Source organism: Paenibacillus woosongensis, assembly GCF_030122845.1.
Classification (GTDB): Bacteria; Bacillota; Bacilli; order Paenibacillales; family Paenibacillaceae; genus Fontibacillus; species Fontibacillus woosongensis_A.
In genome coordinates this window covers 1,439,788-1,670,473 of sequence record NZ_CP126084.1, presented here as the reverse complement: position 1 = coordinate 1,670,473, position 230,686 = coordinate 1,439,788, and the positions used below count along the sequence as shown (strand labels likewise).

The following is a 230,686-nucleotide window of genomic DNA, read 5'->3' as shown; positions in this document are numbered from 1 at the left end:
GCACGGCGAGCCTCCTAGACAGCGCCTTGCGCCCATAGGCTGCGAGCGGCCTGCCGTCCAGCATTACCTCCCCGGCCTCAGGACTCTCTACACCTGACAGCACGTTCAGCAGCGTCGTCTTTCCGCTGCCGTTCGGCCCGATAATTCCCCAGAAATCGCCCCGCTGCACCTGCCAGTCAATCCCCTTGAGCACCGTCTGGCGTCCATAGGATTTCTCTACCCCTTGTACTTCGATCATTGCAGCTCCTCCATTCGCCGCTTCTTATTGCGGTACAGCAGATAAGCAAAGAACGGAGCGCCGACGAAGGCCGTGACCACGCCCAAAGGGATCTCCGTTGGGGCCAATACCGTCCGGGCGGCCAAATCGCTCCACATCATGAATATCCCCCCGCCAAGCGCGGAGAGTGGAATAATCAACCGATAATCCGGTCCCGTTATCAGCCGTATCATATGGGGAATAACCAAGCCGACAAAACCGATGACCCCAGACACGGATACAGCCGCCGCACTCATTAACGTTGCCACAAGCAAAACCAAGACCTTCGTGCGATCAACATTCAGCCCGGAATGGGATGCCTGACGCTCACCAAGCGCAAGCAGATTTAAGCTGCGGGCCTGGCTCCACAGGAACAGCAGCCCAATGACCAAATACGGGAAAAGGATGATCGTATACGACCATCCGCGCAAACTGAGACTTCCCATCGTCCAGTATAGTATTTCGTTCACCGTCTTTTTCGACATGGCCGTCAAAAAAGAAACGATCGCACCGAGAAAAGACTGCATGACCACGCCCGACAAGATAAGGCTTTCGATCGGAATTTTCCCGTTTTCCCTGGCCAGCCACATGACGACAAGCAGTGTGCTTGCCCCTGTTATAAACGCAATGACCGGCAGCGTAAACACGCCGATTAAAGAGAACTGCCAACCAAAGAAAATCAGCGTAGCCGCACCGACCGCCGCGCCCGAGGAAACGCCTAAGGTAAACGGGTCTGCCAGCGGATTGCGCAGCACGCCCTGAAATGCGGCCCCCGCCACCGCCAAAGAAGCGCCGACCAGCATGCCGAGCAGTACGCGCGGCAGCCGTACCTGCATAACGATCTGCTCTGCCGAGACGTCCCAGTCCGGCGTAATCATGCTGCCGATCCATGGCAGGCGGTGAAGCAAAATGCCGATAATCTCGCCGGTCGGCAGAAAAACGGAACCAACGCCGATGCAGACCAGCAGCGTAACAGCCAGAAGTACCAAACCCGCCGTTCCGTATCCCGCCAATTTATTCATCATTGCTGGATCAATTCCGGATAAATGGCCCGTGCCATTTCAATCAATCCCTGGGTCACGCGCGGGCCAGGACGGCTGAGCAGGTTATCATCCAGGCCGATGACACGGTCTTCTTTTACGGCCGTAATTTGATCCCAGCCACCACGTGCTTTAATCATATCTCCAATCGTCTTGTTGTTCTCGTCGACGACATTTTTGGCAAACAGAATAACGTCCGGGTTGGCTTTAATGATGTTCTCTTCATTGATTTCGTTCCAGCCTTCCAGATCGGAAGCTACGTTCTCTCCCCCGGCCAGCGTAATCAGTTCGTCCATGTACACGCCTTTCCCAACGGTCCAGCCTGGCGAAAACTCGATGTAGACTTTCATTTTCTGTTCCGGAGTCAAGGACTTAACGGCATCCAAGACCATATCGCGTTCTTTCTCCATTTGGGCGACAACTTCCTCGGCTTCCTTCTGCCGGTCGGTAATTTCCCCTACGGCTCTAATATTCGCCAGCGTTTCGTCCAGATTGGTCGGATTCGATTGATAAACCTTGATTCCGAGATCGGTAAGGCTTGTTACGGTTGCCGGGGCGATCAGATTGCCGGCCAGCACCAGATCCGGCTTGGCGGCGATGACCGCCTCAACGTTGACCTGGAACCCGCCCATCCGCGGCTTGTCCTTCACCGCTTCGGGATAATCGTCGACATCGGACACACCTACGATTTGCTCATCCAGCCCAAGCGCGAATAATCCTTCCGTCTCCGATGGAGCCAGCGAAACGATTCTTTGCGGCGCAGCTTCGAAAGTGAATTCCGCGCCAGTAACATCCTTCACGGTCAACGGATAGGCTGTGCGCTGCGCATCAGACGCAGAATCCCCCTGCACCCCCTGTCCGGTTTGAGCGTTCTGTTCCTGCTGAGCTGGAGCATTTCCAGTGTTCGTGCCTGCCGCATCCTTGCCGCAGCCAGCCATCACGACGAGCATGATTGCTAGAAGCCAAATCCCCCAGAACTTTCTAAATTTGTTCATGAATTCTCTCTCTCCTTAGAAGGCGTATAGTTTGTACATGAAAAGCCCGTTCTCAATGGAAATACAGCAAAAAGACAGGAAAAAGCCCCATCCGTGCAGGATCGGGCTACGTCTACAAACAAGTCCATGTACGGTACAAGCCACCCAGCTTGTCCGCAGCATAGCTCTTTTAGCAGAACGTATCCTTTCCTCGAAGGACCGTCTCTTGATTCCCATAGGCAGGTCTCCTGACTCCAGGTTGCCGATTCGGCTCGCCTTCCCATCTTCGCGTGTCCCTTTCCAGCAACTACCTTCAAAGTAAGGCAGAGTGCGGGTTTAACGAATGACAGTGGCATATCATGAGCTTCATCCCTGTTTACAGTGGCGGGACCGTGCCGGAATTGCACCGGCTTCCCTATTAACCCGTGGCGGAAGCTTGCGGACAAGCGCCGCCTTGGGACCTACGGTTTTTCCATTTGGCACTAGGCATTCATACATCTTCGTCTGTATTGGATTATAGGGGAAAACCGCACAGATGACAATCATTCATCCCTTACCGATTAGCTCCGCAAACCCAAATATGTCTGACAAAAGAACTTTTGCTGACCGTTCCGTAATCGTGAATGCGAAAACCGGCGTCAACGATCTCCTTCTCCAGCTGCTCCGTGGAAACGATGACTGTCCTTTGGCTAAACCGTCTTATGCTGCGCAGCATTTCGCCGCGCTCCCCGGGTGACAGTACGGAGCATAAATTGTACGGCATGTCCACGATAGCCGCATCGTAAAGCTCGCCTACTTCATTCAGATCGCCCAGGCTGACCCGATCATCGCTGTATCCGAAATGGCGCAAATTGATTCTCGCTCCCCGGACCGCCAACGGGTTAATATCCCGGCCCACGATATCGATCTCCATCGATAACGCCTCGATCAGCACATTTCCCATCCCGCAGCATGGGTCGATGGCCTTGACAGCGTACGGCTCGGGCACCGCGATGTTCACCAAAGCCCTGGCGACAGCCGTGCTCAGTCCTGTGGAATAATTGCGCGGCTTGCTCTTATGGCGCAGCCAAACGGACTCTGCCGCATGGCATATTCCAAGCAGCCAGCCCCCATCAACGAACATTAGGCCGAACGTCACCTCGGGATTGCGCATATCCGCTCTACCGCGAATCCGACCGCCGATCTGCCGCTCGAGCTCGCGCTGCTCCTCATAGCTAAATGCAAGCATGCCGCCCAGCTTTATGCATACGACTTTAAATGTTTTGCCCTGAAGATCAAGCTCGGCCGCTTGCATGGCCACGCTGTCCGGATCATCTCCAGTAAGCAGGATATCTATCCGGTATGAAATAAATGGACTGCGGCTCGGATCCATCCGTTTGTCCGTTGCGATGTACCCTTCCGTATTCGGCGAATGTCCAAACAAAGCCGCGAGCTCCATTTCGCATAGCCGCCGCTCATTCTCATGGCTGGCGTAAGTGTAAATGTAACCGCAGCTGTTTTCTTTATACATATAAATCTCGCTCCCAACCATGAACTCACTTCTGCCCGTCTGCACGGATCAAGTTTCCTTTACAGCGATATACGGGTCACTATTACGCACCATCAAACGCCGCCACCCCCCGTAAAGCCTCGGCCAGCAGTCTGTAGCATTCCAGCCTTGCCGCATAGTCAGGAATAGGGCAAACGATCAGAAATTCGTCATTGGCGTATTCGCACTGCATATCTTTAAGCTGCTTATGCACGCTATGCGGCGTACCGCTTATGCTTCGGAACGAACCCCACCCCGTTTGTCTTGCCGTCTCATCGAGCACCTGTACCCAATGCGCAGCTTCACTCTCCGTCCCTGCGCAAATTACGCTAACGGCCAGTAGCGTCTTTGGCGCGCTTTGCAGCGCAGAGGGCGTAAAATCTGCCCGATAGGCGGCCAATATGTCTACGCCGTCACGCTCGCTCATAAACTGTCCAAAAACATAACCCGTTCCAAATTTGGCCGCGTATTCCGCGCTTTTCTTGTTCGTTCCGAGCATCCAGACCGCTGGTCCGATTTGCGGCTGCGGCCGTGCGGTTACGGCATGCCCCTCATACTCGTAAGCGTCCTGGAGCAGCTCCAGCAGCGAAGCGATCGTCTTCGGCAGCTCAGCAACCCGTGCTAAAAAATTGCCGCTAAGAGCCATAACAGTGTGCGCTTCTCCACCTGGAGCCCGTCCCAGTCCCAAATCTATCCTGCCCGGATATAATGCAGCCAGCAGCCGGAACCACTCTGCTACTTTCAGCGGACTGTAGTGGGGCAGCAGAACGGCCCCCGAACCGAGGCGAATCCGCTCTGTCTTTGCTCCGACATGGGCCAGCAGCACCTCAGGCGAAGTACAGGCCAGCCCGGGCATATCGTGATGCTCAGCCGTCCAATACCGGGTGTAGCCCCATTTTTCGGCATGCTGTGCCAAAGACACAGCTTGTCTTAACGCCTCTTCATCCGAATACCCGGGCAACCGGGGAACCAGATCTAGCACACTAACCGCCAGTTGCACGGATGTTCCCGTTCTTGTTTCTGGCATGCCCATCACTTCCTTTGTCGGTATTGATGCATAATAATCAGCTTTGATTTATTTTCTCCTGCACAAGCAACGCCTTATGCTGTTGGGACGTATCGTAATACTCCTGATCCGCTAATCCGCTGCAGCTCTCTCTCCGATTCCAAGCCGAAGTACGCCTCCAGCTTCGACAGCCGTATCCCAAAATCCCGTTCCAGGACGCTGCAATGAGGCTGCGAGCGAGACGACGCCCCCATGTGTGACAGCAAGAATCCGCTGCCCCATGTTATGATCTGGGCATGGGTTACGTTGCGCCAGGTTGACCCACTCCTCATAGATACTTCTTACCCGCTGGTGAAAATCGTCCCACGTTTCCCCGCCGGGTGGAGTTACCGATACCGGATCATCAATCCAGGCGCGATAAACCAGGTTATCCTTGAGCATTTCATACGTCTGCCCTTCCCATTGCCCAAAGTTCATCTCCCGCAGGCGCGAGTCGTATACAGCCTTCCCGGCAAGATCTGGCCTGACCCTCTCCAGGGTCTGGCGGCAGCGCAGCAGATCGCTGCAATATACCGAAGAGAAAGAAACGCCCCCAAGCTCCTTCTTCAGACCCTCCAGTCCAGACGCTTCATCATCCAATAGAGCAACATTCGAATGCCCCTGATAGCGCCGCTCCCTATTCCAGCTAGTACGGCCATGGCGGACCAGCCAGAGCTCAGCTGCGTAACTCTTTTGCTTCTTCAATCATCCCGCCTCCCAATAACCGCTTTTACCATATTGATCGGGAACTAAAATCCGCCCGCTAACGCCAGCCACGCTACTGTTCCCAGCAGCACGAATATATCTGAAACTACAAACAGCATTTGGCCCGTTTTTGGAATGTCCTCCGCCTCCAGCTCACGGGTCTTGTCCCCCATATACGCGCGAAAAGACACCACGCCATGATAGGAATTCTCCCCGCCCAAGCGAACGCCAAGCGCTCCGGCGACGGCTGATTCGGGGTACCCGCTGTTCGGGCTTGGATGGGACGAAGCATCGCGCCGCACGATGGCTGCAGCCCCTTTGGCATTGAAGCGCAGCAGCCAGGCAGCGGCAATTAACAACAGGGCCGTAAGGCGCGCGGGAATATAATTCGCGATATCGTCAAGCCGGGCCGACGCCCAGCCGAGATCGATGTATTTCTCATTTTTGTAGCCGACCATCGAATCGAGGGTGTTGACGGCGCGGTAAGCCATCGCCAGCGGAGCCCCGCCCAGCAGCGCGAAGAAGAGCGGCGAGACGACAGCGTCGACGATATTCTCGGCGACCGTCTCCACCGCGCCGCGCGCCACTTCCGGCTCTGGGAGGTGTGCGGTGTCGCGCCCGACGATCATGCCGAGTGCGCGCCGCGCAGCCGGCATATCTCCGCGGCGCAAATGGCCGCACACCTCCATGCCGGCAGCCTGCAGCCCCTTGGCCGCGATGGTCGTGGCAATCAGCGCGGCTTCCGCCAGCGCGGCGAGCCACGGGCTGACCTGGGCCAGCAAGCGCAGCACAGCCCAGGTCACGGCAAAGCTGCCGCCCGCGACAAGCAGCGGCAGCAGCAGCCCCGCAGCACGGTAGGCGCGGGGCTGCACCAGGCGGCGAATGGCCGCCTCGATCGCGGCGATCGCCTTCCCCATCCCGACGACGGGATGGGGAAGCCAGCGCGGATCGCCAAGCAGCCGGTCAAGCGCATACGCGACCGGCAGCACCCACCACGCGGCCGTCATTTCGGCCCTCCGGCCGCGGCCAAAGATTCGCGAACCGCGTCGTACACCAGGCGGCCAATCGTGCCGCCCAGATCGGTCGCGGTTCCCGCGTAGGCGTGCAGCAGCGGCCACTCGGCCCGCTGGCTGACGCCCAGCATGACCGCATCCGTCGTCGTGCCGGTTGCGGTCAGGCCGTTCTCGGCGTCGCGCACGCCGAGATCACTCAGCGCGGCCGCCTTGGCCTCCGTCGCCGTGATGACGGCGTTCACCATGGCCGCGGGGGTCATTCTGCCGTCGACGACGAGCATAATATTAATCGTGCCCGGCGTCCAAGAGGCGGGGAACGTCGTCCGCGGCACGCCAGCCCGGGCCGCGTTGGACACGCCCGCCGTCGCGCAGCACAGCACGCCGAAGTCGGCGCCCTGCTCCTCGGCGACCGCCGCATGCTTCAGCTGCACCGCCGTAAGCAGCCCGGCCGTTCCCTGCTCGGGATATCCCCATTCGCCTAGCAAATTCCGGGTATCCCGCACCGGATCTTCACAGTGATAGAACCTGTCCACGTATATATTCACAAAGCGCTGGAGCGAATGCATTCCGCCGCCATATACCGCGCTGCCCAAACTGTCCATCGGCTCTGGCGCTTCCAGCAAAATATGCCGCTCCTTCCGATACAGCTTCAGTCCCGGCCATATTTTCGAGTGGTAGACTGTTTGGTCAACTTGATCCACTTCGCCCATTTGGCGGGTTTCATTCACTTTGGCGGGTTTCGCCTGACCAGCAAAATCAGTACGATTAGCCTGATTCACTTTAATGGTCTCGCTAACTTCAAGGGCCTCATTAATCCCATCGGCCTCACTAGCCTTACTAGCCTCTCTGGCTCCATCAGCCTTCACCGCTTGTTCCGCCTGCACATGCAAAAAAGGGGTTGTCATCCCTCTCCTCCTCCCATCACCTGCTCCATCTCCCGAATCAGCACGGCATTGGCCGCCCGATCCTTCACGGCGACGCGGATATGGCCGGCGTCAAGCCCCGGATACATCGCGCAGCTTCGCACGAGTACGCCGCGCCGGCCCAGCGCCTCCTGCATCGCTTCAGCCGTCCACGGCCCCGGAAGCCCTAGAAGTAAATAGTTGGCTTCTCCCGGCGTCACCTCACAGCCTAAGCGCTCAAGCTCACCACTAAGCTGCTTTCGCTCCGCTGCAATCGCATGGATCGTCGCCGTCTCGTATTCCGGCCCTGCCTGCAAGCTGATCTCTCCTGCCCGCAGCGCCAATATATTAACACTCCACGTCACCTGCTTGCCTCTCATCGCCGCGGCCATATGCGGGTGGGCGATGCCGTAACCGAGCCGCAGCCCCGGAATCGCATAGAACTTCGTCATCGACCGAACGATGATGATGTGCGGATAACGTTCCAGCTCAGGGAGCAGCGACTGGCGCCGCTCCGGAGGTATGAAGTCGATGAACGCCTCATCCAGCACGATATATGTCTCATGCCGTTCTCCCGCCTTGGCAAACTGCCGTAATTGCTCCACATCATATTGCACCCCGTTCGGGTTGTTCGGCTGGCCAAGGAACACGAGGTCGCTGGCCGCGATCAGTTTCACGATTTCCCCGGGCTCGGCGCGATAGTCCCGCTCTGCGGTGCCGTAAACTGCCTGCACCTCCGCCCCGAACTGCCGGGACAGCGTTTCGTATTCCGAGAAGCAGGGCTGTACGACGCCGACTTTGCCTGGCGCCAGCGCCAATAAAATGAGCGCCATGATTTCCGCCGCGCCGTTGCCTACGCAAACGGCCTCCTGCCGAACCCCGTGGCGTTCGGCCAATAAGGCGAGCAGCACCCGATGGCCCGGATCGGGGTACCGAATAATTTCAGGCAGCGCGGCCTGCAGCGCCTCCAGCATGCCCGGCGGCGGCCCGAGCGGGTTAATATTTGCGCTAAAGTCGGTGAATTGCTCCGGCTCAAAGCCGTATCGCAGTGCTGCCGACTCTACATCTCCTCCATGTCCGTACACTTCCAGCATATTGCCATTCCCCTTTTCCTCAAAATCGTTTATGTATTAATGCATTTCTTTCGTCTTAACTGCTTCTCGCCCCAAGTTCGATGCCCTCATTATGAGGCGAATCCCTATGCGCCGTCAATGACGACACCCCTTGCCACGGAATAAATGGAAAATGCCCGCACCCGCTTTTTTCCTTTGGTTTCCGCCTGAATTGGTTTACAATGTACGTTAGGATAATTCAAATTTGCAGGTTACAAATATAGATTTGGATGGAGGAAGAGTCATGCTGTTTATTGACAACCAGGGAATCACTGACGCCTCGGTCAATCTGGCCATCGAGGAGTACGCGCTGAAGCATCTTCCGCTTGAAGATGACAGCTATTTGCTGTTCTACATTAATGCGCCGTCGATCATCATCGGCAAGCATCAGAATACGATCGAGGAGATCAACCTCGATTACGTCAAAGAGAATAATATCCAGGTCGTTCGCCGTTTGTCCGGCGGCGGTGCGGTGTACCACGATCTGGGCAATTTGAATTTCAGCTTCATTACGAAAGATGACGGACAATCCTTCCACAACTTCCGCAAATTCACCCAGCCGGTCGTTGAAGCGCTGCAATCTCTCGGCGTTAATGCAGAGATGACGGGGCGCAATGATCTGCAGGTCGGCGAGCAAAAAATTTCCGGCAACGCCCAATTCTCCACACGCGGCCGCATGTTCAGCCACGGCACGCTCATGTTCAACCTGAATCTGAGCGATGTCGCTGCTTCACTACATGCGAACCCGGAGAAATTCAAATCCAAGAGCACCAAATCCGTGCGCAGCCGGGTAGCCAACATCATTGACTTCTTGGAGCAAAAAATGACGATCGAGGAATTCCGCGCCGAGCTGCTGCGGCATATTTTTGGCATGGATGTGGACAAGGTGCCGCAATATCGCCTGACCGACGACGATTGGAGCAAGATCCATGAAATTTCCAAGGAACGTTATAAAAATTGGGATTGGAATTTCGGATTGTCCCCGGAGTCCAATGTGAAGCATTCCAAAAAATTCCCCATCGGCATCATCGATCTTCGCATGGACATTAAAGACGGACATATTCAGGAGATTAAAATTTACGGCGATTTCTTCGGGGTAGGCGATGTCGCTGATATCGAGGACAAGCTGCGCGGTGTGCGTCATGAGGAAGAAGCCGTTCGCCAGGCGCTCGCGGGCATCGACATTAAGCACTATTTTGGCAACCTCGAATTTGATGATTTCGTCGGCCTGGTCTTTCTGAAAGAGTAGCCGATCGTGATAAAAATAAACATGCCGCGTTCCCGCATCGCCGACTTGAGCCTGCTCTTCGTCGCCTTGATGTGGGGCTGCACTTTTCTGATCGTGCAAAATGCGGTGCAGGCGCTCCCGCCGCTCGCCTTCAATGCGATTCGGTTCATCGGAGCCTCCCTGCTGCTGGCGATCATTACGACGCTGTTCTACCGGAACGATTGGCGCCGGTTCAATCTGCGCTTGCTGGGCCATGGCGTGCTGCTGGGACTGTTTTTATGCGCGGGCTACGGTTTTCAGACGGTCGGTCTGCTCTATACGACGACCTCGAATGCCGGGTTCATTACCGGCTTGTCGGTGGTGCTTGTACCGTTCCTGTCGGTAGTTCTTTTTCGGCACAAACTGTCCGTGTTCACCTGGATTAGCGCCATACTGGCTGCCGCCGGACTGTACCTGCTAACGTTCACGAACGGCAGCTTCTCACTGAATCGCGGAGACGTCCTGATTCTGTTCTGCGCCTTCGCCTTTGCGCTGCATATCGGCTTTACCGGGCTCTATGCTCCGCGTTATCCGGCGCTGCCGCTGGCAACGGTCCAGCTTGGCGTGACCGGGCTGTTCAGTCTGGCCGCTTCCCTCATGACCGAGCATGTCGGAACATTAGCGCAAACGACGGAACTGCTGCTGCGGCCTGAAGTACTGCTGGCGCTGCTTGTTTCGATCGGCCCGACCAGCGCCTTTGCCTTTTGGATTCAGACCGTCTGTCAAAATTACACGAGCCCGGCGCGGGTTGCTGTTATCTTCGCGATGGAGCCGGTATTCGCAGCGATTACAGGCGTGCTGTTCGCCGGCGAGCAGCTTGGCTGGTCTGCGCTGCTGGGCTGCGGCTTTATTTTTACCGGAATGATTCTGGCCGAATTAAAAGCAGGGCACAGCCCGGATCAGGGGGGCGAAAGCTCCTGCATTGTGAAGTCTGAGGACAATAAAGAGGGCGGCAAGAAGGAGAGCATCCCTTCCCCGTTGCCTACAGAGAGGGCTACTTAGCGTTCGTTGCTATTATAGCTTCAATCATGACTAGAAGAGGAGATATCCAGACGATGTATAAGCTTATTGCAATTGATATTGATGATACTTTGATTAACGATGACAAAGAGGTCACCCCTGCCACGCAAAAAGCATTGGAAGAAGCGGTTGCCGCCGGCGTCGTCGTTACGCTCGCGACCGGCAGAGCCTATTCCTCGGCTCAAGCCATCGCCCGCCAGACCGGCCTCAACGTGCCGATCATTACGTATCAAGGCGCCTATGTCAAAAATCTGCTCGACGAGAAGGTGCTCTATGAGCGCTATCTCCCTTTGGACGCGGCCAGCAAGCTTTTTGACTATTGCGTAGAGCACAATTTGCATCTGCAAACGTATATCGATGACAAGCTCTATGCGAGAGAGGAAAATCAGAAGCTGATCGACTATACGTCCCTCAACAACACAGAGTATTTTATCGAACCGGATTTTGCCAAGCTGGTTGCCCAGCCTACACCAAAAATGCTCATTATCGATGAGCCGGATTACTTGGATGAAATTGCCCCTGTGCTCCGGGAGCTGCTTGGTCCTTCGGTGCATATTACCAAGTCCAAGCCGAACTTCCTGGAGTTCATGCACAAAGAAGGGACAAAAGGCCATGCGCTGAAATTTATCGCAAACCATTTCGGCTGCGGACTGGACGAGACGATCGCGATCGGGGATTCCTGGAATGACCATGAAATGCTGGAGGCCGCTGGACTCGGCGTCGCCATGGGCAACGCCATCCCGGCGCTGAAACAAATCGCCGATTACGTTACCCTAAGCAACAACGAGGATGGGGTCAAGCACGCGATCGACAAGTTTATTTTCAACCGTGAAGCATAAAGCTTGCCGGGATACATTCATAGATAAGCGGCACAGTAAAGAACCTCGCATGGATAGGAATGCGAGGTTCTTATTTGTTGAATATAGAATCTGATTTTTGAATCTGAATTATTGAACCTGGATTTAGGCTAGGAACGAATCACTGTGGAAGCAATAATGCTGCAAAACTGCAGAGTTCTGTTGGATTTTAACTTACGTTTGGAAAATACTGCAATACTACATGAATACAGCATTTCTCCTTAGTTTTCGAAAGCAATCACCGATTATTTAAAAGCGGAATGTATTTTATACATCTAGTTAAGCCATTTTATCGAAAATTACATGCGCTAAATGTAAAACATGCAGTTAGTTCGCCTGAATAGAGCGAATTCGCCGAATGAGCTTAAAACCAAATGTAGGTTCTGCAGTTAGTTCCCTCAAACACAGCCGAAACCGATGAACTAACTGCATGAATTACATCTAGTTACCTGATCTTTCCACCTAGGGCAGTCATAAATTAGTAATTTGCTGTATGCTACGCTAATTCAACCATCTGGCCCGCATAAGCCAGCTCCACGCCCTCGGGCAGCGCATAGTCGCGTCGCAGGTCGATATCGTGGGACATATGGGTAAATAGCGCACGCTTCGGCTGAACTTCCTGAAGCAGCACCAGCGCCTCTTTGATGTCATATACAGAGCGGGTCGAGAACTCTGCCTTCTCCTCATAGAAGCTCGTTCCTAAAATGAGTAAATCCAATCCGCGAAGCGGCTCTTTCTGTTCCTCGGATAGCGCGATCGCATCGGAGCAATAGACCCAGACGTATCCCCGCTTGGACAGGCGATAGGCGTAGGAGTAGCCGTTTTTGCCGTGGAATACCTTCCAGCCCTCGATATGCCACCCAGCCAAATCACAGCCTTGATCAACCGCATGCATATTCAGCTGTGCCGGCAGCCAAGGATATTGGCGCACAATCATGTCTATCACTTCCTGCGGCGCATACAGCTGTCCCCGCCGGTTCAGCCAGCGGCAGGAATCTGCCCATTCCGGCAGCCCGCCGATATGATCGAAATGAGCATGCGTCACCACAATATGCTCTATAAAACGCAGGCCCTTCCGCTCCATCGCCTTACGCCAATCCGGGCCGCAATCAATAAGAAATGCCCCCTCCCTGCCTTCCAGCAGCACGGACGAGCGGTATCGCCGATTGATGCCCTGCTGTCTCGCTTCATCGCATATTTCGCAATCGCAATATACCCTGGGTACGCCCATCGCATCTCCCGTTCCCCAAAACGTTAATCGATCTCCTGCCGCCTCGGTCGAGCAACCGGCCTGTTGTTCATTCTGTTGTTCATTCTGTTGTTCATTCTGTTGTTCATTCTGTTGTTCATTCCGCTGCTCTCTCAATCGTCCATCCAGTCTTTCATTCAATCGTACATCTCGTCGTTCATTGAAATGGTCATCCGTTAGCTCATCCAGTAGACCCGCTGTCTGCCCGGCCTTCTCGCCGTCTGCTCCTTTTCTCACTTCTCTATTCACCCCGTTGTCAACAATGTTTTGGATAGATAGTCTATTTGATTTCGACTTTGTGCAATCTGTTTAATCCGTTTGAACACATGTCATCATTTTAACACAGTCTTGCGGCTATATCCTTAGCCCTCGGTCATCCTTCTATGTGCCGCAAGTGCGAACCCGCCGCCCGACAATACCAGGCAAAAGCCCCTTCATACATTCGCAGTACAGTTTCCCGTCTCCATCAAAAAAACAACCGTCCTTATCAATTCAAGAACGGTTGTTGAAGATACACCATTTAAATCATTACGCTCAGTGGATCGCCTTTCAGCGGATTCTCCACAATCCAGCTCTTCTCGTCATTAAACAGATAGGCCCGGTGCACCAGCACTCTAACCTCCTGTCCGGCGTGAAGCGTCTCTTTCTCCAGCGATCGGAACGTCGTTAATTTATGTCCGCCAACCTCAACCTCCACGAGCCATTCGCTCCCCCGGAAGTGCAAATGCTTGACAATTCCCGGTGCGGTTGCGGATTTCAGAATGAACTCCTGCTCTGTTCCCACCTCAATGTATTCCGGACGAACAAATGCCCGTACACCTTGGCCTTCCGCCGCCTCCTCAAAGCCCTTCAAGTCGGAAGCTCTCTCCACGAGCGTGGATTGCCCGATAAATGACGCAACAAATGGCGTAATCGGCTCTTTATAAATATCCCAAGGCGTTCCCTTCTGTTCCAGGCGGCCCTGGTTGATAATCATAATTTCATCCGCAACCTCAATGGCCTCATCCTGGTCATGCGTAACGAAAATGGAAGTAATCCCAACGCGCTCGATCAGCTCGCGGAGCCAGGAACGAAGCTCCTGTCGAATCTTGGCATCAATCGCGGCAAAAGGCTCATCCAGCAGCAGCAGCTGCGGCTCTGGAGCCAAAGCACGGGCAAAGGCGACCCGCTGACGCTGCCCGCCGGACAGCTGATGCGGATAACGCTGCTCAAACCCTTTCAGGCCGGTGAGCTCCACAAGTTCCATGACCCGCTCCCTAATCGCAGCCTTAGGAACCTTCTTTACCTGCAGGCCGAATGCGATATTGTCAAAGACCGTCATATGCTTGAACAAGGCATAGCTCTGAAAGACGAAGCCAATCCCGCGCTCTTGCGGAGCTAGGTTGTTAACCTGTTGTCCATGGAACAAAATTTCCCCGGAATCAGGTTGTTCCAAGCCTGCCAACATACGTAAAATGGAAGTTTTTCCTCCACCGCTCGGTCCGAGCAGACCGATCAGCTGTCCTTTCTCGATTCCAAAGCTGACGTCTTTGACGGCATGAAAATTGCCAAAATGTTTGTCCAAGTTTTTTACTTCCACATGCATTCGGAGGCCACACCCTTTCGATAAATCCTTTATTCGACTCACTTTATATATTATTCTTATGAACTTACTTGGCATTATGTCTAAAACAAAAGCACCCATGGATTGGTGCATACGAATTTTCTAGCTTGTGATCTTACAAAATACTTTACCAAACCCTGCCTTTACCGTCAATCCATTATGTTTCAATAATTTCGTAACATTTGCTGCCGGTAACCGTCGTTCTTACGCCGATGTTTATTTTATTTAAGAAGCTGGCTCTGCTCAATAGCTTGGCAGCGCCTATTCTCGCAACGGCAACGTTAAGGATTCCTTTCTCGGTGCTCATACTTAGAACCTACTTCCTGAATGCACCGAAGGAGCTGGAGGATGCGGCGATGATCGATGGCTGCAACCGGTTCACCGCATTCCTGAGAATCATGATTCCGATCTCTTATCCAGGAATTATTGTATCGGTAACGTTCTCGTTCCTTTTCGCCTGGGGAGATCTGATTTACAGCATGACCTTTATTAGTAATTCCGATATGTGGCCATTAACGGCAGGAGTCTACAATTCTATAGGCAAATACGGCATTCAGTGGAACAATCTGTTGTCCTTTGCTACCATAACTATCCTTCCCGTACTTGCCATGTTCATTCTGTTGCAGCGTTATATCATTAGCGGGCTTACTAGCGGAGCGGTTAAATAATATAGATATAGGTGGGGAAATCCATGAAGCATTATCAAACTAGCAGACTTAATGAAGCAATCGACGTTAGCATTCCCTTTCATCAATCGGATACATTGAATTTTATGGGTGATCCGCTATGCTGGCTTGCTTGAGAGCAGCGCTCTCGATCGGTTTGAGCGGCTTCACTTATTGGAGCCATGATATCGGCGGATTCGTAAAGGAGATCCCGGAGGCGCTTTACCGCCGCTGGATGCCTTTTGGCATGCTGACCTCCCACAGCCGCTGCCACGGTGCTCCACCGAAGGAGCCTTGGGCTTACAGCGCTTCGTTTATGGACGATTTTCGTGCCGCTGCTGAAATGAAGTACAAGCTCATGCCATATATTTATACGCAAGCCTATTTAAGCTCTCAGGCTGGTCATCCGCTGCTCAGAGCGATGTTCCTGGAATTTCCGGAGGACCCGACCTGCTGGATGATCGAGGATCAATATTTCTTTGGCTCCGATATTCTCGTCGCGCCATTATTCGAAGAGACGGATCGGCACATCGTCTACTTGCCGCAAGGGCAATGGGTCGATTACAGACCGGGGCCGTCAGGGCAGCAATGGTTAACGATCCAAGCGGGCCAAATGCCGATCGTTATGCTAGTTCGCGCAGGCGCTTCGATCCCGCATGTGGAGGCCGCGCTGACGACAGATCATATCGATTGGGACAAAGTAAGCATAAATGCATACACCAGTGAAGGAATGACAGAAGGCCAAGGCAAATTCTATCATCCGCTGCACCAGAAATGGGTGGAAGTGAACTATATGTTTATATAAAACAATAAAGAAGTAGGGTATCCTCATACCTTACTTCTTTATTTATTGTTTATGCATGTGTAAGATGATGACTCCTTCGGAAGCATGTCACGAACCAATCCATGATAGCGATTTAATAGTGAATTAACAAATTGGAAGTTTATTACGTTATTAAAGTAACGTAATAAAGGAGTACAGCTATGACAATGTAAATGATTAAAGCGTAACCTGAAAACAAAAACGTCCTATGACGTCAATCGGTAATTGCTCTGGCTGAGCATTTTGACATGAGCAATGGCAGCAGGCCTAATTTCTTCGAACGTCAACCGATCTTGAATATAGAACGATATGAACCCATGGATTCCCAAAAACATACTAAGCGGAAATGCTTGATTGTTTTCCATCGGATGTCTCTCTTCCTTCAGAAACTTTCTGACGATCGATTCGAATATATCGAAACACTTTGCCTGCTCGCTGCGACAATAGGCCAATATTTCTTCATCCCGAAGCATGAACATAATTTCATATTGATGCGGATGCTCCAGGCCGAACTTAATGAACTCCAGCATCAACTGTTCAATTTTGGTCAGCCCTTCGACCGGCGGTGATTTCGGGACATGGCTGCACAGCTGGATCAGATGGTTAAAATCCTGCACCACGATGGCGTAAAACAGCTCCGCCTTCTCTTTAAAATGATAATAAAGAGAGCCGTGACTATAGCCTAAATGCTGCCCGATGCTTCTCATCGATATCCCCCGGTATCCTTTGGTGATAAACAAATGCCTGGCCGCATCCATTATTCTTTCCCTCGACAATTCCTGCTCTACTGCTCTTCTTGCCATAGGCGTTATTCCCCTTCAATAAAGTAAACCTGGTTACCTTCCTTCAATACGACCTGTCCTTGTGTCAAATCGACCAGCCAAGCCTTAAAAGCTTCAGCTTCGCTCTCCAGCGGCAGACATAACAATGTCACGTTATCCGCAAAAGCAGTCTCTCCCGTCCGGATTTCCCGGTTTCTCAGCTCATTCTCGACCTTGCCCAGCCAGGTATAATCAAGCTCGGCAAATACTTCGCGATGAAGCACGCGGGTAATGACCTCTCCTGCCTCGGTTGCCGCAACCGCTCCGTCGGTGTAAGCCCGGATCAAACCGCCTGCCCCAAGCATGATGCCGCCGAAATATCTTGTCACGACGATCGCTACATTTTTGAGACCCTGCTGCTTAATCACTTCCAGAATCGGTTTGCCCGCCGTCCCGCTCGGCTCTCCGTCATCCGACTGCTTCTGGATTTCGTCCCGTTCCCCAATCATGTAGGCGGAACAGTTGTGGGTGGCATTCCAGTGCTTCTTCTTAATTTCTTCAATAAACGCAATCGCTTCGGCTTCGCTTTCTACCGGCTTGATCTGCCCGATAAAACGCGACTTCTTGATCACGATTTCCTTTTCTCCGGCTCTGCGAACCGTCTTATAACGCTCTAGCATAGTTGATCATCCTCATAGAATGTGCCAAGAAGCAGCTCAACCGGCATACTCCGGTGAACTGCTTCCCTGGCGCTAATATCTTCTGGTTGAAACGATGTTGTCCCTTGTCCATTTGAAAATTGCTTCAAAATACTATTCGGACAATCTTGCTTCCAGTTCTGCTTTTTCTTTCTCAAAGCCCGGTTTGCCGAGCAATGCAAACATATTTTTCTTGTAGGCTTCAACACCCGGCTGGTCAAACGGATTTACTCCAAGCAAGTAGCCGCTGATGCCACAAGCTTTTTCAAAGAAATATACGAGATAGCCGAAGGAATACGGCGTCAAATCAGGTACGTTAACGATCAGGTTAGGCACTTGTCCGTCCGTATGAGCGAGCAGCGTACCTTGAAACGCCTTCTTGTTCACGAAATCCAGCGTCTTGCCGGCAAGGAAGTTCAATCCGTCCAGATCGGCAGGATCGGATTCAATCGTGATATGGCTAGGTACTTCGGTCACTTGGATTACCGTCTCGAAAATGTTCCGGTTACCCTCTTGAATGAACTGTCCCATCGAGTGAAGGTCTGTACTGAAATCTACCGATGCCGGATAAATTCCTTTGTAGTCTTTGCCTTCGCTTTCGCCGAACAGCTGCTTCCACCATTCGGATACATAGTGCAGGGATGGCTCGTAATTCACAAGAATTTCTGTTACTTTGCCTTTGCGGTACAGGGCGTTGCGCACTGCCGCATATTGATAGCTGGCGTTCTCGGCCAGGTTAGGGTTGCTGAATTCCTTGGCAGCCTCGGCAGCGCCTTGCATCATTTCCTCGATGTTGATGCCTGCCGCAGCGATTGGCAGAAGACCAACTGCCGTAAGTACGGAATAACGTCCGCCTACATCGTCCGGAATGACGAAGCTCTCGTAGCCCTCTTCCGTTGCCAGCTTCTTCAGAGCGCCTTTCTCACGGTCAGTAGTAGCGTAAATGCGCTTGCGCGCTTCTTCTTTACCGTATTTCTTCTCAAGTGCGGCGCGGAAAATGCGGAACGCGATCGCCGGCTCTGTCGTCGTGCCGGATTTGGAGATAACGTTAACCGAGAAATCCTTGCCTTCGATCAGGTCAAGCAAATGATTTACATAAGTGGAGCTGATATTGTTGCCGGCAAAATAAATTTCCGGAGTTTTGCGTTTGTCTTTCGGAAGCAAATTGTAGAAGGAATGCGACAACGATTCAATCGCTGCACGCGCGCCAAGGTAGGAGCCGCCGATCCCGATGACGATCAGAACGTCTGAATCGCTTTGAATTTTGGCAGCAGCCTTCTGGATGCGGCTGAATTCTTCCTTATCATACTCTGTCGGCAGATTGATCCAGCCGAGATAGTCCGACCCGGCCCCCGTGCCGTTATGTAACTGTTCATGAGCCAGACGCACCGACTCCGTCAAGTAATCGATCTCATGCTGGCCTACGAACTGGAGAGCTTTGCTGTAATCAAAAGTGACTTTTTTAGACATGGTATTTCATTCCTCCGTCTACACAATATTGTTTCTATCTACTGCCCTATCCACAATTAAACTTACACCTAGGATACTGTAAATTCCGGGTGAAGACAAGGCACAATATGCAGTATTCCAATAGTCGTGATAAAATAATTAAATGCTGTTCAATTCCTTATGGAAGGTGATTGCAATGAAAAAAATCGGATTTATCGGCCTTGGCACGATGGGTGCTCCCATGGCCGCAAACTTACTTAAACAGGGCTATCAGGTTACCGTGTTCAACCGGACGGCAGAAAAGGCACAGCCGCTCGTCGAGCAAGGAGCTGCGCTGGCAGCCACTGCGAAGGAAGCGGCGCAGGCTGCCGATACCTTAATTACGATGGTCAGCGACGATGCCTCGATTAGCGCCGTATATGACGGGGATGAGGGCCTGCTGCAGGGATTGCGTCCTGGCAGCACCGTGATTGACTGCAGCACGATCTCCCCATCGCTTGTCCATAGATTGGCCGGCGATATTGCCCGGCTCGGCGGACAGTTCCTCGATGCCCCCGTTACCGGCAGTTCTCCGGCCGCTCATGCTGGGACGCTCGTATTCATGATCGGCGGATCAGCCGAAACGCTGGCCGAACAGCGGGACATCTTTGAAACGATGGGCCAGAAAATACTTCACATGGGACCAAACGGCAGCGGAGCCGTCGCCAAGCTGGCGCACAACACGATCGTCGGCATCAACAACCTCGCCCTGGCTGAAGGCTTCGCCATCGCCGCCAAATCCGGGCTGCCTGCCGACCTCTTCCTGGAGCTCGTCCAAAACGGCTCAGCCGGCAGCAAGCAAGCCGAGCTGAAGGGACGCAAAATTATCGAGCACGACTTCACCAACCAGTTCTCCCTCTCGCTGATGCTCAAGGATTTGAAGCTGGCCTCCTCACTGACGGACGGCGCTGGCATCCCCGCCCCCATGCTGAACATGGCCAAAAGCATGTTCCAGGCCGGCCAGACCGAAGGCTACGGCGACGAAGATCTCTCCTCCGTCGTTAAGCTATACGAGGCCTGGATCGGCCAGACGATCGGCGGCAGCAAGCTGTAGCCGGTCGTCTGGCCCTGGCTGAGCGGGCAACCAGCCCGAACGAGTGCTGGGCCCGGGCGGCTGGAGGGCTGGCGAGGGCCGGTACGCTTGGGGGCAATGCCTGTGTCGTGGCGTGCCTGGGTTGCTGCTCGGACCAATGAAGCAACTGCGAAGGCACGGGAGCCAGGGTTGTTGCCCTGGCCGAGGAAGTGACCCCGCTGCTGCGGCGCGAAATGGCCAGCCAGCGGCCCTCAACGCAGCCGGTAATGAGGGCACCAGGCCTACCAACACTACGGCAGGGCCGGGAGGTGCCCTGGGCCGGAGGTACCGGGGCCGGGAGGTGCGGCGTCCCGACCAGCGCCTCGCGGCCAACGAAGTACCGTGAGGTACGTAGTGCCGGGCAGCGCCTCGCGACCCACGAGTACCGTGAGGTACGTAGTGCCGGGCAGCGCCTCGCGGCCCACGAAGTACCGGCCAGTGCCAACTTCCCGCGAAGCACTGGCAGCGAACGGACTACGGTATACGCATAGTCGACGGTGCCACATGACCAAGCCGCGGCAGTCAACGGACATGAGATCCGCTATTTGTGACTTTTCGGCATGTTCCAGCACCTAACGGACACAGGATACGCTATCCTTGGTAAAACCGCCTCAACTCGTGCAAAATCCACCTAATAACGGAACCTAGGTCCGTTAGCTTCACGTTTTCAACGATTTCGGCCAAATAGCGGAACCTAGATCCGTTAAACTCCTATGTGCGCATTCACTGTACTGAAATTCTGCTCGTTTGGCGCCTTGATCTGGCACAGATTTGGTATCATCGCCGAATTTTTCGCGTACAACAGAAGTTCTCGTGCGACAGGACACAGAACACAGAACCACATGATGGCGGCAGCCGACGTCTTCACCCTACTAACGATGAACAAAAGGCAGGCCCCTTGCGTCCGCACGGTGCCTGCCTTTTTCATGCTCATCTAGTCTATTTCAACTGCTCTTTTACATGCTTCACAACGTTCTCGACCGTAAAGCCGTACTCTGCAATGACTTTGTCGCCAGGTGCAGATGCGCCGAACGTGCTAATGCCCATAATGGAGCCTTTCTCGCCAACGTAACGCTCCCATCCGAACGGATGTGCCATTTCAATAGCTACGCGTGCTTTCACGTCTGGGAGAATAACAGAATCTTTGTAAGCTTGATCCTGCTTGTCGAACAGATCCCAGCTGGACAGGCTGACAACGCGAACATGGATGCCTTCCTCAGCAAGCGCCGCTTGTGCTTTAACTGCCAATTGCACCTCAGAACCAGAAGCAATCAGCTGAGCAACCGGTTTGCCGTCCTTCGCTTCAGATACAACGTATCCGCCGCGTTTTACGCCTTCACGGGCTTTCTCGGCCGTACCTTCGAGTACAGGCAGGTTTTGACGAGTCAGCACCAGCGCTACCGGATTGCCTTTGTTCTCTACCGCATAAGCCCAAGCCGCAGATGTCTCGTTGGCATCAGCCGGACGAATGACTGTCAGGTTAGGAATGATGCGCAGGGAAGCAAGCTGTTCAATCGGCTCATGCGTAGGTCCGTCTTCGCCGACTGCGATACTGTCATGCGTAAGAACATAAGTAACCGGAAGGCCCATCAACGCAGACAACCGTACTGCCGGACGCAGGTAGTCTGTAAAGACGAAGAACGTACCGCCGAATACTTTAAGGCCGCTATGCAGCGCAATACCGTTCATCGCAGCAGCCATGGCAAACTCGCGAACACCAAAATACAGGTTGCGGCCTTCGCGCGATTCAGGTGTGTAGAGCGGCAATCCTTTCAGGTGAGTCATCGTCGAGCTTTCAAGGTCAGCGGATCCGCCAAGAAGCTGAGGAACGCCGCCAGTCAGGCCGTTAAGCGCATTACCGGACGCCACGCGCGTCGATACCGGTTTGTCCTCTGCACTGTATTTAGGAAGATCAGCATCCCAGCCCTCTGGAAGATCGCCCGCAATAGCAAGCTCGAATTGAGCTGCCAGCTCTGGGTATTCTGCTTTGTATTTCGCAAACAGCTCATCCCAGGCTTTGTTTGCAGCAATGCCTTGTTCTTTTACTTTTGCAAAATGCTCGCGCACTTCTTCAGGTACGTAGAAGTCCTCTTCATATACCCATTTGTAATATTCTTTCGTCAGCTTCGCTTCATCCGCGCCGAGCGGTGAACCGTGCGTTCCGCCGGATCCGCCTTTACCTTGCTTGTTCGGGCTGCCGTAGCCGATAATCGTCTTCACTTCGATCAGTGTAGGACGCTCGGTATCCGCTTTGGCCTCAGCAATAGCTTTTTCGATCGCATCCAAATCATTGCCGTCTTCTACAAGCAGCGTTTGCCAGCCATATGCGTCAAAACGCTGTCTTACATTCTCGGAGAAGCTCAGGTTCAATTTGCCGTCCAGCGTTATGTCGTTGGAGTCATACAGGAAGATCAGCTTGCCAAGCTTCAGATGGCCTGCGAGAGAAGCCGCTTCACTAGCTACACCTTCCATCAGGTCTCCGTCGCCGCAAATACCGTAAGTATAGTGGTCGATGATTTTGTAATCGCCCTTGTTGTAAGTAGCCGCCAATTGAGTTTCGGCCAGAGCCATACCCACGGCCATCGCAATACCTTGTCCAAGCGGACCCGTCGTCGCATCTACCCCTGCGGTATGTCCGAATTCAGGGTGACCCGGCGTTTTACTGCCCCATTGACGGAATTGCTTAAGGTCGTCAAGGGAAAGATCATAACCGCTCAGGTGCAGCAAGCTGTAGAGCAGCATGGAGCCGTGTCCGGCGGACAATACGAAGCGGTCGCGGTTGATCCAGGTTGGTTGGTCAGGGTTGTGCGTCATCGTTTTGGCGAACAGCTGGTAACCCATTGGCGCAGCCCCCATCGGCATGCCCGGGTGGCCCGACTTAGCTTTCTCGATCGCATCTATAGCAAGAGTACGAATCGTAGTGATCGACAAATTTTCGATGACCTTGTTGTCTGAAAGTGGCATTCTAGCTTCCTCCTTAGTAATGAAGAAATACGTTTTGGTTACAAAACAATCACTTTGAAAAAATCATTTTGACTTTATATATTGTAACACGTTGTTAAGCACCTTTCCATATCCCTTTTTGTCATACCCTGCCCTGGATGATGACTTTTTTATGCATTTCCCGGGAATATGAAGAAAATGCGGCTAGCGCCGCCCCCGCCGCTTGGCCTCCAGCAGCCGGCCAAGCGTGCCCTCGCCCGGCGCCTCGGCCGCGCCGGGCCCCGTGCCTCCGGCTTCCTCCTGCGGAGGGGAAGCCGGCCTGGCCCGCGGCGCTGGCCCCGCGGGCTCACCGCCCGTCCCGCCAGCAGGCGGACGGGCCGTACGCGGCGCAGGCTCCCCGGGGGCGATAGTATCGCCCCCGCCCTCTGCGCCGTAGAAGCTGGCCGTTCGCGCCTTGCGCGCGGCCAGCCGGGCCAGCCCGGCGTCCGCTCCCGCAGGGGCGGCGCCGGCTTCTGCCGCTGCAGGCGTACCGCCGCGGCGGCGCCAGGGCATGGCGGCGGCAGCAAGCCGCTCTGCCATGCGGCCCCAGGGCAGCGCCAGACGGCGCACGGCGATGTCGGCGAGCCAGAGCAGCAGCGCGGCGATGAGCAGCGCGCGCTCCCAGCTGCGCAGCGACTTGTGCGGCTGCACCGGGAAGTCGAACGCCGCGCCCAGCTCCTCCCAAGCCAGCACGCGTCCGCCCGTTAAATCGGCCAGCTTGGCCAGCTGCTCCCCGGCGTCCTCTGTCACGATCCGGTACTCCGGAGAATAGGGAATCACGAACCCTGTGCCCGTTCCCCCGCCTTCCACGACTTCATCCCCGCGCTTGCCCTGCAAATGAAGCAGAAAGGAGCCCGGCTCCCTCACTGCCGTCACTCCGCTGTAGATTCCGGGTGATGTCTGGATAAGCGGCACGGCAGCATCATTCAGATCCTCGCCGGAAATGACCGCTTCCAGCTCATCGGGCGGTGCTACGCCTTCCGATGCGGCCACTTCAAAATAAACCTCATTCCCCTTCACCGTCGTGCTTACTTCAAATGGAGCAGCCGAAAATTGGGGGAAAGTCCATTTCACCATATCCGCAAACGCATCCGGGAAGCCCGGCCAGCTCACCCAATCCCGCGACCATTTTCCCGTCAGATCGCTCGTCCAGGCCACGGTTCGTCCAGAACCGTATTGCCAACGGGCGAGCAGCGGGTCGGGCTCCGGGCTCGCCAGCACCGTCTGCGCCGTCGATTTGGCCGATGCGGCTACATAACCGTAGATGGTCGGCAGCCCGCCGGATAACGATTCGCGCCAGTCTCCAGGCTGCACAATCGCCGGAACAAAAGGTTTGTCTACAATATAGGTTCTGGCGATCACGGCCGCTTCCCGGCTGAATATCGTAGGCAGCGTCGTTGCGTCTTTAACGAAATAATAACGCCCCTTGGCCCCTCGGGCGAGCGATTCCAGCAGCTGTGTGTCCGCGCCGTCGCCGACTGCCACGGTGGACATCGTCATATGGTTGTCATTCATCGTGCTTAACAGCTCAGTATAACCCGAATTGACCGCCGACTGCCCATCCGTGAGCAGAATGATATGCTTGCGCTGGGCCTCGATGCCCAGCAATTTATCTGTCGCCTCCGCTACGGCAGGGTAAATATCTGTCCCGCCCGCGCTCGGAATGCTGTTGATCTTGGCAATGACATCGTCTTTCTGGTTGCCGAGCTTCGTCGGCTCTACAACCCACCACGGCCTGTCATCAAATGCGACAACCCCGACCGTATCCTTGGAACGCAGCAACTCCACCGTCCGCATCGCCGATTCCTTCGCCAGCCTGATCTTGTCTCCTTCCATGCTGCCCGAACGGTCAATGACGAGAACAAGCCCCAGGGATGGGATTTCGCGTTTGCCCTGCAGTTCCATCGATACCGGCAGCAGCTTCTCGATCGGCGTCTTGAAATATCCGCCCATGCCGAAGCTCTCTTCTCCGCCGACCATCATAAAACCGATGCCGTAGGAACGTACCGCCTGCTCGATAAGCTCCATCTGCTTGCCGCCAACCTGTTCGCCGGACACATTATTGAAAATAATGCTGTCATAGCCGGCATATTTCGCCAACTCCACCGGAAGCATGCCCGGGTCGGTGACTGCATATTGAATCAATCCTGATTTCAGCGCGTTCTCCAGATTGGAGGTCGTTCCCGGCTTGCCTTCCACGATCAGCACCTTCGGGCTGCCGGTGACGCGGGTAAAGGCATAACTTTCATTGTTCGCCGCCTGCTCGTCCCCGTCCATGAATATTTCCGCTTTGTAGCGATGAAGCCCCGGTTCCTTGGCCAGGCCTTGCAGGGCAAAGCGGTTCTCCCCCCGCTCCAGCGCAACCGTTTTGCGCCCGATCTCCCGGTTATCTTCATACAAGCGAAGCTCGCCGCTGCCGGAAAAAGTACTGCGTATCGCTACCTCGAACGTAAAAGACTCCGCTCTGTACAGCTTCTCCGGAAGATGCAGCGATTCGACGGCGACATCCTTCCGCTCTTTAGACGGGACCTGGAGCACGTCGACAGCAATGCCTCTCTCCTTCAGCATTCTTGCTGCGGAGAGGGCATCTCCTACATTTTCTTCGCCGTCCGAGATGACGACGATCCGCTGGTTCCCTTGGCCCCCGAACAGACTGCCGGCCAGTTGAAGCCCCTTCTCCAGATGGGTAAAAGCCGCATTCACCTCGGCCCGGGCTCCGCCATTAGACAGCGGCAGGGGATCGAGATTTTTCTCGATGGCGCCGTCCAATCCCGCCGATACGACGGCAATGCTGTCCTGCTCCCCTTTGGCCCCCGCTGCCTGCACGGCCCAGGCCAATGCGGCATCCGTATCCTCCATGCTGGCGGAACGGTCGATCAGAAACACGACTTCCTTATTTTTAACCCATGTAAAGGTCTGAAAACCGGCCAGGGCCAATATCAGCAAAATAACGATCGCCACCCGCAGGCCGACGGCCCATTTCTTCCTCCCGCCATGCAGGCGGAAATCCGAACGGTACGCGTAAAATGCACCAGCAGCGGCCAAAATGAGCAGCAGCAATACCCACGGATGATTAAATTGAACGCCCACGCTGGTACACCCCCCATTCTGCGATAATGACGATCAGCGCCAGCAATGCGGCCAAATACGTAAGGGAATGCTTGGCACTTCGCTCAGGATTAGGGCCTACACCGCCCGAAGCCTTACCGGAAGCATCCGGACTAGCAGGAGCATCCTCCGAAGTCTGGCCTGCGCCTGTGCTGTTCCCTGTGCCATTCCCTGTGCCATTCCCTGTGCCATTCCCTGTGCCATTCCCTGCGGCCCCGCCTGCGGACGCACCTCCACCGCCGCCGCCAAAACCAAGCGGCTTCGCCTGCCCGATTGCCGATTCGGACGGATGGGCAATCACCTCGAGGTTATATCCGGGTAATACGCTGCCATCCGCGCCTTTCATCTCAAAGCGCCATAAGCCAGGAAGCGGCGGTACGGTTTGTACCGCTGCCAAGCTGTGGTCTTTAGCGGACGCCGGAATTGGAGCAGCGCCTGCGTCCACAGCATAACCGTCCGCAGCCACCCACGAGGCCTGCGCTGCTTCAACGTTCAACGGCATCTCCAGCTCCGCGCCGGCAACCATGCGGCCGAGCCCTGTCGTTCTGCCCGCCTGCAGCCACTGGACGGCGTTATTGACCATGACCGGGAACTCCGGACGAAGCGGCAAATCGCCGTCGCTTAACGCGAATAGAAAGACCAGCCGGTTAACCCCGTTCTCCGTGCCGGCATAGGCCGCTGGCGTAGAACCGATTTCCATGAGCGGTTTGCCCCATGAAGGCATGTCTCCTGCCAAAAGGGCTGCGGCCGGCGGATCATTCAGCGATATATAGCGGGTTACCGGATGATTGGCAACGGTTGTTCTCCCGCTGTCCGGCTGTATCTTCCCGCCATCTCCGCCTAGTGTCCAGGATGGCGTCTCCTTAATCAGGCGGCTCCATTCGCCGGTCTTCAGGTAATCCGGGGTTAGGCCATCGATAATGATTATATCCGGCTTATCCTTGGGAAGGGCCGGCCCCTTATCTCCTTCTCTATCCGGTTCGTTTGAGGGCGCGCTTGTCCCCGGTTCCATGCGGGTCACCCTCGCGCCGGACAGCTGGAGCGCTTTTTCCAGGAACAGATTTCCCTCTGATATAAGCAGCACATGGGGAGCTCCGCCTCTCTCACGAAAAGCATAAGCCTCGTTATCCGCCGCATAGTCGTCGTCCCGCTCCAGTTTTATTTTATAAACGTCCGAGGCGGGGAGCTCATCGAAGGTAACGGTCACGGCTTTGCCACTCTCCACCTTCACGGATTTTGAAGCCAGAAGCTGGCCGTCCCCAAACAGATTCAAGCCGGTTTCAAACGGCCTTGCACCGTAATTCCGAATAACCGCCACTCCAGTGCTGTGATCACCGTCATTTTTTATCCCAAACTGCTCTACCGCAGCATTGCTTGTTCCTTCGCCTTTCAGGGATACAATCTCCACCGGAGCAGCAAACACAATATCGTCCGCCCGCTCGCTCCACTGTTCATCGGTAAATACGAGCACGCTCGCATCGGGATCGTCCTGAGTCATAGCCGCGGCAAGGGACATCGTTTCCCGGTAGGCGGCTTTGCCGAACTCGGCCTCCAGCTTGTCTATCTGATCGCGGATAGCCTTCTGATCTGTCTCGCGAGTGAGCAGCACTTCCGGCTCCGTCCCCAGTTTGAGCAAGGTAATCTCGCCATCCGCGCCCATCGAGTCGATATATTCATGAACCTTTATCTTGAGACCATCCAGCGCCGTAGAGGATAAAGGAGTATCCTTTCCCGGCTCTCCGTTCCGCTGCCCGCTCATGCTCGCCGAAGCATCGACGACAATAACCGTATGTCCCGACAGGCCGCCTCTGACCCAAATGAATGGCGTCATCAGGGCAAGCACAAGCAGCGCCGCGGCCAGAAGCTGCAGCCACAGCAGCAGCCGGTTTTGCAGCTTTTGCCATGGGCGGTTGGCCTCGATATTGCGCAGCACGCGATTCCACAGCATATGGCTGGGAACCAGCGTATCCACATATTTCCGCTTAAACAGATACATCAGTATGATCAACGGGATCGCTAAAGCGAACCACAGTCCGGACCAAGAGGCAATTCCCATCCCTTCACCTCCTTCTTGTTGCCTAAGTCTCGCATATTGCTAGCCGAGCACTCCCGCTCCGCGCAGCGTTTCGAAGATCCCTGTCTCTAGCGGAACACCCGTGTTCATCTGTATATAAAAAATAGCCCGCTCGCTGCAGAATCGCGCAATTTCCGCTTGATATGCCTGCAGCGTTCGTCTGTATTCCTCCAGCACTTTTCCGGTCAGGGCTATTTCCTTGCCCGTCCCAAGCTCGCTGTCCACCAGCCGCAAATCTCCGCTTAAGGCGGGCGAGATTTCCTCCGGCGATAATACGTGGACCAGGACGATTTCCTGCCCCGCAGCAAGGTAATAAGACAAAGCCTCAGCCAGCTCATCTATGCCTCCGTCCAGCCAGAAATCGGAAAAGATCCAGGTCATTCCCGGCTGCTTCGGAAGCGCTTTGGGCTGACGCAGCGCCTGGGACAATCGGCCCTCGCCGCCCGGCTCCGCCGATTGCAGAAACGAAAACAACCGGGGGGCCGAGGCTTTTCCGCGTACAGGCGACAGTTGCCTAACTACCTCCGAGTCGAAAACGGCTGCCTGTACGCGGTCATATGACGCTAGCGCCATACAGCCAACCGAAGCGGCAAGCCGCTTCGCATAAATCAGCTTGTTCCGGTCTGCTTTGTTCCGGCCGGTTGGATTGCTGCCGGGTTTGTTCCCGTCAGACTTGTTATCATCAGACGTTAGCCCGTCCGCCAGGCCGAACACTCCGCCGCCCCCAAAATCCATCGAGGCGGATGCGTCTACATACAGACTAACCTGCAGCTCCTGCTCGTCCCAATACTGGCGTACGAAAGGCCGGCCCGTCCGCGAATAGACGCCCCAGTCGAAGCGGCGGATGTCGTCCCCAGGCGCGTATTCGCGGTAATCGGCAAATTCCAGGGACGAGCCAAACCGGCTGGAGCGCCTCTTGCCCTGCATCGTTCCGCGCACCCGGCGCTTGGACGCAATCGACAGCCGCTCAAGGCGGGGGAGAAGAGACGGCGGAAGCAGAGGATCGCTCATCTTCTTCCCCCCTCAAGCGCGGACAGAATATCCTCAATCAGTGAATCCGTGGAAATTCCCAGCGCTTGCCCCTCGAAATTCAGAAACAGACGGTGGCGCAGCGCAGGAACGGCAACCGCTGCAATATCTCCCGTGGATACATGCATCCTTCCTTTGGAGATCGCTCTTACCTTCGCCACCGATACGATGGACTGGATTCCTCGCGGTCCGGATCCGAAGCGCAAATACTTGCGGACAGAATCCGGTGCCGAGACCTCCTCGGGATGAGTCATCATCAGCAGGCGCACCCCGTAATCCAGCACATCGTCGGCAAGCAGGACCTCCTTCGCGGCCTGCCTGATTTCCAGCAGCTCGCTGGCCGAAGCCAGCTTGTCGGCCGTCGGCTGGCTGCTGGAGGTCGTACGGCGGACGATCTCCTTCAACTCGTCAGGCGAGGGATAACTGACATGGATCTTCAGCAGGAAGCGATCCAGCTGCGCCTCCGGCAAAGGATAAGTCCCTTCGTTCTCCAGCGGATTCTGCGTCGCCAGCACAAAAAACGGCTGCGGCAGCCTGTGCGTCTCTCCGCCGACGGTAACCGTCTGCTCCTGCATCGCCTCAAGCATAGCGCTCTGCGTCTTCGGCGTAGCCCGGTTAATCTCGTCCGCAAGCACGATGCTGCTGAATACGGGCCCGGGCTGAAAGACGGTATCCGTGCTGCCTTGCGGGCCGAAGCGAATGACATTCGTTCCGGTAATATCGCTCGGCATCAGGTCGGGCGTGAACTGAATTCGCGAGAATGACAGGTCGAGCGTATCGGCAATCGTCCGGACGAGCATCGTCTTTCCGAGTCCCGGAATGCCTTCAAGCAGCGCATGTCCGCCGGCAAAGACGCACCAGAGCAGCTGCTCTACGATCTCCTCCTGGCCCACGATGACTTTTCCAATCTGCTCCCGCACGCCGGATATCGTATTTTTCCACGACTCCACCTGCGCATTTGCTTCCAACATCATAAGTCCCCCTTCTCCTCATCCTCAACTAATATCCCGGGTCTATTTCCGTAAAATAGCTCTCCACCAGGCTCTGCACGCTTATCGGAAGCTCGCTCCGCTCCAGAGAGCGCTTGGCCTCGGCAGCGTAGTCGCTGTACACCTCGTCATAGGGCCGGCTCACGCCGTCAAAAACGGGCGATTTGCCGCCCTTTTGCACGTCTCCGCCGCCGCCGTGGATTTCGCCGCTGTCCCGCTCCACGTTTCCGCTACCCTTCAGATCGCGCGGCGTCGTCACGAGCTCGCGTCCGCCGCTGCCGAGTCCAGCGCCCTGGCCGTTCCCGGCTCCCTGCCCGCCGCGCCCCATACCGCCGCTGCCAGCCCCGGACCCTGAGCCCTGGCCGCTACCCTGACCTTGACCTTGACCTTGACCCTGTCCCGAACTGCCGCCAGCTCCGCCTTCGCCGGATGCCCCGCTTCCGGGTTCCCCGCCGGCCAGCATAGCTTCGCCGGCCCACTGCTCGGCGATTCCACCCATGCTCCACGTGTCGGATACCGCGAGCCCAGAGGCGGCCATCTGCTCCGCCAGCCCCATCCCTTGCTTAGCCAGCGCGGCGGCCAAAGCGGCGGCAGCCTCAGCTTGGTTAAGGTCGGATTTTAGGCCGGCCATACTCTCTTGAATCGCTTGCTCCAGCAGCTCCAGAGCCTGCTCTATTTCTTGGAGAGTTCCCTTCTCAAGCGCCTCGGCTGCTTTTTTTAAAGCTTCGGCAAGACGCTGAGCCTTCTCATCATTCTGAGGAGCGGCCTCTGCGATTTGCTGTAAATCCTCAGCCAGACGCTTGCGTTCCTCGGTGGACATGGCAGCAGCCTTTTTACGGAAATCCTCCATTTTCTCGCTCAGGGATTGCTGATTTTGCTGCTTCAGCGACGCCGCCAGGCCCTGGGAAAACGGATTGGCTTTCCAGTCCTCCAGCCATTTCTCCATTTTCTGCTGCTTCAGCTCGATTTTAGCGGACATTTCCTTTAAGCTCTTCATCGCATGCTCTACACTATCCAGCGCTTCCTCTGGTTCTTTGTTGAGCTCCAGCGCCCGCCGCAGCTCGGCGATTTCCTTCGCTAGCGCCTCCTTCGCAATCGGCTCAAGCTTGCGCGCCTCCAGCTCCTTCAGCTGTTCCTCCGTCTTCTGCTGCTGAGCGTTTACCCATTCCCGTTGCTCCTTGCGCTTGGCGATCTCCTGCTGCATCGGATTCGGCAAGATGGCCAAGATGGCGAGCGCTATTAACAAGCTAGTGGCGGAGAGCCAAAATTTACGACGAACCGGGAATGGCAGACGCCGCTTGATCTCGCGAATGTAGGCTGAACCGTATTGAACGGCCTGCGCCCGCTGCCATTTTACCGCCAACGCATCGGATTCGCTGTACGCCAGAGCCGTCGCCATGTCGTCGCGCCGCTCCTCTCCGTCAACCGCCTGATCCATCATGCGAGCCGCCTCCGGCAGAGACACTCTTTTGGCCAAGAATCCCCATAGCAGCCCGGACAATGCAAAGAGCACGACTAGCCCCGCTCCTTGCCACAGCAACCCTTCCAGCGGCCACAAACGTCCTGCAGCGAGCCACAGCAATGCAGCTGCCAGTCCGGCAAGCAGTCCGTACCTTGTACCTTTCCAGGCATTGAGCCACTGCATGCGGCGGCGTACCACGTTAAGCTGCTCGTAAATTTCCTTCATGCTGCCCGCCTCCCTTCCTCCATCAATCCGCAACCCCTTGCTTGGAGCGGTTATTGATTATTTCATTTCTCCGCCTGCTCATGCTCCTGCGGTTCCCAATCCGTCTGAAGCCGCTTCTTGACCCTGGCTCGTCTGACCGGGCGAATATAACGGATGGCCAGCCACAGCGCCAATATAATGACAACACTGTATACAAGCAGGAACTCCTGCCACAGCTGGATCGGCGCACCGGCTTGCTGGCTGCCCCACCGCGTCAGAAAAATGGAATCCGAAAACGAAGGTTCAAAAATGCTGATCAATGCTCCCGCAGGATTAAGCCCGAGAATGAATCCGATCCACGAGTAATCCGGCGCCATCGTCGTCCCCGATGCATAATAATTAGCTTGAACTACGCCCATGGCAAGCAAGTAAACGATCCCGGTAATGAGGAAAATAACAAGCCCTACGCCATAAGTCATAATGACCGCGACGATCGTCCGCTTGAACAGCGTGGAGAACAGCACACCCAGCGAACCGAGCAGCAGCATGATAAACAAATAAAACAGAAAAACGAATACAAGCTGCTTCGGGGCGACTCCCCCGTAAAGAAACGCAATGCTGTACACAGGCAGCGTCGCCAAAATGACAAGCGTCATGAAACTCAAGGAAGATACCAGTTTGCTCAAAATAATCGTCGACGAGCTCTGTTGTGTCGTCAGCAGCATGTTCAGGGTCTGCTTCTCCCGCTCCCCGCTTATGACTCCGGCCGTTAACGCAGGCGTCATAAATGCGATAAGAACAAGCTGGGCGATGCTGAGCGCGTAGAACATGACGCGGCTGGTGCTTGGATCAATCCGCCCTGACAATCCGGCCCCGCTGCTCATCATGACATAGATGATGCCCATCGCCAGCAGTCCCATGACCAGTACGTATGCAAACACCGTCACCGCGGAACGAGAGGTGCGCATTCTCAGTCTGAACTCCTTATCCATCACGGGATTGATTAGAATTCTACGCCAATCCATCTGACGCGCCCCCCTTCGTGATCTCCAGGAATACATCCTCGAGATTCGTCTGTGCTTCATGGAAAGATACGACCCCATAACCTGCGCCGATGACTTTGTTCAACAGCTGGGCCTGCTCGGCGTCCCCGCCGCCGAAATGCACATGAACTCCTGTTGCGTCGCTCAGCACCTGGCTGACATGGCGCTCATCCCGCAGCATGGCGGCGAGCTCATCTCCGCGGTCCATGACGCGAATATGCAGCACCCGCTTGACACGCAGGCGATTTTGAATGTCAGCCACCTTTCCTTGAGCAACCATCTCGCCATGCTCAATGACGCCGATCTCATCCACCATCTCCGCAAGCTCGGGAAGAATATGCGATGAAATGATAATCGTCTTGCCCATCAGCTTCAGCTCTTTCAAAATCTCTCTCATTTCGATCCGCGCCCGCGGATCCAGACCGGATGCCGGCTCATCGAGGATGAGTACGTCCGGGTCATGCACAAGGCAGCGGGCCAGGCACAGCCGCTGCTTCATGCCGCGGGACAAGCTGTCCACGTAGGCATCCCGTTTATCGCTTAAATTAACCAAGTCCAGCAGCTGCGGAATGAGCTTCTCGCGTTCAGGCCGCGGAATCCCGTAACTGGCTCCGTAGAAATGAAGGTATTCCGTCGTTCTGAATTGGTCATATACCCCGAAGAAATCCGGCATATAGCCTATTCTCTTGCGTACCTCATGCGGCTGCTCAGTCACCTCGAAGCCGCCTACCGATGCCGTGCCGGAGGTCGGCAGCAGCAGCGTTGCCAGGATCGACATTGTCGTTGATTTGCCTGCTCCGTTCGGCCCGACAAAGCCGAATACGGTTCCTTTGGAAATGGAAATATTCACCGACTTCAGCGCTTCGAAACCGCCGTAAGTTTTAGTTAAATTACGTATCTCGATCATTGGCTGCTGCTCCCCTTTACAGAGATTTCCGGCAGGTCGAAACTGCTCCAATCCTGCGCCGTGACGATAAGGCGCAGCGTTGTTCCCCCAATCAGGTATTGCTCGATCGGCTGAGGAAGCTGCGCTGTCCCTTGATTCCACTGGATCGGCTCAGCCTCTCCCTTGGACGCGTTCCATACCGCCACGGTCATGTTGTGCCCCCGATTGTTCTGGCGCATGGCAAGCTCCGAATATTTCATATTCGGCAAAGTGTATTCGAGCTCCATCTCGCCTCCGGACATATGAATGCTGCGGCTTGTTTCGTATCCCCAGTCCGAGGAAGTCGCCTTGCTGACGGAAGGCGCGATATAACCATAAGGTATGTTCCACTGTCCGTCTCTATGGATTTCCGGCTCAATACGCTGAACCCACATGTTCAGCGGGTCGGCGGCTACTTTTTTGCCATTCACCTCATAATTCAGCAGCTCATCCTGGCTCCAGCCGATAAAGGCATAGTTATCCGTCATATTGTTTCGGCTAAAATAGGCGTTAATGAGACCGCGGGGCCGCTCCAGCTTCATATCCTCCAGGCGATTGCCCTGGGAAGGAAATACGAAGTAGCCGTAATCATAGTGGTTGATGGTCAACGGCAAGGAGGTAATCGCTGCCGTCTGATTTCTGGCGATATCGCCAAGCAGATACATTTTATCGTTCAAAATGATCGCCGTGTCCGTTAAATCCGCAATAGTCTTGTTAGTCACTGTCCCTTGAGGAACGCCCTGTTCGTTAATGGAGATATCGAACTCCACCTGGCCCAGCTGCCGGTCCTCCAACTGCCTCACGGTTAACTTGGCGAGGGAGCGATGGGTCATTCCCTTTAAATCGACAGTCGTACCACTGTCACCGAACCGAATCAGCTGCCGCTCCGAGTCAGCCGCCTGTCCGCCGGAAATAAGTCCGTCTTCACGCTGCACTGTGATGTGCGTGCCAGCCGGAAAGCTTAGTTTGTAATCGCCGCTTCGCGGGATGAATAATGCCGTGGACGTGCTTCGCTCGGCATACCCATGGCCATTCAATTCGACGATGCTGAGCGTGTTCGTGCGCAGCGTGCTTTTCCCCGTCGTGCCGGCCACATAGATGCCACCGCTGGCCAATACGGCAATAACCGGAATGAGCAGCCAGGCCCACTCGCGTTTATCGAGCTTTTTCAGTACGAAATAGAGCCCCGGCGCAACGATGACCGCATATCCCAGCAGCAGCCAGAGCAGCAGGGAATAAGGAGGCAATGTCAGGCTCGGGAAATAGTCCAGTAAATAGTTGATTCTTTGCGCCAATTCCCCCTTCCCAGGCATATTGCCTTGCGAAGCTGAAGCCAACGGGGAATGCTGCTGAAGCACCGCATTCCATATATCAGCATGACCGGACCACGATTGCAAAGGCTCCATGGAGACATCGTAGGCGGCATAAATGACGCTGCCCCTGCTCACGTTCCAGGAGGCGAACAGCGGCTGCTCGCCTTTTACGAGTGTTCGTGCCCCCTCCTTCAGCTTGGCAGCCGAAACAGGGAAGGCCCCATCCAGTGAGATCAACTTGCCTGTCGCTTTCTCCAGTTCCTGCAGCGAGGTGACATCGGCAAGGCCCGAATAGTCTACGGGCGACAAATCCTCGAGCCCCTGGACCGTTTTCGCATAACCTGCGCCTCCGCCCAGTACAAGCGTCCCCCCTGACTTCACCCATGCTTTAATCGCATCCGTTCGCTTATCCCCGAGATTGCCCGCCGGGTAGTTGTTGATGACGAGAATATCCAGCCCCTCCAGCAGCACGCCGTCCTCGGGCAGCTGCTCCGCTCCGAGCGGAATAACCTTCACGTCCTTCCCCTTGCCGTTCAGCACATTTAGAAAATTCATGCTGTCCGGATCCGAAGCGAGTACACCGATCAAGGTGCCATTGTCCCCGCTGGCATTCAAATACGGGGTCGAAGCTTTAAAGGGGATGTATTTCCCCTTTTCTGCCGAATCTTTATAGAACCGAATCGAGTTGTTATCTTTATGAAAGGATGTTCCTAAGATGCCGAAAGTGACTTCCTTTGGTGTACCCGCCGGCAAATCGACTTTTGCCGCGTATGAAGCTCGATTGGAATTGTAGGGGTATTCCGTTTGAACGACGAGTTCCCCGGAAATATCCGTGTCGCTGGTCAGCGTAATTTTTAGCGGCGCCCAGTCTCCAATTTTGTAATGGCCATCGTAGCCGACTTCCGTCTTCATGCTGATCGACGGCTCCGCCGCATGGACAGCTTGAGGACTTACAACCCCCGGCAGCAGCGTAATTATGGCGGTTAAGAGCCACAGCATAGCCAGGGTTCGCCTTTTCTTGTCATATAAGAACAAATGATTCTCTCCTCTCATCATGAAAATGACCCTATATATAAAGACGTATTCAAGCGCAAAATGTTTACAAGCCGGCTTCTATTTTTCTGCATAAAACGGCAGCAACTTACAAGTATCCGCGAAAAACATACAACTAAAGCCGTCCAGTATGACAGGCATGCCAACTGAGACGGCTTTCTAGTTGTTAAGGTAATTTAATATCCTTGTCTGCTATTAGCTGAATACGACAGTTTTATTCTGATGCACGAGAATGCGGTCCTCGATATGCCATTTGACGGCCCGGGCCAGAACGACTCTTTCAATCGTGCGGCCGATCCGCTTGAGCTCGCCAACGTCATCACGGTGGCTAACGCGCTGAACGTCCTGCTCGATGATCGGTCCGCCATCCAGTTCCTCGGTGACGTAATGAGCGGTTGCGCCGATGATTTTCACGCCGCGGTCATAGGCTTGGGCGTACGGTTTGCCGCCTACGAAGGCCGGCAGGAACGAGTGGTGAATATTAATGATCCGGTTCCGGTAAGGCTCGATCAGAGCCGGGGACAAAATTTGCATGTATCTGGCCAGCACGATTAGATCGACCTTCCCATTAACCAGTTCCAGCTGCTTCTGCTCGGCTTCCTTCTTCGTATCCGGCGTAACCGGAATGTGATAGAAAGGAATGCCAAACGATTCGACGTATTCTTTATTATCGGGATGATTGCTGATGACCATGGAAATTTCCGCATCCAGATCCCCGGCCTGCCATTGCCACAGCAATTCTACGAGGCAGTGATCCTCTTTCGAGACAAAAATAGCCAGCTTCTTCTTCTCATTCAGCGGATAGATTTCCCATTTCATCTCGAATTTGGCGGCAATCACCGCAAAATCCTGCTTTAGTTGTGCCAGATTGTCATGCAGCCGCTCAAGGTCGAATTCGATCCGCATGAAGAACATGCCGCCTTCGGGATCCATCGTATACTGGTCCGACTGCACGATGTTTGCGCCATGCTGATGCAGGAAATCCGACACCGCGGCCACGATGCCAGGCCCGTCCGGACAGGAAATCAACATCCGCGCCCGGTGGCTCTCATAAGGTTTGACAGGTCTTGCGCCTGATTTTACATGTATATCCATCTTTCTCTCAAATCCTCCCGCTAACTATTGTAAACAACTGATTTTGGTATTGATTCTATTTCATGCTGTGATTTACAGGCCTTTGGCTGCAAGCCAGCCGATCAGCCGGAAATTGATTTGCTCCTCACTGTAATCCGGGAACAAATTGGCTTCCAATACGAGATCATAGAGGCGCTCCAGCGGTTCGCGCGGATCCGCCTTTCTTGCTTTGGCGTCATCCTTGAGCAATTTCCAGGTATCCAGCACGAACGCACGCTGTTCAATATCGCGTTTTGCAAAAAAGCTGCTCAGCATCTCTATTTCCGACAGGAAGGACTCACCGAATCTCTCAGCCACACTCCCCCGAAGCAGGGCGATTTCGACTTCATACATCGGCCGCTGGGTTTTGGCTTCCTTGCCGATCCAAGGCGTCTCCAGAATAAACGGACGCCCCTGCAGCAATTCGTGATGCACCACACGGTTAAGCGCCTCGAATCCGATCCATCCGGTTCCGACTGGCGTATGGCGGTCTTTCCGCGCCCCCACCGGGTTTTTACTATCATTGACGTGCACGACGGCGATCCGGTCCAAACCGACCAGCTGATCGAACTGGTGCAGCACGCCGTCAAGATCATGGACGATATCGTAGCCGGCATCATGGATGTGGCAGGTGTCCAAGCAGATCGTCAGGCGCTCGTTATGCTGGACTTTATCGATGATTGCGGCGATTTCCTCGAAGCTGCGTCCCATTTCCGTCCCTTTGCCAGCCATCGTTTCCAACGCGATGTTAACTTCCGTTTCATCTGTTCCGTTCAACACCTCATTCAAGCCTTCGGCGATCCGGTTAATGCCGTATTCGGCATCTTTATCCGTGAATGCGCCCGGGTGAAGTACGATATTTCGCACGCCCAGCGCGTGGGTGCGGCGGATTTCCTCTTGCAGGAAGTCTACTGCCAGCTGGTACGTGTTAGACTTATAAGAGCCCAGATTGATGATATAAGGCGCATGGACGACAATTTCGTCAATGCCGGCAACGGCCATCGCGGCCTTGCCGTCCTCAATATTCATCGATTCGATCGGTTTGCGGCGCGTATTCTGCGGTGCGCCGGTATATATCATGAACGAGCTGGAGCCGTAAGATGCGGCCTCCTCCGTTGCGGTTAATAGCCCCTTGTCCGAGAACGAGACATGCGAACCTATTTTTAACATTTCTTTATCCCCCTTATGGACAACGTTCTTTAAACAAACCTATTTTATCTTGAATATCGATATAAATCCACAAATAAGGTATAATTCTTAAAGATTGAAGGGTTTTAAGGACTAATTATTCGAGGTGAATGAATCGATGCCGCACTTGAACATCACTTGGCTTGCACTGGCTTCGGCAGGGCCGAATCGCTGGTTTATGAACTCGATTGCATTCTGGGGATTCGTCATGCTCGGCGTCATGTGCATCGGCGGTTTTTTCATGTTCCGCAAATTTCTGAAGGTGCTCCCCAAAGCGGACGGCATGTCCAAGCTCGACTGGCAAAATCATTGGGTCGAGAACAGCCGGCATTTGTGGACGGATGAAGCGAAAGCGTTCCTTGATCAACTGGTACAGCCTGTACCAGCACCGTTCCGGGATATCGCTAAGCATTCCATTGCCGCTGAAATCGGCAAAATCGCCCTGCAGGAGAAAGCTTCCGAGGTTACGCAGGATCACTGCATCAAGGGCTATATCGTAGCGACGCCAAAGCGGGACTACAAGTTCCTGATGAACTTTCTGGAAAAGAGCAATATCGACTACCGCCCCTATCAGCATTTGATCAACAAATAGCACGGGTTATGCATCCGGTCGCGACGTTTGAAGAACGTCAGCTAGCCGGATGTTTTTCTTATAACTATCACGATTATATATTCTGGGAGGGATCGCGATGAAAATCTGTATTACCGGAGGAACAGGCTTTATCGGGAGCGCTTTGGCCTCCTATTGGCAGCAGCAGGGACATGATGTTACGGTCATCACGCGCCGCCAGCCCGAGCAGCACAGTCAAGGTGATCCCGAACCTCAGGCTAGGGAGGGAGCCGCTCCTCTTGCCTACCTGACCTGGGAGCAGCTTGCACAGCCTTCTTCGCGCGGGATCAAGGTGGATGCAGTTGTCAACCTCGCCGGCACTTCCCTGAATCAGCGCTGGACCGGCAGAGCCAAAGACAGCATTTTGCAATCCAGGCTGCAAACGACCGATTTGACGGCTAAATGGGTACAGTCTTTGAACAGCAAACCTGAAGTAGTCATTCAAGGCTCGGCCGTTGGAATATACGGAACATCTCTAACGGATACATTTGATGAGAACTCCCAGCCTGAAGCGGATGACTTTCTCGCAAACGTGACCCGCCAGTGGGAAACCGCCGCGGAGGATGGTTTTCGTGGTATTCGGCTCGTAAAGCTGCGTACAGGCGTAGTGCTCGGAAATAAGGGCGGAGCCTATCCACTCATGCGCCTTCCTATTCTGTTTGGAGCGGGCGGTAAAGTCGGGTCTGGCAGACAGTGGGTCCCCTGGATTCATATCCACGATATCGTAGCGTTGATCGACTTCTGCGTGAAGAACTTCGAGATGAATGGCGCCGTCAATGAGGTAAGCCCAAACCCCGTGACCAACGACGAATTCGGCAGGATCGTCAGCCGGGTTCATCGCAGGCCGTATTGGCTACCGCTGCCCTCCTTCGCATTAAGAACGATACTTGGCGAAATGTCCGCACTGCTGCTGGAAGGACAAAGGGTCCTGCCCCAGGCTGCTTTGCGGCACGGTTTCCATTTTCAGTATCCAGAACTGGAATCCGCCGCAGCGGATTTGAAAAAACGTGCCGTTTCTGGAGCCTAAATCCTTGATGCGGCAATCACTTCTTCGACAGTTCCTCTTCCTACAGATGCCCAAATAAAATTGTCTATATGCATAATATTACTAGGAGGTACTTGGCCAAGCGATCTATCATAACTCCTACTAACAGTAATGATTTCTTCCCTTGTCTTAGCATCATGTAATCCTTTAACAATGAGCCCATCTAGAACATCATCGAAATGGGAATCCGCATGAACGACCAAAGACTTCTCATAAAGGGAACCGTTGCTTCCGTTATTTACAACGTTGTTGATTTACTCTTAGATAATATTGATGTAACAAAAGTAGCAACAGCTAAAACTATGGTTGGTTATACCTATCCAACCAAGCAAGGACAGGTTTGGTATAATAATACTTGGAATACACTTTTTTGAGAGTACAAACAGAAATACTTACAAATATTATTATTCTGTCTATTGGAACACAGACAAAGTTCAAAAACAAGGCACAAAGGACTTTACGCCAGAATATGGGTATGGACCAGAAAGAATTCAAAAGGCTTCTCATTATGACAACAATACCTATATACAAAATCAAGCATATAATAATTACTTGCAAGGGAAAAAGTATACAACTGAGGAATGGTATTAATTGATTTTATGCCCTCCAAGGAATATGTTCTTTGGAGGGCATAAAACTTACATAATACAACTTTAATTGTGGTAAACATATATTAGTTGAATAGCATGGAGGATTTATATAATGAAATGCAAAATTCATTTTCTCATTATATTCTCAACTTTCTTGTTAATAGCTGTAGCTTGCGACAAAAATACTCCTTCCAACGCCCGGGAGAATATAACAAACACTACTAAAAGTGAGATTCGAACTGATGAATATACAAAAATTTCTGAAAAAGAAGATTTAGAAAAGAAAATATCCCAAGACAAAAATGTTTTTAAAAAAATTCAATCAAGTAAAAAATACAATATATCTGCTACTGTCACTTTTAATCATGAGGAAGACGCTGATCGTTTCATTTATGAAATTGTAATGGATAACTATACAGCAGAACTGAAAAATGTCATTCAATCATTTACTTTGGAGCCAAGTATGATTGATTATCTTTTAACCGGTGACCTAACAACTACAAACGCGCTAAATGATACCGAAACGAACCTCAAGCCTAATAAAGAGCCTTTCGGATTAAGTTTGTTTAGAGGTTACGTTATTAATAAGGAAACAATAAATAAACAGATCACTGATTTTTATCGGAATATCTATATAAAAATATCTTATGGTGAAGAAGAAAACAGGACTGAAGAGTATTGGTGCATAGAAGCAACTCCTTCTAAGGAAATAATCGATTACTTTAATTCATTAGAAAAATAAAGTTTGATCCCGATTTAAACAAAGACCGGTAAGCCCGCTGTCCGGATTGTAACAACGGGCCATGCAAACATGTTTTATTAACCCATTTTCTTTCCCTTCGTCATGCCGAATTTCGAATCTCTCTGCCGTAAAAAAATGTAACCTCGGCAATGGTAAACGAATCTCCCGGCTCTAGCGGATAGTCTTTATAGGGCGCGAGCAGTTCGCCGTTTAACTTGGTGCCGTTTCTGGAGCCTAAATCCTTGATACGGCAATCACCTTCCAGGATCATAAGCTCGACGTGAGCTCGGGATACCCCGGGCTGCCTCTCCACATATTGGGCTAATTCCTCGGAACGGCCGATAATAAAGCTGCCTTTGGATAAAAGGATTCGTTCAAATCCAGCACCTGAAGAGGTTACTTTATCCAAATAATTTATGTTGTCAGCCTGTCCTTGCTCTGACTTCGCTAAATCCTTCAACAATACGGTTGCCGGGGAAGCCGCGGCGGGCAGCTGCATTTCGATAAACTCTCGATACGGCTTAGATACCGGTGTCTGAACCGGTTCAGAGGATTCGGACAGCTTATTTAATAGAGGCTCTATTAACGGGGACGGGGCGTTCCATCTCCATTTCTCTTCATAGCGCTCCAGCTTGCGGCGTTTGGTGAACCTAGATTTTTCATGTTCCTCCTCCCCGGCTAAACGAACATTATCATCAATTTGAAAATCCCCTTCCTCATTGCCCTTGTCCCTAAAAAAACGAACCAAGTCAAATTTTCCGCGCTGGATTAGCAGCGCAATGAATATTACAGCCAGCGATGATCCCGCACTAATGTAAAGTCCATTGCCAGCAGGCCCATCCAAATACGCAAGCTTCCAGATGAGCGCAACCAGTAACGCAGCGCCTAGCCATATATAAGCAGGTTTAATTTCTGTCCGGCTCTCCGCCCCCTCCTCATGTATGCCTCCCCCTACCTCCATCAAAGCATCTTCGTGAATGTTGGCAGAGGACATTGCATTTATCCGGTTAGGAACTGAGCTTGAGCTTGGTTCAGGGGCGGCAAACGGTACTTGAGATGTATTTTTGGAATTCGGCGGCATCGGCACTTCAGGAGCATCTAACTCACGTGGTCTTCTCCCGGGATCACGGATATGTACGTTTGATCCCTGCCCTTCACTAGAATCTTCCTCGAGCAGCAGTGATATCAGCAAATCCTTTAACCCGGTTACCGAGAACAGCTCTCCCCCACATAAACCGATAATTTTCTGGATGCCGCTTCCCTCTATATTCTTAATCCTTGTCATCATATGGTTGACGAGATGCAGCATAGATTGGGCAATGGAATGATCTGAAGGTATATGGAGCAAGGGCAGATAGGCCAGATAGACGGTACCGCTCGGCAATAAATCTTCCACAAAGATATGATCTTCATCCAAGAGATAATTTCCGGAAGAGAGCATATATTCCTTGCTGCTATCGAGAACTTTAACGATTTGCAGCAAAATGCTGTAGAATTCCGTCATCGTCATCCAGTCGCTTTTCAGGCACTGCGACAGCATTCTTTTTCCGGTTATCTCATAATGCAGCGTAACATTAAAATCAATCTCCCTCACTTCCAGCCGCAGCAGATGGGGGATCGCTACCGAATTCACCATATTCCGCTGTACCTCGTTCAACAGCTCTGCATGCAGCCCATCTTCCGTATTAACCACCATATATGTCCCATCATTCCTGACAAAATCAGTTACTATCCCTTTCAACGAAAGCTCACTCCCTGCCCCTAAAAATAATAGACTGCCAAGATGGCACCGGGCAACACAGCCAGCATAAACGGAAAAGTTAGTGGCTTATCCTGTACTGCAAAGGACCGGATTGGACTTATACTGCGCAGCATAATGACCCCCAAGATACTGCGCAGTATACCGCCAAGCCGCCTCACCGCTTCTCTTCTGCAAATCAGAATCAAGATGCCAATGCAGCCGGCAGCCAGAATGGAATACATCAGCACGGATAATGTCAGCGGTACGCCAACCCAAGCTCCGATTCCGGCAAACAGCTTCACGTCACCTCCGCCTACGGCCCGCACCGCATACAATATTGCCATTACGCCAAAGCCGACAGCAGCGCCCTTTATAGCAAATATAAAACCTGCTGCCCCGCCGGAAATTCCATGATATGCGATACCAAGCACCGTACCGGTTACTGTAATCACATTGGGGATTTTCATCGTGCGAATATCGGTAACGAACGCAGCAGCAAGCAATAAAAAGCAGCCCCAAATCTCAACATGCATAGCAGCTCTCCTCGTCATTTTTTGTTCGGGCTTTCAACAACAAACTCTGCTGTTGTACGCAGCCCGTCCTCCGTCTCGACCACGAATGTCCAAGTACCGGGCGTCGTATTGCCGCCGACAAGCCACTGCCACTCCACAATGCCGTTTTCATCCGCAGAAGCCTCCCCCAGAAATTTGGCCTGGCTTACCCCGCTCTTGTAATAAACCGTCAACTTGGCGATCGCCCCCGGCTCAACCTGGGCGCTGACCAGCGCTTTGCGGCCGGCATAGGCCGGATCCGGCTTGCTCAAGATCACCGGGGCCCGTCCCTCGGCCTGCTCCCCGCTTGTATCTTTCTTCAGCTCCCCCGTATCCCCAACCCAGAGCCGCTCCTGCGCCCTCGCCTGAAGCACGATTTTCCGATTGCTGAGGGGCACTTTAATCGGCAGTTCATAGCTTAACTCGATTCCGAAGTACGGATTCTTCCCCGTCTTCAGATCAGGGACATTAATTCTGCTCACATGCAGCCGCCGCTCGCTAAGCACTGTATCCTGCACGAACGGCTGCAACAGTGGTTTCACTACAGGATCAAGAACTGCTTCAAGCACGCTGTTCTTCAAGTCGCTCAGCGGTTCATCCCCCCTGGCCGCCGCATCCATGATCCACCGGGATAGAGGCTCGGGAAGCTTATCGGCATACTGCCCGGCCCATTCCGACAGCGACAATTTGGGCATATTCCAATCGAACACACTCCCTTGCCCTACAGCGCCGCCATCGTTCTTCCCCCCTCTGTTGTTTTGCTCCGAATACTGGTCTACGGCCAAGGCAACGGGATATGTATGGGCGGACACCTGCCTTACCGCATTGGAAGCAACGCTGTGCAATTGGACCGAATAGACCGTCATTTGAACCATATAAATGAAGAAAAACATGACCATGATAAAGATAGGCAGTACAAGTGAAGCTTCCAGCACGATGCTCCCGCTAGAGGCTTTGTCAGCAGAATCAATATGAGTAATGCGCTTGCTTGACGGCATAATATCGGCTTCCTTCCACTCGTCCCTGTAAAGCGCCGGCGCTGCCAATGGCTTTGGACACTCCCGGCAAGAACCATAATGGCAAAGCTACGGTTACTTCGCCATGAATATAAGTAGCCCGTTCATCGGGATTGATGCCTGTATTTAAGCGAATTACCGATAACATCCGCGACAGGCGCTGTTCGCTGGTACCGTGGAGCAGCAGAAATAACCGAAGGTGATCCCTGTACGTTAATTCGACTCTCAAATAATCGCTAAGCTGTAAGCCTCCCTTTTGACATAGCCGCACCATATCCTTGACGGCCTCGACAACTCCATATAGCAAGGCGGAGGCCAAAATCAACAGCGGGTTGACCTTGTTCGCATGTTTGATGAGTCCCTCCATCGTACGAATCGCAAGACGCATAGTGAATATTTCACCGTAGGCAGCGGCAACATTTCCTGCTGGATTATGAAAACCGTACAATATATATTCCACCTCCTGCCGCTGCGGGGCAAATTGCTCTATCATCGCATCCAGCTTATCCGACCGGCCTTCCATAAGCTCCTTAAGCGTGCTGACGTCGAAGAAATCAAAGTAACTGACAACATACTCTGTCTGATAGCCATTATCCGTTATGCCGGACATCATTTCGGACAAGGAAGCGTACAAACCATCCATGCCCCCCATGGCTTGCTCCCCCGTCTCGTATGGATCTGGATTGCGCCCCCGGATACTTTGTCCCGCTTCCGCGGAATGATCTTGATTTAAGGCGCGATTGTTATCAAAATAAGACTTCAGCACATCGAATAGCTTCTGATGATCGCTCATTTTGTTCTTAAGTTCTTCGATCTGCCGAAGCAAACTGAACGCATGCTTCAGTTCTGCAGCAGCTTGCTTTTCTGTCTGCTTGCGCTGTGCGTCGCTTGAGCGATGAGCCTCTACTTTGGTTTGAATTTGCTGCAGCGCATTACCGCTCCCTGAATCGAAATAAGTCCGCAGATAACGATCGATTTCCCGGCTGGCATGCATCGTCTCCGATTTAAAACCGCTGGCACTGCCAAAAGATGCGGCACCAATAGCTGAGGATTTGGATAACAGGGAGACAACCGCTTGATGAGCGCTGTTGAAGCTCGCCTCTTGAGTTTCGATCCCTGCTTCCAAATCCTCTAAAAGCGTTGTCTGCAACAACAAGTCTTCGCTCCTGCCGCGGATTTCGGCGATTTCCGCCTCGCCGGAAGCTGCTTCGTCTCCTCCAATGCTTAGTCCCCGGGATACGGAATCATATCCATGCTGTGCCGTCCTGCTCTCGGACTCCTTGATGACCTGACGCATTTGCTCGTTGATTTCCCGTATCTCTTCAAGCAAAGCTCTAGCCGAGGATAGCTGTTGGGCATGCTGAGCTGCGGCCTCCTGATCGGCTTGCGAAAGTCCGCTAAAAGCCCTTCCAGTATCATTTCGGTAATCCTCCAGCAGTTCGGAGTATATACGTTCGGACGCCTCCCTATCCCGATCCTCCTCCGCTTTGGCCAAATAGTCGTTGTATTGGGAGGCCGCATCAGCTATCAGGCGAATGCGGCCTCCCAGCGAATGATCCGGAATGTACGTATAATTCCCTCGGGACAGGTGGTCTGTATATCCCTTGGCCGACGAAGCGGCTTGCTTCTGCGCGAACAGCAATCGATCCAATTTATCCTCCCGCTGATCATACAACCTTTGAAGCTTGCTGAGTAAATCCACCGTGTTGGAGGCCTCTTTCATGATCTGAGATATCGGCTTGAATTTGTTAACGACCTCAATTGCAAAATCAACCGGTGCTTTATATTTCATGTCCTCGCGAATTTGCCGTCTGAAGACAGAGTAGTGCCCCAGGGGTCGCAGCAATTCTACGGCGGAAGAATCCAATTGTGCTCCCAGGATAGGCAAATCATCGCTCCGCATGGCCAGCTGAAAGTTGTCCTGGAGCACCTTGGACATTAAATAATTTTCGTCCGTCTCACCGAACGCAAACAATCCGTATTCCTCCAGCAGCTGCTTATCGTACGCAGATAGAACGGAGCGTGCTGCCGCATGAGCGAGCACCTCCGTTCTCGCCTGCAGCGCCGACATTCTGGCGAAATCAATAAAAATCGCCACAAAAGCAAAGACAGCCGCAAAAATAACAATCAGAAATACCGTTACTGCCCCCTGTTCTGAACGGCGCTTGTCCAACATAGGAACCCCCTTCAACAAGATGAGGCCTTATTTCGCATATAGTTTCAGCGCTTTCCCCGCGTCGGCCTGACCGACATGCTCCTTGCCTGTTCCTTTAAACCTCGCTCCGTAATAGCGGACAAGCTCAACGGTGCGGATCCATTCCACCGGCTCTACAATATAAGAAGCAGAATGCCCTGCTTGCCTGACGTCCCCAATGACAGTCTCCAGCGGAGCAAGGGGGATGTTCCGGTGTAGAGTTACGGAAACTTTACGAAACAGCAGCCTGTTATCGTATTTCATTTGCCCTTCCATCCCAGCCGGAATTTTACGGCCGATATTTCCGAGCTTCTTCAAAGGCAGATTGCCGCTGGACTCTGTACTGCCTGGCAGCTCCAATACAGCCAGGGAATTTCCGCCAAACGATCCGAAGAGAAGCTGCAGCATCCCATCGTCATGTATTCGCCAGTACAGCGAATCATGCTGATCGTCCTCATAAGCCCCAGTCTTTGGTTCGCGGTAGCTGTTATCCCATACATAGGCGCTGCGCTCAGCAGCTGCGAAAGCCGTATGGCCCAACACCGCATTGTGGTATAAATACATGCAAAAAAAGAGCAGCAGCAGTAGCGTAAAAAATATGACCGGAAATACAAGCGAGGCTTCTATCGTAAAGTTCCCATCCTTGTTTCGCAGCAGCTTCACTATTCTCCGCCGTCCATAAAGGAGTCCGTCTTCTCGTCAGCCTTGGACAGCAGATTTTCAACAATCGCCTTCAACTCCTTACGAAAGATCACGGCAATAATAACGATGACCGCGATGATCAAAATCATCTCGAGCATACCGAGACCGTCTTCATCCCGCCAAAGCTCTCCCATTCTTCCCCGCAATACCTTCAACATCGGCAAATCCCTCCTCGAATTAATAAAAGCTACAGATCCATAATCATGAATGCGGGAGTCCCCACCAAAATAACAATTATTAAAAACAACAGCACCATCGGAAAAACCAGCTTGGATGAAGCCTGCTCTCCCAGGGTCTTGCCGACCGCTTTCCGTTTCTCCCATAGCGAATGGGACAGATCGCGAAGCGCCATCACGAAATCACTGCCGCCGCGGCGAAAATTCAGCAATACCGCCGTCGTAAATGCGGACACCTCCTGGATGCCGCAGCGTTTGCTAAAGCCTTCCATAGCCTGAGCAAAGGAATATCCTCCTTCGCATTCCCGCTGCATTTGAAACAGCTCGCGATACAAAGGATGGCTCTCTTGCCCGCGCTTCCGTTCCAGGCAATGCTTGATCGCCTGCTGAACTGTCGAGCCGGCGCCGACAAGCAGGACGATTTTATTCAACAGCTCTGGCAATTCAAGCAGAATCTGCTGTTCCCGCCGCTTCACCTTGCTGTGCAAGTCGCTAATTAGCGCGACAGGCAGCAGAATTGCGAGCAGAAACCCAATGAGGAACCCGCTGGCTTCCCCCTCCAGCGCTATTGAAATCAAGCAGCCGCCAATAAGCAGCAGGTAACTGTAGGTAAGCATCTCCGCCAAAAACAGCAGCGTGTACTCCCCGCCGCGCTGCTGGCCGTTAATCTGCCTGACCGAACGCTGGATTTTGAAGAAGAACAGCGGAAACCTTTGCGACACCTGGAGGCGCTCCAGTACATAAAGCATGGGAGGAGCCAATTTTTGCAGCCGGATGCCATCCATCTGCAGTTTCGCAGCGCCGGGATACCGCCGCGACGTTTGACTGTACAGCAGCAACCAGGTAAGAAGCAGGACGATCGCCAAAATTCCCCACAGCAAGTTCATGTCAATATGAGCACCCCTCCTAAACCCGGATATCCATGATCTTCATCATGATCCAGGCGCATACGGTAAACAGCATTAGGGCAGCCGACGAAATGACCAGTCCGGCGCCTTGATGAAGCGGCTGCATATAGTCTGGAGAAGTTAAATCCATAAATAATAGAAACAGGACCGGCGATGCCAGCATCGCCTTGGCCTCGAAGCGCTTCTGAGCAATCATGACGCTGATTTCCTGGCTGATTTCCAGCTTCTCGCTAATAATGGATGAGGTTCTTCTCACAACTTCTACCAAATCGCCTCCGGAGCGTTTACAGGTCGTAAACACATCCGCAAAGCTGCTGATGTCCTCCATGCCGGCCCGTCTGCTGAAATCCTGCAGCGCATCCTCGATCGGCTCCCCGTACTCCATCCGGTTGCATATGATCCCAAGCTCGATCATGAGATCATTCTTGCCGTCTGGATACAGCAGCCGAAGATCCTGAATCGCTTCGCGGAATCCGTTCTCGACGGAACGGCCTGCTGCCAGAGAGGAGGACAATGAATAGAGCGCCTGTTTAAAATTCAGGCTGAGCGCTTCCCTTCGCCTGCGAAGCAGGTACCTGCTCCACGGCTTCGGTACAAACACCGCCGCGCCGGCAAGCAGAAGCGCCAGCAGCCAGGAATGGAAAAAGATATATCCGACAGCCGTAAACAATACGCCCCCTGCAGCCAGGCAGAGCATAGTTTGCTTTCCCGACAGTACGTAGTTCTGATAATCCGGCAGCCCTTCCGCCTCACTCCCCGGGGGCGAAGGTCTGCGGATTCGTCCAAACCCGAATTTCATTATGCGTTCCCGCCTCCTGCCGTTTTCGCTTGTTCAAGCTCCTGTTCCAAATCAATCCCCGCCATACGCAGCTTGTCGAGATTCGCAAGGCTACTCCGCTTTATCAGCCTTCCGCGGATTTTCCCCTCGACCTCTGCTTCTTCCTGAAAAACAAATAACGGATTCAGCATCACCTCCCCCTCGACAAGACCGCATACTTCCGATATTTCCATGACCCTGCGTGAACGGTCCCTCAGCCTGGATAAATGAACAAAAATATCAATCGCCGAGCCGATTTGCTGGCGTACCACTTGAACAGGCAGTGCAGCCCCGCTCAGCACCATCGTCTCCAGCCGGCTAATCATGTCCTTTGTGCTGTTAGCGTGGCCGGTTGACAAGCTCCCGTCATGTCCAGTGTTCATCGCCTGCAGCATATCGATCGTTTCGCTGCCGCGCACCTCGCCGACAATGATCCGGTTAGGCCTCATTCGCAGTGAAGCTCGGATTAAGTCGCGAACCGAGATTTCTCCTTTTCCTTCCGTATTGGCATTGCGTGTCTCCAGCGAAACCAGGTTCGGCACCGTGACGATCCGCAGCTCCGCCGAATCTTCAATCGTAATCACCCGTTCATCCGGCGGAATATATTGCGAAAGTGCGTTCAGGAAGGTGGTCTTCCCGGACCCCGTTCCCCCGCTAATAAAAATGTTGTATTTCCCTTTGACGAGACCTTGCAGAAAAAGAGCCGCCTCTTCGGTCAGCGAACCCCATTCCACCAGCCGCTCCATCGTTACAGGCTGCTCCGGAAACTTTCGGATCGTCATGGTGGGCCCCTTGAGCGCTATCGGAGGAAGCACAATATTCACCCGCGACCCGCCCGGAAGCCTTGCATCCACGATCGGCGAGGAGTCATTCACGACACGGTTTACCGTAGAAACAATGTTCTGAATCATGTCCTCCAGTTTCTCCTGCGATTCAAAGCGCACATCAATCCGCCGCACCTGGCCATTTTGTTCAATAAAAATTTCCTCGTGGCTGTTGATCATGATTTCAGACACTGAGCGGTCGTCTACGAGAGGCTGAAGCACGTCAAGTCCCCGAAAAGAGTCATAAAGCCTGCGAACCCATTTACGCTTCTCAGAAGCCGTCAACTCATAAAGTCCGCTGTCTGCAAGCACACGGCGTTCAATGTAATCCATCAGCTGCGAGTCAGATAGCGTTGATGTCATATCCAGTCCCGAGCGAATGCTTGCGCGCAGCTCCGTAAAAAAATCCTCCGTCACCCCGAAGTCCCCCCAATTCCAAGCGCATGACACCAGCTGTATAGACTGCGGCTGAGCTTAAGCACTTCCTTCTGAAAAACCGGGGATTGCAGTATGGTCCCTTGTCCCGCCCCCTGATTCCAGGAAGGTATATTAGGTAACGTGATCTCTGCTGTCATGCCAGGTCTTGGCAGCAACGGTTCCGCTTCCCCCATGCACCGGTTCACCACGAACAATGCTTTTCCCATGATCAAGCGAAAACGTTCCGGATTTGACCGTTCCATGTGAGATATCCATAATCCGCTCTTGCGCACCGCACTCTCTTCGTCGGCCAGCAGCCAGACCAGCTTGTCGGCACGATCCAGCACCGTTTCCGTTCGCGCATTAGGATACGAATCGGCGTCGGCGACGATGACATCATAAAGTCCGCTGTCTGCAATAAAATCAATCAGCCGAGCTGTATCCCCGGACTCCATTTCCAGCATTTCATTTAAATTGTCCACTGGCCCAAACGTATCGCCTTCAAGGACTGGATGCCTGTACGCGTAAGACGAGACCGGTTGATTTATAGGCTCGCCCCGCTCCCCCGCCGCTTTCAAGTCGTATAGAAGCCGGGCAAGGCCATGAGTACGATGCTGCCCTTCCTGTATAGAGGGATTTTCGGATATTATGCCGCTGCTGATCGTTTCCAGATTCAGATAAAATACCTTGCGGCCTTCTCCGGCAAGCTGCTTTACAAGATGAGCGGCCACCGTTGTCTTGCCGCATCCGCCTACTGCGGAATATACTCCGACGACAAGCGCCTTGCCCTCCACCGGCTCCCTGGCTGCGGCTCCTCCCCTCGCATATTCCAGTACCGCCGTTAGAAGCAAAGGCAGCGGCTGATACTTGGAAATGCTCTTTCCGTAACCTTTCGCAGTCCCCTCCTCAAGATGAATATATGGAACTTGGGGCGTCTCCCCGCCACCCAGCCACGCTTCAAGAAACGGTTTCTCGGCCAATACGGCATCTGCGTAAAGCCGGCTCGATTCCATATGCCGCACGAAAGCATCCTCGCGGCTGAAAGCCGTTACGGAAAAGCGGCGATCAAACTCGCTGTGGCGGACATAATGCAAAAAAGGCTCGATATACTGCTCATCCCTAGCGGCCAGAACAAGCCGAACTGGAACCACCCTTATCACAACCTTTCAAGAACGCAAAAAAGCACCGTCCAATAACCGCAGATGCGGTTGTTGGACGGTGCTTCCGTCGTTCATCCCTGAAATTTACAGTTAGAATAACATACTTCGCTGACTCTCGCAAGGCTTTTTCTGAAGATGATTATCCATCCTGCAAAAATCGTTCCTTATTCTCTTTCGTGGGCACAAGGCATGTCTCGTCCTTGCCGAACCAGCGATAGCGATTAGCCGCAACGATGCGGTATACGGCGTCCCGTATAAATCGCGGTACAATAATGAATCCAAAGGCAAGCGGCCAAGGAAAACGTAATCCTTTTGCGATCCGCAGCGCAGCGGATGAACGCGTATAATAAACGCCATTCTGATATAGGACAATTGTGTTTATCCGACCAGGAGAAATGTCCGGGCGCTGGCTGCCCTGCAATATTCTCTCCCCAGCTTCCGATTGGAGGGAAGCGAACCGAAAGCGGCGTTCTGGGTCCCTTCTGATTATAAATTTAACGGCTCCCTGGCATAAATGGCATACGCCATCAAACAGGACGACGTTTTCGTGCTGTCCCGAAGTTTGCGCCATCGTTCCTTCACCTCGCTTTAGTGCAATTATAGCATGACTTCGGACAAACGAAAAAAGCAAGCGGGTTAGCCAAGGAAACTCCTTGGTCGACCCGCTTGCTTTTCAATCTTATGAACGTCCCATAGACCCCTCTACGAGCCCGTCTCCCAACGTTGATTGACTGCTATCTTACTGAGCCAGCGCCTTCTCAATCCACTGACCGTCATCAATTTGCTGCTTAATCTCTCCGCTGAATTTGTCCATGCATTTGCAAATGAAATCTTTGCGGCAAACTGGACAAGGTGTTCGCTGAAGCCGGCTGACGTTCGTAAGCCGCCACTCCGGATTCCGGTGGAAAAATACCCGGCACGCTGTGCCATCAGCCATTGTGACGATGAATTCATACAGTCCTTCTTTTTCGTTGCTGCTGGCCTTGGTCACGTTCTGTACACTCGGTCTGTAAGACATGGTCATCACCCGTATTATCAGATTTAAGTCCTATTTAGTACTTAGACATATTAAATAATTTTTTACGGTGTGTCAACTTGGAATTGAATGACAATTAAATCCATTTCAACGTGACAAAAAGACTTCTCCAGAACAGTATTCCCCATGAGAAGTCTTTTCATATCATTAACCTTCAATTAAGTTCAGCTTCACCTCGATATTGCCTCGCGTCGCCTTCGAATAAGGGCAAAAATCATGCGCCTTATGCAGTAATTCTTGGGCTGTGCCGCGATCTACTCCCGGAATTTGCGCATCGATGGCCACGGCTAATTGGAATCCGCCATCTGCAGGATCCTTGCCGATGCTCACATGATGCTTCACGATAGCCTGCTCCAGCTTTATGCCGTCTTGTTCTGCTACATGCTCCAGAGCGCTGGCGAAACAAGCGCCATATCCGGCCGCGAACAGCTCCTCCGGGTTAGTGCCGGAGCCACCTTGTCCTCCCATTGCTTTGGGCATGCTCAGTTCCAGCTTCAACGCCCCGTCCGAAGTCTCCACGGTGCCGGATCTTCCTCCCTGAATCGTAGCGGTTGCCGTATACATTGCTTCCATGAATCGTTCCCTCCTTGTTAAAAAATTCGGGTCATTGTCCATTTAAAGCAATAAGACCGCTTTGAAACGCCTGCCCTGGTTATTCTCCTGTATCCCCGTTAGGATTTGATTTCCTTGAAGGAGGCGTCATACAGGCGGAACATCGTTTTATATCCCGACTCGTCGATTTTAATACCGACGTCGAGACGTCCTGTGATCTCCAGCGGCTCCGACTTATATCTCAGCTTCACATCATCTGGCACGAACACGATCATGATCTTGTTCCAATAGGTTTCATCTCCATTGTCAAAAGGGCATTCCGCGCCGGGCTCGGGGATAAGCAGAAACCAGTTTTTCTCAAAGGACAGCACCTCGCCCATAAATCCCTTAATCGTTACGGTAGAACCGCTGAGATCCCAGAAGCGGTCCGAAGGCGTCGTTTGGTCATCCCCATCAAAAAATTCCGACCAGCCGATCTTCACTGGCCCCGTTTTCTTCGTCTCCTCTGCAGCCTGCGGCTTATTTTCCTTCGCAGTCACTGCTGCTGCCTCCGCTTTGGGGGCTGCATTTGCCGCAGTCGGCTTGGCGCCCTCCTTCACGTTCATCTCAGCCGAAGATGACGCCTGGCTTTCTGGCGCCTCGCTCTCCAATGGAGCTGCAGAAGGTTCGGCCGCCTTACTTCCGTCCCCCGCATTAACGATCGGTTTCGCTTCGGGGACAGGAAGTTCCTGCGCGGCGAGCTCCTCTGCAGGAAGCTCTGCCTTAGCAGTATCATCCCCATTAGCCGGCTGCTCCAACCCGCCTTTATCTTCCTCTTCATCAGCAGGTGGATCCTCCGGCGCCTTGACCGCCGCATTAGCTTCTTTACCTGTAGATAAAGGGTCATAAGAATTTGGCGTAACTGCTACCGGGCTGCGGTTTGTTGCCGCCGCAAACGAACCTGCTTGTTCACTGGCTAGTTCTTTCTGACCGCACGCTTGCAGCAAAACGACGGCAGCGAGAATCGGCAGTACGAGTATTATTTTTTTCAATCCAGGATACCTCCTTACGCTTTGAATAGCGACAATGAATCCATCCGGTACAACCGCAGGGCCGGTCCCAGGGATGCAAGGGCACCAATCGTCAGCGTTGCCGCCGCAATAATGATATGATCAGCACTCCATTGAAAAGGAGTGATCTGGATGCCGGCATAACTGAACAGCGCATCTTTCAGAACATAACTCGCTGCATGCCCGGCCAGGAGTCCCAAGACAAGCCCCGCCGCCGTTACCAATATCCCTTCCCCGACCAGCGTCATCAGCACGTAGCCTTTTGATTTTCCGAGCAGACGCAGGAGACCCACGTCCTTTGTTCTTTCATTGACAGCTGCGATAAGCGACAGCAGAATCGATATGGCAGCCAGGATGACACAAAGCATCGTCACCACCTCAATGATCCCGGCCCCTTGATCCACGAGATTCACCACATCCGCTACAGCTTTGCTTGTATACACGGCCTGGACTTGAGGTATGCCCTCGAGTTTAGTTTTCAATTCCTGCGCACCGAGCAGGCTAGCCGGCTTGATCAGAATAGCCGTAATCTCCCTCTCTCCCGACACCTGGCCATGGACCGCCCAAGCGTAGTCCAAGGTCGTGAAGACCGCACGATCATCCGGGGTATTCAACACGGGCAGAATGCCCTTTACCGTATAAATGAAGCTTTCGTGGTCATCATGATGTTCGCCTGATTCGCCATGCCCTTCCCCTTCATGACCTTCGTCGTCCATGTCTGCATGGTGTGCGCCTTCGACCAATCCGTGCGCCCCCGTAAAGGTATCTCCTGCCCGCAGCCCGAGCATTCGAGCCACATATGCCCCGACGACCACTTCGCCAGTCTCGCTGTATAAGCTTCCTTCCTGCAGCTTCTGGTCGCCATACCGGGTTAGAAAATAATCCGGGTTTACGCCCACAATCGGATAACCGTTATAGTTATCGCCAGTTGTAATGGCATACGCCTTCTCGACCCCGCTGTCCTCCAGAACCATATCCATTGTGCGGCCGGGAATATTCCCGACAGGTGCGCCAATGTGATAGAAGGTATTCAGCACCAGCTGAGTCTGGCTTCCCTGCGCGCCCACGACAACGTCAAAGGGGCCGTATCCCTTCTGTGCCCCTTGTTCGACGCTCGCCTTGGATAACGAGAGAAGCAGGACGAATGCGACCGTGGCCGTTACCGACAGAATCGTCAGGAGGGACAGAAATTTCCGGTGCAGCATATTTCTTAGGATTAGGTGAAAAAAGCTCATATCGCCCTCTCCTCCCGATTTTCGGCCAAACGCTTCACTCCGCTGATCTGATTGATTTCGCCAATATGGACCCGTTTCGGAAAACGGTTTGCCATATTCAGATCATGCGTTACGACGATTAATGTGTGCTGTTCTTCGCGGCAAAGCTCCAGCAGCAAATCCGTCACTTCGTCCGCCGTTTCCCAGTCCAGGCTGCCCGTAGGCTCATCCGCCAAGACGAGCGGCGGCTCATTGACCAGCGCCCGAATGATCGCGACGCGCTGCTGCTGTCCCCGGGACAGCTGTGACGGGAAGTGGCGGCTGTGTTCGCCGAGCCCAACCCGCTCGAACCAATGATCGATGCGTTTTCGCCGCTCTGCGGCACTCATTTGGGCAGGCATCACAATTTCGACATTCTGCCTTGCCGAAAGCGAGGGAATTAGGTGAAAATCCTGCAGGATATAGCCGATGCGGCTGGCGCGAAAGCTGTCCCTCGTCGGCTCCGTCATGCGATGGATCGCTTGCCCGTCGATTTGCACCTCCCCTTCGTCCGCCCGGAGAATTCCGCTAATAATATGAAGCAAGGTGCTTTTTCCCGAGCCGCTTGGTCCGATGATCGCTATTTTCTCCCCGCGCCCGACGGCCCACTGCGGAATGTCAAGGATCGGAATACGGCTTCCGCCTACATGGAACCCTTTCTTCACCCCTTGAATATGCAGCATATTCTTTCCTCCTATATGAAAATACAGGAAAACAGGAGAAGCACATTCCCCTGTTTCCCAGCTGGGCATCCCCATTTGTATGTTTTATCGTTATTTCAGTACGATCCGTTCGGACAGAGCGTCCCACTTCAAGGGTTGTCCCGATACTTGACTAAATGCCGTTAACGGAAGGTACAGCACATCATTATCAATATCTACGGAAATCGAGGAGTCTTTTCCGTTCAATTTAGCCTTCTTCGCGTTCAAATCCACAGTGACCGTCCCGCCCTTGCCGCTGACCGTAGCTATGCCGTTTGCAATCTGGTACTTGCCTCCAAGCGCTTCCGTTAACGCTTTGGCCGGATAGAGCACCTCATTGCTGCGGTTAATTTTGAATTTTGGATACAGATGCTTCGCTTGCAGGTTAGCCGTCGCTTCTTGCAAGTCAACGCCCAGCTCCTCAGCACTAGCTGTAGCGATCCGCGTATTGTCGATTTGACCCTTTACTTTCTCGGCGATCGGCCCGTAAGCCCACACACCTACATCCACAGCGGAATGCCCGTGACCGGACCAGCCGACAAGCAGACGCTTGGAGATGACGGCGTTATACCCGCCTTCACGTTTATAAGAGGAGCCGTCGCCATCGAGGATGTATTGCGCCTCTTCATCAGTCAGATCAGTAATCCAAGTATTGTTCGCAACGATTTTTTTCACGTCTGCGATCGTTTTTGCCTCATTCAAAACCGTTACCAAGCTCTCGGAGGAATTCTTCTGTTGATTCCATAGATCTACATTAAGTTCGTAAATGTTGTCCCGGGATAAGGACAGGCCGCCCGTTTCATGATCCGCGGTAACGACGACCGACGTATTTCCGTCCTTCTTGGCGAATTCAATCGCCACCTTAAAGGCCTCGTCAAAATCTATCACTTCTTGAACCATCGTTGGCAGATCGTTCGCATGGCCGGCATGGTCGATGCGTCCTCCCTCGATCATAATGGCGAACCCATTCTCGTTGGCGGACAAAATTTCGAGCGCCTTCGAGGTCATCTCAGCCAGGCTTGGAACTTCAGCCGTACGATCCGGCACGTAAGCAACGTGGGAGCTTCCGAACAATCCCAGCACTTTGGAATCCTTGGCAGACAGCTTGCTTAGGCCTTGTCCTGTTTTTACGACTTTATAGCCTTTGGCCTCGAATTCAGGAAGAAGATTTTTATCGCTGCGTTTGCCTCTTTCTTCTTTTGTCAGGAAAAATGATTCGCCCCCGCCAAACAGCACATCGATCCCGCTATCCAGATACTGCGATGCGATTGCGTTCTCGTTGTCACGGTTGCGCACATGCGAAGCGTATACGGCCGGAGTGGCATGGGTGATACGCGCAGTCGTAACGAGACCTGTCGATTTGCCATTCAGCTCAGCGGCTTCAAGTACAGAGGCAAACGGTCTGGAGACGTCTTCGTTGGAGACGCTGATACCTGCGTTATACGTTTTATGCCCCGTGGCAAATGCCGTGCCCGCAGAGGCCGAATCCGTCACAATTCCGGAGACGATTTGCCCGCCGTCTTCCCCGCGATCCGCATAAGTCGTCGCTTGTCCGACATAATACGGATCTAAATTCAGGCTTTTTACATTATTCTCGTATTGTTGAAAATAACGAGCCGCCGATACTTGCGCCGGCCCCATGCCGTCCCCGATCAGGACGATCAAATTTTTGGACTGCCCTTTCGAGACTGCCGCCCCCGAGGTATTCTCCTTCGCTGTTGCCAATGATCCGGCGGAAACAACGGATAATACCAACCCGCCGATTGCCAAGCCTTTCAGTAGTTTATTCACTAGATCTCCTCCCAACAATGATCAGAACTATTACGAGTGTAAATCCCAATCTTTAGGAGAATGTCAAATGATTGTTCTCCGAATGTTAAACCTGCCAGTCGGCTTCGAGTGACGGTCCAGATCCAATTCACAGCAAAAAAGCCGTTTCTTCAGTAGATATAATCTACTAAAAAAACGGCTTTCTTCATTTGCCATATGCGGTCGAGAGGACTCGAACCTCCACGGGTATACACCCACTACCCCCTCAAGATAGCGTGTCTGCCATTCCACCACGACCGCAGGTTATGTTTGAAGCGAACATTTCATATTATATCGCCGCGGGAACTAAAAGTAAAGTGTTATTATTTTCCGCCCATCCTCTTTAACTTTCTGCGGTATTCGGTAAACTCCAGATACTCCTGAATAAAAGCCTTCTCACGCTCTGTTAAACGGCTGCTAAGGCGGATCCAGTCCGGCTCGTCCGCAGCATAGGCTTCTCTTTCCTCATGCACCTGTACTGCTTCGCGTTCCCGGCCGGTCATCAGCCAATCCAGACTCACATCGAAATACGCGGCAATATCGATGAGCTTATTCGTGCCGGGCGAAGATTTGCCGCGCTTCCAGTCGCCCAAGTTTCCGGTGCTGATGCCAAGTTCCTTGCAGAATTCCTTCTTGGTCATAGCTTTGCTTTTGATGAGCGATTCGATCCTTTCATAAATAGACAACTCTTCGGCCCTCCTTCGCAAAAAAATATTACGCATTTACGTCATTTGGTTGTAAAATTACGTATTTGCGTATATAATCTGATTAAACCTCTTTATGTCTTGGGCAATCCTTCCAGGCCATTATATCATAGACCATCGAGGTCCTTCACTTCTTGATCCCGCACACGGTGACAATAGCCAGGACAGCATCTATCCTTTAGTAATTTCAGATAGGAGTGTTCGCGATGACCCATAGTCCGTCTTTATGGATTTCGGCTGCCCAGTCCCTGAACCAAAGCCTGGCCATAACCGATTCCCAAGGTACCATCCAGCAGGTGAACCCAACCTGGGCAAAGAAAGCCGCACAGTTGGGCCTATCTCCTTTATGGGATCGACCCGGATTAAATCTTATCGAGTTTCTAAAGAATCCGGACAATCGGGATGTGTGCCCTAATGCCCCGATGTTCCTTTCTCAGTTGAATAACATCCTCCAAGGGGACTGTTCTTTCTATAGCAAGGAATTCCACATTCATTTGTCGTTGTCGCAAGAAACGATATGGTTCCAATTGGAGGCTATTCCGCTTATGGAAGAGAACTGTATTGGCGGCGTTGTCCTGAGCTGCATAGATATGACGCGTTATAAGAAATATGAACTGCAGCTTGTAGAAATTATCTCGCAAATCCGCACGCTGCGCGGTCTGCTTCCGATCTGTGCGGTATGCAAGCGAATCAAGGATGAAGATAACCACTGGGACGAAATCGAGAACTTCCTGATCAGGAATACCCATGCGGAATTTACTCATGATATATGCCCGGATTGCATCCGAGTCTTGTATCCCAAATATTCTTCAATCCTTGATTTACCCGTAAATGAGGACTAGGGCTAACGCTAGTATCCGGATATTAGCTTTTGGCTTGTTTGCTGATTCTGCTCCTTTGCCTGTACAGCAGCTGTCCAGCCGTAGCCCCGATAAGCCCCCCAGAGATAAGGCCGATTCCGCCTAAATTCATGAGCCCTGCCAGCGTAGCTAATGCCGCTCCCGTGCAGGCTGCCAGCAGATGCGGAAGGGTGCGCTCGCCAGCAAACAATAGTGCCAGGAACAGCGCTGGAAGCGCAAAGCTAAGCACAGCGGCGGCCTCTGAGGGAACAATCTCGCCGATTCCCGCACCGACAACCGTACCTGCAATCCATGATCCGTATGCCGCCAGCGCAAAGGTCAAATAATAGGAAGGCGCCAGTTTTTCGCCGGCAGCAGCGCGGTTGTAAGTTACGACAAAACTCTCGTCCGTTAATCCTACCGCCGCCAGCCATTTCAATGGTTCCCGCCAGTGCGCCAAATTCGGCCCCATTGTGGCACCATACAGAATATGCCGCATATTCACAAGCAGGATGGTGGCAATGATTGTAGTAGGAGCCGTCGCCGTATCCAGCATGCTAATAAGCATAAACTGGGCTCCCCCGGAATAAATCCATATCGAGCTAAAGATCGACGTATGCCAGGGCACCCCGCTCGCAGCTGCCAAGACACCAAACGTGATCGATAAAGGAAAATATGCCAGCATGATTGGCAGCACATCCTTTAACGCCAAAGCTACTCTATCTCTTCGACTCATGCTTATATCTCCTGTCACATGAAATAATATAATACAGCAAAACAGGCGATGCCTGCCGTTACAGTCAAGAGCAACCGCCGCGTCCACCAGGCTACTGCTATCGTTGGTATGGCCGCTAACAGCATAATATTACCCTTAATGGGAACCCATTGCCCCTCGTCCAGCAATAATAAAGGCCCTAGCAAGGCACCCAGAACTGCGGGGGACACGTAAGAAAGCCATTCCTTAGTCCGTTCCGACCATTGTACCCTGCTTCCAAGCACAAGCGAACCTGCGCGAAACAAATAAGTACCTGCTCCAATGAGAAAAATAATCCAAAGTTGAGATTCCATTTACCCATCCTGCTCCTAAGTTGTTCTTTTATCTTTATATAAAATCAAGCGGTACTCCAATAGAATGCTGGGTTTTCCGCCCTGGTTACCTATGATTTATAGTAACATAGTTTCCTTGTATTGACCTGAAATCATTTTCATACTTTATACTCTTAGCAAGCAACCGCAGAACAAGCTATAGGGAGGCTATATGCATGAAATTAATTGCTATCGATTTGGACGGAACCTTGCTCACCGCCGAGAGCAAACCTAGCACAGAGGGCCTCGCGGCCATTCGCAATATTTTGTCCGGCGAGGATCATAAAGTAACGATATGCACAGGCAGAGCCCGCTTTGATGTGAAAGGAATAATTGGCGAGGATCTATCCATTCCGATCATTTCATCCAATGGAGCTGCTGTCCACGATGAGCGTGGACGTCTTCTGAACGAGACTCCGATTCCCCACGCCATTGCTGCTGAATCCATAAATTACTTACTGGAGCAGGACGTATATTTCGAAATATTTTGCCCGGATGACATTTATTCACCATGTGGCGGAGAAGGCAAGCTCCAGGCCGAAATCGATGTCCTTGTCAGCGCCAATCCCGACATCGACGCAGATACGCTGCAGGCTGGTGTGCAAACCCAGTTTCAACAATTCGGCTTCCGGCATATTGATGATCTTCGTGAGGTGGTACAAGCCGGAAGCCCCATTTATAAACTGTTAATTTTTACTTATGATGATGCGAAGCTGGATCGAATTCGCGATCATTTCCGCGATCAGCCTTTCGTCCATACAACGGCCGCTGCCAAGCATACGCTAGAAATCATATCGACCGAAACAGACAAAGGAAGCGCCCTTCAATTTCTGGCTTCCTATTACGATATCGACATGGCTGATACGATCGTTATCGGTGACAGTTATAATGATATTTCCATGTTTCAGATTGCTGGAACAAAGGTAGCGATGGGTAATGCCGTCGAGGAAGTCAAGCGGCTAAGCACTTTGACTACCCGCAGTAACAACGAACACGGAGTCGCCTATGCCTTAAATACGCTTCTAGATCTTTAAGCTTCCATTATAGAGCATCCTCGCCAATGGCGAGGATGCTTTTCTTTTTACCGTATGTAGATTCCTTAAGCAGCTTTTGCTATATATTGCGATGTAATAAAAAGTTCAAAAGAACCCTGCTTACGCAAGGTTCTTCCCTTTGTTATCAATGCGGTCGAGAGGACTCGAACCTCCACGGGTATACACCCACTACCCCCTCAAGATAGCGTGTCTGCCATTCCACCACGACCGCATATTAAGTTATAAATACTTCAATGCTCCGACGAACCCCCAAGGGCTTCTCACCCTACTGAAGTATATATATGAAAGTGGTGACCCGTAGGGGATTCGAACCCCTGTTACCTCCGTGAAAGGGAGGTGTCTTAACCCCTTGACCAACGGGCCATATTTATAATTAAGGTGAAGTCTTTTTTAGAGCGACAACAAAAATGAGTATAGCAAAGTTCACGAGCGTTGGCAACCCCTTTTTTACAAAAGAAATAAAAAAAAGTCCATCAGGACTTTGGCTTTTTGCTCCGATGAACCTGCGAGGGTTCTCATCTATAGTGGCGGAGAGAGAGGGATACTCTCATTTCATTCGAGACTGCGAAGTTTATGCTATCGTAGTCTATGCTCCGACGAACCATCGAGGGTTCTCAATCTATAGTGGCGGAGAGAGAGGGATTCGAACCCTCGCACCGCTTACGCAGTCTAACCCCTTAGCAGAGGGTCCCCTTATAGCCACTTGGGTATCTCTCCAAAGACATGGCTCCCCGAACAGGACTCGAACCTGTGACAACTCGATTAACAGTCGAGTGCTCTACCGACTGAGCTATCGGGGAACGCTAATTGTTTACTATAGATTTACGGTATAATTTATCATGATTTTGAAGCAAAGTCAAGAATATGGACATGCCATAAGATAGGGCTGGAAAGGCCTGGCACCGGCGGCCAGACCTTCACGGAACTTCAGGAATCCTTTCGGTGCCGCGCCAGTTCGATGAGCATGACGATAAGTACTAGCAGTTGAATCAGCATCTCTGCACTCATTTTGCTTCGCCTCCGTCCGCATATTGCTCTTCGAGGCCGGCTGCTCCTCTCCCATTTGGATCCTTACGCTCCCACTTCATATATATGACAAGCCGAGCTGCTTCTTGCCAACAAAAAAGAACCATCCTCTCCATAATAAGAGATCAGGTTCTTCTGTTTATGCTTACTCTGATTTAACAGCTCTTGCTTGGTTTTGGTTCTTCTCGTTCTTAAATCTGCTGCGGCAAAGGGACTTCTCCCCAGTTCCGGGTTGCGTCTGCCTTCACGCGTTAATTTGTCGCGCATTCGTTTGGCTTTGGACTTAGCCATAATGGATCACTTCCCTATCTTTTTTTGTAGTATATCACATTTCAGCTCGGCTGCTTATTTCAATTTACTTCAATTCTGCTGCCCATAACTCGACAGCTGAAGGCTTCCCGAGCATTTACCGCAGCGGTATCGCCGAGGATCAACGCGGCGTTTGCGCAAATATTCCATACCGCAGCTTGTGCACTTGAGCATATACCGGTAAGGCAATGTTCTTCTGCCCTGCTCTCCAGGCAGCGATTGACAGTATCTGCTTCCCCCTACCCGACTTAATAACGCTTTGAATTCCGGGTCCCGGTGTCTGTAGCCTCCGCCCATAATATGCAAATGATAATGGCATAGCTCATGCTTAATGATTTTCTCCACTTCCTCTACCCCGTAAGCATCCAGCTGGGCCGGATTAATCTCGATATGGTGGGACTTCATGAAATATCTGCCGCCTGTCGATCTGAGCCTCCGGTTAAACCTGGCTTCATGGCGAAAAGGCAACCCAAAGCTGCGAAGCGAAATCTCCTCGACCCAGGCCTGTAGTTGTTCATCCGTCATGAAAATAACCCCCTTACTTGCCGCCATTCACATTCCTGGCCTTGATCAAACACGGTTTGTACTTGAATTCTAACTTCCTGTTAAGCTACACTGTCAAGTAGCAATAATTGAAAAGGAGACTGTAAAAAATGTCCTTAATGAGATATGTCATTTTGCAGCAGGGTAGCGATTTGCGTTTTGTGGAAATGCCTGCGGATTACGCTTACCAGCTAAGCGCCCTCAATTTGCGCCTGAACAAAGAAATCGATAAGCTAACCGCGGCCCAGGTTCCATCTCTGCCGCAAGCGATTGCCGAATGCGACCAGCTTGATCTGCTGCAGGAATCGCTGCAAATTACAAGCGGCTTAGCCTACATCAATGAGCTTGAAGCTGCATTCTCCGCAATACAAGAAGAGAATTATCCCTTGATCTCTTTGCTTACGGAAATTCGCGCGCTGCAGGCCCAGCTAGAGCAATGGTACGAGGAAGAGGGCCAATAGAGTTCATGGACCTGCACACTTCACGGCTTCTCCCCATATGCTAACGTACATAGGGAAAAGTCGGGAGGAGATTGTATTGCCCAATTGGCTCAGCAACCAGATGATGCGCGCCTTTCATAAAAAAGACCGGCGTCAAATTCGCCTGCTTAACGACTGTTGGTTTTTTTATTATAGCCGCCGTAAAAATAACAATGAAAACAACCAGCTTCAGTAGCATACCGGCCACAACCGTGTCATGCTAAAAACCCCTTTAAGTTAGCATTCAGCCCGTCCTTAAGGAAATGAACAGGCTCGTATACGGTCACTTAAAGGGGGTATAGCAACTTCATGACGTAATCAATTTCTCAGAAGTCTCCGCACTGCCGGGGCTTCTTATTTATTTATGTCCTCCATTTGCTGGGCCAGCTGGCGCAATGCCGCACCGCGATGGCTGATCGCCTGCTTCTCCGAGACGGTTAGCTCGGCAAGGGTCTTCTCGTACTCCGGCAGATAAAACAGCGGGTCATATCCGAATCCGCCTTCTCCGGCCGGCTCTGATGTAATCCAGCCCTCCACCGTTCCAGAAGCCTCTGTAAACTCCCCCGTCGCCGGATTATACAGGGCAAGATGACACACGAACCGGGCTGTGCTAAGCAGCGGCTGCTCCGTATCTTCCCCTAGCCGCATGTGCTCCAATTCGCTCAGAAGCTTGGCATTGTTGTCCTCATCCGAAGCCCCTTCCCCAGCATAGCGAGCCGAATAAACGCCAGGCGCGCCTTCCAGCTTGTCCACGCATAACCCCGAATCATCGGCCAGCACAGTCTGGCCAAGGAAATCGCCCACTTCCTTTGCCTTCTTGCGTGCGTTCTCCGCAAACGTCTTGCCGTCCTCGACCACTTCCGGAACCTCGGAATAGTCGTACATGCTCTTCACGGGCTTGCCCAAAAAGGCAAGCGCATGGGCAAATTCCCTCACTTTTCCCTGATTCCGGGTGGCTACAATAATAACTGATTCCTGGCTATTGTTCATACATCCGCCCCCGATTGCTTGCTGCCAATCTTCATGGCGATAGGTCCGAGCGCTTCACGCTGAATTTGAATCATTTCGCGAATGCCTTTCTCTGCAAGCTCGAGCATTTTATTCAGTTCTTCCCGGGAAAATGGATTCTCTTCGCCGGTCCCCTGCACTTCGACGAACTGGCCTTGCCCCGTCATAACTACATTCATATCCACCTTGGCCTTGGAGTCCTCGTCGTAGTTAAGATCCAGCAGCGTCTCCTGGCCGACGATACCGACGCTGACGGAAGCCAGATAATCGGTGATGGGGAATACAGGCAAAGCGTGCTTCTGCACGATCTTGTTCACTGCCAGTGCCAGAGCAACGAATGCACCAGTAATCGACGTGGTACGTGTTCCTCCATCGGCTTGCAGCACATCGCAGTCAATGGTGATCGACCGCTCGCCAAGGGCTTGCAAATCAACGACGGAACGCAGAGCCCTGCCGATCAAACGCTGGATTTCCATCGTCCGACCGCTTTGCTTGCCGCGTGCCGATTCGCGCTGGTTACGGGAGTGGGTTGCCCGGGGAAGCATAGCGTATTCTGCAGTTACCCAACCTTTGCCCTGGCCTTTCATGAACATCGGCACCTTCTCTTCGACGGTAGCCGTGCATATTACCTTCGTGTCTCCAACCTCGATGTATACGGATCCTTCTGCATACTTGTTAATATTTACTGTTAAGTTCAATGGCCGCCGCTCGTTTGCTTCACGCCCGTTTATTCTCATCGTAACCCGCCTCCTACGTTTCATGCTGTCTTTACGCTTTCCCTATTCTACCAAAGTGTAAGCATAAAATCACCATTCCATTCCTTCCTCGCGATATATCTGTATTCCCCCTTCGCAGAACGGGTGCTCCATAAGCCTAAATGCCTGTATAACAGAATTGGACTTGCCGCAGCAAGCCCAATAAGCCATCGAAGCATCGTCATTACAGCATCACAGAGGGATTTCGTTAATGGTTTCCGGCCTGGAAACCGGCTCGCTGTATTTCTGGTTATCAATCCCAATGACATCTTTTTCGCCATTCAGCCAGATCCGCACCTGTTCTTCCTGTGTATTCTCCGTTACGGTAAGAACAAGCGACTGCAGCATTTGGGCGGGAACTCTCTCCCCGGGCTCAAACATATCGTCACTGATTGCTACGGTAATGATCCCATCCTGAGATACGTCAATACTGTCGACGCTAGTATTATCGGTTACGACCCGCTCCAGTCCTTCGCCCTGGGTCGGGCCTTTAATCAGCTCATGCAGCGCCGATTGAACCCGGTCGGTGGTGCTTGAGACAAAACGGGTAACCGGTACAAAATACTGCACTCCCTCCGGTGTCGCAGCCGAGAAATACACAGTGACCGGACTGCTCAGCGAAAGGCTTGTGCCGCTGCTGATTTCCAAGTTGATGCCTAAAGCACGCGTCAATGGACGATCCAGAGGCGTGCCATCCACAGGCATTTCATTCAGTTTGGCTCCGTCAACCCAGAGCTGAACCTGCTGAACGTCCGGATTCTCCGTTAACGTCCAGGCAAGAGCCTCCATAATCTTGCGCTCATCACGGGCATCGTAATTTGTGAATGGCTCCGTGAATTCAACGATTGCCAGCTGCTGATCCTTCTGCAGCGTAACGGCCTCGACTTCCGTACCTTCCGGCAGCACACCAGTAAATCCTACCGGAATATGCTTGGCGTAAGGACCGTCCTTCACCAAGCTCTCCAGTGCCCTTGTCAACTGCGTGCTGCTGTCTTCATCAGGCAGCCGCAGGGCTACCGGAGCAAGCAAACCGTGCTCGTTCTCCAGATAGACGGTGGACATTAAACCGTCCGTACTCAGGCTTGTCTGATCTTGCGCTTCAAGATTCCTCAGCATCTCGTATTCAACATCTGCAGGCGGAGGATCGATTTGACCCGACGATTTTGCGGCAAAAGGATTACAGGCTGTCAGCAATAACGGAAGCGCGAGCATTCCCGCTACGGCAGTATTGCGTAATGAGCGGTTCCAATTCATGACCAGGGTCCTCCCTAACATTTTTCTAAGGTTTGTATTACTATATATACGAGCCCCTTCTTGAAAAATAACTAATTTTTCCCGGAAGTGGACACACTGCATCTTAGCCGAGTCAGACGATTCAAGCACATGAACATCGTATAAGAGGGGTAGAGGTGAATGGGGATGAACCAACCAAAAGCGAAGGTGCCTTATACTTTGAACAGTAAAAAGGTAGCTGATGCCACCATGGAGTGGCTGCATAAACGCGGGGTGACACTCGACGAAATTGCCGAGCTGGTTATGCTGCTGCAGCAGAAGTATTACCCAAACCTGACTATGGAGGAGTGCATCCACAACGTGGAGCAGGTTCTCAGCAAGAGAGAGGTCCAAAATGCCGTGCTGACAGGCATTCAACTGGATATTTTGGCAGAGCAAGGGCTTCTGATTCCAGAGCTGCAGGATATGATCGCCAATGACGAAGGTTTGTACGGCGTCGATGAAATTTTAGCATTCTCCATCGTTAACGTTTACGGAAGCATCGGTTTTACGAACTATGGCTATGTGGACAAGCTTAAACCCGGCGTCTTGGAGCGGCTGAACGATAAAAGCCTAGGCCCCTGCAACACGTTTCTTGACGATATCGTTGGAGCCATTGCCGCTTCAGCGAGCAGCCGGATCGCCCACCGAAAACAGGCGGAGCGCGAGAAGGAACTGGGCGAGGAAACGATCGATTCGGACCGCTAAATCTTACTTGCCCAGAAAATAAAGAACAAGCTGCGTGAATGCGCGGCTTGTTCTTATTTTAGTAATCATATGCCTCTAACGAGCTCTATAAGATTCCTGCAATGCCCTGAATTGAAGCTCCCCGTTTCCGCCCGTCTCTTCCAAGGCCGTACGGCCTTGGCGGACAAGCTCAATCAAATGAGCCAGAGTCTCCGACATCGCAAACCGCATTTGATGGATGCCCAGCTTGGTTCCAAATACGGCGCTGCACACCTCGAAGCCTGTCATTGGCTTCTCCAGCAGCAGCTGTTCCATTCGCTCCAACCGCTGCTCATGATGCTGGATTAACAAACGAATCCGCTCATTGAAATAATCAAACGGACTGCGGTGTCCTGGAAAAGCCATACTGACTTCGTAAGCACCCAGCCGCTTCAAGCTATCCATAAAGGACTGCAGCGGATCCGGCTCGCTGCCGGGCACTAAGCTGATGTTGGGAGATATTTGCGGCAGTACGGCATCGCCGCAGATCATGATTTTGCTGCTCTGATTATAATACGACATATGACCGGGAGCATGACCGCCGGTAACGATAGGCTCCCAGTTTCTCCCTCCCATGGCGATTGGGCTGCCTTCCGTTACAAAAGTAACTTCGGGGAAAGGCGTCACTTGAGCCATAAAGCTGTGCAAATGCGACGGCAGCTGGCTCAACCACTCTTCAGGCATGCCATGCTGCCGAAACAGGGCGGGCAGCGCCTCATTGACCGTACTTTTCGCTCCCCACATTCGCTCGGCCTCTTCATACGACCGTGCGGACATGTACACCGGAGCATGGGTCAATTGCTGCAAATACCCGGCCAGTCCGAAATGATCGGGGTGATGATGGGTGAGGACAATCGCTGCAATATCGGCTGGCTGAAGCCCAAGCTCCCTCAAGACTTCTTTCCATTCCTGCTCCGTCGCATCCGTTCGCGGCCCTGGATCTATAATAGTGACTCCCTCTGGACCGCGAAGCAGATAACTGTTCACCTGTCGCAGCGGCGGAGCCATGGAAATCGGAATTTGAATCACACCAGCTTCGGCCCACTCCTGAAATCGCCCGGCCGTCATAAGGATCTACCGACCAAGATCATGCGGGGGGACGTTTCCGGCTCATAGGGAATATCGCCGTAGCCCCCATAAACATGCTCCAATTGCAGGCCGCTGTTATTCAACATTTCGGTAAAATCCGCCCGATTATACAGTTTGATCCGTTCCAAATACTGTCTCGGTTCATCCGTCGTCCCCGAGTCCATATTCCGGATCGTTATATGTTTCTTCACATATCCGTTCTGGATGCTGCGCTCTTCTGTAATGTGCTGTCCTTCATCCACCCGCTCGGAGCGAGGCACCAGATGCTCCACCGTATATGCCGGATTTAGGAAATCAATAATAAATTGTCCGCCCGGCTTCAATACTCTGCGAATTTCCTTTAATACCTTAATATGCTCCGTATCCTCCTCAAAGTAGCCAAAGGAAGAGAAAAGGTTGACAACCGCGTCAAAACCGCTCTCAAGCGGCAATTGGCGCATATCGCCCTTTAGCCAGGTAACGCGGCCATTAGGATCATTTTTCCGCGCCTCCCGCAGCAGCACGTCCGATAAATCTACTCCCGTAACCTCGTAACCCGCTTCAACCAACGCCATGGAGTGTCGTCCCATGCCGCAGCAAAGATCGAGCACCTTTGCCCCTGCAGGCAAATCCAGCCAAGAAATCATCGTATGTACTTCGCGTTTCGCTCCTTGCACGTCGCGATGTTTATAGACAAGTAAATAATCTTCACCAAAGCTGCGTTCATACCACTCCGCCATCAGAACTACTCCTCTCCTATCTATACAGAAAAACCATCTATTCATAAGGTTATACATAAAACCCGCAACTTGCAATCGAAATTGACATCTGCAGCAAGGCTCCTCGCCATCAGGCCGAAAATGCAGCAATAGCCAGCATCCCTGTTTAGGAGACGCCGGCTATCCTTGAGTCTAATTCTTCTTTACTCAAAAATTAGCTTGCGGAATTATCGCTGTTCGCTGTATCCGCATCCGTCAGTTTATTAGTGATCTTCGCTTGGCTCTCTAGTTCATTATACCAATCCCCGAACAGTTCCTGAACTTGCTGCGCTACCAAGCCCTTGCGAATCTCTTCTTTATTTTCTTCAAACGTACCCTCTTTGGCTTCCTTGCGGTCGGTCAATTTAATGACTTTGTATCCCTCGTCAGTCTTAACGGCGCCGCTGATTTCATCCTGCTGCAGCTTAAATGCGGCCTCCTCGACGGCAGGCTCCACTTGCCCCCGTTCAAAGAATCCTGTATCCCCGCCCGAATCCTTGGTGAAGGTATCCAGCGACTTGTCCTTAGCAAGCTCGGCAAAATCCTTGCCGTCCTTCAACTGCTGAATGACCTCGTTAGCCTCATCTTCGGTCTCTACCAATATAATAGAAGCCCGAACCTGCTCAGGAGTGCTGAAGGACTCTTTATACGTTTCGAAGGTTTGCTTTACTTCGTCTTCTGTCACGTTCGTTTTATCCTCAAGCAGCTTGGTAATCATGACATTCATTTCGGAGTCCTGCTTCAAATCGTCCATCGTCATGCCATACTGCTGAAGCATTTGCTCCAGCATTTCAAGGCTGCCGAAGGATTTTATATAGTTATCGATTTCCGCGTTGATATCTTCTTCCGTCACTACGATATTCTTTTTCTTGGCCTCCTGCGTGATCAGAGTCTTCATAACCATAGCATTCAGCGCTTGCTTGGCTTGCTCTCCGCCGCCAGCCTTCACAAGTTCATTATACAGTTCATCCTGCGTAATTTTAGTACCGTTAACCGTAGCCACAACATCCTTCTTGTTATTCAGCAGTGGAAATACCAATGCAATCACCAGCCCAGCGGCTAGAATCAGAGAGATGATCGGCCACGCTTTGGACGAACTGGAAGATGGGGGTGGCGTAAATCCTGCCCCTGTATTGGCTTGTCCGTCAAAAAAATAATCCGGCTTGGCGGCAGCCTGTGTTGGCTCAATCGCCTCGATCGCTTGAACAGCTTCCGGTTCCGTGAAGTCCACCTCAGCTTCTGCTTCCGTACTACCTTCAGCAGCAGCTTCAGCCTCCTTGCTGTCATCTGCATTTACGCCTTCTTCGGTTCCAGCCCCTGTATCCGATCCCGTTACTGCCTCTTCAGCTGTTCCCGGTTCAGCGGAATCGCTTCCTTGCTCTTGTTCTGCCCCCTCTACTGATTCCAGTTCCTTCTTATCTTTATCATCCATTTACGCAATAACTCCCTTCAATCTACTAACAACCCAAGCTCTCAGAATTGAGCTCTCTTTAAAGAGAGTACCAGAATTAGTGATATTGTACATTAAAGAAAAATAAAATTAACGAGATTATTAATAAAATCTGTCAAATTCACATGACAAATGATCCGCACGGTTAGAATAACTGTACCTGTCTCTTTGTATTCGTGTTAGCGGGCAAAACGTAGTAAACTAAAGGAGTCACAAAAAAGTCCGGGAGGATATGATCAACGATGAGCTATGAATCCTATTTTCAACAACACAGGGAACAGCATTTAGACGAACTTAAGCAATTGCTAACGATACCAAGCATTTCCGCCCTATCCGAGCATAAGCCGGATATAGCCAGGGCAGCAGAGTGGATTTCCAGCTCACTATCGAGCGCAGGACTGGAGAATGTGGAAATCATCCCAACCAAGGGACACCCGATTATTTACGCAGACCATCTGCATGCTCCAGGGAAACCAACCGTGCTCGTTTACGGGCACTATGACGTTCAACCGGTAGATCCGCTCCACTTATGGGAGACCCCTCCGTTCGAGCCAACGATCCGGGACGGCAAGCTGTATGCCCGCGGAGCAACGGATGATAAAGGCCAGCTGTTTCTGCATATCAAAGCCGTGGAGGCTATATTAAAGGAAGAGAAGCAGCTTCCGGTCAACATTAAGTTTTGCATTGAAGGCGAGGAGGAAATCGCCAGCCCTAACCTTCCGCCGTACTTGGATGAGCATAAGGAAAAGCTAGCGGCCGATGTCGTACTCATCTCCGATACGGCTCTGCTGGAGCCGGGCAAACCAGCGATCTGCATTGGGCTTCGCGGCCTTTGCTCCCTGGAAGTTACGGTGCACACCGCAAATACGGATCTGCACTCGGGAACCTTCGGAGGCGGCGTGCCGAATGCGCTGCATGCCATCGTTTCCTTGCTGGCCACGCTCCATGACGACAAGGGAAAAGTAGCCGTGGAGGGCTTCTATCAAGGAGTACCGGAGCTGACCCCTGCCATGCGCGAGGAATTCGCCAAGCAGCAATTCAACGAGGACAAATTAAAAGCCGACCTGGGCCTGGACACGCTCTATGGCGAGGAAGGCTATAGCTTCGTGGAACGGACCGGTGCCCGTCCAACGCTGGAATTGAATGGGGTATACGGCGGATTCCAGGGCGAAGGCTCCAAAACCGTCATTCCAAAGGAAGCTCACGCCAAAATTACGTGCCGCTTAGTCGGCAATCAGGATCCTCAGGATATTCTGGATAAAATCGAGGCGCACCTCAAGCAGCACGTACAGCCTGGCGCCAAGTTGAACATCGTCCAAGTCGAGAAAGCCCGGGCGTTCACTATCAATCCAGCGAATCCGATGCTGCAGAAAGCCGCGGACGCATACGAACGCGTATACGGCACCCGCGCCCTGTTTACGCACGACGGCGGTTCCATCCCGATTGTCGAAACATTATCGCGCGTCCTGAATGCCCCGGCCGTCATGATGGGCTTTGGGCTTCCCGACGAGAATCTCCATGCTCCCAACGAGCACTTCAATCTGGAGAATTTCGATAAAGGGCTGCAAACGATTGTAGACTATCTGAAATCGCTCTAGCACAGGTGACCATAAAACCATCCAGCCCCCTCCATATGGAGGGGGCTGGATGGTTTTATGGCTATAATAAGTTGAACTTTCTAGTTCAATTTATTATAAATGGATTTATAGCAGTTCATTTCTGCAGTAAGGAAGGAAAGAAGGATTTAAATGGATTTCATGTCGTTAGAAGTAAGGGAATTGTCAACCATGGCTGAATTCTTGGCTTTAGGTGCGTAAAATCCATTTAATCCTCTAAACCATTCACTTAGAGTGCAATTAGATACATGAATTCCATTTAGTGCACGACATCCTACATACCTAAGCTTGATAAATCAGGAAACATTTTTAACGATAAATGACATTTCCCGCTTCCTTGAACTGCCGTGATTTTTCCTCAAGGCCTTTGGCGATAGCCTCCTCTTCTTCAATTCCATGCTGCTTGGCATAATCGCGGATGTCCTGAGTGATTCGCATGCTGCAAAATTTAGGGCCGCACATGGAACAGAAGTGAGCGGTCTTGGCTCCTTCCGCGGGCAGAGTTTCATCATGATACTCCAGAGCTCTCTCAGGATCGAGCGAGAGGTTGAACTGGTCCCGCCAGCGGAATTCGAACCGGGCCTTGGATAACGCGTTATCTCTTTCTTGGGCCCCAGGATGTCCCTTCGCTAGATCAGCTGCATGTGCAGCTATTTTATAAGCAATGACTCCCTCGCGAACATCGTCTTTATTAGGGAGGCCGAGGTGTTCCTTAGGCGTCACATAACACAGCATAGCCGTCCCGAACCAACCGATCATAGCCGCTCCTATCGCTGAAGTAATGTGATCGTAGCCTGGAGCAATATCCGTAGTTAACGGACCCAGCGTATAGAAAGGAGCCTCCTGGCATATCTCCATTTGTTTGTCTACATTTTCTTTAATTAAGTGCATCGGTACGTGACCTGGCCCTTCGATCATCACCTGAACGTCATGTTTCCAAGCAATTTGGGTCAGTTCGCCGAGCGTCTCGAGCTCAGCGAACTGAGCTTCGTCGTTAGCATCCGCAATCGAACCCGGCCGCAGGCCGTCGCCAAGCGAAAAGGCGATGTCATAGCTTTTCATGATTTCACAGATTTCTTCAAAATGGGTATAAAGAAAGTTTTCTTGATGATGAGCAAGGCACCAGGCTGCCATGATGGATCCGCCGCGAGACACAATGCCTGTGACACGCTTAGCCGTTAACGGAATATACCGCAGGAGCACTCCGGCATGGATCGTAAAATAGTCGACGCCCTGCTCCGCCTGCTCGATCAATGTATCGCGGTAGACTTCCCAGCTCAATGCCTCGGCCTTCCCGCCTACCTTCTCCAATGCCTGGTAGAGCGGGACTGTGCCTACAGGCACCGGTGAATTGCGGATGATCCACTCCCGCGTCGTGTGAATGTTTTTCCCCGTGGAAAGATCCATAATCGTGTCAGCGCCCCAACGGGTCGCCCATCTCATCTTCTCCACTTCCTCCTCAATGGAGGAGGCGACGGCCGAGTTGCCGATGTTTGCATTGATTTTGACCAGAAAATGACGGCCGATAATCATCGGTTCGCTTTCAGGATGATTGATGTTGGAGGGAATAATCGCTCTGCCTTCGGCGACTTCCCTGCGTACGAATTCCGGAGTCACGTTCTCCCGGATTGAAATGTATTCCATTTCGGGCGTGATGATACCCTTTCTTGCGTAATGCATCTGCGTCACATTGCGGCCGGCTTTAGCTCTTAAAGGCTTACGGCGCAGGCCGGGGAATGTCTCCGTCTGATCAAGCTGCTTTTCTGTTTGGTATCCATCATCCTCAGGTCTTATGCTCCTGCCTTCATAAACCTCCACATCCCCCCGCTCCAGAATCCAATTTTTGCGGTTCGCTGGAAGCCCTGTCCTAATATCCGCATGATAGTTAGCGTCGGTGTAAGGACCGCTGCAATCATATACCCGAACGGGTTCATTCTCTTCTTCCGATTCTCCGCGAACGGTCGGCGCAAGTGCGATCTCTCTCATGGGCACCTGTATATCCGGCCGTGAACCTTGAAGATACACCTTGCGGCTGCCCGGAAAAGCTAGGAACTCAGGGTTTACTGTGTTGTTGCTGGTTTCGCTTGCCATTTCTATTCCTCCTTAGAATGAATGGGTTCAAGCGGAGCTGCTGCTGCCAAGTGCAACACAAAAAGACCGCAACGAAAGAAGCGGTCTCTGTATACACAAAGGCTCGAACGTTTCCTCCGCTGGCATTACCCAGATCAGGTATTACGGTCGACAGCGCATTAGCTATCCTCTCAGCCTGGTTGGCCCAAGCTCCCGTTTATTCAATTCACCAATATATAATATATGGAAAATAAGGAATTATCAACCCTAAAATACAATTCCTATTTCAGCCTCAAGCAACAAAAAACCTCCTAGTTCCTTTCCTCTCCGGACAAGGAATTAGAAGGCTTACGATTTTTGACGTGTTTTGCCCAAACCGTCAGATTTTCAGCTCCCCAAGCTTAATCAGCTCGACAACCGCCTGCGCACGACCTTTTACGTTCAATTTCTGCATGACATTAGAAATATGATTTCGTACGGTCTTCTCGCTAATGAATAGTTGCCCCGCAATGTCGCGCGTCGTTTTATCCTGCACGAGGAGTTCAAAAACTTCCCGCTCACGATGAGTCAACAGAAATTTGCTGTTACGATCGCTGCTTTTCAAAATGCGTCACCCCTCCTTGCTCGGGTTTTGTGGTGTAACAAGGTTAAGGGATACAGTCAAAACATATTATGAAATACAGCGAGTAAGCGTGCGATACAAAGCAAAAATGGGCTGCTTTTGGCAGCCCATTCCTTATTTGAAGGCCGTAGCGGCATAAACGGCTTTTTTCCAGCCATTGTAGAGCGATTCCCGCTCATTTTCTGGCATTGTCGGTTCAAATCGCCGTTCCAGGCTCCAGATGCGGCGAATTTCTTCAAGATCCCGCCAATATCCTACGGCAAGCCCAGCCAGATAAGCTGCGCCTAGCGCGGTCGTCTCGCGCACAGCCGGACGTTCCACCGGAACATCGAGAATATCGCTCTGGAATGCCATCAGGAACGTATTCGACACCGCTCCCCCGTCCACCCGCATCGTATTCACCTTGTAGCCGCAATCCTTCTCCATCGCCACTAGAATGTCCTTGGTCTGATAAGCCAAGGATTCAAGGGTTGCGCGGATAAAATGCTCCTTACTCGTTCCCCGAGTGAGGCCGAATACAGCGCCTCGAACGTCGCTGTCCCAATACGGGCTGCCTAAGCCGACAAAGGCCGGCACGACGTATACCCCCTCCGTGGACTGGACGCGTTCGGCATACCTTTCGCTGTCCTTCGACTCCCTAAACATCCGCAAACCGTCTCTTAGCCATTGTATGGCTGAACCGGAGACGAAGATACTTCCCTCAAGCGCATATTCAACCTTGCCGCCGATCCCCCAGGCAATCGATGTAATGAGGCCATGGCCCGACGAGACTGGCTGATCGCCCGTATTCATCAGCATGAAGCAGCCTGTGCCGTACGTCGTTTTTACCATGCCCCGCTCGAAGCAATTTTGTCCGAATAAAGCGGCCTGCTGGTCGCCCGCAGCTCCCGCAATCGGCACCTCATGTCCGAAGAAATGGTAAGGCGCCGTCCGTCCGTAAACCTCAGAGGATGAGCGTACTTCGGGAAGCATGACTTTCGGAACTTGAAGCAGCTCCAGAAGTTCGTCATCCCAGCATAGCTCATGAATGTTATACATCAAGGTCCTCGAAGCGTTAGAGTAGTCGGTCACATGCACCTGGCCGCCGGTCAGCTTCCAAATGAGCCAGGAATCGATCGTACCGAAGAGCAGCTCTCCCTTTTCTGCACGCTCCCTTGCTCCCTCGACATGATCCAGAATCCACTTCACTTTCGTCCCTGAGAAGTAGGGATCGATCAGCAGTCCCGTCTTTTGCTGGAATACTGGATTATGGCCCGCCGCCATCAGCTCCTCGCAAATATCCGCTGTCTGCCGGGATTGCCATACAACAGCATTGTAGATATGATTTCCGGTCTCCTTCTCCCAAATGATCGTTGTTTCCCTCTGGTTCGTGATACCGATTCCAGCCACCTGCCCCGGCTTAACCCCTGACTCCGACAAGCAGGAAGCGATCACCGCGAGAGTGGAACCCCAAATTTCATTGGGATTATGCTCCACCCACCCTGGCTTTGGAAAATATTGCGGAAATTCACGCTGCGCCAAGTGCACGATCTCCCCTTGCTTGTTAAACAGAATCGCCCGCGTACTTGTAGTTCCCTGGTCAAGAGCAAGTATATATTGTTCCATAAACATCCTCCGCTCCTTGGTCTTTGCTCAATTTTGCTATTACCTGAGCCCAACATGCTCTCCCTTTCAAGTTCCAGCATCGTTTAAAATTACAGAATTCCAAAACATTAAAGATTTAAAATTCGGAAATATTAACCTTATTCTACCTCGTTAGCGGATTGCGTTACAAATGAAAAAACACCCCCGAGCCAGCAAAGTTCTGACGTGATGGTTTGTCCAAGGATAACCCGCACTAAGCATCAGCTAGCACGCCAAAACCTGAATTACCTAAGCTCAACAATGTAATTTCAAGGGGACTAAGTAACATCAGTTGCTCTAAGTATGATCAGACCAGCAGCAACTCCAAGCACTCGAATTACCTTAAATGACAAATGCAGCCTAAGGCAGCCTGACTAACAAGTTTCCATTACCTTCAAAAGTATGCGCAAAATAGCACCAAGCGACCGGGAAGCTAACGGACATCAAAGCACTTATTCCTACTTTTTTGCTGATTTTGACGAGCTTACGGACACAGAAGCTCTTATTTATCAAAAATACGCATGTCGTATACCTATTTTAGGTAAATAGCGGAACTACGGTCCCTTAGCACTGCGTTTAGCAACTTTTTGCCTGTATAGCGGAACTACGGTCCGTTGGCGCTGCATTATGGCAGCCTCTCCAACTTAGTGGAACCCGCTCCTCCACACTTTCAGCTAAACCCAAAAAAAGCACCCTCAAAGGTGCTTAGTCGCTCTGACCGCATACAAGAACTCCAAACTTAAATTCGAAATTTTTCCCGATGGCATCGGCAAATGCGGGCAAACCCACACAAATGTACAAGCAACGAGCCGGGCTGGGAACAGCCATCCAGTCACCTGGATCTTTCCGATTCCCCTATGCTTCACCAGCTTCTCTCTCTTTAAGGCGTAAACGCCCCACCTCATCAAACTTATTTATAACGCGTTCCAGCACTTCTTTCTCATTCTCATCCAGGCAAGCGAAATAATTAGCCAGCACTTCCCTGGATTTCTTCCGCGCCTTCTCATACACTTCCTTGCCATGCTCCGTAACGGATAACAGCACGGCACGGCGATCCTGCTCATCATGCCTGCGCTCGACGTAGCCGTTCTGAACGAGGCGGTCAAGCATAACCGTGATCGCGCTCGGCTTCACGACCAGTGCCTCCGCCAAATAAGTGACATTGCAGCTTCGCTCCTTCGCTATGAGCGACAGCATATGGAACTGCGGCCCCGTTAACGGCAGATCGCGGTGCTGCATGATTTCGTTTTGCAGCTTCTTGACGACCACCGAAAACTTCGATTGGAGCCGGTCTATATAGTGATCGAGATTCGGATCCACGCTATTCCTCCTCATCGGAAATAATACGGATAAAACCGGTAAGCTTGAGCAAATATTAGTGTATTATGCGTTTCTTAAAAATACAAGGAATTCGTTTCAAAAGTGTCACTTGGGTGTAATAAAACACCTTGCATTATAAAGTGGAATATTTTATTATGTACTAAAATAGTTTTCACGTTACTTGCTAATTTCACGAAAATTATTTTCTTATCTATTGTGTATCTGCTACAGGAAAGAAGGTGAACTTACATTCTTACTCCTATTCTGCATGCGTTGTCTACACAACTGAACAGCTTGCCGCCCCAAGAAAGACGACTGGCAGAACACATTCTTAACGCCCCTAGTTCCGTCATCCATATGGGAATTACTGATCTCGCTGAGGAGTGCGGAATCAGTCCATCCACAGTGACAAGATTTTGCAAGTCGTTTCATTTCAAAGGGTTTCCCGATTTCAAAATGAAGCTGGCTTTTGAACTCGCTCACAAGCCTTCAGAAAGCCACTACCAGGACATTATTGCGGGCAATGATCTGCACAGGATCGTCCAGGCCATGGAGGCGAATCATCTTGCTTCGATTACGGACACGACGCGTCTATTGAATATCAGCCAGCTCCAGAAAGCGGTAGAGGTACTTTGCCGCGCTAAACGAATCGATCTTTACGGGGTGGCTACGTCCTCCGTCATTGCGCAGGATTTCTACCAGAAGCTTATTCGGATCGGCAAAAATTGTACTGCGTTTGCGGATTCCCACATGCAAATCACTTCGGCATCCAGCTTAAGCGAGGGCGATGCGGCATTGGCAATCTCCTATTCTGGAGAAACGCCGGAGACGATAGATGCGCTGCGCTGTGCCAAAGACAGCGGTGCGATCACCCTCTCGTTAACCCAATACGGGAGCAGCACCCTGGCATCCCTGGCTGACATATCGCTGTTCTCTTCTTCGCTGGAGGAAGGAATGCGCCGGGGAGACATGGCCTCAAGAATTGCCCAACTGCATGTCATTGATATTCTATTTACGGGAATGGTAAGTCTGGAGTTTACGGAATATACGCCCAAACTGAAAAATTCATACCAGAACGTTCAAATTTATCGCAAAAGTACAGGAGGCGAATAATATGTTTAATATCATTAAAGTAAACAATGAACAGCAATTCAATGAGACCGGAGCAGGAATTATTGCAAGCCTGCTGCAAACGAACCCACGTGCTGCGTTAGGACTGGCTACTGGCGGGACTCCTGTCGGAGTATACCAGCATCTGATTGAGCTTCACAAGCAAGGGCTGGTCAGCTTCAAGGAAGTCCGCAGCTACAACCTGGATGAGTATATCGGCCTTGCGGAGGATCACTCAGAAAGCTACCGCAGATTCATGAACGAGAAATTGTTCAATCATGTAGACATCGATTTGAACAATACGCATGTGCCATCAGGCGTATCCGGTGATGGGCATAAAGCCGCAGAGGAGTATACACAGCTTCTAGAGCAAGCAGGACAAATCGATTTGCAGCTTCTTGGCCTTGGCCACAACGGTCATATCGGCTTCAACGAGCCCGCAGACGAATTGAAGGCTGCGACACATGTTGTCGAGTTGGACGAGGTTACCCGCAAAGCTAATGCGCGTTACTTCAACTCCATCGACGAAGTGCCAACTCATGCCATTACGATGGGTATCGGCTCCATTCTTAAGGCGAAGCAAATCCTGCTGATGGCTAAAGGAGCAGATAAGGCTGAAATCGTGGCTAAAGCACTTAAAGGCCCTGTAACAACGCAATGCCCTGCCTCCCTCCTGCAGCTTCATCCAAATGTCGTTGTCATCGTCGACCAAGATGCCGGGAGGCTGCTATAACTATGACTGCCGCGAACCGGAGTTTTCAAATCACTCACGCCGAAGTCGTTACTCCAAAAGGAATCATACATGACGGCGCGGTGGTCGTAGAGGAAGGCTTAATTGCATACGTGGGCTCAACATCAGGAATGCCTTCGGATTCTCCGGCTTCGGCATCCACGGTTGATGCTGAAGGAAGCTACGTGTTGCCAGGTTTTATCGATATTCATGTTCACGGAGGCATGCTGGAGGATTTCTCCATTCCCAGCCAGGAAGCCTTCGACGCGATTACGAAGCTGCACTGCAGCCAAGGCACGACATCTATGCTTGCTACGACGATGACGATGCCGCAAGCCGTGATAGATGAAGTGCTTGAGAAAGTAAACGAGTATATGTCAAAAGACATGCCTTACGCTCAATTGGCAGGCGTTCATTTAGAAGGCCCCTTTATCAGCCCAAAATGGCCCGGCGCCCAGAATCCTTCGCATATCGTGCCCCCAAACCGTTCCTGGGTGGAGGCGTGGAACAATAAATACCCTGGCCTAATCAAACAGGTAACCTTTGCCCCCGAAAGAGAAGGAGCACTGGAGCTGACCCGATACCTTCGCAAAGAGGGCATCGTCGCAGCGGCGGGCCATACTGATGCCACTTACGAAGAGATTATGGCGGCCGTTCAGGTGGGGCTGCATCATGCCGTCCATACCTTCAATGCGATGACTCCGCTTCATCACCGGAAACCGGGTACGGCCGGTGCGGTCCTGAGCACTCCCGGGATCAGTGCGGAAATTATCGCCGACGGCATTCACGTGCACCATGCAGCCATCCGTCTTCTGGCTCAGGTGAAGAACGACAACAATTTGATTTTGATCACCGATGCCATGTCTGCGGCAGGGCTTGGGGACGGCGAATACATGCTTGGTGACCTTCCTGTTGTCGTTAAGGACAATGTATGTACCCTTAAAGACAGTGATAATACGCTTGCGGGCAGCACCTTGACTATGATTCGCGGCTTCCGCCATCTGGTCCGGGAAGTCGGCCTTTCGATCGAAAAAGCCTCGGAAGCGGCCAGTTTAAACCCCGCCAAACTGATCCGAATCGACCATTTTACCGGTTCGATCGAGACGGGGAAACAAGCTGATTTACTGCTGGTCGACGCAAATTTGAATTTGCAGGATACATGGGTCAAAGGGCGGAAATTTGAAGTATAATCATAAAAAACAATCAAAAGCAGCAGCCAAGGATTTGAATGGTATTCATCCTTTGAGCTGCTGCTTTTTTGTCACAGCACTAGATGCTTCTTATCGGGTTACTCCACCCGAGAAGCCTGTACCGCTGCCGGTTCCTGTGCCGGTAGTACCGGACATGCCCGTGCCTGTACCCGTCGTTCCAGTGCCAGTTGTTCCGGTACCCGTATTTCTGTATCCGCTCGGACCTGTCATCGTACCAGCACGTCCTGGAAAGATTCGATTAACCATATGCTCGAAATCTCTTACATGCCCCTGCAAAGTACCACCGGTGCGATGCTGTGTCGCGTAGTTGCTAACGTGGGTCATGAACTCCGGATTACCGGATACGTGCACATTGCGAATATGGGGAGCCGTTTTCTTGACAACGCTGGAAATATGGTCCTTAACGCTTTGTGGCACGTTATCAACCACCGTCCCAGTTCCCGTGCCAAGACCGCGAGTAGTTCCAACGCCATCCACCGTATTTCTGTTGCGCGTACTCTTCATTCCAATCATCCCATCAGTGCCGCCATTCATTCCGTTTACCCCTCTGTTCCCGCGGGTAGTCGTATCAAACAAACTTCCAGCTACACCAGAACGGCCCATTAGTCCTCCGCCAAGCCCATCATAGTTCCTTCCAGTACCAGCAGTCCCGTATCCCGTACCATATCCTGTTCCGTACCCGGTTCCAGTCCCTGCTCCAACACCTGTCCCAGTTCCCGTACCTGTGCCATAACCCGTCGAACCTAATCCCATGCCAGTACCTGGGCCGTATCCTATTGTACCGTTTCCAAGGCCAGTCCCCGTTCTCGTTCCATAACCGTAACCAGTTCCCGTACCAAATCCAGCCGTTCCGTTAGGGAAAGTACCTGGAGTTCTTCCAAGACCTGTTGTACCCGTACCTGTACTTCTCATGCCATAATTGCCCATGCCTTGATTTCCATATCTTGTAGTGCCTTGATTAACTCCACTGGCTCTTGTACCGGTACCTTGATGGCCTTGTCCATGAAGGGTTACCGCAACATAAGCATCACGATCGGTAACCACAACATGGGCCGATTGAACCTCACGCATCTGCGCTACTTTGTTGCTCAAAGCTGGGCTGTACTTCAACGAGTTGATACGCTCGCTTTGACCGTTGCCAAGACTCCGCGTGAAATTCCGATCGCCTGTTCTCAGGGAATTCACGTCGTAATTTCCGTTGTTGCGGACGCTTTGAGATCGCATGTTCGTATTATCGGTTCTAGTCCCGCAGCCCGTTAATCCGACCATTCCGGCAATAAGCGTTGCCGACAAAGACAAGCTAACAACTTTGGCTATTCGCATTTAGTCATCCCCCGTTTTTAAAGTGATGGATAATGAACATCCGTTAGGATGCTCCGGGGAAAGTCGCTGCATACAGGTAAACATACCCTCACCCTTATTTTTTCGGCGCGTACTATATGATATACATTTTTCGAGGTGACCCATCATGAAGGTTCTGTTTACGTTTTATGTTCCCAGCGGAGGCGTGGAAACGTTAAATCGCCTACGATGCGAAGCGCTGCGTGAAGTGGCTATCAAGGGACATCTTCTATACACAAGCACAGGTTCTGGTCTGCAGAACATTTCGGACATCCCAACTTTTATCTCCCCAACAGACCCTGAATTATTTAAACTGCTTCAGATGTTTCAATACGATGCCATTATTGCCACTTCTGATTACCTTATGCCGCAAAGAATCCGCAACCTTAATTATACCGGCCCCATATTGTTCGAAGCACAAGGGTTCGGAACAATGACAGCAGCCAAAAATACGCTAAACGAAGGGGCATCCATTCTCCAGGCTAACTGCCAAGGAGTGCTTATGCCCCCCACACCGCATCTTCTTCAATTAATTGACGAGTTTTGCCCTTCCCTTTCAAAATTTACTTTTCCTAACCCGCTTGATACCGTTAAATTCTGCTACCAGCCTGGAAATGTTCCTTTAAAGCCTGTTATTGCATGGATTGGACGTCTCGAAATGAATAAAAACTGGGGCTTATTCCTGGAAATCGCCAAATCTCTGTCTAAGCTTAAACACAACTTAGAGTTCTGGGTATTTTTAGACGATATGCTCAGCCCAAAGGAAACACTTCAATTATTTTGGCAGAAGGTGCACTCTTATGGCTTACACGACCATATAAAAGTTCATAAGAATGCTCCACATTCCGCAATGCCGGGTTATTTATCTCAGGTGGGGGACTCTGGCGGCTTTCTCCTCTCCACCTCCGTACTTGAAGGATTCGGCTATGCGGTTGCAGAAGCGATCGCGTGCCGTTGTCCCGTGCTCAGCACGGATTCGGAAGGAGTGCGTTTTTTTATTCGGCATAACGAAACCGGCAAATTTTTTGACCGTGACAATGAAGATGACGCGTTGCAGCAGGCACTAGAGCTCATGGAAAATTTACATCTTCGCGAGCATATCCGGAACCGGGGAGCCGAATATGTATTGAACTTCATGTCACCGCAGCAGTATGCCGCAGACTTTCGAAACATGCTGCTAAATTTAAAAGCGAAGCAGGGCTGATCCCGCTTCGCTTTTCTGTTATTGCCTAAGCTTCAGGCCGAAGTAGATTATTGAATTTAGATCGGTTGGCTAGGAGCTGCGGATCCTGCGGCAAATACCGGAGCGCTTGTTCATTATGCCAATCGGCCTTCTCCAGGTTCCCTAGTTTTGCATAACAAATACAAAGCCTGCAGTGGGGAAGCCAGGTGCGAAAGCTGCGATTCTCCATAAACCCAAGTACTAATTCCTCTGCAGTTTGGAGAGCCTGACGATACCAGTAAATCGCTGTTTCCCATTGTCCTCGTTCTTCAAAGCATCCACCGATCGCACAGCAAACTTCGCTCTGCGGCGTATCGTATTGAAAGGAACGAAGGAGTGTTTCCAGCTTTTTCTCCTTCAACCCCAGTTTTTCGCAGCAGTCCGCCAATTTGATGCATGCGAGTACACAGTCGCTCAGGGCATTTCCAGGCTGCAGCAGGAAACGATTCAATTGAACCGCTGCTTCTTCCAATCGGCTTATATCTGCCAGCTCGCTGCCGTAGTGCAACAAAAGCCGCCCTTCCAGCCGGCCGCCGGAAGCAATCCATTGTTCAATAATCCGTAAATTGCGTTCTGCATGCGAGCCCTGCCTGCGGTGGGCTACGGCGACATTGGCAAAACAGACCTCCGCTCCTGCAACGTCGATATATTCATGGACTATTCCGACCCATTTCAACTTTTTGTCCCTTCGGACAAGGCGATGCCTGCGGGATAAGACGAGAGGAATTCCCGCAGAATCAAAGGACAAACAGTAATCCATCATTACGACTTCTCTTTTTGGGGACAAACTCTCCTTAAGCTTCTTCAATTTCTCTTGATCTTCTGGCAATAAAATGTCGTCCGCATCCAGCCACATAATATACTCCTGGGTTGCCTGCTCGAACGAGTAATTTCTTGCAGCAGAGAAATCATCGCACCAAGAAAAATCATAAATTTTTGAAGTATACTTTTGAGCAATCTCTTTGGTTCTGTCTCGTGAGCCGGTGTCCACAATAATAATTTCATCAACAATGCCGCATACTGAATCCAAGCATTCGGGCAGAAATTTTTCTTCATCTTTGACGATCATGCATAAGCTTATCGAAATCAGGACAGAAAGCCCCCTTCCCGGAGAAGGTCGACGATTTCCTGGTTGGTAATGAGACTGTCATTCGAATGATACTCATCAAAACCTACCCGTGGAAGATGATTGTATTGTTTGAACAGTGGGGCAGAAGGATTGGACGGAAGGATTACGAAGTATTGCTCGTTATATTTGTATGTGTACGGCGATTCATAACGGGAGACCAGTACTTCATGCAGCTTTTCCCCGGGCCTCATCCCGATTTCCCGCAAGGGAACGGTATGGCCTAAATAATGCTCGGCTAGCGCATCTGCAATGTCAGTAATACGGCAGGCTTTCATCTTCATGACAAACATTTCGCCGCCGATGGCCGTTCTGGCAGCCTTGAGCAGCAATTCAATCGCCTCATTCAATGTCAGAAAAAATCGGGTCATCAGGCTATGGGTTAATGTAAGATCTCTGCCCGATTGCAATTGCTGAATGAACAGCGGTACGACACTGCCATTTGTCCCCAATACGTTGCCGCCGCGAATGCAAGTAAACCGGGTGTGCTCGCTTAAAAGGTTGGCATGAATCATCAGCTTCTCGCCAATCGCCTTTGTCATACCGTACGTATTGATCGGATCTACCGCTTTATCGGTGGATACGTCAATAACCTTGGCTACCTTCTGGGCAATGCTGGCCCGGATAATATTCTCCGTACCCATAACATTCGTCTTCAAAGCCTCTGCTGGCTGATGTTCGCATACTGGAACGTGCTTCAATGCTGCCAAGTGAAATACATAATCTGTCCCTTTGCACCCAGACTCAACGGCGTCATAATCACGAACATCACCGATAACGAATTTGAGCCGGGGGTCATTTCCGAACTCCCGCTGCATTTGGACTTGAGCATATTCATTACGGGAGAAAATCCGGATCTCTGCCGGATTCTCTCGGAGAAGTGTTCGAGTCAACGTCCTTCCCCACGATCCGGTGCCCCCGGTTACAAGAATAATTTTATCCTTAAACATTAAAGCACCTTCCTTTCTTTCGACCCGCCAGAGCTTACCTTCTTTTACAAACCGGACTTGTAATCCTTCAATACGGCCTTAATCTCCCCATCCTTCATCCGCTGCTCATCCGGTACCCTCTTAGGAGAAGTATTCGTAGAATGCACGACGTTGACCCAATTCCGCCCAGCAAGCTTCTCATGCGGGAATTTGATGACATGGCCATGATCTCTGACTGTATATCGCTCCCCCTTCAGATAATTTTGGACGTTGTAGATCAGTACATAAAATTGCGGGGATGCATAAAATTTCGGAGCCATTACGTTATGATCCCGATCCCAGTAGTAACCATGCTGATTAAGCAATGCCCAGGTCTCGGGCTGATGCTGATATTCATGCAATCTTTGAAAATAAGTCCGATGGAGCAGATCATCCGAGTCTGTTCTAGCAATATATAATTCATCCGCTCCTTGAATGTATTCAGAGACCGCCTGATCAATCTCTCCAACAGGAACGAAGCGAATATTATCCGGCAAATCAATTTGAAGATCGCGAAGCACTTCATATATCACGTCATGCGACCGTGGGTCATATTTCAGCATCGTGAGAAAATCCTGATTCGTTTGGTGCATTAGGCTATTCATCGTCAAATCCCGAAACAGCTTGATCCGATGCTCTACCCAGGGCCGGGTCAATCGATCTTTGCACATGCCCATGTTATTGAACCGAATATCGATAACCAGCCGCCTAATCAAACCAATTCCTCCTATTCATTAATTCATAAGTTATAGTCTACTCTTGCGCCCTATCTATCCGCCCTCCGCCAAGCACTATAACTTTGGCTTTACCGGCCAGACCTGCCGTAGCATTGCGTGTATCGAAGACAAGCCGCGAATACTCCAATACCTCCAGAAGCGGCAGCTCCCGGTGGTCAGTCGCAATAATGACGCAGTCTGCAAGACGAAACTCCGATTCGCTCGCCTGTGTTGATTGAAGCGCAACTCCCTCTATATCCAGCTCCTTAATATAAGGGTCGTAATACAGTACCTTGGCTCCTTCCCGGACAAGCAGTCGAATCAGCTCTATTGAACTGGAGCCCCGAACATCCGCTACATTCTTCTTGAAGGTTACCCCCAGCACTAATATTCTGCGCCCCTTCAATTCGTCATGGCCTATCGCTTCCTTTACTTTGGACAGGACGTAGGCCGGCATGCTTTCGTTGATGCGGGAAGATAGCTCTATAAATGAGCTGCTCCCTCCGATTTGCTGCGTTTTCCACTGCAAATAATGCGGATCTACAGGAATACAGTGTCCCCCGATACCTGGCCCTGGATAGAATGCTGTATATCCGAACGGCTTGGAAGAGGCTGCCTCCACGACTTCCCATACATTGATGTTCAACTTATCGCACAAGACAGCGAACTCATTGATGAAAGAGATGTTCACAAAGCGAAAGGTATTTTCAAGCAGCTTCGTCATTTCAGCCGTGTCTGTGGAGGACACTTTAATTACCTTGCTAAAAACAGTCTGATAGAGCTGTTCCGTCCGGTTGGCGCAATTTTCCGTTACACCGCTAACGATTTTAGGGATGCCTGTTAGCGGAAACTCTTCGTTGCCAGGATCCACCCTTTCCGGGGAAAAGCCGATAAAGAGATTCTTGCCCGTCGTAAGTCCGCTTTGCTCCAACAGGGGCAATAACACTTCCCTGGTTGTTCCAGGATAGGTCGAGCTCTCTAAGGTAACAAGCTGGCCGGGCTGCAAATGATCTTTCAGACTCTTAGCGGCATCGGTAAGAAAGGAAAGATCCGGCACATGCTCCTTGGTTAAGGGGGTAGGCACGCAAATAATAATGCATTCGGCAGATTTAATATTGCTAAAATCATTAGATACGGATAATCTGCCCTGCTGAACAGCATTTTCGATGACCTCGTCCGCAACATCGGCGATATAACTTTGGCCTCTTTTCAAACTCCGAATCTTATCCTGATCCAGATCTATCCCGATAACGCTATACTGCTTTTCGAGGAACGCTGCAGCCAAAGGCAATCCAACATAGCCAAGCCCGATAATGGCAATGGTTCGACTCAATTTCAGCCCTCCTTCTCTAATACTGCTAGAGTAATATATGAAGGAAGAATTGCATTAGCTTGGACTTCTGGCTTTAGTTACGAGACTAAATTTTCATCTGTTTTTCACTATATTCTGAATAATTGCAAGAAGTTTTTGCGCACGGACTGCCGTCGTATGCTTCTCATGAATAAATTCGTAACCTTGTCTCGTTATTTGCTCACGCAGGGCATCATTCTCCGGCCTTAAATAGAACTCTACCTTCTCTTCATAATCACGCTCTGAAATCGCAACGAAATGTTCTCCCGGCCTAAATCCCAAGTCTCTCAAATCCTCGTTCGGCGGAGCCATTAATAGCGTATAACTGGCCAGCACTTCGAAGTATTTGCGCAAAGAGTATTTATAAATAGAATCGCATGTCAGAAAGATTTTTGCCCGGTTGGCTTCTATGGCAAACTTTTGAGCGACCAGCACTTGTTGATCGGATTCGAAATTGACATACCCCGGGTGCTTATGAAAGACAAAGCCCGGCCTTCTCATATACGTATTCTTCATTAAATGACGCAGCGGATATATTCGCCGGTTGATGGCTCCCATGAGCAAAATATCAATATCCTTGGGCTGATTATAGTTTTGAAATACGGTAGGTTCGGCAAAATGGGGCAGCCAGTGTAATTTCCCCTCATATTCGGGATATCTTTTGCGGAAAGCGCTGCGGTAAATTGTAAAGATATTCTCCGGCCTGTTAGCCAGAAACTCCCTTCGCTTGTCAACATGTCCATGGAGGTCGTGCATAATCATTCCCCAAGGGATTTGCAGATCGAATACCCCTTCTACCGGAGGACAATGCGTCGAATGAAACATATCGTTCAACAGGATAAAATCAGGGGTAAACGGTATCCGTTGCAGAATCTCGTCCAGCCTGCCTCCCTCGTGGCAAAGCGCCAGATCAGCATGCTTCGCCAGCTCCAACTGCAAATAATGAAAATTCCTCTCTAAATACTGGCTGAAATCTTTCGTAATAAATAATATTTTAAGCCGCTCCATTAGCCTCATCCTTTCCGAGGCGGCATTCAAGATTTTTCAAGAAAAAGCTCGAAAGCCTGCCTGATTTAACTGACAAGCTTTCGTACAAGAACAGTATTAAGGGGTTGACGCCATGCCGACGAATGATTCGGGGCCGTTTCGAACCGATGTCGAGATGCCGGAAACGTAGCTGCTATATATGGTTTCCGGTGCAGCCGGCGCATTAATATCAGCAGCCACAAAGTTCGTCAGTTGGGTATCTGTAGATTCGCTGACCACATTTTCAATTCTATAGATGACATTCTGGGGAGCGTACGTCGCCCCGCGTACAATTTCAATCGTTACTACATCACCGATGTCCCCGAGAATTCCTATGGAACCATGCAGGATAACGATCGGATTAGGGACGTTTTGTGTTTGCAGCCCTATGATGCCAAATAGCTCCGGCGATGAGGACAGCGGAGTTCCAGGAAACCCCGGCCGATTTGAATTAACGGATGTTCTTGCATCCAAGAAAGTTCCCAAAACGAGTCACCTCCTGAAAATTTAAAAGTTACAATACTATATGCTCGTTCGTTCGACGTCGCTTGGACAGTTAACATAAGGCATATGCTTAAATCGAGCCTTTAAACGATAAACTATGAGTATTGCAGCCCGATCTATCTCATACATCCCGATGGCGGTGTATCAGGCGATGGAAAGGCTTTCTGTATCTGGAGCGTACGGAAGCAATTTCTTGTACGATGGAAGATTCATGACGGATCGTTCCCATCCCGGGATGGCGGCGATAAGCAATTAAGGGCTGGTTCACATAGTGAAATGAGTATCCCGCCAACAAAATTCGGCACCATAAATCATAATCATGGGTGTAAGGGAGTCTCTCATCGAAGAGTCCTACCCGCTTAAGCAAGCTGCGCTTGATCATCACGGTACAGCCGTTGATAGGATTACCGCGGGTCAATGTCTCCAGCAGTTCTCGGCGGGTCATGGGCAAAGCGCCTGCCCCAAATTGGGTCACTGTTCCACTCTCATCGATATAATTGAAATTCGTGTGGGAAATGACCGCTTTGTGCCGCAGCATTTCATGAAGCTGTATGCTGATCTTCTCGGGATAAAATATGTCATCCGAGCTTAACCAAGCGATATAGTCTCCCGAAGCATGGCGTATTCCATGGTTTAGTGCAGTAGCCGTGCCCCCGTTTTGCTTGCCCAAATAATGAATACGATGCCTGTAAGGCGCGAGCAGCTCCGCATAGGAAGTAGAGCCGTCGTCCACCACAATGATTTCAATATTGGAATAAGTCTGACCCAGAGCGCTTGATACCGCCTGCTCTATATAAGGACAGTTATAGAAAGGAATGATAATGCTGACCTTTGCACTCATAAATCATCCGCTTCCTCCCTTCGATAATATTCCAAAATATCGCTTACCGAGGTTCCCCAGGGGATTGCCGTACTCCACCCCATCCTGTTCAGCAGCTCGGGCTGTATAAGGGCAGCCCTTTCGGGCATACCTTCTGCTGCTGCTTCAAGGACATCTTCTTCGAGCGGACATTCCGTCTCAGCCAGATTAATGAAACTCTGACACACGTCACCAAGTCTTCTCTCCACTCCGGAACATACCGGATACACCGTGCCCGCTTTTCCCCGGCGGAGAAGCAATTCATAGGCGTCTACCGCATCTCTGACATCTAGAAAGTCCCTTGTTGCGCTGGCTGATGACAGCCGGAAACGCGGTCTGGGCTCCCCTCGTTCCAGAGCGGCAATATATCCCGCCAGCAGGGAGCAAATGCCGGTAGATGGGCCGGGACCGACAAGATTGCAAGGCTCTGCCAATATAACATGTTGATGGAACAGTTCCCCCCATGCCAGGGAGATCACTTCTTGGATCGATTTACTTAGTCCATAAGGATGAGTTGGCTCCACAGGGAAACTCAGGTCAAATTTCAGGCGCGAGCCAGCAATTAATATGGGAATTCTCTCCCGCTGCCTCAAGGCGTTTAACAAATGTATTGTCCCCAATATATTGCTCTCCATATAGAGGATGGGATTTGCCCAGGATTCAGGAACAGAATTTTTGCCGGCAAGATGAAGTACATAATGGGGAGATACGCGTTGAACAAGCTCGCATATATCTGCCTGCCCTTTCAAATCGCACACATGATAATCCACATGATCTATGAGAGGCAGCTTTTTAAGGGAAGAATGGGATCGAACAATCGCAGCCACTCTATAGCCTTTTTCAGCCAGTCTTTTGCAGGCATGCTGTCCGGTAAATCCGGCGGCTCCGGTAACTAGTACGGTGCCCTTATTCATTTTCTTCCCATCCAGTCAGCCATTTCCTCAATCATGCCGCGAAAAGAAGGAAGGGCAAAATGAACATCCTTCCGAGTCGATACCAATGTGCGATCAATGACCGGCTCATCCACAGGAACGATGTTCACATCCTGCTTATTCCAAATCTCCTGAAATAGCTTCAGCATATCATGCTTGTTGAAGGTTTCTGGATGTGCAAGGTGCACGAGCCCGGATAAGGAGGAGTCCAGCACAGAATCGATGGCTTTCGCTAATTGAATTGTTGTCACTCCGTTCCAGAGAACGCGACGATACCCGTTTACTGTTCCTTGTTGGCCTAAGAACCACTGCAGCAAGCCAATACCCTGATCGCGTATTTCGGGACCGATAATCGATGTCCGAATCGTAAGATGCCCCTCATCCCGAACCTCACCTAGCGCCTTCGTGACTGCATAGGTGGATGTACCGTCAGTCAGATCATTTTCCGTGTACTTCCCTTTACTGCCAAGGAATACGCAGTCCGTACTAATGTGGATTAACCGGGCAGACAGCGCGTCTGCTGCCCGCCGGAGACGGTGCGGGAGAAATCCGTTAATATGGTAAGCTGCTATTGTATTCTGGGCCGCGAAATGGTTGAGCACACCTACCGCATTAATGATGACATCCGGCCTGACGAGCTGAACGGCCCGTTCTACTGCTGAAATGTCATCCACATCAAGAATGAGCGACCCGGGGTCGCTCGTGTCCCGGGTCGTATAAAATACGCGATGCTTCCCCTGCCGCTGGAAATAACGAACCAATACATGACCTGCCATTCCGTTACCGCCGATAATGAGTATTTTCATGATATGAATCCTCCGCGAATCAATAAATTCCGGATTTCGTCTTTATCCATTAAATTGTGCTCCGAGCTGAAGCTCTCAAACGGAACAAGAGGGTACTGGCTGTATCGCTCCTTTAATTCTGGAATATCCAGATTGGGGAGAATAACCAAGTATTCTCGATCGTACACTATGGTAGTCATGCTCTCGTATTCACTCATCAGAATCTCGTGTATTTTCTCGCCAGGGCGGATCCCAGACTCGATAATCTCCACATTTTCCTTGCCCGACGCCTCAATCAGCACCTCTGCTAAGTCAACAATGCGGCAGGTCGGCATAGACATAACGAAGATTTCTCCGCCGATACTTTCGATAGAAGCCTTGAATAGCAAGCTTATGGCGTCCGGAAGTGTGAAAAAGAAACGCGTCATTTTCAAATCTGTAATGCGTACATGATTTTTATTGGCAATCTGGCTTTTAAATAAATGAACTACACTGCCATTGGTGCCAAGTACATTTCCACCGCGCACACAGACGAACTTCGTATCGCTTTGCAGCAAGTTGGCATACACGATCAGCTTCTCCCCGATCGCCTTGGTCATGCCGTAGAAATTAGAAGGATTCGCCGCCTTATCCGTTGAAATATAGATTACCTTTTTTACTTTGTTCTCCATTGCTGTCTCAATGACATTCTGTGTGCCGACAACATTCGTCTTCAAAGCCTCATAAGGTTGATCTTCACAGACGGGAACATGCTTCAATGCAGCCAAATGATATACGATATCCACATTCTTGCACGCATCCATAAGGGCTTCTTTATCACGAATATCGCCGATACGGAACGTGAGTCGCGGATCCTCAAATGCCCGGCTCATAGCAACCTGGGTAGACTCGTTACGTGAAAATACGATGATTTCCTTCGGCTGCTGAAGTAATAGCTGCTTAACCAGCTCATACCCCCACGACCCGGTTCCCCCGGTCACGAGAATGACTTGATTAGTGAACATTCACCTTCCCCCCCAACACGAATTTAACAACTTTTTGCGAGACTCGTTCTTCCAAGTATCCTTCGGGACAAGACCAGGACCGATCCAGACCAATCATCAGCTCCACTGCAGCCGCGATTCTCTGTGAATCGAGTCCGGATACGACGTTGCTGCCGCAATCTACGGTTTCGGGTCTTTCTGTTGTTCTGCGAATCGTAACCGTGGGCACTTGCATGATGCAGCACTCTTCCTGTACGGTACCGCTATCCGTTAAAGCGCAGCGGGCATGCCTCTCCAACTTCACGAAATCGAAAAAGCCGAAGGGCTCATGGAACTCGACTAACGGATTCATTCTTATTTTCAGATCGCTGTCGATCCGGGACTTCGTTCGGGGATGAATGCTGCAGATCAAACGCTGGCCATAGGCCTCGGCTACTTTGTTCAATCCTTCCATGATCTCTTGCAAATGGCCGGGATGATCCACATTCTCCGCACGGTGCGTCGTAACTAGAAAATACTGGCCGTGCTTGAGCTTTAGCCGATCCAGTATATCGCTGTTGGCAATGAATGGCTCGTAATGCTTCATGACCTCATAAATCGGATTGCCCGTCAAAATAATTCGCCTGCCCGGAACCCCCTCCGCTAAGAGATGCTGCTTGCTTTGCGGGGTATAAGGCATATTAATTGTAGATATCGTATCTATTAGTTTGCGATTCTTCTCTTCAGGCACCTCTAGATCAAAGCAGCGGTTCCCTGCCTCCATATGGACGACGGGAATACCCATCCGCTCAGCCAATATGGCGCACAGCGCACTGTTCGTGTCACCAAGAAGCAGGATCCGATCCGGCCGCTCCGCGCTTAATATCGATTCCATCTGCGAGAACATGGCCGCCAGTTGATGACCTAGCGTAGTATTGCGGTTATTAAGAATATAATCCGGCTGTCTGAGACCGAGCTCTTGGAAAAAAATATCACTAAGACTGGTATTGAAGTTTTGCCCGGTATGCACGAGTATATGCTTATCGGCATAACGATCCAGCAGAGGAATAATCAAGCTGAGGCGAATAATTTCCGGACGCGTTCCGAGGATCGTCATTATCTTCACTTTCTCATCTCCCTGTTCACAGTCTCTTCTTATCTTTTCTTCTTCTTCGCATAGGGCTAACCCGCCGGATGGAGCGTATACTCCGCGCTCCGGGTTTCACTCGAGCCTTGCTCCCCTTACGCCCCTGTTTTAGACGCTTCGGGTTCATGACGAGCTTTCGGCTCTTTATGCTCTGCAGCCGTTTTCGCGCAGAAGGCAACAGCCTGGCCTTTTTAGCCCTGCGCCGAGTCTTTGGACTCGATCGTACGGGGCGGAGCGAAGGCGGATCTGCCACAGGGACCGCACTAGAAGTCCCGCCGCCAATGTGGTTCAACATGGCCTGCAGATTAGCTTCATAAGCCTCAGGACCGAAGCAGGCTTCAATCTGAATTCGGTTGCTGCGGCCGACGGATTCTATTAAACCCGGCTCATCAAGGAACCGGGATACTCTTGCGCTAAGCTCGGAATAATCTCCGACAGGAGCGAGAAACGGCTGGTTTCCTGTAAATCGTAATATTTCTTCCAGGCCTCCGGATGCATAAGCAATGACCGGCTTTTCCATGATCATAGCCTCCATTGCCGTTAGGCCGAAGCCTTCCTCCTTCATACTGGGGACAATAACCACATCCATCGCGCTGAATGCTGATTCGATATCTGACACATAATCGATAAATATGAACCGTTCCGCATAAGGGGACTCGGTGATCCTTTGCCGAAGCTTAAGATAGAACGAGTTGTTCGCTTCAGCGCCGATAATCACAAATTTGCTCTGCTCATATCGCCCTGCCAGTATCAGGGCTGCTTCGATAAAATGATCCGGCCCTTTCTCAGGAATCAAATAGGACGATATATAACCAATCACCCTATCATCAGAATTCACTTTCCATTGCTGTCTCTGCTGCTCGCGCAGCTGCGGCCACATATGGGGGTTAAAATCGCTCCAAGACCAAGAAGGAAATAAGATACTGAGTTTCCCGGCAGAGCAACCGCTTAAAGGAGCGGCTGCAGATTCCGAAATGCATACAATCCAGTCACTGTACTGGTCGATATTTCGAATAGAAGTTCCCGTATACTCGTTGCTGGCAATCACTTCGGTAATATGCCAAATAACAGGTATACCCATGGATTTGGCTGCCATTGCCGGGACCACGTGGGTGCTGGTATTAACTAGTACATAATCCGGCCGTTCTGCGGCTAGAAGCCGGGAAGTTTCTTTAAACGCTGCTCCCGTCAGCAAATCGTCGGCTTGCTGCGCTAAACCTTCATGAGGCAAACACATTCCGTATAGGAGCGGAATATTCTGTACAATCGTTCTTATTCCGCATCTGTCGGCTAGCCGTGTTAACAGGCCTTCTTTGGGAACAACGATGACGCACTGGAAATAAGGCGATAATCTCGTGGCCAGAAAGAGCAGCAGCTTCTCCGCTCCTGTAATATTCCTCTTGTTGCAAATATGCGAGAACAACAACAGCTTCTTCAATTCTGACATAACGGCCTCTCCTTCTCAGGGGCAAGGAGAGCCTCACCTCCCTGTACGGTAATGACAAACCGTCTAACCAAATATCCGGCTGAGCATTTCATGAAGTCGGTGGGAATACGTATGCTCGCGATACGTTCTTTCCAAAGCGCGCAGCGCAATCTCACGCCGCTCCGTCTCATGATCCAAATAAAAATTAACTTTGTCGTACAGCTCGCTTGGATTGCTGAAGGTCTCGATTTCCTGGCCTGGAATATAGAAGCTGGCCAAGTCATCCCGCACATCAGCAAGCTGCAATGTTCCACAGGCGGAGATTTCAAATGTCCGGGGGTTGGGAGATGCGGCCGTAAGGCCGACCGAATTGTTATTCACGGTCGTATCATAAGGAGAACGATGCATATTCAGCACGATTTTTGAGCCGCTATATACTTCTGCCGTTTCGCCAGGCCCCATCCATTTTCCAATTTCAATCCGGTCTGGATAGGATGCATATTCAGGCAGCCGGTCCCACCAAATTCCATTAATCGTTAAGCCCTTTTCCATGAGGCCGCCAATGATCGGCTGCAAAAATTCAATCCGATTCCAGTAGGCCGAGCCGATAAAGCTGATTGCACGCCGAACAGGGGAACGGGTTAACGTGGGGCGGTAATGGCCTACATGAGCTGCAAAAGGTAAATAATGTACATTGTTGCACCCTGCAGAACGGTAGAAATCCAGGCAATTGCGCTCCAGGGTAAATACATAATCATAATGAGGCGCAGTTCTTATGGTTATATCCGTGTAATAAGGATCATCCGTCAGCCAAATAGCGGTTCGAATCCCTTTAGCACGTACCGCGTCTACTTGTTCTACAGGCAGCTCCATCCCATCCAGTACAAGCATCAAATCGGGCAAAGAGCTCGACACAAGTTCCGACACCGGCTGCTTGGGCCCCGCCACGCTCACTTCTGCTGCCAGCGTTTGGAGAGTGGCAATAATAGCCTCATCGATGGGAGCATAAGGGAAGCCCTTGCCTGAGGATACATAGAGAACCTTTAAAGCTCTTTTCGGGAAATGAATAGGGGCTGCCTCCACGATCGTTTTTGCACGCCCGCGTAAATATCCCTCCTCGAAGCCATGCTTTAACCCAGCCTCCCTTCCCCTCCTGCTTGAATCATGAGCTTCTCCTTCCCGTATAGCCGTTGATTGTAAATCCGAATGAACGAACATATCGTCACTCCCTCTTGATTATCGCGTCGCTAGTTGCTTACTTGATTTGCAATGCAGCAAGCAAACTTGTAATACGCCGATGAAACGTATGCTTGGATCGAGTCGTCCACAAGGCGCGCCAGGCCATTTGGATACGTTCATGATCGTGGCTCAAATAATAATCGATTTTAGCTTGAAGTTCAGCCGCATCAGCAAAAGTCTCAATGTCATGCCCTGGTTTATAATGCAGTGTCAAATCGCTCCGGCAATCCGTCATTTGCAATGTTCCGCATCCGCCGATCTCATAGGTTCTGGGATTAATTGAGCCCCCGGGAATATTCAGCCCATTCCGGTTATCCGATCCGGGCTCCGTAGGACGATGAAGATTAATAACGATTTTGGCCCCGTTATAGTACGACACCGTCTCTTCTGGCTCGATCCATTTGTTGCTAATAAACCTGGACAACAGGCCGTAGTTAGCCAGGCGCTCCCAATGCTGCCCCGCAATGAACACTTTTTTGTCTTGCAGGTAAGAAGCCATCTGATCAAATAGCTTTGCTCGGTTCCAAAAAGCATTGCCGATAAAGCAGATATCGTAATGATATTGCAGTGAAGAACGCACCGGGCGAAACATTTGCGGATTCGCCGCAAGCGGAAGATAATGAACCCTCCGGCAGCCGATTCTCTGATAGAGCTCGACGCATTCCAGTTCATGCGTAAATACTTCATCATAGGCTAGAGCTATCCTAACCGTATCATCCGTAAAATAGGGGTCGTCGACAAACCATATCGCCGTACGGATTCCCAGCCCGCGGATGGCCTGGATTTGCTCCTCATGCTCAGGAGGAAATACATGGAGACCATTCATTACGAGGACCAAGTCAGGGCGGAAGGAGACCGCCATAGCCAATGCGGACCCAGGGGCGGCCACGGCGGACTCTTCCGTCAGCTCGCTTAGCGCCTCCGCTACCCCGCGATCGATCGCCTCGAAGCCTTGAGGAACATAGAGAACGCGGCATTTGCTTTTGCTAGGCGATTCTTGCTTAGAGACTCGCTCCAGAACAGCCTGGCACCCGCCGAACCTATAGCCCTCAAGAAACCCATCCTGGTAGGCTTTGCTAGTATCCGGATTATTTAAGCTTTCCAAGGCATTCATCCTATCTATATTGAAATTTCCTAGGTCTGTATAAATATATGCTTGGAGGGCATGTGCATCATGGACGACTACCCGGAACCCTCATAAATTGGCGAATGCCACGAGAAAGCGGGCCTTCCCGGTAGTGCCGGAGTAATAGCCCGCTTACAGTCAAACTCTATTCTTATAAGATAATTTATGGCCATCTTCAAAGCCTTTAGAGAATCCCGAATTGAATCCCTCCTGGTAGGCTTCATCATAGGCCTGTTGAAACAAGGCCGGATCATGTACCGAGGGCGCTGGCAAAGCAACTGGTAGTTCTTGCACTGGAATCCCTGCTGGGGAAGTTACAGCGCGGGCCGGCGGAACGGCCGTTTTTTTTCGCCGCGATCGCCCACGCCTGATTCTGTGGCCCGATTTCCGGACAAGATGCCTGCGTCTGCGTCTAACTAATCGTTTGTGTTTGCCCCTTATACCTGTTCTTCTTCTAACCAGTTTCGTACGGCGCTTTCGCCGGGTCTTGATCGTTAACATGGATTAAATCCTCCCGTACTCCTCGGGCTGCGATGTTTGCCGGGTAACAAGAATCCATAATCCAAGGCATTGAAGGAGTTCCATAGTTTACTTGATGCAGTGTAATACCGCATACCGTTTGCGCAATGGCTTGCTGATACCTGGCCAGAACTTGGATATTATGAGCTAAACGGCGGGCCGTCTCAGCCGAATGATCCGTCACATCCGCCAGACTGTCCAAAATTCGCGCCATCGCTGTTTGGCTCCTAGCAATCGAATCTATCAGCCGCAGCTTAGATGCCTCGACAGAGCCGATACCCGCTGTCATTTACCCGAGTCCTCCAAATCAAAGGAACCGCTGAATAATCCGTCAAATCCGCCATCGGCAGAGCCCGACTCATCCTCATCGGATTTGAGCACAGCCTTCAAATTACCGTTAAAACCGTTCTGCAGCTTAGTTAACCCGTCTATCACTTCAACCAGCTGTTCATGAATATCGAGCGGTTCCGACAGCATCTTCTCGTGGCTTTCGAAGCTCCCCCCATGCACATGGTTTATAATCCAATTCCGCGCTTTTTCAACCTCTACTGCCTTTGCCTCTAAAATCATAGCCACATTCCATTGAACCTTGGCTGCTGCATCCAACACATTCATAAAAGACTGTTCTCTGCTCATGATATCATCCCCACTCTAGCAACCTATTCTTCATCCTGATCTTTTAACTCCTTGACCACGAGCTCCAAATTTTCCGCCATGGCATCCTGCAGCTCGGCAATTGAATTCAAATAGGAGACAACGCTCTTGTTAATGCGCCCCGCGCTTTCAATCAACCCGTCGGTTCCATCGAAAGCCGGTTCAGCATCAGGAATAGCATGAATAATCTGCGCTATTCGCACGGCAACCTGCCTCTCCGCATCGAGGATTCGCGCGATTTGCGCATGCGAGTGGGACATATGAATGATGAGTTCTGTGATCTTCTGTTCCACCGGGATTCCCCCTACTTTACTCAATTATGCCGGGTACAAGGTTTGATTGTGCATCGGTCCCGGCTTCATCTGTTCCAGCATATGCGAGGCTGGCCCTCGCCGTTACTGCTATGAATGGGGGTTTATAGATCCTCCGACTTCAATCGGGGAGGCGGCAGGATCGGCACGCCCTCCTCGAACTTTCTCAACTCCTCTGGTGAAATAGGATCCGGCTCGATAGATAGACCCCATTGGCCGCAAGCATAATCCGAAGCAATTTCTCGCAGGCGGCCTTGATCGACTTGATATAAATAACCGTTCCCGCACCGAACTACCGCCCCCTCCCGCACAAATCCTTTTTCCTGATAAGCGGATTTCCCCCTTGAATACCGGGTTCCCGTAGGAATTTGTACCAAATCAATGACCGATAGCCTAGTCGGCTTATTCGGCATGTTACCGGACGGCACATCAATGAACGGGTATTTAACACCGTGCTCCAGCCAAAATAGCCTCCCAGCCCCTTCCACCCAGACATGCGTCGGAAAAAAATCACTGGATTTACGATGGCAGAGCCTGCCCTTTTGGGTATTCAAACGTTGAAGAAGTTCAAAGGGTTTTCCCCATTTTTCATGGAAGAGGCTCTCATTCCTGTGATTCACGACTAAATATCGATCTTCGCCGAGCCCCTTCATGGTCACGCTTCCGATATGATGGACGAATGTATCCCCGGCAATAATTAAATGCTTGCCCTGCAGCCGCAGGCGCAGCATCCAGTCATCATCCTCAAAGTTGCCAATCTCAAATCCCTCATCGAAATAGCCAACCTCTTCAAATAGCTCACGTCGAAACAATACACAAAAGCCTACAAGCCGATCGGTCTCCCGCCATTTGGATCTGTCCGCCACATTGTAATTCGCCGCGAAAGATTCCATTTCCGATCGGCTGACATAATCAGTATCTATCTGCTGCTCGCCGCCGATATAATTCGTAACCGGACCGATCGCCGCATTCGGATTGCTCTCCAGTACGGCGAGCATTTGCTTAAGCCAGCGTTCAGACACGATAACATCGTTATTTAACAGCACGATCTTTTGCCCCTTGGCCATCATCAATCCAGTATTTACAGCGCTAGCAAATCCTAAGTTCTTGCGATGGCTGCCGACGCGAATCGCGCCCCTTCGCCTCTGCAGCGCCTCAGTTGTTCCATCTGAAGAGCCATCGTCAACGACGATAATTTCATAGGGCTGCTCTGTATGAGCTTCGATACTGTCTATGCACTGCAGAAGCAGTTCTTTTTGATTATAAGTAGGAATAACAATGCTCGTGCCTTCAAAAGGAATGGCAAAAGTGCGCTGCCCCTCCTCTACCCCAAGCCGGTAACCGGCCTGAAATCCGGCCCGATACTCCACAGCAGATTTCCGCTTTGAGCGGCTAATCGCCTCTGCCCGTTCCTTCTGCACAGCCCGGCGCAGAGGCAGATACCTTCCTCGGCTCATCCGTTCACCTCCACTCCCGGCAGCAAAAAGGTCCCCCCGCTCACCAGCCGATCTGCTAAATGCCCTATGTCAAATGACACCTTGCCTAATTCTTGAGCGATGGCCGTGCAAATCATAACAGCGGCTACCCCGGCTGCTACCAAGGCAAGATCAAATTCAATCGAAGCGGCTTGTTCTATAATCCGCTGCACGTCATGCACTCCCTTAACCGGAGTGATGATTCCGGTAACTTCCAAACCGTGGCTGCCTAGCACGTCCGCTAATCCGGCCGCCTTATTTCCGATAAGAAGCAGCTGCCGCCCGGAAAGCATTCGAGATAGCAATCCTTGTTCATGCAAGGCATAGTTCACCGTAGAGGAAGTCATTCTCAGCATACGGTGGGATATGCCGTGCTGATTCAAGGCCGGAAATAACAAACCTTGGAACGAAGGATGACGAGAGACGGGAATTCCAACGATATTCGCTTGGCGGATGGATTCCGCCAATGAGCGGCGGGCAGCCGTATCAGGAAGTGTTACTCCCGCGTAGGGAAGGAATGGCCCCAAAAGCTTGGCCTCTTCCACGGAAATGATCATATCATGTGCCAAGGTGAGGACTTCCCCGTCGCCGAGACGTATGACTGATAACGGCTGCCGCTGTTCCAGAGCACGAATGACTGCCGCACATACTGCCGTGGGAGACATGACTGGAACGAGCGACGCTGTTACTTGCTGAATCCCCAAGGCAATTACGTCATCTATAGTAAGATCCGGCAGCAAGGTGTAAGGAGGGAGCTGACGTTCAACCTTGGCTTCACCACCCTCATAATAACCTTGCCGGTAACCTTCGTCATAGCTGCAGCCTGCGGCCTTCCCTGATATAGCTATATCCTCTTCGAGAGGATCGGACGAAGGCGCAAAAGAGGATTCCACGGGAAGCCGTCCATTTGCTATGCTCGACCGGTTCCGTGACGGCGTTCGCTTCCCCGTCCTTGTGCGGCGTCTTGCCCTGTTCCAATTACGCCTTCGGCGCCTTGCCCGTCTGCTGTGCATTCTATCCAAAATATGCTTCCTCCTCTCACTCATTATGGTGATTGTTTAAGGAAGCACCCCCCTCATTCGCACCCCAGCCTCCAGCAATGATTCGAACGTTCCTGCATCTCCCCACCATAATTGGAGAATATCGTATTCCAGCTTCCCATCTCTAGCGTATAAATTGTTCACATCGGTAATTTCCAGCTCGCCCCGGGCAGAACGGCTGATTGCATGAATTCGATCAAAGACCACATCATCATACATGTAGATTCCCGTCACGGAATAGTTGGATTTCGGTTTCGCCGGCTTCTCTTCAATGTAAGAAATTAATTCGGGACGTGACTGGTCAAACACCGGAACCCCATACCTCCTGGGATCATCAACCGGTTTAAGCAGCACTCTCGCACTTCCGTAGCCCTGCTTCACAAAACTCTGTACGTAAGGCGTCAAATCATCCAAAAATAAATTATCCGCCAAGAGCACAACGAATTTCTCTCCGGGCCCAATAAAACTATGAGCCAAATTTAGGGCCTCGGCAATGCCGCCAGCGGTTTCCTGTATGCGATATGTCAGGTTTACCCCCAGGCTCTCCCCGCTACCCAAATAATTGGTATACAGTCCTGCTGATTGCTTGCCGATCACAAGAAGAATATCCTTGATCCCTGCTTGCCGGAACCGTTCAATGCCATAGCTAATCATCGGATAGCTCCCGACCGGAAGAAGATGTTTATTTACGATTCGAGTCAACGGGTGAAGACGGGTTCCCGTTCCCCCCGCCAAAATGACACCTTTCATCTGCTTCCCTCCCCAAAGCCGTTTTTGTCAAAGGTATATCCATGGGTCGATCCCCCACTTATCGATAAATTTCTGACGATTGCTCTCGATCAAGTCGTTCCAGCCGCCTGGATTTGCTGACGCAAAGCTGGCGCTTCCAATATGATATACGAGTGTATCCCCGCTGATAATCAGCCGAAAGCCATGCTGACGGGCACGGTAGCAGTAATCATCATCCTCGTAATGCCCTGGCGAGAATCGCTCATCGAACGGTCCGACGATTTCCCACAACTTTCGTTTGAATAAGAAGCACAGGCCGACAATACGCTGGGCTTCGAGCCACTTGGCCGGATTTGAGCGGTTATGCCTGCATGCGATTTGCATGAACTCTTCCTGTGTATCCCATACAACATCCACTTGCTGGCGTCCGCTCGCATAGTTCGTAACCGGCCCCACGATTCCTACGTCTTCCGCACTGTAAAGCGCAAGAAGCATGTTGGACAGCCATTGCGGCGTGACGATGACATCGTTATTCAGAAGCAGCAGTTGGTCGCCGGAAGCGATGGCTAGCCCTCTATTGCATGCGGCCGGAAATCCTTCGTTTGTAGGCAGCGCTATAAATGTAAGACCTTCTTGAATGCAATATTCCTTCGTCCCATCCGTAGATCCGTTGTCGACGACGATAATTTCATACGGAACTTCGGTATGCCGGCGGATCGATTCGATGCAGGAGGCCAGCAAAGGCAATCCGTTATGAGTCGGGATAATGATGCTGGTCAGCTTCTCCTCGCTCATCTGCCATTCCTCTTTCTAGCCAGCTCGCTGCGCGGCAGCCTTGTCATATTCAGTCTGCGCCCCTGCAGGCGCATTACTGCTTCAAACGCTTCGATATGATCGCCAAGGATCAGCCGGGATACTTCATTTCCGTTGCCGACATTTCCGCTGCGCAGCCGGTTGTTTCTCACCACATCCACCGGGCGTGGAGCCCGGATCTTCAATCCCTGCGCGATCGCCAGCGCCTGTGCCTTCGGCGGCACGATTAGCGCTGTGGTTCCAAGAGAAGCCAGGGCCCGCCGGGACAAAGCATGGGGAACAGCGGTCAAGGAATTTGCCTTCAAATCGGGGCGCCCCAGCATATAGTTAAGAAACATCTTGCTGTGGGTCACAGCATCCTGTTTGGAGAATGGCGGCAAGTAGGGGGAAATGTCATTCAGAACCACATCAATCCCATTTTCGGCTTCCACTAGAAATGGAGCAAAGTCCTCAGCAGCAAGGACAATGTCGCCGTCCGCGAACAACACGGTATCGCCGCTAGCAAGCGAGGCTCCTATAGCGCGGGCCACATCATGCCCCAGCCTCTCAGGGTAGCTTACTACCGTTACTCGCTCATTGCTTTCGATTGAACGAAAGCTGCCATCCTTGCACCCGTTCAGTACGACGATAATTTCCTGAATGGGCAGCCGAAGCAATTCAGCTATAACGGCTGCAATCGTGCTCCCCTCATTGCAGGCAGAAACAACCGCTGACGCCTTCCCATACAGCGGCAACGGAATTCCATGTACCGTCTGCTTTGCAATCCTGTTGTACCCGCGGCGGTAAGCATTCGAAATGGCCAGCACGCTTCGCCAAGGCAGTGTTTTATTGCATTTTTCCCCATACCATTCCTTATAGGAAGTCTGCATATGCTCATACGAGTGCGGGTTTTCCATCTGCGATACAGCCGCGGCATTACCGGCACAATAAGCCTTCTCCTCAAGCTCTTCCCATCTCATTCTGGATTTCATTTGCGGTTTTGAAGCTCTTTTCCGCTGCTGATGGCTGGGGCGTCTTCGGACTTGAAATTGATCGGCAGAGCGCCGCCTGCTTATCAACATTTCGTATTTTCTTCTCTGCATGCCTCTCACCTCACCTTGTCTCGCCTGCGTCCGAGGTCCCCATATCCCCCACGCGGGCCTTGTTCTAGAATGAGTCGATGCACGGCTTCCAAATGATCTCTAGCGATCAGGCTGATTAGCGGATCAGCTCTCCTGTTTTTGTATTTAACCGGATTTATTCTGCCGACTTGAATGGCGTGCACGGCTTTTACTTTGCATCCTCGAAGCACCGCAATTGCCAGGGCCAGCGGCGGCACCTCCAGCGCGCTATACCCAATGGCTTCGATCGCCTTGCGACTCATGGCATGAGGAACCGCCGTCAGGGAAGCTCCTTTCAAATCGGATCGGCCCAGCATGGCATTCAGCGAAAATTTAGCCAACACGACGGGATGAACTTCCCGGCCTGCCATGAGCCCCGAGTAATCGTTCAAAGCCACGTCCACTCCCTCGTGTACCGCCTTAATGAAGGGCCGAAGCTCCCTAGCAGGAATAACCATATCAGCGTCAATAAATAATAATATTTGTCCTCTTGCAGCCTCAGCGCCGACACGGCGTCCAACATCATGTCCGAGCGGCTCCGCAGCCGCGATGACGCGGGCGCCGCATCTCCTGGCCAAGGTTTCTGTTCCATCCGTCGATCCGTTAGCCACGACGATGACTTCGCTGCGAGGATGAACCCTGCGAGCTTCATAGAGAACGCCCTTTAATGTACTTCTCTCGTTCATCGCTGGAACAATGATAGACACTGCTGGGTTTGGATGATTTGTCACGCGCCAATTGGGCCGTTTGTAGTATGGGATCTGCCGCGCTGAGCGGCGTGCCAGCTTGCGTTTCCTAAGCATGTTATTCACCTCCCTGTCCCAGCTGCTTCTGCATCGGAGAACGAATAGGGCTTTTTGTACTACCTTTTACAGTGTATGTTTGCAGGGGGGCATTGCAACGGCAAACGTACAGTCCTTTTCCGTCCGGAAAAAGACAAAAGACTATACTCGGGCGGATCATTCCGCGAGTCCGAGTATAGTCTTTTGTTTGGCCTGCTACCTGCTTGCCTTCTGGCCTTTCATCAAGCGGACCCAACGGGCCGAAGTATGCTGCCAACGAAACCTGCGGCGCGCCAGCTCCCGGCCTGCCCGCCCCATCTTCTTGCGCATCTCTTCGCTGCCAAGCATAGCAACAATGCCCTTCGCCAGATCCTTGGGTATCGAAGCCGGCGGAAGGAGCATGCCAGATTCTCCATCAATGACGACTTCGGGGATGCCTCCAGCCCGGCTGGCCACGATAGGAACCGCCGAAGCCATCGCCTCAACGTTGACCAAACCGAAGGCCTCTTCTTCCCCGGACGGAACGACCACAAGATCGGCCAAGTTATACCAATCGGCAACGCTTGGATAAGGTGCATACGGAAGAAACGCCACTCTATCCCCAAGCGACTCCGCCATTCTTTTCAGTCGCCTGACATACTGACTCTCCCGGTTGATTCCGTAATATGCGCCGCCTACAATAACGAGCATCGCATCCTTCTCTTGCTGCAAAATTGCAGGCAGAGCCTTCAGCAAATGATGAACTCCCTTGGAAGGCAGCAAGCGGCCGATGAACAGAATAATTTTACGTTGCCTCCACCCCAAATCCGCAAGCCTGGCCTGTCTTAAGTATTCACCGGGCGAGGTCCATCGCGGCGTGAAATCTTCGAGACTTACCCCCAGTGGATTAACGGAAACCGGCGTCTGAAGCGCTGGAAAACGCCGACGAAGCTCCTGCTGCAAAAATTCGCTGTTCACGATGATTCGATCCACCTTATCCAATAAACAGCGCATCCCTGCAGCCGACTGATAGGAGGCAGAAAAATAAGTTGTTGAATGAAAGGTCAGGAATACCTTGGCCATCGGCAGCCTGCTCTTCAATTGATAAGCAAGCAATGGGCGATTATGAACATCGATCCGGTCAGGATGCCACTTTCTCAAGTGGCTCAGCAGCGAAGTTAAATATAACCTGCCGCCAGGCATGCGAAAGCAAGGGATAGATGCCGGGCTCCCCGGGCTTTGGATCTGACCGTCCGATAAGCCGAATATTCGAATATCCAGTTCGCTTGCAGCCAATGAAGCCACCTTCTCGATTACCCGTTCGACGGAGCTGCTATGTCCTGATGGAATCATAAAGGTTCCTGGCGTAATGACCGCTACTTTTAGTCTGCTCATTCGATCCGCTTCCTCCCCGCAAAATTACACCCACATTCCAAAATATGCATATTCCTCCGGTAAGGTTAATAACCCCAGAAAGCATCCTGCAGCCTGTTTTTCGCCCTAAAACAGGCTGTTGCTACAGCACAGTCGTCCACGCTTTTTAGGACATTACACATAAATTATTCGTAAGAGACGTAAACAAAAAGGAGGAAAATCCATGGGGCAAGACCGTGTCGGTATTCTGCTAAACTCCAGCATGTACCGGGGAATTCCCCAGCGTAAAACCGGCCAGGAATCAATAGCTAATTATGAAGAGGCGGCGCGGGCAAACGGATTCATTCCTTGCTTTCTGAGATTAGGGGATATCGATACCGGATCAAACAGAAGTGTTGCGTACGTACAGGATGGCTACGATTATGTCAAAAAGACGATCCCTACGCCGAGGGTCATTCATAACCGTGCTCTCTACAAGGATGCAGGCTCGCACCGTAAAATCAACTCCCTTATATCGCAAGGGGTTTGCATCTTTAACGTAAACAACCGTTATGGAAAAAACGTCATCCACCGTATCTTGCAGGAGGACCCTCGTCTATCGGAATATCTTCCGGAAACCGCAGAAGCTTCTCCCGCTTCTCTGCGAAGAATGATGGCGAAATACGATGATCTTGTGCTGAAGCCTGTACGCGGTTCGGTCGGCTACGGAATTATGAGAATCCGGCGGGACGATGCGACCTGGAAGTTAATGTACCCTGGCAAAACAAAGAGAGGATGGATCACGGACAGAATCGCCAAAGAGAATGTTCCGGCATGGCTTCATCGCAGGTTCGTCCAAACCCCCTATCTCATACAGCAGCGCATTCCGCTTGCTGAATACGATGCCAGGCCGCTAGACCTGCGCGTTACCGTTCAGCGCGGCGCCTTCGGCACATGGGGCATCACTGGGATGTTCGTCAAGATCGCTCCCATGAACAGCTTTCTCTCTAACCTTGGCAAAGGGGGACAGCCATATCCCGTAGAAGTGCTGGCGCAATGTCTTCCCCCAAAAACGGTACCGGATATCCTTTACCATGTAGAATATGTATCGCTCACCATAGCGAAGCATTTATCCTCACGCCTCCCTCTGCTCGCAGACATCGGGATCGACATTGGCTTGACTGAGAAAGGGCAGCTCTATTTCATCGAATGCAATGGCAGAGATCAGCGTTACGGTTTCAGAAAGGCCGGATTGACAGGCATTTGGAAAGATACGTATCAGCGGCCTATGGATTTCGCGAGATATTTATATGACCGAGATAAAATTCAAGACTGACATAACTAATAGAAGTCCAAATTCGCACAGGCGAATCTGGACTTCTATGGTTCGTGCTATTCAGTATCGTACATCCGAAATTCCAAACAAAGGATGTATATTCGCCAGACTGTAAGCCGCTGCGACTGCGGAGGCCAGCAAAAGCAGCAGCCCCAGATCGTATAACGTAAATTCAGAGGTATAATAATAGGTTCTGCGCCGGCTATTGTGGAACGACTTGGATTCCATAGCTACCGCTACGCGGTGAGCCCGGCGAATGCTTTGCGATAACAGCGGCACAGCATACAGCTTGGCTTGCTCGATCCAGCCGCGGACGCCGCGGCTATGCCGTACCCCGCGAATCTGCAGAGCGCTGCGCCGGATCAGGAACTCCTCCCATACCATCGGCAGCAGCCGGACCGAGGCCATGAAGCTGTAGGCGTATTTCGGTGCAAGCTTAACTTTCTGCATCAGGGCATAAAACAAGGCGACCGAAGAGGTCGTTAGTACATACAGCAAACCCTCAGCGGCAAAAGTAACCGATTTGAAGCCGATATGAATTCCCCGATAGAAGCTTTCCTCTGATATGCGGATGATTCCCCATTTCCACCAAAGCGTATCCCCTTTGCCAAAGAGGATCATCGTAATGGAGGAGGATACAAATACGAGCAGCAGAGGGAGAAGCAGCAGCATGATTTTCCATGGAGGATGCCCGCTCATCAGAAATAGAACGAGAAAGACAGTTATGGCCTGATAAGCAATAAAATCCAAGCTATGCGTAAATAAGGTCAATAGAAACAGCAGCACGATCATCCCCAGCTTGGCGGCAGGATTAGCACGGTGCAGCCAGGTTGTTCGCCTAGGCGTTAGAAATTGTTTCATCGGTTTCCCTCTTCCTGTGCAAGGCGCCTTATCCGCTCTCCCCGCTCCGTCCTCCGCTGGGACACGACTGATCCTTCCCGGACCTCCCAACGATGGGTTGCAATGATATCCGCAATCTTCTCTTCATGCGTTACCATGATAATCGAGGTTCCCTGTCGGCGCAGCTTCTCGCAAACCTGCAGAATCGCAAAGGTATTTACGGCATCCTGGCCGAAGGTTGGTTCGTCCAGCAGCAGAATGGGTTTATTCAACACCGCAGCGCCAGCCACGCTTAATCTCCGCTTTTGCCCAAGGGAGAGCTGATAAGGATGGCGGTGATTCAGCCCCTCTAGGCCAAAGGTCAACATAGCATCGTCGACCCGCTCCGCTACGAGCTTCTCCGTTAATCCTTCCAGCCGCAAGGAAAAAGCGATTTCCTCTGCCACCTGCTCAGCAACGAATTGAAATTCTGGATTCTGGAACACAAAGCCGATATGGGATGCAGCCTGCTCTACATGCTTATCTCGCTTGTTCCTGCGCCAGCGGCCCTTCCTTGCGCTCCGGCCGGGCGCCCTGTCATCCAAAGGCTCTCCAATTAGTAAATAAGTTCCTTCCGAGCGAAGCAGTCCCATCAGGCTCAGCAGCAGCGAGCTCTTTCCCGCTCCGTTTGGCCCGGTAATCGCAATGAAGTCGCCTGGGGAAACGGAAGCCTGCTCGATCTTAATGACCGGTTTGCCGTGCCTGAGGCCCTTGAACCGGGACAGCTCCAGCAGCTTCAAGGTCGTTCCAGAGGATGCCTGCGCATCCTGAGGAACTGGTTCAAGAAGCGCCTCTCCCTCCGGCGATAAGAAATAATGCTCCCATACGCCGGGATACCAAATACCGAACTCCTTCAGCTCGGATTGATACGTGCTGAACACCTCTTGCGGCGTTCCCTGTCCGAGCAGCTGTCCTTCCGGACCAAAGAGAACGACCCGGTCGACAAAACCGGCAATTTCCTCAATCCGATGCTCGACAATAATTAGCGTTCGATCGGGGGAGATCTTCTTGACTGTCTCCCAAATCTGTTCCCGGCCTTCCGGATCAAGCAGCGCGGAGGGCTCGTCTAGAAAGAGCACCTGGGGATTGGAGAGCAGCACCGAGGCCAGAGCCAGCCGCTGCTTCATCCCCTGGGACAATGTGTCGATTTGGACATGCAGCTCCGGCATATGAAGGCCGACCGCCTCGAGCACCTCCCCCATTCGTCCCTGCATCTCGTTTTGCGGAACGGCAAGATTTTCGAGAACAAAGGCTAGCTCCTCATCCACATAAGGCATACAAAATTGGGTATCCGGGTCTTGAAACACGAATCCCCAGGATGGGGGCTGTATCCGCTCTTCGCAGCGCATGGGCACCTCGACAAGCGAAGGTATAATACCTGAGAGCACCTGCAGCAGGGTAGATTTCCCGCTCCCGCTCGGGCCCAGCAGCAATACCTTCTCCCCCTGCTGTACATGCAGCGTAAGATCTTTAAAAACGAAGCGTTCCTCACCGGGGAACTTGAGCCGAAGCCCGGTTACGCCCGCTGCTATAGCCGCTGCCCGGTTCTGCTGGTCACTTGCTGCGGCGGATGTCAATATAGGCATCATCGCTTAATCGTCCAGCGCCGCATAATCTTTATCCTCAACAGGACGCAGCAAATTGGTTACTCCCGTAGCCTCTACTGCCTTCACGATTCCATAGGCCAGATATCCGCAAATCAGGGCAGAACTGATGGCGCGCATGCCGTATTTGGCAATCAGCAGCCAGGTCGGATAATCCTGGATGTATCCGTAATAAATGTCCGGGATCAGCGAACCTACCGCTGCGGCTACACCCGCCAAAGCCGCCACCGATGCCGAATAGTTCTTGTAGCGGAATGCCGCGAATACCAATTCGGCACCCAGCCCTTGGAGCACACTGTACATGACAAGCTGTATGCCCCACTCGCTGCCGAACAATATCGATACATGCGCGGCGGCAATTTCAGCGATTAGAGCTACGCCAGGCTTGCGAATCAATAAAAATACCAGCGTCGACGCCATGAACCACATGCCGTAGACGAGCTCATCCGCCTGCGGAAAAAACGAGAACAGATTATAAACCGCGCTCCAAAAATAATAAACTACTCCCAGGACGATTGAGACGAAAATCGTTACGAGCAAATCGCTCAGCTTCAGCCCCCGACCGCCTTTTCTTTGTACTGCATTTTGCATTACCGTCATCTCCCCTTCTTCTTGCCTCTTTGAAATAGTATGGCTAAACAAAACAAAAAAACCGCTGGATATGCTCAGGCGGCTGTATAGGTTCATAGGCACGAAGAGACCTTGAACAACGGATTATCTACGCTGGCATTATCCAGATCAGATTAACGGTCAGCAGCGGATTAAACTGCAATCTCAGCCTGATTCCTCTCAAGCTCCCGTATCACTATGCGATTGATTTAACCATACAACAAGAGATGCCGCAGTAGCAAGCATTATTTAATTATTACAGCATCGTTGTTGATTTCATTTGTATTATATGTCAATATAGTCGGAAGTGGAAAACGGCAGCACCATTGTTCAGCATAGGAATTAGGGGGAACCAATTTGATCGCAAAATGGATGAAATGGATGACGGAGCTTACCTCCCGGAAATGGATCTCCCGGCTGATGGGCCGGTTCTCACACTCGGAAGCAAGCCGGATTCTTATTCCTGCTTTCGCTAAATCCTATGGCATTCCGCTAGATGAAGCCGAAAAGGACATTAAAGAATACCGGACGCTGAACGAATTTTTCACGCGCAGGCTCAAGCCGGACATGCGCCCGATTCATTCCCTTCCGGAAGGGATGATCAGCCCCGTCGATGCATTAATTACTGCAATGGGAGAAATTCAAACAGGAACAATTCTTAACGTCAAGGGCCAGGACTACTCTTTGGAAGAACTGCTTAATTACTCCCCGCGCGCGCATAGCTATAATCATGGCTTTTTCTTCGTGCTATACCTTAGTCCGACCGACTATCACCGCATTCATGCCCCAATAACGGGAAGCAAGCTGGAGAGCGAGCATATAAAAGGAAAGGTCTATCCCGTCAATGATTTTGGAATGAGAAATATGCGGAAGGTACTCAGCCGCAATGAACGGCTAATCACATATATCTCCCACGACCTCGGAGAAGTTGCCGTAGTCAAAGTCGGGGCCATGAACGTAAGCAGCATTAAATATACGGATGCCGAAGCGAAGCACTGGAACCGGGGAGACGATATGGCTTATTTCGAATTCGGCTCAACCGTCGTCCTGCTGGTCGAGAACGATACATTTGAGCCCCTTCCTGAGCTTGCCCCAGGCTCTAAGGTCAAAATGGGAGAGCCTTTAGGGAGATTTCACACCGCTGGCAAGCGTTCCATGACAGCCCATTCTTGATTTGACGAACCAGCTGGACTGAAATTTTATACATTTTTCGAGCAGGCCATCCTCTATAGAGGATGGCCTGTTTAGCTATCTTAGGGCTAAAATTACTCCACCGTAATTGAGCCAACTTGTGTTTGCAGCAGGATTTGTCCACCACCGCCATTGATCTGGCTCGTTCCTTCTGCAGCTCCGGTAATTTTCCCCATGTCGTTCTTAATCACAAGCGTGCATTGCACAGCATTGTCCAGGGCTGCATGGATATTTCCGATCTCCGTCTGGACATGAAGCTGGCCTTGGCCGCTCAATTCGGCTATGCGCACGTCAACGCTGCCCGTAGACGTTGCTACGGAAGACTGTCCCGAAATGCGGACATTATCCAATTTAACCTGCCCGACTTCACTGCGGATGCTGTAGCTTCCTTTCAGGTCATGGAGCTCAACATTGCCAACATCAAGCCGGATATCATAGCTCTCTAAAGCTGCCGGCACCTCTATCTCGTAATCGATCATGAAATCAGAGAACCCATATTTCTTTTCCGCCCATTTCCATAGACTCGAGTCAGGATCATCCTTCGGATGCGTCACGATCCTCAATTGCCGCCCTTCTCAATCACGGATACCTCCGCTTGCTTCAATATGCGCTGCCTGCTCTCCTGGTGAGTCGATTTCCCAAACCATACCACGGCATGAACGCGGATTTCCTCCCCGTCATAAGCGCTGACTTTCATATTGCCGACCGTATGGTCGAGACTAAGCCTTGTCGCCTTGCCCACCTGCTGGTACGTAGAGATTTCCCGGAACAAGCCTGCCTCCTTGCTCCTTTGCCCCCACTTATCCGCAGCATGGATGACCGATTGCTCCAACGAACTTGCGGCCTGGACAATCACTTCATCGGATTTATCTTGAATACCGCAACCAGCCAGCATGGCCAGCGTTACTGCCGCCGCCGTCATCGTAATGGAATTCAGCCGGCTTCTGTGTTTATTTCTGATACGACTCATAATCCGCTCCTGCCTCCTATTGTTCTCCTTCTGCACTTTGCTTAAGTTACATTGTGTATACCCGTTATGTAAGTGAAGAAATTCCCTCATAGGTACTCTCTTAATTGTAACCATTAATTTATTTGGCTCCACAGGCTGAAGACCGGAGTTAATCCCAGACCTGGGGCTAGGATGCGGCTTCCCCAAGATGATCCGAAGGAATAAGAGGCTGCCGGAGCAAACTCTCCTTGGCCTCTGCCTTGAATCAGTCCTAGAGCATGAGCCGCATTTACGGAAGCTTGTGCCCAATCGGCGATTTGAACTGCATCTGCAAAGCTTTCCGCAGCTTCCGGCGTGCCCATGACTCCTCCCCGGAGCGCATAGGCCTTCGTCAGCATTACGGCCATCTCCTGTCTAGTCACCGGCATTGGTACGGTTCGCCGTAGTTGACACCATGATTTTTCAAAATCTCCAGCAGATCCTTCTCTACTCCGCCTTCATAATATTTGACCCCGATATCCTCTAACGCCTGCAGCGTAGAAATATCCACGCCTGTAATGAATTCATTCGGGTCAAACGGCTGGCCCTGCACCACCTTTACCAGTTTGATATTGTCAAAATATCCCCAATAGTCAGCCGGAGCGGCAACATCAAAACCGAAGGTTATTTCCCCTCCGGCAACCTCGATATTCTGAACGATGTACTGAGTCCAATTGTTCCAGCCGGAATTGACGATAGCCGTACTTTGGACAGAGGGGTTGCCGCCAGCGTCTTTGGTTTCGGCGAACAGACGCAAATCCGCGGCTCCATTTTCTCCCGAAGCCCACGCCCTCAGTTCATAGGTTCCGTCCTTCAGCCCGCCGATCGTTTGCGACAAACGGAGCTCATACCCGTGAGCGTCATACCAGTAATTAAAAGCATGGTTTCCGATATGGGCATCACCGGAACTGTTTTTTACCAAAGCCGCGTAAGTGGCACCGGTTACTGTCCAGCCCGTAAGGTCGCCGCTTTCGAACCCTGGATTGTCAATCGAAACTTCCACAGATGCCGTGCTTGCCCCCGCTGCTTCAGCCGTCTTTGCATCCGAGCTGAGCACGCCTGGCAGCGCCAACAGCACAATCAAGAAAATGATGAACGACTTTTGAATCCTTGGCATTGTCCTCATTGCTTTCCTTCCTCCCTGTACTTTATGTAGTTGCATTGAACATAAAACGATCCGTGCCATGTTACCCCGATGATCGTCTACGCCTTTATTGTAGTAGGATTAAATTAGGACGAGGATTCAGCGCGCCAACAAAATATAATACTATTTCTACGATATTAAGTTTATTTCTACCGAGAACTTGACACGTCCGCTTGCCAAATATAAAAAAGCAGCCGGCTTCCGCAAGCCGCTGCTTCTATGATCAATGTTATATTCAGCTATAATAATCAGAACCAATGATATCCTTCATGACCGGATACCCGGATTCGACGTATGCGATTTCGAAAAATGTTGCCGCCAGCCACCAAACACTGACGGCTGCGAATCCGCCGTCTTTGTCCCATTAAGAATCACCTCCTTCTAGCCGCAAAGCTAAAATGATTTACCCGAAACGGAGGCAGTTGAAACACATTCCCTCTTTAATTTTTCCCTTATCTGATTTCAGAAGGGCTTTTTCCGGTATGCTGCTTGAATTGGCGGCTAAAGAAAAAGATATCTTTATATCCTAGCGCATCAGCCACCTCGGTGACATTCATCCCTGCATGCAGCAGCAGGTGCTGGGCCCGGTCGATTCTTGATTTAATGATGTAGGCCTGAACCGGCATGCCGATCAGCTCCTTGAATTTCAAGGAAAAATATCTTGGCGAGAGCCCGGCGCGTGCTGACAAGCTTTCTACTTTATGCGGCAGGCCCGGGTGCTGCACAACGTAATTGGCGGCCTCCAGAATGATTTCGGCCAGCTGATTGCTGACCTTTTTCTCTACGGGAACATATCGCTCCTCGCGCAACAAATGAATCAGCAGCTGCTTGAGAATCAGCTGGGCCTCTTGCTCGAAGGCGTACGCTTTAAGTAGGAAAAGGCGCACATAACGCGACAGCAAGTATTCAAAATCAAGCGTATCCTCAAGCTTGCGGTAAGGATTCGGCACCTCGGTAACGGGCTCGCTCAGGTCAAAATGAATATAGGTCAACACTAGCGGGCGCTGCGGATTATGCGTAGCGTAGGTGTGGTCGCCGCGCCGGAATAAAAAGCAGCTTCCTTTGGTGACGGGGATCGGCTGGTCATTCAAAGTGACCGTACCTTCTCCGCTCCACACATAGAATAAATCGTAATTCGCAAGCGGCTTATCCCGCTTATGCCATTTCCAGCCCGGCTCGCAAACGATTTTGGCAAAAGCCGGCTTCAATATAATCGAGGATGGTGATACGTGGAGCATGTCCTTTCCCTCCTGAGTCAGAATATCCCTACAGGCCATTTCTAGCTATATTATATCGCTTACTTGCGCCTGCTTAAAATAACTTTCCACACATCCGCCATTCGCCGGATTCCTTCCTTCATCTGCTCTTGATCCAGGTGAGCGAAGCTGAAGCAGGCCGCAGGAGCTCCCGTTTCCAATTGGTAATCGGCAGTATCCCGGAATTGCACGCCGCCCGCGATCGCCGCTTCGCGAAATAGCTCGTAATCCTCCGCCAGGCCGCGCCAGCGCGCGTAAATGTGCAGGCCTGCATCCGAGGGATGTAGCTCAAACAGCTCCCCGGCGTGCTTTTGCATCAGCGCCCGGAACCATTCATGCTTCTCCCCATAGTAGCGGCGCATCCTCCGCAGGTGGCGGGCATACTCGCCGCGCCGCATGAAGCGGGCCAGCGCGCGCTGCTCCAGCCTCGCTGGCGATACCGGCTCGTACAGCGCCTTGGCGCGGATTGCCGGCTGGACGAGGCTGGGCGGCAGCACAGCGTAGCCGATGCGCAGCGCGGCGAACATCGTCTTGGAGAAGGAGCCGACGTACACGACCCGTTCCTCGCGGTCGAGTGCCTTCAGCGGCTCCAGCGGGCGGCCCGCGAAGCGAAACTCGCTGTCATAATCATCTTCGATGATGACAGCGTTCCGCCGCGCCGCCCACGCGAGCAGTTCCCGGCGCCGCGCCGGGGACAGCACTGCGCCGGTCGGGAACTGCCGACCCGGCGTCACAAACAGCAGCCGCGCGTCCCAATCGCGCGGCACGATGCCATCGCCGTCCACCGGTGCGGGGACGGCGATGCCTCCGCAGGCGGCGACGGCTCTGGAGATCCCCGTGTAACACGGGTTCTCCAGTACCGCCGGCTCGCCCTGACCCAGCAGAAGCTGGGTCAGGAGCGCAAGCGCCTGCATGGAGCCATTGAACAGGCAGATGTGCTCCGCATCTGCCGCAATGCCGCGGCTGCGCCGCAGATGAGCCGCGATCGCCTCGCGCAGCTCGATATCGCCAGCCGCGTCCTCGAGCATCAGAGCGGAGGCATCGAGCTCTTCCCGGACCGCGGCGGCAATCGCACTCTTCCACTCGGCAAGCGGAAATAAATCTAGAGAGGGGCCGGCGTCAGTAAATGAGATCATGCCGCTCGTATCGGGGCGCGCCTTCTCCGTCCCAGACAGCGGGCCCGATAGGGTCCGTCCCCATGCCGACAGTTCGATCGCCGCGCCTCTGCGGGGCCCCTCCGCTAACCGGGGAGCCGCACCGGACACATAAGTGCCGCTCCCCGCAGCCGACCGAATATAACCGTCGCCGTGCAGCATATCGTAGGCCTGGGAGACACTGCCTCGGGATACGCCATAAAGCGCGGCTAATTCACGCGTAGAGGGGAGACGGGTCCCCTCGGGAAGGGTGCCTTCGTGAATGGCCTCGCGCAGCGCATGATAAAGCGCCAAATATTTATAGCGATACAGCTTGCTGTGCTTCTCCATCGGTAAAATAAAATCCACGGCTAACAACCTCTCTCCGTAAAGTGGACCAATAATTTTAATGTAAATTGGTTCTTTTTTATTGTCAATCGAGCCCCTAAACTAAGTTGAAACTGCTAATAGACACAAGTATGGAGGGAAAATTGGATGATGAGAAGAAAAGAATTTTCGATGAGCGAAAACAAGCAGGAAATTGCCGAATTCCTGCGGGAGATGAGCTTCGGCTTTCTTGGAACCGTGGGCAGCGACGGCGCTTGCCGGGTTACACCTTTGAATTTTGTATATGGGGACGGCTATTTTTATTTCCACGGCAGTCTCGCTGGAGAGAAAATGAAGCATTTAAAGGCAAATCCGCAAGTCAGCTTCACGGTAGCCAAGGAATATGCGATTATTCCATCCTACTTCACTGATCCGCAGCTGGCTTGTCCAGCCTCTGCCTATTTCAAAAGCGTCATGGTTCGGGGGCATGCCGAAGCCGTAAGCGATTTGCGGGAAAAGGCCGATGCCTTCACGCTGTTCATGGAGAAGCTCCAGCCAGAAGGCGGATACGAGCCTATCGATCCGGAAGACCCGCAGTATGCCGGGCAATTGAAGGCGGTCGCATTGTTTCGTATCGTCCCGGAGGAGATCAGCGCCAAATTCAAGTTCGGACAAAACCTGAATGACCATAAATTCGACAATGTTCTTCAAGGGCTTCAGAAGAGAGGCGGGGAGTTAGACGAGGAGACCGTAGAGCTGATGCATAAATACTGTCCTCATCATGCCGGGAGCTAAGATGAAATCCATCGACTCCATACAGTCAAAGTGATATAATGTTAGGCAGTAAATTCGGAAGCTAACCATTATATCAAACTGATCGGAAGGATGATTACGCAATGAATCCACTTGCGGAGCAGTTGAACGAAAGTCTTAAAGCAGGTAACGCCCATTTATACGATATGTTGTCCACGCTGGGCAAGGAGATTTATTTTCCGAAGGAAGGAATACTCAGCCAATCTGCGGAAGCCTCCAGCCTTGCAAAGAAGTTCAATGCCACGATCGGAATTGCCACGGAGAACGGCGGCCCGATGCATCTTGCTGTCATTCAGGACAACTTGTCCGCCTATAAGCCGCAGGATTTGTACCCCTACGCTCCCCCTGCCGGCAAACCCGAGCTTAGGAGCGTCTGGCGCGAGAAGATGATCCGCGAGAATCCTTCCCTGGACGGCAAAAGCTTCGGCAATCCCGTAGTAACCAATGCGTTGACGCATGGGCTTAGCATCGTTGCGGACCTGTTCGTTGATGAGGGGGACGCCGTGATTTATCCGGACAAAAATTGGGAGAACTATGAGCTGACTTTCGGCATCCGCCGTCATGCTGACATCGTGAACTATCCACTGTTCACGGACGATATGAAATTCAACAGCGAGGGTCTCCGCGAGTCTCTTCTTGCGCAAAAAGACAAAGGCAAAGCCGTTGTTGTTCTTAATTTCCCGAACAATCCGACCGGCTACACGCCGGGTGCCAAAGAAGGAGAACAGATCGTCGCCGCCATCCAGGAAGCAGCGGAAGCGGGCATCAACGTCGTGGTCGTTACGGATGACGCCTACTTTGGGCTATTTTTTGAGGACTCCCTGTCCGAATCGCTCTTCGGCAAGCTTGCCGGACTCCACCCGCGCATTTTACCGGTAAAAGTGGACGGCGCCACCAAAGAGGAATACGTCTGGGGATTCCGTGTTGGCTTCATCACCTTTGCAGCAGAGAGCAGGGAGGTTCTTGCGGCTCTGGAGCAGAAAACGCTCGGCATTATCCGCGCCACCGTCTCGAGCTGCTCTCACCCGTCGCAAACATTTATCCTTCATGCGCTGAAGTCGCCGGAATTCGATGGGCAGAAGGAAGAGAAGTTCCATATTATGAAAGGCCGCGCCAACAAGGTAAAATCGCTGCTCGACAGCGAAAAGTACGCTGATGTGTGGGAATACTACCCGTTCAACTCGGGCTACTTCATGTGTCTTAAGCTGAAGGGGGTTCAGGCAGAGGAGGTTCGTCAACGCTTGCTTCAGGAATATGGCGTCGGAACTATCGCCCTTGGCGATCACGATCTGCGCGTCGCCTTCTCCTGCATTGCCGAAGAGAACCTGGAAGAACTGTTCGACATTATTTACAAAGCCGTACTGGACTTGAAAGGCTAATATCATGTTCTGAAATCTGCGCAATCGCCCAAGCATGCTAAGACCCCCTGACATACAATACGATGTAGACATTTACACCATGTCAGTGTGGAAAGGGGAATGTATATGAGCGACGGAGTAAGAGGCGGTTGTGGCAGCTGTGGCGGGTTTGGATTTGGGACCAGCACAGGCGTGATCCTCGTACTATTTATTTTGTTAGTCATTGTGAGCCGTGCCTTTATTTTTTGATCCACGACTCTTTGAATGGAATACAAAACGCCCTGCAGCTGCAGGGCGTTTTGCCGTTAAGCGAAACCTATTTAATGCTTCTACTCATCCTCTTCCAGGCTGCTCCATTTCCGGGTCCAGTTCGCGCGAAGCAGCAGCACAAGCAGCACGCCAGCGACCAGTCCGCCTAAGGTAATCAGCAGACTTGAACCGGAGCCTGCGGCAGCCGCGAGCAGAGGCAGCCATAGAATAACCGCCAGAACAAACAGCAGCCGCGTAATCAGCCGCAGCACTTCCTTCATCCTTACCCCTTGCATAATCGGATAATAGGAAGCAGCCGGAGAATCCCGGTGGACATAGCGAAGCGCGGAAAGCTGTGTGCCAATAATGAAAATAAAAAACAGGTAAACCGCTGCCCCGATCCAGGAGTGTCCCGTCCAATATACGATCAGCAGCCCCAGCAGCGTTAAACGGGTGACGATGCCTAGCAGTTCACTTCTGACAAAGGTCTTCGTCAGCAAATAACGATACGAGGTTCCCGGCTTCCAGGGAATCCGGTTCCCCACCATTGAAAGCCAGCGGCGGCGAACGACCTTCTGTCCTTCCGCCGGTATCTCCACAAACCAGCCGAGAATCGTCATCGTCCGGGCTGCTCCCGCCTTCTCGTTAGCAATCAAGTTCTCCCAAGCGACAGCATGCTTCATCGGAAAACGCAGTGCAAGAACATAATTCGCGCCCAGCAGCAGCATGAACAGCAGGCTCTTCCACCATTCGGGCAGCCAAATCCACGCCGCAAGCATGAGCAGAATAAAGCACCAGCGGAGCAGACGATAGCCCATTCTGGCCCGGGACGTCGAAATTCGAATCTCCTGCCAGGCTCCGTAGGCGCTTAGCACCTTCAGGAGCAGCAGAACGAGCAGCAGCGCCCATAACGGAACGGCAGCTTCCCCACTTCTGGCATACATCGGCCATGCCGTAACGGCGATCAGAAAGAGTCCGAGCAGCTTGTAAATTACCCCGCTAAAATACGCCGGAGACAAGTATTGCTGCATTTTCGATTCCTGCGGCAGCAGGAAAACGACATCCGCCGGCTGCACATAGGTTCGAAACCCGGAATATACCGTCAGCGGCCCAAGCAGAAGCAGCATAATCCAGCGGACGGGCAAGTCCGGAGGCAGCGCCTGAAGGAATGATGTGTACCATGCCGAGAATACAATGCACAATATGAGGAGCACGACCGCGACTCCACTTTGAAATACATAAGGCAGGTAAGGGATGATCTGACCCCAGAACGTTGATTTGCGCCGGCTGCGCAGCGCCCTCAGTTCCATCTCTTATTCCCCATCCTTGACCAAGGCATAGAACATGTTCTCAAGCGATGCGCCCGGCATCTGGACCTGCTCGGCGATTTCATTCAGGGTCCCTTGGGCGATGACTCTGCCTTTGTGAAGTACGATAAACCGGTCGCAATAATTTTCAATCGTCGATAAAATATGCGAGCTGAGCAGAATCGAAGACCCGCTCTCTTTCATCTCCATCATGAAATCCAGCAGGGAGCGAATGCCCAGCGGATCCAGTCCCAAAAACGGCTCATCAATAATGTAGAGCGGAGGCCGGGCGACGAAAGCGCACATGATCATGACCTTCTGCTTCATACCTTTGGATAGATGCATCGACAGGCTGTCCGCCTTCTCCTCCATATGGAAGAGCTTGAGCAGCCGCTGTGATCGCTCCTCATAATCCTTCTGCTCCACATTGTAGGCTCTGGCCGCGAACTCCAAATGCTCTCTTACCGTCAGCTCTTCATACAACAGGGGCGACTCTGGCACAAAAGCCAAAGAGGATTGATAAGCCTCTGGCTCCTCGCTGCGCGTCTTGCCTTGAATGACGACGCCGCCCTGATGTGGCGTCATCAATCCCAAAATATGCTTCATCGTCGTGCTTTTGCCCGCACCGTTCAGCCCGATCAGGCCGACCATCTCACCAGGCTGCACATCAAATTGAATGTCATGCAGCACAGGACGACCGATGCTGTAGCCCCCGCTTAGTTCTTCTACCTGCAAAACGGGCGTTTCACTCACAACCGTTCCCCCCAATCCTCAATTCTTAACGCCTAATGCTTAATGCTTAATGCATCCATTTTCTTCAATACTGTTTGCTTGATTCCTATTCTTTGTTCCGCTTCTCTTTCAGCCACCGGGGAGCGCCTTTGTTCTTGCGGTCCTGTTCCCGGTCATTTTTTCTCCCGCCATTCATGCGGTTCCCTTTTACCGCTCCTGTGCCGGCCCGTTTTGCCCCCCCGGTGCTGCCGGAGGCATTCCCGGATACAATCTCTCTCCCCTTGGCTGCTCGTACAGCTGGCGTTCGTTTGGCAGTCCCCTCCTTGGCACCACTATATTTAGCTGTACCTTGTCCGGATAAGCCTGAAACCCGGCCTTTCCCTGGAGTGGCCTTGCTTCGCCCGCCGGAGGACGCATCCGGCTCAATGACTTTGCCTGCATACATTTCCCGAGCGGAAATCGTAATTCTCAGCTCCCTCGCAAATTTGCGAATAATGAACTCTTCTTTAGGGGAAATGATCGATACGGCCAGCCCCTTGCGCCCCATCCGGCCCGTTCGGCCAACGCGGTGCACGTAATACTCCGTGTCCGGCGGAGGGTCAAGATTGACAACAAGTTCAAGCTCTTCGATATCCAGTCCGCGGGCTGCAATATCACTGGCGATTAGAACGCGGATTTTCCCTTCGCGGAAACGGCGCAGCGTTGCGGCCCGAACCGTTTTGTCGGCATCCCCGTACAATGCTCCGGCGTTAAGGCCGACGTAATTGATCTTCGCCTCGACTTCGGCAATATTGTCCGTATGATTAATGAACACGATCGTCCGGGACGGATCATAATGCCGGATGATTCGGCGCAGCATATCGATTTTATCGCGTTCCTCCGTCAGAAAATAAATATGCTCCAGGCTTTTGGCGGTACGCTGCTCGGGTTCGATACCGATCTCTACCGGGTCGGTCATCTCCTTTCCGGCCAGATTCCTGATTTCTCCATTGATCGTGGCCGACAGGAACATCAGCTGCCGTTCCCGCAGCGTTCCCCGCAAAATATGCTCCACGTCAGCTGTCCCGCCAAGCTGAAACATTTGATCCACTTCATCGACAACAACCATGCGAACCGTATGCAACTTCAGCTTGCGCAAAGCCAGGATTTCGCGGATTCGTCCCGGCGTTCCGACTACAAGCTGCGGGTGCTGCTTCAGCCGCTCCAGCTGCCGTTTGATCGACGCCCCGCCGATCAGGGCTTGGACACCTACGCCCAGGGTCTCGCCATATTTCTCGGCTTCACGGTAAATTTGCATCGCCAGCTCCTGGGTCGGCGCCAGCACGATTCCCTGCAGCGTCTTCTCCGTGGTATTCATCTTTTGCAGTACTGGCAGCAAATAAGCCAGCGTCTTTCCCGTTCCTGTCTGTGACTGGGCCAGCACATCGCGGCCGCTCAGCGCTGCAGGAATGCTCTCCGCCTGTACTGGCGACGGCTCGTTAATGCCGTATTCCGCCAATCTGGACAGCAGCGGCTCCTCGATACCTAATCCAGCAAAACTTGTCGTATTCATCTCTGTTCATCCTCACGTAAAAGTCATATCTTTCATTATATGCGATAACAGCAAATCCCACCAAATTCGCCATGATTTTTATTCCAGGCTCCGAAAGCCTTAAAAAAAACCGGCTGAATCCAGCCGGTCCAACTTCTATTTCTTATTTAACATCCGGTAGCTCAGCATATCCGCAAGACGTGGAAACAGCTGATACAACTTCGCGCCCGCTCCGAAGGCCCATGGCATATTCACTTCCACCGGCCCTTTCTCCACGGCAGCGACAATCGCTCTCGCGACCCGTTCCGGCTTAAGCATGAGCCCTTTCACGTTGTTCACATAATGACCGGTAGGGTCAGCCAAATCAAAAAACGGAGTGTCGATCGGCCCTGGATTGATTGTTGTTACTTTAATGCCATATTCCCGGACCTCCTGACGAAGCGCGCTGCTGAAGCCCAGGACGGCATGCTTCGTGGCCGCATAGGCTGTCGATTTCGCTGTGCCCAGCTTGCCCGCAAGGGAAGCGACGTTGACGATCCGTCCGGAGCGTGCCTCCTTCATATAAGGAAGCACGGCCTTGGTGCATCTTACGACCCCCATGTAATTTACGTTCATCATGGCGGAAAATTCTGCAAGCGGCATTTCGTCGCAATATGTAAATTTGCCGTAGCCGGCATTGTTCAACAAGCAGTCCACCCGGCCATACTGTGCGAGAATTTCTTGAAAACCGTCAGCCACGGACAGGTCGTCCCCTACATCCATCGTCAGCAGCTTGAAAGAGCCTCGAAGCTCCGCTCCGATCTTCTCCAGCTTATCGGCCGAGCGAGCTGCCAGGATGACGTCCGCGCCCCGCTCCGACAGCATTCTGGCCGTCAATGCTCCTATTCCGCTTGAAGCTCCCGTAACGACAACGACCTGATTTTTTAACGACATGGTTAACGTCCTCTCTCTTCCAAATAGATTGCCCGGACAGAAATAAAGAACCAGCATCCAAAAATCACGCAATTTCAGAGCTAGTTCCCGGTTCCGTAAACGCTATTCTTATTCTAAGAGATCATGACTTGAATATCCAGTTCTCCGATGCCATCCATCAATAGTGGGATACATAAAGCTTTGCGAGGGGTTGCGTCATTCATGGCTGTGTCGGTCTTGATGACTTGAGGAGGAGTGATGTCGACGGTGTAGCCTTGGTTTGATAATATCGTGCTGGCATTTCCACTGATCATGTTGCCAAGCTCTGAAATCGCACTTTGACCCATTTCGTCCATTTCAGTAAGTACAAATCCGCCCATCATGGCCGAGACGATCCGCAAAGCGACTGTCTCTTGTAGGCCGAACACGACCATGCCGCTGTAGTGCCCGGTCATGCCGATTTGTATCCATATATGGTCATGCTTTGGAATAATGTCCTTGACTCCAAGGTTTCCCGTAGAAGGTGAAACCTGAATAACCTGCTCAATAACCGACCGTGCGGATTCCAGAAAAGGATTTATCACTTCCGCTTTCACTATTTATGCGCCCCTTTACACTTGGAAGTAATTAATTCATTACAAAAGTCCCGTTTTTTCGCTTGTACAACATTATACTTTATTCCTACCAATAAGTCATTAAAAATCGAATAATGCAATTTGTTCGATTATACATTTTTATCCTTTCTGCCGTCGATTTCCCGAGAGGTAAATGCCTTGCATTGCGTTATGAAGGGATCATCCCCTATAATTAATGAAATGAACATGTTCGCCATCGTGGCATCAAAATAAGCTGGCAAACAGCTGCGAAAGGAGAGTTCGGATGAACATAAGCCAACTGGAAACGCTGCTTATGATTTCCAAGACCAAAAGTTTTCGCAAGGCGGGGGAAATGCTCAACCTGACTCAACCCGCAGTTTCCGCGCAAATCAAAAGCCTGGAGGACGAGTTCAATACAGTGCTTGTCGACCGCAATCAGCCTGTGAAATTGACTGATCGCGGACAGGTATTTCTGGAGCGTGCCGAGGCTATCCTTGATATTGTCGAAGAGCTGAAGCAGAAGCTGTCCGATATGGAGCATATCCCGCAGGGACATATCGTGCTAGGCACGACCACTTCGATCGCCATACAAATTTTGCCGCGGATTCTATCCTATTTCCAAGATCAATTTCCTCTGATCAAAACGACGATTCAATCTATGCCCTCCTCGCAAATTTATCAAAATGTCGAGCAAGGTCTCGTTGATATCGGCATCGGCTATTTGATCGAGAATAACCCACAGGTTCATGCGTCCGTACTGTATTACGATACGTTCGCTCTCGTCGTATCTCCGCTTCACCCCTTGGCTCAGGCGAAATTCCCCACGCTGGACATGCTGAAAGAGGTTCCCATGATCATGCTGTCTCCAGATACCGTAGGCAGACGCTTCGTCGACGAGGTCTTCCGCAAGCATGCCATAGAGCCTGAAATCGTCGTGGAGCTGTCGAGCAGCGAGGAAGTGAAGCGAATGGTGGAAATCAATTTGGGCGCGGCGATCATTTCCAAGCAATCCGTGATGCGGGAGCTCCGCCAGGGTTCACTGTTCAACGTCCCCATCCCCGAGCTGGAAACGAGCCATCCTGTCGGCGTCATTTATAAATCTGGCCGATATATCAATTCGGCAATGCAGCAATTCCTAGGCGATTTAAAAGGTATGCCTGAAACCCATTTCATCGGTTCCGAATAACCTATTCTAATCTAAAAAAGGAGCATCAGCATGAAATTCGATCTGCACACCCACCACTTCCGCTGCGGACATGCCGACGGCAACATCCGCGATTACATCGAGGCTGGAATCAAAGAGGGACTGTCCGTTATCGGCATCAGCGATCACACTCCGTATTTTGGCAGTCCGGAGGAGCAGCCATTCCCGAAGATTGCAATGGCGAAGCAGGAGCTTAGTAATTACGTCGAGGAAGTCCTTCAGCTGAAACGCGAATACGAAGGAAAAATCGATGTTCTGCTCGGAATTGAATCTGATTTTTTCCCCGAGCATGCCGAAATCTACCGCCAAACGCTGGCGAAGTATCCGTTCGATTATGTCATCGGGTCAGTTCACAGTGTCGGCAACGTCAGCATTTTCAACAAAAATCGCTGGAAGAAGCTCAATGAGAAACAGCGCATCGCCGACAAAGAGGCCTATTACGCCTTAATTCGGGAATCGGCCCGCAGCGGCATGTTCCAGATTCTCGGCCATATTGATGCCATGAAGGGAAACTATCCTGCTTTCTCGGACATTCCCGCAGCGGAAGCGATCGATGAGACACTTAAGGTCATTGCCGAGGAGGGCGTTGCCATAGAGATCAACACCTCTGGCAAGACGAAGCTGTCCGGAGGCTGGTACCCCTCGGATTCCATTCTGGAGAGAGCATTGCATTTCGGGGTCGAAGTCACCTTCGGATCAGATGCCCATGTGCCTTCCCGCGTAGCCGACGAGCTGGAGCTCGTTGCCGCCCGCCTCAAGGAAATCGGCTTCACAGAATGGGTATATTACAAAAACAAAACCAAACAAACCGTTCCACTGTAAATTGTTCTGAAGGCAAAAAAAGAGAACCCATACGAACGGCGTTGGGTTCCAAAGACAAATATATTCAAAAGGGGGTCATGTATTAAGTGTACCCCCTTACTGTTAGAGAACGATCACAGTAATATTTCATTTATGTAACAAACCATGTATTTGATAACCTAATTCGCAATATTTCCCCGGTTTATCGCGTACAGCTTAAGCATCTCTTCTTCCCCTCGTTTCCCCGATACAGCCGGCACCGCTTTGACATAGGCCATTCCGCATTTTTGCAGAACGCGCTCCGATGCAGGATTCGCCTGCGAACAGCGAGCTTCAATCCGGTTGAGTTCCAAGGATTCAAAACCAAAATGAATTAAAGATCTGGCAGCTTCCGTCGCGTAGCCCTGGCGCCAGTATGCCGGAGACAGCAAATAACCAAGCCGGGCCTTGCCTTGGAGACGATCCCAGTGCTGCAGAGAACAGACCCCTGTAATGCTGCGGGATTGCTTCGATTCTATAGCCCAATGGAGATCGCGGAGACTCTCGTAGCATTCCGCAAAATAACGGTACAACCGGGCCGGAAACAGCAAGGTCTGCGGCTCAAACGAAATCGTGCGCTGAACTAGCGGATGAATCATGTATTGATGCAGATCTTCGCAATCTTCCGGCGTAATCCGGCGTAAGATGAGACGCGGACTTTCCAGAACGGGAATTCCTTGGCTGCACTCCCGTTTGGTGTACATACTCATGCCTTCAGCCCCCTATTCATTTACAATCTTTCTTCTACTCCTTCTTCCTTGGGCTCAGAATGATTAGCCGCTTCCGGCCCTTCCTTGAATATCTGCCGAAAAACGCCCAGCATGGATATTGCGTAAGCTACGGTTACGAAGCTGAAGAACAGTTCCATAACAACGACCAGCCTGGACGTATTGTCCGCCGGCATAATATCCCCGTAGCCCGTCGTTGTGAAGGTAGCGGCGCTGAAGTACAGGAACGTAATCAACTGGGACAGCGTATCGCTGCCGATATTGTCGCCCAGGAAGCTCCCGCCCTTGAACAGCTTGTAAATCGAAGTATGTACAATCGTAAAAAATACAATACAGGACAGGGTAGTGGTACTGATGCGGATCACCACAACCTTGAGTCCTACCAGGTTATTGGCCGTATCCGCGATTTTTCGAAAAATGTACAGAACATACAAAATGACTGAGCCGAGGACGAATAATACGATCAGTGCCCTAAGCGCCCCTTCTGAATGCAGCAGTGACGCGATATCAATCCAGCCGAACAAGTCCTCGAGGGATATGATCACGTAAACAACGATCGGCGCAAGCAATATAAAGCGGCTCGTGACCCTTTTGTTGAGAATGTACAGTATGCCGACCAATGCAAGCATGACCAGCACATTTAACCAAATCCACCATGATTGCACGCAGCTCCCCCCTGGATAAAGCCTGGTTTTTGCATCCTACTAACCATTCATTACCCAGATGGAGGAGATTTGAGTACGTTTATCTGTTACTCTGCGATTGCTGGGCAATACCAAAATAATAAGCAGCCACATAACAGAATAGAGTAATCAGGAATATCCATTTGCAGAAGCCGATCGCATGCCGCAAATATTCGAAATCCATCAAATATATGATTGTTTCGCCTACGATACGTACAGGGTCTTGAAGCACATCCCAGCTATTCCAGCGAATGAATCTTCCTATGTATACGCCAAAGCTGCTAAGCAGCAAAACGGCAATAGCGAATATCCAGCCTATAACCGTTCCCAAATATTTGCGCACGAGCGCATGAACCGATGCTAAAGAGGCCGTGGCAATGGCCAGCCCAAGCATTGCGGCGAACAGTATCGTAAATAAATGATCCCAGAACAAATTTTCCTCCCAGAACCGAATTCCCGTACCGGAAGAAATAGGATAGCGGTAAAACGGATGCAGCAGATCCGTAATCAAATAAGCGGCATTGGGATAGAAAAACAGCCACAGCAGCCCGCCCCCAAGGAACAGCAACAGCTTCAGCATCTTTCCCTTCAGTAAACTGACCATATCCAGCACGATCGCCAGGCCAAGTGGAATCCATGCCAAAAACGTGTTCCACAGCATAAATAAATACGGAGGTCTCCCTCCTTCCGGCAGCTGCGTAAGTACGACATATCTCATGCCGATCAGTGTGGCGATAAACAGAATCAGGTACAGTATCCATTTGCTCGGGTATCCAAGCGCTCTCCAATCACGCAATTGTGATGCCTCCTCCTGTCCAAACCCTTTCCTTCAGCCAGGTTATGTCCTGTCAGGCTATAGACGTTCTGCGAAGCCGGAAAGTTACAATTGTTGACATACAGGCGTCTGATAAAAATAGGGCAAGGAGGGCGTCATTTGACTGTCTTGATTTTATGTTTGGTCAAAATATCCGTGATCTCTTCGTTAATAGCCCCGATATCGGGGCCGGACGCCGGATCATCCTTCAGTCCGTACTTCTCTTTCAGCTTCAAAATAGTGTATACCCGTTCGTCCAGCACCTCTGCCGGAATATCTCCACGCTTGACGGCCGCAGTCAGGGCATCGATTACCGCAAGCTGCCGTTCCCGCTCATGTCCAACCAGTACGATATTGCCCCCGCCTTGAATGAATTTCACGGCCGCCTCTCCGATGTCATAGTGCTTTACGATCGCTCCCATCGTCATATCGTCAGTCACGACAACGCCTTCGAAGCTCAGTTCCTCACGCAGCACATCGTGGATGACCGCTTTAGAGAACGAAGCGGGCTGTTCGGCATCAAGCTTTGGCATCAGCAAGTGAGCGACCATCACGACGTCCGCCCCTTCTTCAATCGCTTTAGCAAAGGGCACAAGTTCCAGCTTCCGCAGCCGCTCCATATCATGCTCGACCACAGGCAAGCCCAAATGGGAGTCCACCGAAGTGTCGCCATGCCCGGGAAAATGCTTGACCACAGGAATGACTCCCTCCTGCTTGATCCCTTGCAGCATGGCAATTCCCATTTCGCTGACGATCTTTGCCTCATTGCCGAATGAGCGGCTGCCGATCACCGGATTATCCGGATTGCTGTTGATATCCATTACAGGGGCAAAGTCCATGTTCAGCCCGAATCCCGCCAGCTCTTTGCCAACTACGGCTCCGAGGCCGGAAGCCAGTTCGGCGCTGCCGGAAGCGCCGATGGTCTGCGCAGCGGGCAGCGCTTGGAATTGCTCCGGCATCCGGGAAACCCGGCCTCCTTCTTCGTCAACGCTAAGCAATAAGGGCACCCTGTTATGCGCATTCATTTTCTTAAGCTCATTGAAGAAACCGACAGCCTGCTTGGTATCGCTAATGTTGTTCTTGTAGAAAATAAATCCGCCAACATGATAGGATTCAATGAATTGGCGAGCCGTATCATCCGGTGCCGTGCCTTCCACGCCGACCATAACCAATTGGCCGATCTTCTCCGCCGTACTTAGCTGTTCCAGCATGTCCCGGACAGAATCCTCCTCCTGTCCGTGACTGTTATTATTGCCGCTCTCCTGCGGATTTGCTCCGTTCTCTGGCTGCTGGACATGCTCCCCGGATTGCTCCGGCGCCTCCGAGCCCTGATTGGCATTTGGGGCTTGCTTTGGCGCGCAGGCTGCCGAAATGGCAAGCATGAATATGATTATGGCCATTAAGGTTATACGCATCACATGCTTCATGGACCTTGCCTCCTGTCTGTTCTTTAAGTCCCGATGGAGTCCAGCCACAGGATGAGGGCGAACGCGATTTGCAATAAACTGAGCACGCCAAATAAGATCATGATGACGATAAAGATCGTCCGCAGAAGCTTTTTTCCAAGGCTCCAGCCTTTACGGCAGGCCTCCCGAAACAGGTTAACGCTGCTCTCCATGCTTCTCCTCCATCTGGGCTATATGGTGCTGGTCATGCGGGATGAAATCCTTCAAATATTGCGCTACGAAAAACGGATGCCCGTCCGCATCAATGTATTCTTTATTGTAGGACTCGTCCGTTAATGATCGGATGGCGGCTATGATCTTCTCTCTGTAGAAAATCGCCTGCTCGGCCAAACTCGTGATGCTTGTCTGTTCGCCGTACAACTGCGCCTTCCGGTTGAATTCATCATAGTCGGTATGCTGAAGGGTCAGCGGCTCCTGTCTATAGATCTTGTCGATGGCATGTTCATAGAAATATTTATCCCACAGCATGATATGGCTGACAACGGCTCGCAGCGGCCATTTACCCGGAGCGACCGGCTGATTCCAATAAGGTTCCTCCCGTTCTTTCAGCTGGACTGCAAAAGCAATCCAATCCTGGAATGCGGCTAAAAGCTCGTCCCTTCCATCCTGGTACATCAGTTTCTCCAGGAAGACGAGATTTAACCGCTCATGTACCGGTTCGGTGCGATAAATACTGTATCCGAGCTTCTGATACAGGTACAGATTTCTTTCGCTCCGATGTCCGGTAAACAACTCGAATCTTGCGGTGTGAGCAAATAGCCGCTCAAGCTCCCGAATGAGCGCTGTGCCGATCCCCCGATTCTGGTAATCGGGGTGGACGATGACTTTTCCAATATAACATGTTCCATTACCCTCGCGGGCTCTTGCCGAACCGATAATCATACCGTCCTCCAGAACGGCTTTCAATATCGTATGCGACTGCGATTCTTCTATGAAATCCGCCAACGTTTGCGTTAACGGCGGGATTTGGTCATCCTGATAAATATGGGCTTCACTCTCGTAAGCCTGATATTGAAGCTGCAAAATTTGCTGTAAATCAGTTCTTTCGGCGGCGGTTATCCTCATGCGCATGGGGCCTCCTTTAATCTTGTTTGGATTAGCCTTATTCTACCATGAAGATGCATAAGTAGGCTGTTCCAATCATGCCTGTATCCTCATCTGTGAAAAGATAAGAAGTTGCGGTATATTGGCAGCAGTTGGATTATCATTTTGCAGCTCTATCTTTCTTAGTTCAGACAAGGAGATGCATAATACGTGATACATATTCTCATTGCCGACGACGACCCGCATATTCGCGAGCTTGTACGTTTTTATCTGGAAGCGGAGGGCTATTCCGTCGTGGAAGCTGCTGACGGAGGGGAAGCGTCTGACCGCCTTGCCGCCCAGCAGATCCATCTGGCTATCGTTGACGTGATGATGCCGAACAAGGACGGGTACCAGCTATGCGAGGAGATTCGGGAATACTACGACTTCCCCGTTATCCTGCTTACGGCCAAAGATCAGCTGGTCGACAAAGAGAGGGGCTTCGCTGTCGGAACGGACGACTATTTGACGAAGCCTTTGAGCCGAAGGAGCTTCTGTTCCGCATCAAGGCATTGCTGCGCCGTTATCAGATGGTGAACGCCGAGACAATCCGGCTGATGATACTGTCATCGACCGGCGAAGCTATGAGGTGCACAGCAACGGCAAGCTGTTCATGATCCCCATGAGAGAGTTCGATTTGCTGTCACAGCTCGCTAGCTATCCGAACCGGATTTTTACGCGGGAAGAGCTGATTCAGCTCGTATGGGGTCCTGATTTCGATGGGGATGACCGCACGGTAGACGTGCACATCAAACGCCTTCGCGACCGCTTTGGGGACAGTCATCGGGATTTCAGCATTACCACAGTGCGCGGCATAGGCTACAAGCTGGAGGTCGCGCCCCGATGAAATCGCTGTATCTGCGCATCGTCATCACGACGATCTTTGTCATGATTTTAAGCTTTCTCATTGCGTTCATCGGCTCCAACCTGTATTATCAGCATCTTCTAAAGCCGTTCAACGATCAGAAAATCACGGCGATGGCCAAGAGCATCAGTACCTTCTACGAGCAGAACCCTTGTAATGATAGTTCTACGTCCTTGCCGTCTTAATTCGCAGACTACCGAAGCTTCTTCACCCCTATGGGTCTCAATGTAAGCGGAGTGTACTGAATGGTATAAACCTCGCCTTTCTTGATCCCATTCGGTAGAATGTAATGTACTGTAATTTCGCCAATATGGACTTTATTACGGAAACTCTTTCCTCGTCCGCTCGACTTTTCAATTTCTGTAACTACTCCGCTTACCTGCTTGGGGCCGCTTACCATTAACAGCCCTAATCCCGCTAGCTCACGCAAACAGAAGGAAAGCAGCAATATGGCAAATAAAACATGAAGCCACGGCGGGTACTTTTTATTCTTATTCTCATTTTTATTGTTCTTCTTAACTCGTTCAGATTGAGGAGGCTGCAATGGTTCGCTCCCAGCGCTCAGATTCTCGATCAGAATTCCAATAGCCAACAGAAAGGCAAACAATATCAAAATGATTAATGCCCAAAGATGGAAACGGTCCAATCAGGACACCTTCTTCTTAATATTAATAAAATCAGTCATCATGATGCCGATGCTACTATGGAATCTACTATAGATAGCAGATTTAAAAAATCCAAAACGTTTTTTTGCAAACATTTTTGCGGGCTGGATTCAGAATTTCGTTTATTCCCGCCTTTTCCAGTTTAGGATATAAAGCCTCGGCCCCACGGTTTACCTTCAGTTCCATCTCCTCTTTGTACAGAGGGAGCAGGCTGAAGAAATGCACCGCCTTATCTTCAGAGAAAGTTAGCGTAAAAAAAGATTCTATATTATCTACGACCGAAGGCACCGTAAGCATCATTCCCGACAGCTTCGTATTGTGCGCATACGGCTCGGCCGGATCGCCGTTCGGGATCGTATGCTCGGCGAATAGCCATGTGTCGTATTCATGCGGAAATCTGGCCAGCTGCTTCAGGCAGCGAACCGGCCAATAATAATTCTCGTCCTGGAATGCATCTTCGGTCATCTGCCAGGTTGGCGGCAAACAGATCATCAGTTCGGCGTATTTAAAATTTTCGGCGCCTTCCGGTACAGTCATGGGCAGATTGCTCATCCCGCAGGTCACCAGCGTATAATAATTCCGCTCAGGGGTCGGAGCTACTATAAAAATATCCACATGCACCAAATCCGAAATGATTTCATGGTATACGCCCTCTATTTTTCCAATATGCGCCTCAATATGCTCTTCAATTCTAACCATAGCTTCTGCGTCGCCCGAAGCCAGCTGAAACTCCTTCGTACGCGGCCCGTGCCGGTAGATCGGGTAACCGGAAGAAGACTGTTCATTTTTGCTCATCTAATACCTCCAGAAAATATTAAAAAGTTATGTATTTTGCATTCGCTTCTAATTTGTAAACGTATTTCGCACGCGCTCTGATTTCAAGAAGTAAGGAATCCAAATCGCGCATCTTGCTATCCTATCAACTTATAGTCGAACCTCCCATTTGTATAGTTATTCCATTATATCTGATATTGTGACAAATATATACAAATTACTACTCTTGAAACCTGTTAAAGAGACGTGGTAATTATCTATTACTAATGGTAAAATCTTCTTTAGTATTTTTCCCCTATTAAACTAGCAAATATGATGTTTCGTCCATTTTACGTGCGAGGAGGATTGGTATAGGGGCCAACTTAGACTTGGTAGCTGACATCTAATTGAAGCTGGAATTCATATCAAATCTATTAATCAAGTGGAGGGAGTTATTTGAAGAAAAGTTTATGGATTCGCAAATCATTTGCTGTTATTCTGGCTTTTGCATTACTGATCGGGGCTTTGCCTGGCGGAAGCAGCGCTGCGGCAGCAAATTCGCTGCCCCAGCATATCAGCGATTTATTGACTTCAGCCGAATCCGCAGAGACGTTCATTTCGCCGCAGATCGATACAAGCTCTCACAACAAGGTTCGTGTTATTGTTCAGCTCGAAGGACAGCCTGCCGCCGTTGGCAAGTACGCCGCCCGTATGGGCATTCGCTCGCTTGCTGCTGAGGCGACGGAATCTGCAGTGCACTATGAACAGCAGGATTTCCTTAACGAAGTGAAGGACCAAGGCATCGATTTGCAAGTGAATTATCAATACAACACGGTATTAAACGGCTTCGAAGTAACAATTCCTGCTAATGAAATTCCATCCCTTGCCGAGATTCCTGGCGTCAAATCGATCCAGGAGAATAGCACCTGGTATGCTCTTCCGATCCCCTCCGCCACCGCAGCAGATGCCATCAATTATGACGACACTCCACTGAAGCAAATCGGAGCTGATGCCGCTTGGGCCAAAGGATTAACGGGCAAAGGCCTCAAAGTAGGCGTCGTCGATACCGGCGTAGATTATACTCACCCTGATTTGAAAGATGCATATAAAGGCGGGTACGACTCTTTCTACAACGATAACGATCCTTATGAAGAGATCCCGCTTACGCCAGCCGAAGATCCTTATGGAACCGGGTACGGCGGGACGGCTCACGGCACCCACGTCGCGGGCATTCTCGTAGGAAGAGCGGCAAATACGTCCGCAAACATTACCCAAAAAGGCGTTGCCTACGAAGCCGATCTCTATGCCTACAAAGTGCTTGGACGGGATCTGACAGATCCCGAAACGGCGTCCGGCACTTCCGCCCAGGTTATTGACGGCATTGAACGGGCCGTAAAGGACGGTATGGATGTCATCAACCTGTCGCTAGGCTCAGACGCTGAGAAGAACGTCAACTCTCCGGATGCCATCGCCATTAATAATGCCGTTCTGTCCGGAATCATCGTCGTCTCTGCGAACGGGAATGCCGGGCCAGGGCAATATTCTATGGGCTCGCCCGCAACCTCGCAGCTGGGAATTGCCGTTGGCGCCGTTACGAGCGACAGCAAAATATACTCAGTCCATTTAGACGCTGCTTTGGTAGATCATACTGGAACAGATGCCAGCGGAAACCCTGTCTCGGCGACGGTTGCAACTTACAGTTTATCCGCCCCACGTGCCATAGGCTGGGAGAGCGGCAAGGAGAATTTGGCGCAGATTCTCGGTGACGTTCCGCATGAAGTAGTATACGTTGGTCTTGGCAGTCTCTCAGACTATGCCAACAAGGATGTTGCCGGCAAAGTCGTTTTGGCCTCGCGCGGCAAGCTAACCTTCACCGAGAAAGTGATTTATGCAGGCATATCCGGCGCCAAAGCAATCGTAATCTTCAATGGTGTCAACGACGGGGATGATGCTGACTTAGATCCTCCTAACGCAGATAGAGACGATTATATCGACACCACGCTTGGCGACAATCCTCTATTTATACCTACCTTTGATATGAAGGGCGCGGAAGGACGCAAATTAGTCAAAGCCATGATGGAGAACCCGGATTTAGCGCTCCAATTTACTTTTGGAACAGATTACCAACCCTTAATTAGCAAAGGCGATACTTTGGCCAGCTTTTCCTCCTGGGGGCCAAACGCTGATGCCAACTTAAGCATTAAACCGGATGTCATGGCCCCAGGTGTAAATATTTTGTCCACTTATCCAGCGTATGGCAAAAGCGATCCAAACGCTTCCTATGATCAGGCATATTTGCGCAACAACGGAACCAGTATGTCTACCCCGTATGTATCTGGCTTAGCGCTTCTGCTCAAGCAGCAGCATCCGGACTGGACACCGTTCGATATTAGGGCTGCTCTTGCCAACACCGCAGATGTAATCAGAGATGAGAATAACGATTTATACGATGTGTACCAGCAGGGCGCAGGGCGCGTCAATGCAAGCAAGGCGACGAGCACGCCAGCATTGCTGCAGGCTCTGGAGCCGATAACGATTCTGGACACCAATTATTCGCCGAAAAACGTCATTAATTATAACTCCTCGGCGAGCTTCGGCATCATTGCTCCAGGAGGCGTAGCCGCCAAAAACCTGCAGCTTAAAAATACGGCCGATTATGATGTAGCCTATGAAGCTTCCATAGCGTGGCACAATGCAGGTTCAGGGGTAGATGTCACGCTTGATAAGACGACGATCACGGCAGCTGCCAAGTCGGCTTCCGTCATTAGGCTCGACTTGACTGTCGCAGACGATGCGAAAGAAGGCTTCTATCAAGGACAGGTCAATCTGGTCAGCGCTGGCAAACCTGATCTTCATTTACCTTTCACCATATATGTAGGCAGCAAGCTGCCCGATAATGGGTTCGGAATCCAGGAAGTGAAGCTTACCCATTCGGTTGTTTATCCTAGACGAAGCAGCCAGCAAACCGCAGACCTTACCTTCCGATTGACTGCGGCAGACACAAACTATTATGTCGTTGATGTTGTAAGCTTGGAGGATGAGACTTTAGGCTATTTCACAAGTGATATGATGGATGATCCAAACCAGCGCTTTGCGCCTGGCGTGTATACTATACCGGACATCGGCAGCAAATATTATCTTTATGACGAGCAAGGCAACGCAACGCTAACTCCTGCTCAGCTCAGTACCGGAACTTATAAAATATACGTTGTCGCAGCTCAGCTTACACCAAGTGGTGAGTTAGCAAAAAAAGGCGATGAGCCGATTTTATATCAGGGCATTACGTCCTTCCGGGTAGATCTTAGTTCGAGCAACACTGGCGGTGGTGGAGGCAGTGGCACCGGCGGTGGCGGTGGGGGTGGTGCAAGCGGTGCTCCGGGAGCAACTCCTGGCGTGAATCCTGCTCCGGCTGCGAACGTTCCTGACATCCCAGCACCACAAGCTGCCGACATTAGCGCAGCAGCCAGCGCAGTCATCGAACAAGGGTTAAAGCAAGTGGTGATTGCTCCAGTCAACGGTGATGCAAATCGTTCCACGGCGGCTCTTATCCGTGATGATGAATTGAACTCCGTGCTGGAATCGGTCGGCAACGAGGCGGCAGCCGTTATCATTCCCGTTCCCGGCAATGATAAACACCGCAGCGAGGTAAGGCTTAATGCTGAGCAAATTCAGCTTTTATCCCAGAAGCTGAATGCAAAGAGCACCGTAGTAGTAAGTTTTGAAGGCTCTGCTATGGCAATTCCAGTATCTCTGATGAAAGGAGCGCCTGCTGGCGCCGCATTAGAAATCATCATTGCGCAAGCAGATTCGGACAAATCTAAATTCGCTGCCAAAGCCGCAGGTGCTGCGGTCATCGGTTCACCTGCAGCCTTCGAGGCAAACTGGATTTCGGGTTCCGCTAAGAAACCTGTAGAGGTGCCAAGCAGCACATTTATTAAGCGCTCCTTCACGATTCCCGGCAAAATCGGAGCCAATCAGGCCGGCGTGCTCTACGAATCCAACGGAAAGATCCGTCCCGTAGCCTCCGTAGTCAAAGAGCAGGCAGACGGTTCTACGCTAGTTACGGTCAGCCGTCCCGGCTTCTCCGTATATGCTGCGGCCGGACGTTCTGTAGAATTCAAAGACATCGCCAGCTCCTGGGCAGCTTCCGATATTACTGCTCTGGCGAATAAGTTCATCATTGAGGGTACCTCGGCAAACACGTTCTCGCCGAAGAACAATCTGACGCGCGCCGAATTCACCTCCCTGCTCGTTCGGTCGCTGGGCCTACAAGCAAGCGGCTCGGTCACATTCTCGGACGTGCCCGCTGCAGCTTGGTATGCAGACGATGTGGCGGCCGCATTCGAGGCTGGGCTGATTCGAGGCACAGGCGATGGCAAATTCTCGCCAAATGCCCATGTAACCCGCCAGGAGCTGAGCGCTATTTTGGCCCGGGCCTTACAGCTCACGGGCACCGAGCTAAAGACGGCCAATCCGTCGCTCAAAGCTTATAAAGATGAAGCCAGTATTGCAGGCTATGCTGTAGAGAGCGTTAAGTCGCTGTCAGCGGCTGGCATCATAAGCGGCGACCTGGGCGACAGCGGCCAGAGCTTCCGTCCAACTGCGCCGACAACGCGCGAGACGGCTGCCTCCGCGCTACGCCAATTCCTGCAACAGGCTGGGTTGGTTGAATAAGATATTAAATGCGTATGCGACAGGCTGAAGGAGAGCGAGAAGCTCTCCTTTTTTGTGCTATTTTTTAGCCGTATGAAAGCCGGACTTTAGCACAAACTATATCTAAATTAAATTCTATGGTGAAATGATGACTATAAAACTTACTGCCAGAATCAGCATGCCGCTCAGATCGGCTTTATTCGTTTGTATGCTTATGATTGCGGAAATGGTCTTTTGCGGCTGGGGCACCTTCCCCCGTCACGTTCAGGCTCATGAAGACCCTTCGCTGCCGATCGTAGCCGACGAAGGGCTGTATACGATTGAGATTTACCCACAGTACCATAAGCTGATTGTCCGGGCACAGGGGCAAAAATTCAAAACGTATCCCGTTGCGGTAGGTAACCCGTCCACGCCAACCCCCGTCGGGGAATTCAAAATAATATACAAAGGAACCGATTGGGGACCTTCTTTTGGCCCTCGCTGGCTGGGATTGAACGTCCCCTGGGGAACCTATGGCATCCACGGCACAAATAAGCCTTACTCCATAGGGCAGCACTTAAGCCATGGCTGCGTACGGATGCGAAATAGAGACGTGATGGAGCTGTATGACATGATTCCGATCGGCACCAAAGTAACAATACACGGGCATGTGCTGGGCAATGCCAAACAGGATCCCAGGGCTTTGGCCGAAGGGGACGTGGGAGGAGAAGTTCAATTGATTCAATCCCGCCTGAAAAGCGCAGGATATTTCAACGGGGTCTGTAACGGCAAATTCCGGTACGATACAACCGCTGCCCTGAAAAAATATCAACGCGACCATGGCCTTATCCCTAATGGGGTCGTTTCAACCAAAGTTTATGAATCCCTTGGATTGATTGAGTAATCCACTTGTAAGCCGTGCATCTATAAATGTAATTTCCAAGGGGTTCGGGTCCTGATTAGCGGTCATATTAGCGAGCATTTCCCATGTGCTATAAAAAGCCCCCCCAGCGGCTAAAGCCGCTTGGGGGGTGAAATCTGCGCCTTCTATACACATTGATTTGCTGCTTGGCCGGCTGCTATCATGCAGCGCAGCCCCTATGAGGGAGGGATACGCCTGGGCGATGTCCAGCGTTTGGCGACTTGATTGAAGATCCTCAACATCCTGAACAGGACACAGCATCTTCCCATCGAATTCCTTACGGACTTAGAATCCCCTATTCACCGAAAATGCACGTAGTTCTATGTCTATCGGACCACAGATCACTTATTTGATGAAAAGTAGCGAAGATTCACGATGATATCAACAAATAGAGGATCGTGTGTCCGCCAGCGCAACGTTTTATGGCATTTTGTCACCAATAGCGGAACCTGTGTCCCATCCCATCAGCATCACGCTCACGTACAGAAGACACAACGCACATATATACTCGCTACGCACTCATTTGCATAGAACCCTTAACAGTCTAATCACACATTCGCACAACCTATCCTCGTAGGATATATGACGCCAGCCGCCCGCCCATCATGCAGCGCTGTACAGCTCTACCTGATGAAGTCCCTCATCGATCTAACCGTTAACGCTCCCGGCTTGCCCGGAACAAACGCCGCAGCATGGCCGGAGCTCCGGCGGCGGAAGGTGACGGTGTGCGGCACGCCCGGAATGAGATCGAAGAAGTTATCGGTGAATATCCCCTCTTCCTCCGCCGAGAGCCAAACCTGCCGTGCAAGAGCGTCTGTCTTCAACCTGAAGGAAGTGCCCTCGCTTCCCGGAACTTCCTCCACCGTAACAGCAGCTTCCGGCCATTCGATTTCGCGGAATGACTCAAAATAATATGGCTTGCTATCCAGCATCGCGCCATCCCCTTCCAGCTCAGCCAGTAATACTACGCGCTTCGGATCATGGGCGCCAAGCCATTCGCCAGTTTGGACCCGAAGCACGATATCGGCAGCATCCGCACCGATAGCCACATTCTGGCTCAGTTCGCGCAGCAGTTGGCCGTCAAAGTCGAACAGGCTCAGTTTAAGCACACCCGCAACAGGCTCCTGACGATCGGAAATCAGATAAACCGCCACTTCGCCTTCCCGGGTACCGTCGATCGAAAGCATGACGTCCCGGAAGCTGCGGCGTACCGTATACTGCAATGCCTTCCAGCGTCCATAGTAATCCATGCCGGCCCAGGAAGCGACCGGCCAGCAGTCGTTCATCTGCCAGTACAGCGTGCCCATGCAGTAAGGCTTATTCCGGCGGTGTGCCTCGATCGCTGTCTGAATCGCCTGGGCCTGCAATAACTGGCTCATGTACAGGAATGATTTGAAGTCCTGCGGTTCGGGAAAATATTGGTTCATGTACTCCTTGATCAACTGATTGCCTCTACCGTTTTTCTGGTGAGCAAGCATCACCTTGGATTCCAGCTCCAGCTGATCTTCCTCTGCATACTCCAGCACTGTTTTCAGCTCGGGAAAAGATTGAAAACCGTATTCGCTCATAAAGCGGCCAATTTTCTGATTATAGTTGTCAAACGGCTCTACCGCATGCCATACACCCCAATAATGAACATCGCCTTCACCCGTGATCTGAGTGGCATGCTGATTCTCGTCCCCTGTCAGGCTGCGCAGCGGAGAGGACGGCCAATAATCGGTGCCGGGCGCCCATTTATGGACGGCCTCGGGCAGGATGCGGTGGAACACGGCATCGTAATCCGCCCAGATTTTATCGCGCAGCTCAGCGCTGTCCAGCTTCTCCTTCCAGCCCCAGCCTGTATCCCGGGCATAATGCGCCCAAGCCGAGTCAATCTCGTTATTGCCGCACCATAAAGCGATGGACGGGTGATTCCGCAGGCGTCTCACGTTGTATTCCGCCTCAGCCGCCACGTTGTTCAGGAACGCTTCGTCCCCAGGGTACATACTGCAGGCGAACATGAAATCCTGCCAGACCAGCAGTCCATTCTCATCGCATAGCTCATAGAATGCCTCTTCTTCATATATACCACCGCCCCATACACGCAGCATATTCATATTGCTCTCTACCGCCGAGGCGATTTCATGACGGTAACGCTCCCGCGTCACTTCAGTCGCGAAGCTGTCATTCGGAATATGGTTAGCGCCTTTCATAAATACCCGGACACCGTTCAGCCTGAAGTAAAATGACGCCCCGGCCTCATCCTTCTCCCGCACCAGCTCGATACTGCGCAAGCCCGTGCGCACAGTTCGATCCGATACGGTCTCCCCGCCCTGCAGCAAAGCCGCTTGGAAAGCATACATTGACGGTTCGCCAAGCCCGCGGCACCACCATAGCTTGGGATCAGTAATCATCATCTCTAGCGTCAAAGTCTGCAGTCCCGGGCTTAACGCCACTTCCTGCTCCCAGGTCATGTCCTCCGTGCCGATGCGCAACCGCCCATTCCAGCCCGCTACAGCCTCAACTTCCACTACTGCCGTCAGCCTGGCGATCTCACTACTTATCTCGTCCTGGCGAATATATAAATCGCTAATTTTCGGAACCGACCAGCCCTCCAGACGAACCTCCCGCCAAATGCCGCAAGTTACAAAACGCGGTCCCCAATCCCAGCCATAATGATAAGGCGCTTTACGGGCAAAAACACTGACCTTGCGCTCCCCGAGCCCGCCTAATTCCGACTGGTCATTTGTCGCGGGCAGATCATATCCCAGCTCCTCGAGCTTCGGCAAATCCTCATTGATCGGCGAGCGGAACCGGACGAGAACGTCATTGCTTCCTGCGCGCAGCAGCTCCTTCACATCTACATGCCAAGCTCGGAACATATTGTCGGCAGACAGTACATGCTGTCCATTCACATAGACATCCGCATATGTATCAAGCCCTTCAAATACAAGCTGGACTCTAGCCATTTCCGCCGCCCAGCTCTCAGGCAGCTTAAAGCTGGATTTATATTCCCAATCCTTTTTGTCGATCCACTGCAAATCATGCTCATTCGTCCCGTAGAACGGATCCGGAATCAAGCCATGACGCAGCAAATCGGTATGAACCGTCCCTGGAACCGCTGCAGATAGCCAGTTCGCCTCATCACATGCTTTAAAACTCCACTGATTTAATATCTGCTGTTGAATGCTCATAAGCCCTCCATCAAATAACATAGTAGAATTTTCATGAATTATAATTTATTATATTACATTATCAATAGTTTTTGTTATTGTTTTGTTATATATATTATAAAACAAATTTTGTGTTCATACTCCCCCCCATTCAACCAACAACCCGACAATAGGTTAATTAAAGACAACAAATAACAAACCAGTACATTTAAAGTGAAATAACAAAACTATACAATTTAACTGTAAGCGCTATCAAAAAAATGAGAAGAGGGGCGATATGAGGATGAAAAAGAACAGTTTATGGATTGCATTCATGATGATTCTTGCGCTAACTGCAATACTAACAGGCTGTAGCGGCAGCAAAGATACCAGTAGCGGCACGAACGCCGGAATAAACGAAGGAGCGTCGAATGCCTCGGACAGTAACGCAGCCGGCAAAGACACAGCCAATAAACTGAGCGGAAAGGTCACCTTCCTCACCAACCGGACAGACATGATCGGCAAAGAATACGACGACTACGTCAAACGCTTCAACGAGAAATATCCAGACATCACCATTGAATTTGAAGCAAGCCAGACGGACTATAACCAGCAAATCAAAGTCCGCATGGCCAGCGGCGAGCTGCCGGATTTAATGTTCATTCCGGATATTCCCAACTCGGATCTCCCCAAATATTTTGCTCCGCTCGACGACCTGGAGCTAAGTGCGGAGGTTACATTTAAAGATTTCAAGTCTTATGACGGCAAGCTGTACGGGATTACGACGGGGAACTCGACCTCAGGAATCGTGTATAACAAAAAAGCTTTCGCCGATGCCGGAATTACCGAACTCCCCAAGACGTGGGATGAATTCCTTGCCGCATGCGAAAAGTTGAAGCAAAACGGCGTTATTCCGCTCTCCTCCAACTTCAAGGATAAATGGCCGCTGGGGAACTGGGTCTACGATTTGCCGCGGGTTATCGAGAACAATAAGAATTTCCCCAATGAGAGACTCAACATGGAAGCCCCTTTCTCGATGGACAACGGATACGGCAAGGCCATGTCCCTGCTGCGAACGCTCGCGGAGAAAGGTTATCTGGAGAAGGACATCAACTCCACCAACTGGGAGCAATCCAAAAAAGACGTGGCGAACGGCAAAATGGGCATGTACTTCCTGGGGAACTGGGTCATTAACCAAGTCATCGGCGTGGGAGACGAATCGGATAACATCGGTTTCTTCCCGCTGCCCTTCGACAACTCCGGCGAGATCCGGGCCGGCCTGAACCCGGACTTCTTCTACGCCGTCAGCAAGGACAGCAAAAATCTGAAGGCAGCCAAGGCCTTTCTGACCTGGATGCTGGAGGACTCCGGATATGAGGATTTCGCCGGGTTCATCTCGCCGCTGGAAGGCCGCGAATCCAAGCTGACCCAACTCGCAGAGTTCCAGGCTACAGGAGTAGATCTGCAGGAAGGCTTGCCAGATGACCCGAAGGTCATTGAAATTTCCAACAAGGCGCAAATCGATCTTCCGGCCATTGCCCAGGAATTCGTACTGGCGAAAGACCCGCAAGCCGTCCTTGATAAATGGAATAAAGCGTGGGCCAAAGCTAAAAAGGATCTCGGTTATTAATGAATTGCCATTCATGAATCGGCAATCACCTTGAACAGCACGCAAAATGGGTTATCGGTCTGGCGATAATCCATTTTGCTGTCAATTCAGCGGATAGAAAGAAGGGATACGGGAATGTTCGGAACCTTGTCATATAAAACGCAGAAAAACATCATCATCTTCTCTTTTCTACTCATTCCGGTCGGGCTGCTGCTGCTCTTTACCTACTATCCGGCTCTGAAGCTCGTCTGGTTCAGCTTCACTGACTGGGACGGTTATAGCCCGGAGAAGCCTTGGGTAGGGCTGGCCAATTATAAGGAGGTGTTCTCTAATCCGGATATATTCGGAGTATTCACCCATAACTTCGCTTATTTCGTCATGGGCATCGTCCAGAATATTGTAGCGATTTATTTCGCCGTCCTCTTGAACGGCCGGCTGCGGGGAAGAAACGTGTTCCGACTGCTGCTTTTCCTCCCCTACATCATGAACGGCGTCGCGGTCGCCTTCATGTTCGGTTACGTGTTCGATACGACGCAAGGCTCGCTTAATCTGCTGCTGCAGGCAGTCGGCCTGACCAGCCTTGGGGAAACCAGCTGGCTTGGAACGCCAGGCCTGGTTAACTATTCCCTAGCTTCGACGGGGTTATGGCGCTTCATGGGCTACAACATGGTCATTTACATCGCTTCCCTGCAGGCGATCCCGCGCGATATTTACGAGGCTGCCACAATCGACGGCGCCAATGCCTGGCAGACCTTCTGGCGCATCACCCTACCCAACATGAAGCCGGTTATCCAGTTGAACTTGTTCCTTACGGTCACCGGAGCCCTCGAAGTATTCGACCTGCCCTTCGTTCTTACCAAAGGCGGTCCAGCCGGAGCGTCGCAAACCTATGTGCAGCGTGTCGTGGAGACGGCGTTCGCCTATAATCATTACGGCCTGGCCTCGGCCATGAGCATCATCCTGCTGTTTTTTGTCATCGTCGTCGTAGGTCTTCAGCAATTTGTCCTTAGCAGAGGGGGGAACGGGAAATGAGCAGCAAAAAATATAGTGGCCTCGACATCATCAAATACTTGTCCCTGCTGATCGGCGTATTCGTCGTCCTGTTTCCTCCCTATGTCATCATCGTGAACTCCTTCAAGTCCAGCGATGAATTCAATATGGCAAGCACAATGGCGCTGCCTGACAGCTTTCTCAACCTCGACAATTTCAAAATCGTATTCGAGCGGGGCGGGCTGCTGAACGGCTTCGCCAATACGCTGGTCATCATCTGCGTTGCCCTTGTCTTCAATATCATTTTTGGAACCATGGTCGCTTACGTGCTGGGCAGATTTACTTTCAAATTGAAAAAAGCGGTGTTTGGCGCCTACTTATTCGCTACGGTCATTCCGAGCATTACGACCCAGGTCGCCACATTCGGAATCATTAAGCAGCTTGGACTGTATAATACGCTGGGGGCACCCATTGTTCTGTATATTGGAGCCGACGTCATCCAAATTATTCTGTATCTGCAATTCATCCGTAACATTCCGGTCGATCTCGATGAGAATGCCATGGCGGAAGGCGCTTCGCTATTCCGGATTTATCGCTCGATCATTTTTCCGCTGCTGACCCCGGCGACGGCCACGCTCGTCATTCTCAAGTCGATCAGCATTTACAACGACATGTACACGCCTTATCTTTACATGCCAAAGCAGAGCCTTGGCGTCGTGACCACGGTGCTCATGCGCTTCCAGGGCGTGAACATCGCTGACTGGAATCTGATCAGTGCAGCGATATTATTGATTTTGCTGCCGACCGTCGTCTTGTATTTTGTGCTGCAGAAGTACATTTTTGAAGGCGTCACCAGCGGCGCGGTAAAATAAACGGATTTGCAGGAGGGACGGCAGCGTATGTTATCATCCATTTTCTATCTGTGTCGCAAAGCCTGGGTGTTCTTCGCCAACCTGTCCATGCAAAAAAAGCTGGTCATCATCTTCGTGTTCCTCATCTCCCTGCCGATTACGTACGTCAGCTACGCTTCGTACCGGGCGAACTCAAGCTCAATCCTGAGCAACATGACAAGCTCAGCCGGCCAAATGACCGACAATGCCATGGATAAAGTGGATCGCTACATCGCCGACCTGAAGCGGTACACCATCCTTCCGCTCTACAACAAGGACGTCGAGAAGCATCTGGATGAGCGTGAGACGGATTGGGAGAAAAATACGAGCATCAACATGTTTCTGATGTACTTGGCGAATATGAAGGAGGAAATTGCCGGGGTTTATATGACCGATCGCTTCGGTACGATTTTTTATAATAAAAAACCCGGCATCAACGAAATGTATCCGGAGGAAAGATTGGCAGAATGGGGAATCCGGACGCGCGAAGCCGGCGTCTCCCCCGTCCTGCTCGGAACGCATCCGATTCGGGTCAACGGCTCTGAGCAGCGGCAGGTGTTTACCATCATGCGCTCTATTCAATCCGTCAGTACGCTCAAGAACATCGGCATCATCGTGATCGATGTGGACATTCGCTTGTTCGAGGAGATCATCCAGCCACTGAACACAGTAACGCACGGGAACACCCTGATCGTGGATGAGCATGGCACAGTCGTGTACAATGCCGATCCCGCCATGCTGGGCAAAAATTTAAGCAACAGTCCTTTGCTGATGCAGGCCACCGGGCAGCGAGGGCATTTCGAACTGGACATCGAGGGCAAGCCGTACATTGCCGTCTACAGCGCATCTTCCAGCACCGGATGGAAAACGCTGACCTACATCCCGCTCACAGAGCTGCTCGCTCCGATGAAGCAAAGCCGCAACGCCCTTATGATCACGGCTTTGCTCATTGTTTTTTTTGCTCTGGCGGTAGCCATCTTCATCTCCTACGCTCTAACCAAGCCGCTTACCCGTACGGTACGGTTAATGAAACAAGTGCAGCGCGGCAACCTCGACGTTCATGTCGAAGTCAAATACAACGACGAAATCGGCCGGCTTGGCAGTCATTTCAACCGGATGATCGACCGGATCAAGGGACTGCTGCAGGAGGTGTATGAAACCGAGAAGAGCAAACAAAAAGCGGATATGCTGGCGCTCCAAAACCAGATCAATCCGCATTTTATATATAACACGCTGGAATCGATCCGCATGCTGGCCGAACTGAACGACGACGATCGCGTCGCCGAACTCACGTATCTGCTCGGCTTGCAGCTCAGGTACAGCATTACGCGCAGCGACGAGACGGTCACCGTCGAGCAGGAGCTCTGCCATGTCCGCAATTATTTGCAGCTGCTGCAAATCCGGTTTCCGGGCAAATTGGATTTTCATATTGAGGTTCCGCAGCACTTCTATGATCTGCCAATCATCAAGCTGGTTTTTCAGCCGATCGTCGAGAACGCAGTGTTCCACGGGCTGGAGAAGCAGGAGAAGCCAGGGACCATCACAATCACTGCCCGGAACGATGGACTGGACGCCATCTTTGAGATTCGCGACGACGGTGTTGGCATGGATAAGGATACCCTAAATCAGTTGAACCGCAGCTTGACCAATGGCAAAATCGATAAGTTCGGCATCGGCCTGCGCAATGTCAACGAAAGGGTCCGCCTGCATTACGGGGACACCTCGAATCTGACGGTGGACAGCCGGCCTGGGAAAGGCACCATGGTAACCTTAAAAATTGCAGGTCTCCTGGAAGATGAACATCGTATACGCTATGGGGAGGTAATTTGATGCTTCGATTGGTCATTGTCGATGACGAATCCTCGATTCGCGAGGGAGCAGCTAAAATCATCACCAAAGAAAACGAAGCCTTTGTCGTGGCTGGAGTTTTCTCTAACGGGCAGGATGCGCTGGATTTTATCGAGACCACGGATATCGATGTCGTCATTACGGATATTCGCATGCCGCTGGTCGACGGATTAGAGCTGATTAAACGCCTTAAATCGCTTCAACCGGAGATCCGGTGCATCATCATGAGCGGATTCACCGATTTTGAATATGCCCGTCAGGCGCTTCGCTGCTCCGCGGTGGATTACCTGCTCAAGCCGATCAACAAGAAGCAGCTGTTCAAGCTGCTCAATACGCTGCATGAAGAGAAGGAAGCCAGCTTGGGAAAAGAGCAGCGTCTGCGCTCCGGTGTGCTGCTGTCTTATTTCAGCAGCCCCTCTTCCTTCTGCAGCAAGCTGCCTGAGTTACATTTGCCGCAGCCCTATTTTGTTGTATATGTGCTGCGCAGCCGTGATATTGAGGCGCTTCATGAAAGGCTGCTTAGCGCCATTGCAGATGCAGACCTGGGCGATGCGGTGGACATCGTCGAGACTGACGATGGCATGCTGGCGCTTGTCAGTTATTATACCGATGAACCCGATGCAAAGGTGATAAGACAGCTCGCTGGCCAGCTGCAGCCAGTCCTTGCTCACCTCGGCATCATCCAGGCTGGCTCCAGCCGGGGATACAGCCAGGCAAGCCAGTTGAGTGAAGCCTACCGCCAGGCCGTTCGGGCATGTGATTACGGGCTATATGATTATAAAGCCTGGTGCTATTACCATCATGACGATCTGCCGCAGCCAGACCCCGATTTCACCGACTGGTTCATCAGCATAAGAGAAGAGCTTAGCGAACATATGCAGATCTTGAATATTCCGTTAGTCCAAGCAGATCTGGAAAAATTGTTCGGCCAGGCAAAAGAAGCCAAAGCTTCCCGGCAATCGATTCTCTCCTTATGCCGCTTGATTCACAATACGGCCTTAGCGGAACTTCCGGAATGGAAATCGGCAAGCCCTCCTGCCGCCGAAGAACAGTTGAAGGGGCGCATGCTGTCCTGCTTGTCTTTTGCCGAGCTTAAGAGCCTGTTCTTCTCTCATTTTCTCAAGGGGCTCGAAATGATCAGGGCAACCCGCCTGCAAATGGCGGACAAATCCGTTGAAACGGTGAAACGCTGGATTCAAGAGCATTACGACCAGCAAACCGAACTTGGCAGCCTGGCCTCGATGGTCTACCTGACCCCCAGCTATCTCAGCAAGCTGTTCAAGAACGAGACCGGCATGACCATTACCGATTACTTGATCGAAGTGCGCATCAAAAAGGCGAAGCATCTGCTCAAAACAAGCCCCGACATGAAGATTCATGAGATCGGCTGCGGAGTGGGGTACCCTGATCCGGCTTATTTTAACAAATTGTTCAAACGCATCGTTGGCGTGACCCCTAATGAATACAAGAAAATCAATGCCGTTTAAGGGGCATGGCTCGACAATCCAATGGCTCAACCATGCCTCAACAGAAACACCAATGCGGCTCAGCAGAAACCCGTTATGGCCGCCAGGCAGCATTGAAGAGCGCACGCTTTAACGGGCTCCAGATATGCTGTCTGTTAGGTATTACAATGGTTTGGCGCAAATGAGGGAAGAACTCTAGAAGAGGACAATAGGTTCGTTAGTTTGTAAGGACATCGGTGTTTGAAAAGTAACTTAATTGAGGCTGATCTCTTACGGACCCTGGTTCCGCTATTTCACAAAAATGCTGCTTTTTCTAGAACTAACGGACACAGTGAAACTTATTTGGATAAAATCGATGGGTTCCATGGTCATTTTCACTAAATAGCGCCTTCTGTGTCCGTTAGCTCGTTGATTTTGCGAAAAGCGGCAATTAGCGGAACCAGAGTCCGCTCAGTACATTTCTTTCGCAAGAGCCTCCTCCATCTCCATCTCCATCTCCATCGCCAAAATATGCTATCCTATGGATATTTACGAGTGTGATTCATCGAAATTATACGGTTGAGCAATTGAAAGTACCAGTAGGAGGCACGGCAGGTTATGAACTCAGAAGCAGAAACAGCCTGGGGAACCTATGGTTTCAGATTTAACGACGCTCCCCATCTTCCGTTATGCGGCCTGTTTGCGGTAGGACATGAGCTTGTAGATGATCCGCAGTATTATTGGGATGGTCTGACTCGAACAGATGGCCCATTGCTTATATTCCAATACACCGTTCAAGGAGAGGGAGTGTTTGAGACCGGGAATAAAAGTGATGCTAGATGCAGGGATGGCGGGGGACTAGATAGAGATAGAGATAGAGATAGAGATAGAGATAGAGATAGAGATGTTGAAGAAGCTGCTGCAGAGCAAAGCGGCGGAACTATCACGAGAATAGATGCTGGGCGGGCGTTTCTCGCCGAAATTCCCAGCAGCCACCGCTATTATTACCCTAAGACAAACGGGGAACCGTGGGAGTTCTATTTTTTGCTGATACGTCCGCGCACAGCGCTGCCGCTCTGGAAAGAGATTGTTTCCCTCCTCGGCACCACGCCATACCTGAATCCCGACGGTATGCCCATCCAACGGCTCAAGATGCTATTCGCCGAAGCGCATAGCGGCAATATCACGGATCCGTATATCGCCTCCTCGTATGTATACCAGTTTTTAATAGAACTGAGAAGAGCCGCTTCCGATCGCCACCGTGAACAAGAGCATTGGCCGCTGGCCGTCCGCGAAGCCGTTCGGTTCCTTGATACGCATTACAGCTGCATGATCGGCCTCGAGCAGCTGGCCGGGCAGCTGGGCTTATCGAAATTCCATTTCCTGCGGACGTTTACGAAGCATCTCGGCGTTACGCCGAACGACTATGTTAACCGGAAAAGGATTGAACGGTCGATCGAGCTTTTGCAATCTACCGATTGGAGCATCGAGACGATTGCCGGCGAGGTCGGTTATTCGTCAGGAAGCTATTATATCAAAGTGTTCCAGAAATTCACGGGACAGACCCCCGGGTCCTTCCGTTCGGGCAGTCATGCTCTGCAGTATAACCGGCTTTTCTTCGATTAGAGAGTTCTCCAGGAGATGGAGCAGCAATTTTGTGCTATTTGTGTTCCTAAATTGTTGTAGATAGCTATTGTTATAGAACAATATGATTAATTTATGATAGCAATTCTATTTCATCACAAATTTGGAACCTGGACTGGAGGAACTCATTTTGGATCATCATTTATTTGCCCCTACCCCGCCGATGGGGTGGAACAGCTGGGATTGTTATGGAGCCGCTGTCACCGAAGCTGAGGTCCGCGGGAATGCCGATTATATGGCCAAGCACCTGAAGGAGTATGGCTGGGATACGATTGTTGTTGACATCCAATGGTATGAGCCTGATGCCAATTCGTCCATTTATCGTCCGTTCGTGCCGCTGGTCATGGATGAATATGCAAGGCTCATGCCGGCGGAGAACCGCTTCCCTTCGGCCGCGAACGGCCGGGGCTTCCAGCCGCTGGCCGACTATGTCCACCAGCTCGGCCTGAAATTCGGCATCCATATCATGCGCGGTGTACCGCGTCAGGCCGTTCATGCGGGCACCCCGATTAAGAACACAGCCGTTACCGCGCGCGATATCGCCCATCCTAACTCCATTTGTCCCTGGAATACAGATATGTATGGCGTGGATGCCGCCAAGGAAGGCGCTCAGGCCTACTACGATTCTTTGTTCGAGTTATACGCCGAATGGGGCGTTGATTTCGTGAAGGTTGACGACATCGCCGCTTCGCGGCTTTACGATACGCATCTGCCTGAAATCGAGCTGATCCGCCGCGCGATCGACCGTTGCGGACGGCCGATGGTGCTGAGCCTGTCACCTGGACCAGCGCCGGTCGAATATGCGGATTTCCTTTCTCAAAACGCGAATATGTGGAGAATGACGGATGACTTCTGGGATCGCTGGGATCTGCTGCTCGACATGTTCGACCGCTGCGAGCGATGGCAGGGCAAATCAACGGAAGGCTGCTGGCCCGACTGCGACATGCTGCCGCTGGGACATATCGGCATTCGTTCCGTAGATGGCGGCGGGTCCGACCGCTGGACCCGGTTTACCCGCGAGGAGCAGCTAACGATGATGTCGCTGTGGTGCTTGTTCCGGTCTCCGCTTTTCTTTGGCGGAGAGCTGAGAGACAACGACGAATGGACGTTATCGCTGCTTACCAATCGCGATGTGCTGGAGATGCATCAATCCAGCTCAGGCGCCAGATTGCTCAAGAGGGAGGGAAACCGCATCGTCTGGGGAGCCGATGGAGCAAATGACTGTCTATATGTCGCCTGTTTTAATACCGGCGAGAAGCCTCTTAAGTTCAGCCTTCCGCTCCAAGCATTAGGCGCCCCGGCCTCTGTTCAGGCTAAGGAGCTGTGGACGGACGAGACCGCCGTCGTCAAAGACAGCCTCTACGCGAACGTAGCACCTCATGGTGCAGTGCTGTTCCGCCTCGACCCGCTGTAAGACACATCTCCATCGAAGTACTTTCTGAGAAAATAAGCCGCGAAGCTGCCTCTAGTCATCGAAGCTGGGACTAGAGGCAGCTCCATTTTTGGCGTTTGATTGCACTCGCTCCATTCGAGCCTATATTCGCTGCACTTATTTTGCCAATGCCAGGGTTGAACTCCGAGCCTGCGCGGAGCCCACGGTCCTTGCAAATGAACAATCCATGCCAGCTCACAGTCCGTATAGACTAGTAATCAGACTCTTTATCCACACAACCTCACAGTCCGTGCAAACTCATAAATTCCTTGGGGCTCATCCCGGATACCTGCCGAAACACGGAGCAAAAATAACTCGTATTATCAAAACCAACCTGCCGCGCGATTTCATATACCTTCTTGTCCCGTTCGCTGAACATCAGCTGCTTGCTCCGATTCACCCGCTGCTGATTCACGTATTCTATCGGACGAAGCTGCAGCGTGTTCTGAAACAATCGGCACAGATACTGCGGGGAAACAGAGATCACCTCAGCCAAATCCTTCAACTGCAGGGCCTCGTGAAGATTTCTGTCGATATGCTGCAGGACGGGCTTGATCCGTTCCATGTCATGATCCCGGTTCAACGGCAGCTGCAGCGTTCTTTTCAAATCCACCAGCAAAGCATACAGCAGTTTGGAATGCTCCAGAGGAGCGTACGGTTCATTCTCATCCTGAAGCAGCAGCTCCTTCAGCTCATGCAGCCACTTCTCCTCCTTTAGCCTCTTCGGACCGGATTCGCTGATTCCCGCATGAAGCAGCATTTGTCCAGCATCTCTCCCATTGAAGGATACCCAAGCCACCTGCCATTGCCGGCTGATCGGAGCATATTGATGCGTCACGCCGGGATACAGGACGAAGACATCCCCTGGGCCGACAATATAACTCTGCCCTTTAATGATCAACTCCCCTTTGCCGTCCAGAACCTGATGAAGCTGATAATCAGGAAAACCGTCCGGTCTCACGGTCTCCGCCTGATGCTCCCAGTAGCCAATTGTTGTCGCATACAGCGGCAAGAGCAGCGCCTCCTGCGGATTGCAGAAAATCATCTTGCTTTCCACGTACATGCCTCGTTTCATATTGTGATATAAATGAAGAAAATCCTTATATATCAATCCTATTCTCTGGAATCTATAATATGAATATATCAACAATTGATCAAAAAAGGGAGTGGTTATCGTGCGCCAGAAACTCGTCTATCAACCGCCTGCCAATGGATACCCCGAGTGGAACAACAACCCGGAAATATTCCAGATCAACCGCATGGAAGCCCATGCCTCCATGATGCCTTACTCCACGGTAGAGGAGGCGCTGGCCGGAAACAAAACAGCTTCGGCCTACTATATGCCGCTGAACGGCACCTGGAAATTTGCCTTTGCGGAGACCCCAGAGCAGCGGTGCCAGGATTTTTACAAGCTGGACTATGACTCCAGCAGCTGGGCGGAGCTTCCTGTGCCTTCACACTGGCAATTCCATGGCTACGATTATCCGCAATACACGAATGTTCGCTATCCGTGGGCAGAATCGGAGCCAGAGCTCCAGCCGCCTTTTGCGCCGACACGGTATAATCCGGTGGGCTCGTACATCCGAACGTTTACGGTTCCGGAGGCCTGGCAAGGCCAGCCCGTATTCCTTAGTTTCCAAGGGGTCGAGTCGGCCTTCTACGTCTGGGTGAACGGAGAGCTCGTCGGCTATAGCGAGGACACGTTTACTCCCGCCGAGTTCGATATCACCGCCTATCTTGCCGCTGGAGAGAATAAGCTGGCCGTAGAAGTATATCGCTGGTGTGACGCGAGTTGGCTGGAAGATCAGGATTTTTGGCGGCTAAGCGGCATTTTTCGCGATGTCTATCTATATTCAGCTCCGGCGGTGCATGTTTCCGACTTCTTCGTAAGGGCCGAGCTGGATGAACATTATGCGGATGCCCAGCTCCAGCTGGACGCCAAGCTTACGGACTATTTCGAGGCAAAAAGCAAATGCTCGCTGGAAATGCAATTATACGATGCCGAGCAGAAGCCTGTATGGGATGTCCCTTGCATAGCCACCGCTTCTTTTCACGAAGGAAGCGAGCAGCAGCTGGCATTGTCTGCTCCTGTTCGGAATCCGTTCAAGTGGAGCGCCGAAACGCCGCATCTTTATACGCTGGTTCTCTCCGTGAAGGACGATGCCGGACGATTGCTGGAGACTGTCAGCTGCAAAGTCGGCTTCCGTACGTTTGAGCTGAAGGACGGATTAATGAAAATTAACGGCAAGCGGATCGTTTTCAAGGGCGTCAACCGCCATGAATTTTCCTGCGACAAAGGAAGAGCGATCACGAAAGATGAGATGATCCGGGACATTGAACTGATGAAAGCCTACAACATCAATGCCGTCAGAACGTCCCATTATCCAAACCAGTCACTGTGGTACGAACTATGCGACGAATACGGACTGTACGTCATTGACGAAACCAACTTGGAAACGCACGGTTCATGGGAATATGGGCAAAAAGAGCTCAACGACCGCAACGTTCCCGCCAGCAGGCCGGAATGGCGCGCCAACGTGCTGGATCGCTGCAACTCCATGTTCCAGCGGGACAAGAATCATCCGTCGGTCGTGATCTGGTCGCTGGGCAACGAATCGTTCGGCGGCGACAATTTTATCGCCATGCATGATTTCCTGAAGCAAGCTGACCCGACAAGGCTGGTGCATTATGAAGGGATTTTCCATTACCGGGCTTCCGAAGCGGCATCCGATATCGAGTCCACGATGTACATCAAGCCGAAAGAGGTAGAGCAGTACGCGAGAAACAATCCGCAAAAGCCATATATTCTTTGCGAATACAGCCATGCTATGGGGAATTCCTGCGGCGGGCTCCATCTATATACCGAGCTGTTCGACCGCTATGACATTTTACAGGGAGCTTTTATTTGGGATTGGGTCGATCAGGCGATCCGTACAAGAACGCCGGACGACACCGAATATATGGCCTACGGCGGAGATTTCGGGGAATCGCCGCATGACGGAAATTTCTGCGGCAACGGGCTGATCTTCGCCGACCGCACCGTGACGCCGAAGCTGGACGAGGTGAAGAAATGCTATCAGAGCGTCAAGTTCGAAAGCGTGAACCTGCAGCTAGGGCGGATTCGGGTACAGAATCAGTACTTGTTTACGGATCTTCGCGAATATGCGCTGAATTGGGAAGTACAGTTGGATGGCGTGCCAGCGTCGAACGGGACCGTTGAACTCCGTCTCCCGCCGGGAGAAAGTACGGAGATCGTCATACCTTATCTTCCGATAGATTCCCGCGGGCAGGAAGCCATTCTGACCGTCTCCCTTGCAACGCGGCACAAGACGAAATGGGCGGAAGCCGGACATGAGGTGGCATGGGAGCAATTTACGCTCGCGCCTTACTTCAGAAGGGAGTCTTCTGTTCTTGATGACAGCGCAGCATTGACAGTGAGTGAGCTTGATGACGAGCTGTTGGTTTCCGCCAAAAACGTTGTCCTGAGATTTAGCCAGAGCACGGGAGAACTCGTCTCGTATGCCTTATTCGGCAAAGAGCAGCTGGCAGAGCCGGTTCGGCCGAACTTCTGGCGCGCGGTCACGGACAATGATTTAGGGAACAAGCTGCACGAACGCTGCCGGATATGGAGAAATGCGCCGGACAACCGGCAGCTGCACGGATTTTCGTGGAAACGGGAGGACAGCAGCTGCATCATCACGAGCCGTTACATTCTGGACACTGCGCCTCTTACTGCCCTCACCATCGAATACCGCATCCTTTCGGACGGGACGATGGAGGTTTGCGAAGAGCTAGTGCCTGGCAGCGCCCTGCCGGAAATCCCTGAAATCGGCATGATGTTCATTTTACACGGCCAATTGGATACGATTACCTGGTACGGACGCGGCCCGCACGATAACTACTGGGACCGCAAAACCGGGGCACGGGTTGGCCTGTTCAGCGGAACTGTCCATGGCCAGTTCGTGCCATACCTTCGGCCACAGGAGTGCGGCAACAAAACCGATGTCCGCTACGCCTGCCTGACACAAGGAGCGAATGGCCCGGGACTGCGCATCGAAGCTTTCCCGCTGATGGAGGTGTGCGCTCTGCCGTGGACGCCGCAGGAGCTTGAGGCACACGATCATCCGCATAAGCTGCCGCCAAGCCAGCATACGGTGCTGCGAGTCAATTACAAGCAGATGGGTGTTGGGGGCGACGACAGCTGGGGAGCTCCGACGCATGATGAGTTTACCCTCCCGTCGAACCGGACTTATACTTTCAAATTTACGGTAAAAGCCATTTCATAATAAATCAAAAAAGCGTGGACCCATAAGTCCACGCTTCTTCTATTGCTCCGATGCCGAAACAACCTTATCCTGATCAGAACGGGACAGCGCAGAACCGAACCCGCGATTCAAGCAGATCGGTTCCGACCATGGCCCTTCGATCCGGTCCGCGACCATTAAATAGCTGTGACATTCCATCATAGGCCGTTTCGCGGTTCTTGTATCGGTATAAGTCAAATAAAATTGATGGTCATGATAACTCAGCTGCGGTGTCCAGACACCTATATCCGCACTGCTGCTCCAAGCCGTATAATCCGTCAATATATCGGTGTAATGCTCCCACTGGATCAAATCTTTCGACTGATAGATCCGGATGCCTGACAAGCCTTCGATATAAGGTACCGCTGCATAATAAATATCAGCCACGCTAATCATGCTCGTGTTCGCATCGAAATCAGCCAACAGCAGGGACGGAGAGTGATGAATTTGATGAAGCCGTCCACTTGTCGTCATCGTTTCTGCTCCCCTTCCCGCTTCCAAAAATTCGTGCCGGCAAACACCTGCTCCTTCCTCAGCGTCTCCGGCTCTGTCTCAAAGCAGCCTGCCCACGATACCCGCTGCAAGCGCAGCAACCCAGCCTGATCACCGCAGTATTCCTCGTAGCAGACGGTCTTCTCGTTCGCTGAATCGTTCCAGTTATCCCAGCCGCGCGGATGAATATGCTCGCCCAGCACACAATGTACAAATGCGGTTTTGGCAAATTCCCGCCACGGTCTTCCCAGGTATACATCTTTGACGCCCGGAGCAGCGGTCAGAAAACAGCGATCGAACACGTAGCCATACTCCTGTCCTTGCGGCGTGGAGGCAGCCGTGACATAGCCCGGCTGATCCTCGTAATGGCGCAGGCTTCTCATCTCGCAGCCCTCAAAATAAGCCGCCGCTCCGCCAAAAATAAAATCTACAGTCCCCTCGATATAGCAATGCTGATACAGCTGACGGTAGTTCGCATGATGCTCCCTGAGCGGAATGCCGCCGAATTCCGCCCTTTCCCTGGGGGCCGGCGGCAGCGGGCCCGTAAACAGCGTATCCTGATGGCCCTTGAAGGAGCAGTTCCTGAACACGGCCATGTCGCAATGCGCATAGACGGCTACCGCCTGGCCGATTTCCGGTCCTTGGCCGGCCGTATTCGACACCACCATATTTTCAAGGACTAGATCGCTGCCGCCTAGAAACAAGGTCGGTGTCCCGAAGGTTTCGATTCGCTCGCCGTGCTCGTCCAGCTCTTGGGCATATTTTTTACCCGTGATTTCGACATAGCCCAGGCCAATAATTCGCAAATGCGAACGATAGATAAGCACGTTCTCTTCATATATACCCGACATGATATACAGCGTTTGAACCGTGTCCGCACTTCGCTGTCCGGGCAACTCCAGGAAATCAATCGCCGCCTGGATGCTCTGAAAATGACAGAAGGATTGATTTCCTACAATAATATGTTCGAATAATTGCTCTGAATGTCGGGCCATTCTACAAATGCTCCGCCAAAAATTTCTGCCAGGCTACCCGCATTTCCAACGTCTCCATATGTCCGGCACTGGAAACGACCGGCTGCCAACGGTCGGCTTGGCCTGCGGCCTGATAAGCCTCATACAGCCCGTCGGCTAAATACTCGACGCCCTCGATCGGGGTCATCCGGTCGTTGCGCCCGACCATGCTCATGCGGGCCCGCGGCACGATAAGCTTCTGAATATCCAGGGTCTTGAAATGCTTCAGCAGGCCCGGCACGTACGAATAGAACCCATGATGATCCAGGCCCCGCTTGGCAATCAGCGTCTCCGCATCAACTTGCCCGCAGATGTCGATCGCGACCTTGATCCGCTCATCGAGGGCCGCGAGCCACCATGACATCATGGCCCCCATCGACATCCCCATCGTTGCGATGCGAGAAGGATCGATATCCTCACGGTGGCACATGTAATCGACCATGCGCATATTATCGTAAATCATCATGCCCCACATTACCCTGCCCCGCCACAGCATTTCCTTGACGAGCTCGCTCTCCTTCTTGCCCCCGCGCTCGTTGAAGCCCCACATATCGATACAGCAGGCCGCATATCCCATTCCCGTAAGAACCTTCGCAAATGAAGGCTCCTGCAAATAATGGCTGCTCTTGATAAATTCCTTGCGGCCCCGTTCATAATCCCCGCCATGGGAATGGTTGACAACAACGAGCGGGAACGGCCCTTCCCCATGTAAAGGTTTAGCCACATAAGCAGGTACTTGTTCGATTCCATTCAGGTCGAGCACCAAAGATTCCAGGAAGTAGCCGTCGTACTCCTCCTGGGTTAATACCGTCGCCGTTATCGGCCTATTGACGGGCAGGTCTCCCAGCAATCCTCTTAAACGCTCACGTGTCATAACACTTCACCTCATTCAATCATATTATCGTTGGAAGGTGCGACTGTCACTTGCTCGACCAGCTTCTCAGGCTTGGTGGTGTTTCTGGATTCACATTGCGTAATTTCCACATTGTCGCCGTTCTCGATATAGAAGGCCGTGCCCTCATGGTTCTCAATCGTAACCCGGTTAAAACGAATATCTCGTACGTTCCCCAGATAAAAACCGCGGCGCTGCATTTTATCGATGCCTGCCATCATCGCGGGATAACCTGGAACCGCATCCTTCGCCATGGAAATATCAATATCGTTGAATGTGATTTCTGAGATGTATTGCTCAGCGAGTCCATACAGGAAACCGGCTGCGGCATGAACGTTCCGGGCCGTAATATTCGCGAAATGAATGCGGCGGAAGCACGGAGTTTCCTCTGTGACCGGGTAAGGATGTTTATCCCATACATATTTCTCCTTGCCGCGAGGTCCGCAGAAATAATACAGGTTCAGCTTGATTGGACAGATCACATCTTCCATGACAATGTTGCTGATGCGAATATCTTCAACAATTCCACCGCGTCCTCGCCTGGATTTGAGCCGAATGCCCCGATCCGTCTGCTTAAACGTGCAGTTGCTGATCGTGACGTTGCGAATATTTCCGCTCATCTCGCTTCCGAGCACGACGGCGCCATGACCATGAACCATCGTGCAGTTCGTAATCGTGATGTTCTCGCATGGCACGCGCTCCGCCGTATCTTCGGTTCCGGCCTTAATCGCAATGCAATCGTCGCCAACATCGATATTGCAGTTGCTAATGCGCACGTTCGTGCATGACTCCGGGTTAATGCCGTCCGTATTTGGCGAATCCGCCGGATTATAGATCGAGACATTGTCCACGGTGACATCATAGCAGCAAATCGGATTGATGGTCCAGCTTGGGGAATTCCGGATGTTCACATCCTTGATCGTCACCCGCCGGCAGTTATAGAAACCAATTGTCGTTGGCCGCGGATACTCCAGCTCCTCCGGTCTGTTTCGGTGCTTATCCCACCACGGCTGCCCGTTCCCTTCGATTGTCCCGCTTCCGGTAATCGATACGTTTTGCGCATCGAAGCCGTTAATGCAAGGCGCGTGCACCTGCCGCTTTACGCCTTCCCATCGCGATTCCACGGCCGGAAAATCATCCGGATTCGTGCTAAATGACAGCACTGCCCCGGGATTCAAGCGCAATTCTATATTGCTTGTCAGAAAAATAGCTCCGGTCAAAAACGTGCCCGCCGGCACATATACCGTTCCACCTCCGGCTTCGCTGGCCGCGGCAATCGCTTTGGCAATCGCCTCTGTCGCGAGTATCCCGCTATCCCGCTGCGCCCCGTAATCTACAATGTTATATACATGCATCTGCTCTCGCTCCCATTCTTATGCTATCGTCTTAGATACATAAGGACCTGATACCCTGCGTTTCCAGAGAATCAAGTCCTGCTGCAATGAAGATCGTTGCCATTAACCGTTGATGAAGGACTGCATCTCAACACAGGCCATAACCAGGGCGCCTACCCCGTGCAAATCGTTATTTACTTTTGGACGGGTGACGTAATTTTCGTAATCCCCGGCGGAGGTGCCAATGCAAATATCCGGCAAAATCAATCTTCCCTGTTCATCCTGCTGCAGCACGCTGATCAAGCCCTTGTAACCTTTTTGGGCTGCAGCCAGAGCTTTCTCTCCGGATATTCCCAGCTTAACGGCCTTCGCAATCGCATACACGAATAAGCACGAACCCGAAGTTTCAAGCCAGTTATCGGACATATGGCCTTTATCGACAACCTGATACCATAACCCGCTTTCTTCGTCTTGATAGCGAATCAGCGCTTCTACGAAATCACCCAACACAGGAATCAGCTCCGCACGCCCCGGATGGTCTGCCGGCAGCAGATCCATGAACTGGGCCAGGGCAAGACCATACCACCCCAGCGACCGGCTCCAAAACTCAGGCGAGCATCCTGTCTCCGGATCGGCCCACGGCATGCGGCGGCTTTCGTCCCAAGCATGATACAGAAGACCGGTTGCCTCGTCCCTCATATGCTTGCGCATTAATCTCTCTTGATGAAGCACCGTATCACGCAGGCCCGTCTCTCCATAGGCGTTCGCATATTTCAAGGAGAATACGCCGGCCATGTAAAGTCCGTCCAGCCACATTTGGTAAGGATATTTATCCTTGTGCCAGAAGCCGCCCTCCGAGGTCTGGTTGATGGTCAGCAGCAGATTTCTCAGCTTCTCCGCAGCAATCCGGTATTTATCCTGTCCCGTTCTTTCATGCAGATTGAACAGCAGCAGGCCAGCCTGCATCGCATCCAGCTCATCCCGCTGAAAGTACAAATTGCCGTGCTCATCCACCAGATCATCTACGTATTCCTGAATATAATTAACATAACGATCCTCCCGAACCGTTTCCCAGAGCAGCTCCATGCCGCATAGGAATACACCCTGATGATAATGCCAGCGGTGAGCCGGGGGAAGCTCCCCCGCCTTATAGGTGTCCATTAAGGAATCGCATGCTTTTTTGGCCCAATCCAGCGGCGCAGCCGATACATTTACAGTCATTTCTAAGCTCCCTCCATATTCGCAATATCCTCATGCTCCAAGATGAACTGTCTATTGAATTATCCTTTCATCGAACCCAGCAATGCCCCTTTGGCAAAATGCTTCTGCAGGAACGGATACACCATCAGAATTGGCAGAGTGGCTACGACGATAACCGCCATTTTAATGGTCTGGTCCGGCGGCGGAACGACGCCGTCCAGCGTGGCGCTATGATCCAGTCCGCTGGCCAGGACGACAATTTGTCTGAGCAGGACCTGAATCGGCCATTTCGCGCTGTCATCCAGGTACAGAATCGCCGTCAAGTAGGTGTTCCAATAAGTAACCGCGTAGAACAATGAAATCGTCGCCATCGCCGGCATGGATAAAGGCAGTACAATTTTGAACAAAATGCCGAAATCGTTGCAACCGTCAATTTTGGCTGATTCCTCAAGCCCTTCCGGTATATTCTGAAAAAAGTTTTTAAGAATAATCATGTTAAACGCACTGATTGCCGACGGAATAATCAATGCAGCATACGTATCGATCATGCCCAGTTCTTTAACGACCAGGAACGTAGGAATCAATCCGCCATGGAATAACATTGTAAATACGACCATGAAGTTCACGACCTTGCGTCCGTCCAAATCCCGGCGCGCTAATCCATAAGCCATCAAAGACGTCAGAAACATACTGACCAGGGTTCCAACCAGCGTGACTCCGATGGATACGCCCATCGCCTTAAAAATCGTATTCGTGGAAAATATAAATTTATACGCCTCGAAGCTCCAAACCTTGGGAATCAGCACGAATTTACTGGCCGCCAATTCCGCGCTCGTGGTAAATGATCCTGCTACAACGTGAATAAAAGGAAGCACCGTAATTAAAGCGATGATCGCTAATAACGTAAAGTTAAGGGCAGCAAACAGCCTGCCGGTGAAAGATCTATCTTCTACCATTTCAATTCCTCCCGTAGCATATCAATAGACGCCTTCTTCTCCCATTTTCTTAGAGATTTTGTTTACAGTCATGACCAGAATGAGGCCGATGACGGATTTAAAGAAGCCGATCGCCGTACTGTAGCTGAACTGACCTTGTCTTAAACCTGCAGTATAAACATACGTATCGATAATCTCCGCAACTTCTCTGTTCATGGAATTGAGCAGCAAGTAGACGTGTTCGAATCCCAAATCGAGAACGGAACCAATTTTCAAAATAAAGAGAGTAATAATAACGCCCCGAATGGCCGGGATTGTAATATGCCAAATTTGTCTCAGTCGTCCGGCACCGTCCATGCGAGCCGCTTCATACAGCCCTGGGTCGATTGCCGCGATCGAAGCCAGGTAAATGATCGTTCCCCAGCCTGCTTCTCTCCAGATCACCTGGATGATGTACATCGGCCTAAACCAGCTCGGATTCAGCAGAAAGTTGATTTTTTCAAATCCAAAAAAGACTAGCAAATCATTGATAATCCCTCCGTCCATCGTCACCATGACAAATGAAATGGAGACGACGATAACCCACGACATAAAATGGGGGATATAGAGGAGCGACTGGAAAATCCGTTTGAAGAAGTTCCCCCTGAGCTCATTCAACATTAACGCAAGGATGATCGGTATCGGAAAGTATATAAAGATATTCAGTCCGAATAGAACAATGGTGTTCTTCAAAATGTTTAGAAAATCGGGTTCACTGAACAGCCTGTTGAAATGCTTCATGCCTACCCAGTTGCTTCCCATGATGCCGTTGTAGGGCTTGTAATCCTGGAATGAAATGATGAGTCCGTACATGGGCAGGTATTTGAAAATGATAAAGTACAGCAAGCCCGGCGCAATCATGACATAGAGCCATCGATTTCTCCATATTCGTTTTCTAACTTCATTTTTGTTCTTCGAAGCCTCAAGTACCGGTTGAGCTGTACTTGCCTGTGCGGTGACTTCCTGCATGTTCTTCTTCCTTTCTGTTTCATATTGGTGCAAGGCTGCGCAGCTCTTAGGAATAGAAGAGGCTGTTGAGTACATCAACAACCTTTTCTACTTCCATTTATAGCTAGCCTAGCTTGCCTTGGCCAAATCCTTATTTCTTGTATGCAGCGTTGTACTCTTCGATGATTTTATCCCCGCCCCGCTTCTTCCAGTTCTCAACTTCTTTCTCAAAACCGGCTTTATCGATTTGGCCGTACATGTATTTGTAGGTTGCGTCCGTAATGATTTGCTGCAGTTCGACGCCTTTCTCCGTATACGTAGCGGAATCAAGCGGTGCCGTAGGGTCAGGAACACCTACCTTCACGTTTTCCAAGAGAAGCTCTTCTGCATGGATTCTGCCTGGCAGAGTGTTGTATGGCTCATACATGCCATTCGTCTCGGATTCGCCAATGACGCTATCCTTGTAGCCTTTAACTTCCCTTTCGATCAATTCCTTGTCCTCGGTTGGCTTGGCTTTGCCGTCTTCAACCGTATAGTGGACGCCCTCGATGCCCCAGAACATCAGGTTGGAAACTTCCGGCGTCATCATTTTGTCAAAGAAGGCAAGGATTTTTTTCAACTCTGCCTCGTCTTTGATTGCGCTTTTCGGGAACAGAACTACGTTGTTATATCCAGGGATCATCCACTGGGCAAACTTTCCGTCCGGTCCGGCCACCATACTGTGCGTATCTACAACAGCATCTGGAACGTTCTTGATGAGGTCCTTGTGCAAGGAGTCGATATCCTGCATGGAACCGCCGATATAAAGGCCTGCTTTGCCGCTGGTGAACATTTTAACGGCATCCGTTTTACTTGTTGCCGCGAAGTCCTGGTTCATATAACCGGCATCGCGAAGCTTCTTGAAGAAGTCCATGGTGTCGATATATTGCGGGAATGTAAATTCAGGCTGCAGCTGGCCGTCCTTCTCTCCCCAGCCGTTCGGTGTTCCGAACCAGGAGGATACGGTTTTGAACGCGCCGTAAATCAATTCGTTCCGGTCAACGACTCCGATCGTATCCTTTACGTTGTTGCCATCCGGATCTTGCTCTGTAAACGCTTTCGCCATTTCGAACAATTCATCGACATTAGCCGGAGCAGCCAGATTCAATTTGTCCGCCCAGTCTTTACGATAGATAATGCCTTGACGGGCCAGCGGTCTGCCAATGTACAGAGAGTACAGCTTGCCTTCGACTTTCGTATTATTGAGAATTTCCGGCTTCAGCTTGCTCAGATTAGGGAACTCGCTGAGGTAAGGCCCGATCTCCCAGAATTGTCCGTCTTTAATCGCATCCTTCATTTGGATGAAGGTTGTTTGGTTTTTCAAATAAGTCACTTGCGGCAGGGAACCCGTTGCAAAAGAAGAGTTCAGTTTCTCTTCATAAGTGTCTGCCGGGAAAAATTGATACGTTAATTTCGTGTTCGTCAATTTTTCTAATTCATTTTTAATGGTGTCTGGCGGTGTCTCTGAAGTATTAAGTGGAAGCATGATCTTGATTTCTGTCGGTGCATCCGATTCGGCGCCTTTCGCCGTATCGCCCCCTGTTGCCGGTGCTGTTGGAGCTGCTTTGTCGTTGCCGCCGCAGGCTGTCAGCATTACGCTTAGTGTCAGCAGTACCGCTAACATGATGGAGAAGGATTTTTTCTTCATAACCATTTTGACCTCCATTTGACTTATTGTGTTTACATGTTCAACAGTACAGCTTAACCGCAGTTACGAATACAATCATTTGTTCATAAACGCCGGTATATCAAGGAATCTGAACAAATGATTATCGACGTCATAAGACAGGAATCATACATAAAAAACCACTGCGTTAAAGACGCAGTGGTCGCTTGCCGGCCCTATTCATGTTCTCTTATTCGTTCGCGCTCCAAGGCTTCGCGGTACTCCTGGATAATCAGGTCGCCGCCGTTTTGCCGCCATTTCAAAGTTTCTTGCTTGAACCCTTCCGCCGTTATTTTGCCCAAAATATAATTGTAGGTTGCGTCGGTAATGATCTGCGAAAGCTCGGCATTCTTCTCATCATACGTGTCAGAGCTTAAGTGAACGGTTGGATCGGCTACCAGGAAAGATTCATTATCTTCACTGAGGCGTTCCGCGAGTGCGGTCAGTTCTTCCTTCTGTGCTACCTCCAGAATGTTCTGGTTGCTGACATTGGCAATCATCAGCGAGTAGAGCGGGTTGACCTCGTCCACGCGCAGCCTGGAGGTCTCCTCGGGAAGAATGACTTTCCCGTCCACGATTTCGTAATGGCGTCCCTCCACTCCATACATCATCAGGTTGGCAACATCTTTATCCATGGTCCGGTCGAAAAAGGCGAGCACCTGCTTCAGTTCTTCTTCCGTGGCGATCGCTTTTTTGGAGAAGAGATACAGTCCGTTATAATTGGGAATGGACCAGACCTTATACCCTTTCGGCCCCTTAATCCGGTTGATCAGTGCCAGCTCGACCTTGGGGTTTACGGCATGTGCTTCGATGGAGAGGCGCTGGGCGTCCGTCATGCTGCCGATGTAAACGCCTGCATAACCGCGGATGAAGCTGTCTCGCTGCAGCTCTTTGCTAGTAAGGGCAAAGTCCTGGTTAATCAATCTCTCGTCATACAGCTTCTTCATGAAATTCATCGTGTCCATGTACTCTTCTGTCTCAAACTCAGGGATGAACTCGCCGCCCGCCAGCTCCCAATTGTTCGGGGTACCAAAATAAGAGCTCAGCGTCTTAAATACGCCATATACCAGGTCGTTTCGGTCAACTAGGCCGATCGTGTCCTGCTTCCCGTTCTGATCAGGGTCATTGTACGTAAATTGCTTCAGGACTTCGTACAGCTCATCTAGGGAATGAGGCTCCTTCAGATGAAGATTCTCCAGCCAATCCTTGCGGATAATGATCCCTTGCCTTGAGGACGGGCGTTCCGTGTACAGACCGTATATTTTTCCCTCTACAGCCGTCTGCTGCAGAATGGAAGGATTCAGTTTGCTTAAGTTGGGAAACTGGCCAAGGTAAGGCTCGATCTCCCAAAACTCCCCCGATTTGATGGCATTTTTGACCAGGCTGTAGTCGGTAAACTTTACGAATGTTACCTTGGCCAGCGAGTTGGTCGTGAGGGCCGTATTCATTTTATCGGTATACACCCCTTCAGGGACCCAGCGTATATCAAGCTCTGCCCCCGTCAGCCCCTCCAGCTCGGCTATGACCTCTTGAGAGGGCTGCTGCGGGAAATGCAAAGGTGCCAAAATCGATATATAGGGACGCTGATCCCGGGCATCCGTTTGAGCCGGCCGAAAATTGCTGCACCCTATTAACAAGGAGAAAAAAAGCATGACGGGTACATAAAAAAAGCGTAGCGTTGTCCTTCTCGTTGAAACTCTAGGCATTCCAGTCCCCCCTAAAAAAAATGTAAAATTTGTCTTCCTGCTCTATCTTGAAGAAATATACAATACATCCTGTTGCTTGAATTTTTCCAATTTTATAGCCATAATTAGAGGAAATGATTATTGCGTTATGAGATGATTATTGTTATTATTCATCAAAATGCAGGTTATACTGACTACTTCTACACGAGCAGAGGTGCAAGTTCTGTGAGACCACTTAGTTTCTTGAGTAAGCTGATGCTTTTCGCCTTTGTGATCAGTACGCTTCCCGTGTTGTTCATCGGTTCATTTTCATATTTGACGTCTTCCAACGAGATTCAGAAAAATGTGAACAAGAGTAAAATGGAACTGATCCTGCAAATCAATTCAAATGTAGAGCATAAATTAGCAACCGTCAATCAAACTTTAAATCAAGTCGTCAACTCCAGCGTGTTAAAAAGGGCGCTTGACAACCCGCTAAATGAGAGCGATTTCATTTTGTATAACGACCTAAGGAACGAGATCCGCAACATGCAGTCCTTTGATACAAAGCTCCAGGATGTCGTGCTGATTAATCAGCGCAAAAACTGGATGATCAAAAATTCCGGCCTGTACCGCCTGGACCAATACAAAAATTATGAACAGCTCGCTAATCTGATCAACACCTCAGATAATACGTCTTGGGTGATGACCCCCTCCGCCTGGTTTTTTAGCGAGGAAAGCTTGAATGTCACAAACTGCGATTACAATATTAGCCTGATCAAAAGGCTTCCGACTTCCAAGCTGCATAAATACGGCTTAGCGATGGCTAACATCCCTGCCTGCAGCCTGAAAGACTTTATCAACTCGGAAATCCAGCCTTTCGACAGCATCATGATTGTGGATGAACATAACCGCATTCTTCTCCATCCAGATAATTCAGTGATTGGCAAACCTGTAAGTGAAAGCGGATTCAACGAAATCTCCACGATCGCTGACTCCCCTGCGCTCTCAGGACAATTCAAAACGCTCATCGATAAAAAGGATTATGCCGTTACCTACTTGAAATCGGAAATGAACGGCTGGGTTTACCTGTCGGTAACCTCCATCGAGAGCATGACCAAAGAATCGGGCAAAATCGGTACGTACACGCTGTACGTCTGTTTATTTATGCTTCTGTTATCTATCTCGATTGCCTGGCTCGGCTCACGCCGCATGTATTCGCCAATCGAGAGACTGCTTAACCAGATGGGACAGCGCAAATCAGACATCAGATCCAAACATGCCAATGAGTTTCAAGTGATCGGGGAACATGTTCAGCATCTCTTCCAGTCCAAATCGCAGCTGGAGAAGGAAGTCCGCCAGCATATTCAGCAGGTGCGTACTTTTTTCCTGATCAAGGCGTTCAACGGGCATCTGAAAAAGAGGGAGCTTGCCGAGGAGCTCGAACAGTTCGGCTACCTTGCCCAGGTCGAAGCGTGGAAAACGATGGCCGTATTTACCTTGTCGATCGATTTCTGTGATGACTCTGCCTATGAGAAGCAGGACCTGAACCTCTTGCTGTTCGCTGCGCACAATATGATTGAGGAGCTGGTGCCTTCCGACCAGCGGCTTGCCCCAGTCATGATTGACCAGACAGTGGTCACCTTGATTGGCAGCACCGACCCGGACGAAGGTTCGTTCCACCAGACGCTGTATTCGCTCACGGAGAAGCTGCAGCAGGAAATCAACAGCTATTTGAAGCTGCAGGTCAGCATTGGCCTGAGTCTGCCCTTCCACTCTGTGCACAAAATCTCAACCGCTTACCGGGAGAGCCTGGAAGCGTTGAAGCATCGGATCAAGCTGGGCATAGGCGTGATCATTCAATATGAGAACATCAACTCGGGCAAGCATTATTTGAACTTAAACTACCCGACGCACAAGGAAAACGACTTGATGGACGCAATCAAGCTGGCGGAAACGGATAAAGCGAAGGAACTGGTACGGCAGTTGTTCAAATCGATCTTTACGCTGGAGCTTACGCCGCAGGAATATCAAATTCCGCTAACCCGGCTATTGAATAATCTGCTAATTATGATGCAGGAGTCGGGAATCAGCCTGAATCAGATTTACCATGCGAACGGCTCCTTGTTTGAAGAGATGCTGGAACTGCACACCGTCGCGGAAATCGAGGACTGGTTCTGGAGCGTAGTTATCCATCCGATGATCAAAATATTCAACAGCAGGCAAAATGCCCAATACCATAATATTTCCGAGAAAATCATCGATTTGGTTCAGCATTATTACGATACGGACCTTACTCTTGAAGAGTGCGCATCCAGGCTCCATTATAACGCCAACTATATCAGCAGCATTTTCCGCAAGGAGACGCAGTACAATTTCAGCGAATATTTGACGATGTACCGGTTCAAAATGGCCAAGAAATGGCTTGAAGAAACGGATATGCCGATTAAAGATATCGCCGCCAAGCTCAGGTATAACAATTCTCAGAACTTCATCCGGTCGTTCCGGAAGCAGGAAGGCATGACGCCTGGGCAATATCGCGATGGCCATGCCGCAACCAAGAAGCCGAATTCAGGATTGGATGAGCCGATGTAACCCATGCAAATTATTCACGTGTGCATAACATAAAACACTTGATTTATATGGCGTGGGGATATACAATGAAATCGTTAACAATAACAAGGATTCAACAATAGTGAGGTTCTATGATAACGATTAAAGATATTGCCCGGGTAGCCGGCGTATCCCATACGACCGTCTCCCGGGCGCTCAACGGCAACCCGCTGATCAAGAAGGAGACCCGGGATCGTATCGAAAGGATCGCCGCGGAACTGAATTACGTGCCGAACTACAACGCCAAGAGCCTGGTGATGAAGAAGTCCTATACGATCGGCCTCTTCTTCTCCAGTATCGACCAAGGAACCTCGGCCAGCTTTCTCGTGGAAGTGATCAAGGGAATCAACCATGTTCTGGACGAGAACTACAACCTGTCCGTGAATGGAATCGACAGCATTCACAATCTGGACAATATCATTCCCCAGCGCTTTGATGGCATTCTCGTGATGAGCCAGAGCGATGCGGACAACGCCTTCATCTATCACGTCAAGAAGATGGGCATTCCCCTGGTCGTCCTGAATCGGCAGCTGGAGGATCCAAGCATCATGAACGTCATTGCGAACGATCGCGAAGGCGTCAAGGAAGCGATTGATCATGCGATTTCCCTAGGCCATCGCAAGCTGGCGATGATCGAAGGCAAGACGGGCTTCAAATCCTCCACGGAACGCAAGCAGGGTTTCCTGGACAGCATGATGGAGCATGGCCTTCCGCTCGTTTCGGATTATTTCGCAAGCGGCGATTACAGCATTGAGAGCGGCTATATGGCGATGTCCCGCTTGTTGGCCTTGCCTGATCCGCCTACGCTCGTATTTTGCAGCAATGACGATATGGCGATCGGTGCGATGAACGCTTGCTTTGCTGAAGGAATCCCCATTCCGTCCCAGCTGTCGATCATCGGATTCGACGACATCGTCTTCGCCCGCTACACGAACCCTGCCCTAACGACGGTTCGGCGGCCGATTGCCGATATTAGCGAATTAGGAACCAAGAAACTGATCGAGTTGATGCAGCAGCCGGACAGCAAGCCGGAGCAATTGTTCGTCAAGACGGCATTAATGGTTCGGCAAACGGTAGCCAAAATTTAAGCCTCTGATTTAAGCCTTTTAAGTCTAAGGCGGCTAATCTTCACATATTTATTCTTAAAAAAAAGAGATTACTCTTTTTTTTAAATAAAATTGTTAACGTGTGCATTATGACGTTAATCACAAAAGGAGACAGCGATCCATTATGACACTAAGACCACTTTCCAGAACTACTTTTCCCGACCTGCCCGTATACCCTGAAAAAATGATTCAGTTCGGCGAAGGCAACTTCATGCGCGCCTTCGTGGACTGGCAGCTGCAGCAAATGAACAAGAATGGATTGTTCCAAGGCAGCGCCGTACTCGTTCAGCCGATTGAGCAGGGCCTGGGCGATATGCTGGCGAAGCAGGACTACCTCTACACCGTGCTGCTAAACGGCATCATGCAGCAGCAAACGGTCAATGACCACGAAATTATTACCAGCGTCAGCCGCGTCATCAATCCTTATTCCGATTACGAGAGCTACCTGGCCTTGGCCGAAAACGACGAGCTGGAGTTCATTACCTCCAACACGACGGAAGCGGGAATTGCCTACCGTCCGGAAGACCGGCTTGCCGATGCTCCGCCGAAGAGTTTTCCCGGGAAATTAACGGCTCTGCTGCATAAACGTTTTGAGCTGGGCAAAAAAGGCTTCACCATTATCCCTTGCGAACTGATCGACCGCAACGGCGAGAAGCTGAAGGAAATCGTGCTGCAATACGCGAACGATTGGCAGCTGGGCGAGGCGTTCATACAGTGGCTTGAGCAGGAAAATACGTTCTGCTGCAGCTTGGTTGACCGCATTGTGCCGGGCTATCCGCGCGATAAAGCGCAAGCTCTGGCGGAGGAACTGGGTTATCAGGATCATTTGATGGTTACGGCCGAGCCGTTCCTGTTCTGGGTCATTGAAGGTCCAGCTTCACTGTCCGAGCGCCTGCCTCTGGCCAAAGCGGGGCTGAACGTCGTGGTTACCGATGACATGACTCCTTACCGGGAGCGTAAGGTTCACCTGCTGAACGGGCCGCATACCGCCATGGTTCCGCTGGCCCTGTTAGCCGGGCTGGAAACGGTAGAAGACGTTATGAACGACGCTGCTTACTCCGTTTTCGTGAAAAAATTGATCGAGGACGAGCTGATTCCGATGCTCGATCTGCCGAAGGAAGAATTGCAATCTTACGCAGAAGCCGTGCAGGAGCGCTTCAAAAACCCGTTCATCCGTCACGAATTGACTTCGATTTCGTTAAACAGCATTTCTAAATTCAAAACAAGATTATTGCCTGTCCTACTTCGTTATCAGCGGGAAAATGGCGAGCTGCCAAAGCTCACTACCCTCGCCTTCGCCGCTTTGCTGTTCAGCTACCGCGGCGACAAGATCGAGCGCCAGGACGGCGCTGAGGTCATTGCCGTCTTTGACCAGGCTTGGAGCCGTCCAGAATCAGTTGCAGCCACGATTCTTCAAGACGAGAGCTTATGGGGCGAGGATTTGACTAAGGTTCCAAATTTAGTGCAAGCGATTGAAGGGTATTTGCAGCAGCTAGAATCATCCGGAAGCCGCGCTGCTCTACAACAATTGATTTAGGAGAGATGATGAGGATGCAAAGACTAACGAAAATGAATCCCCGCGATACTGTTGCTGTGGCCTTAAGGCCGATCAGCGCAGGGGAAGAGCTGAATTTCGATAATCAGGTGCTAAAAGCACTCGAGGATATCCCACAAGGCCATAAAATCGCTTTAACCAGCTTCGAGCCTAACGATGTAGTGACTAAATACGGCTACCCGATCGGTCACGCCACGTCCGCGATTCAGCGCGGCGGATGGGTGCATACGCATAATTTGGCGACAAATCTGGAGGGCGAAGAGGAATACGAATATGTTCCGGATCTCCATCCGGTGACGCACCCGAAACGCGATCTGACCTTCCAGGGCTACCGCCGCAAGAACGGCAAAGTCGGCATCCGCAACGACCTGTTCATCGTTCCTACGGTTGGCTGCGTCAACGGGGTTGCCGAGCTGATGATTAAGGAATTCAAGGCAATCCATCCTGATCTCGGTACCTTTGATAATATTACCGTGCTGAAGCATCCCTACGGCTGCTCCCAGCTCGGAGACGATCACCGTATGACGCGCAGCATTCTGGCGGATGCGGTCTATCATCCGAACGCCGGCGGCGTACTCGTCTTTGGCCTGGGCTGCGAGAACAACATTGTGTCTGAATTCCGCAGCATACTGGGCGACTATGACGAAGAACGCGTCAAGTTCCTCGTGGCCCAGGAGGTCGGAAATGAAGTGGAGGCCGGCTTGCAGCTGCTGGAGGAGCTTTATATTGCAGCGCAAAATGACCGCCGCGAGCCTGTACCGCTCTCTGAGCTCAACGTTGGCCTGAAATGCGGAGGATCGGACGGCTTCTCAGGAATTACGGCGAACCCGCTGCTCGGGGCCTTCTCGGACTTCCTGATCTCCCAGGGCGGAACCTCCGTATTGACGGAAGTACCCGAAATGTTCGGCGCAGAGAAAATGCTGATGGCCCGTGCAGAGAACAAGGAAGTTTTCGAGGACATCGTGCATTTGATCAATGACTTCAAGCAGTACTTCCTGTCCCATGGGGAATCGGTCTACGAGAATCCTTCCCCGGGCAACAAAGCCGGCGGCATCAGCACGCTGGAGGACAAATCGCTTGGCTGTACGCAAAAAGCCGGAACCGCTCCGGTCGTCGATGTGCTGCAGTACGGCGAGAAGCTGCGCAAGAAGGGGCTTAGCCTCCTGCAGGCGCCAGGCAACGACCTTGTCGCCTCCTCTGCGCTCGCCGCTTCCGATTGCCAGCTCGTTCTGTTTACGACTGGCCGGGGAACACCGTTCGGCAGCTTCGTACCGACGGTAAAAATCGCCACCAACAACGACATTTACAATAACAAAAAGCATTGGATGGATTTCAACGCTGGCCCGCTGCTCGACACGCCGATGGAACAAGTTCTGGAGGAATTCATCGATTATGTGATCGCCGTAGCCAGCGGACAGCCAACCCGCAACGAACAGAACGAAGTTCGCGAGCTGGCAATCTTCAAGACCGGCGTCACGCTGTAATTGGACTTATAGGATATCTCGAATAACCATAAAGGAGCCAAGCGGTATGTTTCTAAATGACAACTTCCTGTTAACGACGGATATGGCCGAGTCGCTGTTCCATGACTACGCCGACAATATGCCGATCATCGACTATCATTGCCATCTTGATCCGAAGGAAATCTATGAGAATAAGAATTTCAAGAATATTACCGAGGCGTGGCTCTACGGGGATCACTACAAATGGCGCCTGATGCGCGCGAACGGCGTCCCCGAGTCCCACATTACCGGAGACGCATCGGACTACGATAAGTTTCTCGCTTGGGCAAGAACCGTGCCGAAAACGATCGGCAACCCGCTGTTTAGCTGGACTCATCTGGAGCTGCGCCGGTTCTTTGGCATCGATGAGCTGTTAAACGAACAATCCGCACCGCGAATTTGGGAGAAGGCGAACGAGAAGCTTGCTTCCCCGGACTTCCGGCGCCGCAGCCTCATTAAGGCTTCCAAAGTGAAAATCATTTGTACGACGGATGACCCCGTTGATTCCCTGGAGTATCATCAAGCCCTGAGCAAAGAGGAGCAAGACTTCCAGGTGTTCCCGACCTTCCGTCCGGATAAGGCGCTCAACATTGACGCCCCGGGCTTCAGGGACTGGATTGGACGTCTGGAGCAGGCAGCCGGTACAGTGGTCGCTTCCTATGCAGACTTGGTGAATGCGCTCAAGAATCGCGTGCAGTTCTTTCATGAGCACGGCTGCCGTCTGTCGGACCATGCCCTCGACGTGCTTCGTTATCAAGCCGGAGAAGCGGGCGATGTGGGGCGGATTTTTGCGAAGAGACTGGCTGGGGATGATCTGTCCAAAGAAGAAGTAACCATTTATCGCACAGAGCTTCTGTCCGCATTAATCGGCATGTATCATGAAATGAATTGGACGATGCAGCTGCACATCCACGCTTACCGAAACAACAACACGCCGATGTTCAACAAGCTGGGTCCTGATACCGGCTACGACGGCATCAACGACCTGTCGCTCACCGTATCGCTCTCGCAATTGCTGGATCGCGCAGAGAGTACGCAAGGACTGCCGAAGACGATTCTGTACTCCTTGAATCCGAACGACTATCCGGCGATCCTGGCTTTGATGGGCTGCTATCAGAAAGATACGCCAGGCAAGCTTCAGCTGGGATCGGGCTGGTGGTACAATGATACCCGCAGCGGAATGCGCCATCAGCTCACGATGTTTGCCGATAATAGCGTGTTGGCCAACTTCGTCGGGATGTTAACCGACTCGCGCAGCTTCCTGTCCTACACCCGCCACGAATATTTCCGCCGCGTATTGTGCGAGCTGATCGGCGAATGGGTAGAGCGCGGAGAAGCGCCAAATGATACTACGCTGCTCGGAAAGCTGGTTGAGGACATTTCCTATAACAATGCAGCCAACTATTTTGGCTTCAGTTCTGCCAAGTAAAGGAGACGGCGCTTATGTTATTGGTTTGCGCAAGCAACGAGCATTTAACGAAAGAGGAAGGGAAGTTTCCGTCGGAAACCTCCCTCCTCTTTCTCTATCCTGTCACAGAGGCTAACAAGGAAGAAGACACCACAAATAAGGAGTACAGCACGGCTGACAATGGTGCCCGGGCTCGTCCCTTCGTCCTCGTATTGCCCGGCGGCGGTTATGAACATTTGGCCCGCCATGAAGGCGAGCCCATCGCCCGCTGGCTGAACAGCCTAGGGATTCATGCCGGCGTGCTGCATTATCAGGTAGGCAATTTCAAGTTCGCCGACCTGATCAAGGATGTGGAGGATGCCCTCAAATGGGTGCGGGAAGCGCCCAAGAATTGGAATGTGATCCCTGATCAAGTCGGGATGATCGGTTCCTCTGCGGGAGGCCACTTGGCTTCCATTGCTGCGACTACAGGAACAGTGAAGCCGAATCTGCTGCTGCTCTGCTATCCTGTCATCTCGCTCCATGAACCGTACACCCATGAAGGCAGCCGTCGTAAATTTCTGGGGGCAAGTCCTGCGAAGGAATTACTGGATGCCTGGTCATCCGATCAGCGTGTTACGGCCGACACCCCTCCTACTTTCATCTGGATGACGGCCGATGATAGCGTCGTGCCCGTCAAGAACAGCCTGCTGTTTGCGGGGGCCCTGTCCCGTCATAAAGTTCCTTTTGAGCTGCACATATTCGAGAAAGGGCGCCACGGCCTCGGCCTCGCAGACGATCATGAGCATGTGCGGCAATGGCTCCCCCTTGCCGAGAATTGGCTGGGCCAACATCATTATGTAAAGAAGGGATCATGATGAGCCATACCTTGTTTATTGCCGGCGATTCCACCGCCGCTCTAAAAGGCGCTGCCGAGAAGCCGATGACCGGCTGGGGCGAATATTTGCAAGGGTTCTTCCAATCCTCTATACGCGTGGATAATCGGGCCATTAACGGGCGAAGCACGAAATCATTCCTGGCTGAAGGGCGGCTGGCGGACATTGAACGGGATTTTGGAGCCGGCGACTACCTGTTCATCCAGTTCGGGCACAATGACGGTAAAATAGAAGACCCCAGCCGTTACGCCGACCCACAGCAGGAATACCGCTTAAATTTGCAGCGTTTCATTGGCTGCGCCCGCAAGCAGGGCGGTATGCCTGTGCTGCTAACCTCCGTCAGCCGCCGCCGCTTCTTGGAAGATGGCACCCTAGATCCCTATGCGGTAGGCGAGTATCCCTCCGCGATGAGGGAAGTCGCATCGGAGACAGGCACGCCGCTGCTTGATATTTATACAGCTTCGCAGCAGCTGTACCAATCATTGGGGACTGACGGATCGAAGCGGCTATTCATGCACCTGCCGGAGGGGGCCCATCCGAATTACCCGTCCGGCATCATCGACGATACTCATTTCTCGGACGAAGGAGCAAGGCAAATCGCCAGGCTCGTAGCACTAGCCATCCAGCAATCGGATGAACTATCTGCTCTCAAGCAGCATTTAAAAGGAGAGATCACATGACGGTTCCACTTCATCTCGGCGTTCGCGCCCATGATTTCGGACAAATTCCATTGACCGATCTTATTCAGAAGCTGCAGCAATACGAGTTCTCGCATATTCAATTTGCGATCAAGAAATCTTTTCCGGAGAGCGCACCCAGCCTTTCCGCTTTGAGTCCGGGTACCGCGACGTATTACGGCAACGCCTTCCGGCGGGCGGGCATTCAAATTGCGGTGCTGGGCTGCTATGTCAATATCGTAGCGCCCGACCCGCAGACAGAGGCTCAGGCGCTGGCTGACTTCAAGACCAATATCCGCTTAGCCAGGGATTTCGGCGCCAGCCTTGTAGGTACGGAGACGGGCAGCGTTGGCCATGGCTACACGACCGACAATTTTACCGAGGAAGCCTTCCAAAGAGTCATCCCTGCAGTGCGCGAGATGGTTGCCGAAGCTGAGCGCTTTGGCGTCACGGTAGGCATCGAAGCGGGAATCAATCATCCCCTTCACACCGCTGCATTGGCCCGTCGCCTGCTGGATGCGGTTCCTTCAAACAATTTGCAGATCATTCTCGACTGTGCCAACCTGATGTCGCCGGACAACTATACGCGGCAGAACGAAGTGGTTGCCGAAGCGCTGGAGCTGCTGGGTGATCGGATCGCCGTCCTCCATCTGAAGGATTTCATCGTGAAGGACGGACGAATCGAAATGGTCCCCGTAGGCCAGGGTTTGCTCAAGTTCGAGCCAATTCTCCGCTATATGAAATACGAACGGCCACATATTCAGGGCCTTATGGAGAGTACAACCGAACCGCATTTGGCGGGGAGCGTCGAGTTTTTGAGAAGGCTGTATGAAGAAGTGTGAGTAGAAGCCTTGAAGTGTCAGCATCTCTTTTGAACCACCCAGCACCATGGCACAAATAGTCGAGTTAAGCACGCCAACCCACCCCGGTTCAGCCCGCATTATACGGGAATCTGAACCGGGGGGTCTTTGTAGATTCGTATGGACTCACTTAAAAATCATGTGATGGCAGTGCATAATAGATCGTCATGCTTAGCCGGACTAACGAGTTCCCGCCATTAACGTAGGTATGCGGCCTGTCTGCCTTAAATCGGATGGAATCCCCCTGCTGCAATTTATATTCGTCTTCATTGACGCGAAGGATAAGCTCGCCATCATAAACCATAATATATTCCTCCGTGGCCTCTCTGTGAGCCTCTGCCTGCAGTATCCCCCCAGGCTCAATTTCCACCTGGTACAGCTCAAAGCGCCGATCCTCCTGAAACGGAAAGCAGGGGTAAACTCTAAACTTTCCGTTATCCTCCGTCAATGCTTGTAATTCATTTCGTGTAACGACTTCCGTCTCCGGCTGGGACTGCTGGACGAGCGCAGTAAAAGAAACCTTCAGTCCATTCGCGATCTTCCAAATGGTCGTAAGGGTCGGGCTTGATTCGCCGCGCTCGATTTGTCCGATCATCGTCTTGCTTACGCCGCTAAGCTGAGAAACCTTCTCCAAGCTTAACTTTTCCTTTTCGCGGATGGCTTTTAAATTTCTCGCAAGAATAAGATGAATTTCCTCCATAAGCATCCTCCTTATATACAATATAACGTCCGATATGTATAATATAAAGCACAATGGTCGTTATAACGTCCATTGAGTATATTTTAACATATATTCAAGCGAAGGAGATCTTTATGCCCGTCATTTCGTTTCTACTCTTTGTATTCATATCCAGCTTCACCCCAGGCCCCAACAACATTATGGCTATGGCCATGGCTCATCGGGGACTGCGCAGAACCGTGAAATTCAGTCTGGGCGTGGGCAGCGGATTTTTCATCATCACCTTGCTATGCTGCAGTTTCTTTAACCTCCTGCTTGCCAGCGTACTGCCCGTGATTGAGCTTCCTTTAACCCTGCTTGGCGTAGGCTATATGCTGTATTTGGCTTATAAAATATCGACCAGTAAAGATACGGGAGAATCCAGCGATAACAGAGAAGGCAATCTCTTCCTCATCGGCGCCTTGCTGCAATTCGTCAATCCAAAAGGCATCTTATTCAGCATTACCTTAGTCGGGACGTTTATCGTACCCTATTACACATCGTATTCAAGTTATTTTCTGCTCTCCATATTGTTAGGTTTCACAGGTTTCCTGAGTACCTTCACCTGGAGTCTTTTCGGCTCTATACTGCAAAAAGTCATCACGCGCTACAGACGGCCGTTTAATCTGATCATGGCGCTTTTATTGGTTTACAGCGCTTTTTCGATAGTTGTGAAGTAGCGGGTTTGGAGGATATTACGAGGAAAAAAAAAACAGGTCGATTATGGTGATATTTGACCATTCGACCTGCATATTTTTAATACCTTTACTAACTTAAGCTTTGAGTTATAAATCACTTTTAATGCTATCTGTAATACTTGATACACCTTTCTTGGAAAGGAATTCTATCGTCGAGCAGCAATTCTTCTTGCAGCAAATTTGTTATCTTCTCTAATTTTGCAATGAATAATGCGTAAAAGTCGCCCGAATTGGGATATGAAAATAGTCCATACCCCTTCAGTGACAGTATTTTGTTAGCCTCTCTGATCTTATCAGGTAAAAATTCATAGTCATACGCTTCTAGTTGCTCAAGTTCTTCTTTTGCTGCTAATTCAATGTGATGGGCAAATTCATAGTCCAGAATAAAATTGACGATCTCTTGATACTGCTCACCTTTATAGTCAACGTATAAAAACTGTTTTGTCTTCAGTCCAAATTTTAATAAGTCTTCATGTATGTCATAACTTCCTACATCCTTCAAAAACTGTTCCAAATCCTTGTTATCAGGGAATATGAGCTGTGTTATTTCTTGATCATGCATACTTGTTCCCCCCTTTATTAAAACAACTCCCCATGCCGATTGGGAATATATTCTGTATAGTTTTTACGATAAAATTGATCGATCATCTGAAGCGCAGGGTTCCACTCAGGATATGGTTCAGGGTCACTATACACCATTTTCGCTTCTGGGGTATTCATCAGCAAATAGTCCAAGGGAGCGGGAACTGGTAACCCGAGTTTTCTCCTTATATGAATCATGAATAGGATTTCAAATGGATAAAATCCATATCTGAAGTCACCAAATTCGCCCAGCTGACCAATTTCAGAAGCTAATGCAGAATGATACAAAGTCATTTTCGAAATCAGATGCTCTATTTCCAGCAGATCACCAGTGGACCATCGTTCAAGCACTTCCTCATAAACGTCTAGATCATCAGGAATCGAGCCGCACCGCTGTCCATTTTCCTTAAACTTATTTTTCACGGCTAGATGCAATTTTTTACTCGTTCCCATGATGGTTTTATTTCTATACTGCAGATACAGCTCAAGCAAAAACCAAATATGTCTGTTCCCTTCATTGGCATCCATTAAATGCCCGCCGAAGTGATGAGCCATAAAATCATGTAATATATTTTCTTCTTTCTCCCATCCATACATCGCAAAATGGACCAATGTGATGACGACTTCTCTAAATGTATATCCCAAGATCATCTCAGGATACCTGATTGTATAGAGATCCTGCCCCATACACTGATAGAATACGACTTTCTGCATGTTCTTTAATCCTTCTGCATTGTTTCCACCACTGATCAATACATCATTTTTCCATAGTGATAAGTAATATGAAAATATTTTGTTTAGATTTATTAATAGTATATGATCTTTCTCTGTGTCATTTTGCTCAACGATCTTCTCAATCTTACTTCTACTAACATTATATTTATTTATAACATCTTCAAATTTGATCCCATCCACAAAATTGTTGCTATATCTTTTAAAAGCCATTTCTAATTTTTTTTGGTTTATCATTGAATCCTCCCTATGAATTAATCTATTTCCTTATTCCAATCCTTTACCTTTAACTCATCAACGCCGAATCCAGTATCAGTAATCTTGATATCTGTTTCAACTCTAATAAATTCTGCCCTATTGCATTCGCTGGAGTTTCCTTCTCCTTTCCTTTCGTATGAAAAAAGGCTCACTCCTCCTCATGATCAAGTTGGAATAAGCCTTTGAAAGTTTATTAGTACTTGGTTTTGTACGAGTATACAACCTTATTGTTAGAGTTGTAAGCAGAAATTTCATTAAACTTTCTACGATTCAATAGTTGTCCTTTCAACAAAGTTGTTATTTTCTTTAATTATCATTCTTGCCAGTCTTCTTCCAGCTCTTTTAAAAAAGAAATCATCAGCATAACTGTCAGAATCAATTGGAGAGAGTTGATTTATCACACCATTTTTTTTATCGTATTCAATTCTCCCCATTATTTCTTCATTTGGTCCATAAGTGTATATAACTCTTTCTTCGTCCTCATAGTCCTTCAGCATTATCATAAAAACTGCCATTAAATCTTACTCCTTATGATTCTACAATTAATTAAGCGCTACAGAGAAAGCAGATTGAAGCATGGTATCAAAATCGCAAAAAGTTTCCATAAGCTCGCCTGAAGGTTTATCTAATTCAACAAAACATTTTTTAGAAACATTATAACAATACCAAGCAATATCTGAATCTCCAAAAAAAATCAACTCATCTTCATCTTTAATTGACTCCCATGTTTCATTGGCATCAAAAAAACTATCCACCTGATTTATTGACTTAGAATCTAAAAAAATTGGGTCGATCCCATAAATTTTAAGTCCATTAAATTCAATTCCATTAACTGTTTTCAAAAATTCATAGTATTGCTGTGGCAGCACATCTTCACCAAATTTCTCCACTACTGATTTACGAAAGCTTGATAACTCATTTTCATTAGCAGGTAAATTTAGTTTCCGATTCCTTTTTTTCCTTATCTTAGAAATATGACTAACTTGCTCTTTCCACATATAATCACCTTCTTAAAAGTATTTATTCCTTCTTAGGAGGATAAATATCTCCTTCTGGAATAGGAAATTCTACTGTTTTATTCTCCCCAGGTTTCATACCCTTTGAATTCTGCTCATTAGTTATAACCTTGTGATAAGAATCGTTTTTTTATAGAACTAAGTTTTCCAGATCATTGGTACCACCTTGGTCCAGAATTTTATGATGGACTTGCCAACCGTCAGGAACTAGTCACTTTCATCGATCAGCTCATAGCTGCCACCTGCTATTTTTTTCAGCGCAAACTTATTATTGCCTGCCTCATCTACAAGGGCACCCATTTTATTAAGACCTTTAATAAAATCATCAGCATTTCCAGCTTGCTTGACGAGAGGGATCACGTCATCAGAATACTTCAGGTTCTTAACTGCTCCAATAACCGGAATGAACGCTGCATCATTAAGCAACTTCTCCAAGCATGACTTCAGCCCATTGTTTATTGTACAAGTCCTTTTGCATTCACTAGAGTTTCTTTCTCTTTAGCTTTCGTATGAAAAAAGGCTCACTCCTCCTTATAGATCAAGTTGGAATAAGCCTTTGAACGTTGATTAGTACTTGGTTTTATTCTAGTGTACAACCCCTTATTGTTAAAGTTATAAGCAGAAATTTCATAAAATTAATGCTTATATAGATTTTATTGAGAGTGGACAAATATCTGATTTTTCTTTTTACTGACCATAAGGTCAAATTATCCCATCACAATTACTAATAGCAATGTGATTAAATCCTTATACGGGTATTTCATGATTTTTTTATGTTATTGATTAAGTGATGGATTAATTCGGCGCTTGGGGGTCCTCCTTAATTTATTAATTTATGTTTCAAAGCCAATTACAATCCATTCATCTAGATAACTCCAAAAATTGATATTATATTTGGGCTTTAATTTTGCAGACCAAAAAGTAGCATTGTTATCAATACAATTAGTGTAATCTATGGCTACATAGCTCCCCATACCATTAGTAAAAAAGCCAAACGAAGAATCAAGGTTTATTTTTATTGGTTCTTCTAATTCATCAATAATACTCCACTCAATATCCTCGTCACCAAGAAATGTTACTGATTCTAATGGGACTAAGCCCATCGATTCACTAGCATAATAGTAAAAACCGTCATGAACATTTTCATAAAAATTTCGAATTGTAGTAGGGGTTTTATCCCATAATTCCTCTAATTCTAAGTTTTTTTGACCTTCTTTAGGATTACGTCCTTCATAATATAGTATGTCGCCTTTGGAATTTCTTATAGTGTATAAGACTGAATACATACTATCAACTTCCATAATTTCGATGTTTATAAGATGTTCATTTAGATAAGAGATCGTGTTACGCAATTGTATCCCCACGTTTTTTTTCCATATGTTCAGAAATAAATCAATTCTCACTTTAACATCATCATTATTAAGCGAGTTTTTCCATTCAGTTGGAATTACATTATCATTAAGTCTACTTATTTCATTTATTCCTAGTATTCGAACATTCTTATTGTACTTCCTTAAATAAGTAAGTTTTTCTTCCATTGACTAATCATCTCCCTTGTTCTTACTGTTCAATTCATTAAATTCATCAATCTGTTTCTGTAACTTTCTTTCGAGTTCTTTTTCTTTGACAATCATTTTTTCTCTAAATTCTGGATTAACTTCGATTTCTCCTGGCTTTCCTTTCTTATAGTGTGTCCACTCCTCAAACGACTTAGATTGCTTTGATGTATTTGCAGATTTACTTAATGCTATAAAATTTTCTGGGTTATTTAAGACTTCAAGCTTTTGGGCATCTGTTAATTTCCCGAAACCATCCATTCTAGTAATTCTATCCATTGAGACTACATGATCCGCTTCCAATGCACCCTTAAATGTTTTGCCAGGAAGGACCTCGTCCTGGGTTATTACCTTTTTATCATGTCCTTCGTTCACTTTATCCCTTAATTCCCTTGTTGGTGTCTGATCTCTTAATATATCATATTCTTCTTGTGATATTTGCCTATCTCCATAGCGAGGCGGTGTTCCAACCTCACCATTCCCCTTACCTATTTTAACACCCAACTCATTAATCGCACTAGGCAGCCCATCGATCTTTTTAACGACCTTACCACTTTCATTGATCAGCTCATAGCTGCCATCTGCCAGCTTCCTCAACGCAAACTTATTACCAGCTTCATCCACAAGGGCGCCCATTTTATTAAGACCTTTAATAAAATCATCAGCATTTCCTGCTTGCTTGGCGAGAGCGAGAACGTCATCCGAATACTTCAGGTTCTTAACTGCTCCAATAACCGGGACGAGCCCTAAACTATTCAGCCCAACTTCTCCTATATGTCCCCAGCTCCACTCCCAGTGCGTAAAGTTATGTACCAGATCTCTTCCATCTGCTAAAAGATCTACCCCTGTTACTCCCAGAAGAATACTAGTTCCAACACCGAGTCCGGTAACTTCATCCGCATAATTTCCCTTTACTACAAATTCAGCAGATTTACCATAATATTCACGTTTTTTCTCATTTGAATTTTTACCGTAATACTCTAATCTCCAAGCTTTGAACATTTTTTCGGGAGATGTTCCTTGATCATCGGGCTTATACACATATTTTATAAAGTAATTGTACAATACGTCGTTGTTATCGCTACTGACCAGCGTCCCGTCCGATAAAAATACAGGCTGGTAGCCCAAACGCATTTGTTCATACTCTGCCAACAGAGCTTCTACCTCATCCCCTGACATCACTTGAATATCCATAGGATTCTCGGGACTCTCCAGCCGAACCGTTTCAGACAACATATGTATGGAACCATCCTGCTCATCCATCATCATACTGCTGCCCTCGCAGAGCAGAATAACATTCTTCCCCGCTGTTAGCATTACATTCACGCCTTCTGCTGGGATGGATCCTTGTTCCCCTACGAAATCGGGGTTAACTCTTAAATTCTTCGCGGTCAGTTCCATACTTCCTGTACTGCTGACGATAATTCCCGTACCATCCAACAGCGTGATCTGGGAAGCTCCGTCCGTAGCGTGCAGCTTGACCTGATGATCATCCAGCAGCAAAGATTTGTTGCCCGGCGAAAACCACTGCTTACTTCGGTATATGGTATCCTCATTAATCGCTTGTCCCGGGTTCCTGTTTTTCTTTGGAACTGCAGCAGCACGATTATTTGGTTTTTTCTTGGACTCCGGCGGCTCTGGATTTTGAGTAGAAGCTTGAATCCGCTTCGCTATAGAGTCGTAATCACTGCCATCCGAGCTAATCACATAGTTAATCTCTTCATTACTGCCAGGGAAATGTAAATATAATACTTCCCCTCTCTCTGGCATAGCACCGTAACCCTTTCCTTCGCCCCCAGTGAAATAGGTTGGTTGGGGAAACCATGTAGCCGTATCCTTAGACTGCTCTTTATCCATATGTAAATGGAGCTTAGTATAATGGTTTTTGACATCGATTACAGTTCCGGCTACCGAATTTACAAATCTTAGACAATTTTTAGTGGCAATCTTCCTGCACATCTGATATACCTATGGAGTAGCATATATACAGAAAATGGGGATAAGGGGTCGAATGTGATTGAAAAGGAAGCTTGCGGACTACAAGCCGCTATTATGGATTTTGGCCATTCCGGTGCTTAACGTTTTTTATGGGATATTAAATCACGGCAATACAACCGTACGAAGCCTGATGATCTCTTGGGATGACCACATCCCTTTCATATCTGCTTTTATTATTCCGTATATTCTGTGGTATCCGTTCATCATCAGTATGCTCTTCGCTTATTTCCTTAAAAATAAAACAACGTACTATCGCACGCTGCTCACGCTTTGCCTGGGACTCATCGCCAGTTACATCACCTTCTATTTCTACCAGACGACCGTAGGGCGTCCGGAGATTACCGAAACGGGGCTCACCTACTGGCTGGTTGATTTCATTTACCGGACCGACGGGCCTTATAACTGTTTTCCGAGCATCCATGTCCTGACCAGTTATTTGATGCTTAAAGGGCTGGCCGAATGCAAATGGTCCGCCTTATCCAAGTGGACAATTATCATTGCGTCCTGGACGATTACAGCATCCACGGTGTTCGTCAAACAGCATGTTCTCCTGGATATCGTCGGGGCTATCGTGTTAGTCGAAGTGTTGTATTTCGTGGTGCGGAGATGGGTTTTCGCGGTGAACCCCAGCCTTTCCCCAGCCAATCAGCTCGTACGGGAACCGACCCGGGAAGTTTCGAATAGTTAAGCAGTTGGTATATTTTCACAAAAAAAGCACCCCTTCCCTGGGTGCATGCTATTTTATTGAACCGCCAGTACTTCTTGCGGTATGTTGATTTCCTGGATTTCATTATAATTGGAGTATTTGCTCCAACTTTCGCTTTTTATGGAAAATGTGTTGCCTGACATCGTTACGTCCATATCCGTAGATAAGCTGACTTCAACCGGGTAATAAGTGTCTTTGCGGACAGTATACACGATGTTGGCCTTCCTAATTTTTATATCGGTGTAGTTATCCGTAAGCGGCTCGCCACGATAATTCGTCTGATTTCTGTAGCTTTTGGTGAATTTTAACAGCTGGCTGTCATTTAGCTTCGCTCGGATAACATAGTGTCCTCCCTCTTCGCTGACTTCCAGCGCATCCTCCACGGAGCGGTACGGCTCTAGCTGCCGCCAGGGATAGCCTGCCTCCACCATGCTTGGCATCGCTTTGCTCCTCATCTCTTCATTCATCTTCATCCAGTCATTCCCCAACTTCATGTAAATAGCATCTTTCGTGACATACTGCTCCATAACCATGGACATGTCCTCGGTGTGCATTTTCGTCTGGGTGCTTGAATGGGTCTGAAACGGTTCTTTAATGATATCGCTTCTCGTCAGCGAATCGATAATTTGTTCGGTGGATGCCGTATTTGAAACCCTGTTTATAATAGTCTGGTATACATCCACTTCAGTCGAGAAGCTCATGAGTTCCTTTCCAGCCTCGTTCATCCGTTGTATAAGCTCCTCCGCCTTCGGCAAATTTTGATTCGAAGTGGTCGCATTCGCATTCGAGCTTTTGTTGTTCTTGCTATCACTAACTGTAGACGTATTAACCTCCTCTGTGTTTGATTTCACTGTGCAGCCCGAAGCGACCACCGCCGCCATGAGACCTGCTATTAAGATTGCCATCCATTTGTTCAAGACATGTATCCTCCTATAGCCCATGCATTTTTCCAGTTCTTTACGATCATTTCTTTTTAAGGTAACCATTCGCTCTATTCTTGTCAATAACAAGAAAGCTCCTTCGCCTTCTAGTAAGCAAACGATTGCTGCTGATCGGAAGTGATGAACTACGACACCCGCGGCGCCGTGGCGCGAGGCTGAAACTCGAGACAGAACGTGAGACCAAGACACGAGACCAAAACACGAGACCAAGACATTAGACTGAAGCTCACATATGACCAAGAATACAAGCCAAAAAGGACGCCTGCCGGCGTCCTCTGGTATGTCCAATCCTATGCTACCTACCCACTTGGTTCCGTTCCTTATGCCTCGTCCACAAATCCAAGCTCTCGGAGCAATTTCAGCAAGATCACTGCAGCTTGGGCGCGGGTTATCTTCCCGTGAGCCTCGAAATTGCCCTGCGGATCGCCCTTCACCATACCCCGGTCCGCTAGATAGGCAGCGCCAGGGAACGCCCAGGCAGGAATCGCGTGCTGATCCTTAAATACCGCCAAAGAGCCCGGTATATTGCTTCCATCGCTGCCGTCCACAAGGCGGAGGGCATGGGCGACCATTACAGCCATTTCGGCGCGGTTTAGCTCTTGATCCGGATTGAAATGGCCGGATTCATCGCCGGTTACGATCCCATACTGTGCAGCAGAGCCGATCTCCGCGGCATGCGGCGTATTTGGGCCGACATCAGCAAATCGGCTATCCCCGATTGCTGTAACTGAGGCCAATCCCAGGCTCCGCATCAGCAAAGCTGCAAATTCGCCTTTGCTCACTGCTTGCCCCGGAGCAAATATGGAATCCTCCGTTCCTCTGGCGATCATTCGCGAAGCCAAGGCTTCAATCGCCTGCTGGGCCCAGTGCCCATGAATATCCGCAAACGTTTTGCGGTATTCCAGCACAGCATAGATGCTGTTGCCAGGGCGTTTGATTTCAAGGGCAGCCCCTTCATTTGTGCGTATTTTCACCGCAGGCACGAAGAGCAATTCACCAGTCGCTTCATCATATTGCACCGCCGTTAATAGCTTATCGGCAAAATGATCGGGAATGCCGATCGTTCGGCTGACATAGGTTAGCCCGAAATAACGGATCTCCCGTTCCTCGTCTTTCCCGGATAAAGTCACTTTAAAATCAAAGACCGTACCGGGTACGATTCCGGCTCCCTGAGCCGCGGCTTTACCGTTAATCTGCTGCAGCTTCTCTCCTGTGACGGGTGCCAAAATGACATTAACCGAAGCCTCCTGCCAATCCAGCGCGCCATTACCGCCCTCTAACTGCTGTAAACCCAGCACATGCAGCGGAAGAAGATAACTCGCTGATGCGGTACGGATGACCATGACGAGGTTCTTGTCTCTAGAGGATGCTGATGCCAGCGCCTTTGCCTGAAGAGACACCTTCACTGCTTGCAAAGCGGAACCCGATCCGGCAAAGTCCTTATCCTCCGCCTGAATCATGACCTCACGGTTCCCTTGCTCGGCGGCTGCCAAAGCAGCTTCAACGTCAGACAGCTGCGCGGTAATCCGGATCATTTCCGTGCCGTCCGCTGCGATTTCTTTTGTCCGCTGCAGCTGTTCGCCGGACAGCACATGCGCTCCCTGACTGCCGTTTCCACTGGGGCCGTGGTCCTTATCCGGCTCATTTTTGCCATTTCCTTGGCTCCCGCCGACGGTGTTGCTGCCACCACCAGCATTGCCGCCGCCAGCATTGCCAGACCCGCTGCCATTTCCAGGTTTGCTCTCAGGCTTCGCTTGTTCAACAATACGCCCTTCTACCCGAGGATGGACCGTCCCTCCCTGCTGCTCCACATGCTCGATAAAGATCTCATAGTCGGGATACCCGAGATCCTCATGGTACGCGCCAAGCGCAACCGCCTCGGCAAAGGAAGCATAACCGTCTCCCCCGTTGGCCACGAAGCTGTTGGTTGCCAAGCGGTAAATCGCAGACTCATTCAGCGGAATGTACCGCTCACCATTTTGAATCTGGATATCATACACTTTGCTGCCAGCCGGAGCTTTCGGATCCCACTTGAACTTCATGCCGGCGACCTGCGGAAATTTACCCGGCAGATCGGCAAGCTTGGCGCCGCTAACGCCATTCTCCAGTCCATCCTTAAGCTGTTTGCCGGTCACATCCAAAATATACAGCGTGTTCCCAAACGGCATCACCGTACGCAGCTCGCCCATCGTAATTTCGCCTTCGTCTATGGAAGCGCGGATTCCCCCGCCATTGGTCAGGGCAATATCCGCATTTTTGAGATCCTTCGCTTTCGCCAGCATGCCATCGGCAATGAGGTTCCCCAGATTCGTCTCTCTGGAGCGCACATGGTCGCGCTCCCCGTCGAGAACAACGCCGGCAATTCCGATCACCTGCTTCTTGAGTACGTCCAGTTCAGCGTTATATGGCTCCAGCATCGCTTTCAGCTCGCGATCTTCCTCTACCTGGCTGTCTACGGGAAGGAGTCTTCCGGACGTTTGGCCCGCTCCCGTCAGCACGACGCCGTTACGGTCAAAATAAAGATCGACGCGGCCCAAATATTTCCCCCATTCATTGGCCTGCACGATCACCGTCGGCGCGCCGCCATCCGAATTCAAGATGATTTCCGGCTCATCCAGCTTCGTATGGGTATGGCCGCCGACAATCAGGTCGATCCCGTCCACTGCGCCAGCGAGCTGTTTATCCCGGCTATAGCCTAGATGGGACAAGGCGATAATGATCTGAATTCCTTCTTGCTCCATCGCCTTTACCGTCTCAGCTGCAGCCTCTGCAGCGGGAAGAAATGCAACATTTTTTCCGGGACTCGATGTTTCCTTGGTGTCTTCTGTAGTCAGGCCCATCACACCAACACGCTTGCCGTTGACGTCAAACACGACATACGGATACACGCCAGCATCCCCTGCCGCTTGAGAAGTGCCAGCCCTCATCGTCTTAGGCGATCTAATCCATGGCACCATATGATTATCCTTGCTGAAATCAATGTTCGAGCTTACCAGCGGGAACTGTGCCTGGCTCACAAATTCGGCAAGTACGGCTGTTCCCCGGTCAAACTCGTGATTGCCGAAGGTCATTGCGTCATATTGCAGCTGATTCATAAACGCCAAATCAGCCAACCCCAGCCACTTGGTAAAATAAAGATCCCCCGAGAACACATCCCCTGCATCGACCAACAGGCTGTTTCCGGCCGTCTCCTCGCGGATTTCCCTGACAAGGGTTCCGCGTCTTGCGACATCGGCTAAATGGGCATGCGTATCATTGGTATGCATCACCGTCAGCTTCCAGTCCGCCGGGGCAGCCTCACTCACGGTAACTTTCGCCATAGCCATGCCATAGCCGTCTTCGCTGATTGCCGTAACCTCCGCACTCCCGGCAGATACAGGTGTAACGAGGCCATCTCCATTTACCGCCGCGATACCGGGATTGGAGGATGTCCAGTTCACACCGATTTGGCCAACGCCGACGGCGTCCACCACTGCCGTCAGCTTCTCCCCGGCACCGCCCAAATTAAGGCGCAAGTCCGTCTTATTCAAGGTTACCTTAGTAACCTCCAACTCCAGGACAGTCACGGTGCCGCCAACCTCGTTTGCAACAAGCAGCAGCGGGCGCCCCGTCGGGCTGTCTGGCGCAGGAATGAACTCCAGTCCCTCCGGCCCCGTATCGGTATCCAGGCCCGCGCCGAAATCGCGTGTATTCGTATAATTGACGAATTCCGGCGCCGCCGGGTCAGTCACGTCATAAGTCATCACGCCGCCGATCCGCTCCAGCCCGATAAAAGCAAACACTTTATCGCCGACCCGGCCAACCGAGACGTATTCGGGCTCAGGGCCTTTTTTGCCGCTGCGATCATCCTTCTCTGCCTTGCTGTTGCTCGCATTGAAATAATCCGGCAGACGCTGAGCTGTAATTTGCTCAAAATCACTGCCGCTATCATACACAAGCCGCATGTCCGCAGCATTCCATATGGAGAAAGAACGTCCCCCGTACAAATAGACCTCGTCGTTCCCCATATCCCCGGCGACCTCGACTTTATCGTAAACCGTTCCCTTGCCCTCTAGAAACTGCGCTGCCGCAGAGTCGGGGTTCAGCCGGGTTCGCAGCTTGCCAAGCGTTGTGCCGTTCACCCGGTCAGGCCATTCGGTGACATCTCCTTCATTGGCCGTAAACAGATAGGTCTGACCGCCAAAATCATAGGCAGCTATTCCATCCGGCATATATTGGCCGAAGAATGGAACATTCTCCAGCTTGATCGTCCCGTCCTTCACCAAGTCCAACGAATTGGCCGGGTCGTTTAAATCTTTCACTCCTAGCCCGCGCACGGCTGTTACCGTTTTGGCGACGATATCGATCTCAGCGATCGCATTGTTCTCTTGCAGCGACACATAAGCGGTCTCTCCATCTGAAGAAAGGGCAATATACTCCGGTTCCAAATCGAACAAGGCATCGGCTTTATTCCCCGGACCAGTGATGCTGCCGTCTGCGCCGGAAGCTCCACGGATATGCACCAAATCATCGATCACCGCAGGATCATCAAATTTAACATGCGTCACCTCTTCGGTCAGCGTATCGACGATCGTAACGCTGCCTTCCGGATCGATCCCGGCAAGCCGCGGTTCTCCTTCATCCGCCGTCAGTATATAGCGTCCGTCCGGCGTAAACAGAAGCATGTCCGGCTGCACGCCGGCCTCGTAAGTCGTCAGCAAATTCCCGTCCTCATCCATGACGAGTATTTTGCCCGCTTTGGCCGCATCCGCTTCCTGTACTGCTACAGCTATGCGCTTCGTTTCCGCATGTACATCGACGCTGGTCAAGTCGCCGTATTGGAAGCCGTCCGTCTCTGCCAGCTCCTTGACTTGAATCGTCTTCTCCTTCGTTAAAGCACCGCCGGCCAGCTTGACGATATCAAGGCTTGGCGGGTTGGAGGAACCGTTAACGAGGTAGAACCTCCCGTTCCCTTTATTGTATTTCACGATCTCGGCCACGCCGCCGTCCTTGTTGGTGGAGCCAACCCGGTATGAACCGATTTTGCGAATGTAAAGCTTGTCTGTAAAATCGTAAGAGGCCGCTGCAACGTATACATTTTGCGTTACGGAATATGCTTCCGCAGGTTGTCTATGACCGGCTTGTCCGGCATCGGTTTGGAGTTCGCCAGCCTGCGGCCCGCCAGCGCCAATTTCTCCCGCCTCAAGCTGCTCCAAATGATCAAGTGCTGCGTTATCATCTTCAGCATAAGCCGCAGCCCCTGTAAATAGTGAGCCGGCAAGAAGCTGAACCGCCAGCAGTAAATATACAATCCTCCTGCCCATATTTCGCAACATGAATTCCCTCCCTGTATGATGATTACTATCGCCCCCATCATATAGAACAAATGTTATCGTTAACGCTTTAAATGTAGCGCTTTATGTAAATTAGCTGATTGACCCATAAATGCAAAAAAACAGCAGGCTTCTTCTTGTCAGGAAGATGAATCCGCTGGCCTTGTTATACTTTATTGCCATCTCACTGGTGAATATGACCGAGCTGCTCCAAATTTTGCGGTCATTTCTCCGCGATGCGTATCACAAAAAATCGATCACCACCTGCCTTCCACTGGAAGACAACGATGATGATCGATCCGAAAGCAATCATTTCTATATAAAATAAACTATTGAAATGAATGTGCAGCAGGCAGATCAAGTTCATTATATATCAACCGTTGTACTAAGATGCTGTACCATAAGATGCACACCAAACGGTCCTAATTAAATGGAATACAGGCATCTAATCAAACTCCAAACAATTGTTTTAGGGAAGTAGATGGATTTAAGACTCTAAAATCATGGATCCCACCCATCATGGGCAGCTTCTCTCCTTCTAGCGATATGAAATCCATTTAAATCTATTTTTCCCTTCTTGCTGCAAAAACTAACTACTATAAATCCATTTATTTTATTATAAGTTGAACCCAACAAATAAATATGTGGCAAGTACGTACATGTTGTTCATCTTATCTACATGAATTATGAAGACTTAAGTGCCGCATCAGGCGCTGCCTGTGACTGCCGGGAAATCACGAACAGCGTAGCCCAGATCAGCATAAAACCGAAGGCCTGAGCGACCGTGACCATCTCCTGAAAGGCAATCCAGTTGATAAGTACTCCGACCATCGGGAAGCTTAGCTCTGCAAGTGTGGCGACCGAGGCCTTGGTCGTAGTGAGCCCTTTATAGTAGACGAGCAGGCTGAGCAAGCCTGGCAGCAGCGCTTGACCGAGCAAATTCAAGGATACGGCCGCAAAAGCGCCAGCCTCAGTAGGTATGTTCCAAGCTGCCCCTTCGTTCCAGGTAATTGCGAACAACAACGGCAGTGCCAGCACGAAGCGAAGCGAGGTTACCGTCTCGTATTTCATTTGGCCCACCATCAGACGGCCCATTACTGTAGAACCGCCCCACAGCGCCGCCGCGCCAAGCGACAGCAGGCTGCCGACCTGTACAATTTCGCTCCAGTGCCCGATCGGCAGGGTAAAGCCGAAGGTCAGCAGATAGGTGCCGGCCAGTGCCAGAATAATCAGCCAAGAGAAATGACGCGGCAGCCGTTCCTTCAGCAACATTCTTGCCAGGACGATCGCAAACAGCGGCTGGAGCTTCTGCAGAAGCAGAACGGCATTGGGATTGCCATGAACGAGTCCCATCGTGAACAGGATGGTGGCTATGGCCGATCCGCCCCACGAAATGAAGAGCAGGGCTCCGGCTTGCTTCCAGCCCAATCCTCGCAGCTCCTGGCGATTCTTCCACATGACCGGAATGGCAATCAAGGCGATGATGATATGCTCCAGCAGCACGATTTGCGCCGATGTGAGCGACTTGAGCAAAATGATGCGAAATAGCGGATCGGCCCCCCAAAGGGCAGCTCCGAGAACGACTAGCCAGAACCCGCTTTTCGGTCGGGCGGCCTGCAGCGGCAGCGAAGGTTTGATTTTGACTCCTACAGTTGCGTTTTCCATCTTGCAGTCTCCTTACCTTGAATACGGAGTCTTATGTGCAGAAAACCCCCGTCATCGACATCGTCGACCTGTACGGGGGCTGATCAAATAAGCTTGCCTGGACATGACAAATCCGCAGCATGCTTACCCTTGATCTTCTCCCATCCGGACTTTACCGTCGGCCCTGGATTTTCACCAGATCAGTCCCTGCCTCATTCAGACAGGGAGTCGCGGGCTGAAGGCCGTTCAAGGAACGGACTATCACCGCCGGTCAGGAATTTCACCTTACCCCGAAGATCCATATTCAAATGTTATTTTTGTTATTATCAAGCTCTGTTTGTTGCCTTGAATTTAGAATACTACAAATTAATACTTATTCCAGTGAAGGAAGTCACACTTGAAACCATCCCATGACATGTTTCATGTAAATTCATTTCACTTTCAATTATTATAACATTATTTCATACGTTGTGTAATCCACTTTTTATTCCAACGGTTTGTTAAAATGTACTATATAAATATCCTGTAAAAAAAGAGGTGCCCACCATCTTGCCTACTCTGCTTGAATTGGAACAATTGAAGAAGAGCCATGCCGACTCGCCCGGGACTCTTCTATTTAGCAATGTCAGCGCAGCGGTAGCCCGCCACGACCGCGTTGCCCTTCTGGGCATGTCAGGGCAAGGCAAAAGCACCTTGCTGCGAATTTTATCCCTGCTGGATATAGCCGATGAAGGCGATATCCGCCTAGAGGGCATATCTTCCACGCAAATCGATCCTATAGAATGGCGCAAAGCTGTCTGCTACGTGGCCCAGCAGGCCGTTATGCTGCCCGGCAGCGTCGAGGATAATTTGCGGACGGTGCATCAATTGCACCGCATTCCTTACGACGCTCCGCTTGTGGGCAAGCTGCTTGCACAAGCAGGCCTTGAGACGATCGACCTCAGCAAAACTGCAGCCGATTTATCCGGCGGGGAGAAGCAGCGCATCGCCCTGATCCGGTCGCTGCTGCTGCGGCCAAAAATACTATTGCTCGACGAAATCACAGCTTCGCTGGATCAGAGCAACGCCATAAGGGTAGAAGAACTGCTTCAACAATGGCATCGCCAGGAAGGCACCGCCATGATCTGGGTGACGCATCAACTGGAGCAGGCTGCCCGGATCAGCGATTATGTCTGGTTTATGGGTGATCACACCTTGCTGGAAAGGACACCGGCGAAGCAGTTTTTTGAGCAGCCTGAGACAGGTCTTGCCCGCAAATTCCTGAATCAGCCGCTGGACAGAGGTGAATTATGTCTCTCTTAGCACTCAGCTTTACAATCATTTTCGTGATGGTCACGATGCTGATCTCCGTATGGCAGAAGCTTGATCTGGAGAAGGATATCGCCAGCGGAACGATCCGTGCCGCTGCGCAGCTGCTGTTCGTCGGCTATGTGCTTCAGTTTGTATTTAACAGCAATCATCCGTTATTCATCATAGCCATCGTCATATTCATGATTACCGTCGCTGCCAGCAATGCCGCCAAGCGGGGCAAAGGACTGGCAGGAATCTGGTGGAGAGTAGCCATCGCCATTGCAGCCACGGAATTGCTCATGATGGGCCTCTTGCTGGGTCTGGACATTATAGAGCCAACACCCCAATACATCATTCCGATCAGCGGCATGACCATTGGCAACGCCATGGTGGTAGCCGGATTGTTCCTGAACCAGTTCAAACGCGATATCCTTGCCTCGCGCGGCGAAATCGAAACGCTGCTCTCCCTGGGCGCATCCGCTCGGAGATCGGTTCAGGATGTCATGAAACGCTCCGTGAAATCGAGTATGATCCCGACGATCGATGGAATGAAAACCGTTGGGCTCGTCCAGCTGCCGGGCATGATGACCGGCATGATCATCGCCGGAGCCGATCCCGTCGAGGCGGTTCGCTATCAAATTCTGATCGTATTTGCCTTTACCAGCTCCGCCGCCATTACCAGCATCCTGCTCAGCACGCTCAGCTACCGTCAATGGTTTACGAAGGATTTGCGTCTGCGCCGGGTCGAATAACGATATGACATTTGTACGTGAAGCATGAATGATACAGTTCGGCGAAGGTAAATGGCCACCTGCTTCAAATCCTGTTCATTCTCCTCGAAGTCTCGCATCAAAGAAATCATACTTGTATATTTTCCGAGCAGGAATTTCGTACGCTGGATTTCCTGCTCACTTGCTTTCGGAAAGAGGATATAGGGGTCTTCGTTGTGAAAATATTTTGTGTAATAATATACGGGATATTTTCAGTGTGATTTGAGAATCAATACTCTCCGCCCCGTTTGTGGTACCGTCCACTCTTCATTGCTATTTGTGGAGCAGCCCTATCCAATCGACTACTTACAACTATGTTTGGCAGCTTATCCGCTCCGATCCGCTGAAGGTGCACATTGATCTGCTCCGAAGTCCATGATTCCGTCTTAAGTCCTTCGTCCAGCATCACCATACCCCCTTACGCGCTATATGATTGAACTGTGCATTAACTTATCAACTCAAACTCATCATGTAAGCATAGTCATCTATCTATTACATTTACTAATATCATCCTAATCTTATATTCAATTAAATACCTTTAATTTCTATATTTACATATTATATTTAAAATATAATTGATTTTTTTTCCATAAATGTATATATTAATTAAAAAAGGAGGTGTAATCTATGAAATTTAGTTTAAAAAGAATATCTTTTATCACTCTCTTCTTGACATTTTTAATTGCTATTACTTCAGTATTGCCAGCATCAACAGCCAGTGCAGCAAATAAGGCTAATGACTTCTATGATACCTCTCCGAAATATGTAGAAGTTTCTAGAACTATTAATTTTGGAAAGGGAGAGAAAGATTCTTCTGGTCCATCACTTAATTACTACCACATTACTTACTTTCCAGCTGGTAGGTTTACAGGAACACTACAACTGGTTAATCCTTACCTCACCGTTATTAGTAACGATGGTTCAGGTTACCATTATGTGACCTATAAGGGTTACGTTTACTTCAATCCATATTGGCCTTAATAGATCAGGAGCATTCAGTTAACATAGAATGCTCCTTTTCTCTACTCATTAGGTAATATCTTCGCAGTCACATGCCTTGGTTGTTCGTAACCGCGCTCAGGACATACAAATGAGTCACTGTCCTTTTTCTTCTGCTTCTCCCAGCTCCCAAGCCTCACACCAAAACGGTAATGTATCAATTTCGTATGTTAAGGGATTAAGTTAAAGAGGCTATTATCATATGCCAGATGATGATTCGCACAAAGAACACCGCCAGTGTCTCCGCCATCCGTCATCCAGTCTGGGACATCTCCATCAAGTCCAGAACTCGGCTTCTCCTGATGAAGAATTCTCTACTTCTGGCTCTCCACCTTCTTGCTCATCATTTGCGCCATCTTCTTCATGCTTTGAGTCCTGATACACTTCTCTGAAATCTAGGGCAGCCTGTGGATCACCTATATCGTTAGAAGCAAAAATCCGGGGCCTCCCGCATGGGGAAGTCCCGGATTTTTGTGTAATGTTCATTTGAAATCATTCGAAAGCAGGAATGGCGATTTCATCGTAATTGTCTTGCAGGAACTGCTTCACCTCAGGACCGGACATGGCCTTGGCCAGCTTCTGCACCGCTTCGGAGTCCTTGTTATCCTCGCGGGCTACTAGCGTAATCGCGAAATCGGATTCCGCCGTCTCGGTCAATAGCGCGTCCTTCTTCGGCGTCAAGCCGAGCGGGCTCGCATAAGCCGGCGTCATGAGCACGAGATCCGCATCGTCCAGCATCCGCGCCAGCATAAGCAAATCCACTTCCTCGAACTTATAGTTCTTCTCATTTTCGATAATATCTGCTTGCGTCGCTTCAATGCCGACGCCTTCCTTCAGCTTGATAATGCCGGCTTTATCCAGCATATCCAGCGAACGTCCAATGTTGGAAGGGTCGTTAGCGATGGCGATCACCGCGCCCTCCGGCAGCTCCTCCATCGATTTATAACGCTTCGAATAAGCGCCGTATACAGCGTGATAGATTGGTTGTACAGCTACCAGATCAGCATTCTTGTTCTGGTTGTACTGCTCCATATACGGGACGTGCTGAAAGAAGTTGACGTCCACTTCCTTATTCGCCAGCGCATCGTTCGGCTGGATATTGTCCGACAATACGACAAGCTCCAGATTAACGCCTTCTTCCTTCAGCAGCGGCTGAACGAGCTCAAGGATCTCGGTCATCGGCGGAATAAGGGTTGCCACTTTAAGCGTGACCTCCTCCTGCTGCTGCTGCGATTCCGCAGGCGAAGCCTCCTTATTCGCTGCGCCGCTGTCCGCTTGTTTACCGCAGCCGGCCACAACAACCATTAGTAATGAGAGCATGAGCATCCATTTTTTCATCGTATGTTTCCCTCCGAATATTTCTCTAAGTATAATGTAAAAAATTATAAATCTTGCAGCTATGACCGCTTATCCAGCAACTTGGAAATCGTCGTGCCTGCATATTGAATACCCTGTACCAGCACGATCATCAATAGGATCACCCCGGTCATCAGTTCCGTCTCAAAACGCTGATATCCGTATCGAATGGCAAAATCGCCAATCCCGCCGCCTCCGACGATCCCCACGACAGTTGAATAGGAAATATAGCTGATCGTCGACGTAGTTAATCCCAGCACGAGGCCTGATCGAGCCTCCACGTACAGAAACTTGACGATCATCTCCAGCTTGGACGCACCCATCGAGCGCGCCGCTTCGATCACGCCGCGAGGCACATCGAGCAGCGCCTGCTCCACCTGCCGGGCATAGAGCGCAATCGCCACGACCGACAAAGGTATCGAGGCCGCCACCGTGCCGATTGCTGTACCCACAATGATCCGGGTGAGCGGAATCATGAAGACAACCAGCAGCAGAAACGGGAAGGAGCGGATGATATTGACGAGGCCGTTAAGCAGCCATGAGCAGGTGCGGTTTTCGTAGATCTGGCCTTTACGGCACAGGAACAGCAGGGTGCCGACAGGCAGGCCGCAGACGATGGCAGCGGCAACCGATATTCCCACCATGAAGAAGGTCTCGCCGATCGCCTTCCTGATTTCAGCCTCGTATTGAATCATACTGTCCAGCATGACAGAAATATCAAACATCGCTAAGCCCCTCCGTACCCAACAGCTGTTCCCTGTACGATTTCGGTGACAGGATCGCAGAGGCACGGTTCTGAGGCTGCAGTGCAAAGCTGTCCGTCAACCGGCCGTCCTCCATCACGGAGACCCGTTGGCATAGCTGCGCTACCACATCCATCTCGTGCGTGACGATAATGATCGTGACGCCCAAGGTCTCGTTCACATGCCTCAAGACGCCAAGGATATCATTCGTCGTATTCGGATCGAGGGATGAGGTCGGCTCGTCGCAGAGCAGTACCTTCGGGTGATTCGCCAGAGCGCGGGCTATCGCTACCCGCTGCTTCTGCCCTCCGCTAAGCGCCGCCGGGTATTCCTCCGCCTTGTCCGATAACCCGACAAACCGCAGGCACTCGCGAACCCGCTCAGCCCGTTCCTTCCTCGGCAGGCCAGCCAACTCCAGGGGAACGGAGACATTGCCGCTGACCGTACGATTCTGAAGCAAGTTGAATTGCTGAAAAATCATGCCGATGGATCTTCTCGCCCGGCGCAGCTCGCCTTCACTCAGGACGGTCCAATCCTGGCCTGCTATGATGACCCTCCCTGCATCCGGAGCTTCCAGCATATTCATCAGCCGCAGCAGCGTGGATTTTCCTGCGCCGCTAGGTCCGATGATGCCATGAATCGTTCCTTCCTCAACCGTGAGAGTTACTTCCTGAACCGCAGCTAATCTGTCATTTCGCTGCTGGCCATAGCTCTTGCTAACCTCCTGCAGGGATATCATTCGATTGTCCCCCTTTAACCATCTTGAAATTGTACTACTAATTTCAAACATCTGTTATACTCTATATCTTGTTATGATTATACGTGATTAGAGTCACTGTGTCACTAATTTTAATAAATACACTAATCTACAACATAGCAATAACCATGCAAAAAACCGAAAGACGGCCGCATACAAGCGGTTATCTCTCGGCTTTAAAGCTGATTATTTACATAGACATAATTTAAATTAATTCTCCAGCCAGCTTTCGTCCCAAATGACGTAGCCCGTGGAATCCTCCCCGGCCGGTCCGATAAATTTAACGTACAGCTCGGTTGTGTTGTTAGGCAGCACCAGGACGTTTTCTGCTACGGTGCCGTTTTCGATTTTACCGGTTGCAAAGGCTTGTCCATCCTTGTCGGCAATCGTATAGCTTCCAGAGTATACTTTATCGGACTTCGGCGTTTTGAAGCCAACCAACACGCCGACTTTTTTCGTGCCGTCCTTGACTTTAAAAGCAACGCCTTGTCCGGCACTGTTCACGCCCGTAACCATAAATGCGGCTTCGTATTGCGTCTCTCCGAACTGCAAATCAGCCTTGTTCCGAGTGATGCCGCTTGTATAGTAGCTCCATTTGAAGTGAGATACGTTATCTACGCTAAAAGGACTGCGCTCTCCCTTGCCCGGAGTTTGGGCAACCGGTCCCGTCGTAATCGAAATTTGCTGTTTGGCCGCATCGAAGCGAATGTCCGCCCCTGTAGCCTCGGCCACAGCGCGCAGCGGTACATATGTCGTCCCTTTATAACTGATGGGAACAGCCTTCGCCCCGTTGGCATCTTTAGCCGTCCATGCCTGTCCGTTCAGCAAAAACGAAATGCCGTGGTTCAAGTTAGCTTGAATGCGCTCCAATGTAGATGCTGCAGACACACCAGCGGAAAAAGTCAACAACAGAACAAGTGCGGTTCCGATCACCAGGAAGCGCGAATACTGCAGGCAACCATATTTGGGCGCAATCACCGCGAGAAGGCCGGCCTGGACAGCAGACACAACTCCCGCTCTATGATTCTATTTCCAATACAACTATGAATCCAACCGCATTATCACCAACTGGCTCAAGTCAGCCTCATAATAATATGCAGCCATTTCTAGCCCTGAATTTTATCATTTGCCTCGACGGAGAGTACCCTTCTCAGGATTAGTTTGGTTGCTTAATACATAATGAACTAACCAATGAAGCCGAGAAACAGCCACTTGCAACGTGGCTGTTTCTCGGCTTCAAGCACACCTTATATATTGCTCTGGTTAACAGCGCCTACTTCTCCGAGCTCTTTAATATGGACTCCAGTTCCTTTAAACTCAGTCGGGTCAATGCACCGTTGGCGGATCCTGCGTATATTTCGTCTCCCGTCCTGTTGAGCAGGCCATCACGAGATATTTGCTCCCTCAGTTCGGCGTATCCCATCCAAATGTTCTGTATGCGTCCTGCGATATGCCCATCCTTCTTGCCGAGCGCAAGCAGATCATATCCGTAGGGGAGCAGTACGTAATCCTCAAGAAGCACATAGCTGCCTGGGGTCATGAGGGAGTAATCCTGACTGGCGGTGACAGGAAGCTTCCATACAATGCGTCCTGTCTGCAGCTCTGCTTTTACCGGAACGCCGTCCAGAACCAAATACATATGCTCCCCTTCGATGATGCCTTTCGATGCTTGCCCAGGCAAAGTCCAGAGCATCTTATCCGCGGCTGAATCATATAATAATGATTCGTAGCTCTCGACGGAGGATCCAAATGACTCGGACTTCACCGGCAGCTGTCGCTGTATAAGAAGGTATCGCTCATTCAGCACCTCAAAGCGTTCTCCCGTCTTTGCCGGATACCGTGCTGCCTCACTTCCCGTCTCCAGATCGACCAACAGCCACTGATCTCCGTGGAGCATCCATCTTCGTAAACGGTGCTCTGACGCAAATGGATCAGTCCTCGGACCACCGGCATAATACGGATATAAATGCGGGTCTTCACCGGTTATCGTATCGGCCTTGAGAGTCCAGGCGATTTTGCCGGTATTTGTGTCCCTGGCTTGAAGCAGCTGGCCGGTCTGTATAAGCACATACGGATCGTCTGCTCCGGAGTTCAACACCCGATAATCGCCTTGTATGGCAATTCCCCATTTCTGCTTCCCTGTCGTCCTGTCCAGCACGGCCAAATGGCCTGTTTCCCTGCCCATGTCCGGCCGGTCATATATAATGACGGAATTCTTGGCCCCGCCGATTTCCAGAAACCTTCCTTCTTCACCGCCTTCCAGCCTCGTTTCCCACAGGACTTCCCCATCGGCAAGCCGAATGTGGCGCACCCTGTCCTCATAGGCTTTCTTCTCCGGGCTGAACGATGTATAGACGGTGACCGAATCATCCGTATTTCCCATCATCTTGAGCAGTCTGCCGTATCCGGCATCGATTTGCCACAGCTTATCTCCAGTCAGCCGATCAATGCCATATATGTTTGAATCATCATGCATCCCGCTAAAACGCCCGTCATCTCCTTGAACTACAAGGACGTTATCGCTAGCCCCGGTGAGGTAGGCATACTGTAAATCCCCCTGATTCCGCCATACGTAAGGCAATTTCAATGTGTCCGGGAGCGGCCCCGCCATAAAATGATGGATAAAGGGATAGTCATCACCAGTAAACAGCCCGCTCATCGGCTTATCGCCTGCCGGCCATATCCACTTGCCTGTCTCAAGTCGGCCCGCTGGGGAGAGGATCGCAATGAATTGCCCTTCTGGACGTACAAATCTCCAACTCTCGCCCAGCAAGAACGTCTGCCCAGCCAGCTCCACATTCCCCGAATGCTCCTTTACAGCGGGCTCACCCAGGAACTTCGCGGTTTCCTCAGCTGAGGCTCCTTTATGGAGCAGCAAATCAACGATATCTCGAACCGCTGTCATGGGAATCGTCGAGCTTGGCTCCATTAAGCCCTCGGACATCTCCTCTTGCTTCGTGATCCGGCTCTCATGAACCCACAGCAAAATGGGCCGGTTCATAATATAGTCCTCATGCCAATGTGCCGGGCTTACGACAATGCCGTACCAATCATCCCACCTGGCAACCGATATCTGGCGTTCTTCCCGATTCCCCAGAGCGCTGGCGCTCCACTGAACCATGCTGCCGGGCGTCAATGACACCTTCGTGTTTGCGCGAAGCGTTACAGAAGTCGGTGCGATAGTTGATACTCGGCTTGAAGCCGCCGTTGTATACCAAACCGGAACCCATAACTTCCCCCGGGATGGATCCTGCAGTAATACCATTTCTCCCGATACGTCCTGTACAGAAAACGATTCCCCCTGGCGGCCATAATAATTCACATGGAAGCTATCGATGGGTTCCTTTCCGGACAGCGGATCAGCAAAATAAGGGGCTTCCTGCTTGAGCTTAAGCTGATCCCCCGCGCGGATATGGGCACTCGCTTTCTGAGCTTGGATTAGATTGGCCTGAGAGTTGCTGCTCCCCTTCACGTTCGCCGAGGTTGGCGCCTCTGCCAACAGCTGCGTCAACAGCAGAGCCGTGCAAATAACCATGAAACCGCGAATATTCACAAGGGTTTTTCCTCCTTTTTCCAAACCTTATCTACATCTTAGACGCTCAGAAAGCCATTTAGTTGCCCGTTTCCGATAAACTCAGACTATTTTACATCTCCTCTAAAACCCCTTCATACCTTATCAGCACCTGTTCCAGCTCATCCATACGGACAAAGCGGGATTCCCGGAATACTTCCTTTCCTTGAAAAAAGAGCAGCAATGTCGGTGCAGACAAAGCCAAGTACTCCGCTGCCGTATCCGGAGCATCCTCCATAAATACATAGATTCCCCTTACCTTCGCATGGGACTTAAGCAAACCGGCCGCCTTCGCTTGAATCGATTCGCATACACCGCATTGGCTCGTCTTGATCAGAAGCAGGACTAAGGGGGACTCCTGAATCATCTGTTTAATTTCACTCAATTGATATAATCTTTGCATGCAGCTTGCCTCCCTGATGTCTAATGGACGACCTGGTCGGAGCGATTGGCATCATGCCCCTTCGTCAGAACAAGTTCTTCCCAATCCCAGATCCATATTAGCGTAGAGTAGTACTAACATCTTATCGAAGAAACCGCCCGGATCCCCAAGCGGTTTCTATACAACAAGTATAGCTGCATATATAGCTTTACTCTACCGGGCGCCCCGACAGTCATCGCCACTGACGCCCCTCTGCCGGCCCGCTATGGTAACACGTTATGGCGCGCGGGCGGCAGCTCATCATGGCGACCCATCTACTTCACCGAACCCATCATGCCCGCCACGAAATGCTTCTGCATCAGGAAAAATACCAGCGCCGTCGGCAGCGTAGCGATGACAATCGCCAGCATGATCAGACCGTAATCCGGCGAATAACCCGATCCCAGATTGGAGATGAGCAGCGGGATCGTCTTCTGCTCCGGCGATTGCAGCACGATGAGCGGCCACAAATAATTGTTCCAGCTCGACATGAAGGTAATGATGCCCGCGGCGGCGTAGGTCGTTTTCATCGTAGGCATGAATATTTTGAAAAATATCCCCAGCTCGCTCAGCCCGTCAATGCGCCCGGCTTCCACCATATCCTTGGGGAACATTTTCGAATTCTGCCGGAAGAAGAAAATCAGAAAAGCTGTCGTAATCGTCGGCAGCATGACCGAAGCCATCGTATCGATGCCAATCGCCGGGAGGCTGCCGGAAATGTTGGCGAACATCCGGTAGAGCGGGATCATCAGCGCCGCAAACGGAATCATCATCGATAGCAGCAGGATGCTGAAGACGATATCCTTCGCCCGGCTGCGGTAAATTTCAAACCCGTACCCGGCCAGCGACGCGATGACAATCGCCAGAATCGTCGTGAGCACGGATATTTTCGCGGAATTCCATAATGAAGTCCATAGATCGGTCGATTCGGCGAGCTTCCGGAAATTGTCCAGCAAATGACTGCCGGGCAGCAGACGGCCCTTCGTGACTTCAACCGATTTGTTCGTAGCGCTCACAACCATCCACAGGAAGGGAAAGATCGAGACGAACGCTGCTCCGCCGAGAAAAGCGTAGGTGAATACGCGCTTCAGCTTGCTCATTTTTTATCACCTGCCACTTTAAATTGAAGGATCGACAACAGAACGATGATGACCACGATAGAGTACGATACGGTTGCCGCATATCCGAAGTCCGCTGTGTACTTGAAGGACAGGTTGTAAATATACTGCGAAATCGAGAGCGTCGCGTTGCCGGGCCCGCCCTTCGTAATGTTCATGACCTCGTCGAAGAGCTGCAGCGTACCGATCGTGGAGGTGATGGAGGTGAATAAAATGATTGGCTTCAGCATCGGAACCGTGATTTTCGTAAATTGCTTGAATGACGAGGCCCCATCGATCCGTGCAGCTTCATAGATAGAGCTGTCGATATTTTGCAGCGCCGATAAGTAAAAAATCATGTTATATCCCGTCCAGCGCCAGGTAATCGCAATAATGATCGTGATCTTCGCCCAGAATGGATCCGTAATCCACTGGATCGGCACCTGGATGACGGACAGCTTCAGGAGCAGTGAGTTCACCAGCCCGTCGGCCGCAAACAAATATTTGAACACGACAGAGTATGCAACAAGTGAGGTGACGCATGGCAGGAAAATCGCCGTCCGGAAAAACCCGCGGAATTTCAGTTTGCTGTCGTTCAACAGCACCGATATGAACAACGCGAGAAGAATCATGACCGGAACCTGAATGATCAAGTAAATGAACGTGTTCGATAAGGACGTCAGAAATGTTTTGTCGGATAGCAGCCTTACGTAGTTGGAGCCTCCCGTATAAGTCAGATTGCTCCCCGTTCCGGTTTTGAACGACAGGATCAGCGCCTGAACCATCGGATAGAAATAGAAGGCCGCGATCATGGTTACGGCAATCAGGATGAAGCTCCACCCGGTTAAATTGCTTTTGGCGCGGATGCTAAGGCCTGTTCTGTCCGCTTTCATCTTTAGCAAGAGCCCCTTTCTGCCCATAAAAATAACCCCGGGACGCTTCGCCTCCACAAGTCAAAATGCAGCTCAGCGCCCAGGGGTTCTGGGTATTTGTTATGAAACGAGCGGATAACCCGCCGCTTTATTTAACCTGAGCTTCGGCCTGTGCCTGCGCATCGCTTAACGCCTGATCGATGCCCTTGCCGTTCAAGTAATTTTGCATTTCTACGACTAGGATATCCTCGATCGCATAAGTGGAAATGCCGTAGTTCACCTTTGGAATCTCGGCCGTCCAGGCCGCGAAATCATTGACGATCTGCTGACCGCCGAAGAACTCATCCGGCTTGGCATACGCTTCGCCGGAAGCAGCCGCCTTCAGTGTGCCGATCGCGCCGACGTTCGTCAGCAGGTTCTGGTACATGTTCACGTCCGATCCAAAGGTTTCCGCTAGAAAATCCGCGGCCGTCTCCGCACCCGGAATGTTCATGACGTACCAGGAGCTCCCCCCCAAATTCGTCGCATGTACGGAATTTGGTGTTTGCGGCAGCTTAGGGATCGGCAGGATTGCCCATTGCCCGGCCTGGGAGGCTTCCGCCTTAACGGACGGCGTAATCCAGTTGCCCGTCGGCACGGTAGCGACATCCCCGTTGTTGATGTTGGCGATAAACTGGCTCCAGTCCGCGTTCACCTTCACAACGTTTGCTTCCATCATTTCCTTGTACAGCTCAAACGCTTCCTTCAGCGCCGCATTGCCCGCCAAATCAGGCGTTTTGCCGTCCTCCGCCAAATACCATGATCCGGCGGATTGAATCATCATGCGGATGATTCCCAAATCGTTCGGGTCAAGCGTAATGATGTCCTTGCCGGTTTTTTCCTTAATGACCTTGCCGATTTCGATATATTGCTTCCAATCGATATTTTTCAAGTCGTCCAGCGTGTACCCCGCCTGCTCGATGTAGTCTTTGCGGACGTACATGCCCGTGACCCCGGAATCAAACGGTACCCCGTATTGCTTGCCGTTCAGACTGGTCGGCCCGATTTTGTATTCCGCGAAATCCTCGGAGCGCACCTTGCCGCTGAGATCATAGAACGCGTCCGGGTAGGATTGCAGGAAGCCCTGCGCCCGGTAATCCTCGATCAGCACGATGTTCGGCAGCCCTTTTGTCGTGCCGGAGTTCAGCCCCGTGTTCAGCTTCTGAATGATATCCGCTTGCGCGAATTCTACGATGTTGATTTTGGCATCGGGATTCTTCTTGCTGTACGCTTCCTTTGCAATGTTCAGCGCAGCAATGTTGAACGCTGGATCCCAAGCCCAGATCGTGATTTCCTCCGCCTTGCTGCCGGAACTGCTACCGCCGCTATTGCTTCCGCTTGCCGCCGGCTCTTGGCCGCCTCCACCGGATGAGCAGCCTGCGAGAATCACCATGCAGCTCAGGAATAAAGCTAGTACTTTCTTCATCGTTTCAGCCCCTTTGATCGTAAATGAGTTCTCTATCCCCTGAAGATCAATAAGCTTATTTGCAAGCGCTTACCACAGGGTCTGCATTTATCGTAGCACCGGGCCAGGAAGCAGCGTTAGCAATTCCTTTATAGAGACTTGTGATTTTATTGTCCGTGTGAATACGCTTTCATTGTGCGTATGTCTTTTCTTTGGATACTGGTAATTTTTTTTGGCTTTCTTCTAAGCTGTCCTACATCCGTTTTAAATCGTTCAGCCTATAATAAATGGATTAGTAGTAGTTAGTTTCTGCGACTAGGAAGTGAAAATAGATTTAAATGGATTCCATGTCGTTAGAAGTAGGAAATTGCCAATGTTGGGCTGGATTCTTGATTTTAGATGCGTAAAATCCAACTAATCCCCTAAAACATTCGCTTAGAGCATAATTAGATGCATGAAATCCATTTAGTGTATAAACAGCTTGGTATAGGCATTAGGGTATGGCAGCTTAGTGTATATGAATCTAGGTACGGTATCTCAGTGTGTGGCAGCTTAGTGTATATGAATCTAGGCACGGTATCTCAGTGTGTGGCATCAAAGGGTTTGGTATCTTTGTATACAAAGTATTCATAAATCTAAACCGGTTGTATCTGGTCACTGGCTAATAAGGGTATTTGTACGTGGAAGTTATTTTGTTTCGATAAGCGGCAGCGTCATCCGTACGCGTGTACCTTCACCGAGCTTGCTCGTAATCGTCACACCGTACTCCTCGCCGAAAAGCAGCCGGATCCGGTCGTTGACGTTGGCCACGCCAATGCCTGAGAACAGCTGGCGCGAGCTTCGGGATTTTGCACCAGCCTGAGCACTGCCTGCTCCTGCACCAGCCTGGGCATTGTCTGCCTTTGCACCAGCACGAGTATTGCCTGCCTCTGTACCAGCCCGAGCACTGCCTGCCACTACATTAGCCCAAGCATTGCCAGCATCTGTACCAGCCCGAACACTACCTGCCACTACCTCAACCGCCCCTGCATCAGCAGCCTCGTAAGCCGGCCGCCCGGATCTGCCCGCCGTCCCATGCTCGAGGTCAAACGCCGCCATATCCATGCCATCGCCGTTGTCGGCCACCTCGCAGACCAATCTGGGACCCTCTTTTGCTACCAGCACATGGATCACGCCTTCCCCCTTCACATTAAAGGCATGGAAAAAGGCATTTTCCATAAACGGCTGGATCATCAGCTTCGGCACCTGGTAATGTGCGCAATCCGGCGCAACGTAATAGTTCACCCGGATCCGCTCCCCATAGCGGATATGGTTAATGAATACATAGGCTCTCAGATTCGCCAGTTCCTGCTCCACGGTAATCGTCTCGCTGACGTTGCTGATCGTATTTTGCAGCAGCGAAATAAGCGCATGGATGGTCTCCACCGCTTTGTCCTTGCTGCCCTGCTGGACGAGAAACTTGACTGAAGCTAACGTATTGTACAGAAAATGAGGATTAATCTGCTGCTGCAAAGCGGCAAGCTCCGCCTTCCGCTGCCCCTTCTGCGTCTCCACGAGCTTGTCGACATATTCATGGATTTCGTCGAGCATATAGTTATAAGCCCGGCCCAGCTCGCGTATTTCGTAGCCGCCCGAGACGTTGACATAGTTATGGAAATTCCGCCGGGTCACCTTCGACATTTGGCGGGCCAGCAGGGTGAGTGAGCGCGTCATTTTGCGGGAGATCAGAAAAACCACGACCAGGGCAACCAGCACGATCGCCAGACAAATGAGGACGACGCTTCGTGTATTGACCATTTGGCCGAGCACCATCTGCTGGTCGATCATGTTGATGAGGTAGAAGTCATAGGAAGGCAAGTACTGGGCCAGCATGAGCTGGTCTTTGCCCATAAGGGTCACTTTTTTCAAGACCAAGCCCTGCTCCTCGATCTCTTCAGCATAGGACAGAAGCTCGACGCTCCTCCGCCCGGTCAGATCCGGTATATTACTCGTCATCACTGTCCCGCTCTTGTCCATAATGACGACATCGTTCCCTTCGCTTGTAAAGCTGGTATAGAAGGGTTTGAAGTCATTCTCGTCAATGACGATGTAGAGCATGCCGTATTCCTGGCCCGTCGTCCGCTCCAGCAGCACCTTCGTCGCCACGATGAACTGCCGGCCAGACGCATCGCGGTACAATTGATACATCAGCTTGTCCGGGTGCGCCTTTGCCTTGGCCGTGAGTTCGCTCCGCTCCAGCTCAAGAGCCGACGGCTTGGCCAAATTGACGTTGCCCGAATAGCTTCGCCCGTTCTTCCCAACGATCGCCACCCCGACGGAATAGGCGTCCACCATGGACTGTACCCGTTTCATCTGCTGGGTCATGTTGTAATAGGAATTCATCACGCGAATGGATTGCGGCGCTTCGGCCTCCGTCAGAAAGGTCTTGAGCGTCCCGCTCTGCTGCGCTTGATTCGCCGCCAGCACAATCGAATAGTGAAACGCCTCAAAATTGTTATGAATCTGATCAATGACTTTGGAATTCGTGATGCTGAACGTTTCCAGGAACAGCTGCTCCGTCATGCGCAGATTCGTCCACACTACGGACACCGTAATCGTCACAATGCAAATGACCATAACAACGAACAATTTAATAAATAACCCATGAAACTTCAGACGCTCAAACCGTGCCCTCATCATAACTCTTTCACCACTCGTTCGGCATATTGCCTCCGGTATTGGGTCGGGGACAGCCCCGTGCTTTTCTTGAATACTTTGCAAAAATAGCTATGATCGCCATATCCCACCCTGCTGCTGATTTCCGAGATGGGGATATCCCCCTTGCGGAGCAAATCAGCTGCCTTGTCGATCCGCACCCGGTTGAGATGCTCCTTGAAGCCTTCATGATGGTGCGCCGCAAAAAAGCTGGATAGGTAAGACGGATTGAAATGGAAATGCCGCGCCATTTCCGTAAGGCTAATCGGCTCCGCATAATGCTCATCGATGTAATCGAGCAGCAGTTTCATACTGGGGTTGCCCGATTGCAGCGCCTGCTGGGCGGACTGCACGCAATCCTCCGCCTGCCGGCGGAACTCCTCGAGCAGCGAAGTGATGCCGCTGACATGCCGCGCCTCGTCAATGGCTTTGAAATACGCGTATTTGGCTTCGTCCAGCGCCGCAACATTCAAATTCAGGCTGCCGAGCATATGTATGATGTTAAATAGAATATTTCCGATCAATGACTTAAATTCAAACACCTCCGCCGTATAGGCTTTGGTATGCCAAGCAATATAACGTTCCAGTCCGTCGAACCCTTCATCCAATTGCAGTCTGCGAATCTGCTCCATGAAGGCCTGAAGCGGAAACTCCTTCACCTCTTGCGGCTCCGGCAGTTCGTCTGGCATCAGCACAGCATCCAGCGGCAGGAAGAAACCGTATTGCAGCAGCTTTTGCCAGCCGTCCCGGTAAACGCCGCCAAGCTGATCCAACGAGTAAAAGATGTCGCTGAGCGCCCATAACAGCTCCCCCTCCTCTGTCAGTGAAGCAGGATGCAGCATCTTCAGCTTGGGCGGCAGCGCTTCCCGTCCCTCTTCGTCGACATTCAGTACGTACACGCACAGCCCGGGATGCCCGGCAATCGGACCGCAAGGCAGCTTTGCCACAGCCATTCGCGGAAAAAGCGCTTTCAACTCATCCGTAACTGACGCATTCCCACTGCTCCCCAATATATAAAAATAGGGGTAAGGGAACCATTCCTCCACCTGTTCGCGGTCTAGTTCTATTTCATACCCTGCAAGCAGCTTCTCCAGCGTTGGCTGCATGGAAACCGACCCCGGCTCTGCGTTCTGGCGCACGGTTCCGCTTAAAGCGGGCACCTTTTCCGCTGTTTTGCGCAGCACCTCAAGCAGCATTCCCGTCTCCAAGTGCGGCTTCAGAATATAATCGGATACCCCGCTCTGGAAGGTCGAGCGCACATAGTCGAATTCGCTGAAGCTGCTCAGCACAATGACTTCAATCTCCGGCCAGTTATGCTTGATGAGCCGGGTCAGCTCCTCACCGTCCATGACCGGCATCACGATATCTGTCAATACGATATGCGGGCGCAGCGTCTCGATCAGCTCCAGCGCTTCCCTGCCGTTCGATGCCTCGCCGACGATCTGAAAGCCGTCCTGCTCCCAGTTCAGTATATGCTTGATGCCCTGCCGCACCAGTATTTCATCATCCACAACGAGTATTCTGTACAGTTCGCGATTCCCCATTTCTACTCTCTCCTTCAAGCAACGTCCAACGATGTGCTCCTGCTTCCTATTCATGCTCGGCTCCCTACTCCCGCCGTTGCCTTCTATTCGTGCTCAGGCTCCCCTGTTCATTCTTTTGCATCGTTTTCGCGCCCTCGCTTTCACCCGCTATCTTGCTCTCATGCCTCACCCTTGCTAGCTAATACTTGCGGCTGCTGATCTCCCGCTCCGCCGTCACTTCCGTAAACACGCTCTCCGGGGTAACGATCCGCTTGGGCAGGGTACGGCCTTCCATGATTTCATTCACCGCCTGCATCAGATTCGGTCCGAGCAGCGGGTTGCATTCGACCACACAGTTGATTTTGCCCTTGATCAGCTGCTCCAGCGCCTTGCGCGTGCCATCCACGGACACGATAACGATATCCTTCCCCGGCTGCAGGCCATATTCCTCCATCGCCTCGATGGCTCCAAGAGCCATATCATCATTATGCGAAAATAAAACGTCGATATCGCCGCCCAGTCGATGGAGCAGCGAACGCATCTTGTCCTTACCCTGCTCGTGGGTGAAATCAGCATATTCACTTCCTAGAAATACAAACTTATCGGTACCCGTAATTGTATCATGGAACCCCCTGCCCCTGTCGATTGAGGGCGTCGAGCCCTCTGTTCCCTTCAGCTCCACGATCCCTATTGGACCGGTGGAGGCGGCCATTTTGTCCAGCACGTACTTCCCGGCCTTTTGCCCTTCCTCATAAAAATCCGACCCGATCAATGTCACGTATTGTGAGGCGTCGGCTGTGTCCACCGTCCGGTCAACGATGATGACTGGAATGCCCGCTTCCTGGATTTCGCCCAGAATGCCCTCCCAGCCAGATTGGACGACCGGAGCGATCGCGATGACATCGACCTTCTGCCGGATGAAGCTGCGGATCGCCTCAAACTGCTTGCGCTGCGACTGCTCGGCATTGTCGAAGATCAGCGTGATGCCCGCTTCCTTCGCCGCCTCCTTCACAGACTGGCTGTTGGCGTTGCGCCAGTCGCTCTCCGAGCCAAGCTGCGAGAAGCCAAGCACGATCGGGCGGGATGGCATGACGGTGCCTCCGGGCTGCCCCTCACCATGAGACGGCATGATATCGGCGGACGAAAGTCTTCCGTCTAATGACAGGCCTGCTCCAGGCACGGCGCCGCCTCTTGGAATAGCCTCGTCCTCTGGTAGCATGCCTCCTGCAGACCTTCCGGCTTCGCCCATCCTATTCTCATGCCTATGCGAAGCAGCCGTATCCTCATTCCCCATGCGAACCGCACCGCAGCCCAACGGAAGCACCACTAGGCAGACCGCCAAGATGAGCTTCAGCAGCCACAAGAAGAGAGGCTTCGAATCCTTGCGATCCTTTTTCACCGCTCAGTCCCCCTTATCGCCTTTATATCTCCTTATTTTGCAAGTCTAACATGTTTTTCGTCCATTTACAGGCAAAAGAGGATATCCAAGGACAAGATGCATTCCCCTTGAATATCCTTCAAATTGACAGCCTCGCCCCTCAGCTTCGCTCTGCCAGACGCCGTTCCCCGAGCAGCTTTTGCAGCAGAATGAACAGCAGCAGGAGCACGCCGATGACGATTCTCGTCCACCACGAGCTAAGCGTACCTTCAAAGCTGATGATCGTCTGAATGACACCCTGAATCATAACGCCAAAAAAAGTGCCGACAACAAAGCCTACGCCCCCCGTGAGCAGCGTGCCGCCAATGACGACCGCCGCAATGACGTCGAGCTCCATGCCGCTCGCATGCAGGCCGTATCCGGAGAGCATATAGAAGGTGAACACGACGCCGGCCAGCGAAGAGCACAAGCCGCTGAAACCGTACACCATGATTTTCGTCCGGGCCACCGGCAGCCCCATCAGCAGAGCCGATTGCTCATTGCCGCCGACGGCATACGTATTGCGGCCGAACCTCGTGTAGTGGGCCATGTAAATGCCGAGCGCAACGACCAGCAATGCGATGATGACGCTGAACGAAACGAAGGTGTTCCCCGGCAGCCGGATTTTCGTCTGCGCCATCGTGGTGTAGAAGGCATTATCGATCGTAATTGTATGGATGCTGATCACATAGCACAAACCTCTAGCCAGAAACATTCCCGCCAGCGTGGCGATGAACGGCTGGATGTTGAAATAATGGATCATCGCCCCCAGCGTGGTTCCAAACAGGATGCCGAGCGACAGTACGAGCGGGATGACTATATACGGCGGCCAGCCCTGCTGCAGAAGACTCGCCGAAATCATCGTCGTCAGAGCAATCATCGAGCCAACGGACAGGTCGATCCCCCCTGACACGATAACAAAGGTCATGCCCACAGCAGCAATCAGCAGGAACGAATTGTCGATCAGCAAATTCATCAGCACCTGGAGGGAGAAAAAACCGGTATACCTGAACGATCCGGCAGCAAAGAGCAGGACAAACAGGCCAACCGTCACAAACAGCGGAACATATTGGCGCTTAAGCATGGGGGTTCACCTCCCGGTTGGCCGGATAATTGCCGGCTTTGCCGCGCCCTCCGCGTCCGCGGAGCAGACCCCGGAATTTATCTGATTGGACCAGGCAGACGGCAAGCACGACGACCGCTTTGACGACAAGCGTAATTTCCGGCGGAACCCCCACCATATAAATCGTAGTCGTCAAGGTCTGGATGATTAGCGCGCCAATCAGCGTCCCCGTTAGATAGAACCGGCCGCCGTTCAGCGAAGTCCCGCCGATGACGACGGCCAGGATCGCATCCAGCTCATACCACAGTCCAGCATTATTCCCGTCGGCGCTGGATACATTGGAGCTTAGAATAAGCCCGGCCATTCCCGCGCACAGGCCGCAGAACATATAGACGGCAAGCATGACCGTCCTTGAGCGGATGCCCGCCAGACGGCTCGCCGTCGGCTTGCAGCCGACCGATTCGATGAACAGGCCCAGCGCCGTTTTTCGCGTCAGCAGTGAAGCGACCGCAAACATGACGGCCACGATAAAGATCGAAAAGGGCAGGGTGAACAATGAACCCGCACCGATATATTGATATTTCGGGCTGAGCACGGTGATGATTTGCCCGTTCGTGATCAGTTGGGCGATCCCCCGGCCGGCGACCATCAGGATGAGTGTCGCAATGATCGGCTGAATGCCGAAGCCCGCCACAAGCAAGCCGTTCCACAGCCCGAGCAGTGCAGACAATAGAAGGGCGCTCGCGACGGCGATCAGTATGGTCATAAGTGCATTCTGGTCGGCACTGCGGCTAATACTTAGGCAGGCCATGGCTCCGGTAATGGCCACGACCGAGCCGACCGACAAATCAATGCCGCTCGTCGCAATCACTAATGTCATTCCTATGGCTACCAGAATCAGCGGCGAGCCGAAGTTGAGGATATCGATGAGGCTGCCGTACAGATGGCCGTCCCTCATTTTGATGGAGAAGAAATCCGGCGAATAAATGAGATTAAATAGCAGCAAACCGGCTAACACGCATAACGGCCAAAACAAACGATGCTTGATCATCTTTGCTCCCCCCCTGCTATCGCCTGCATGACTTGCGACTGTCTTGCTGCTCCGCCTTGTACTTCCTGCACCTTGCGGCGATCCCGCATAATGGCCACGCGGTCACTCACCCGCAGCACTTCCTCCAGCTCGGAGGAAATGAACAGGACGGACATTCCCTTCTCCGCCAGAGTGACAACAAGCTTCTGGATTTCCGCTTTGGCCCCGACGTCGATGCCTCTTGTCGGTTCATCCAGAATCAGCAGGCCAGGCTCTGTGAGCAGCCAGCGCGCCAGCAGCACCTTTTGCTGATTTCCCCCGCTCAAGTGGCGGATAAGCTGCTCGGGTGCCGGAGGATTGATATTCAATAAGCGGATATACTCTTCGGCGATCTCATCCTGGCGCTTGCGGGAAATTGCGCGGAACCAGCCCTTTGTCGCCTGAAGGGCAAGGATAATATTCTCCCTCACGGTCAGATCGTCGATAATGCCCTCGGTCTTTCGATTCTCCGAGCAAAAAGCAATCCCCAGGTCTATGGCTTGCCGCGGGCTGGACATCATTCCGCTGTACCCGCCTAGCCGGACATGACCCTCATCGGCGCGATCCGCACCGAACAGCAGCCTGGCAAGCTCCGTGCGCCCCGAGCCGAGCAGTCCTGCAATGCCTACAATCTCGCCTTTATGAATGCGAATATCAAACGGTTCAATCGAACCCCGCTTGCCAAGGCGGCTCGCCTCCAGCAGGATCTCGGCGCACCGCTCTGCCCCCTCGCCGGGCTGCTTGGGCAGCTGTTCGAGCAGGGAAAACTCCTTGCCGATCATTTTCGATACCAGCTCTATTCGGGGAAGATCCTGGGCCATGTATTCCCCAACAAATTCTCCATTACGGAGAATGGTTATTCGATCTGAAATTTCATACACCTGGTCCAGAAAATGCGTCACGAACAAAATCGCTAAACCTTCGCTTTTCAATTTGCGCATAATCTTGAACAGCTGGGCAACCTCGCTTTGATCGAGGCTCGAGGTCGGCTCATCCAGAATAAGCACCTTGGCCGAGACGCTTAAGGCCCGGGCAATGGCTATTAATTGCTGAACCGCTACCGAGTAGGATTGAAGTGTTCGCGTGACATCAATATGCAAATGCAATCTGTCCTGCAGGAGCCGCTCCGCATTCCGGTTCATTTCCTTCCAGCGGATACGCCCCAGGCTGCGGGGCTCATTACCAATATAAATGTTCTCGGCAACCGACAGATTAGGACATAAATTCACTTCCTGGTACACCGTGCTGATGCCGGCGTACTTGGCCTCCTGCGGGTTGTGAACCGCAATCGTCTGGCCATTCATATCAACGCTGCCAGCATCGATCGTGTACACCCCCGTGAGTACCTTGATCAGCGTCGACTTGCCTGCGCCATTCTCGCCCATGAGCGCATGAACTTCTCCCGGGAATAGCCGGAAGTTGACGCCGGACAATGCCTTGACGCCGGGGAACTGCTTATGGATGCCCGTCATTCGTAAAATAGGTTCGTTCTCTATCATTTGTACAGTCCTCTCCCTTCCATAGTAAGCAGCTCCGGACGCATGGCCAGGCCAATCGTCCGGAGCGCCATTTTCCCTTGCCATTCCCGTCAGTACTGGCGGTTTGGCAGCTCCCGCTTCGCATCCTCCGAGGTGAACACACCTTCTACCGTAACAATCCGTTTAGCTATATCCTTGCCGCCTACCACGTCGCGCACCGCATCCATCAATTGCGGGCCGAGCAGCGGATTGCACTCGACGATAAAATTGATTTTGCCTTCGCTCGCCGCGACGAATCCGTCTTTGACACCGTCAACGGTAATAATGATAATGTCCTCGCCGGGCTTCAGGCCTGCGGCCTCAATGGCCTGAATCGCGCCCAATCCCATATCGTCGTTGTGTGCGTACAGCACGTCGATCTTCTTATGCGCCTTCAGGAACGCCTGCATGACTTCCTTCCCCTTAGCCCGCGTGAAATCGCCCGTCTGGGAAGCGATCACCTTCAGCTTCGGATTGAAGGCGATCTCCTCGGCAAAGCCCTTTTGCCGGTCGATGGCCGGTGCCGAACCCGTCGTACCCTGCAGCTCCACGATGTTGATCTCTTCCCCGGCATCTTTATATTGTTCGACCAGCCATTTGCCGGCGCTGCGCCCTTCCTCGACGAAATCGGAACCGATAAATGTTTCATATAGAGACGTATCTTTGGAATCCACGGCACGGTCCGTCAAAATCACCGGGATGCCAGCATCCTTCGCTTCCTTTAATACGGTATCCCAGCCCGACTCAACGACGGGGGAAAAGGCGATCACATCCACCTTTTGCTGAATAAAGTTGCGGATTGCTTTAATCTGGTTCTCCTGCTTCTGCTGTGCATCGGAGAACTTGAGCTCGATTCCGGCCTCCTTCGCCGCATCCTGGATCGATTTCGTATTGGCCGTTCTCCAGCCGCTCTCCGCCCCGACCTGTGAGAAGCCCAGCGTAATTTTCCGGTCGCTGGCATTCTCCTTGTTCACCGCCGGATCTTGGCCGGCCTGGCTTGCTGAAGGCTGCTGGGTATCCCCGCCGCCATTGCCGCCGGCGCTTCCGCTGCCGCCGCATGCCGCAGACATGAGCAGCATCAGCAAGGCCGCAAGAATCATTCCTGATTTCCTGAACACCTTCATTTTGTATCCTCCCCTTTTGCTAATCACCAATTTTGGATGGCGTGACCCGATTATAAAACGCTTGCAAAACAGGTGGATACGGAGTTTCATCGCGGATTGATGCATTTTTTTTCGCATTATTGCGGCCGAAACGCATTTTGTTTGTTTTCTTGTGAAGATGGTTCAATTTTTTATTATCGATTGCCTTTTTATAGGAGATCATTCATAATTTAATTTACATTATTTATAAGGAAAGGGTCCGACTTCCGATGAAGCTGATCCACTCGTTTTCCTCAAGCCTGCGGGCGAAGCTGCTAGCCATGTTCGTACTCCTGACCGTTGTTCCGTTAATCGCCATCGGACTGATCTCTTACCAGAAATCATATAATACGGTGTACGAGAACAGTAAGGCTGGCGCCGTGTTAATCGCTGAGCAGCTGGCTCAGGATTTGGAGATGCTGTTTACGGATACGGGCAAGCTGCTGGAGCTCGGCAAGCATCCGCGGGTGCTCCATTTTCTCTTTTCGCAGAATGACACCTACGAAGATGCCAAAGAAGTGCTTAAATTGATGGATTCATACCGGCAAACCTATAAATATGAAAGCGTTCTCAATATTTCGATGATCAATTTGTACGGCCGGGGAATCAGCGAGCGCCGCGGTGTATTCCAGTTGGATAAAAATCCGCTGCGCAATCCCCACTTTACTTTTTTGCTGCATCATCCGGATACCGTACTCTACGTTCCGCCGCCGGATGCCAATCCGCTCGACCGGCTGGACGGCTTCACCGAGCCGCATGCCATTTCGATTATGGCTGCCGTGAAGCAGCGGATTACGCATGAAGTCATCGGCTTTATCGTGATCGATCTGGACGATGCCGTCGTTAAGCGGTTTTGCGACAATGTCACCATCGGCGAGACGGGGTTCTTCTATGTCATCGATCAAAATGGGAGGCCGATCTTTACGCCCGAACGTTCGAGCCGGGAAATCCAGCTCCCGGCACAAGACAGTTTACAGAGCCTGGCGGCCGGCTCCATGACGAGCTACGTAGATACGTCCCGAGGCAGCCCTAAATTTATCTTTACCTCGGCTTCCAAGGCTACCGGCTGGAGGATCATCGGGCAAGTGCCGCTTCAGGAGATCGTGTCGGAAGCGAATTCCATCCGGCAGTTGATTATCGTTAGCGTCGTATTGAGCATCTTGTTTGCGGTGTCGCTTCATTTTTTCGTCTCAAACAGACTTACTAGACCGCTCCAATTGTTGAAAAATAAAATGCGGCTGGCCGCTTCCGGCTTCCTGGAATCGAAGGTCGCTCCTACAGGCAATGACGAAATCGCCGATCTCGGCCAAAGCTTCAACATTATGCTAAGCAAAATCAAGACACTGCTGGAGCAAAATATCCGGGAGCAGGAGGAAATGAAAAAAGCCGAGCTCCGGGCGCTGCAGGCGCAAATCAATCCGCATTTTCTGTATAACACGCTGGATTCGATTCTTTGGATGGCCGAGGCCGGCAAGACCGATAAGGTGATCCGCCTTGTCGAGTCGCTCTCCCGCTTGTTCCGGATCAGTCTGAGCAAGGGAAAGGACTGGATCAGCCTGGAGAAGGAAATTGAGCATGTGCACAGCTATTTGATTATTCAGCAAATGCGCTATCGCGATATACTCGAATACGAAATTGAGACAGAGCCGCAGCTCCTCAGCGCTCCGACCTTGAAAATGCTGCTTCAGCCCATCGTGGAAAACGCGCTTTACCACGGGATCAAGAACAAGCGGGGCAAGGGCTTCATCCGGATTAGCGCCCATGCCGCAGACGGCGGAGAGATGGAGCTGCAAGTCCAGGATAATGGCTGTGGAATGAATGCGTACAAGCTTGAACTGTTGCGCGCCAATTTGGCGAATCAGCGGCTTCCGGCAGAAACCGGCGAGGAGGTCTCTGGCGGCTTCGGACTGCATAACGTGCAGCAGCGAATCCGGCTGTATTACGGACAGCAGTACGGCGTTCAGGTGGACAGCAGTGAAGGAGAAGGTACGACCGTGACGATGCGAATTCCGATGAGAGGACGTGATTAAGGAATGAAAAAAGTCTTTCTAGTCGATGACGAAATTCTGATCCGGGAAACGATCCGGGACTGCGTCCATTGGGAGCAGGAAGGCTTCCTCTACTGTGGCGATGCCTCGGACGGCGAGGTCGCGCTGCCGCTGATCGAGGAGCTTCACCCGGACATTCTGATTACCGACATTAAGATGCCTTTCATGAACGGTTTGGAGCTGTGCACTCTCGTCCGTCAGCGTATGCCGGAAATCAAAATCATCATTCTGAGCGGACACGGCGAATTCGAGTACGCCCGGAGCGCCCTCAGCATCGGGATCGAAGAATACTGCCTTAAGCCGATCAGCTCTGCGGATTTGACCAGCCTGCTGCGGAGTGTCAGCCGAAAGATCGATAAGGAACGCAGCGAGCAGGCGCAGCTTGAACGTCTCCGGCGGAACGAGAGCATGGGCAGGGTGCAATCCCGGGCAAAGCTGCTGGACGATCTATGCAGCGGCTTCCTCACGACACCGGAGGCGCTGCATGCCGCGTCCCAGCTCGAGGTGCCGCTGGTCGCCCGTTATTATGCGGTCGTGGTGATGGATTTGCGCGATGCCGATGACCTGGCGGGCGTACACATGCCGGATCAGCAGGCCGCCGGTGAAATGACCTGGGCCAGGAGCCGTGCCGCTGAAGGCTTTGAGACGGGAACTAATGAGGATACACCGGAGGGACTGACCCATGATGCTAGCCTCCTGCTCGGGCAGGCTGCAGAGCTAAGCACGGTGAATAAGCAGCTCATGCAGCAAATCAATGCCTGGGAGGAGGACACAGCTCTCCCCTTCCGCCAGAGCCGGACGAAGACCGGCTGGATTATTAAAGGCGATACGGTCGATACCCTGAACGAGCGGATCGAGCCGTTCCGAAGGCTGCAAGAAAGCGCAGCCGAACATTCCCGCAGCTGTGTCATGGCGGTCGGTATCGGCTCGATTCAGGATCGGCTGCAGGGCGTTCATCTGTCTTGTCTGGAAGCGGAAGAGGATATGCACTGGCAGCGGCTGTCCCGGCAGAACCGCCGAAATTTATGGGAGGCCACCCGCAGTACCTTACACAGCAGCATTTTTCTGGACCGGCAGGCCTTCATCGGATTTTTAAAGGTCGGCTCTCCCCCGGAAACGCCGGGCTTCATCAGGGATTTTGCTGCGGTATTGCAGCCAGTTGACTGGAGCACCTCATTAATCGGTTACTACATTCTGAACGATATTACGCTAGAAGTCATTCGGACGGCGGAGGAGCTGTACCGCCAGCCCGAGTCCCCTGACAGCTACCTTCAGCCGTTCCAGAGCGAGATCGAGGCAATCCGGGAATGGGAGGATGCGTGCGCTTATTTAACCCGGCTGGCAGAGCAGTTCTGGCTCTGGCGCACCCGCTCCTCCGACCGCTACGCCCACCTGCTCGCCCAGGTCAAGGCGTACATTCAGGCCAACTATGACAAGGACCGTATTTCTCTTCAGGACGCGGCTGATTACGTAAATGTAAGCCCGAGCCATCTCAGTAAAATATTCAGCCAGGAAACGGGGCAGACGTTCATCGAATTCCTGACCCAGACGCGGATTCGCAAAGCCATGGAACTGCTGCACTCCACGCAGGCCAAAACGTATGAAATCGCCTTTCAGGTCGGTTATAGCGATCCGCACTATTTTTCTAATCTATTTAAGCGAACTACCGGGATGACCACGACGCAATTCCGCAGGAAAGGAACGGTCCCTGCCGCGTTGTACGGGGCAGAAGGAGCAGCAGATGAGAGCAGCCAGACCATTTCTCTATAGTCAGGTACGGATTGTCGCCGCGATGCTGCTCGGCTGCTTTGTCTTTGCAGGCTGTCAATCTGCGCCGGTCACGGAAGCCAAGCCTCCGTCCATTAAAGTTGCTGTTGCGAGCGAAGACGGAGCGCCGCGCTATACCTTTGGCATCATATATCCGGTTGCGCATCTGTTCTATGAGGAGATTACCCGTTTGGCGGAGGAAGCGGCAGCTCCTCATTCCATTCAGCTTATCGTGAAAGCGCCGGAAAGCTTCAGTGCCGACCAGCAGATCCATATGATGGAGACGATGATCCAGCAAAAGGTCGATGCCATCGCCATTGCACCAATCGATGCGGCCGCCCTTGCTCCGGTCATCGACAGAGCGGTTGAGGCCGGGATTCCGGTCATTTGCTTCGAGTCAGACTCGCCGGGAAGCCGGCGGCTCTCTTTGATCGGTACGGATAACGTCAAGGCCGGGGAGCAAATGGGGCAGGTAATCCGGCAGTTGCATAACAACAAAGGAATGCTTCTTATTGAATCCGGCGTACAGAACATGAAAGTGAATCAGGAGCGCCTCGACGGCTTGCTCCAGTATTTACAGAATCATACGAATATTCAAGTGCTTGAAATCCGCTATCATGGAGGGAACAGTGACAAAGCCTTATCCGATTTGGAACAAATGATCGACGATCACCCGCATTTCGATTCGTTAGTGTCGGTCGATCTCATTTCCAGTTCGGCATCCGTCCTCGTCTGGAAGGCCAAAGGCTTGAACCGGTTTGCACTCTCTTTCAACATGACCCCGGAAATGAAGGAAGCGATCCAGAACGGTCAGATCACCTCCGTCATTTCTCATCACGAACAGAATTGGGGACGCCTGCTCATTGATTATCTGCTGCGGGCAGCGCAGGGCGAGCATGTTCCTCCTTTCATCGATACCGGAACTGAAGTGGTGCAGGGCCTGTCATCGGAATGAAACATGGCTGTATTATAATTGGATTACGGAGCTAGAGTTTGGAAGTTTTTAATGAGAACGTGAATAGGGGCGTATTTATGACGAATGACTACAAAATAGCCATCATCGGCGGAACCGGAAAAGTTGGGAGATATATTGCTGCAGCCGCGCTGCGTAAAGGTTATCAGGTGCGCATGCTCGTAAGGAATCCACGGAAGCTGGACGGCCAGGACAGCAGAATCGAAATTCTGCAGGGAACGGCGGAGAATAAAGACCATTTACGAGAGCTCCTCCAGGATTGTCACGTCGTGGTGAATGTTTTTGGCCAGCCGCCAAGAGAGGCTCCGCAATACAGCTCCGTCACCGGCATGGTTCTCCAAGTCATGAACGAGCTCGAAATCAGCCGATATATCGGTGTAACGGGAGGTTCCCTTACTTTGAAAGGGGACCGGAAGCGATTCATAAACAAAATCGGTGCGCTGCTGTTCAGGATCTTCTTCCCTGCGATGATCAGAGACAAGCAGAAGGAGGCGGCCATCATTCAACAATACTGCAATATCGAATGGACGCTGATCCGGCTGCCTTTCGTCGTCGAGGGCGCAGAAAGCGGCGGCATCAAGGAAAATCTCACCGATATGCCCGGCCTCAAAATTTCCAATCAGGACATCGCCAGCTTTATCGTCCGTCAGGCGGCAGAGGCCAAGTATATTCATAAAGCTCCTTTTATCGCTACATAGTAGCCGCAACCGAGGAAAAGTCCCCGTCTCGTTGTCATGGAGATGGGGACTTCAAATTCGGGTCCAATTCGGCTACATGTCCGATTTCGACATCGATTTGGATTTTGGCTTGGACTTGGATTCGGATTTGGCATTAAGCCCATTGCAGCAATTCCTGGATGCTCGATTGGACCACATCGATAGAGTCCGTCGGCTCAAAACGGCGCACGACCCGGCCCTGCTGATCGATCAGGAATTTGGTAAAGTTCCATTTGATCGCATCGCCTACCAGCCATTCCGGCACTTTTTCAGACACCATCAGCTTCAGCAGCTTCGCGTTGATATCACTCTCATCAAAGCCTTGGAACGGGGCGGCCTTCTTCAAATAATCGAACAAAGGATGCGCCTGCTCCCCATTGACCTCCACCTTCGCAAAAACCGGGAACTTCACGCCATAATTGATCTGGCAAAAGGACTCCGCTTCTTCATTCGTACCTGGCTCCTGCTCCCCAAACTGATTGCATGGAAAACCGATGATTTCCAGCCCTTCGGCGTGAAATTGCTCGTAAACCTTCTGTACATCGTCAAACTGTGGCGTAAATTTGCATTTGCTGGCCGTATTCATGATCAGGACCGGCCGGCCCTCCAGTTTATACAATGGGAACCGCTCTCCATTCGTCTTAAGCACGTTGGAGTCATAGCATTGTTGGCATGGATTTCTGTCACCTCATGATTGTATGTATTGATTTTCAACATATAATAGATTTGCAATAAAACTGCGATCCATAACCCCTGTTTCACATTGTCAGCTGCTGTTTTGTAACTGCCTGAAGTATAAAAATTCAACAGCACGCCCTAAGGGATTGTGAGTATCTGCTGTCACCAGTTCTTACGGACATGGGAGACCTTATTTGTACGGAAAAGAGGCAGATTCGTGTGCTTACGGACACAGGATCAGCTATTTGAGCATTTTCACGCGTTTTTGCTGCTGTAATGGTGGAATAGCGGAACTAGGGTCCGATAGCGTGTGAATTTTGCTGATTTGGGACAAATAGCGGAAACAGGGTCCGTTCGCGGAGGCTTACAGCATGTGGAGGTGCCGAGTGTGCGATGTGCCGCGTGCGCGACGTGCCGAGTATGCGACGTGCCGAGTATCCGACGTGCCGCGTGCGCGACGTGCCGAGTATGCGACGTGCCGAGTGTGCGACCTGCCGAGTATCCGACGTGCCGCGTGCGCGACGTGCCGCGTGCGCGACGTGCCGAGTGTGCGATGTGCCGAGTATGCGACGTGCCGAGTGTGCAACGTGCCGAGTGCGCGACGTGCCGAGCGTGCGATGTGCCGAGTGTGCGACGTGCCGAGTGCGCGACGTGCCGAGCATGCGACGTGCCGAGTATGCGATGTGCCGAGTCTGCGACGTGCCGAGCGTGCGATGTGCCGAGTGCGCGACGTGCCGAGCGTGTGACGTGCCGAGCGTGCGACGTGCCGAGTATGCGACGTGCCGAGTGCGCGACGTGCCGAGTGTGCGACGTGCCGAGTGTGCAACGTGCTGCCTGTGTAACATCCATAACCCCTGTTTCACATTGTCAGCTGCTGTTTTGTAACTGCCTGAAGTATAAAAATTCAACAGCACGCCCTAAGGGATTGTGAGTATCTGCTGTCACCAGTTCTTACGGACATGGGAGACCTTATTTGTACGGAAAAGTGGCAGATTCGTGTGCTTACGGACACAGGATCAGCTATTTGAGCATTTTCACGCGTTTTTGCTGCTGTAATGGTGGAATAGCGGAACTAGGGTCCGATAGCGTGTGAATTTTGCTGATTTGGGACAAATAGCGGAAACAGGGTCCGTTCGCGGAGGCTTACAGCATGTGGAGGTGCCGAGTGTGCGATGTGCCGAGTGTGCGACGTGCCGAGTATGCGACGTGCCGAGTGTGCAACGTGCCGAGTGTGCGACGTGCCGAGTGTGCGATGTGCCGAGCGTGCGATGTGCCGAGCGTGCGACGTGCCGAGCGTGCGACGTGCCGAGCGTGTGACGTGCCGAGCGTGCGACGTGCCGAGCGTGCGACGTGCCGAGTGTGCGATGTGCCGAGTGTGCGATGTGCCGAGTGTGCGATGTGCCGAGTGTGCGATGTGCCGAGTGCGCGACGTGCCGAGTGTGCGATGTGCCGAGTATGCGACGTGCCGAGTATCCGACGTGCCGAGTGCGCGACGTGCTGCCTGTGTAACTTGTAAACGCGTGTGAACCAACAGCGTAGGTACAGGGCATGTGGCGATGGCGTTGCTGCATTAGGTCGTGCGGTATAGGCTCGCACAGCGTACAGGCGCGTACAGCGTACAGGCGCGTACAGCGTACAGGCGCGTACAGCGTACAGGCGCACATTGTAAAAAAAGCCCCGCTCCTTCTCCCTGCAAGCGGGAGAGGAGCGGGGCTGTGTATGCTGCCGAGCCAGAATAGCCCTAGCCCGGCAGCAATCAGACTAAGCCATCAGCTGCTGCAGCTTGTCCAGGCTCAGCTCGGCCGTCGAGGCAAGCAGCAGGTCGGCGGCGCCGAGCTGGGCGGCGCTTCCGATGCCGACGGCCTTCATCCCGGCGGCCCGGATGGCGGCAACGCCTGCCTCGGCATCCTCGACGCCGATGCAGTTCGCCGGATCTGCGCCAAGCATTTCTGCGGCCAGCAGAAATATTTCCGGATCCGGCTTGCCTTTGCGGGCGCTGCCAGGGTCAGCCACCGCCTGGAACCAGGAGCTGGCGCCTAGCCGCTCCAGGATGAACGGCGCATTGTGGCTGGCCGACGCCAACCCGACCGCGATCCCCTGCTCTTGCAGGCTGACGAGCAGCTCGCGGATGCCCGGCAGCAGATCGGCAGGCGTGATATGCTCGATCATCCGCTTATAGCTGTCGTTTTTCCGCTTCGCCAGCTCCGCCTTTTCTTCGGCGGTATAGCTCCGCTCACTGTCCTCAAGTACAATTTCCAGCGACTCCATCCGGCTGACGCCCTTCAGGCGTTCATTTTTGGCGCGGTCGAACGGAAGGCCTAGCTCCTCGGCCAGCTCCTTCCAGGCCAGATAATGGTACTCTGCCGTATCGGTAATCACACCGTCAAGGTCGAAGATGACGGCCTCCAGTTTTTTTACAAATGGCATTCTCACGGGTTCTCCAGGCAGCAGGTTTAAGGTATCTCCTTTATGCCTAATCTCCAAGCCCTCCGTGCTATCGCTCTCCAGTAGGGTATATACGACACCCTCCTGATCAACAAAAATATCAACCCGTTGGCCATGGTTCATTACCTTAAAGCGATAACTGTCCCATTGCGCCGGCAGCTTCGGATCAAAGCTGAGCACTCCATCATACGCGCGCATGCCGCCAAAGCCGTTTACGATCGACATCCAGGAACCCGCCATGGCCGCGGTATGCAGGCCATCCTTCGCATTGCGGTTCACATCGTCGAGATCCATGCGCACCGTGCGGTCGAAATAGGAATACGCGCTTGCCAAATCCCCGATTTCCGCGGAAATAATGCTATGAATGCATGTGGACAACGAGGAGTCGTGTGTTGTCAGCGGCTCGTAATAATTGAAGTTGCGGATTTTATCCGCCAGGGAGAACCGGTCTCCGAGCAGGAACATCGCGAGTACTAGATCGGCCTGCTTCAGCACCTGATGGCGGTAAATCACCAGCGGGTGATAATGCAGCAGCAGCGGATATTTCTCTGCCGGTGTATTCTCGAAATCCCATTTTTTCTTCGTTAAAAATGTATCGTCCTGCGCATAAATGCCCAGTTCTTCATCGAACGGAATGAACATCTTCTCCGCTGCGTTCAGCCATCCTTCGATTTCTTCCTCTGTCAGCCCTAGCTTCCGGCATAGCCGGTCGTAATCCTGCGGATACTGCTCCCGCAAAAACGCCGCCGTCTCATAAGCGTAGGTCAGCTGTTCCTGCACCATCAGGTTCGTGTACGCATTGTTGTTGACGATCGCCGTGTATTCATCCGGTCCAGTTACGGCATCGATGCAGAAGGCGCCGCCGCGCGCCGGGTTGTAATGGCCAAGGTCGGCCCAGAAACGGGATGTCTCAAACAGAATTTCGGCTCCTTTGGTCACCAGGAATTCGATATCCCCGGTCGCCTGCACGTACTGCTTCATCCCGTAAGCAATATCGGCATTGATATGCGCCTGGGCTGTGCCCGCCGGGAAATAGGCTGAGTTCTCAGCGCCATCGATGGTGCGCCAAGGATAGAGCGCCCCTTTTTGCGACATGACGGCTGCCCGCTCCCGCGCTTTATCCAGCGTGTTATAGCGAAACTCCAGCAAGGCCCTGCCAATTTCAGGCTGGGTATACGTAAAGAACGGCAATATATACATTTCCGTATCCCAGAAATAGTGGCCTTCATAACCCTCGCCCGTAAGGCCCTTGGCTCCGATGTTCGTGACGCCGTCGCGGCCTGCCGATTGCAGCAGGGCAAAAGCGTTGAAGCGAATCCCCTGCTGCAGCGCCACGTCGCCGTTGATCTCCACGTCGGCCCGCTGCCAGAATCGCTCCAGGTAAACGCGCTGCTCTTCAGCCAGCAGATCAAAGCCGCTGTCGCTCGCCTGCCGCAGCACTTCGCTGCTGCGGCGGACCAGCTCCTCCTCGGCATAATCCCGGGTCGTATGATACGAGATGTATTTGGTCAGCCGCGCGGTCTCTCCGCCTTTCAGCTGCAGCTTATATTTCGCCGACATCCGCTGCTCGTTCTGCTGCACCGACATTTCGTATCCCCAAGGGGCTTCGATGCGATGGCTGATCGCAGTGAGCAGGGCAAATTTCGTATAACGGGTACGATGCCTCATCCATAACATCGCTCTCTCATGCCCGGTTTCTTCGAGCAGCAAATTCGGCTCAGCGCGCGCTCCGCCAAGACGTGGATCGTCGGTTGCTTCCGGCTCGGCGATTTTGCCGTCCACCCCTGAAATCAGCGCGACGCTGCCTTCAAAATTCAGCGCGGTCACCTCATATTGGATCGCCGCCAAATGCTTGTGCTGCAAAGCGACCATCCGCTGAATCCGGATCAACACGCGATGTCCCGCCGGCGACTCCCATTCAACCTCGCGCTGCAAGATTCCCTTCTGCATATTCAATTGCCGTTTGGAGCTATGCACCTTGCCGGAGTGGAAATGAAACGGATGCCCCTCGACTCTCAGCTCGATCCATTGCGCGTTCGGAACATTGAGCATGGACTGGTTGCGCGACGGGTACCCGTAAGCCCCCTCGGGGTATACGATCGGCTCGGAATCGTAGAAGCCGTTTAAGTAGTTGCCGACAACCGATTTTCCTGTCTTGCCGTAATACCCTTCCTCCAAATTGCCGCGCATGCCGATATATCCGTTGCCTAAAGCGAATATGCTCTCATTTCTTTGATTGTTCTCTTCATCATAGGACTGTTCAGTAACGTGCCATTCCTCATAAGGATACAATGCCTTCGGATGCTCGTATGGCTTCATTTTCATCTCTGCCAGGCCCCTCCAATTCCGTAATCATTCTCTTGTTGATTGTTGCAGTAATGCGCGGCTACTAGCCTTTAACCGATCCGCCCATAAGCCCTTTGACGAAATATTTCTGCAGCAGGAAGAAAATCGTCAGCGGCATCAGCATCGAAATGAATGCGGCCGAGGTCAGCAAATGCCAGTCATTGCCCCGCGAGCCGACAAGGTCGGCGATCTTCATGGACATGACCTGTACGTTCGGCTGGTTGCCGATAAAAATGAGCGATACGAGATAATCGTTCCAGACCCACAGGAACTGGAAGATCGCGATCGACGCCAAGGCCGGCACGGACAGCGGCAAGATCAGCCGGCTGAAAATTGTAAAATGGCTCGCGCCGTCAATGAACGCCGACTCGAACAAATCTTTAGGCAGCTGGCTGATGAAGTTATACATAAAGTACGTCACGAGCGGCAGACCAAACGCGGTATGCGCTAGCCAAATGCCCAGGTAGCTGCCATTTAGGCCAAGCGCCGTGTAATCCTTCAGGATCGGAATAAGCGCAACCTGAATTGGAATGACGAGCATGGCGATGATGATGACAAACAGCGTCTTGCGGCCCGGGAATCGCAGCCAAGCAAAGGCGTATGCCGCGAACGAAGCGATCAGCACCGGAATAATCGTCGCCGGTACAGCGATGGTCAGCGTGTTCCAGAAGGCCTGGGACAGGCCGGTTCCTTTTTGTACGGTTTCACTGCCATCGCCGAGCTTCAGCTTATATTCCTTCCCGGACAGGACGTTCTTGTAGTTGTCCAGCGTAAAATCAGGCTTCACTTCCCAGCCGCGCTCCTGTACATTGACCGTGCGGGCTCTGCGGTTCTCCCACACGAGGCGGTGGTCGCCCTCGGTGACGCCAGCCTTCAGCTGATCGTCGGTGTAGGTCTTTCCGTTCACTTCAATCGGCTCGCGCAAATCGACTTCTTTAGATAGCTGCAAACTCTCTCCAGCCTTCCACTCCTGGTGAGGGAACACCTTCCACCAGCCCGTCTGCAGAATATCCGCCGCAGGCCTGAACGAGGAGATGAATAATCCGAGCGTCGGGAGCAGCCAGATGAAGCAAATGATGCCAAGCACGATGTTGACTACGGTCTTGTTTCCTTTTCTCTTTTTACGGCCGACCATTTAGAATCCCCCCTGCTTGCGGAACTGGCGCAAATTGATAATGATTACAGGCAAGACCGCGATCAGCAGCACGATAGCCAGCGTGGAGCCGTAACCGAAGTTGCGGTACATGAAAAACTGCCGGTAGAACTGCGTCGCTACAACTTCTGTATCGTATTGACCTCCCGTCATCACCATGACGACGTCAAATATTTTCAAAGTGAATACAATAATGGTCGTAGTGACCGTCAAAATCGTCGAAGAGATATATGGAATCATAATGCCGAAGAAAATCTTGACTTCTCCCGCGCCGTCCACGCGCGCCGCCTCCAAAATATCCTCGGGGACGCCCTTGATCGCGGCGGAGAAAATAACCATCGCAAATCCCGTCTGCATCCAAATCAGAATGATAATCAGGAAAAAGTTATTCCATGGCTGGAGCATACTTGTCCAGGCCTGCGGCTCACCGCCAAAAAATGTAACAATTGCGTTCAATATCCCGATTTGTTCATCGCCAGGCTGATAGTAGTAAACGAACTTCCAAATTACGCCGGCAGCCACAAAGGAAATCGCCATCGGCATGAAGATGATCGACTTAGCGATCCTCTCGTAGCTGCTGCGGTCAGCCAGAATTGCAATCAGC

Annotated in this window: 204 protein-coding genes, 5 tRNA genes, 1 pseudogene and 4 riboswitches (2 of these 214 running past the window's edge); of the genes and pseudogenes, 56 read left to right on the top strand and 154 right to left on the bottom strand. The window is 51.3% G+C overall.

Features of this window, described 5'->3' with window-relative positions:
- The 9 genes from QNH46_RS07315 to cobD all read right to left on the bottom strand — a co-directional run.
- Window positions 1-238 carry the 5' end (the start) of an ABC transporter ATP-binding protein gene (locus tag QNH46_RS07315; RefSeq protein ID WP_283927528.1) on the bottom strand. The gene continues 548 nt to the left of window position 1, outside the view, so the window shows 238 of its 786 coding nt (coding positions 1-238); it begins with the start codon at window positions 236-238; its stop codon lies off the left edge, out of view.
- Complete coding sequence (locus tag QNH46_RS07310) at window positions 235-1,281, bottom strand: FecCD family ABC transporter permease (RefSeq protein WP_283927527.1); 1,047 nt, start codon at window positions 1,279-1,281, stop codon at window positions 235-237. Before QNH46_RS07310 ends, QNH46_RS07315 begins: the two co-directional genes overlap by 4 nt.
- Complete coding sequence (locus QNH46_RS07305; protein ID WP_283927526.1) at window positions 1,278-2,291, bottom strand: ABC transporter substrate-binding protein; 1,014 nt, start codon at window positions 2,289-2,291, stop codon at window positions 1,278-1,280. The genes QNH46_RS07310 and QNH46_RS07305 overlap by 4 nt, the downstream gene beginning before the upstream one ends.
- Before the next feature lie 200 nt (window positions 2,292-2,491).
- A riboswitch (cobalamin riboswitch) is annotated at window positions 2,492-2,750 on the bottom strand.
- 73 nt (window positions 2,751-2,823) lie between these two features.
- Window positions 2,824-3,780: a THUMP domain-containing class I SAM-dependent methyltransferase gene (locus QNH46_RS07300; RefSeq protein ID WP_283927525.1), complete on the bottom strand. Its 957-nt coding sequence runs from the start codon at window positions 3,778-3,780 to the stop codon at window positions 2,824-2,826.
- Between the two features lie 82 nt (window positions 3,781-3,862).
- Entirely contained in the window at window positions 3,863-4,825 is a 963-nt protein-coding gene (locus QNH46_RS07295) for an LLM class flavin-dependent oxidoreductase (RefSeq protein WP_283927524.1), read from the bottom strand.
- A gap of 111 nt (window positions 4,826-4,936) precedes the next feature.
- Window positions 4,937-5,548 carry a histidine phosphatase family protein gene (locus tag QNH46_RS07290; RefSeq protein ID WP_283927523.1) on the bottom strand — a complete coding sequence of 204 codons (612 nt, stop codon included), beginning with the start codon at window positions 5,546-5,548 and terminating at the stop codon, window positions 4,937-4,939.
- Window positions 5,549-5,592: 44 nt separating this feature from the next.
- The gene (cbiB, locus tag QNH46_RS07285) at window positions 5,593-6,555 is read right to left on the bottom strand and encodes an adenosylcobinamide-phosphate synthase CbiB (RefSeq protein ID WP_283927522.1); all 963 of its coding nucleotides are present in this window, start codon (window positions 6,553-6,555) and stop codon (window positions 5,593-5,595) included.
- A complete protein-coding gene (locus QNH46_RS07280; RefSeq protein ID WP_283927521.1) occupies window positions 6,552-7,466 on the bottom strand; it encodes an adenosylcobinamide amidohydrolase in 915 nt (304 codons plus the stop codon). The genes cbiB and QNH46_RS07280 overlap by 4 nt, the downstream gene beginning before the upstream one ends.
- Window positions 7,463-8,557, bottom strand: coding sequence for a threonine-phosphate decarboxylase CobD (gene cobD, locus QNH46_RS07275; RefSeq protein ID WP_283927520.1), 1,095 nt, complete (start codon window positions 8,555-8,557; stop codon window positions 7,463-7,465). Before cobD ends, QNH46_RS07280 begins: the two co-directional genes overlap by 4 nt.
- Window positions 8,558-8,819: 262 nt before the next feature.
- Here cobD and lplA point away from each other — a divergent pair, with 262 nt between their 5' ends.
- From lplA to QNH46_RS07260, 3 genes are read left to right on the top strand one after another with little or no spacing between them, the layout of a single operon-like run.
- On the top strand, window positions 8,820-9,824 hold the full coding sequence (lplA, locus tag QNH46_RS07270; protein WP_283927519.1) for a lipoate--protein ligase: 1,005 nt from the start codon (window positions 8,820-8,822) through the stop codon (window positions 9,822-9,824).
- Window positions 9,825-9,845: 21 nt separating this feature from the next.
- Window positions 9,846-10,844, top strand: a complete 999-nt coding sequence (locus tag QNH46_RS07265; RefSeq protein ID WP_283927518.1) for a DMT family transporter — start codon at window positions 9,846-9,848, stop codon at window positions 10,842-10,844.
- 53 nt (window positions 10,845-10,897) lie between these two features.
- Window positions 10,898-11,701, top strand: coding sequence for a Cof-type HAD-IIB family hydrolase (locus QNH46_RS07260; protein WP_283927517.1), 804 nt, complete (start codon window positions 10,898-10,900; stop codon window positions 11,699-11,701).
- 514 nt (window positions 11,702-12,215) lie between these two features.
- Here the strand turns inward: QNH46_RS07260 and QNH46_RS07255 are convergent.
- A complete protein-coding gene (locus QNH46_RS07255; protein WP_283928372.1) occupies window positions 12,216-12,950 on the bottom strand; it encodes an MBL fold metallo-hydrolase in 735 nt (244 codons plus the stop codon).
- A 538-nt stretch (window positions 12,951-13,488) separates the two neighbouring features.
- Window positions 13,489-14,553 (bottom strand): sulfate/molybdate ABC transporter ATP-binding protein, encoded by a 1,065-nt coding sequence (locus QNH46_RS07250; RefSeq protein ID WP_283927516.1) that lies wholly within the window; start codon window positions 14,551-14,553, stop codon window positions 13,489-13,491.
- Window positions 14,554-14,783: 230 nt separating this feature from the next.
- Between QNH46_RS07250 and QNH46_RS07245 the strand changes: the two genes are divergently transcribed.
- Window positions 14,784-15,239 (top strand): carbohydrate ABC transporter permease, encoded by a 456-nt coding sequence (locus QNH46_RS07245; protein WP_283927515.1) that lies wholly within the window; start codon window positions 14,784-14,786, stop codon window positions 15,237-15,239.
- A gap of 130 nt (window positions 15,240-15,369) precedes the next feature.
- Complete coding sequence (locus tag QNH46_RS07240; RefSeq protein WP_283927514.1) at window positions 15,370-16,041, top strand: TIM-barrel domain-containing protein; 672 nt, start codon at window positions 15,370-15,372, stop codon at window positions 16,039-16,041.
- 224 nt (window positions 16,042-16,265) lie between these two features.
- Here QNH46_RS07240 and QNH46_RS07235 read toward each other — a convergent pair whose 3' ends face one another.
- The 3 genes from QNH46_RS07235 to QNH46_RS07225 form a co-directional block, all read right to left on the bottom strand.
- Entirely contained in the window at window positions 16,266-16,862 is a 597-nt protein-coding gene (locus tag QNH46_RS07235) for a TetR/AcrR family transcriptional regulator (RefSeq protein ID WP_213589159.1), read from the bottom strand.
- Between the two features lie 5 nt (window positions 16,863-16,867).
- The gene (locus QNH46_RS07230) at window positions 16,868-17,500 is read right to left on the bottom strand and encodes a YigZ family protein (protein ID WP_155609439.1); all 633 of its coding nucleotides are present in this window, start codon (window positions 17,498-17,500) and stop codon (window positions 16,868-16,870) included.
- Between the two features lie 132 nt (window positions 17,501-17,632).
- Window positions 17,633-18,988: a glucose-6-phosphate isomerase gene (locus QNH46_RS07225; RefSeq protein ID WP_155609440.1), complete on the bottom strand. Its 1,356-nt coding sequence runs from the start codon at window positions 18,986-18,988 to the stop codon at window positions 17,633-17,635.
- A 175-nt stretch (window positions 18,989-19,163) separates the two neighbouring features.
- On the opposite strand from QNH46_RS07225, the gene QNH46_RS07220 reads away from it, so the two are divergent.
- Complete coding sequence (locus tag QNH46_RS07220) at window positions 19,164-20,060, top strand: NAD(P)-dependent oxidoreductase (protein ID WP_283927513.1); 897 nt, start codon at window positions 19,164-19,166, stop codon at window positions 20,058-20,060.
- A 957-nt stretch (window positions 20,061-21,017) separates the two neighbouring features.
- Here QNH46_RS07220 and tkt read toward each other — a convergent pair.
- From tkt to QNH46_RS07165, 11 genes are all read right to left on the bottom strand, one after another.
- Window positions 21,018-23,042 carry a transketolase gene (gene tkt / locus QNH46_RS07215; protein ID WP_283927512.1) on the bottom strand — a complete coding sequence of 675 codons (2,025 nt, stop codon included), beginning with the start codon at window positions 23,040-23,042 and terminating at the stop codon, window positions 21,018-21,020.
- Between the two features lie 183 nt (window positions 23,043-23,225).
- Window positions 23,226-26,150 (bottom strand): VWA domain-containing protein, encoded by a 2,925-nt coding sequence (locus QNH46_RS07210; RefSeq protein WP_283927511.1) that lies wholly within the window; start codon window positions 26,148-26,150, stop codon window positions 23,226-23,228.
- Window positions 26,134-28,224, bottom strand: coding sequence for a vWA domain-containing protein (locus QNH46_RS07205; protein WP_283927510.1), 2,091 nt, complete (start codon window positions 28,222-28,224; stop codon window positions 26,134-26,136). The genes QNH46_RS07210 and QNH46_RS07205 overlap by 17 nt, the downstream gene beginning before the upstream one ends.
- Before the next feature lie 39 nt (window positions 28,225-28,263).
- Window positions 28,264-29,253, bottom strand: a complete 990-nt coding sequence (locus tag QNH46_RS07200; protein ID WP_283927509.1) for a DUF58 domain-containing protein — start codon at window positions 29,251-29,253, stop codon at window positions 28,264-28,266.
- Window positions 29,250-30,242 (bottom strand): AAA family ATPase, encoded by a 993-nt coding sequence (locus QNH46_RS07195; protein WP_283927508.1) that lies wholly within the window; start codon window positions 30,240-30,242, stop codon window positions 29,250-29,252. Before QNH46_RS07195 ends, QNH46_RS07200 begins: the two co-directional genes overlap by 4 nt.
- A gap of 28 nt (window positions 30,243-30,270) precedes the next feature.
- A complete protein-coding gene (locus QNH46_RS07190) occupies window positions 30,271-31,947 on the bottom strand; it encodes a DUF8809 domain-containing protein (RefSeq protein WP_283927507.1) in 1,677 nt (558 codons plus the stop codon).
- A gap of 62 nt (window positions 31,948-32,009) precedes the next feature.
- The gene (locus QNH46_RS07185; RefSeq protein WP_283927506.1) at window positions 32,010-32,951 is read right to left on the bottom strand and encodes an ABC transporter permease; all 942 of its coding nucleotides are present in this window, start codon (window positions 32,949-32,951) and stop codon (window positions 32,010-32,012) included.
- Entirely contained in the window at window positions 32,938-33,876 is a 939-nt protein-coding gene (locus QNH46_RS07180; protein ID WP_283927505.1) for an ABC transporter ATP-binding protein, read from the bottom strand. Before QNH46_RS07180 ends, QNH46_RS07185 begins: the two co-directional genes overlap by 14 nt.
- Entirely contained in the window at window positions 33,873-36,242 is a 2,370-nt protein-coding gene (locus QNH46_RS07175) for a DUF4350 domain-containing protein (RefSeq protein WP_283927504.1), read from the bottom strand. The genes QNH46_RS07180 and QNH46_RS07175 overlap by 4 nt, the downstream gene beginning before the upstream one ends.
- A gap of 213 nt (window positions 36,243-36,455) precedes the next feature.
- Window positions 36,456-37,355: a formyltetrahydrofolate deformylase gene (gene purU / locus QNH46_RS07170; protein ID WP_283927503.1), complete on the bottom strand. Its 900-nt coding sequence runs from the start codon at window positions 37,353-37,355 to the stop codon at window positions 36,456-36,458.
- A gap of 72 nt (window positions 37,356-37,427) precedes the next feature.
- Entirely contained in the window at window positions 37,428-38,543 is a 1,116-nt protein-coding gene (locus QNH46_RS07165; protein WP_283927502.1) for a deoxyribonuclease IV, read from the bottom strand.
- 136 nt (window positions 38,544-38,679) lie between these two features.
- Here QNH46_RS07165 and QNH46_RS07160 point away from each other — a divergent pair, with 136 nt between their 5' ends.
- From QNH46_RS07160 to QNH46_RS07145, 4 genes are all read left to right on the top strand, one after another.
- Window positions 38,680-39,153 (top strand): DUF2621 domain-containing protein, encoded by a 474-nt coding sequence (locus tag QNH46_RS07160; RefSeq protein WP_283928371.1) that lies wholly within the window; start codon window positions 38,680-38,682, stop codon window positions 39,151-39,153.
- Window positions 39,154-39,250: 97 nt separating this feature from the next.
- A complete protein-coding gene (locus QNH46_RS07155) occupies window positions 39,251-40,198 on the top strand; it encodes a TIGR01777 family oxidoreductase (RefSeq protein ID WP_283927501.1) in 948 nt (315 codons plus the stop codon).
- Between the two features lie 209 nt (window positions 40,199-40,407).
- On the top strand, window positions 40,408-40,590 hold the full coding sequence (locus QNH46_RS07150) for a hypothetical protein (RefSeq protein WP_283927500.1): 183 nt from the start codon (window positions 40,408-40,410) through the stop codon (window positions 40,588-40,590).
- Between the two features lie 370 nt (window positions 40,591-40,960).
- Window positions 40,961-41,548 carry a hypothetical protein gene (locus QNH46_RS07145; protein WP_283927499.1) on the top strand — a complete coding sequence of 196 codons (588 nt, stop codon included), beginning with the start codon at window positions 40,961-40,963 and terminating at the stop codon, window positions 41,546-41,548.
- 100 nt (window positions 41,549-41,648) lie between these two features.
- On the opposite strand, the gene QNH46_RS07140 is transcribed toward QNH46_RS07145, so the two are convergent.
- The 19 genes from QNH46_RS07140 to QNH46_RS07050 form a co-directional block, all read right to left on the bottom strand.
- On the bottom strand, window positions 41,649-43,289 hold the full coding sequence (locus QNH46_RS07140) for a DUF6382 and FHA domain-containing protein (protein WP_283927498.1): 1,641 nt from the start codon (window positions 43,287-43,289) through the stop codon (window positions 41,649-41,651).
- Between the two features lie 20 nt (window positions 43,290-43,309).
- On the bottom strand, window positions 43,310-43,822 hold the full coding sequence (locus tag QNH46_RS07135) for an A24 family peptidase (RefSeq protein WP_283927497.1): 513 nt from the start codon (window positions 43,820-43,822) through the stop codon (window positions 43,310-43,312).
- Window positions 43,823-43,836: 14 nt separating this feature from the next.
- Window positions 43,837-44,838, bottom strand: coding sequence for a TadE/TadG family type IV pilus assembly protein (locus tag QNH46_RS07130; protein WP_283927496.1), 1,002 nt, complete (start codon window positions 44,836-44,838; stop codon window positions 43,837-43,839).
- Window positions 44,807-47,032, bottom strand: coding sequence for a TadE/TadG family type IV pilus assembly protein (locus tag QNH46_RS07125; protein WP_283927495.1), 2,226 nt, complete (start codon window positions 47,030-47,032; stop codon window positions 44,807-44,809). Before QNH46_RS07125 ends, QNH46_RS07130 begins: the two co-directional genes overlap by 32 nt.
- 27 nt (window positions 47,033-47,059) lie before the next feature.
- Complete coding sequence (locus tag QNH46_RS07120; RefSeq protein WP_283927494.1) at window positions 47,060-47,713, bottom strand: TadE/TadG family type IV pilus assembly protein; 654 nt, start codon at window positions 47,711-47,713, stop codon at window positions 47,060-47,062.
- Window positions 47,713-47,910, bottom strand: a complete 198-nt coding sequence (locus QNH46_RS07115; RefSeq protein ID WP_283927493.1) for a Flp1 family type IVb pilin — start codon at window positions 47,908-47,910, stop codon at window positions 47,713-47,715. Before QNH46_RS07115 ends, QNH46_RS07120 begins: the two co-directional genes overlap by 1 nt.
- Window positions 47,911-47,939: 29 nt before the next feature.
- Window positions 47,940-48,815, bottom strand: coding sequence for a type II secretion system F family protein (locus QNH46_RS07110; protein ID WP_283927492.1), 876 nt, complete (start codon window positions 48,813-48,815; stop codon window positions 47,940-47,942).
- 19 nt (window positions 48,816-48,834) lie between these two features.
- Window positions 48,835-49,635: a type II secretion system F family protein gene (locus QNH46_RS07105; protein ID WP_283927491.1), complete on the bottom strand. Its 801-nt coding sequence runs from the start codon at window positions 49,633-49,635 to the stop codon at window positions 48,835-48,837.
- A complete protein-coding gene (locus QNH46_RS07100; RefSeq protein ID WP_283927490.1) occupies window positions 49,635-50,894 on the bottom strand; it encodes a TadA family conjugal transfer-associated ATPase in 1,260 nt (419 codons plus the stop codon). Before QNH46_RS07100 ends, QNH46_RS07105 begins: the two co-directional genes overlap by 1 nt.
- Complete coding sequence (locus tag QNH46_RS07095) at window positions 50,891-52,045, bottom strand: P-loop NTPase family protein (protein WP_283927489.1); 1,155 nt, start codon at window positions 52,043-52,045, stop codon at window positions 50,891-50,893. The genes QNH46_RS07100 and QNH46_RS07095 overlap by 4 nt, the downstream gene beginning before the upstream one ends.
- 148 nt (window positions 52,046-52,193) lie before the next feature.
- Complete coding sequence (locus QNH46_RS07090) at window positions 52,194-52,625, bottom strand: thiol-disulfide oxidoreductase DCC family protein (protein ID WP_283927488.1); 432 nt, start codon at window positions 52,623-52,625, stop codon at window positions 52,194-52,196.
- Between the two features lie 168 nt (window positions 52,626-52,793).
- The gene (locus tag QNH46_RS07085; protein ID WP_283927487.1) at window positions 52,794-53,072 is read right to left on the bottom strand and encodes a hypothetical protein; all 279 of its coding nucleotides are present in this window, start codon (window positions 53,070-53,072) and stop codon (window positions 52,794-52,796) included.
- A gap of 165 nt (window positions 53,073-53,237) precedes the next feature.
- Window positions 53,238-53,663, bottom strand: a complete 426-nt coding sequence (locus QNH46_RS07080) for an organic hydroperoxide resistance protein (RefSeq protein WP_283927486.1) — start codon at window positions 53,661-53,663, stop codon at window positions 53,238-53,240.
- A 98-nt stretch (window positions 53,664-53,761) separates the two neighbouring features.
- Entirely contained in the window at window positions 53,762-54,673 is a 912-nt protein-coding gene (locus QNH46_RS07075; protein WP_283927485.1) for a hypothetical protein, read from the bottom strand.
- Window positions 54,674-54,687: 14 nt separating this feature from the next.
- Window positions 54,688-55,926: an ABC transporter permease gene (locus tag QNH46_RS07070; RefSeq protein WP_283927484.1), complete on the bottom strand. Its 1,239-nt coding sequence runs from the start codon at window positions 55,924-55,926 to the stop codon at window positions 54,688-54,690.
- On the bottom strand, window positions 55,923-56,627 hold the full coding sequence (locus QNH46_RS07065) for an ABC transporter ATP-binding protein (protein ID WP_283927483.1): 705 nt from the start codon (window positions 56,625-56,627) through the stop codon (window positions 55,923-55,925). Before QNH46_RS07065 ends, QNH46_RS07070 begins: the two co-directional genes overlap by 4 nt.
- A gap of 90 nt (window positions 56,628-56,717) precedes the next feature.
- Window positions 56,718-58,436 carry an alkaline phosphatase gene (locus QNH46_RS07060; RefSeq protein WP_283927482.1) on the bottom strand — a complete coding sequence of 573 codons (1,719 nt, stop codon included), beginning with the start codon at window positions 58,434-58,436 and terminating at the stop codon, window positions 56,718-56,720.
- Window positions 58,437-58,632: 196 nt separating this feature from the next.
- Window positions 58,633-58,715: transfer RNA gene (locus QNH46_RS07055), tRNA-Leu, on the bottom strand.
- A gap of 62 nt (window positions 58,716-58,777) precedes the next feature.
- Window positions 58,778-59,140 carry a helix-turn-helix domain-containing protein gene (locus QNH46_RS07050; protein ID WP_283927481.1) on the bottom strand — a complete coding sequence of 121 codons (363 nt, stop codon included), beginning with the start codon at window positions 59,138-59,140 and terminating at the stop codon, window positions 58,778-58,780.
- A gap of 224 nt (window positions 59,141-59,364) precedes the next feature.
- Between QNH46_RS07050 and QNH46_RS07045 the strand changes: the two genes are divergently transcribed.
- Window positions 59,365-60,000 carry a PAS domain-containing protein gene (locus QNH46_RS07045; RefSeq protein WP_283927480.1) on the top strand — a complete coding sequence of 212 codons (636 nt, stop codon included), beginning with the start codon at window positions 59,365-59,367 and terminating at the stop codon, window positions 59,998-60,000.
- Between the two features lie 22 nt (window positions 60,001-60,022).
- Here the strand turns inward: QNH46_RS07045 and QNH46_RS07040 are convergent, their stop codons facing one another.
- Window positions 60,023-60,733, bottom strand: coding sequence for an AzlC family ABC transporter permease (locus tag QNH46_RS07040; RefSeq protein ID WP_283927479.1), 711 nt, complete (start codon window positions 60,731-60,733; stop codon window positions 60,023-60,025).
- A gap of 14 nt (window positions 60,734-60,747) precedes the next feature.
- On the bottom strand, window positions 60,748-61,065 hold the full coding sequence (locus QNH46_RS07035; RefSeq protein WP_283927478.1) for an AzlD domain-containing protein: 318 nt from the start codon (window positions 61,063-61,065) through the stop codon (window positions 60,748-60,750).
- 194 nt (window positions 61,066-61,259) lie between these two features.
- Between QNH46_RS07035 and QNH46_RS07030 the strand changes: the two genes are divergently transcribed.
- Window positions 61,260-62,117 (top strand): HAD family hydrolase, encoded by an 858-nt coding sequence (locus QNH46_RS07030; RefSeq protein WP_283927477.1) that lies wholly within the window; start codon window positions 61,260-61,262, stop codon window positions 62,115-62,117.
- Window positions 62,118-62,266: 149 nt separating this feature from the next.
- Here the strand turns inward: QNH46_RS07030 and QNH46_RS07025 are convergent.
- From QNH46_RS07025 to QNH46_RS07000, 6 genes are all read right to left on the bottom strand, one after another.
- A tRNA-Leu gene (locus QNH46_RS07025) sits at window positions 62,267-62,349 on the bottom strand.
- A gap of 77 nt (window positions 62,350-62,426) precedes the next feature.
- Window positions 62,427-62,501 (bottom strand) — tRNA-Glu (locus QNH46_RS07020).
- A 262-nt stretch (window positions 62,502-62,763) separates the two neighbouring features.
- Window positions 62,764-62,855 (bottom strand) — tRNA-Ser (locus tag QNH46_RS07015).
- Between the two features lie 7 nt (window positions 62,856-62,862).
- Window positions 62,863-62,938, bottom strand: a tRNA-Asn gene (locus QNH46_RS07010).
- A gap of 271 nt (window positions 62,939-63,209) precedes the next feature.
- Window positions 63,210-63,455, bottom strand: coding sequence for a hypothetical protein (locus QNH46_RS07005; protein ID WP_283927476.1), 246 nt, complete (start codon window positions 63,453-63,455; stop codon window positions 63,210-63,212).
- Between the two features lie 69 nt (window positions 63,456-63,524).
- Window positions 63,525-63,998, bottom strand: a complete 474-nt coding sequence (locus QNH46_RS07000; protein WP_283927475.1) for a SprT family protein — start codon at window positions 63,996-63,998, stop codon at window positions 63,525-63,527.
- A 128-nt stretch (window positions 63,999-64,126) separates the two neighbouring features.
- On the opposite strand from QNH46_RS07000, the gene QNH46_RS06995 reads away from it, so the two are divergent.
- Both QNH46_RS06995 and cmpA read left to right on the top strand, forming a co-directional pair.
- Complete coding sequence (locus QNH46_RS06995) at window positions 64,127-64,477, top strand: hydrolase/acyltransferase (protein WP_213589196.1); 351 nt, start codon at window positions 64,127-64,129, stop codon at window positions 64,475-64,477.
- Between the two features lie 76 nt (window positions 64,478-64,553).
- A complete protein-coding gene (gene cmpA / locus QNH46_RS06990) occupies window positions 64,554-64,691 on the top strand; it encodes a cortex morphogenetic protein CmpA (protein WP_283927474.1) in 138 nt (45 codons plus the stop codon).
- Between the two features lie 158 nt (window positions 64,692-64,849).
- Here the strand turns inward: cmpA and QNH46_RS06985 are convergent, their stop codons facing one another.
- The 3 genes from QNH46_RS06985 to QNH46_RS06975 all read right to left on the bottom strand — a co-directional run bounded on the left by QNH46_RS06985 (window position 64,850) and on the right by QNH46_RS06975 (window position 67,512).
- On the bottom strand, window positions 64,850-65,485 hold the full coding sequence (locus QNH46_RS06985) for an XTP/dITP diphosphatase (protein WP_283927473.1): 636 nt from the start codon (window positions 65,483-65,485) through the stop codon (window positions 64,850-64,852).
- Window positions 65,482-66,240 carry a ribonuclease PH gene (gene rph, locus QNH46_RS06980; RefSeq protein ID WP_283927472.1) on the bottom strand — a complete coding sequence of 253 codons (759 nt, stop codon included), beginning with the start codon at window positions 66,238-66,240 and terminating at the stop codon, window positions 65,482-65,484. Before rph ends, QNH46_RS06985 begins: the two co-directional genes overlap by 4 nt.
- A 210-nt stretch (window positions 66,241-66,450) precedes the next feature.
- Window positions 66,451-67,512, bottom strand: coding sequence for a GerMN domain-containing protein (locus QNH46_RS06975; RefSeq protein ID WP_283927471.1), 1,062 nt, complete (start codon window positions 67,510-67,512; stop codon window positions 66,451-66,453).
- Window positions 67,513-67,671: 159 nt separating this feature from the next.
- On the opposite strand from QNH46_RS06975, the gene QNH46_RS06970 reads away from it, so the two are divergent.
- Complete coding sequence (locus QNH46_RS06970; RefSeq protein ID WP_430691889.1) at window positions 67,672-68,238, top strand: phosphatidylglycerophosphatase A family protein; 567 nt, start codon at window positions 67,672-67,674, stop codon at window positions 68,236-68,238.
- 75 nt (window positions 68,239-68,313) lie between these two features.
- Here the strand turns inward: QNH46_RS06970 and QNH46_RS06965 are convergent, their stop codons facing one another.
- The 3 genes from QNH46_RS06965 to QNH46_RS06955 all read right to left on the bottom strand — a co-directional run bounded on the left by QNH46_RS06965 (window position 68,314) and on the right by QNH46_RS06955 (window position 71,514).
- Entirely contained in the window at window positions 68,314-69,324 is a 1,011-nt protein-coding gene (locus QNH46_RS06965) for an MBL fold metallo-hydrolase (RefSeq protein ID WP_283927469.1), read from the bottom strand.
- Window positions 69,321-70,064 carry a class I SAM-dependent methyltransferase gene (locus QNH46_RS06960; protein WP_283927468.1) on the bottom strand — a complete coding sequence of 248 codons (744 nt, stop codon included), beginning with the start codon at window positions 70,062-70,064 and terminating at the stop codon, window positions 69,321-69,323. The genes QNH46_RS06965 and QNH46_RS06960 overlap by 4 nt, the downstream gene beginning before the upstream one ends.
- Window positions 70,065-70,257: 193 nt before the next feature.
- Window positions 70,258-71,514, bottom strand: coding sequence for a peptidylprolyl isomerase (locus tag QNH46_RS06955; protein WP_283927467.1), 1,257 nt, complete (start codon window positions 71,512-71,514; stop codon window positions 70,258-70,260).
- A 260-nt stretch (window positions 71,515-71,774) separates the two neighbouring features.
- Between QNH46_RS06955 and QNH46_RS06950 the strand changes: the two genes are divergently transcribed.
- Complete coding sequence (locus QNH46_RS06950; RefSeq protein WP_283927466.1) at window positions 71,775-73,130, top strand: dipeptidase; 1,356 nt, start codon at window positions 71,775-71,777, stop codon at window positions 73,128-73,130.
- Window positions 73,131-73,457: 327 nt separating this feature from the next.
- Here the strand turns inward: QNH46_RS06950 and thiC are convergent, their stop codons facing one another.
- The 4 genes from thiC to QNH46_RS06930 form a co-directional block, all read right to left on the bottom strand.
- Window positions 73,458-75,239 carry a phosphomethylpyrimidine synthase ThiC gene (gene thiC / locus QNH46_RS06945; RefSeq protein WP_283927465.1) on the bottom strand — a complete coding sequence of 594 codons (1,782 nt, stop codon included), beginning with the start codon at window positions 75,237-75,239 and terminating at the stop codon, window positions 73,458-73,460.
- A gap of 94 nt (window positions 75,240-75,333) precedes the next feature.
- Window positions 75,334-75,445, bottom strand: a riboswitch (TPP riboswitch).
- A gap of 152 nt (window positions 75,446-75,597) precedes the next feature.
- Window positions 75,598-75,822, bottom strand: coding sequence for a helix-turn-helix domain-containing protein (locus QNH46_RS06940; protein ID WP_009225122.1), 225 nt, complete (start codon window positions 75,820-75,822; stop codon window positions 75,598-75,600).
- A 132-nt stretch (window positions 75,823-75,954) separates the two neighbouring features.
- Window positions 75,955-77,445, bottom strand: a complete 1,491-nt coding sequence (gene glpK / locus QNH46_RS06935; RefSeq protein ID WP_283927464.1) for a glycerol kinase GlpK — start codon at window positions 77,443-77,445, stop codon at window positions 75,955-75,957.
- A gap of 873 nt (window positions 77,446-78,318) precedes the next feature.
- Window positions 78,319-78,783 carry a MarR family winged helix-turn-helix transcriptional regulator gene (locus QNH46_RS06930; RefSeq protein ID WP_283927463.1) on the bottom strand — a complete coding sequence of 155 codons (465 nt, stop codon included), beginning with the start codon at window positions 78,781-78,783 and terminating at the stop codon, window positions 78,319-78,321.
- Window positions 78,784-79,032: 249 nt separating this feature from the next.
- Between QNH46_RS06930 and QNH46_RS06925 the strand changes: the two genes are divergently transcribed.
- Genes QNH46_RS06925 through nagA form a run of 3 tightly spaced genes read left to right on the top strand, consistent with a single transcriptional unit; the run spans window position 79,033 to window position 81,813 of the window.
- Window positions 79,033-79,896: a MurR/RpiR family transcriptional regulator gene (locus QNH46_RS06925; RefSeq protein WP_283928370.1), complete on the top strand. Its 864-nt coding sequence runs from the start codon at window positions 79,033-79,035 to the stop codon at window positions 79,894-79,896.
- A gap of 1 nt (window position 79,897) precedes the next feature.
- Window positions 79,898-80,626 carry a glucosamine-6-phosphate deaminase gene (gene nagB, locus QNH46_RS06920; RefSeq protein WP_155609497.1) on the top strand — a complete coding sequence of 243 codons (729 nt, stop codon included), beginning with the start codon at window positions 79,898-79,900 and terminating at the stop codon, window positions 80,624-80,626.
- A gap of 2 nt (window positions 80,627-80,628) precedes the next feature.
- On the top strand, window positions 80,629-81,813 hold the full coding sequence (nagA, locus tag QNH46_RS06915; RefSeq protein WP_283927462.1) for an N-acetylglucosamine-6-phosphate deacetylase: 1,185 nt from the start codon (window positions 80,629-80,631) through the stop codon (window positions 81,811-81,813).
- Window positions 81,814-81,903: 90 nt separating this feature from the next.
- Here nagA and QNH46_RS06910 read toward each other — a convergent pair whose 3' ends face one another.
- Window positions 81,904-83,157 carry a YhcN/YlaJ family sporulation lipoprotein gene (locus QNH46_RS06910; protein ID WP_283927461.1) on the bottom strand — a complete coding sequence of 418 codons (1,254 nt, stop codon included), beginning with the start codon at window positions 83,155-83,157 and terminating at the stop codon, window positions 81,904-81,906.
- 145 nt (window positions 83,158-83,302) lie between these two features.
- Here QNH46_RS06910 and QNH46_RS06905 point away from each other — a divergent pair, with 145 nt between their 5' ends.
- The gene (locus QNH46_RS06905; RefSeq protein ID WP_283927460.1) at window positions 83,303-84,379 is read left to right on the top strand and encodes a glycosyltransferase; all 1,077 of its coding nucleotides are present in this window, start codon (window positions 83,303-83,305) and stop codon (window positions 84,377-84,379) included.
- A gap of 25 nt (window positions 84,380-84,404) precedes the next feature.
- On the opposite strand, the gene QNH46_RS06900 is transcribed toward QNH46_RS06905, so the two are convergent.
- The 24 genes from QNH46_RS06900 to QNH46_RS06785 all read right to left on the bottom strand — a co-directional run bounded on the left by QNH46_RS06900 (window position 84,405) and on the right by QNH46_RS06785 (window position 107,361).
- On the bottom strand, window positions 84,405-85,466 hold the full coding sequence (locus QNH46_RS06900; RefSeq protein ID WP_283927459.1) for a glycosyltransferase family 2 protein: 1,062 nt from the start codon (window positions 85,464-85,466) through the stop codon (window positions 84,405-84,407).
- A 17-nt stretch (window positions 85,467-85,483) separates the two neighbouring features.
- On the bottom strand, window positions 85,484-86,473 hold the full coding sequence (locus tag QNH46_RS06895) for a polysaccharide biosynthesis protein (protein ID WP_283927458.1): 990 nt from the start codon (window positions 86,471-86,473) through the stop codon (window positions 85,484-85,486).
- Between the two features lie 44 nt (window positions 86,474-86,517).
- Window positions 86,518-87,207 (bottom strand): glycosyltransferase, encoded by a 690-nt coding sequence (locus QNH46_RS06890; RefSeq protein WP_283927457.1) that lies wholly within the window; start codon window positions 87,205-87,207, stop codon window positions 86,518-86,520.
- A gap of 37 nt (window positions 87,208-87,244) precedes the next feature.
- Window positions 87,245-88,540 carry a nucleotide sugar dehydrogenase gene (locus tag QNH46_RS06885; protein ID WP_283927456.1) on the bottom strand — a complete coding sequence of 432 codons (1,296 nt, stop codon included), beginning with the start codon at window positions 88,538-88,540 and terminating at the stop codon, window positions 87,245-87,247.
- A 93-nt stretch (window positions 88,541-88,633) separates the two neighbouring features.
- Entirely contained in the window at window positions 88,634-89,566 is a 933-nt protein-coding gene (locus QNH46_RS06880; RefSeq protein ID WP_283927455.1) for a glycosyltransferase, read from the bottom strand.
- Window positions 89,567-89,662: 96 nt separating this feature from the next.
- Window positions 89,663-90,070, bottom strand: coding sequence for a hypothetical protein (locus QNH46_RS06875; protein ID WP_155609506.1), 408 nt, complete (start codon window positions 90,068-90,070; stop codon window positions 89,663-89,665).
- Window positions 90,071-90,209: 139 nt separating this feature from the next.
- Window positions 90,210-90,929, bottom strand: a complete 720-nt coding sequence (locus QNH46_RS06870) for a glycosyltransferase (protein ID WP_283927454.1) — start codon at window positions 90,927-90,929, stop codon at window positions 90,210-90,212.
- Complete coding sequence (locus QNH46_RS06865; RefSeq protein ID WP_283927453.1) at window positions 90,926-91,861, bottom strand: NAD-dependent epimerase/dehydratase family protein; 936 nt, start codon at window positions 91,859-91,861, stop codon at window positions 90,926-90,928. The genes QNH46_RS06870 and QNH46_RS06865 overlap by 4 nt, the downstream gene beginning before the upstream one ends.
- A complete protein-coding gene (locus QNH46_RS06860; protein WP_283927452.1) occupies window positions 91,858-92,685 on the bottom strand; it encodes a dTDP-4-dehydrorhamnose reductase family protein in 828 nt (275 codons plus the stop codon). The genes QNH46_RS06865 and QNH46_RS06860 overlap by 4 nt, the downstream gene beginning before the upstream one ends.
- Window positions 92,682-93,668, bottom strand: a complete 987-nt coding sequence (locus QNH46_RS06855; RefSeq protein ID WP_155609510.1) for a polysaccharide biosynthesis protein — start codon at window positions 93,666-93,668, stop codon at window positions 92,682-92,684. The genes QNH46_RS06860 and QNH46_RS06855 overlap by 4 nt, the downstream gene beginning before the upstream one ends.
- Window positions 93,658-94,752 (bottom strand): non-hydrolyzing UDP-N-acetylglucosamine 2-epimerase, encoded by a 1,095-nt coding sequence (gene wecB / locus QNH46_RS06850; protein WP_283927451.1) that lies wholly within the window; start codon window positions 94,750-94,752, stop codon window positions 93,658-93,660. The genes QNH46_RS06855 and wecB overlap by 11 nt, the downstream gene beginning before the upstream one ends.
- Before the next feature lie 16 nt (window positions 94,753-94,768).
- Complete coding sequence (locus QNH46_RS06845) at window positions 94,769-96,220, bottom strand: glycosyltransferase family 4 protein (RefSeq protein WP_283927450.1); 1,452 nt, start codon at window positions 96,218-96,220, stop codon at window positions 94,769-94,771.
- Between the two features lie 63 nt (window positions 96,221-96,283).
- Window positions 96,284-97,417: a CgeB family protein gene (locus QNH46_RS06840; protein WP_283927449.1), complete on the bottom strand. Its 1,134-nt coding sequence runs from the start codon at window positions 97,415-97,417 to the stop codon at window positions 96,284-96,286.
- 37 nt (window positions 97,418-97,454) lie between these two features.
- A complete protein-coding gene (locus tag QNH46_RS06835; RefSeq protein ID WP_430691888.1) occupies window positions 97,455-98,552 on the bottom strand; it encodes a CgeB family protein in 1,098 nt (365 codons plus the stop codon).
- A 466-nt stretch (window positions 98,553-99,018) separates the two neighbouring features.
- Window positions 99,019-99,372: a hypothetical protein gene (locus QNH46_RS06830; RefSeq protein WP_283927447.1), complete on the bottom strand. Its 354-nt coding sequence runs from the start codon at window positions 99,370-99,372 to the stop codon at window positions 99,019-99,021.
- Window positions 99,369-99,719, bottom strand: coding sequence for an alpha-helical endospore appendage domain-containing protein (locus tag QNH46_RS06825; RefSeq protein ID WP_283927446.1), 351 nt, complete (start codon window positions 99,717-99,719; stop codon window positions 99,369-99,371). The genes QNH46_RS06830 and QNH46_RS06825 overlap by 4 nt, the downstream gene beginning before the upstream one ends.
- A 23-nt stretch (window positions 99,720-99,742) precedes the next feature.
- On the bottom strand, window positions 99,743-100,054 hold the full coding sequence (locus QNH46_RS06820; RefSeq protein WP_430691887.1) for a nucleoside-diphosphate sugar epimerase: 312 nt from the start codon (window positions 100,052-100,054) through the stop codon (window positions 99,743-99,745).
- A 98-nt stretch (window positions 100,055-100,152) separates the two neighbouring features.
- Window positions 100,153-101,505, bottom strand: coding sequence for a glycosyltransferase family 2 protein (locus tag QNH46_RS06815; protein ID WP_283927445.1), 1,353 nt, complete (start codon window positions 101,503-101,505; stop codon window positions 100,153-100,155).
- Complete coding sequence (locus QNH46_RS06810) at window positions 101,502-102,536, bottom strand: GT-D fold domain-containing protein (RefSeq protein WP_283928368.1); 1,035 nt, start codon at window positions 102,534-102,536, stop codon at window positions 101,502-101,504. The genes QNH46_RS06815 and QNH46_RS06810 overlap by 4 nt, the downstream gene beginning before the upstream one ends.
- 45 nt (window positions 102,537-102,581) lie before the next feature.
- Window positions 102,582-103,313: a sugar phosphate nucleotidyltransferase gene (locus QNH46_RS06805; RefSeq protein WP_283927444.1), complete on the bottom strand. Its 732-nt coding sequence runs from the start codon at window positions 103,311-103,313 to the stop codon at window positions 102,582-102,584.
- 27 nt (window positions 103,314-103,340) lie between these two features.
- Window positions 103,341-104,087 carry a glycosyltransferase family 2 protein gene (locus QNH46_RS06800; protein WP_283927443.1) on the bottom strand — a complete coding sequence of 249 codons (747 nt, stop codon included), beginning with the start codon at window positions 104,085-104,087 and terminating at the stop codon, window positions 103,341-103,343.
- Window positions 104,084-105,076 carry a glycosyltransferase family 2 protein gene (locus QNH46_RS06795; protein WP_283927442.1) on the bottom strand — a complete coding sequence of 331 codons (993 nt, stop codon included), beginning with the start codon at window positions 105,074-105,076 and terminating at the stop codon, window positions 104,084-104,086. The genes QNH46_RS06800 and QNH46_RS06795 overlap by 4 nt, the downstream gene beginning before the upstream one ends.
- A gap of 116 nt (window positions 105,077-105,192) precedes the next feature.
- Window positions 105,193-106,008, bottom strand: coding sequence for a glycosyltransferase family 2 protein (locus tag QNH46_RS06790; RefSeq protein ID WP_155609519.1), 816 nt, complete (start codon window positions 106,006-106,008; stop codon window positions 105,193-105,195).
- Between the two features lie 195 nt (window positions 106,009-106,203).
- Window positions 106,204-107,361 carry a glycosyltransferase family 4 protein gene (locus QNH46_RS06785; protein WP_283927441.1) on the bottom strand — a complete coding sequence of 386 codons (1,158 nt, stop codon included), beginning with the start codon at window positions 107,359-107,361 and terminating at the stop codon, window positions 106,204-106,206.
- A 202-nt stretch (window positions 107,362-107,563) separates the two neighbouring features.
- On the opposite strand from QNH46_RS06785, the gene QNH46_RS06780 reads away from it, so the two are divergent.
- Window positions 107,564-108,655, top strand: a complete 1,092-nt coding sequence (locus tag QNH46_RS06780) for a YheC/YheD family endospore coat-associated protein (protein WP_283927440.1) — start codon at window positions 107,564-107,566, stop codon at window positions 108,653-108,655.
- 60 nt (window positions 108,656-108,715) lie between these two features.
- Here QNH46_RS06780 and QNH46_RS06775 read toward each other — a convergent pair whose 3' ends face one another.
- The 3 genes from QNH46_RS06775 to QNH46_RS06765 are packed head-to-tail and all read right to left on the bottom strand — an operon-like array spanning window position 108,716 to window position 111,729.
- Complete coding sequence (locus QNH46_RS06775; RefSeq protein WP_283927439.1) at window positions 108,716-109,516, bottom strand: energy-coupling factor transporter transmembrane component T family protein; 801 nt, start codon at window positions 109,514-109,516, stop codon at window positions 108,716-108,718.
- Window positions 109,513-111,123: an ABC transporter ATP-binding protein gene (locus QNH46_RS06770; RefSeq protein WP_283927438.1), complete on the bottom strand. Its 1,611-nt coding sequence runs from the start codon at window positions 111,121-111,123 to the stop codon at window positions 109,513-109,515. Before QNH46_RS06770 ends, QNH46_RS06775 begins: the two co-directional genes overlap by 4 nt.
- A 3-nt stretch (window positions 111,124-111,126) precedes the next feature.
- Window positions 111,127-111,729 carry an ECF transporter S component gene (locus QNH46_RS06765; protein ID WP_283927437.1) on the bottom strand — a complete coding sequence of 201 codons (603 nt, stop codon included), beginning with the start codon at window positions 111,727-111,729 and terminating at the stop codon, window positions 111,127-111,129.
- 107 nt (window positions 111,730-111,836) lie between these two features.
- A riboswitch (TPP riboswitch) is annotated at window positions 111,837-111,949 on the bottom strand.
- Window positions 111,950-112,104: 155 nt separating this feature from the next.
- Between QNH46_RS06765 and asd the strand changes: the two genes are divergently transcribed.
- The gene (gene asd / locus QNH46_RS06760) at window positions 112,105-112,920 is read left to right on the top strand and encodes an archaetidylserine decarboxylase (RefSeq protein WP_283927436.1); all 816 of its coding nucleotides are present in this window, start codon (window positions 112,105-112,107) and stop codon (window positions 112,918-112,920) included.
- Between the two features lie 92 nt (window positions 112,921-113,012).
- Here asd and QNH46_RS06755 read toward each other — a convergent pair whose 3' ends face one another.
- The 6 genes from QNH46_RS06755 to pdxR form a co-directional block, all read right to left on the bottom strand.
- Window positions 113,013-113,492 (bottom strand): DUF4097 family beta strand repeat-containing protein, encoded by a 480-nt coding sequence (locus tag QNH46_RS06755; protein ID WP_283928367.1) that lies wholly within the window; start codon window positions 113,490-113,492, stop codon window positions 113,013-113,015.
- A 5-nt stretch (window positions 113,493-113,497) separates the two neighbouring features.
- Window positions 113,498-113,908: a hypothetical protein gene (locus tag QNH46_RS06750; protein ID WP_283927435.1), complete on the bottom strand. Its 411-nt coding sequence runs from the start codon at window positions 113,906-113,908 to the stop codon at window positions 113,498-113,500.
- A 113-nt stretch (window positions 113,909-114,021) separates the two neighbouring features.
- Complete coding sequence (locus QNH46_RS06745; protein WP_283927434.1) at window positions 114,022-114,285, bottom strand: S-layer homology domain-containing protein; 264 nt, start codon at window positions 114,283-114,285, stop codon at window positions 114,022-114,024.
- 20 nt (window positions 114,286-114,305) lie between these two features.
- Window positions 114,306-115,052 (bottom strand): glycosyl hydrolase 53 family protein, encoded by a 747-nt coding sequence (locus QNH46_RS06740; RefSeq protein WP_283927433.1) that lies wholly within the window; start codon window positions 115,050-115,052, stop codon window positions 114,306-114,308.
- 470 nt (window positions 115,053-115,522) lie between these two features.
- Window positions 115,523-116,308: an AraC family transcriptional regulator gene (locus QNH46_RS06735; protein WP_283927432.1), complete on the bottom strand. Its 786-nt coding sequence runs from the start codon at window positions 116,306-116,308 to the stop codon at window positions 115,523-115,525.
- 59 nt (window positions 116,309-116,367) lie between these two features.
- A complete protein-coding gene (pdxR, locus tag QNH46_RS06730; protein ID WP_283927431.1) occupies window positions 116,368-117,828 on the bottom strand; it encodes a MocR-like pyridoxine biosynthesis transcription factor PdxR in 1,461 nt (486 codons plus the stop codon).
- Window positions 117,829-117,957: 129 nt separating this feature from the next.
- Between pdxR and QNH46_RS06725 the strand changes: the two genes are divergently transcribed.
- From QNH46_RS06725 to QNH46_RS06715, 3 genes are all read left to right on the top strand, one after another.
- Window positions 117,958-118,581 (top strand): pyridoxamine 5'-phosphate oxidase family protein, encoded by a 624-nt coding sequence (locus QNH46_RS06725; RefSeq protein WP_283928366.1) that lies wholly within the window; start codon window positions 117,958-117,960, stop codon window positions 118,579-118,581.
- A 101-nt stretch (window positions 118,582-118,682) separates the two neighbouring features.
- Entirely contained in the window at window positions 118,683-119,978 is a 1,296-nt protein-coding gene (locus QNH46_RS06720; protein WP_283927430.1) for an aminotransferase class I/II-fold pyridoxal phosphate-dependent enzyme, read from the top strand.
- 105 nt (window positions 119,979-120,083) lie between these two features.
- Window positions 120,084-120,206, top strand: coding sequence for a YjcZ family sporulation protein (locus QNH46_RS06715; RefSeq protein WP_283927429.1), 123 nt, complete (start codon window positions 120,084-120,086; stop codon window positions 120,204-120,206).
- Between the two features lie 80 nt (window positions 120,207-120,286).
- On the opposite strand, the gene QNH46_RS06710 is transcribed toward QNH46_RS06715, so the two are convergent.
- From QNH46_RS06710 to QNH46_RS06690, 5 genes are all read right to left on the bottom strand, one after another.
- Entirely contained in the window at window positions 120,287-121,516 is a 1,230-nt protein-coding gene (locus QNH46_RS06710; RefSeq protein ID WP_283927428.1) for an ABC transporter permease, read from the bottom strand.
- A 3-nt stretch (window positions 121,517-121,519) separates the two neighbouring features.
- On the bottom strand, window positions 121,520-122,266 hold the full coding sequence (locus QNH46_RS06705; RefSeq protein ID WP_283927427.1) for an ABC transporter ATP-binding protein: 747 nt from the start codon (window positions 122,264-122,266) through the stop codon (window positions 121,520-121,522).
- 85 nt (window positions 122,267-122,351) lie between these two features.
- Window positions 122,352-123,797 carry a DEAD/DEAH box helicase gene (locus QNH46_RS06700; protein WP_283927426.1) on the bottom strand — a complete coding sequence of 482 codons (1,446 nt, stop codon included), beginning with the start codon at window positions 123,795-123,797 and terminating at the stop codon, window positions 122,352-122,354.
- A 135-nt stretch (window positions 123,798-123,932) separates the two neighbouring features.
- Window positions 123,933-124,709, bottom strand: coding sequence for an SDR family NAD(P)-dependent oxidoreductase (locus tag QNH46_RS06695; RefSeq protein ID WP_283927425.1), 777 nt, complete (start codon window positions 124,707-124,709; stop codon window positions 123,933-123,935).
- 113 nt (window positions 124,710-124,822) lie between these two features.
- Window positions 124,823-125,284 carry a chemotaxis protein CheX gene (locus QNH46_RS06690; protein ID WP_283927424.1) on the bottom strand — a complete coding sequence of 154 codons (462 nt, stop codon included), beginning with the start codon at window positions 125,282-125,284 and terminating at the stop codon, window positions 124,823-124,825.
- Between the two features lie 283 nt (window positions 125,285-125,567).
- Between QNH46_RS06690 and QNH46_RS06685 the strand changes: the two genes are divergently transcribed.
- A complete protein-coding gene (locus tag QNH46_RS06685; protein WP_213589307.1) occupies window positions 125,568-126,470 on the top strand; it encodes a LysR family transcriptional regulator in 903 nt (300 codons plus the stop codon).
- Window positions 126,471-126,500: 30 nt separating this feature from the next.
- On the top strand, window positions 126,501-127,310 hold the full coding sequence (locus tag QNH46_RS06680) for a histidinol-phosphatase (RefSeq protein WP_283927423.1): 810 nt from the start codon (window positions 126,501-126,503) through the stop codon (window positions 127,308-127,310).
- Window positions 127,311-127,468: 158 nt separating this feature from the next.
- Here QNH46_RS06680 and QNH46_RS06675 read toward each other — a convergent pair whose 3' ends face one another.
- The 6 genes from QNH46_RS06675 to QNH46_RS06650 all read right to left on the bottom strand — a co-directional run bounded on the left by QNH46_RS06675 (window position 127,469) and on the right by QNH46_RS06650 (window position 132,084).
- Complete coding sequence (locus QNH46_RS06675; protein WP_283927422.1) at window positions 127,469-128,038, bottom strand: GNAT family N-acetyltransferase; 570 nt, start codon at window positions 128,036-128,038, stop codon at window positions 127,469-127,471.
- 20 nt (window positions 128,039-128,058) lie between these two features.
- The gene (locus QNH46_RS06670; protein ID WP_283927421.1) at window positions 128,059-128,721 is read right to left on the bottom strand and encodes an ion channel; all 663 of its coding nucleotides are present in this window, start codon (window positions 128,719-128,721) and stop codon (window positions 128,059-128,061) included.
- A gap of 79 nt (window positions 128,722-128,800) precedes the next feature.
- The gene (locus tag QNH46_RS06665) at window positions 128,801-129,535 is read right to left on the bottom strand and encodes a DUF1361 domain-containing protein (RefSeq protein ID WP_283927420.1); all 735 of its coding nucleotides are present in this window, start codon (window positions 129,533-129,535) and stop codon (window positions 128,801-128,803) included.
- Between the two features lie 134 nt (window positions 129,536-129,669).
- Window positions 129,670-130,980, bottom strand: a complete 1,311-nt coding sequence (gene nagZ / locus QNH46_RS06660) for a beta-N-acetylhexosaminidase (RefSeq protein ID WP_283927419.1) — start codon at window positions 130,978-130,980, stop codon at window positions 129,670-129,672.
- A gap of 23 nt (window positions 130,981-131,003) precedes the next feature.
- Window positions 131,004-131,171, bottom strand: a complete 168-nt coding sequence (locus tag QNH46_RS06655) for a hypothetical protein (protein ID WP_283927418.1) — start codon at window positions 131,169-131,171, stop codon at window positions 131,004-131,006.
- Window positions 131,155-132,084: a GNAT family N-acetyltransferase gene (locus QNH46_RS06650; protein WP_283927417.1), complete on the bottom strand. Its 930-nt coding sequence runs from the start codon at window positions 132,082-132,084 to the stop codon at window positions 131,155-131,157. The genes QNH46_RS06655 and QNH46_RS06650 overlap by 17 nt, the downstream gene beginning before the upstream one ends.
- A 189-nt stretch (window positions 132,085-132,273) precedes the next feature.
- On the opposite strand from QNH46_RS06650, the pseudogene QNH46_RS06645 reads away from it, so the two are divergent.
- Both QNH46_RS06645 and QNH46_RS06640 read left to right on the top strand, forming a co-directional pair.
- Window positions 132,274-132,949 (top strand): annotated as a pseudogene (locus tag QNH46_RS06645) (response regulator transcription factor).
- Window positions 132,946-133,152 (top strand): hypothetical protein, encoded by a 207-nt coding sequence (locus QNH46_RS06640; RefSeq protein WP_430691886.1) that lies wholly within the window; start codon window positions 132,946-132,948, stop codon window positions 133,150-133,152. Before QNH46_RS06645 ends, QNH46_RS06640 begins: the two are co-directional and overlap by 4 nt.
- A gap of 8 nt (window positions 133,153-133,160) precedes the next feature.
- Here QNH46_RS06640 and QNH46_RS06635 read toward each other — a convergent pair whose 3' ends face one another.
- The 3 genes from QNH46_RS06635 to QNH46_RS24565 all read right to left on the bottom strand — a co-directional run bounded on the left by QNH46_RS06635 (window position 133,161) and on the right by QNH46_RS24565 (window position 134,526).
- Window positions 133,161-133,613 (bottom strand): hypothetical protein, encoded by a 453-nt coding sequence (locus QNH46_RS06635; protein WP_283927416.1) that lies wholly within the window; start codon window positions 133,611-133,613, stop codon window positions 133,161-133,163.
- A gap of 82 nt (window positions 133,614-133,695) precedes the next feature.
- Window positions 133,696-134,427 carry a suppressor of fused domain protein gene (locus tag QNH46_RS06630; protein ID WP_283927415.1) on the bottom strand — a complete coding sequence of 244 codons (732 nt, stop codon included), beginning with the start codon at window positions 134,425-134,427 and terminating at the stop codon, window positions 133,696-133,698.
- Between the two features lie 48 nt (window positions 134,428-134,475).
- Complete coding sequence (locus QNH46_RS24565; RefSeq protein WP_430691923.1) at window positions 134,476-134,526, bottom strand: hypothetical protein; 51 nt, start codon at window positions 134,524-134,526, stop codon at window positions 134,476-134,478.
- Window positions 134,527-134,841: 315 nt separating this feature from the next.
- Here QNH46_RS24565 and QNH46_RS06625 point away from each other — a divergent pair, with 315 nt between their 5' ends.
- Window positions 134,842-139,059, top strand: coding sequence for a S8 family serine peptidase (locus QNH46_RS06625; protein ID WP_283927414.1), 4,218 nt, complete (start codon window positions 134,842-134,844; stop codon window positions 139,057-139,059).
- A 205-nt stretch (window positions 139,060-139,264) separates the two neighbouring features.
- Window positions 139,265-139,921 carry a L,D-transpeptidase family protein gene (locus tag QNH46_RS06620; RefSeq protein WP_283928365.1) on the top strand — a complete coding sequence of 219 codons (657 nt, stop codon included), beginning with the start codon at window positions 139,265-139,267 and terminating at the stop codon, window positions 139,919-139,921.
- Window positions 139,922-140,562: 641 nt separating this feature from the next.
- Here QNH46_RS06620 and QNH46_RS06615 read toward each other — a convergent pair.
- Window positions 140,563-143,112 carry a beta-mannosidase gene (locus QNH46_RS06615; protein WP_283927413.1) on the bottom strand — a complete coding sequence of 850 codons (2,550 nt, stop codon included), beginning with the start codon at window positions 143,110-143,112 and terminating at the stop codon, window positions 140,563-140,565.
- Between the two features lie 262 nt (window positions 143,113-143,374).
- Here QNH46_RS06615 and QNH46_RS06610 point away from each other — a divergent pair, with 262 nt between their 5' ends.
- The 7 genes from QNH46_RS06610 (at window position 143,375) to QNH46_RS06580 (ending at window position 152,910) form a co-directional block, all read left to right on the top strand.
- A complete protein-coding gene (locus tag QNH46_RS06610; protein ID WP_283927412.1) occupies window positions 143,375-144,700 on the top strand; it encodes an ABC transporter substrate-binding protein in 1,326 nt (441 codons plus the stop codon).
- 114 nt (window positions 144,701-144,814) lie between these two features.
- The gene (locus tag QNH46_RS06605; protein WP_283927411.1) at window positions 144,815-145,711 is read left to right on the top strand and encodes a carbohydrate ABC transporter permease; all 897 of its coding nucleotides are present in this window, start codon (window positions 144,815-144,817) and stop codon (window positions 145,709-145,711) included.
- Window positions 145,708-146,541: a carbohydrate ABC transporter permease gene (locus QNH46_RS06600; RefSeq protein WP_283927410.1), complete on the top strand. Its 834-nt coding sequence runs from the start codon at window positions 145,708-145,710 to the stop codon at window positions 146,539-146,541. The genes QNH46_RS06605 and QNH46_RS06600 overlap by 4 nt, the downstream gene beginning before the upstream one ends.
- Window positions 146,542-146,568: 27 nt before the next feature.
- Window positions 146,569-148,389 (top strand): cache domain-containing sensor histidine kinase, encoded by a 1,821-nt coding sequence (locus QNH46_RS06595; RefSeq protein WP_283927409.1) that lies wholly within the window; start codon window positions 146,569-146,571, stop codon window positions 148,387-148,389.
- Window positions 148,389-149,894, top strand: coding sequence for a response regulator (locus QNH46_RS06590; protein WP_283927408.1), 1,506 nt, complete (start codon window positions 148,389-148,391; stop codon window positions 149,892-149,894). Before QNH46_RS06595 ends, QNH46_RS06590 begins: the two co-directional genes overlap by 1 nt.
- A 576-nt stretch (window positions 149,895-150,470) precedes the next feature.
- Complete coding sequence (locus QNH46_RS06585; protein WP_283927407.1) at window positions 150,471-151,478, top strand: helix-turn-helix domain-containing protein; 1,008 nt, start codon at window positions 150,471-150,473, stop codon at window positions 151,476-151,478.
- 148 nt (window positions 151,479-151,626) lie between these two features.
- On the top strand, window positions 151,627-152,910 hold the full coding sequence (locus QNH46_RS06580) for a glycoside hydrolase family 27 protein (RefSeq protein ID WP_283927406.1): 1,284 nt from the start codon (window positions 151,627-151,629) through the stop codon (window positions 152,908-152,910).
- Window positions 152,911-153,169: 259 nt separating this feature from the next.
- On the opposite strand, the gene QNH46_RS06575 is transcribed toward QNH46_RS06580, so the two are convergent.
- Entirely contained in the window at window positions 153,170-153,991 is an 822-nt protein-coding gene (locus tag QNH46_RS06575) for an AraC family transcriptional regulator (protein ID WP_283928364.1), read from the bottom strand.
- 112 nt (window positions 153,992-154,103) lie between these two features.
- On the opposite strand from QNH46_RS06575, the gene lacZ reads away from it, so the two are divergent.
- Window positions 154,104-157,214, top strand: coding sequence for a beta-galactosidase, LacZ type (lacZ, locus tag QNH46_RS06570; RefSeq protein WP_283927405.1), 3,111 nt, complete (start codon window positions 154,104-154,106; stop codon window positions 157,212-157,214).
- A gap of 39 nt (window positions 157,215-157,253) precedes the next feature.
- Here lacZ and QNH46_RS06565 read toward each other — a convergent pair whose 3' ends face one another.
- The 9 genes from QNH46_RS06565 to QNH46_RS06525 form a co-directional block, all read right to left on the bottom strand.
- A complete protein-coding gene (locus QNH46_RS06565) occupies window positions 157,254-157,706 on the bottom strand; it encodes a family 43 glycosylhydrolase (protein ID WP_283927404.1) in 453 nt (150 codons plus the stop codon).
- On the bottom strand, window positions 157,703-158,686 hold the full coding sequence (locus QNH46_RS06560; protein WP_283928363.1) for a pectinesterase family protein: 984 nt from the start codon (window positions 158,684-158,686) through the stop codon (window positions 157,703-157,705). The genes QNH46_RS06565 and QNH46_RS06560 overlap by 4 nt, the downstream gene beginning before the upstream one ends.
- Before the next feature lie 34 nt (window positions 158,687-158,720).
- A complete protein-coding gene (locus tag QNH46_RS06555; protein WP_283927403.1) occupies window positions 158,721-159,611 on the bottom strand; it encodes a dienelactone hydrolase family protein in 891 nt (296 codons plus the stop codon).
- Between the two features lie 11 nt (window positions 159,612-159,622).
- A complete protein-coding gene (locus tag QNH46_RS06550; protein WP_283927402.1) occupies window positions 159,623-160,984 on the bottom strand; it encodes a glycoside hydrolase family 28 protein in 1,362 nt (453 codons plus the stop codon).
- A gap of 102 nt (window positions 160,985-161,086) precedes the next feature.
- Window positions 161,087-162,184 (bottom strand): glycoside hydrolase family 88/105 protein, encoded by a 1,098-nt coding sequence (locus QNH46_RS06545; protein WP_283927401.1) that lies wholly within the window; start codon window positions 162,182-162,184, stop codon window positions 161,087-161,089.
- 59 nt (window positions 162,185-162,243) lie between these two features.
- A complete protein-coding gene (locus QNH46_RS06540; RefSeq protein WP_155609562.1) occupies window positions 162,244-163,119 on the bottom strand; it encodes a carbohydrate ABC transporter permease in 876 nt (291 codons plus the stop codon).
- 21 nt (window positions 163,120-163,140) lie between these two features.
- The gene (locus tag QNH46_RS06535; protein WP_283927400.1) at window positions 163,141-164,106 is read right to left on the bottom strand and encodes an ABC transporter permease; all 966 of its coding nucleotides are present in this window, start codon (window positions 164,104-164,106) and stop codon (window positions 163,141-163,143) included.
- A gap of 130 nt (window positions 164,107-164,236) precedes the next feature.
- Window positions 164,237-165,772, bottom strand: coding sequence for an extracellular solute-binding protein (locus tag QNH46_RS06530; RefSeq protein WP_283927399.1), 1,536 nt, complete (start codon window positions 165,770-165,772; stop codon window positions 164,237-164,239).
- Window positions 165,773-165,966: 194 nt separating this feature from the next.
- Window positions 165,967-167,355, bottom strand: a complete 1,389-nt coding sequence (locus QNH46_RS06525) for an extracellular solute-binding protein (RefSeq protein WP_283927398.1) — start codon at window positions 167,353-167,355, stop codon at window positions 165,967-165,969.
- 363 nt (window positions 167,356-167,718) lie between these two features.
- Between QNH46_RS06525 and QNH46_RS06520 the strand changes: the two genes are divergently transcribed.
- The 8 genes from QNH46_RS06520 to QNH46_RS06485 all read left to right on the top strand — a co-directional run bounded on the left by QNH46_RS06520 (window position 167,719) and on the right by QNH46_RS06485 (window position 178,032).
- The gene (locus tag QNH46_RS06520; RefSeq protein WP_347342959.1) at window positions 167,719-170,049 is read left to right on the top strand and encodes a helix-turn-helix domain-containing protein; all 2,331 of its coding nucleotides are present in this window, start codon (window positions 167,719-167,721) and stop codon (window positions 170,047-170,049) included.
- Window positions 170,050-170,159: 110 nt separating this feature from the next.
- The gene (locus tag QNH46_RS06515) at window positions 170,160-171,155 is read left to right on the top strand and encodes a LacI family DNA-binding transcriptional regulator (protein WP_283927396.1); all 996 of its coding nucleotides are present in this window, start codon (window positions 170,160-170,162) and stop codon (window positions 171,153-171,155) included.
- A 142-nt stretch (window positions 171,156-171,297) separates the two neighbouring features.
- A complete protein-coding gene (locus QNH46_RS06510; RefSeq protein WP_283927395.1) occupies window positions 171,298-172,710 on the top strand; it encodes a tagaturonate reductase in 1,413 nt (470 codons plus the stop codon).
- Between the two features lie 14 nt (window positions 172,711-172,724).
- Window positions 172,725-174,212 (top strand): UxaA family hydrolase, encoded by a 1,488-nt coding sequence (locus QNH46_RS06505; RefSeq protein ID WP_283927394.1) that lies wholly within the window; start codon window positions 172,725-172,727, stop codon window positions 174,210-174,212.
- 46 nt (window positions 174,213-174,258) lie between these two features.
- Entirely contained in the window at window positions 174,259-175,659 is a 1,401-nt protein-coding gene (uxaC, locus tag QNH46_RS06500; protein ID WP_283927393.1) for a glucuronate isomerase, read from the top strand.
- 14 nt (window positions 175,660-175,673) lie between these two features.
- Window positions 175,674-176,495 carry an alpha/beta hydrolase gene (locus QNH46_RS06495; protein ID WP_283927392.1) on the top strand — a complete coding sequence of 274 codons (822 nt, stop codon included), beginning with the start codon at window positions 175,674-175,676 and terminating at the stop codon, window positions 176,493-176,495.
- A complete protein-coding gene (locus QNH46_RS06490; RefSeq protein WP_283927391.1) occupies window positions 176,495-177,193 on the top strand; it encodes a rhamnogalacturonan acetylesterase in 699 nt (232 codons plus the stop codon). Before QNH46_RS06495 ends, QNH46_RS06490 begins: the two co-directional genes overlap by 1 nt.
- Window positions 177,190-178,032: a sugar phosphate isomerase/epimerase family protein gene (locus QNH46_RS06485; protein WP_283927390.1), complete on the top strand. Its 843-nt coding sequence runs from the start codon at window positions 177,190-177,192 to the stop codon at window positions 178,030-178,032. Before QNH46_RS06490 ends, QNH46_RS06485 begins: the two co-directional genes overlap by 4 nt.
- A gap of 148 nt (window positions 178,033-178,180) precedes the next feature.
- Here the strand turns inward: QNH46_RS06485 and QNH46_RS06480 are convergent, their stop codons facing one another.
- Window positions 178,181-178,750 carry a helix-turn-helix domain-containing protein gene (locus QNH46_RS06480; RefSeq protein ID WP_283927389.1) on the bottom strand — a complete coding sequence of 190 codons (570 nt, stop codon included), beginning with the start codon at window positions 178,748-178,750 and terminating at the stop codon, window positions 178,181-178,183.
- A gap of 113 nt (window positions 178,751-178,863) precedes the next feature.
- On the opposite strand from QNH46_RS06480, the gene QNH46_RS06475 reads away from it, so the two are divergent.
- Window positions 178,864-179,448, top strand: a complete 585-nt coding sequence (locus tag QNH46_RS06475; protein WP_283928362.1) for a LysE family transporter — start codon at window positions 178,864-178,866, stop codon at window positions 179,446-179,448.
- A 124-nt stretch (window positions 179,449-179,572) separates the two neighbouring features.
- Here QNH46_RS06475 and QNH46_RS06470 read toward each other — a convergent pair whose 3' ends face one another.
- The 7 genes from QNH46_RS06470 to QNH46_RS06440 form a co-directional block, all read right to left on the bottom strand.
- On the bottom strand, window positions 179,573-180,028 hold the full coding sequence (locus QNH46_RS06470; RefSeq protein WP_283927388.1) for a DUF6630 family protein: 456 nt from the start codon (window positions 180,026-180,028) through the stop codon (window positions 179,573-179,575).
- Window positions 180,029-180,045: 17 nt separating this feature from the next.
- Entirely contained in the window at window positions 180,046-181,017 is a 972-nt protein-coding gene (locus QNH46_RS06465) for a hypothetical protein (RefSeq protein ID WP_283927387.1), read from the bottom strand.
- A 284-nt stretch (window positions 181,018-181,301) separates the two neighbouring features.
- Window positions 181,302-181,553 (bottom strand): hypothetical protein, encoded by a 252-nt coding sequence (locus QNH46_RS06460; RefSeq protein WP_283927386.1) that lies wholly within the window; start codon window positions 181,551-181,553, stop codon window positions 181,302-181,304.
- A gap of 27 nt (window positions 181,554-181,580) precedes the next feature.
- Window positions 181,581-182,036: a YrhA family protein gene (locus QNH46_RS06455; protein WP_283927385.1), complete on the bottom strand. Its 456-nt coding sequence runs from the start codon at window positions 182,034-182,036 to the stop codon at window positions 181,581-181,583.
- A gap of 225 nt (window positions 182,037-182,261) precedes the next feature.
- Window positions 182,262-182,489 (bottom strand): hypothetical protein, encoded by a 228-nt coding sequence (locus tag QNH46_RS06450; protein ID WP_283927384.1) that lies wholly within the window; start codon window positions 182,487-182,489, stop codon window positions 182,262-182,264.
- Window positions 182,490-182,887: 398 nt separating this feature from the next.
- Window positions 182,888-183,592: an SMI1/KNR4 family protein gene (locus QNH46_RS06445; protein ID WP_283927383.1), complete on the bottom strand. Its 705-nt coding sequence runs from the start codon at window positions 183,590-183,592 to the stop codon at window positions 182,888-182,890.
- 3 nt (window positions 183,593-183,595) lie between these two features.
- A complete protein-coding gene (locus QNH46_RS06440; RefSeq protein WP_283927382.1) occupies window positions 183,596-185,467 on the bottom strand; it encodes a hypothetical protein in 1,872 nt (623 codons plus the stop codon).
- Window positions 185,468-185,627: 160 nt separating this feature from the next.
- Between QNH46_RS06440 and QNH46_RS06435 the strand changes: the two genes are divergently transcribed.
- A complete protein-coding gene (locus QNH46_RS06435; protein ID WP_283927381.1) occupies window positions 185,628-186,296 on the top strand; it encodes a phosphatase PAP2 family protein in 669 nt (222 codons plus the stop codon).
- Between the two features lie 53 nt (window positions 186,297-186,349).
- Here the strand turns inward: QNH46_RS06435 and QNH46_RS06430 are convergent, their stop codons facing one another.
- The 3 genes from QNH46_RS06430 to QNH46_RS06420 form a co-directional block, all read right to left on the bottom strand.
- Window positions 186,350-187,231, bottom strand: coding sequence for a DUF6612 family protein (locus QNH46_RS06430; protein ID WP_283927380.1), 882 nt, complete (start codon window positions 187,229-187,231; stop codon window positions 186,350-186,352).
- A 344-nt stretch (window positions 187,232-187,575) separates the two neighbouring features.
- The gene (locus QNH46_RS06425; protein ID WP_283927379.1) at window positions 187,576-192,570 is read right to left on the bottom strand and encodes a choice-of-anchor I family protein; all 4,995 of its coding nucleotides are present in this window, start codon (window positions 192,568-192,570) and stop codon (window positions 187,576-187,578) included.
- A gap of 681 nt (window positions 192,571-193,251) precedes the next feature.
- Window positions 193,252-194,232: a DMT family transporter gene (locus QNH46_RS06420; protein ID WP_283927378.1), complete on the bottom strand. Its 981-nt coding sequence runs from the start codon at window positions 194,230-194,232 to the stop codon at window positions 193,252-193,254.
- Window positions 194,233-194,360: 128 nt separating this feature from the next.
- Window positions 194,361-194,513, bottom strand: a riboswitch (FMN riboswitch).
- 247 nt (window positions 194,514-194,760) lie between these two features.
- On the opposite strand from QNH46_RS06420, the gene QNH46_RS06415 reads away from it, so the two are divergent.
- Together QNH46_RS06415 and QNH46_RS06410 are read left to right on the top strand one after the other, a co-directional pair.
- Window positions 194,761-195,513 carry an ABC transporter ATP-binding protein gene (locus QNH46_RS06415; RefSeq protein ID WP_430691885.1) on the top strand — a complete coding sequence of 251 codons (753 nt, stop codon included), beginning with the start codon at window positions 194,761-194,763 and terminating at the stop codon, window positions 195,511-195,513.
- Entirely contained in the window at window positions 195,501-196,253 is a 753-nt protein-coding gene (locus tag QNH46_RS06410; RefSeq protein WP_283927376.1) for an ABC transporter permease, read from the top strand. Before QNH46_RS06415 ends, QNH46_RS06410 begins: the two co-directional genes overlap by 13 nt.
- A gap of 247 nt (window positions 196,254-196,500) precedes the next feature.
- Here QNH46_RS06410 and QNH46_RS06405 read toward each other — a convergent pair whose 3' ends face one another.
- Window positions 196,501-196,677 (bottom strand): hypothetical protein, encoded by a 177-nt coding sequence (locus QNH46_RS06405; RefSeq protein ID WP_283927375.1) that lies wholly within the window; start codon window positions 196,675-196,677, stop codon window positions 196,501-196,503.
- 221 nt (window positions 196,678-196,898) lie between these two features.
- On the opposite strand from QNH46_RS06405, the gene QNH46_RS06400 reads away from it, so the two are divergent.
- Window positions 196,899-197,252: a hypothetical protein gene (locus tag QNH46_RS06400; RefSeq protein WP_283927374.1), complete on the top strand. Its 354-nt coding sequence runs from the start codon at window positions 196,899-196,901 to the stop codon at window positions 197,250-197,252.
- Between the two features lie 294 nt (window positions 197,253-197,546).
- Here the strand turns inward: QNH46_RS06400 and QNH46_RS06395 are convergent, their stop codons facing one another.
- The 17 genes from QNH46_RS06395 to QNH46_RS06315 form a co-directional block, all read right to left on the bottom strand.
- Entirely contained in the window at window positions 197,547-197,756 is a 210-nt protein-coding gene (locus QNH46_RS06395; RefSeq protein ID WP_283927373.1) for a hypothetical protein, read from the bottom strand.
- A gap of 6 nt (window positions 197,757-197,762) precedes the next feature.
- A complete protein-coding gene (locus tag QNH46_RS06390) occupies window positions 197,763-198,608 on the bottom strand; it encodes a MetQ/NlpA family ABC transporter substrate-binding protein (RefSeq protein ID WP_283927372.1) in 846 nt (281 codons plus the stop codon).
- Window positions 198,609-198,667: 59 nt separating this feature from the next.
- A complete protein-coding gene (locus tag QNH46_RS06385) occupies window positions 198,668-199,351 on the bottom strand; it encodes a methionine ABC transporter permease (RefSeq protein ID WP_283927371.1) in 684 nt (227 codons plus the stop codon).
- Window positions 199,344-200,108: a methionine ABC transporter ATP-binding protein gene (locus QNH46_RS06380; RefSeq protein ID WP_283927370.1), complete on the bottom strand. Its 765-nt coding sequence runs from the start codon at window positions 200,106-200,108 to the stop codon at window positions 199,344-199,346. Before QNH46_RS06380 ends, QNH46_RS06385 begins: the two co-directional genes overlap by 8 nt.
- A 228-nt stretch (window positions 200,109-200,336) precedes the next feature.
- On the bottom strand, window positions 200,337-201,134 hold the full coding sequence (locus QNH46_RS06375; RefSeq protein ID WP_283927369.1) for a stalk domain-containing protein: 798 nt from the start codon (window positions 201,132-201,134) through the stop codon (window positions 200,337-200,339).
- 265 nt (window positions 201,135-201,399) lie between these two features.
- Window positions 201,400-203,679 carry an outer membrane protein assembly factor BamB family protein gene (locus QNH46_RS06370; protein ID WP_283927368.1) on the bottom strand — a complete coding sequence of 760 codons (2,280 nt, stop codon included), beginning with the start codon at window positions 203,677-203,679 and terminating at the stop codon, window positions 201,400-201,402.
- Between the two features lie 91 nt (window positions 203,680-203,770).
- Complete coding sequence (locus QNH46_RS06365) at window positions 203,771-204,100, bottom strand: thioredoxin family protein (RefSeq protein ID WP_283927367.1); 330 nt, start codon at window positions 204,098-204,100, stop codon at window positions 203,771-203,773.
- A gap of 293 nt (window positions 204,101-204,393) precedes the next feature.
- On the bottom strand, window positions 204,394-205,218 hold the full coding sequence (locus tag QNH46_RS06360) for a carbohydrate ABC transporter permease (RefSeq protein WP_283927366.1): 825 nt from the start codon (window positions 205,216-205,218) through the stop codon (window positions 204,394-204,396).
- Window positions 205,215-206,108, bottom strand: a complete 894-nt coding sequence (locus QNH46_RS06355; RefSeq protein WP_283927365.1) for a carbohydrate ABC transporter permease — start codon at window positions 206,106-206,108, stop codon at window positions 205,215-205,217. The genes QNH46_RS06360 and QNH46_RS06355 overlap by 4 nt, the downstream gene beginning before the upstream one ends.
- A 127-nt stretch (window positions 206,109-206,235) precedes the next feature.
- A complete protein-coding gene (locus tag QNH46_RS06350; protein ID WP_283927364.1) occupies window positions 206,236-207,552 on the bottom strand; it encodes an ABC transporter substrate-binding protein in 1,317 nt (438 codons plus the stop codon).
- Between the two features lie 666 nt (window positions 207,553-208,218).
- Window positions 208,219-210,210 carry a cache domain-containing sensor histidine kinase gene (locus QNH46_RS06345; RefSeq protein WP_283927363.1) on the bottom strand — a complete coding sequence of 664 codons (1,992 nt, stop codon included), beginning with the start codon at window positions 210,208-210,210 and terminating at the stop codon, window positions 208,219-208,221.
- Complete coding sequence (locus QNH46_RS06340) at window positions 210,207-211,769, bottom strand: response regulator transcription factor (protein ID WP_283927362.1); 1,563 nt, start codon at window positions 211,767-211,769, stop codon at window positions 210,207-210,209. Before QNH46_RS06340 ends, QNH46_RS06345 begins: the two co-directional genes overlap by 4 nt.
- A 178-nt stretch (window positions 211,770-211,947) precedes the next feature.
- The gene (locus QNH46_RS06335) at window positions 211,948-213,147 is read right to left on the bottom strand and encodes an ABC transporter substrate-binding protein (RefSeq protein ID WP_283927361.1); all 1,200 of its coding nucleotides are present in this window, start codon (window positions 213,145-213,147) and stop codon (window positions 211,948-211,950) included.
- Window positions 213,148-213,286: 139 nt separating this feature from the next.
- Entirely contained in the window at window positions 213,287-214,249 is a 963-nt protein-coding gene (gene yjfF, locus QNH46_RS06330; RefSeq protein ID WP_283927360.1) for a galactofuranose ABC transporter, permease protein YjfF, read from the bottom strand.
- Window positions 214,242-215,279, bottom strand: coding sequence for an ABC transporter permease (locus QNH46_RS06325; RefSeq protein WP_283927359.1), 1,038 nt, complete (start codon window positions 215,277-215,279; stop codon window positions 214,242-214,244). The genes yjfF and QNH46_RS06325 overlap by 8 nt, the downstream gene beginning before the upstream one ends.
- Window positions 215,276-216,796 (bottom strand): sugar ABC transporter ATP-binding protein, encoded by a 1,521-nt coding sequence (locus QNH46_RS06320; RefSeq protein ID WP_283928361.1) that lies wholly within the window; start codon window positions 216,794-216,796, stop codon window positions 215,276-215,278. The genes QNH46_RS06325 and QNH46_RS06320 overlap by 4 nt, the downstream gene beginning before the upstream one ends.
- An 89-nt stretch (window positions 216,797-216,885) precedes the next feature.
- Window positions 216,886-217,938 carry an ABC transporter substrate-binding protein gene (locus QNH46_RS06315; protein ID WP_283927358.1) on the bottom strand — a complete coding sequence of 351 codons (1,053 nt, stop codon included), beginning with the start codon at window positions 217,936-217,938 and terminating at the stop codon, window positions 216,886-216,888.
- A 248-nt stretch (window positions 217,939-218,186) separates the two neighbouring features.
- On the opposite strand from QNH46_RS06315, the gene QNH46_RS06310 reads away from it, so the two are divergent.
- The 4 genes from QNH46_RS06310 (at window position 218,187) to QNH46_RS06295 (ending at window position 223,442) form a co-directional block, all read left to right on the top strand.
- Window positions 218,187-219,986 (top strand): cache domain-containing sensor histidine kinase, encoded by a 1,800-nt coding sequence (locus QNH46_RS06310; RefSeq protein ID WP_283927357.1) that lies wholly within the window; start codon window positions 218,187-218,189, stop codon window positions 219,984-219,986.
- Between the two features lie 3 nt (window positions 219,987-219,989).
- Entirely contained in the window at window positions 219,990-221,774 is a 1,785-nt protein-coding gene (locus QNH46_RS06305; RefSeq protein ID WP_283927356.1) for a response regulator, read from the top strand.
- Window positions 221,746-222,726: a sugar ABC transporter substrate-binding protein gene (locus QNH46_RS06300; RefSeq protein ID WP_283927355.1), complete on the top strand. Its 981-nt coding sequence runs from the start codon at window positions 221,746-221,748 to the stop codon at window positions 222,724-222,726. Before QNH46_RS06305 ends, QNH46_RS06300 begins: the two co-directional genes overlap by 29 nt.
- Window positions 222,727-222,803: 77 nt before the next feature.
- Window positions 222,804-223,442, top strand: a complete 639-nt coding sequence (locus QNH46_RS06295) for an NAD(P)-dependent oxidoreductase (protein WP_283927354.1) — start codon at window positions 222,804-222,806, stop codon at window positions 223,440-223,442.
- A 133-nt stretch (window positions 223,443-223,575) separates the two neighbouring features.
- Here QNH46_RS06295 and QNH46_RS06290 read toward each other — a convergent pair whose 3' ends face one another.
- The 4 genes from QNH46_RS06290 to QNH46_RS06275 all read right to left on the bottom strand — a co-directional run.
- The gene (locus QNH46_RS06290; protein WP_283927353.1) at window positions 223,576-224,109 is read right to left on the bottom strand and encodes a glutathione peroxidase; all 534 of its coding nucleotides are present in this window, start codon (window positions 224,107-224,109) and stop codon (window positions 223,576-223,578) included.
- Window positions 224,110-225,899: 1,790 nt separating this feature from the next.
- Window positions 225,900-228,908, bottom strand: coding sequence for a beta-phosphoglucomutase (pgmB, locus tag QNH46_RS06285; RefSeq protein ID WP_283927352.1), 3,009 nt, complete (start codon window positions 228,906-228,908; stop codon window positions 225,900-225,902).
- A gap of 64 nt (window positions 228,909-228,972) precedes the next feature.
- The gene (locus QNH46_RS06280; RefSeq protein ID WP_283927351.1) at window positions 228,973-230,064 is read right to left on the bottom strand and encodes a carbohydrate ABC transporter permease; all 1,092 of its coding nucleotides are present in this window, start codon (window positions 230,062-230,064) and stop codon (window positions 228,973-228,975) included.
- Window positions 230,065-230,686 carry the 3' portion of a carbohydrate ABC transporter permease gene (locus QNH46_RS06275; RefSeq protein ID WP_283927350.1) on the bottom strand. Its footprint extends 461 nt past the window's final position, so 622 of the gene's 1,083 nt are visible here — the last part of the coding sequence; its start codon lies off the right edge, out of view; the stop codon is at window positions 230,065-230,067.

Excerpts from the sequence above, each read along its gene's own strand:
- QNH46_RS07310 (WP_283927527.1), bottom strand. The coding sequence starts at position 1,281 with ATGATGAATAAATTGGCGGGATACGGAACGGCGGGTTTGGTACTTCTG.
- QNH46_RS07305 (WP_283927526.1), bottom strand. The coding sequence starts at position 2,291 with ATGAACAAATTTAGAAAGTTCTGGGGGATTTGGCTTCTAGCAATCATG.
- QNH46_RS07300 (WP_283927525.1), bottom strand. The coding sequence starts at position 3,780 with ATGTATAAAGAAAACAGCTGCGGTTACATTTACACTTACGCCAGCCAT.
- QNH46_RS07295 (WP_283927524.1), bottom strand. The coding sequence starts at position 4,825 with ATGCCAGAAACAAGAACGGGAACATCCGTGCAACTGGCGGTTAGTGTG.
- cbiB (WP_283927522.1), bottom strand. The coding sequence starts at position 6,555 with ATGACGGCCGCGTGGTGGGTGCTGCCGGTCGCGTATGCGCTTGACCGG.
- QNH46_RS07280 (WP_283927521.1), bottom strand. The coding sequence starts at position 7,466 with ATGACAACCCCTTTTTTGCATGTGCAGGCGGAACAAGCGGTGAAGGCT.
- cobD (WP_283927520.1), bottom strand. The coding sequence starts at position 8,557 with ATGCTGGAAGTGTACGGACATGGAGGAGATGTAGAGTCGGCAGCACTG.
- lplA (WP_283927519.1), top strand. The coding sequence starts at position 8,820 with ATGCTGTTTATTGACAACCAGGGAATCACTGACGCCTCGGTCAATCTG.
- QNH46_RS07265 (WP_283927518.1), top strand. The coding sequence starts at position 9,846 with ATGCCGCGTTCCCGCATCGCCGACTTGAGCCTGCTCTTCGTCGCCTTG.
- QNH46_RS07260 (WP_283927517.1), top strand. The coding sequence starts at position 10,898 with ATGTATAAGCTTATTGCAATTGATATTGATGATACTTTGATTAACGAT.
- QNH46_RS07255 (WP_283928372.1), bottom strand. The coding sequence starts at position 12,950 with ATGGGCGTACCCAGGGTATATTGCGATTGCGAAATATGCGATGAAGCG.
- QNH46_RS07250 (WP_283927516.1), bottom strand. The coding sequence starts at position 14,553 with ATGCATGTGGAAGTAAAAAACTTGGACAAACATTTTGGCAATTTTCAT.
- QNH46_RS07245 (WP_283927515.1), top strand. The coding sequence starts at position 14,784 with ATGTTTATTTTATTTAAGAAGCTGGCTCTGCTCAATAGCTTGGCAGCG.
- QNH46_RS07235 (WP_213589159.1), bottom strand. The coding sequence starts at position 16,862 with ATGGCAAGAAGAGCAGTAGAGCAGGAATTGTCGAGGGAAAGAATAATG.
- QNH46_RS07230 (WP_155609439.1), bottom strand. The coding sequence starts at position 17,500 with ATGCTAGAGCGTTATAAGACGGTTCGCAGAGCCGGAGAAAAGGAAATC.
- QNH46_RS07225 (WP_155609440.1), bottom strand. The coding sequence starts at position 18,988 with ATGTCTAAAAAAGTCACTTTTGATTACAGCAAAGCTCTCCAGTTCGTA.
- QNH46_RS07220 (WP_283927513.1), top strand. The coding sequence starts at position 19,164 with ATGAAAAAAATCGGATTTATCGGCCTTGGCACGATGGGTGCTCCCATG.
- tkt (WP_283927512.1), bottom strand. The coding sequence starts at position 23,042 with ATGCCACTTTCAGACAACAAGGTCATCGAAAATTTGTCGATCACTACG.
- QNH46_RS07205 (WP_283927510.1), bottom strand. The coding sequence starts at position 28,224 with ATGGGAATTGCCTCTTGGTCCGGACTGTGGTTCGCTTTAGCGATCCCG.
- QNH46_RS07200 (WP_283927509.1), bottom strand. The coding sequence starts at position 29,253 with ATGAGCGATCCTCTGCTTCCGCCGTCTCTTCTCCCCCGCCTTGAGCGG.
- QNH46_RS07195 (WP_283927508.1), bottom strand. The coding sequence starts at position 30,242 with ATGTTGGAAGCAAATGCGCAGGTGGAGTCGTGGAAAAATACGATATCC.
- QNH46_RS07190 (WP_283927507.1), bottom strand. The coding sequence starts at position 31,947 with ATGAAGGAAATTTACGAGCAGCTTAACGTGGTACGCCGCCGCATGCAG.
- QNH46_RS07185 (WP_283927506.1), bottom strand. The coding sequence starts at position 32,951 with ATGGATTGGCGTAGAATTCTAATCAATCCCGTGATGGATAAGGAGTTC.
- QNH46_RS07180 (WP_283927505.1), bottom strand. The coding sequence starts at position 33,876 with ATGATCGAGATACGTAATTTAACTAAAACTTACGGCGGTTTCGAAGCG.
- purU (WP_283927503.1), bottom strand. The coding sequence starts at position 37,355 with ATGGATATACATGTAAAATCAGGCGCAAGACCTGTCAAACCTTATGAG.
- QNH46_RS07165 (WP_283927502.1), bottom strand. The coding sequence starts at position 38,543 with ATGTTAAAAATAGGTTCGCATGTCTCGTTCTCGGACAAGGGGCTATTA.
- QNH46_RS07160 (WP_283928371.1), top strand. The coding sequence starts at position 38,680 with ATGCCGCACTTGAACATCACTTGGCTTGCACTGGCTTCGGCAGGGCCG.
- QNH46_RS07155 (WP_283927501.1), top strand. The coding sequence starts at position 39,251 with ATGAAAATCTGTATTACCGGAGGAACAGGCTTTATCGGGAGCGCTTTG.
- QNH46_RS07150 (WP_283927500.1), top strand. The coding sequence starts at position 40,408 with ATGAACGACCAAAGACTTCTCATAAAGGGAACCGTTGCTTCCGTTATT.
- QNH46_RS07135 (WP_283927497.1), bottom strand. The coding sequence starts at position 43,822 with ATGCATGTTGAGATTTGGGGCTGCTTTTTATTGCTTGCTGCTGCGTTC.
- QNH46_RS07130 (WP_283927496.1), bottom strand. The coding sequence starts at position 44,838 with ATGCCGTCAAGCAAGCGCATTACTCATATTGATTCTGCTGACAAAGCC.
- QNH46_RS07125 (WP_283927495.1), bottom strand. The coding sequence starts at position 47,032 with ATGTTGGACAAGCGCCGTTCAGAACAGGGGGCAGTAACGGTATTTCTG.
- QNH46_RS07115 (WP_283927493.1), bottom strand. The coding sequence starts at position 47,910 with ATGTTGAAGGTATTGCGGGGAAGAATGGGAGAGCTTTGGCGGGATGAA.
- QNH46_RS07110 (WP_283927492.1), bottom strand. The coding sequence starts at position 48,815 with ATGAACTTGCTGTGGGGAATTTTGGCGATCGTCCTGCTTCTTACCTGG.
- QNH46_RS07105 (WP_283927491.1), bottom strand. The coding sequence starts at position 49,635 with ATGAAATTCGGGTTTGGACGAATCCGCAGACCTTCGCCCCCGGGGAGT.
- QNH46_RS07090 (WP_283927488.1), bottom strand. The coding sequence starts at position 52,625 with ATGGCGCAAACTTCGGGACAGCACGAAAACGTCGTCCTGTTTGATGGC.
- QNH46_RS07085 (WP_283927487.1), bottom strand. The coding sequence starts at position 53,072 with ATGTCTTACAGACCGAGTGTACAGAACGTGACCAAGGCCAGCAGCAAC.
- QNH46_RS07080 (WP_283927486.1), bottom strand. The coding sequence starts at position 53,663 with ATGGAAGCAATGTATACGGCAACCGCTACGATTCAGGGAGGAAGATCC.
- QNH46_RS07070 (WP_283927484.1), bottom strand. The coding sequence starts at position 55,926 with ATGAGCTTTTTTCACCTAATCCTAAGAAATATGCTGCACCGGAAATTT.
- QNH46_RS07065 (WP_283927483.1), bottom strand. The coding sequence starts at position 56,627 with ATGCTGCATATTCAAGGGGTGAAGAAAGGGTTCCATGTAGGCGGAAGC.
- QNH46_RS07045 (WP_283927480.1), top strand. The coding sequence starts at position 59,365 with ATGACCCATAGTCCGTCTTTATGGATTTCGGCTGCCCAGTCCCTGAAC.
- QNH46_RS07040 (WP_283927479.1), bottom strand. The coding sequence starts at position 60,733 with ATGAGTCGAAGAGATAGAGTAGCTTTGGCGTTAAAGGATGTGCTGCCA.
- QNH46_RS07035 (WP_283927478.1), bottom strand. The coding sequence starts at position 61,065 with ATGGAATCTCAACTTTGGATTATTTTTCTCATTGGAGCAGGTACTTAT.
- QNH46_RS07030 (WP_283927477.1), top strand. The coding sequence starts at position 61,260 with ATGAAATTAATTGCTATCGATTTGGACGGAACCTTGCTCACCGCCGAG.
- QNH46_RS07005 (WP_283927476.1), bottom strand. The coding sequence starts at position 63,455 with ATGGCTAAGTCCAAAGCCAAACGAATGCGCGACAAATTAACGCGTGAA.
- QNH46_RS07000 (WP_283927475.1), bottom strand. The coding sequence starts at position 63,998 with ATGACGGATGAACAACTACAGGCCTGGGTCGAGGAGATTTCGCTTCGC.
- QNH46_RS06995 (WP_213589196.1), top strand. The coding sequence starts at position 64,127 with ATGTCCTTAATGAGATATGTCATTTTGCAGCAGGGTAGCGATTTGCGT.
- QNH46_RS06985 (WP_283927473.1), bottom strand. The coding sequence starts at position 65,485 with ATGAACAATAGCCAGGAATCAGTTATTATTGTAGCCACCCGGAATCAG.
- rph (WP_283927472.1), bottom strand. The coding sequence starts at position 66,240 with ATGAGAATAAACGGGCGTGAAGCAAACGAGCGGCGGCCATTGAACTTA.
- QNH46_RS06975 (WP_283927471.1), bottom strand. The coding sequence starts at position 67,512 with ATGAATTGGAACCGCTCATTACGCAATACTGCCGTAGCGGGAATGCTC.
- QNH46_RS06970 (WP_430691889.1), top strand. The coding sequence starts at position 67,672 with ATGGGGATGAACCAACCAAAAGCGAAGGTGCCTTATACTTTGAACAGT.
- QNH46_RS06965 (WP_283927469.1), bottom strand. The coding sequence starts at position 69,324 with ATGACGGCCGGGCGATTTCAGGAGTGGGCCGAAGCTGGTGTGATTCAA.
- QNH46_RS06960 (WP_283927468.1), bottom strand. The coding sequence starts at position 70,064 with ATGGCGGAGTGGTATGAACGCAGCTTTGGTGAAGATTATTTACTTGTC.
- QNH46_RS06955 (WP_283927467.1), bottom strand. The coding sequence starts at position 71,514 with ATGGATGATAAAGATAAGAAGGAACTGGAATCAGTAGAGGGGGCAGAA.
- QNH46_RS06950 (WP_283927466.1), top strand. The coding sequence starts at position 71,775 with ATGAGCTATGAATCCTATTTTCAACAACACAGGGAACAGCATTTAGAC.
- thiC (WP_283927465.1), bottom strand. The coding sequence starts at position 75,239 with ATGGCAAGCGAAACCAGCAACAACACAGTAAACCCTGAGTTCCTAGCT.
- glpK (WP_283927464.1), bottom strand. The coding sequence starts at position 77,445 with ATGGAACAATATATACTTGCTCTTGACCAGGGAACTACAAGTACGCGG.
- nagB (WP_155609497.1), top strand. The coding sequence starts at position 79,898 with ATGTTTAATATCATTAAAGTAAACAATGAACAGCAATTCAATGAGACC.
- nagA (WP_283927462.1), top strand. The coding sequence starts at position 80,629 with ATGACTGCCGCGAACCGGAGTTTTCAAATCACTCACGCCGAAGTCGTT.
- QNH46_RS06910 (WP_283927461.1), bottom strand. The coding sequence starts at position 83,157 with ATGCGAATAGCCAAAGTTGTTAGCTTGTCTTTGTCGGCAACGCTTATT.
- QNH46_RS06905 (WP_283927460.1), top strand. The coding sequence starts at position 83,303 with ATGAAGGTTCTGTTTACGTTTTATGTTCCCAGCGGAGGCGTGGAAACG.
- QNH46_RS06900 (WP_283927459.1), bottom strand. The coding sequence starts at position 85,466 with ATGATCGTCAAAGATGAAGAAAAATTTCTGCCCGAATGCTTGGATTCA.
- QNH46_RS06895 (WP_283927458.1), bottom strand. The coding sequence starts at position 86,473 with ATGTTTAAGGATAAAATTATTCTTGTAACCGGGGGCACCGGATCGTGG.
- QNH46_RS06880 (WP_283927455.1), bottom strand. The coding sequence starts at position 89,566 with ATGGAGCGGCTTAAAATATTATTTATTACGAAAGATTTCAGCCAGTAT.
- QNH46_RS06870 (WP_283927454.1), bottom strand. The coding sequence starts at position 90,929 with ATGAGTGCAAAGGTCAGCATTATCATTCCTTTCTATAACTGTCCTTAT.
- QNH46_RS06865 (WP_283927453.1), bottom strand. The coding sequence starts at position 91,861 with ATGAATAAGGGCACCGTACTAGTTACCGGAGCCGCCGGATTTACCGGA.
- QNH46_RS06860 (WP_283927452.1), bottom strand. The coding sequence starts at position 92,685 with ATGAAAATACTCATTATCGGCGGTAACGGAATGGCAGGTCATGTATTG.
- QNH46_RS06855 (WP_155609510.1), bottom strand. The coding sequence starts at position 93,668 with ATGTTCACTAATCAAGTCATTCTCGTGACCGGGGGAACCGGGTCGTGG.
- QNH46_RS06845 (WP_283927450.1), bottom strand. The coding sequence starts at position 96,220 with ATGTCAGAATTGAAGAAGCTGTTGTTGTTCTCGCATATTTGCAACAAG.
- QNH46_RS06840 (WP_283927449.1), bottom strand. The coding sequence starts at position 97,417 with ATGTTCGTTCATTCGGATTTACAATCAACGGCTATACGGGAAGGAGAA.
- QNH46_RS06835 (WP_430691888.1), bottom strand. The coding sequence starts at position 98,552 with ATGAATGCCTTGGAAAGCTTAAATAATCCGGATACTAGCAAAGCCTAC.
- QNH46_RS06830 (WP_283927447.1), bottom strand. The coding sequence starts at position 99,372 with ATGACAGCGGGTATCGGCTCTGTCGAGGCATCTAAGCTGCGGCTGATA.
- QNH46_RS06825 (WP_283927446.1), bottom strand. The coding sequence starts at position 99,719 with ATGAGCAGAGAACAGTCTTTTATGAATGTGTTGGATGCAGCAGCCAAG.
- QNH46_RS06815 (WP_283927445.1), bottom strand. The coding sequence starts at position 101,505 with ATGAGCCGAGGAAGGTATCTGCCTCTGCGCCGGGCTGTGCAGAAGGAA.
- QNH46_RS06810 (WP_283928368.1), bottom strand. The coding sequence starts at position 102,536 with ATGCACAGCAGACGGGCAAGGCGCCGAAGGCGTAATTGGAACAGGGCA.
- QNH46_RS06805 (WP_283927444.1), bottom strand. The coding sequence starts at position 103,313 with ATGAAAGGTGTCATTTTGGCGGGGGGAACGGGAACCCGTCTTCACCCG.
- QNH46_RS06800 (WP_283927443.1), bottom strand. The coding sequence starts at position 104,087 with ATGAGCGAGGAGAAGCTGACCAGCATCATTATCCCGACTCATAACGGA.
- QNH46_RS06795 (WP_283927442.1), bottom strand. The coding sequence starts at position 105,076 with ATGAAATCCAGAATGAGATGGGAAGAGCTTGAGGAGAAGGCTTATTGT.
- QNH46_RS06790 (WP_155609519.1), bottom strand. The coding sequence starts at position 106,008 with ATGCTTAGGAAACGCAAGCTGGCACGCCGCTCAGCGCGGCAGATCCCA.
- QNH46_RS06785 (WP_283927441.1), bottom strand. The coding sequence starts at position 107,361 with ATGAGCAGACTAAAAGTAGCGGTCATTACGCCAGGAACCTTTATGATT.
- QNH46_RS06780 (WP_283927440.1), top strand. The coding sequence starts at position 107,564 with ATGGGGCAAGACCGTGTCGGTATTCTGCTAAACTCCAGCATGTACCGG.
- QNH46_RS06775 (WP_283927439.1), bottom strand. The coding sequence starts at position 109,516 with ATGAAACAATTTCTAACGCCTAGGCGAACAACCTGGCTGCACCGTGCT.
- QNH46_RS06770 (WP_283927438.1), bottom strand. The coding sequence starts at position 111,123 with ATGATGCCTATATTGACATCCGCCGCAGCAAGTGACCAGCAGAACCGG.
- QNH46_RS06765 (WP_283927437.1), bottom strand. The coding sequence starts at position 111,729 with ATGCAAAATGCAGTACAAAGAAAAGGCGGTCGGGGGCTGAAGCTGAGC.
- QNH46_RS06750 (WP_283927435.1), bottom strand. The coding sequence starts at position 113,908 with ATGAGTCGTATCAGAAATAAACACAGAAGCCGGCTGAATTCCATTACG.
- QNH46_RS06745 (WP_283927434.1), bottom strand. The coding sequence starts at position 114,285 with ATGCTGACGAAGGCCTATGCGCTCCGGGGAGGAGTCATGGGCACGCCG.
- QNH46_RS06740 (WP_283927433.1), bottom strand. The coding sequence starts at position 115,052 with ATGAGGACAATGCCAAGGATTCAAAAGTCGTTCATCATTTTCTTGATT.
- QNH46_RS06735 (WP_283927432.1), bottom strand. The coding sequence starts at position 116,308 with ATGCTCCACGTATCACCATCCTCGATTATATTGAAGCCGGCTTTTGCC.
- QNH46_RS06725 (WP_283928366.1), top strand. The coding sequence starts at position 117,958 with ATGAGAAGAAAAGAATTTTCGATGAGCGAAAACAAGCAGGAAATTGCC.
- QNH46_RS06720 (WP_283927430.1), top strand. The coding sequence starts at position 118,683 with ATGAATCCACTTGCGGAGCAGTTGAACGAAAGTCTTAAAGCAGGTAAC.
- QNH46_RS06715 (WP_283927429.1), top strand. The coding sequence starts at position 120,084 with ATGAGCGACGGAGTAAGAGGCGGTTGTGGCAGCTGTGGCGGGTTTGGA.
- QNH46_RS06710 (WP_283927428.1), bottom strand. The coding sequence starts at position 121,516 with ATGGAACTGAGGGCGCTGCGCAGCCGGCGCAAATCAACGTTCTGGGGT.
- QNH46_RS06700 (WP_283927426.1), bottom strand. The coding sequence starts at position 123,797 with ATGAATACGACAAGTTTTGCTGGATTAGGTATCGAGGAGCCGCTGCTG.
- QNH46_RS06695 (WP_283927425.1), bottom strand. The coding sequence starts at position 124,709 with ATGTCGTTAAAAAATCAGGTCGTTGTCGTTACGGGAGCTTCAAGCGGA.
- QNH46_RS06685 (WP_213589307.1), top strand. The coding sequence starts at position 125,568 with ATGAACATAAGCCAACTGGAAACGCTGCTTATGATTTCCAAGACCAAA.
- QNH46_RS06680 (WP_283927423.1), top strand. The coding sequence starts at position 126,501 with ATGAAATTCGATCTGCACACCCACCACTTCCGCTGCGGACATGCCGAC.
- QNH46_RS06675 (WP_283927422.1), bottom strand. The coding sequence starts at position 128,038 with ATGAGTATGTACACCAAACGGGAGTGCAGCCAAGGAATTCCCGTTCTG.
- nagZ (WP_283927419.1), bottom strand. The coding sequence starts at position 130,980 with ATGAAGCATGTGATGCGTATAACCTTAATGGCCATAATCATATTCATG.
- QNH46_RS06655 (WP_283927418.1), bottom strand. The coding sequence starts at position 131,171 with ATGGAGAGCAGCGTTAACCTGTTTCGGGAGGCCTGCCGTAAAGGCTGG.
- QNH46_RS06650 (WP_283927417.1), bottom strand. The coding sequence starts at position 132,084 with ATGAGGATAACCGCCGCCGAAAGAACTGATTTACAGCAAATTTTGCAG.
- QNH46_RS06640 (WP_430691886.1), top strand. The coding sequence starts at position 132,946 with ATGAAATCGCTGTATCTGCGCATCGTCATCACGACGATCTTTGTCATG.
- QNH46_RS06630 (WP_283927415.1), bottom strand. The coding sequence starts at position 134,427 with ATGAGCAAAAATGAACAGTCTTCTTCCGGTTACCCGATCTACCGGCAC.
- QNH46_RS06620 (WP_283928365.1), top strand. The coding sequence starts at position 139,265 with ATGGTCTTTTGCGGCTGGGGCACCTTCCCCCGTCACGTTCAGGCTCAT.
- QNH46_RS06615 (WP_283927413.1), bottom strand. The coding sequence starts at position 143,112 with ATGAGCATTCAACAGCAGATATTAAATCAGTGGAGTTTTAAAGCATGT.
- QNH46_RS06610 (WP_283927412.1), top strand. The coding sequence starts at position 143,375 with ATGAAAAAGAACAGTTTATGGATTGCATTCATGATGATTCTTGCGCTA.
- QNH46_RS06605 (WP_283927411.1), top strand. The coding sequence starts at position 144,815 with ATGTTCGGAACCTTGTCATATAAAACGCAGAAAAACATCATCATCTTC.
- QNH46_RS06600 (WP_283927410.1), top strand. The coding sequence starts at position 145,708 with ATGAGCAGCAAAAAATATAGTGGCCTCGACATCATCAAATACTTGTCC.
- QNH46_RS06595 (WP_283927409.1), top strand. The coding sequence starts at position 146,569 with ATGTTATCATCCATTTTCTATCTGTGTCGCAAAGCCTGGGTGTTCTTC.
- QNH46_RS06590 (WP_283927408.1), top strand. The coding sequence starts at position 148,389 with ATGCTTCGATTGGTCATTGTCGATGACGAATCCTCGATTCGCGAGGGA.
- QNH46_RS06585 (WP_283927407.1), top strand. The coding sequence starts at position 150,471 with ATGAACTCAGAAGCAGAAACAGCCTGGGGAACCTATGGTTTCAGATTT.
- QNH46_RS06575 (WP_283928364.1), bottom strand. The coding sequence starts at position 153,991 with ATGTACGTGGAAAGCAAGATGATTTTCTGCAATCCGCAGGAGGCGCTG.
- QNH46_RS06565 (WP_283927404.1), bottom strand. The coding sequence starts at position 157,706 with ATGACGACAAGTGGACGGCTTCATCAAATTCATCACTCTCCGTCCCTG.
- QNH46_RS06555 (WP_283927403.1), bottom strand. The coding sequence starts at position 159,611 with ATGACACGTGAGCGTTTAAGAGGATTGCTGGGAGACCTGCCCGTCAAT.
- QNH46_RS06550 (WP_283927402.1), bottom strand. The coding sequence starts at position 160,984 with ATGCATGTATATAACATTGTAGATTACGGGGCGCAGCGGGATAGCGGG.
- QNH46_RS06545 (WP_283927401.1), bottom strand. The coding sequence starts at position 162,184 with ATGACTGTAAATGTATCGGCTGCGCCGCTGGATTGGGCCAAAAAAGCA.
- QNH46_RS06540 (WP_155609562.1), bottom strand. The coding sequence starts at position 163,119 with ATGGTAGAAGATAGATCTTTCACCGGCAGGCTGTTTGCTGCCCTTAAC.
- QNH46_RS06535 (WP_283927400.1), bottom strand. The coding sequence starts at position 164,106 with ATGCAGGAAGTCACCGCACAGGCAAGTACAGCTCAACCGGTACTTGAG.
- QNH46_RS06530 (WP_283927399.1), bottom strand. The coding sequence starts at position 165,772 with ATGAAGAAAAAATCCTTCTCCATCATGTTAGCGGTACTGCTGACACTA.
- QNH46_RS06515 (WP_283927396.1), top strand. The coding sequence starts at position 170,160 with ATGATAACGATTAAAGATATTGCCCGGGTAGCCGGCGTATCCCATACG.
- QNH46_RS06510 (WP_283927395.1), top strand. The coding sequence starts at position 171,298 with ATGACACTAAGACCACTTTCCAGAACTACTTTTCCCGACCTGCCCGTA.
- QNH46_RS06505 (WP_283927394.1), top strand. The coding sequence starts at position 172,725 with ATGCAAAGACTAACGAAAATGAATCCCCGCGATACTGTTGCTGTGGCC.
- uxaC (WP_283927393.1), top strand. The coding sequence starts at position 174,259 with ATGTTTCTAAATGACAACTTCCTGTTAACGACGGATATGGCCGAGTCG.
- QNH46_RS06495 (WP_283927392.1), top strand. The coding sequence starts at position 175,674 with ATGTTATTGGTTTGCGCAAGCAACGAGCATTTAACGAAAGAGGAAGGG.
- QNH46_RS06490 (WP_283927391.1), top strand. The coding sequence starts at position 176,495 with ATGAGCCATACCTTGTTTATTGCCGGCGATTCCACCGCCGCTCTAAAA.
- QNH46_RS06485 (WP_283927390.1), top strand. The coding sequence starts at position 177,190 with ATGACGGTTCCACTTCATCTCGGCGTTCGCGCCCATGATTTCGGACAA.
- QNH46_RS06480 (WP_283927389.1), bottom strand. The coding sequence starts at position 178,750 with ATGGAGGAAATTCATCTTATTCTTGCGAGAAATTTAAAAGCCATCCGC.
- QNH46_RS06475 (WP_283928362.1), top strand. The coding sequence starts at position 178,864 with ATGCCCGTCATTTCGTTTCTACTCTTTGTATTCATATCCAGCTTCACC.
- QNH46_RS06470 (WP_283927388.1), bottom strand. The coding sequence starts at position 180,028 with ATGCATGATCAAGAAATAACACAGCTCATATTCCCTGATAACAAGGAT.
- QNH46_RS06465 (WP_283927387.1), bottom strand. The coding sequence starts at position 181,017 with ATGATAAACCAAAAAAAATTAGAAATGGCTTTTAAAAGATATAGCAAC.
- QNH46_RS06460 (WP_283927386.1), bottom strand. The coding sequence starts at position 181,553 with ATGGCAGTTTTTATGATAATGCTGAAGGACTATGAGGACGAAGAAAGA.
- QNH46_RS06455 (WP_283927385.1), bottom strand. The coding sequence starts at position 182,036 with ATGTGGAAAGAGCAAGTTAGTCATATTTCTAAGATAAGGAAAAAAAGG.
- QNH46_RS06445 (WP_283927383.1), bottom strand. The coding sequence starts at position 183,592 with ATGGAAGAAAAACTTACTTATTTAAGGAAGTACAATAAGAATGTTCGA.
- QNH46_RS06440 (WP_283927382.1), bottom strand. The coding sequence starts at position 185,467 with ATGGATAAAGAGCAGTCTAAGGATACGGCTACATGGTTTCCCCAACCA.
- QNH46_RS06425 (WP_283927379.1), bottom strand. The coding sequence starts at position 192,570 with ATGTTGCGAAATATGGGCAGGAGGATTGTATATTTACTGCTGGCGGTT.
- QNH46_RS06420 (WP_283927378.1), bottom strand. The coding sequence starts at position 194,232 with ATGGAAAACGCAACTGTAGGAGTCAAAATCAAACCTTCGCTGCCGCTG.
- QNH46_RS06410 (WP_283927376.1), top strand. The coding sequence starts at position 195,501 with ATGTCTCTCTTAGCACTCAGCTTTACAATCATTTTCGTGATGGTCACG.
- QNH46_RS06405 (WP_283927375.1), bottom strand. The coding sequence starts at position 196,677 with ATGCTGGACGAAGGACTTAAGACGGAATCATGGACTTCGGAGCAGATC.
- QNH46_RS06400 (WP_283927374.1), top strand. The coding sequence starts at position 196,899 with ATGAAATTTAGTTTAAAAAGAATATCTTTTATCACTCTCTTCTTGACA.
- QNH46_RS06395 (WP_283927373.1), bottom strand. The coding sequence starts at position 197,756 with ATGAACATTACACAAAAATCCGGGACTTCCCCATGCGGGAGGCCCCGG.
- QNH46_RS06390 (WP_283927372.1), bottom strand. The coding sequence starts at position 198,608 with ATGAAAAAATGGATGCTCATGCTCTCATTACTAATGGTTGTTGTGGCC.
- QNH46_RS06385 (WP_283927371.1), bottom strand. The coding sequence starts at position 199,351 with ATGTTTGATATTTCTGTCATGCTGGACAGTATGATTCAATACGAGGCT.
- QNH46_RS06380 (WP_283927370.1), bottom strand. The coding sequence starts at position 200,108 with ATGATATCCCTGCAGGAGGTTAGCAAGAGCTATGGCCAGCAGCGAAAT.
- QNH46_RS06365 (WP_283927367.1), bottom strand. The coding sequence starts at position 204,100 with ATGCAAAGATTATATCAATTGAGTGAAATTAAACAGATGATTCAGGAG.
- QNH46_RS06360 (WP_283927366.1), bottom strand. The coding sequence starts at position 205,218 with ATGAGCAAGCTGAAGCGCGTATTCACCTACGCTTTTCTCGGCGGAGCA.
- QNH46_RS06355 (WP_283927365.1), bottom strand. The coding sequence starts at position 206,108 with ATGAAAGCGGACAGAACAGGCCTTAGCATCCGCGCCAAAAGCAATTTA.
- QNH46_RS06350 (WP_283927364.1), bottom strand. The coding sequence starts at position 207,552 with ATGAAGAAAGTACTAGCTTTATTCCTGAGCTGCATGGTGATTCTCGCA.
- QNH46_RS06345 (WP_283927363.1), bottom strand. The coding sequence starts at position 210,210 with ATGATGAGGGCACGGTTTGAGCGTCTGAAGTTTCATGGGTTATTTATT.
- QNH46_RS06340 (WP_283927362.1), bottom strand. The coding sequence starts at position 211,769 with ATGGGGAATCGCGAACTGTACAGAATACTCGTTGTGGATGATGAAATA.
- yjfF (WP_283927360.1), bottom strand. The coding sequence starts at position 214,249 with ATGCTTAAGCGCCAATATGTTCCGCTGTTTGTGACGGTTGGCCTGTTT.
- QNH46_RS06325 (WP_283927359.1), bottom strand. The coding sequence starts at position 215,279 with ATGATCAAGCATCGTTTGTTTTGGCCGTTATGCGTGTTAGCCGGTTTG.
- QNH46_RS06320 (WP_283928361.1), bottom strand. The coding sequence starts at position 216,796 with ATGATAGAGAACGAACCTATTTTACGAATGACGGGCATCCATAAGCAG.
- QNH46_RS06315 (WP_283927358.1), bottom strand. The coding sequence starts at position 217,938 with ATGAAGGTGTTCAGGAAATCAGGAATGATTCTTGCGGCCTTGCTGATG.
- QNH46_RS06310 (WP_283927357.1), top strand. The coding sequence starts at position 218,187 with ATGAAGCTGATCCACTCGTTTTCCTCAAGCCTGCGGGCGAAGCTGCTA.
- QNH46_RS06305 (WP_283927356.1), top strand. The coding sequence starts at position 219,990 with ATGAAAAAAGTCTTTCTAGTCGATGACGAAATTCTGATCCGGGAAACG.
- QNH46_RS06300 (WP_283927355.1), top strand. The coding sequence starts at position 221,746 with ATGAGAGCAGCCAGACCATTTCTCTATAGTCAGGTACGGATTGTCGCC.
- QNH46_RS06295 (WP_283927354.1), top strand. The coding sequence starts at position 222,804 with ATGACGAATGACTACAAAATAGCCATCATCGGCGGAACCGGAAAAGTT.
- pgmB (WP_283927352.1), bottom strand. The coding sequence starts at position 228,908 with ATGAAAATGAAGCCATACGAGCATCCGAAGGCATTGTATCCTTATGAG.
- QNH46_RS06280 (WP_283927351.1), bottom strand. The coding sequence starts at position 230,064 with ATGGTCGGCCGTAAAAAGAGAAAAGGAAACAAGACCGTAGTCAACATC.